209 protein-coding genes, 2 tRNA genes, 1 other RNA gene and 3 pseudogenes (1 of these 215 cut by a window edge) are annotated in these 230,686 nt (G+C 56.3%); 113 read left to right on the top strand and 102 right to left on the bottom strand.

Annotated elements, in window-relative coordinates; all coding sequences use genetic code 11:
- Positions 1-224 (bottom strand): annotated as a pseudogene (locus tag CDH48_RS00005) (BCCT family transporter); the annotation flags it as partial.
- Between the two features lie 256 nt (positions 225-480).
- Between CDH48_RS00005 and CDH48_RS00010 the strand changes: the two are divergent.
- The gene (locus CDH48_RS00010; RefSeq protein WP_100686666.1) at positions 481-1,815 is read left to right on the top strand and encodes an NAD(P)/FAD-dependent oxidoreductase; all 1,335 of its coding nucleotides are present in this window, start codon (positions 481-483) and stop codon (positions 1,813-1,815) included.
- A 12-nt stretch (positions 1,816-1,827) separates the two neighbouring features.
- The gene (locus CDH48_RS00015; RefSeq protein ID WP_100686667.1) at positions 1,828-2,175 is read left to right on the top strand and encodes a hypothetical protein; all 348 of its coding nucleotides are present in this window, start codon (positions 1,828-1,830) and stop codon (positions 2,173-2,175) included.
- Between the two features lie 21 nt (positions 2,176-2,196).
- Here CDH48_RS00015 and CDH48_RS00020 read toward each other — a convergent pair whose 3' ends face one another.
- The 4 genes from CDH48_RS00020 to smpB form a co-directional block, all read right to left on the bottom strand.
- Positions 2,197-2,853: an SDR family NAD(P)-dependent oxidoreductase gene (locus tag CDH48_RS00020; protein ID WP_100686668.1), complete on the bottom strand. Its 657-nt coding sequence runs from the start codon at positions 2,851-2,853 to the stop codon at positions 2,197-2,199.
- A gap of 156 nt (positions 2,854-3,009) precedes the next feature.
- Positions 3,010-3,373, bottom strand: a transfer-messenger RNA (tmRNA) gene (gene ssrA / locus CDH48_RS00025).
- Between the two features lie 91 nt (positions 3,374-3,464).
- Entirely contained in the window at positions 3,465-4,883 is a 1,419-nt protein-coding gene (locus CDH48_RS00030) for a WS/DGAT/MGAT family O-acyltransferase (RefSeq protein ID WP_100686669.1), read from the bottom strand.
- 133 nt (positions 4,884-5,016) lie between these two features.
- Entirely contained in the window at positions 5,017-5,496 is a 480-nt protein-coding gene (gene smpB / locus CDH48_RS00035; RefSeq protein WP_100687167.1) for an SsrA-binding protein SmpB, read from the bottom strand.
- Between the two features lie 188 nt (positions 5,497-5,684).
- On the opposite strand from smpB, the gene CDH48_RS00040 reads away from it, so the two are divergent.
- From CDH48_RS00040 to CDH48_RS00050, 3 genes are all read left to right on the top strand, one after another.
- Positions 5,685-7,310, top strand: coding sequence for a sodium-dependent transporter (locus CDH48_RS00040; protein ID WP_100686670.1), 1,626 nt, complete (start codon positions 5,685-5,687; stop codon positions 7,308-7,310).
- A 75-nt stretch (positions 7,311-7,385) separates the two neighbouring features.
- Positions 7,386-7,829 (top strand): type II toxin-antitoxin system RatA family toxin, encoded by a 444-nt coding sequence (locus CDH48_RS00045; RefSeq protein ID WP_100686671.1) that lies wholly within the window; start codon positions 7,386-7,388, stop codon positions 7,827-7,829.
- Positions 7,829-8,122 (top strand): RnfH family protein, encoded by a 294-nt coding sequence (locus tag CDH48_RS00050; protein WP_100686672.1) that lies wholly within the window; start codon positions 7,829-7,831, stop codon positions 8,120-8,122. Before CDH48_RS00045 ends, CDH48_RS00050 begins: the two co-directional genes overlap by 1 nt.
- Here CDH48_RS00050 and CDH48_RS00055 read toward each other — a convergent pair.
- The gene (locus CDH48_RS00055) at positions 8,116-8,442 is read right to left on the bottom strand and encodes an outer membrane protein assembly factor BamE (RefSeq protein ID WP_100686673.1); all 327 of its coding nucleotides are present in this window, start codon (positions 8,440-8,442) and stop codon (positions 8,116-8,118) included. The two genes, CDH48_RS00050 and CDH48_RS00055, sit on opposite strands and share 7 nt — an antisense overlap.
- Before the next feature lie 122 nt (positions 8,443-8,564).
- Here CDH48_RS00055 and fur point away from each other — a divergent pair, with 122 nt between their 5' ends.
- Positions 8,565-8,975, top strand: coding sequence for a ferric iron uptake transcriptional regulator (fur, locus tag CDH48_RS00060; RefSeq protein ID WP_100686674.1), 411 nt, complete (start codon positions 8,565-8,567; stop codon positions 8,973-8,975).
- A gap of 113 nt (positions 8,976-9,088) precedes the next feature.
- Here fur and recN read toward each other — a convergent pair whose 3' ends face one another.
- Positions 9,089-10,768: a DNA repair protein RecN gene (gene recN / locus CDH48_RS00065; protein WP_100686675.1), complete on the bottom strand. Its 1,680-nt coding sequence runs from the start codon at positions 10,766-10,768 to the stop codon at positions 9,089-9,091.
- A gap of 255 nt (positions 10,769-11,023) precedes the next feature.
- Between recN and grpE the strand changes: the two genes are divergently transcribed.
- The 7 genes from grpE to greA all read left to right on the top strand — a co-directional run bounded on the left by grpE (position 11,024) and on the right by greA (position 20,992).
- Entirely contained in the window at positions 11,024-11,626 is a 603-nt protein-coding gene (gene grpE, locus CDH48_RS00070) for a nucleotide exchange factor GrpE (RefSeq protein ID WP_100686676.1), read from the top strand.
- 103 nt (positions 11,627-11,729) lie between these two features.
- The gene (gene dnaK / locus CDH48_RS00075) at positions 11,730-13,649 is read left to right on the top strand and encodes a molecular chaperone DnaK (protein ID WP_100686677.1); all 1,920 of its coding nucleotides are present in this window, start codon (positions 11,730-11,732) and stop codon (positions 13,647-13,649) included.
- 78 nt (positions 13,650-13,727) lie between these two features.
- Positions 13,728-14,855 carry a molecular chaperone DnaJ gene (gene dnaJ / locus CDH48_RS00080; RefSeq protein ID WP_100686678.1) on the top strand — a complete coding sequence of 376 codons (1,128 nt, stop codon included), beginning with the start codon at positions 13,728-13,730 and terminating at the stop codon, positions 14,853-14,855.
- A gap of 24 nt (positions 14,856-14,879) precedes the next feature.
- Positions 14,880-15,680, top strand: coding sequence for a 4-hydroxy-tetrahydrodipicolinate reductase (gene dapB / locus CDH48_RS00085; protein ID WP_100686679.1), 801 nt, complete (start codon positions 14,880-14,882; stop codon positions 15,678-15,680).
- A 393-nt stretch (positions 15,681-16,073) separates the two neighbouring features.
- A complete protein-coding gene (gene carA / locus CDH48_RS00090; protein WP_188437592.1) occupies positions 16,074-17,204 on the top strand; it encodes a glutamine-hydrolyzing carbamoyl-phosphate synthase small subunit in 1,131 nt (376 codons plus the stop codon).
- Between the two features lie 85 nt (positions 17,205-17,289).
- Positions 17,290-20,508 (top strand): carbamoyl-phosphate synthase large subunit, encoded by a 3,219-nt coding sequence (gene carB / locus CDH48_RS00095; RefSeq protein WP_100686681.1) that lies wholly within the window; start codon positions 17,290-17,292, stop codon positions 20,506-20,508.
- Positions 20,509-20,512: 4 nt separating this feature from the next.
- The gene (greA, locus tag CDH48_RS00100; protein WP_100686682.1) at positions 20,513-20,992 is read left to right on the top strand and encodes a transcription elongation factor GreA; all 480 of its coding nucleotides are present in this window, start codon (positions 20,513-20,515) and stop codon (positions 20,990-20,992) included.
- A gap of 89 nt (positions 20,993-21,081) precedes the next feature.
- Here greA and yhbY read toward each other — a convergent pair whose 3' ends face one another.
- Entirely contained in the window at positions 21,082-21,393 is a 312-nt protein-coding gene (yhbY, locus tag CDH48_RS00105) for a ribosome assembly RNA-binding protein YhbY (protein WP_100686683.1), read from the bottom strand.
- A 327-nt stretch (positions 21,394-21,720) separates the two neighbouring features.
- Between yhbY and ftsH the strand changes: the two genes are divergently transcribed.
- The 13 genes from ftsH (at position 21,721) to pnp (ending at position 36,336) form a co-directional block, all read left to right on the top strand.
- Positions 21,721-23,655 (top strand): ATP-dependent zinc metalloprotease FtsH, encoded by a 1,935-nt coding sequence (gene ftsH / locus CDH48_RS00110; protein ID WP_100687168.1) that lies wholly within the window; start codon positions 21,721-21,723, stop codon positions 23,653-23,655.
- A 115-nt stretch (positions 23,656-23,770) separates the two neighbouring features.
- Positions 23,771-24,601, top strand: a complete 831-nt coding sequence (folP, locus tag CDH48_RS00115; RefSeq protein WP_100687169.1) for a dihydropteroate synthase — start codon at positions 23,771-23,773, stop codon at positions 24,599-24,601.
- On the top strand, positions 24,601-25,944 hold the full coding sequence (glmM, locus tag CDH48_RS00120) for a phosphoglucosamine mutase (RefSeq protein WP_100686684.1): 1,344 nt from the start codon (positions 24,601-24,603) through the stop codon (positions 25,942-25,944). The genes folP and glmM overlap by 1 nt, the downstream gene beginning before the upstream one ends.
- Before the next feature lie 76 nt (positions 25,945-26,020).
- Positions 26,021-26,794 carry a triose-phosphate isomerase gene (tpiA, locus tag CDH48_RS00125; RefSeq protein ID WP_100686685.1) on the top strand — a complete coding sequence of 258 codons (774 nt, stop codon included), beginning with the start codon at positions 26,021-26,023 and terminating at the stop codon, positions 26,792-26,794.
- A 24-nt stretch (positions 26,795-26,818) separates the two neighbouring features.
- Positions 26,819-27,184, top strand: a complete 366-nt coding sequence (secG, locus tag CDH48_RS00130) for a preprotein translocase subunit SecG (RefSeq protein WP_100686686.1) — start codon at positions 26,819-26,821, stop codon at positions 27,182-27,184.
- 7 nt (positions 27,185-27,191) lie between these two features.
- Positions 27,192-27,276: transfer RNA gene (locus CDH48_RS00135), tRNA-Leu, on the top strand.
- 311 nt (positions 27,277-27,587) lie between these two features.
- The gene (gene rimP / locus CDH48_RS00140; protein WP_100686687.1) at positions 27,588-28,049 is read left to right on the top strand and encodes a ribosome maturation factor RimP; all 462 of its coding nucleotides are present in this window, start codon (positions 27,588-27,590) and stop codon (positions 28,047-28,049) included.
- A gap of 54 nt (positions 28,050-28,103) precedes the next feature.
- A complete protein-coding gene (gene nusA, locus CDH48_RS00145) occupies positions 28,104-29,597 on the top strand; it encodes a transcription termination factor NusA (protein WP_100686688.1) in 1,494 nt (497 codons plus the stop codon).
- Positions 29,598-29,614: 17 nt separating this feature from the next.
- Positions 29,615-32,191, top strand: coding sequence for a translation initiation factor IF-2 (gene infB, locus CDH48_RS00150; RefSeq protein WP_100686689.1), 2,577 nt, complete (start codon positions 29,615-29,617; stop codon positions 32,189-32,191).
- Entirely contained in the window at positions 32,191-32,637 is a 447-nt protein-coding gene (gene rbfA / locus CDH48_RS00155; protein ID WP_100686690.1) for a 30S ribosome-binding factor RbfA, read from the top strand. The genes infB and rbfA overlap by 1 nt, the downstream gene beginning before the upstream one ends.
- A complete protein-coding gene (gene truB, locus CDH48_RS00160; protein WP_100686691.1) occupies positions 32,634-33,563 on the top strand; it encodes a tRNA pseudouridine(55) synthase TruB in 930 nt (309 codons plus the stop codon). Before rbfA ends, truB begins: the two co-directional genes overlap by 4 nt.
- A 77-nt stretch (positions 33,564-33,640) precedes the next feature.
- Positions 33,641-33,910 carry a 30S ribosomal protein S15 gene (rpsO, locus tag CDH48_RS00165; protein WP_100686692.1) on the top strand — a complete coding sequence of 90 codons (270 nt, stop codon included), beginning with the start codon at positions 33,641-33,643 and terminating at the stop codon, positions 33,908-33,910.
- Positions 33,911-34,221: 311 nt separating this feature from the next.
- Positions 34,222-36,336, top strand: a complete 2,115-nt coding sequence (pnp, locus tag CDH48_RS00170) for a polyribonucleotide nucleotidyltransferase (protein WP_227520901.1) — start codon at positions 34,222-34,224, stop codon at positions 36,334-36,336.
- Positions 36,337-36,589: 253 nt separating this feature from the next.
- Here pnp and CDH48_RS00175 read toward each other — a convergent pair whose 3' ends face one another.
- From CDH48_RS00175 to CDH48_RS00210, 8 genes are all read right to left on the bottom strand, one after another.
- A complete protein-coding gene (locus CDH48_RS00175) occupies positions 36,590-37,468 on the bottom strand; it encodes an alpha/beta hydrolase (RefSeq protein WP_100686694.1) in 879 nt (292 codons plus the stop codon).
- Complete coding sequence (locus tag CDH48_RS00180; RefSeq protein WP_100686695.1) at positions 37,438-39,300, bottom strand: Lnb N-terminal periplasmic domain-containing protein; 1,863 nt, start codon at positions 39,298-39,300, stop codon at positions 37,438-37,440. Before CDH48_RS00180 ends, CDH48_RS00175 begins: the two co-directional genes overlap by 31 nt.
- An 89-nt stretch (positions 39,301-39,389) precedes the next feature.
- Positions 39,390-39,854 carry a DUF3015 domain-containing protein gene (locus CDH48_RS00185; protein ID WP_100686696.1) on the bottom strand — a complete coding sequence of 155 codons (465 nt, stop codon included), beginning with the start codon at positions 39,852-39,854 and terminating at the stop codon, positions 39,390-39,392.
- Between the two features lie 274 nt (positions 39,855-40,128).
- A complete protein-coding gene (locus CDH48_RS00190; RefSeq protein WP_100686697.1) occupies positions 40,129-40,830 on the bottom strand; it encodes an ABC transporter ATP-binding protein in 702 nt (233 codons plus the stop codon).
- 8 nt (positions 40,831-40,838) lie between these two features.
- Positions 40,839-41,594 carry a high-affinity branched-chain amino acid ABC transporter ATP-binding protein LivG gene (gene livG, locus CDH48_RS00195; protein ID WP_100686698.1) on the bottom strand — a complete coding sequence of 252 codons (756 nt, stop codon included), beginning with the start codon at positions 41,592-41,594 and terminating at the stop codon, positions 40,839-40,841.
- Between the two features lie 6 nt (positions 41,595-41,600).
- Positions 41,601-42,872, bottom strand: a complete 1,272-nt coding sequence (gene livM, locus CDH48_RS00200; RefSeq protein ID WP_100686699.1) for a high-affinity branched-chain amino acid ABC transporter permease LivM — start codon at positions 42,870-42,872, stop codon at positions 41,601-41,603.
- Positions 42,872-43,795 (bottom strand): high-affinity branched-chain amino acid ABC transporter permease LivH, encoded by a 924-nt coding sequence (gene livH, locus CDH48_RS00205; RefSeq protein ID WP_100686700.1) that lies wholly within the window; start codon positions 43,793-43,795, stop codon positions 42,872-42,874. The genes livM and livH overlap by 1 nt, the downstream gene beginning before the upstream one ends.
- Positions 43,796-43,956: 161 nt before the next feature.
- A complete protein-coding gene (locus CDH48_RS00210) occupies positions 43,957-45,069 on the bottom strand; it encodes a branched-chain amino acid ABC transporter substrate-binding protein (RefSeq protein ID WP_100686701.1) in 1,113 nt (370 codons plus the stop codon).
- A gap of 232 nt (positions 45,070-45,301) precedes the next feature.
- On the opposite strand from CDH48_RS00210, the gene CDH48_RS00215 reads away from it, so the two are divergent.
- Complete coding sequence (locus tag CDH48_RS00215) at positions 45,302-45,796, top strand: MarR family winged helix-turn-helix transcriptional regulator (RefSeq protein ID WP_100686702.1); 495 nt, start codon at positions 45,302-45,304, stop codon at positions 45,794-45,796.
- Positions 45,797-45,829: 33 nt separating this feature from the next.
- Here the strand turns inward: CDH48_RS00215 and lon are convergent, their stop codons facing one another.
- Positions 45,830-48,280, bottom strand: coding sequence for an endopeptidase La (lon, locus tag CDH48_RS00220; protein WP_100686703.1), 2,451 nt, complete (start codon positions 48,278-48,280; stop codon positions 45,830-45,832).
- Between the two features lie 163 nt (positions 48,281-48,443).
- Here lon and trxA point away from each other — a divergent pair, with 163 nt between their 5' ends.
- On the top strand, positions 48,444-49,307 hold the full coding sequence (gene trxA / locus CDH48_RS00225; RefSeq protein WP_100686704.1) for a thioredoxin: 864 nt from the start codon (positions 48,444-48,446) through the stop codon (positions 49,305-49,307).
- Positions 49,308-49,436: 129 nt separating this feature from the next.
- On the opposite strand, the gene CDH48_RS00230 is transcribed toward trxA, so the two are convergent.
- The 4 genes from CDH48_RS00230 to CDH48_RS00245 all read right to left on the bottom strand — a co-directional run bounded on the left by CDH48_RS00230 (position 49,437) and on the right by CDH48_RS00245 (position 52,617).
- Positions 49,437-49,667, bottom strand: coding sequence for a hypothetical protein (locus CDH48_RS00230; RefSeq protein ID WP_100686705.1), 231 nt, complete (start codon positions 49,665-49,667; stop codon positions 49,437-49,439).
- 68 nt (positions 49,668-49,735) lie between these two features.
- On the bottom strand, positions 49,736-50,527 hold the full coding sequence (locus CDH48_RS00235) for a sterol desaturase family protein (RefSeq protein WP_100686706.1): 792 nt from the start codon (positions 50,525-50,527) through the stop codon (positions 49,736-49,738).
- Positions 50,528-50,541: 14 nt separating this feature from the next.
- Positions 50,542-51,105 (bottom strand): hypothetical protein, encoded by a 564-nt coding sequence (locus CDH48_RS00240; protein WP_100686707.1) that lies wholly within the window; start codon positions 51,103-51,105, stop codon positions 50,542-50,544.
- A gap of 147 nt (positions 51,106-51,252) precedes the next feature.
- Complete coding sequence (locus tag CDH48_RS00245; RefSeq protein ID WP_100686708.1) at positions 51,253-52,617, bottom strand: KamA family radical SAM protein; 1,365 nt, start codon at positions 52,615-52,617, stop codon at positions 51,253-51,255.
- Between the two features lie 567 nt (positions 52,618-53,184).
- Here CDH48_RS00245 and aceE point away from each other — a divergent pair.
- The 3 genes from aceE (at position 53,185) to CDH48_RS00260 (ending at position 58,344) form a co-directional block, all read left to right on the top strand.
- The gene (gene aceE / locus CDH48_RS00250) at positions 53,185-55,848 is read left to right on the top strand and encodes a pyruvate dehydrogenase (acetyl-transferring), homodimeric type (protein ID WP_100686709.1); all 2,664 of its coding nucleotides are present in this window, start codon (positions 53,185-53,187) and stop codon (positions 55,846-55,848) included.
- Positions 55,849-55,858: 10 nt separating this feature from the next.
- Positions 55,859-57,550, top strand: a complete 1,692-nt coding sequence (gene aceF / locus CDH48_RS00255) for a dihydrolipoyllysine-residue acetyltransferase (RefSeq protein WP_100686710.1) — start codon at positions 55,859-55,861, stop codon at positions 57,548-57,550.
- 275 nt (positions 57,551-57,825) lie between these two features.
- Positions 57,826-58,344, top strand: coding sequence for a DUF2478 domain-containing protein (locus CDH48_RS00260; RefSeq protein ID WP_100686711.1), 519 nt, complete (start codon positions 57,826-57,828; stop codon positions 58,342-58,344).
- Positions 58,345-58,405: 61 nt separating this feature from the next.
- On the opposite strand, the gene CDH48_RS00265 is transcribed toward CDH48_RS00260, so the two are convergent.
- The gene (locus tag CDH48_RS00265; protein WP_100686712.1) at positions 58,406-59,527 is read right to left on the bottom strand and encodes a DcaP family trimeric outer membrane transporter; all 1,122 of its coding nucleotides are present in this window, start codon (positions 59,525-59,527) and stop codon (positions 58,406-58,408) included.
- A 365-nt stretch (positions 59,528-59,892) separates the two neighbouring features.
- Here CDH48_RS00265 and CDH48_RS00270 point away from each other — a divergent pair, with 365 nt between their 5' ends.
- From CDH48_RS00270 to astB, 5 genes are read left to right on the top strand one after another with little or no spacing between them, the layout of a single operon-like run.
- Positions 59,893-61,107 (top strand): aspartate aminotransferase family protein, encoded by a 1,215-nt coding sequence (locus CDH48_RS00270; protein WP_100686713.1) that lies wholly within the window; start codon positions 59,893-59,895, stop codon positions 61,105-61,107.
- An 8-nt stretch (positions 61,108-61,115) separates the two neighbouring features.
- Positions 61,116-62,144, top strand: a complete 1,029-nt coding sequence (locus CDH48_RS00275; RefSeq protein ID WP_100686714.1) for an arginine N-succinyltransferase — start codon at positions 61,116-61,118, stop codon at positions 62,142-62,144.
- Entirely contained in the window at positions 62,138-63,199 is a 1,062-nt protein-coding gene (gene astA / locus CDH48_RS00280) for an arginine N-succinyltransferase (RefSeq protein ID WP_100686715.1), read from the top strand. The genes CDH48_RS00275 and astA overlap by 7 nt, the downstream gene beginning before the upstream one ends.
- A gap of 36 nt (positions 63,200-63,235) precedes the next feature.
- Positions 63,236-64,714: a succinylglutamate-semialdehyde dehydrogenase gene (gene astD / locus CDH48_RS00285; RefSeq protein ID WP_100686716.1), complete on the top strand. Its 1,479-nt coding sequence runs from the start codon at positions 63,236-63,238 to the stop codon at positions 64,712-64,714.
- Between the two features lie 49 nt (positions 64,715-64,763).
- Positions 64,764-66,104 carry an N-succinylarginine dihydrolase gene (astB, locus tag CDH48_RS00290; protein WP_100686717.1) on the top strand — a complete coding sequence of 447 codons (1,341 nt, stop codon included), beginning with the start codon at positions 64,764-64,766 and terminating at the stop codon, positions 66,102-66,104.
- Positions 66,105-66,122: 18 nt separating this feature from the next.
- On the opposite strand, the gene CDH48_RS00295 is transcribed toward astB, so the two are convergent.
- On the bottom strand, positions 66,123-66,785 hold the full coding sequence (locus tag CDH48_RS00295) for a TetR/AcrR family transcriptional regulator (protein ID WP_100686718.1): 663 nt from the start codon (positions 66,783-66,785) through the stop codon (positions 66,123-66,125).
- Positions 66,786-66,978: 193 nt separating this feature from the next.
- Here CDH48_RS00295 and CDH48_RS00305 point away from each other — a divergent pair, with 193 nt between their 5' ends.
- On the top strand, positions 66,979-68,061 hold the full coding sequence (locus CDH48_RS00305; RefSeq protein ID WP_100686720.1) for an efflux RND transporter periplasmic adaptor subunit: 1,083 nt from the start codon (positions 66,979-66,981) through the stop codon (positions 68,059-68,061).
- Entirely contained in the window at positions 68,058-71,084 is a 3,027-nt protein-coding gene (locus CDH48_RS00310) for an efflux RND transporter permease subunit (RefSeq protein WP_100686721.1), read from the top strand. The genes CDH48_RS00305 and CDH48_RS00310 overlap by 4 nt, the downstream gene beginning before the upstream one ends.
- A 29-nt stretch (positions 71,085-71,113) precedes the next feature.
- On the opposite strand, the gene astE is transcribed toward CDH48_RS00310, so the two are convergent.
- The 6 genes from astE to CDH48_RS00340 form a co-directional block, all read right to left on the bottom strand.
- Positions 71,114-72,145, bottom strand: a complete 1,032-nt coding sequence (gene astE, locus CDH48_RS00315; RefSeq protein ID WP_100686722.1) for a succinylglutamate desuccinylase — start codon at positions 72,143-72,145, stop codon at positions 71,114-71,116.
- A 246-nt stretch (positions 72,146-72,391) separates the two neighbouring features.
- Positions 72,392-73,117, bottom strand: a complete 726-nt coding sequence (locus CDH48_RS00320; protein WP_100686723.1) for an ABC transporter permease — start codon at positions 73,115-73,117, stop codon at positions 72,392-72,394.
- Positions 73,118-73,119: 2 nt separating this feature from the next.
- Positions 73,120-73,824, bottom strand: coding sequence for an ABC transporter permease (locus CDH48_RS00325; RefSeq protein ID WP_100686724.1), 705 nt, complete (start codon positions 73,822-73,824; stop codon positions 73,120-73,122).
- A 55-nt stretch (positions 73,825-73,879) separates the two neighbouring features.
- A complete protein-coding gene (locus CDH48_RS00330; protein ID WP_100686725.1) occupies positions 73,880-74,632 on the bottom strand; it encodes a transporter substrate-binding domain-containing protein in 753 nt (250 codons plus the stop codon).
- A gap of 85 nt (positions 74,633-74,717) precedes the next feature.
- The gene (locus tag CDH48_RS00335; RefSeq protein WP_100686726.1) at positions 74,718-75,488 is read right to left on the bottom strand and encodes an ABC transporter ATP-binding protein; all 771 of its coding nucleotides are present in this window, start codon (positions 75,486-75,488) and stop codon (positions 74,718-74,720) included.
- 143 nt (positions 75,489-75,631) lie between these two features.
- Positions 75,632-76,390 carry an FCD domain-containing protein gene (locus CDH48_RS00340; protein ID WP_100687170.1) on the bottom strand — a complete coding sequence of 253 codons (759 nt, stop codon included), beginning with the start codon at positions 76,388-76,390 and terminating at the stop codon, positions 75,632-75,634.
- Between the two features lie 261 nt (positions 76,391-76,651).
- Between CDH48_RS00340 and dctP the strand changes: the two genes are divergently transcribed.
- The 9 genes from dctP to CDH48_RS00385 all read left to right on the top strand — a co-directional run bounded on the left by dctP (position 76,652) and on the right by CDH48_RS00385 (position 86,324).
- Positions 76,652-77,788 carry a TRAP transporter substrate-binding protein DctP gene (dctP, locus tag CDH48_RS00345; RefSeq protein ID WP_100686727.1) on the top strand — a complete coding sequence of 379 codons (1,137 nt, stop codon included), beginning with the start codon at positions 76,652-76,654 and terminating at the stop codon, positions 77,786-77,788.
- Positions 77,789-77,892: 104 nt separating this feature from the next.
- Positions 77,893-78,597, top strand: a complete 705-nt coding sequence (locus CDH48_RS00350; RefSeq protein ID WP_100686728.1) for a TRAP transporter small permease subunit — start codon at positions 77,893-77,895, stop codon at positions 78,595-78,597.
- Positions 78,594-80,129 (top strand): TRAP transporter large permease, encoded by a 1,536-nt coding sequence (locus CDH48_RS00355; protein WP_100686729.1) that lies wholly within the window; start codon positions 78,594-78,596, stop codon positions 80,127-80,129. Before CDH48_RS00350 ends, CDH48_RS00355 begins: the two co-directional genes overlap by 4 nt.
- Before the next feature lie 19 nt (positions 80,130-80,148).
- Complete coding sequence (locus tag CDH48_RS00360) at positions 80,149-80,574, top strand: GlcG/HbpS family heme-binding protein (RefSeq protein WP_100686730.1); 426 nt, start codon at positions 80,149-80,151, stop codon at positions 80,572-80,574.
- Between the two features lie 24 nt (positions 80,575-80,598).
- Positions 80,599-82,071 carry an FAD-linked oxidase C-terminal domain-containing protein gene (locus CDH48_RS00365; protein WP_100686731.1) on the top strand — a complete coding sequence of 491 codons (1,473 nt, stop codon included), beginning with the start codon at positions 80,599-80,601 and terminating at the stop codon, positions 82,069-82,071.
- Positions 82,064-83,131, top strand: a complete 1,068-nt coding sequence (glcE, locus tag CDH48_RS00370) for a glycolate oxidase subunit GlcE (RefSeq protein ID WP_100687171.1) — start codon at positions 82,064-82,066, stop codon at positions 83,129-83,131. Before CDH48_RS00365 ends, glcE begins: the two co-directional genes overlap by 8 nt.
- 161 nt (positions 83,132-83,292) lie before the next feature.
- Complete coding sequence (glcF, locus tag CDH48_RS00375) at positions 83,293-84,501, top strand: glycolate oxidase subunit GlcF (protein WP_100686732.1); 1,209 nt, start codon at positions 83,293-83,295, stop codon at positions 84,499-84,501.
- A gap of 82 nt (positions 84,502-84,583) precedes the next feature.
- Positions 84,584-85,027 (top strand): DUF4124 domain-containing protein, encoded by a 444-nt coding sequence (locus CDH48_RS00380; RefSeq protein WP_100686733.1) that lies wholly within the window; start codon positions 84,584-84,586, stop codon positions 85,025-85,027.
- A 94-nt stretch (positions 85,028-85,121) separates the two neighbouring features.
- Positions 85,122-86,324: a multidrug effflux MFS transporter gene (locus tag CDH48_RS00385; protein WP_227520855.1), complete on the top strand. Its 1,203-nt coding sequence runs from the start codon at positions 85,122-85,124 to the stop codon at positions 86,322-86,324.
- Here the strand turns inward: CDH48_RS00385 and CDH48_RS00390 are convergent.
- Positions 86,272-88,077: a SulP family inorganic anion transporter gene (locus CDH48_RS00390; RefSeq protein WP_100686735.1), complete on the bottom strand. Its 1,806-nt coding sequence runs from the start codon at positions 88,075-88,077 to the stop codon at positions 86,272-86,274. The two genes, CDH48_RS00385 and CDH48_RS00390, sit on opposite strands and share 53 nt — an antisense overlap.
- Before the next feature lie 121 nt (positions 88,078-88,198).
- Here CDH48_RS00390 and CDH48_RS19170 point away from each other — a divergent pair, with 121 nt between their 5' ends.
- Positions 88,199-88,354, top strand: a complete 156-nt coding sequence (locus tag CDH48_RS19170; RefSeq protein WP_188437597.1) for a hypothetical protein — start codon at positions 88,199-88,201, stop codon at positions 88,352-88,354.
- A 78-nt stretch (positions 88,355-88,432) separates the two neighbouring features.
- On the opposite strand, the gene CDH48_RS00395 is transcribed toward CDH48_RS19170, so the two are convergent.
- Positions 88,433-89,536, bottom strand: a complete 1,104-nt coding sequence (locus CDH48_RS00395) for a sterol desaturase family protein (protein ID WP_157807783.1) — start codon at positions 89,534-89,536, stop codon at positions 88,433-88,435.
- Positions 89,537-89,735: 199 nt separating this feature from the next.
- Between CDH48_RS00395 and CDH48_RS00400 the strand changes: the two genes are divergently transcribed.
- A complete protein-coding gene (locus CDH48_RS00400) occupies positions 89,736-90,176 on the top strand; it encodes a universal stress protein (protein WP_100686737.1) in 441 nt (146 codons plus the stop codon).
- A gap of 105 nt (positions 90,177-90,281) precedes the next feature.
- Here the strand turns inward: CDH48_RS00400 and CDH48_RS00405 are convergent.
- From CDH48_RS00405 to CDH48_RS00420, 4 genes are all read right to left on the bottom strand, one after another.
- Positions 90,282-90,357: transfer RNA gene (locus CDH48_RS00405), tRNA-Phe, on the bottom strand.
- A 121-nt stretch (positions 90,358-90,478) separates the two neighbouring features.
- On the bottom strand, positions 90,479-90,751 hold the full coding sequence (locus CDH48_RS00410) for an oxidative damage protection protein (protein ID WP_100686738.1): 273 nt from the start codon (positions 90,749-90,751) through the stop codon (positions 90,479-90,481).
- Positions 90,752-90,826: 75 nt separating this feature from the next.
- On the bottom strand, positions 90,827-91,894 hold the full coding sequence (gene mutY, locus CDH48_RS00415; RefSeq protein WP_100686739.1) for an A/G-specific adenine glycosylase: 1,068 nt from the start codon (positions 91,892-91,894) through the stop codon (positions 90,827-90,829).
- Entirely contained in the window at positions 91,891-94,095 is a 2,205-nt protein-coding gene (locus tag CDH48_RS00420; protein WP_100686740.1) for an AsmA family protein, read from the bottom strand. Before CDH48_RS00420 ends, mutY begins: the two co-directional genes overlap by 4 nt.
- A gap of 192 nt (positions 94,096-94,287) precedes the next feature.
- On the opposite strand from CDH48_RS00420, the gene CDH48_RS00425 reads away from it, so the two are divergent.
- The 5 genes from CDH48_RS00425 (at position 94,288) to hisF (ending at position 97,658) form a co-directional block, all read left to right on the top strand.
- The gene (locus CDH48_RS00425) at positions 94,288-94,749 is read left to right on the top strand and encodes an SRPBCC family protein (RefSeq protein WP_100687172.1); all 462 of its coding nucleotides are present in this window, start codon (positions 94,288-94,290) and stop codon (positions 94,747-94,749) included.
- Positions 94,750-94,876: 127 nt separating this feature from the next.
- A complete protein-coding gene (gene hisB / locus CDH48_RS00430; RefSeq protein WP_100686741.1) occupies positions 94,877-95,470 on the top strand; it encodes an imidazoleglycerol-phosphate dehydratase HisB in 594 nt (197 codons plus the stop codon).
- Between the two features lie 27 nt (positions 95,471-95,497).
- The gene (hisH, locus tag CDH48_RS00435) at positions 95,498-96,139 is read left to right on the top strand and encodes an imidazole glycerol phosphate synthase subunit HisH (protein ID WP_100686742.1); all 642 of its coding nucleotides are present in this window, start codon (positions 95,498-95,500) and stop codon (positions 96,137-96,139) included.
- Positions 96,133-96,870, top strand: a complete 738-nt coding sequence (gene hisA, locus CDH48_RS00440; RefSeq protein ID WP_100686743.1) for a 1-(5-phosphoribosyl)-5-[(5-phosphoribosylamino)methylideneamino]imidazole-4-carboxamide isomerase — start codon at positions 96,133-96,135, stop codon at positions 96,868-96,870. The genes hisH and hisA overlap by 7 nt, the downstream gene beginning before the upstream one ends.
- Positions 96,871-96,884: 14 nt before the next feature.
- Positions 96,885-97,658, top strand: coding sequence for an imidazole glycerol phosphate synthase subunit HisF (hisF, locus tag CDH48_RS00445; RefSeq protein WP_100686744.1), 774 nt, complete (start codon positions 96,885-96,887; stop codon positions 97,656-97,658).
- On the opposite strand, the gene CDH48_RS00450 is transcribed toward hisF, so the two are convergent.
- From CDH48_RS00450 to gpmI, 4 genes are all read right to left on the bottom strand, one after another.
- Entirely contained in the window at positions 97,655-98,440 is a 786-nt protein-coding gene (locus CDH48_RS00450) for a divergent polysaccharide deacetylase family protein (protein WP_264754746.1), read from the bottom strand. The genes hisF and CDH48_RS00450 overlap by 4 nt on opposite strands.
- A 44-nt stretch (positions 98,441-98,484) precedes the next feature.
- Entirely contained in the window at positions 98,485-99,882 is a 1,398-nt protein-coding gene (locus CDH48_RS00455) for a S41 family peptidase (protein ID WP_100686745.1), read from the bottom strand.
- 107 nt (positions 99,883-99,989) lie between these two features.
- A complete protein-coding gene (locus tag CDH48_RS00460; RefSeq protein WP_188437632.1) occupies positions 99,990-101,096 on the bottom strand; it encodes a murein hydrolase activator EnvC family protein in 1,107 nt (368 codons plus the stop codon).
- A gap of 53 nt (positions 101,097-101,149) precedes the next feature.
- On the bottom strand, positions 101,150-102,697 hold the full coding sequence (gene gpmI, locus CDH48_RS00465) for a 2,3-bisphosphoglycerate-independent phosphoglycerate mutase (protein WP_100686746.1): 1,548 nt from the start codon (positions 102,695-102,697) through the stop codon (positions 101,150-101,152).
- 160 nt (positions 102,698-102,857) lie between these two features.
- Between gpmI and CDH48_RS00470 the strand changes: the two genes are divergently transcribed.
- Positions 102,858-103,274 (top strand): rhodanese-like domain-containing protein, encoded by a 417-nt coding sequence (locus CDH48_RS00470; protein WP_100686747.1) that lies wholly within the window; start codon positions 102,858-102,860, stop codon positions 103,272-103,274.
- A gap of 154 nt (positions 103,275-103,428) precedes the next feature.
- Positions 103,429-103,932 (top strand): protein-export chaperone SecB, encoded by a 504-nt coding sequence (gene secB, locus CDH48_RS00475; protein ID WP_100686748.1) that lies wholly within the window; start codon positions 103,429-103,431, stop codon positions 103,930-103,932.
- On the opposite strand, the gene trmL is transcribed toward secB, so the two are convergent.
- The 4 genes from trmL to traF all read right to left on the bottom strand — a co-directional run bounded on the left by trmL (position 103,926) and on the right by traF (position 108,253).
- The gene (trmL, locus tag CDH48_RS00480; RefSeq protein WP_100686749.1) at positions 103,926-104,387 is read right to left on the bottom strand and encodes a tRNA (uridine(34)/cytosine(34)/5-carboxymethylaminomethyluridine(34)-2'-O)-methyltransferase TrmL; all 462 of its coding nucleotides are present in this window, start codon (positions 104,385-104,387) and stop codon (positions 103,926-103,928) included. The genes secB and trmL overlap by 7 nt on opposite strands.
- Before the next feature lie 6 nt (positions 104,388-104,393).
- Positions 104,394-105,572 (bottom strand): acetyl-CoA C-acetyltransferase, encoded by a 1,179-nt coding sequence (locus CDH48_RS00485; protein WP_100686750.1) that lies wholly within the window; start codon positions 105,570-105,572, stop codon positions 104,394-104,396.
- A gap of 193 nt (positions 105,573-105,765) precedes the next feature.
- Positions 105,766-106,887: a multifunctional CCA tRNA nucleotidyl transferase/2'3'-cyclic phosphodiesterase/2'nucleotidase/phosphatase gene (locus CDH48_RS00490; RefSeq protein WP_100686751.1), complete on the bottom strand. Its 1,122-nt coding sequence runs from the start codon at positions 106,885-106,887 to the stop codon at positions 105,766-105,768.
- Between the two features lie 118 nt (positions 106,888-107,005).
- A complete protein-coding gene (gene traF, locus CDH48_RS00495; protein WP_100686752.1) occupies positions 107,006-108,253 on the bottom strand; it encodes a conjugal transfer protein TraF in 1,248 nt (415 codons plus the stop codon).
- Positions 108,254-108,501: 248 nt separating this feature from the next.
- On the opposite strand from traF, the gene CDH48_RS00500 reads away from it, so the two are divergent.
- Together CDH48_RS00500 and CDH48_RS00505 are read left to right on the top strand one after the other, a co-directional pair.
- The gene (locus CDH48_RS00500) at positions 108,502-109,050 is read left to right on the top strand and encodes an LPP20 family lipoprotein (protein ID WP_100686753.1); all 549 of its coding nucleotides are present in this window, start codon (positions 108,502-108,504) and stop codon (positions 109,048-109,050) included.
- A 126-nt stretch (positions 109,051-109,176) separates the two neighbouring features.
- The gene (locus CDH48_RS00505; protein WP_264754747.1) at positions 109,177-110,337 is read left to right on the top strand and encodes a flagellar assembly protein FlgT; all 1,161 of its coding nucleotides are present in this window, start codon (positions 109,177-109,179) and stop codon (positions 110,335-110,337) included.
- 23 nt (positions 110,338-110,360) lie between these two features.
- Here the strand turns inward: CDH48_RS00505 and CDH48_RS00510 are convergent, their stop codons facing one another.
- The 8 genes from CDH48_RS00510 to trhP all read right to left on the bottom strand — a co-directional run bounded on the left by CDH48_RS00510 (position 110,361) and on the right by trhP (position 118,214).
- Complete coding sequence (locus CDH48_RS00510; protein ID WP_100686755.1) at positions 110,361-110,822, bottom strand: SufE family protein; 462 nt, start codon at positions 110,820-110,822, stop codon at positions 110,361-110,363.
- The gene (gene sufT, locus CDH48_RS00515) at positions 110,823-111,365 is read right to left on the bottom strand and encodes a putative Fe-S cluster assembly protein SufT (protein ID WP_100686756.1); all 543 of its coding nucleotides are present in this window, start codon (positions 111,363-111,365) and stop codon (positions 110,823-110,825) included. It abuts the gene before it with no gap.
- Between the two features lie 28 nt (positions 111,366-111,393).
- Positions 111,394-111,747, bottom strand: coding sequence for a HesB/IscA family protein (locus CDH48_RS00520; RefSeq protein WP_100686757.1), 354 nt, complete (start codon positions 111,745-111,747; stop codon positions 111,394-111,396).
- 13 nt (positions 111,748-111,760) lie between these two features.
- Entirely contained in the window at positions 111,761-113,014 is a 1,254-nt protein-coding gene (locus tag CDH48_RS00525) for an aminotransferase class V-fold PLP-dependent enzyme (protein WP_100686758.1), read from the bottom strand.
- Positions 113,015-113,019: 5 nt separating this feature from the next.
- On the bottom strand, positions 113,020-114,309 hold the full coding sequence (gene sufD, locus CDH48_RS00530) for a Fe-S cluster assembly protein SufD (RefSeq protein WP_100686759.1): 1,290 nt from the start codon (positions 114,307-114,309) through the stop codon (positions 113,020-113,022).
- Positions 114,310-114,321: 12 nt separating this feature from the next.
- Positions 114,322-115,095: a Fe-S cluster assembly ATPase SufC gene (sufC, locus tag CDH48_RS00535; RefSeq protein ID WP_100686760.1), complete on the bottom strand. Its 774-nt coding sequence runs from the start codon at positions 115,093-115,095 to the stop codon at positions 114,322-114,324.
- Positions 115,096-115,213: 118 nt separating this feature from the next.
- Positions 115,214-116,662: a Fe-S cluster assembly protein SufB gene (gene sufB / locus CDH48_RS00540; RefSeq protein ID WP_100686761.1), complete on the bottom strand. Its 1,449-nt coding sequence runs from the start codon at positions 116,660-116,662 to the stop codon at positions 115,214-115,216.
- A 232-nt stretch (positions 116,663-116,894) separates the two neighbouring features.
- Positions 116,895-118,214 (bottom strand): prephenate-dependent tRNA uridine(34) hydroxylase TrhP, encoded by a 1,320-nt coding sequence (gene trhP / locus CDH48_RS00545; RefSeq protein WP_100686762.1) that lies wholly within the window; start codon positions 118,212-118,214, stop codon positions 116,895-116,897.
- 204 nt (positions 118,215-118,418) lie between these two features.
- Between trhP and CDH48_RS00550 the strand changes: the two genes are divergently transcribed.
- Positions 118,419-118,748 (top strand): helix-turn-helix transcriptional regulator, encoded by a 330-nt coding sequence (locus CDH48_RS00550; protein ID WP_100687175.1) that lies wholly within the window; start codon positions 118,419-118,421, stop codon positions 118,746-118,748.
- 6 nt (positions 118,749-118,754) lie between these two features.
- Here the strand turns inward: CDH48_RS00550 and fabB are convergent, their stop codons facing one another.
- The 3 genes from fabB to CDH48_RS00565 form a co-directional block, all read right to left on the bottom strand.
- Positions 118,755-119,966, bottom strand: a complete 1,212-nt coding sequence (gene fabB / locus CDH48_RS00555) for a beta-ketoacyl-ACP synthase I (RefSeq protein ID WP_100686763.1) — start codon at positions 119,964-119,966, stop codon at positions 118,755-118,757.
- A gap of 11 nt (positions 119,967-119,977) precedes the next feature.
- Positions 119,978-120,487, bottom strand: a complete 510-nt coding sequence (gene fabA / locus CDH48_RS00560; protein WP_100686764.1) for a bifunctional 3-hydroxydecanoyl-ACP dehydratase/trans-2-decenoyl-ACP isomerase — start codon at positions 120,485-120,487, stop codon at positions 119,978-119,980.
- A gap of 252 nt (positions 120,488-120,739) precedes the next feature.
- A complete protein-coding gene (locus CDH48_RS00565) occupies positions 120,740-121,924 on the bottom strand; it encodes an NnrS family protein (RefSeq protein ID WP_100686765.1) in 1,185 nt (394 codons plus the stop codon).
- A gap of 126 nt (positions 121,925-122,050) precedes the next feature.
- On the opposite strand from CDH48_RS00565, the gene CDH48_RS00570 reads away from it, so the two are divergent.
- Positions 122,051-122,428 (top strand): SirB2 family protein, encoded by a 378-nt coding sequence (locus CDH48_RS00570; RefSeq protein ID WP_100686766.1) that lies wholly within the window; start codon positions 122,051-122,053, stop codon positions 122,426-122,428.
- Between the two features lie 36 nt (positions 122,429-122,464).
- Here the strand turns inward: CDH48_RS00570 and CDH48_RS00575 are convergent, their stop codons facing one another.
- Positions 122,465-123,817 (bottom strand): MFS transporter, encoded by a 1,353-nt coding sequence (locus CDH48_RS00575; protein WP_100686767.1) that lies wholly within the window; start codon positions 123,815-123,817, stop codon positions 122,465-122,467.
- A gap of 298 nt (positions 123,818-124,115) precedes the next feature.
- Here CDH48_RS00575 and CDH48_RS00580 point away from each other — a divergent pair, with 298 nt between their 5' ends.
- Together CDH48_RS00580 and CDH48_RS00585 are read left to right on the top strand one after the other, a co-directional pair.
- Positions 124,116-124,577 carry a universal stress protein gene (locus tag CDH48_RS00580; RefSeq protein WP_100686768.1) on the top strand — a complete coding sequence of 154 codons (462 nt, stop codon included), beginning with the start codon at positions 124,116-124,118 and terminating at the stop codon, positions 124,575-124,577.
- A gap of 44 nt (positions 124,578-124,621) precedes the next feature.
- Positions 124,622-126,127, top strand: coding sequence for an MFS transporter (locus tag CDH48_RS00585; protein ID WP_100686769.1), 1,506 nt, complete (start codon positions 124,622-124,624; stop codon positions 126,125-126,127).
- 301 nt (positions 126,128-126,428) lie between these two features.
- Here CDH48_RS00585 and CDH48_RS19540 read toward each other — a convergent pair.
- The 3 genes and pseudogenes from CDH48_RS19540 to CDH48_RS00600 form a co-directional block, all read right to left on the bottom strand.
- Positions 126,429-126,588, bottom strand: a pseudogene (locus CDH48_RS19540) (Txe/YoeB family addiction module toxin); the annotation flags it as partial.
- 346 nt (positions 126,589-126,934) lie between these two features.
- Complete coding sequence (locus CDH48_RS00595; RefSeq protein WP_100686770.1) at positions 126,935-128,527, bottom strand: MFS transporter; 1,593 nt, start codon at positions 128,525-128,527, stop codon at positions 126,935-126,937.
- Between the two features lie 257 nt (positions 128,528-128,784).
- Complete coding sequence (locus tag CDH48_RS00600; protein ID WP_100686771.1) at positions 128,785-129,945, bottom strand: NnrS family protein; 1,161 nt, start codon at positions 129,943-129,945, stop codon at positions 128,785-128,787.
- Between the two features lie 118 nt (positions 129,946-130,063).
- Between CDH48_RS00600 and CDH48_RS00605 the strand changes: the two genes are divergently transcribed.
- On the top strand, positions 130,064-130,627 hold the full coding sequence (locus tag CDH48_RS00605; protein WP_100686772.1) for a Yip1 family protein: 564 nt from the start codon (positions 130,064-130,066) through the stop codon (positions 130,625-130,627).
- Between the two features lie 15 nt (positions 130,628-130,642).
- Here CDH48_RS00605 and CDH48_RS00610 read toward each other — a convergent pair whose 3' ends face one another.
- From CDH48_RS00610 to CDH48_RS00655, 10 genes are all read right to left on the bottom strand, one after another.
- Complete coding sequence (locus CDH48_RS00610; protein ID WP_198515454.1) at positions 130,643-131,140, bottom strand: acyl-CoA thioesterase; 498 nt, start codon at positions 131,138-131,140, stop codon at positions 130,643-130,645.
- Positions 131,141-131,261: 121 nt separating this feature from the next.
- Entirely contained in the window at positions 131,262-131,963 is a 702-nt protein-coding gene (locus CDH48_RS00615) for a Crp/Fnr family transcriptional regulator (protein ID WP_100686773.1), read from the bottom strand.
- Between the two features lie 253 nt (positions 131,964-132,216).
- A complete protein-coding gene (locus tag CDH48_RS00620) occupies positions 132,217-133,710 on the bottom strand; it encodes a nitrite reductase (protein ID WP_100686774.1) in 1,494 nt (497 codons plus the stop codon).
- A gap of 42 nt (positions 133,711-133,752) precedes the next feature.
- Positions 133,753-134,616 (bottom strand): uroporphyrinogen-III C-methyltransferase, encoded by an 864-nt coding sequence (cobA, locus tag CDH48_RS00625; protein ID WP_100686775.1) that lies wholly within the window; start codon positions 134,614-134,616, stop codon positions 133,753-133,755.
- A gap of 10 nt (positions 134,617-134,626) precedes the next feature.
- The gene (gene nirJ, locus CDH48_RS00630) at positions 134,627-135,823 is read right to left on the bottom strand and encodes a heme d1 biosynthesis radical SAM protein NirJ (protein ID WP_100686776.1); all 1,197 of its coding nucleotides are present in this window, start codon (positions 135,821-135,823) and stop codon (positions 134,627-134,629) included.
- 16 nt (positions 135,824-135,839) lie between these two features.
- The gene (gene ahbB / locus CDH48_RS00635; protein WP_188437599.1) at positions 135,840-136,364 is read right to left on the bottom strand and encodes a siroheme decarboxylase subunit beta; all 525 of its coding nucleotides are present in this window, start codon (positions 136,362-136,364) and stop codon (positions 135,840-135,842) included.
- Positions 136,339-136,782: an Lrp/AsnC family transcriptional regulator gene (locus CDH48_RS00640; protein WP_227520903.1), complete on the bottom strand. Its 444-nt coding sequence runs from the start codon at positions 136,780-136,782 to the stop codon at positions 136,339-136,341. Before CDH48_RS00640 ends, ahbB (CDH48_RS00635) begins: the two co-directional genes overlap by 26 nt.
- Positions 136,783-136,810: 28 nt before the next feature.
- Entirely contained in the window at positions 136,811-137,350 is a 540-nt protein-coding gene (gene ahbB, locus CDH48_RS00645; RefSeq protein ID WP_100686778.1) for a siroheme decarboxylase subunit beta, read from the bottom strand.
- A complete protein-coding gene (locus tag CDH48_RS00650; protein WP_100686779.1) occupies positions 137,347-137,811 on the bottom strand; it encodes an AsnC family transcriptional regulator in 465 nt (154 codons plus the stop codon). The genes ahbB (CDH48_RS00645) and CDH48_RS00650 overlap by 4 nt, the downstream gene beginning before the upstream one ends.
- A 37-nt stretch (positions 137,812-137,848) precedes the next feature.
- A complete protein-coding gene (locus tag CDH48_RS00655) occupies positions 137,849-139,573 on the bottom strand; it encodes a cytochrome D1 domain-containing protein (protein WP_100686780.1) in 1,725 nt (574 codons plus the stop codon).
- A 224-nt stretch (positions 139,574-139,797) separates the two neighbouring features.
- On the opposite strand from CDH48_RS00655, the gene CDH48_RS00660 reads away from it, so the two are divergent.
- From CDH48_RS00660 to CDH48_RS00675, 4 genes are all read left to right on the top strand, one after another.
- A complete protein-coding gene (locus CDH48_RS00660) occupies positions 139,798-140,157 on the top strand; it encodes a c-type cytochrome (RefSeq protein WP_227520861.1) in 360 nt (119 codons plus the stop codon).
- 24 nt (positions 140,158-140,181) lie between these two features.
- A complete protein-coding gene (locus tag CDH48_RS00665) occupies positions 140,182-141,435 on the top strand; it encodes a cytochrome D1 domain-containing protein (RefSeq protein ID WP_100686782.1) in 1,254 nt (417 codons plus the stop codon).
- A gap of 88 nt (positions 141,436-141,523) precedes the next feature.
- The gene (locus CDH48_RS00670; RefSeq protein WP_100686783.1) at positions 141,524-142,312 is read left to right on the top strand and encodes a CbbQ/NirQ/NorQ/GpvN family protein; all 789 of its coding nucleotides are present in this window, start codon (positions 141,524-141,526) and stop codon (positions 142,310-142,312) included.
- A 31-nt stretch (positions 142,313-142,343) separates the two neighbouring features.
- Positions 142,344-142,652 carry a hypothetical protein gene (locus tag CDH48_RS00675; protein WP_227520862.1) on the top strand — a complete coding sequence of 103 codons (309 nt, stop codon included), beginning with the start codon at positions 142,344-142,346 and terminating at the stop codon, positions 142,650-142,652.
- Between the two features lie 172 nt (positions 142,653-142,824).
- Here the strand turns inward: CDH48_RS00675 and CDH48_RS00680 are convergent, their stop codons facing one another.
- The 6 genes from CDH48_RS00680 to CDH48_RS00705 form a co-directional block, all read right to left on the bottom strand.
- On the bottom strand, positions 142,825-143,064 hold the full coding sequence (locus tag CDH48_RS00680; RefSeq protein ID WP_100686785.1) for a cytochrome C oxidase subunit IV family protein: 240 nt from the start codon (positions 143,062-143,064) through the stop codon (positions 142,825-142,827).
- Between the two features lie 12 nt (positions 143,065-143,076).
- A complete protein-coding gene (locus CDH48_RS00685; RefSeq protein ID WP_100686786.1) occupies positions 143,077-143,673 on the bottom strand; it encodes a cytochrome c oxidase subunit 3 in 597 nt (198 codons plus the stop codon).
- A gap of 1 nt (position 143,674) precedes the next feature.
- Positions 143,675-145,498 (bottom strand): nitric oxide reductase activation protein NorD, encoded by a 1,824-nt coding sequence (locus CDH48_RS00690; protein ID WP_100686787.1) that lies wholly within the window; start codon positions 145,496-145,498, stop codon positions 143,675-143,677.
- Positions 145,499-145,564: 66 nt separating this feature from the next.
- Positions 145,565-146,533: a 4Fe-4S binding protein gene (locus CDH48_RS00695; RefSeq protein ID WP_100686788.1), complete on the bottom strand. Its 969-nt coding sequence runs from the start codon at positions 146,531-146,533 to the stop codon at positions 145,565-145,567.
- Between the two features lie 65 nt (positions 146,534-146,598).
- The gene (locus CDH48_RS00700) at positions 146,599-148,014 is read right to left on the bottom strand and encodes a cbb3-type cytochrome c oxidase subunit I (protein WP_100686789.1); all 1,416 of its coding nucleotides are present in this window, start codon (positions 148,012-148,014) and stop codon (positions 146,599-146,601) included.
- A 10-nt stretch (positions 148,015-148,024) separates the two neighbouring features.
- The gene (locus tag CDH48_RS00705) at positions 148,025-148,474 is read right to left on the bottom strand and encodes a c-type cytochrome (protein ID WP_100686790.1); all 450 of its coding nucleotides are present in this window, start codon (positions 148,472-148,474) and stop codon (positions 148,025-148,027) included.
- A gap of 189 nt (positions 148,475-148,663) precedes the next feature.
- Between CDH48_RS00705 and CDH48_RS00710 the strand changes: the two genes are divergently transcribed.
- The gene (locus CDH48_RS00710) at positions 148,664-149,581 is read left to right on the top strand and encodes an AEC family transporter (RefSeq protein WP_100687178.1); all 918 of its coding nucleotides are present in this window, start codon (positions 148,664-148,666) and stop codon (positions 149,579-149,581) included.
- 33 nt (positions 149,582-149,614) lie between these two features.
- Here the strand turns inward: CDH48_RS00710 and CDH48_RS00715 are convergent, their stop codons facing one another.
- Positions 149,615-150,262 carry a cation diffusion facilitator family transporter gene (locus tag CDH48_RS00715; protein WP_100686791.1) on the bottom strand — a complete coding sequence of 216 codons (648 nt, stop codon included), beginning with the start codon at positions 150,260-150,262 and terminating at the stop codon, positions 149,615-149,617.
- Between the two features lie 86 nt (positions 150,263-150,348).
- The gene (cadR, locus tag CDH48_RS00720) at positions 150,349-150,810 is read right to left on the bottom strand and encodes a Cd(II)/Pb(II)-responsive transcriptional regulator (RefSeq protein WP_100686792.1); all 462 of its coding nucleotides are present in this window, start codon (positions 150,808-150,810) and stop codon (positions 150,349-150,351) included.
- Positions 150,811-150,922: 112 nt separating this feature from the next.
- Between cadR and CDH48_RS00725 the strand changes: the two genes are divergently transcribed.
- Together CDH48_RS00725 and CDH48_RS00730 are read left to right on the top strand one after the other, a co-directional pair.
- Positions 150,923-152,512 (top strand): BCCT family transporter, encoded by a 1,590-nt coding sequence (locus CDH48_RS00725; RefSeq protein WP_100686793.1) that lies wholly within the window; start codon positions 150,923-150,925, stop codon positions 152,510-152,512.
- A gap of 1 nt (position 152,513) precedes the next feature.
- Positions 152,514-152,981, top strand: a complete 468-nt coding sequence (locus tag CDH48_RS00730) for a universal stress protein (RefSeq protein WP_100686794.1) — start codon at positions 152,514-152,516, stop codon at positions 152,979-152,981.
- A gap of 12 nt (positions 152,982-152,993) precedes the next feature.
- Here CDH48_RS00730 and CDH48_RS00735 read toward each other — a convergent pair whose 3' ends face one another.
- On the bottom strand, positions 152,994-153,905 hold the full coding sequence (locus tag CDH48_RS00735; protein ID WP_100686795.1) for a cation diffusion facilitator family transporter: 912 nt from the start codon (positions 153,903-153,905) through the stop codon (positions 152,994-152,996).
- Between the two features lie 130 nt (positions 153,906-154,035).
- On the opposite strand from CDH48_RS00735, the gene CDH48_RS00740 reads away from it, so the two are divergent.
- Positions 154,036-155,724, top strand: coding sequence for an HAD family hydrolase (locus CDH48_RS00740; protein WP_100686796.1), 1,689 nt, complete (start codon positions 154,036-154,038; stop codon positions 155,722-155,724).
- Between the two features lie 9 nt (positions 155,725-155,733).
- Here the strand turns inward: CDH48_RS00740 and CDH48_RS00745 are convergent, their stop codons facing one another.
- Positions 155,734-157,266 (bottom strand): cryptochrome/photolyase family protein, encoded by a 1,533-nt coding sequence (locus CDH48_RS00745; RefSeq protein WP_100686797.1) that lies wholly within the window; start codon positions 157,264-157,266, stop codon positions 155,734-155,736.
- A 226-nt stretch (positions 157,267-157,492) separates the two neighbouring features.
- Between CDH48_RS00745 and hemN the strand changes: the two genes are divergently transcribed.
- Positions 157,493-158,911 carry an oxygen-independent coproporphyrinogen III oxidase gene (gene hemN / locus CDH48_RS00750; RefSeq protein WP_100686798.1) on the top strand — a complete coding sequence of 473 codons (1,419 nt, stop codon included), beginning with the start codon at positions 157,493-157,495 and terminating at the stop codon, positions 158,909-158,911.
- 59 nt (positions 158,912-158,970) lie between these two features.
- Here hemN and CDH48_RS00755 read toward each other — a convergent pair whose 3' ends face one another.
- Positions 158,971-161,001, bottom strand: coding sequence for a methyl-accepting chemotaxis protein (locus CDH48_RS00755; RefSeq protein ID WP_227520865.1), 2,031 nt, complete (start codon positions 160,999-161,001; stop codon positions 158,971-158,973).
- Between the two features lie 302 nt (positions 161,002-161,303).
- On the opposite strand from CDH48_RS00755, the gene ubiU reads away from it, so the two are divergent.
- The 5 genes and pseudogenes from ubiU (at position 161,304) to CDH48_RS19655 (ending at position 165,961) form a co-directional block, all read left to right on the top strand.
- On the top strand, positions 161,304-162,299 hold the full coding sequence (gene ubiU / locus CDH48_RS00760) for a ubiquinone anaerobic biosynthesis protein UbiU (protein WP_100686799.1): 996 nt from the start codon (positions 161,304-161,306) through the stop codon (positions 162,297-162,299).
- 13 nt (positions 162,300-162,312) lie between these two features.
- Positions 162,313-163,215: a U32 family peptidase gene (locus tag CDH48_RS00765; protein ID WP_100686800.1), complete on the top strand. Its 903-nt coding sequence runs from the start codon at positions 162,313-162,315 to the stop codon at positions 163,213-163,215.
- Between the two features lie 18 nt (positions 163,216-163,233).
- Entirely contained in the window at positions 163,234-164,271 is a 1,038-nt protein-coding gene (gene selD / locus CDH48_RS00770; protein ID WP_100686801.1) for a selenide, water dikinase SelD, read from the top strand.
- A gap of 357 nt (positions 164,272-164,628) precedes the next feature.
- Positions 164,629-164,721 (top strand): annotated as a pseudogene (locus tag CDH48_RS19070) (iron transporter); the annotation flags it as partial.
- A gap of 154 nt (positions 164,722-164,875) precedes the next feature.
- On the top strand, positions 164,876-165,961 hold the full coding sequence (locus CDH48_RS19655; protein ID WP_318276702.1) for a methyl-accepting chemotaxis protein: 1,086 nt from the start codon (positions 164,876-164,878) through the stop codon (positions 165,959-165,961).
- Here CDH48_RS19655 and CDH48_RS00780 read toward each other — a convergent pair.
- Positions 165,924-166,646 carry an MOSC domain-containing protein gene (locus CDH48_RS00780; protein ID WP_100686803.1) on the bottom strand — a complete coding sequence of 241 codons (723 nt, stop codon included), beginning with the start codon at positions 166,644-166,646 and terminating at the stop codon, positions 165,924-165,926. The two genes, CDH48_RS19655 and CDH48_RS00780, sit on opposite strands and share 38 nt — an antisense overlap.
- Before the next feature lie 36 nt (positions 166,647-166,682).
- Complete coding sequence (locus CDH48_RS00785) at positions 166,683-167,153, bottom strand: hypothetical protein (RefSeq protein ID WP_227520866.1); 471 nt, start codon at positions 167,151-167,153, stop codon at positions 166,683-166,685.
- 218 nt (positions 167,154-167,371) lie between these two features.
- Here CDH48_RS00785 and CDH48_RS00790 point away from each other — a divergent pair, with 218 nt between their 5' ends.
- A complete protein-coding gene (locus tag CDH48_RS00790; RefSeq protein ID WP_100686804.1) occupies positions 167,372-167,674 on the top strand; it encodes a hexameric tyrosine-coordinated heme protein in 303 nt (100 codons plus the stop codon).
- 63 nt (positions 167,675-167,737) lie between these two features.
- Here CDH48_RS00790 and ubiT read toward each other — a convergent pair whose 3' ends face one another.
- The 3 genes from ubiT to CDH48_RS00805 all read right to left on the bottom strand — a co-directional run bounded on the left by ubiT (position 167,738) and on the right by CDH48_RS00805 (position 170,896).
- Entirely contained in the window at positions 167,738-168,232 is a 495-nt protein-coding gene (gene ubiT / locus CDH48_RS00795) for a ubiquinone anaerobic biosynthesis accessory factor UbiT (RefSeq protein ID WP_100686805.1), read from the bottom strand.
- 70 nt (positions 168,233-168,302) lie between these two features.
- Complete coding sequence (narL, locus tag CDH48_RS00800; RefSeq protein WP_100686806.1) at positions 168,303-168,974, bottom strand: two-component system response regulator NarL; 672 nt, start codon at positions 168,972-168,974, stop codon at positions 168,303-168,305.
- A 62-nt stretch (positions 168,975-169,036) separates the two neighbouring features.
- Positions 169,037-170,896, bottom strand: a complete 1,860-nt coding sequence (locus CDH48_RS00805; RefSeq protein ID WP_100686807.1) for a histidine kinase — start codon at positions 170,894-170,896, stop codon at positions 169,037-169,039.
- Between the two features lie 151 nt (positions 170,897-171,047).
- On the opposite strand from CDH48_RS00805, the gene CDH48_RS00810 reads away from it, so the two are divergent.
- The 15 genes from CDH48_RS00810 (at position 171,048) to CDH48_RS00880 (ending at position 190,106) form a co-directional block, all read left to right on the top strand.
- On the top strand, positions 171,048-172,316 hold the full coding sequence (locus CDH48_RS00810) for an MFS transporter (protein WP_100686808.1): 1,269 nt from the start codon (positions 171,048-171,050) through the stop codon (positions 172,314-172,316).
- Between the two features lie 120 nt (positions 172,317-172,436).
- Positions 172,437-176,180 (top strand): nitrate reductase subunit alpha, encoded by a 3,744-nt coding sequence (locus tag CDH48_RS00815; RefSeq protein ID WP_100686809.1) that lies wholly within the window; start codon positions 172,437-172,439, stop codon positions 176,178-176,180.
- A complete protein-coding gene (gene narH, locus CDH48_RS00820; protein ID WP_100686810.1) occupies positions 176,177-177,751 on the top strand; it encodes a nitrate reductase subunit beta in 1,575 nt (524 codons plus the stop codon). The genes CDH48_RS00815 and narH overlap by 4 nt, the downstream gene beginning before the upstream one ends.
- Positions 177,752-177,761: 10 nt before the next feature.
- Entirely contained in the window at positions 177,762-178,514 is a 753-nt protein-coding gene (narJ, locus tag CDH48_RS00825; RefSeq protein WP_100686811.1) for a nitrate reductase molybdenum cofactor assembly chaperone, read from the top strand.
- Between the two features lie 23 nt (positions 178,515-178,537).
- Complete coding sequence (gene narI, locus CDH48_RS00830; RefSeq protein ID WP_100687181.1) at positions 178,538-179,215, top strand: respiratory nitrate reductase subunit gamma; 678 nt, start codon at positions 178,538-178,540, stop codon at positions 179,213-179,215.
- Positions 179,216-179,452: 237 nt separating this feature from the next.
- Entirely contained in the window at positions 179,453-180,259 is an 807-nt protein-coding gene (locus CDH48_RS00835) for a peptidylprolyl isomerase (protein ID WP_100686812.1), read from the top strand.
- Between the two features lie 172 nt (positions 180,260-180,431).
- Positions 180,432-181,181, top strand: a complete 750-nt coding sequence (locus CDH48_RS00840; protein WP_100686813.1) for a Crp/Fnr family transcriptional regulator — start codon at positions 180,432-180,434, stop codon at positions 181,179-181,181.
- A 57-nt stretch (positions 181,182-181,238) separates the two neighbouring features.
- The gene (locus CDH48_RS00845; protein WP_100686814.1) at positions 181,239-181,625 is read left to right on the top strand and encodes a putative zinc-binding protein; all 387 of its coding nucleotides are present in this window, start codon (positions 181,239-181,241) and stop codon (positions 181,623-181,625) included.
- Positions 181,626-181,662: 37 nt separating this feature from the next.
- The gene (locus CDH48_RS00850) at positions 181,663-182,064 is read left to right on the top strand and encodes a ribonucleotide reductase subunit alpha (RefSeq protein WP_100686815.1); all 402 of its coding nucleotides are present in this window, start codon (positions 181,663-181,665) and stop codon (positions 182,062-182,064) included.
- A gap of 125 nt (positions 182,065-182,189) precedes the next feature.
- Positions 182,190-184,340 (top strand): transcriptional regulator NosR, encoded by a 2,151-nt coding sequence (nosR, locus tag CDH48_RS00855; protein ID WP_100686816.1) that lies wholly within the window; start codon positions 182,190-182,192, stop codon positions 184,338-184,340.
- A gap of 68 nt (positions 184,341-184,408) precedes the next feature.
- Positions 184,409-186,304, top strand: a complete 1,896-nt coding sequence (gene nosZ / locus CDH48_RS00860) for a TAT-dependent nitrous-oxide reductase (protein ID WP_100686817.1) — start codon at positions 184,409-184,411, stop codon at positions 186,302-186,304.
- Positions 186,305-186,502: 198 nt separating this feature from the next.
- The gene (locus CDH48_RS00865; protein WP_100686818.1) at positions 186,503-187,768 is read left to right on the top strand and encodes a nitrous oxide reductase family maturation protein NosD; all 1,266 of its coding nucleotides are present in this window, start codon (positions 186,503-186,505) and stop codon (positions 187,766-187,768) included.
- Complete coding sequence (locus CDH48_RS00870; RefSeq protein ID WP_100686819.1) at positions 187,768-188,700, top strand: ABC transporter ATP-binding protein; 933 nt, start codon at positions 187,768-187,770, stop codon at positions 188,698-188,700. The genes CDH48_RS00865 and CDH48_RS00870 overlap by 1 nt, the downstream gene beginning before the upstream one ends.
- A complete protein-coding gene (locus CDH48_RS00875) occupies positions 188,697-189,527 on the top strand; it encodes an ABC transporter permease (protein ID WP_100686820.1) in 831 nt (276 codons plus the stop codon). Before CDH48_RS00870 ends, CDH48_RS00875 begins: the two co-directional genes overlap by 4 nt.
- 42 nt (positions 189,528-189,569) lie before the next feature.
- Positions 189,570-190,106 (top strand): nitrous oxide reductase accessory protein NosL, encoded by a 537-nt coding sequence (locus CDH48_RS00880; protein ID WP_188437601.1) that lies wholly within the window; start codon positions 189,570-189,572, stop codon positions 190,104-190,106.
- A gap of 52 nt (positions 190,107-190,158) precedes the next feature.
- Here the strand turns inward: CDH48_RS00880 and moaA are convergent, their stop codons facing one another.
- Entirely contained in the window at positions 190,159-191,151 is a 993-nt protein-coding gene (gene moaA / locus CDH48_RS00885; protein WP_100686821.1) for a GTP 3',8-cyclase MoaA, read from the bottom strand.
- A 191-nt stretch (positions 191,152-191,342) separates the two neighbouring features.
- Here moaA and CDH48_RS00890 point away from each other — a divergent pair, with 191 nt between their 5' ends.
- Both CDH48_RS00890 and CDH48_RS00895 read left to right on the top strand, forming a co-directional pair.
- Positions 191,343-191,735, top strand: a complete 393-nt coding sequence (locus CDH48_RS00890; protein ID WP_227520867.1) for a YbaN family protein — start codon at positions 191,343-191,345, stop codon at positions 191,733-191,735.
- Positions 191,736-191,765: 30 nt separating this feature from the next.
- Positions 191,766-192,203 (top strand): RrF2 family transcriptional regulator, encoded by a 438-nt coding sequence (locus CDH48_RS00895; protein WP_100686822.1) that lies wholly within the window; start codon positions 191,766-191,768, stop codon positions 192,201-192,203.
- A 20-nt stretch (positions 192,204-192,223) separates the two neighbouring features.
- Here the strand turns inward: CDH48_RS00895 and CDH48_RS00900 are convergent, their stop codons facing one another.
- On the bottom strand, positions 192,224-193,696 hold the full coding sequence (locus CDH48_RS00900) for a WS/DGAT/MGAT family O-acyltransferase (RefSeq protein ID WP_100686823.1): 1,473 nt from the start codon (positions 193,694-193,696) through the stop codon (positions 192,224-192,226).
- A 300-nt stretch (positions 193,697-193,996) separates the two neighbouring features.
- On the opposite strand from CDH48_RS00900, the gene CDH48_RS00905 reads away from it, so the two are divergent.
- Positions 193,997-194,371 (top strand): CidA/LrgA family protein, encoded by a 375-nt coding sequence (locus CDH48_RS00905; protein ID WP_100686824.1) that lies wholly within the window; start codon positions 193,997-193,999, stop codon positions 194,369-194,371.
- Positions 194,364-195,095, top strand: a complete 732-nt coding sequence (locus tag CDH48_RS00910) for an LrgB family protein (RefSeq protein ID WP_100686825.1) — start codon at positions 194,364-194,366, stop codon at positions 195,093-195,095. Before CDH48_RS00905 ends, CDH48_RS00910 begins: the two co-directional genes overlap by 8 nt.
- 57 nt (positions 195,096-195,152) lie before the next feature.
- Here CDH48_RS00910 and CDH48_RS00915 read toward each other — a convergent pair whose 3' ends face one another.
- Positions 195,153-195,629 carry a hypothetical protein gene (locus CDH48_RS00915; protein WP_100686826.1) on the bottom strand — a complete coding sequence of 159 codons (477 nt, stop codon included), beginning with the start codon at positions 195,627-195,629 and terminating at the stop codon, positions 195,153-195,155.
- A 171-nt stretch (positions 195,630-195,800) separates the two neighbouring features.
- On the opposite strand from CDH48_RS00915, the gene CDH48_RS00920 reads away from it, so the two are divergent.
- The 3 genes from CDH48_RS00920 to CDH48_RS00930 are packed head-to-tail and all read left to right on the top strand — an operon-like array spanning position 195,801 to position 198,198.
- On the top strand, positions 195,801-196,169 hold the full coding sequence (locus CDH48_RS00920; RefSeq protein ID WP_100686827.1) for a PepSY domain-containing protein: 369 nt from the start codon (positions 195,801-195,803) through the stop codon (positions 196,167-196,169).
- Positions 196,166-196,837 (top strand): winged helix-turn-helix domain-containing protein, encoded by a 672-nt coding sequence (locus CDH48_RS00925; RefSeq protein WP_100686828.1) that lies wholly within the window; start codon positions 196,166-196,168, stop codon positions 196,835-196,837. Before CDH48_RS00920 ends, CDH48_RS00925 begins: the two co-directional genes overlap by 4 nt.
- On the top strand, positions 196,834-198,198 hold the full coding sequence (locus CDH48_RS00930; protein ID WP_100686829.1) for a sensor histidine kinase: 1,365 nt from the start codon (positions 196,834-196,836) through the stop codon (positions 198,196-198,198). The genes CDH48_RS00925 and CDH48_RS00930 overlap by 4 nt, the downstream gene beginning before the upstream one ends.
- On the opposite strand, the gene CDH48_RS00935 is transcribed toward CDH48_RS00930, so the two are convergent.
- Genes CDH48_RS00935 through CDH48_RS00945 form a run of 3 tightly spaced genes read right to left on the bottom strand, consistent with a single transcriptional unit; the run spans position 198,184 to position 202,984 of the window.
- The gene (locus CDH48_RS00935) at positions 198,184-199,740 is read right to left on the bottom strand and encodes a SpoVR family protein (protein ID WP_100686830.1); all 1,557 of its coding nucleotides are present in this window, start codon (positions 199,738-199,740) and stop codon (positions 198,184-198,186) included. The two genes, CDH48_RS00930 and CDH48_RS00935, sit on opposite strands and share 15 nt — an antisense overlap.
- Complete coding sequence (locus CDH48_RS00940; RefSeq protein ID WP_227520905.1) at positions 199,737-201,026, bottom strand: YeaH/YhbH family protein; 1,290 nt, start codon at positions 201,024-201,026, stop codon at positions 199,737-199,739. The genes CDH48_RS00935 and CDH48_RS00940 overlap by 4 nt, the downstream gene beginning before the upstream one ends.
- Before the next feature lie 35 nt (positions 201,027-201,061).
- Entirely contained in the window at positions 201,062-202,984 is a 1,923-nt protein-coding gene (locus CDH48_RS00945; protein WP_100686832.1) for a PrkA family serine protein kinase, read from the bottom strand.
- 381 nt (positions 202,985-203,365) lie between these two features.
- Between CDH48_RS00945 and malE the strand changes: the two genes are divergently transcribed.
- On the top strand, positions 203,366-204,175 hold the full coding sequence (malE, locus tag CDH48_RS00950) for a maltose/maltodextrin ABC transporter substrate-binding protein MalE (RefSeq protein ID WP_100686833.1): 810 nt from the start codon (positions 203,366-203,368) through the stop codon (positions 204,173-204,175).
- Positions 204,176-204,257: 82 nt separating this feature from the next.
- Here malE and tmpT read toward each other — a convergent pair whose 3' ends face one another.
- Complete coding sequence (gene tmpT / locus CDH48_RS00955; protein WP_100686834.1) at positions 204,258-204,911, bottom strand: thiopurine S-methyltransferase; 654 nt, start codon at positions 204,909-204,911, stop codon at positions 204,258-204,260.
- Between the two features lie 75 nt (positions 204,912-204,986).
- Here tmpT and CDH48_RS00960 point away from each other — a divergent pair, with 75 nt between their 5' ends.
- From CDH48_RS00960 to CDH48_RS00980, 5 genes are all read left to right on the top strand, one after another.
- Entirely contained in the window at positions 204,987-205,922 is a 936-nt protein-coding gene (locus CDH48_RS00960) for a D-2-hydroxyacid dehydrogenase (protein WP_100686835.1), read from the top strand.
- A 19-nt stretch (positions 205,923-205,941) separates the two neighbouring features.
- Complete coding sequence (locus CDH48_RS00965; RefSeq protein WP_227520868.1) at positions 205,942-207,417, top strand: COG3014 family protein; 1,476 nt, start codon at positions 205,942-205,944, stop codon at positions 207,415-207,417.
- Between the two features lie 93 nt (positions 207,418-207,510).
- Positions 207,511-207,900, top strand: coding sequence for a YcfL family protein (locus CDH48_RS00970; protein WP_100686836.1), 390 nt, complete (start codon positions 207,511-207,513; stop codon positions 207,898-207,900).
- Positions 207,901-207,912: 12 nt separating this feature from the next.
- Positions 207,913-208,515, top strand: coding sequence for a penicillin-binding protein activator LpoB (lpoB, locus tag CDH48_RS00975; RefSeq protein WP_100686837.1), 603 nt, complete (start codon positions 207,913-207,915; stop codon positions 208,513-208,515).
- A 93-nt stretch (positions 208,516-208,608) separates the two neighbouring features.
- Positions 208,609-209,943, top strand: coding sequence for a YihY/virulence factor BrkB family protein (locus CDH48_RS00980; RefSeq protein WP_100686838.1), 1,335 nt, complete (start codon positions 208,609-208,611; stop codon positions 209,941-209,943).
- Here CDH48_RS00980 and CDH48_RS00985 read toward each other — a convergent pair.
- From CDH48_RS00985 to CDH48_RS01000, 4 genes are all read right to left on the bottom strand, one after another.
- On the bottom strand, positions 209,921-210,961 hold the full coding sequence (locus CDH48_RS00985; protein ID WP_100686839.1) for an HDOD domain-containing protein: 1,041 nt from the start codon (positions 210,959-210,961) through the stop codon (positions 209,921-209,923). The two genes, CDH48_RS00980 and CDH48_RS00985, sit on opposite strands and share 23 nt — an antisense overlap.
- 112 nt (positions 210,962-211,073) lie before the next feature.
- On the bottom strand, positions 211,074-212,303 hold the full coding sequence (locus CDH48_RS00990; RefSeq protein ID WP_100686840.1) for a DUF445 domain-containing protein: 1,230 nt from the start codon (positions 212,301-212,303) through the stop codon (positions 211,074-211,076).
- Positions 212,304-212,570: 267 nt separating this feature from the next.
- Positions 212,571-213,305 (bottom strand): 16S rRNA (uracil(1498)-N(3))-methyltransferase, encoded by a 735-nt coding sequence (locus CDH48_RS00995; protein ID WP_100686841.1) that lies wholly within the window; start codon positions 213,303-213,305, stop codon positions 212,571-212,573.
- A gap of 15 nt (positions 213,306-213,320) precedes the next feature.
- A complete protein-coding gene (locus CDH48_RS01000) occupies positions 213,321-214,670 on the bottom strand; it encodes an adenosylmethionine--8-amino-7-oxononanoate transaminase (RefSeq protein ID WP_100686842.1) in 1,350 nt (449 codons plus the stop codon).
- A 247-nt stretch (positions 214,671-214,917) separates the two neighbouring features.
- Between CDH48_RS01000 and CDH48_RS01005 the strand changes: the two genes are divergently transcribed.
- A complete protein-coding gene (locus CDH48_RS01005; protein ID WP_100686843.1) occupies positions 214,918-215,397 on the top strand; it encodes a hypothetical protein in 480 nt (159 codons plus the stop codon).
- Between the two features lie 270 nt (positions 215,398-215,667).
- Here the strand turns inward: CDH48_RS01005 and CDH48_RS01015 are convergent, their stop codons facing one another.
- From CDH48_RS01015 to CDH48_RS01045, 7 genes are all read right to left on the bottom strand, one after another.
- Entirely contained in the window at positions 215,668-216,414 is a 747-nt protein-coding gene (locus tag CDH48_RS01015) for an amino acid ABC transporter ATP-binding protein (RefSeq protein WP_100686844.1), read from the bottom strand.
- 13 nt (positions 216,415-216,427) lie between these two features.
- On the bottom strand, positions 216,428-217,099 hold the full coding sequence (locus CDH48_RS01020; RefSeq protein WP_100686845.1) for an amino acid ABC transporter permease: 672 nt from the start codon (positions 217,097-217,099) through the stop codon (positions 216,428-216,430).
- Positions 217,100-217,193: 94 nt separating this feature from the next.
- The gene (locus CDH48_RS01025; RefSeq protein ID WP_100686846.1) at positions 217,194-217,952 is read right to left on the bottom strand and encodes a transporter substrate-binding domain-containing protein; all 759 of its coding nucleotides are present in this window, start codon (positions 217,950-217,952) and stop codon (positions 217,194-217,196) included.
- A gap of 356 nt (positions 217,953-218,308) precedes the next feature.
- Positions 218,309-219,178, bottom strand: a complete 870-nt coding sequence (metF, locus tag CDH48_RS01030; RefSeq protein ID WP_100686847.1) for a methylenetetrahydrofolate reductase [NAD(P)H] — start codon at positions 219,176-219,178, stop codon at positions 218,309-218,311.
- A 12-nt stretch (positions 219,179-219,190) separates the two neighbouring features.
- Positions 219,191-220,564: an adenosylhomocysteinase gene (ahcY, locus tag CDH48_RS01035; RefSeq protein WP_100686848.1), complete on the bottom strand. Its 1,374-nt coding sequence runs from the start codon at positions 220,562-220,564 to the stop codon at positions 219,191-219,193.
- A gap of 224 nt (positions 220,565-220,788) precedes the next feature.
- Positions 220,789-221,979: a methionine adenosyltransferase gene (gene metK, locus CDH48_RS01040; RefSeq protein ID WP_100686849.1), complete on the bottom strand. Its 1,191-nt coding sequence runs from the start codon at positions 221,977-221,979 to the stop codon at positions 220,789-220,791.
- A gap of 175 nt (positions 221,980-222,154) precedes the next feature.
- Entirely contained in the window at positions 222,155-223,159 is a 1,005-nt protein-coding gene (locus CDH48_RS01045; protein WP_100686850.1) for a metalloregulator ArsR/SmtB family transcription factor, read from the bottom strand.
- Between the two features lie 255 nt (positions 223,160-223,414).
- On the opposite strand from CDH48_RS01045, the gene tkt reads away from it, so the two are divergent.
- The 6 genes from tkt to CDH48_RS01075 form a co-directional block, all read left to right on the top strand.
- Positions 223,415-225,415 carry a transketolase gene (gene tkt / locus CDH48_RS01050; RefSeq protein ID WP_100686851.1) on the top strand — a complete coding sequence of 667 codons (2,001 nt, stop codon included), beginning with the start codon at positions 223,415-223,417 and terminating at the stop codon, positions 225,413-225,415.
- Positions 225,415-226,446, top strand: a complete 1,032-nt coding sequence (locus CDH48_RS01055) for a type I glyceraldehyde-3-phosphate dehydrogenase (protein ID WP_100686852.1) — start codon at positions 225,415-225,417, stop codon at positions 226,444-226,446. Before tkt ends, CDH48_RS01055 begins: the two co-directional genes overlap by 1 nt.
- A 201-nt stretch (positions 226,447-226,647) precedes the next feature.
- Positions 226,648-227,808 (top strand): phosphoglycerate kinase, encoded by a 1,161-nt coding sequence (locus CDH48_RS01060; protein ID WP_100686853.1) that lies wholly within the window; start codon positions 226,648-226,650, stop codon positions 227,806-227,808.
- Positions 227,809-228,027: 219 nt separating this feature from the next.
- Positions 228,028-229,092, top strand: coding sequence for a class II fructose-bisphosphate aldolase (gene fba / locus CDH48_RS01065; protein WP_100686854.1), 1,065 nt, complete (start codon positions 228,028-228,030; stop codon positions 229,090-229,092).
- 262 nt (positions 229,093-229,354) lie between these two features.
- Positions 229,355-230,095 carry a type 2 periplasmic-binding domain-containing protein gene (locus CDH48_RS01070; RefSeq protein ID WP_100686855.1) on the top strand — a complete coding sequence of 247 codons (741 nt, stop codon included), beginning with the start codon at positions 229,355-229,357 and terminating at the stop codon, positions 230,093-230,095.
- Between the two features lie 255 nt (positions 230,096-230,350).
- Positions 230,351-230,686: the beginning of an AMP-binding protein gene (locus CDH48_RS01075; protein ID WP_100686856.1), read on the top strand. It continues 1,347 nt past the right edge of the window; only the first 336 of its 1,683 coding nucleotides appear in the window; it begins with the start codon at positions 230,351-230,353; the stop codon falls past the right edge of the window.

The following is a 230,686-nucleotide window of genomic DNA, read 5'->3' on the forward strand; positions in this document are numbered from 1 at the left end:
ATGGCGATAAAGAAGGTTGCCAGCAGCAGCATCTGGAAGTAGGAGCCAAACACTTTGGCGGTCCAGGCAAAGCCATTGCCGATCAGGTCGGCCACGCCCTTGAGGTCGAACAGGGAGAAGCCGACGAACAGGACAATAAAGCCCACGCTGAGGGTGAGCACCACCGGATCACCCAGTTGGGCTATGGAGTAGTCCCCGCCGGAATCGCGGCTGTTATTCTTCATAAAACCAACCCTTGTGATTAAACACAGCTAAACGAGGGGCGCGACCTTGCCACAAAGCGGGCGCCAATACCAACGTCGCGAACCACTTTTGAACAGGGTGGCCTTTGTTCTGGCTGCCTTTTACCGGACCAAGGTGAATTGTTGAGGGGCGACATTATGTCGCAGGCCGACAGGGAAGTTGGTTGGCTGGTTTAAGCTATATTGAAAGTACAACAAAAGAAAGCCGCCTGTGGCGGACCCTGGTCAGGAGATTAACATGCCTCGGTTTCCCTTGAAGTCCCCTAATCTGGGGCGTCGTGAATTGCTCAAACTGGGGCTGGGTGCCAGTGCCGCCGGCCTGATGCCACTTTCCAGCCTGATGGCTAACACCGTTTCAACCCGGGCCCGCATCGTTATTCTGGGTGGTGGTGCTGCCGGTATGAGTATGGCGAATCGCCTGGTCAGGCGCTTGAGTGGTGCAACCATAACGGTGGTGGAGCCGCGTGAGCTGCATCAATATCAGCCAGGCTGGACGCTTGTCGCCTCCGGTGTCTGGGAAGCTGACAGGACACTAAGACCCAACGCCGACTTCCGGCCCGCGGGCATAGACTGGGTGAAAGGGCCCGCGGTAGGTATCGACGCCGAGCAACGTAAAATTACCCTGGCCGATGCCAGCACCCTCGAATACGACCTGCTGGTTGTGGCTACAGGTTTGCAGCTGAATTATGACCTGATAGAGGGGATGTCACCCGAGCTGATCGGTAGTAACGGCATCGGCAGTGTTTATGCGAGCCTGGAGGCTGCAACCCGCACCCGTGATGCTATTGATGGATGGCTGGACAAAGGTGGTGGCCAAGGTATTTTTACCTCGCCGCAAACCGCCATCAAGTGCGCTGGTGCGCCTATCAAGATGACGTTTACCACCCTCTCCCGAATCAAGGCAAAGGGTGAACGTGAGCGTTTTGATCTGGACTACTATACCGCTGGAGGCGGAATGTTCAGTCAGCCCTGGGTCAGCGAGTTTTTGAAGCAGCGTTTTGACAGGGAAAACATTACCCGCCATCACCTTCAGTACCTCAGCGCCATTGATCCCGCAGGAAGGCAAGCCGAATTCACTTCGAAGGATGGCAGCACCGAAGTGCGCGACTACGACTTTATTCACGTGGTGCCGCCGATGAGCGCTCCGGACTTTGTCAAAGACAGCGATCTGATCGCCCAGGATGGCCCCTTCAAAGGAGAGTGGCTCGATAGCGACATGTATACGATGCAGCATAATCGCTATCCGGAGGTGTTTGGTATCGGTGACGTAATAGGCTGTCCGATCAACAAAACCGCCGCCAGCGTAAAGGCCCAGGCGCCCGTAGTGGAGGCCAACATCGCAGCCTTCCTGCAAGAGAAGGCGCTGCCCGCGCGCCATAATGGCTATACGTCTTGCCCGCTGATTACAGACATCGGCAAGGCAATGCTGGTGGAGTTCGGTTACGACAACAACATGGATTTCCTGCCTTCCTTCTCCTTTATTGATCCGAAGGAAGAATCCTGGTCGGTCTGGGTTCTCAAAGACCACCTGCTCCAGCCCGCCTATTACGCCATGCTTAAAGGCCGCGTTTAAGGAGATTTTATTATGACATTTTCAATTTCCGGTATATTCGCTGTGCTGTCATACGCCATCCAGCCTTTTGTGACGTTGATCCTTGCTGTTCTTGCAGTGCTGGTCATTGTTCAGCTTGTCGCCAGGAGCCGCCACTATCGCGCCGGAAGCCACAGCTGCACTCCTGCGGCCATTGTGGCATTGCTGGCAGGCCTTGCGACGGTCTGGTTGCTGCCGATGCTGACCAGCTCCCGCGTGGCCTTTGTAACCACAGTGGTTGACTGGCTGGCACTCATTGCTGCGTCGCTGGGTGTCGCACTTATTGTGTGGTTGATACTGCATCCACTGAGTTATCTGGTCCGTGGTGCGCGGCAGAGTTAGCCGCGCACTTATCAGACATATTTAGAAGGTGCAGTCAGTTCCGTCCCAGGATCTGAAACATCCGGTATCAGCAAGCCGCAGTTCATCAATCTGCCGGCGCAGCCCCGGAATGGCCTCTTCTAGGGTCAGATCCGCCGAGTCACCACCCATATCGGTGGCAACCCAGCCCGGATGGTAAATGCCCACCGCGATTCCGTCACTTTCCAGGCTTATTGCCAGGTTACGGCCAAGGTTTATCACCGCCGCTTTGGATGAGCGATAGATGAACCGGTTGCCGGCAGGCAAGTGCTGGGACCCCATCTGGCTCGCAATAATGGCAATTTTCGGAGCTTCGCCCGCTTCCATGCTGGCCCGAAGGTTGGGTAGCAGGGCCTGAACCACCAGAAACACACCGGTGACATTCACGGCAAAAGTCCGGGCCCAAAGTTCCGGGGCATATCCGGTTTCCAGTTCATCAAACTTGTCGAGAGAAACCCCCGCATTACAGACCAGTGTGGAAACTGGGCGCCCTTGCAGGCGTTTCGCCAGTTGTTTGATGCTCTCAGGGTCTGCAACATCCAGTGGTTCCATGCCGGGAGCATTCCGGGCCGTCGCAATAACCTTTTCTCCCGAGCCTTGCCACTCCCTTGCAAGTGCTTGCCCTATGCCACGGTTGGCACCGGTAATCAGTATTGTCATGGGGCTTCTCCTCACTTCCGGGCAGTTTGCAGGGCGGAAAGGCTAACGCTGATTCGCATTTTTGCCCCGGTTGACACTATGTGGACACTTCCAGCATAAACTCAAATCCCGGAAACGAAAAAAGCTCCTGATTTCAGGAGCTTTTTTCTGGTTGTTTGGTGGAGACGGCGGGAATTGAACCCGCGTCCGCCAGTACTATGCCTTGAGATCTACATGTTTATGTCCTTCTATTTATTTAACCTCAAGCGACCCGAAGGCCAGGGTGCAAGAGGCGAGTTCTTTAAATCTTAGCCGTCAGACAGTGAACTCTGGCTAACGGAGCATCCCGTAAGCGATGACGTCCTGAGATGTTGCTTCCGGGCTACGGGCGACCCGGTCAGGACGACTAGCAGCTTACGCTGCTAGTGCGTAGTTTTCGTCGTTTGCGACTATTGCGTTGCAGCTTTGGATTTACGAGATTGGCTGCCATCTCGACATGCACTCAAGGGTTCGCCACCAGCGTCGAAGCCATGTCGTCCCCTTGCATTCAGTATATGTGGGCGCCTTGCACAACTTCAAGCCCTCTTTGCTGATAATTTGCGCAAGGCGGGCTGCCCGGGGGCCGGTTCCTCTCAACCAGCCAGGCGTTTGATACTCTCTTGCCTGCCCGCCAGGGCCGCGTGGCTCAGGGCCTCAAAGCTCTCGCGGAAGTAGCCCATCACGGCATCCGGGTCCGCCTGGATGGCTTTGTCTACGGTAATGCCGAACTGAACCGTACCGGCATAGCTGAAAATACTCATGCCGATACCGATATTGCCGCTCTGTGGCACCCAGAACATGGGCTGCACCAGTTTGCTGCCGGCAAGATACACCGGTTCTCTGGGGCCGGGCACGTTGGTAAGTACCGCTGAGGCTTTGTTGCTGAGCAATTCCAGTGCCCGCCGCTCCAGAATGTCAGGGCCCCGCCCGAACAGATCAAGCAGGCTGTAAGTAACCTGAGCCTGATAGGATTGCTTGAGGCGGTTCATATTTTCCTGAACCTGCCGGAAGCACATAACGGGATCGGCAATTTCCACCGGCAGGCAGACCAGCACCAGCCCGAACTGGTTCCCCAGGGTCTCTATGGGCTGATTGAGAGGCCTCAGGTTAAACGGCACAGCAACGCGGATTCCACAATCGGGAATGACTTCCTTGCTGGCCTTGAAGTGCCGATGGAGCGCCCCTGTGGCTGCGCAGAGCAGGGTGTCGTTGATAGTGCCACCCAGGGCCTTGGCGCAGGCTTTTACTTCGGCCAGATCCAGTGGCTCGGCCCAGGCAACATGTTTGCGCCCGGATAGCGGGTTTTTCAACCCGGTCTTTGGTTCAAACGGGGCCAGCCCGAGTTTCAGCAGGTCTACCGCCACGCCAGTGGCGGTACTGGCCAGTTTCAGAGGGTAATTGGGCTCTTCCCGCACAGATTGCATGAATAGCTTGGCCTGGTAGGTGGCCGCCTCGGTTGTGTCGAGGGCGCGATGGAGGAGGCGGTTTATGATTGAGGGTGTGTGCTCTTTCAGGGGCCGGGACAAGGAGACTTTCTTTACAGCGGGTTCCGGGGTTTTGTCGGTTAAAGAAAGCAGTACCCGAACCAGCGATATGCCATCGGCAATACAATGGTGAATACGTATCAAGAGTGCGCAACCGCCCTGATAGTTATCGATGTAATGCATCTGCCACAGGGGATGTCGCAGGTCCAGCGAGGTGCTGTTGAGGTCGCTGGCCAGAGCCTGGAGCTCGGCTTTCCCGGCCTTTCCCGGGAGCGCGATCCGGTGCAGGTGGTTATCGATATCAAACAGTGGATCGTCCTGCCAGTAGGTCTTGTCGCCTTCATCAACAACGCGCTGGCGAAATCGCCGAAAGCACAGAAAGCGCTCATTGATGATGCGTTCCAGGCGGCTGATAGCGATTGGTTTATCGAATACCAGCACGGCCGAGATCATCATCGGATTACTTGGGGTGTCCATCCGTAACCACGAGCGGTCAACCGCTGTCATTGGGACCCGTTTAGCTGACATAAGCCCTCCCTCTGCAGTGCACCGGACAACAGCAGTATAGGCAGGTAAAAAAGCGGTGCATACAGCTCAGTATGCGACACAAAGTGCCCCTTGCCCATGACGCGGATCAGGAAACGCCTGACAGCCGGCGCTGTCAGGCGTTTGCGTCACGCAGAATGCGCTGTTTCTGGCGGTTCCAGTCCCGCTCTTTTTCGGTGGCACGCTTGTCGTAGAGCTTTTTGCCTTTTACCAGCGCAATTTCGCACTTCACCTTGTTCTTCTTCCAATACAGGGCAAGAGGAATACAGGTATAACCCTCCTTACTGACCTGGCCCACAATTTTGGCAATTTCTTTGGCATGGAGAAGAAGCTTGCGGGTGCGGGTAGGGTCTGCAACCACGTGGGTAGAGGCCGTGTTGAGCGGGGTGATGTGAGCACCCAGGAGCCAGGCCTCGCCATTCTTGAGGAGTACATAGGCATCCACCAGCTGGGCCTTGCCCGCGCGCAGGGATTTTACTTCCCAGCCCTGCAGGGCCAGGCCCGCCTCAAAGCGATCCTCAATATGGTATTCGTGTTTCGCCTTTTTGTTGAGGGCGATGGTACTGCTGGGGGTACCGGGTTTTTTCTTGCTCATGAAACAGTTATCCGGCTTCGGACGAATGATCGGGCCAACCATGCACAGGTCGGCGAAAGGCGCATTGTAGCCCAGGAGTGCCAGACCGGTCACGAAATGGCCTTCGATGGCACGTAAAAGCGCGCCCGGTTCGTGCGCGACAGAGCCCTTCGGCTACAATGTTGGGTCAGACACTTTCAGGGGCGAAAATGCCTACGCCGTATCAGACACCTAACGGGTCATTTACCCGCAAATCTACGTTCTTCTGGGCCGCAGTGGGCGCAACTGTGGGTCTGGCTAACCTGTGGCAGTTTCCTTATCTGGCGAGCCTGCACGGTGGCGGGCTCTTTGTTCTGGTGTATCTCGGTTGCCTGATACTGGTGGCCTTGCCCCTGATGGTTACCGAAGCCGCCGTTGGTCGCTACGCACGCCGTGGCATTGTATTGGCGATGGATGGGCTTGTTCGCAGCGCGAAGAGCTCAAGAGTATGGATGGTCGCAGCCCGCCTGAGCATACTGGCGGCTTTTCTGGTGTTGTCTTTTACCGCGGTATTCGGCGCTATTGCACTGGCCTATGTGTTTTTTGGGGCAATGGGCCGGTTTTCCGGTGCCGGGGAGGCAGGGGCCATCAATATCCTTGCCGGGCTGGTGTCTGATCCGCGGGCATTTCGCGAGTTTATGGGTTGGCATGTTTTTTTCCTGTTTCTGGTGCTTTGGGTATCCGGGCAGGGTGTGGCTGATGGCCTCGAACGGGCGTTCAGAATCCTGGTGCCCTTTACTCTGCTGATTCTGCTCGCCCTTTTCGGGTTTGCCGCCTGGCAGGGGCGAATTGACGGTGCCATGAGCCTGGTTCTCGACATGCGTCCGCAGGATCTCACCTGGGCGAGTGTGCGATCGGCCCTATTTCATGCGTTTTTTACACTGGGCCTGGGGATGGGGGTCTGGGCCGTTCTTGGCTCTTACAGCGCACCGGAAACGCGCCTGAAGCGATCGGTGCTAGCGGCGGTACTGGTTGATACCCTGGTGGCGATCCTGGCCGGGGTGCTGGTTTTTTCTCTGGCCACCGAAAGCAACACTTTTGATGGTGAGCGAGGGTTTAGCCTGTTGTTCGTTTCACTCCCGGTTACCCTTGCCCAGTTCCCGGCAAGCCAGTTTGTTATCTCCACTGTATTCGTTGTAGTGGTGATGATCGTGTGGGCAACGGCCCTGGCTCTGTTGGAGCCGGTGGTAGGCTGGTTCCGTGAGTGGACGGCTGCGCCGCGGGGATTGACGGTGATTCTGGTGGGCCTGACGGTTTGGCTGGTGGGCCTGGCCTCGCTGTTTTCGTTCAACCTGTGGTCGGAGTACCGGTTCGGCGGAGCAACGCTGTTCCGCTGGCTGGAAGTCGCTACGGGTGGATTAATAATCCCCCTGGTGGCGATTCTCATGGCAGTTTTTACTGGCTGGCAGCTGACCAGAAATCTCTCAAAAACCATAGTGGGAGCAACGCCCAGGGTCCTTGATACAATCTGGCTATGGGTCATGCGTCTGGTGTTACCGGTGGTGGTTGCCTACATAGGTATTCATTACACGGTTGGCTCCCTGGCAAGCTTGTGTGACAACGGCGGCGACGCCTTCTGGTGCGAACCCGTGCCAGGGATGGTGTCGCGGGGCAATGATCAGGCTCCCGCAGAGGCGCCAGAGGGGGATGAACTCGGTGTTGTCAGGGGAAATGCGGATGACGGTGCAGGTGATCTGCTGCCGGCAGAGCAAAGGCCGGCAGACAAGCAGGATAGCCGGCAATCGACACCTGAAAATACCCCCAAGAACGATGATATCCTTTATCATAGCGTCTGATTGCAGCATTGTTAGCTCGTTATACATCTGCAACAGGTTTCAACGCGCGTTTGATAAGCAGGACAATTGGTTCCAATGCCCCATCAGATTGATAAAACAGCCCTGGTTATGCACTCTGCGGAGCGCATGTTTCATCTGGTAAACGACATCGCCCGATACCCCGAGTTTCTGCCCTGGTGTGCCGGTGCCGAGATTCATCAGCAAAATCCGGAACAAATCGTGGCGTCACTTGAAATCGCCAAGGGTGGTGTGCGCCACAAGCTCACCACGCGTAACCAGCTGTTAATGCCTGAAGCCATTGAGATGGACCTGGTGGACGGGCCGTTTCGCAATCTCAAGGGGCGCTGGCACTTCAAGGCGCTGGATGACAATGCCTGCAAAGTTGTCCTGACTCTGGAATTCGAGTTCTCAGGCTCCCTGTCTCGCATGACCTTTGGCCCTGTGTTCAATCAGGCGGCCACTACCATGGTGGATGCTTTTTGCCGTCGCGCCGACGCTGTCTATAAAGGAGGTGCCTGATGCCGCAGGTGGAAGTAGCCTTCGCCCGGCCTGATAAGCAGGAAATTATTCCGGTTCAGGTTCCGGAAGGCACAACGGCACTTGAGGCAGTCAAGCTGTCCGGCATTGTTGAGATATTTCCGGAGATTGATCCCGATTCCATCGATATGGGAATATTCGGCAAGGTCATCAAAAACCCGGCAAAGCACGAAGTGCGCACCGGGGACAGGGTGGAATTATACCGCCCCCTCAAGATCGACCCGAAACAGGCGCGCCTGAATCGGGCCAAAAAGAAAACCGGGCCGGATCAGTAGGCGGGTGTTTCTTCCAGCAGCTGCGCTTCGTAATGAGAAAAGCGGTCGTCGTCGTAATACACAATGATACGTTGCTCTTCAATATCGCCTCCACGGCGCTGGAAGGTATACACGTAGTATTCGCGGGAAAGGTCAGCCGGGTTCAGCATCAGAGGGCTGCCAAGGAGCGCATGAACCTGGTTGCGAGGCATGCCCTCGTTTAGTTTTGTCAGCTCTTCATCAGTAACAATGTTGCCTTGCTGGACGTTAATCTTGTAAACGCCCGGGAAAGCACAACCGGACAGAATGAGAGTGAGAATGAGAGCTGTGAGCTTTTGCATCGCCAGTGGAAATCCTCTATCTTGAAATCGCCTGCCAAGGGCAGGTGTGGCACGGGTTAACCGTTCAATAGCGGCTTCATCATACCGGAAGCCGTGAGGCACACCAAAGAGTGAATAGGAACATGTCATCTGAAAATGCCGAATTACGAAAAGTCGGTCTTAAAGTAACTCTTCCAAGAGTGAAAATCTTCAACATCCTGGAAAATGCCAAGGACCATCACTTAAGCGCCGAGGATGTGTACAAGCGACTTCTGGATCAGGGTGATGATGTTGGGCTGGCCACCGTGTACCGCGTGCTGACCCAGTTCGAGACAGCCGGGCTGGTGCTGCGTCACAATTTTGAAGGCGGCCATGCGGTATTCGAGATGGCTGGTGAGGATCATCACGACCACATGGTTTGCACCCAGACCGGCCAGGTGATCGAGTTTGTTGACGAGGTTATCGAAGAGCGACAGAAGAAAATTGCGAAAGAGCACGGCTATGAAATTGTCGAGCACAGCCTGATTCTCTACGTCAAGCCCCTCAAAGAGTAATATCGGCAATCGTCAAGCTGGCATTCATAGCGCAGATAAAAAAGGGGGCAGGCTTTGATGCCTGCCCCAACAGCTCTCAGGGTCGAGAGGGGGAAGTGATTGGTGCCATCAACTCAGTGATGGGTTGCCTGTCCTTTTGAAAACATTTCTGTCGCGTGGGCAAGGGTATGTTCAGTCATATCCACGCCGCCAAGCATCCTTGCAACTTCACTGATTCTTCCCTGGTCATCCAGAGATTCGATTTTCGAGAAAGTCGCGTCCTGCTGCGTAAATTTACTGACAAACAGGTGTTGGTGGCACTGGGCTGCTACCTGTGGCAGGTGAGTCACACAGATTACCTGCCCGTTTGCACCCAATGCGCGCAGTAGTTTGCCGACCACCTCGGCGGTTCCGCCACCAATGCCTACATCCACTTCGTCGAAGATCAGTGTGGGGGTTGTGGATGTTTGGGCAACAACCACCTGAATCGCCAGGCTGATACGGGACAGCTCGCCGCCGGACGCCACTTTGGCAAGGGGTCTTGCCGGTTGCCCCGGGTTGGCGCTGACCAGAAACTCGATGTCTTCCAGCCCGTGTGGCGCGGGCTCGTCCTGGCCAGAACGGTCCAGGTGGGTAACAAACTGCACCGACGGCATACTCAGCTGCGCAAGTTCGCCGGCAACGCGTGTGTCCAGTTCCGCCGCTGCCTTGCTCCGCGCCGCGGACAGCTTGTCCGCCAGTTCATCAAAGCTCCGGCGCCGGGTTTCCAGCTCGGCTTCCAGTTGCTCCAGGCTGCCTTCGCCGCCATCCAGTTCTGCCAGTTCGTTACGCAACCGCTGATGAAATTCCGGCAGATCTTCCGGGCTGATGCGGTGTTTTCGTGCCATCTGGTAAATAGCACTCAGCCTTTCTTCCACTTCCGTCAGCCGTGCCGGGTCCGCTTCATAGTCATCCACAAAATGCCGAAGGTTGTTACCGGCTTCGCTGATCTGGATATGGGCTTCGTTCAGCATCTGCAGGGTATCTGTGAGTGCGGGAACCTCCGTCGGGAGTTGTTCAAGCTGCTGCAGGGCCTGGCGAACCAGGCTCGCGGCACTGGTTTCATCCTCGGTGCACAGCAAGGCCGCCTGATGACTGCTGTGGAGGATTGCGTCGGCCTGGCTCAGTTGCGCCTGCTCCTGCTCAAGCTGTTCCTGTTCACCGGTTTCCAGCGCCAGGCGATCAAGCTCTTCAACCTGGTACCGCAGCAGTTGCAATCTGGCTTCAGATTCTTCTGCGTTCTGTTGGCGTTCGTGCAGCTGTGTGCGGATCCGGTTCCAGGCTTTCCACGCTTCCCGGGTCTGGTTTGCAAGATCTTCTGCGCCTGCGAACTCATCAAGCAGTTTGCGGTGGGTTTCTTTACGCAGCAGTGACTGGTGCTGATGCTGGCTGTGAATGTCCATCAACACCCCGCCCAGATCTTTCAGGTGGGCAAGCGGGCAGGGCTGGCCGTTAATATAGGCCCGGGATCGCCCGTCTTTACTGATTACCCGGCGCAGAATACAGTCGTTGTCGTCATCCAGTTCGTGGTTTTGAAGCCACTTTAAGGCCTCCGGAATCCCGGAGACATCAAAGGTGGCGGTAATATCAGCGCGTTTAGCGCCGTGACGCACCGCCCCGGCATCTGCCCGGCTACCCATGGCCAGCCCGAGGGCGTCCAGCACAATGGATTTGCCCGCTCCTGTCTCGCCAGTGAGTGCTGTCATGCCTTTGTTGAACTGAAGTTCGACTCTCTCGGCGATTGCGTAATTGGATACCGTGAGCTGTGTAAGCATGCAGAAACTCCTGCCTTGTCAAGTTGTACTGTTCGTTCATACAGTAACTGTGAATATATACAGGGGTGTGCCCGTTTGTAAATACAATAAGGGTATTTTCTTCAGGAATGCAGTTTTTGGTGGTTGAAACCTGAGCGGTGAACCCCATATCGGTCGGCAACAGCGTTCTTCCGGCACTGCGCGGCCGGAGCTTGTGTTTATATGTTTAATTGGTCCGCGTTTTAGCCGGCCACCGAGGATCTGGCAGGAGTAGTCATGAGTACCGACGAAAACCGCAATGAGCAAGTAGACGAGTTGAATGAGACCGCTGCAGCGGCTGAGGAAGAAATGCAGGCCGAATCACAGGAAGCCGGGCAGGACGAGGTGTCCGAGGTGGAGGCCCTGAACGAACAGCTTCAGGATTCCCGGGAGCAGATGCTGCGGTTACAGGCAGAGATGCAGAATGTGCGTCGCCGGGCAGAGATTGATGTAGAGAAAGCCCATAAATTTGCCCTGGAAAAGTTCGTCAAGGAATTGCTCCCCGTTGCAGACAGCCTCGAAAAGGCCGTGGAAAGCACGGAAGGCCAGGAGGGTACTGATCAGCTCGTGGCTTCTATCCGTCAGGGTGCGGAGATGACGCTCAGCCTGCTTCTCTCGACCCTGAAAAAGTTCAATGTAGAGCCGATCAACCCGGTTGGTGAACCGTTCGATCCCCAGCAGCATGAGGCTATGTCTATGGTGCCCGCGCCGGACGCAGAGCCTAACAGCGTGGTGGCAGTGATCCAGAAAGGCTACCTGTTGAACGGGCGTGTTGTTCGCCCGGCCATGGTGATGGTGGCGAAGGCGCAGGATGCACCAAAAATTGATGAGCAGGCTTGAAAAGCCAGCGAAAGCGCCAATATAAACGTTAAACGCAAACCGCCGGAGCACGTTTTTCCGGGCAACTATTCAGTACAGCTTTCAGAAGAACTGGAGTGATTCAATGAGCAAGATTATCGGTATCGACCTTGGAACGACCAACTCGTGTGTTGCCATCATGGACGGCGATAAGGTCCGTGTTATTGAAAACGCCGAGGGTGATCGCACAACCCCGTCTATCATCGCTTACACCGATGACAACGAAATCCTGGTTGGCCAGTCGGCCAAGCGTCAGGCTGTTACCAACCCGGATAACACCATTTACGCGATCAAGCGTCTGATCGGTCGCCGCTTCAAAGATGAGGTTGTCCAGAAAGACATCAAGATGGTGCCCTACAAGATCACCGAAGCAGATAACGGTGATGCGTGGGTTGAGGTAAAAGGCCAGAAAATGGCGCCGCCGCAGGTGTCTGCAGAAATTCTGAAAAAGATGAAGAAGACTGCAGAAGACTATCTCGGTGAGAAAGTAACCGAAGCGGTTATCACCGTGCCGGCCTACTTCAACGACAGCCAGCGCCAGGCCACCAAAGACGCAGGCAAGATTGCCGGCCTGGAGGTCAAGCGCATCATCAACGAGCCTACTGCGGCAGCTCTGGCCTATGGCCTGGACAAGAAGAGCGGTGACCGTACTGTCGCCGTATACGACCTGGGTGGTGGTACCTTCGATCTGTCCATCATCGAGATTGCCGATGTGGACGGTGAGCACCAGTTCGAAGTACTGGCAACCAACGGTGACACCTTCCTGGGCGGTGAAGATTTCGATATGAAAATCATCGAATACCTGGCCGACCAGTTCAAGAAAGACAGTGGCATTGATCTGCGCGGCGACTCTCTGGCCATGCAGCGCCTGAAAGAAGCCGGTGAGAAAGCCAAGATCGAGCTTTCCAGCAGCCAGCAGACCGACGTTAACCTGCCGTACATCACTGCAGATGCCAGCGGTCCCAAGCACATGAACGTGAAGCTGACCCGTGCCAAGCTCGAGTCGCTGGTTGAAGATCTGGTCCAGCGCAGCCTGGAGCCCTGTAAGGTGGCACTTAAGGATGCCGGCATGAAGGCTGGCGACGTCGACGAGGTTATCCTCGTAGGTGGCCAGACCCGCATGCCGCTAGTGCAGGAAAAGGTTAAAGAGTTCTTTGGCAAAGAAGCCCGCAAGGACGTTAATCCCGATGAAGCCGTTGCCATGGGTGCTGCCATTCAGGCTGCCGTACTGTCAGGTGATGTAAAAGACGTACTGCTGCTGGATGTAACGCCGCTGACCCTGGGTATCGAAACCATGGGTGGTGTGGCTACCCCGCTGATCGAAAAGAACACGACGATTCCGACCAAGAAGTCGCAGACCTTCTCCACAGCGGAGGATAACCAGACTGCCGTAACCATTCACGTGGTTCAGGGCGAGCGCAAGCAGGCGTCACAGAACAAATCACTGGGTCGTTTTGACCTGGCAGATATTCCGCCCGCGCCCCGTGGTGTGCCGCAGATTGAAGTCACCTTTGATATCGATGCCAACGGTATCCTGAACGTGTCTGCGAAAGACAAGGCAACGGGTAAAGAACAGTCCATCGTGATCAAGGCGTCTTCAGGCCTGAACGACGAAGAAATCGAGAAGATGGTGCGGGACGCCGAGGCGAACGCCGAAGAAGACCGCAAGTTCGAGGAGCTTGTCCAGGTGCGCAACCAGGGCGATGCCATGGTACACGCAGTGCGCAAGACCCTGGCAGATGCCGGAGACAAGGTCAGCGATAGTGAGAAAGAATCTATCGAGGCTTCGATCAAAGAGCTGGAAGAAGCTCTGGCCGGCTCTGACAAGGACGATATTGAAGCCAAGACCCAGAAGCTGACTGAAGTTTCTGGCGAATTGGCCCAGAAGATGTACGCAGACCAGGAAGGTCAGGCTGGGCAGGCTGGTGGCCAGGAACAGGCCCAGTCCTCTGACGATGCAGTGGACGCCGAGTTCGAAGAAGTCAAAGACGACGAGAAGAAGTAAATCTGAAGTACATCAGGTAGTTGGAAAACGCGGAGCTGATCCGCGTTTTCCGCGTTTAAAAAACAGGGTTTTAAAAGCATGGCCAAGCGCGATTATTACGACATTCTCGGACTTTCCCGGGACGCGGACGAGAAAGAGATCAAGCGGGCTTACCGAAAGCTCGCCATGAAGTACCACCCCGACCGTAACCCGGAAGACAAAGATGCCGAGAACAAGTTCAAGGAGGCCAGCGAAGCCTACGAGATTCTGGCAGACCCGTCCAAGCGTGCGGCCTACGACCAGTTCGGCCATGCCGGCGTAGACGGCCAGGCCGGCGGCGGATTCGGGGGAGGTGGTGCCAACTTCTCTGATATCTTCGGCGACGTGTTTGGTGACATCTTTGGCGGCGGTGGCCGCGGCGGTCGCAACACCCGCGGCTCGGATCTGCGTTACACCCTGGAGCTGGACCTTGAAGAAGCCGTAAAAGGCAAAACCGTCAAGATTACCATCCCCGGCCATCGGGAATGTGATGCCTGCGACGGCAGCGGCGCTGAAAAAGGCTCGCGCCCGGAAACCTGTGGCACCTGTAAAGGCATGGGTCAGGTGCGTATGCAGCAAGGCTTCTTCGCCGTGCAGCAGACCTGCCCCACCTGCCGCGGTTCCGGCCAGATCATCAAGAACCCGTGCAAAGTCTGTCATGGACAGGGCCGGGTGCGGGAAGAAAAAACCCTCTCGGTTAAAGTGCCGCCGGGTGTGGATACCGGTGACCGTATCCGCCTCTCGGGCGAAGGCGAAATGGGCGTGGACGGAGGCCCCCCGGGCGATCTGTACGTCCAGATTTCAGTGCGGGAGCACTCAATCTTTACCCGTGATGGCCGCAACCTGTATTGCGAAGTGCCCATCAGCATTATCGACGCCACCCTCGGTGGCGAGCTTGAAGTGCCGACGCTGGATGGCCGTGTGAAGCTGAGAATTCCGGCGGAAACCCAGACCGGCAAGCTCTTCCGGCTGCGCAACAAAGGCGTCAGCCCTGTGCGCGGAGGCCCGGCGGGTGACCTGCTTTGCCGGGTGATTGTCGAAACCCCGGTCAACCTGACCAAGCGCCAGAAAGAACTGCTCGAAGAGTTCCAGACCACCCTGGACGGCAGCAATGGCACCAACCATGCACCGAAGAAAACCTCCTGGTTTGAGGGTGTCAAAAGCTTCTTCGACGAAATGAAATTCTGATCAGCTTCGCATAGGGAAAAGATCATGAGGGTAGCAATCATCGGCGCCGCCGGGCGCATGGGAAAGGTGCTGATTGAAGCGGTTGACGGCACAGAAGGGCTGGAGCTCGGTGCCGCTATTGTGGAACCGGGTAGCAGCCTGGTGGGAGCCGATGCCGGTGAAATGAGCAGCATCGGCAAAACCGGCGTCAAAATGGCGGGTGCCCTGGCCGACGTAAAGGACGATTTCGATGTATTGATCGATTTCACCTTTCCGGACCTGACCCTGGAAAACGCCGAATTCTGCAAAGCCAACGGCAAAATGCTCGTTATCGGCACCACCGGCTTGACCGACGCCGAAAAACAACAGCTCGCCCTGGCAGCGGAATCCACCCCCGTGGTATTTGCGCCCAACATGAGCGTAGGCGTTAACGTGGTGCTCAACCTCCTGCGCACTGCCGCAGCGACGCTGGGGGACGACTACGACGTCGAAATCATCGAAGCCCACCATCGCCACAAAAAAGATGCGCCCTCCGGCACCGCTTTGCGTATGGGCGAAGTGGTTGCCGATGCACTGGGTCGCGACCTCAAAGAGTGCGCGGTCTATGGCCGTGAAGGCTTCACCGGCGAACGCACCCGCAAGGAAATTGGCTTCGAAACCATCCGCGCCGGTGACGTAGTGGGCGATCACACCGTGCTCTTTGCCACCGAGGGCGAGCGTATCGAGATAACCCACAAGGCAAGTAGCCGCATGACTTTTGCCAAAGGCGCCATGCGTGCTGCGTTGTGGCTGAAGGACAAGCCTGCGGGCTTGTATGATATGCAGGATGTTCTGGGTTTGAGGTGAACCTTCTTTCCGGGGAATACTGACGGCATGCTCTGAGGCAGGGGCTTGGCATCTTTGCTCCGGGAATGTCGTAGGCCATGGATGGCCGAAGACAAGCGCACATGGATGTGCTCGTAGCGGTTCCCGGAGTAAAGATGCCAAGTGCCGGCCGGTGTTTCGGGATTGCTATAAAGCAGGGCGATTTTACATGGACACAAAACCGTAAATTTTATACAATAAGGCGGTTTAACTGCACCAAGCGTAGGCTTTGAAAAGCCCAGGGAACAAAAGCCGTTCCCGGATAACAAAAAGCGGGACGGAGTTTTGACTCCCTCTCGCTTTTTTGCGGCCTGAATTTGCGCTTGCGTTCCTGCACGTGACGAATTGAAACGCCACCCGATGAGGATACAAGCCTTGAGCACACCCGCAATCCTTGCACTCGCAGACGGAAGCCTGTTTTACGGCACCGCCATTGGCGCTGACGGCGAAACCAGTGGCGAAGTGGTGTTCAACACCGCCATGACCGGCTACCAGGAAATACTCACCGATCCGTCCTACGCCCGCCAACTCGTTACCCTGACATACCCCCACATCGGCAACACCGGTGTGAACGAAGAAGACGTAGAGTCAGACCGCATACAGGCCGCCGGCCTGATTATCCGGGATCTGCCCCTGGTTGCCAGCAACTGGCGCAGCACCGGGTCACTGGACGGGTACCTGCGAAGCAACAACATTGTCGGAATTGCCGATATTGACACCCGACGCCTCACCCGCATACTCCGCGACAAAGGCTCACAGAGCGGTGCTATTGTGGCCGGTGCTGACGCCACTGCCGAGCGTGCACTGGAACTCGCAAACGCGTTTCCCGGGCTCGAAGGCATGGATCTTGCCAAAGTGGTTACCTGCGAAAAACCCTACAAATGGACCCAGGGTGAGTGGACGTTGGGCAAAGGCTACGCAGAAGGTGGTGAGACAAAGTTCAGGGTTGTGGCCTGGGATTACGGCGTCAAGTTCAATATCCTGCGTATGCTCGCGTCCCGCGGCTGTGATGTAACCGTTGTACCCGCGCAAACCCCCGCTTCAGAAGTGCTGGCGATGAATCCCGACGGCATCTTCCTGTCCAACGGCCCCGGGGATCCCGAGCCTTGTGATTACGCCATAAAAGCCATTGAGGAAGTGCTTGAAACCGACATTCCCGTGTTTGGCATCTGCCTTGGCCACCAGCTGCTGGCGCTTGCCAGCGGTGCCAGAAGCATGAAGATGAAACACGGCCATCACGGCGCCAACCACCCGGTTCAGCGTCTTGAAAACGGCACCGTTATGATCACAAGCCAGAACCACGGTTTTGCGGTGGATGAAGCAACCCTGCCTGCCGTGCTGGAAGTGACCCACAAGTCGCTGTTTGATGGCACTTTGCAGGGTGTTCGCCGTACCGACAAGCCCGCGTTCAGCTTTCAGGGGCACCCGGAGGCAAGCCCGGGGCCCGGTGATGTGGCGTCTTTGTTTGACCAGTTTATCCGGCTGATGGAAGCCCGTTCGGCCTGAAGCCGGGGAGCCAGATATCACCCCAGACACGCGCCGCATTTTTGCGCTGCAAGAATTTAAACGTTGCTGACAGGTTTACCAAGACATGCCAAAACGGACCGATATTAAAAGTATCCTGATTCTGGGCGCAGGCCCGATTGTAATCGGGCAGGCGTGCGAATTTGACTACTCCGGCGCCCAGGCCTGTAAAGCTCTGCGAGAGGAAGGTTACCGCGTTATCCTGGTCAACTCGAATCCGGCCACCATCATGACCGACCCGGTGATGGCGGATGCCACCTACATCGAGCCGATAACCTGGCAGACCGTTGCCAAGATTATTGAAAAAGAAAAACCCGATGCGGTGTTGCCCACCATGGGCGGGCAGACGGCATTGAACTGTGCCCTGGAACTGGAAAAGCACGGCGTGCTGGCCGAGCACGGTGTGGAAATGATCGGCGCCAACGCCGACACCATCGACAAGGCAGAAGACCGCAGCCGCTTTGACAAGGCCATGAAGGCGATCGGCCTGGAGTGTCCGCGCGCCGCTATCGCGCACAGCATGGCAGAAGCCTGGGACGTTGCTGCGGAAATAGGGTTTCCCTGCATTATTCGCCCATCCTTCACCATGGGCGGCTCCGGTGGAGGTATCGCCTATAACCGGGACGAGTTTGAAGAGATCTGTACTCGCGGCCTGGATCTTTCCCCCACCAACGAGTTGCTTATTGACGAATCGCTGATTGGCTGGAAAGAATATGAAATGGAAGTCGTCCGCGACAAAGCGGACAACTGCATCATCGTGTGTTCTATCGAGAACTTTGATGCCATGGGCGTACACACCGGGGATTCCATTACCGTCGCACCGGCACAGACGCTGACCGACAAGGAATACCAGATCATGCGGGACGCCTCGCTGGCCGTACTGCGTGAAATTGGCGTGGAAACCGGCGGGTCAAACGTACAGTTTGGCATCCATCCGGATACCGGGCGCATGGTTGTGATCGAAATGAACCCGAGGGTTTCCCGGTCGTCGGCACTGGCTTCCAAGGCCACTGGCTTTCCGATCGCCAAGGTGGCAGCAAAACTGGCTGTTGGCTACACCCTGGATGAGCTGCGGAACGAAATCACCGGTGGTGTAACGCCAGCATCCTTCGAGCCCAGCATCGATTACGTGGTCACCAAGATACCCCGGTTTACCTTTGAAAAATTCCCCCAGGCCGATGCACGCCTGACTACCCAGATGAAATCTGTGGGAGAGGTCATGGCCATTGGCCGAACCTTTCAGGAATCAATACAGAAAGCCCTTCGCGGCTTGGAGGTGGGCTCCGAAGGCTTTGATGAAAAGCTGGAAGAATTCAGCTCTGAGAACTCCCGCGAAACCCTCACCCGTGAGCTCAGTGTTCCCGGTGCTGATCGCATCTGGTACATAGGTGATGCTTTCCGGGCGGGTATGAGCGTCGATGACGTGTTTCAGCTCACCAAGGTGGATCCCTGGTATCTGGTACAGATAGAAGACCTTGTTCGCGAAGAACAGACGCTGAAGTCCGCAGGGAAGGCCGACATTGATCATGCAACCCTGTTCCGCCTCAAGCGTAAGGGTTTCTCTGACGCAAGGCTGGCCAAGCTGCTGGGAATCACCGAGATGAGTCTGCGCAAGCTGCGTCATGATCTGAACATTCGCCCTGTTTACAAGCGGGTGGATAGCTGTGCTGCCGAGTTCGCATCGGACACCGCCTACATGTACTCAACCTATGAAGAAGAGTGCGAGGCAGATGTCAGCGACCGGGACAAAATTGTCGTAATTGGCGGTGGCCCTAACCGAATTGGTCAGGGGATCGAGTTCGATTATTGCTGCGTACACGCGGCGCTCGCCATGCGCGAAGATGGTTACGAAACCATCATGATCAACTGTAACCCGGAGACGGTGTCGACAGATTATGACACCTCGGACCGGCTGTATTTTGAGCCGATAACCCTGGAAGATGTGCTGGAAATTATCGATCTCGAGAAGCCCAAGGGAGTAATTGTCCAGTTTGGCGGCCAGACACCGCTGAAACTTGCCCGTGGCCTGGAGGCCGCTGGCGTGCCCATTATTGGCACCAGCCCGGACGCAATCGACCGGGCGGAGGATCGTGAGCGCTTCCAGCAGATGATTAACCGCCTTGGCCTGAAGCAGCCGGAAAACGCCACGGTGCGCAGCCATGAAGAAGGTATTGTGGCCGCTCGCGAAATCGGTTATCCGCTGGTGGTTCGCCCCTCCTACGTACTTGGCGGCCGCGCCATGGAGATTGTTTTCGGTGAAGATGAGCTGGTGCGCTACATGCGCAGTGCCGTGCTGGTCTCCAACGACAGCCCGGTATTGCTTGATCACTTCCTGAACGCGGCTATTGAAGTGGATATTGATGCCATTTGTGATGGCAAGGACGTGGTTATCGGCGGCATCATGCAACACATTGAGCAGGCAGGTATCCACTCCGGAGACTCGGCATGCTCCCTGCCGCCATATACTCTGCCGCCGGCCGTTCAGGATGCCATGCGCGAAGCGGTCCGGAAAATGGCCATCGAGCTGGAAGTGGTCGGCCTGATGAACGTGCAGCTGGCCTGGCAGGATGACCAGATTTACGTGATCGAAGTTAACCCCCGCGCTTCGCGTACCGTACCGTTTGTCTCAAAAGCCATTGGTGTATCCCTGGCCAAGGTGGCGGCCCGGGTCATGGCCGGCACCTCCCTCGCAGAGCAGGGCTTCACTGAAGAGGTGGTTCCCGACTACTATGCTGTAAAAGAATCTGTGTTCCCGTTCAACAAGTTCCCGTCGGTGGACCCGATCCTTGGACCCGAGATGAAGTCTACAGGTGAGGTGATGGGGCTTGGCGACAGCTTTGATGAAGCGTTTGCGAAAGCGTCACTGGCTATCGGGGAGCGACTGCCTTCGGAAGGAACCGTGTTCATGTCGGTTCGTGATGTAGACAAGGCCGGCGCCATTCAGCTTGCCCGGGAGCTGGTTGATACCGGCTTCACACTTGTTGCCACAACCGGAACCGCGAAAGCACTTCGCGAAGCGGGCATCGAAGTGGCGCGGGTCAATAAAGTCGGTGAAGGGCGACCCCACATTGTGGATGCCATCAAGAACGGCCAGGTTCAGCTTATTATCAATACCACTGAGGGGCGAAAGGCGGTAGCTGATTCGGCTCAGATTCGCCAGTCGGCGCTGCAGACCAAAGTGGCCTATACAACAACACTGGCGGGCGGCGAAGCCTTCTGCCGGGCCATCAAGTTCGGCCCGGAGCGCACAGTACGCCGCCTGCAAGACCTTCACGCAGGGAAGTAAGATTATGAGTGAAAGAGTACCTATGACAAAAGGTGGGGAGGCCCGCCTTCGTGAGGAGCTCCGGAAGCTGAAATCCGAAGATCGTCCGCGCGTGATCGCAGCGATTGCGGAGGCGCGTGAACACGGCGATCTCAAGGAGAACGCCGAGTACCATGCTGCCCGGGAGCAGCAGAGTTTCATAGAGGGGCGGATTCAGGAAATCGAGGGCAAGTTGTCGGCAGCCCAGGTTATTGATGTCACCACCATGGAAAATACAGGCCGGGTCATTTTCGGCACCACGGTTCATCTGATGAATATTGATACGGATGAACAGGTGGTCTACCAGATCGTTGGCGAGGATGAAGCGGATATCAAGGCAGGCAAGCTTTCGATCTCTTCCCCGATCGCGCGGGCACTGGTTGGCAAGAACGAAGATGATGTTGTGGCTATTCGCGTGCCCTCCGGTACCGTGGAGTACGAAATCGAAAAGGTGGAATACATCTGATTCCCATGGCGGGCGAAGTGCCAGCGTCCAGAAATGAAAAACCGGCTGTTTCATGCAGCCGGTTTTGCGTTTGCAAGGCTCGGTACGTGTCAGTTTTTGTGACGCAGCAGATTGGATAGCCTGGGGTTAGGTTTGCCGGCTCTGCGCAAAATCACTGCAATTTTTCCGATGGTCTGCACAACTTCCGCGCCGCTGGCTTCACACAGGGCGTTGATAGCTTCCTGTCTGGCTTCCCGGTCCGGGCTCGCGATTTTGATCTTGATGAGTTCGTGGTCGTTCAGGGCGCGCTCCAGCTCTTCCTGGAGGTTTTCGGTCAGGCCCTTGTCGCCCACAATAATCACGGGTTTAAGGTTGTGGGCAATAGCCCGGTATTCCCGGCGCTGTTCCGGTGAAAGGCTCATGATGTACTCTCTTTATCGGTGCAATTAACAAAAGGTCAGCGGCATATTCGCTGGTAACGTCGTATAATCGGCGGATTGTAGCAGACAACCTTGCAGACAGATCACCTCGCAGACGTTGTAATTTCCGGGATGGAACCCACATAAAGGTTACATGGGGATTTATCCGGCGCTCGGGAACGTCTACTGGTTGATCCGCAGGTGCGTTTTATGGCCGTTACGGATGGGCCGTTTCTGGTGGATGGACGTACAATTAGTGTAAGGTGTCAGTAAAGAGTAGTTTCTTCGATGGCCTGCTCTTCAATTCACAGGTGATGATCCTTGAACGATATGGCAAAAAATCTGGTTCTCTGGCTGATAATAGCCGCAGTACTGTTGATGGTGTTTCAGAATTTTTCTCCCACCACCACCGGTCAGCAAGTCAATTACTCCCAATTCGTTGAGATGGTTCAGCAGGGCCAGGTCAGCAGAGTCACTATTGATGGCCTGGAAATCCAGGGCATCCGGGGCGATGGATCCCAGTTCCAGACGATTCGACCACAGGTGGCGGATAACAAACTGATGGACGATCTGCTGGCCAACAAGGTGGAGGTGATCGGCAAGGAGCCGGAACGCCAGAGCCTGTGGACACAGTTGCTGGTGGCTGCATTCCCGATTCTGATCATTATCGCTCTGTTTGTGTTCTTCATGCGGCAAATGCAAGGCGGTGGTGGCGGCAAAGGCCCCATGTCGTTTGGCAAGAGCAAAGCGCGCCTGATGAGCGAAGATCAGATCAAGACCACATTTGCCGATGTGGCCGGCGTGGATGAAGCCAAGGAAGATGTAAAGGAACTGGTGGACTTCCTTCGCGACCCAAGCAAGTTTCAGCGCCTTGGCGGCAGCATCCCCAAAGGTGTGCTCATGGTGGGGCAGCCGGGTACCGGTAAAACCCTGCTGGCCAAGGCCATCGCCGGTGAAGCCAAGGTTCCGTTCTTCTCCATTTCCGGTTCGGACTTCGTGGAGATGTTCGTGGGTGTTGGGGCGTCCCGTGTACGGGACATGTTCGAGCAGGCCAAGAAGCAGAGCCCCTGTATCATCTTCATTGATGAGATTGACGCGGTTGGTCGCCACCGTGGTGCCGGCATGGGGGGTGGTCACGACGAGCGTGAGCAGACCCTGAACCAGCTGCTGGTTGAAATGGACGGCTTCGAGGGTAACGAGGGCGTTATCGTTATCGCTGCAACCAACCGCCCTGACGTTCTGGACCCGGCCCTGTTGCGCCCTGGGCGTTTTGACCGCCAGGTTGTGGTTGGCTTGCCTGATATCATTGGCCGCGAACAGATTCTCAAAGTACACATGAAGAAAGTGCCTCTGGACGAGAACGTGGTGCCGTCGCTGATTGCCCGTGGTACGCCCGGATTCTCCGGTGCGGATCTTGCCAACCTGGTTAACGAAGCAGCGCTGTTTGCCGCGCGCCGAAACCAGCGCCTGGTATCCATGGAAGAGTTTGAGCTGGCGAAAGACAAGATCATGATGGGCGCAGAGCGCAAGTCCATGGTCATGAGCGAGAAGGAAAAACTGAATACGGCTTACCATGAGTCCGGTCACGCAATAGTTGGCCGGCTCATGCCAGAGCATGATCCGGTATACAAGGTAAGTATCATTCCCCGTGGCCGTGCCCTGGGTGTGACAATGTTCTTGCCGGAGGAAGACAAATACAGCCACAGCAAGCGTTTCCTGATCAGCTCGATATGCAGCCTGTTCGGTGGTCGTATTGCCGAGGAGCTTACTCTGGGATTTGACGGTGTTACCACTGGCGCTTCCAACGATATTGAGCGCGCCACCAGATTGGCACGCAACATGGTTACCCGTTGGGGGCTCTCGGAAAAGCTCGGGCCTCTCCAGTACGATACAGACAGCGAAGAGCCATTCCTTGGTCGTTCTGCCGGTCAGACCCAGACCGTCTACTCACCGGAAACGGCGCAGCGGATTGATGAAGAAGTTCGCAATATCATCGACAGCTGCTACGAAAAGGCGAAGCAGATTCTGGTCGATAACCGGGACAAGCTGGACCTTATGGCTGAAGCCCTGATGAAGTATGAAACCATCGATCGTCACCAGATTGATGACATCATGGAGGGCCGCGCACCACGCCCGCCAAAAGGCTGGAGTGATAGTGGGCCGGCCAGTGGAGTCAAGGCCGACGATTCGGAGCCGGTTGCTGGCTCCAAACCCTCGGATGATGGCCGTCGTCCCGATGTTGGCCGGCCCGCCGGAGAGCACTGAGACTCTCGGGTTCAAACAGGATCAGCTGATTCACGCCGCCCTGGACCAGGGCGGCGTTTGTATTTCCGAGGCTGCTTTTCTGATTGTGCATTATCCGCCTGCCAAAAAGGTTGTTATGAAAATGAACTTTGCCGGGCGCGAGCTTGATATGTCTCGCTGCCATGTGATGGGTATTCTCAATGTGACACCGGATTCCTTTTCCGATGGAGGTCAGTTCGTCCGGATGGAGGCTGCCTTATCAAAGGCTCACCAGATGGTTGCCGATGGTGCCGCCTTTATAGATGTAGGTGGTGAATCCACTCGCCCGGGGGCCGCCAGCGTTTCGGTTCAGGAAGAACTGGACAGGGTGTGCCCGGTTGTTGAGGCAATCTCCCGAGATCTGGATGTGATCGTATCTGTGGACACCAGTACACCGGAAGTCATGTCGCAGGCCGCAGCACTTGGCGCCGGGTTGATCAATGATGTGCGTGCGCTTCAGAAAGAAGGGGCTCTTGCGGTGGCAGCCAGCACCGGTGTGCCTGTTTGTCTCATGCACATTCAGGGCGAGCCAAAAACCATGCAGGAGCGCCCTGAATACAGGAATGTAATACGCGAGGTCAGTGAATTTCTGACCCGGCGGGTTCGCGCAGCAGAGGCGGCGGGGATTGCGGCGCAGGATATTATTCTGGACCCGGGGTTCGGGTTCGGGAAAAATCTTCAGCACAACCTGCGGTTACTCGCGTCCCTGGAGCAGTTGCAGGCCCTGGGCCATCCATTGATGGTGGGCATGTCCCGAAAGTCCATGCTGGGCCAGATTACAGGCCGGGAGCTTGACCAGAGGTTGCCTGCAAGCCTCGCGGTCGCGACAATAGCGGCCATGAAGGGCGCAAGTATTGTTCGTGCCCATGATGTCAGGGAAACCATGGATGCCGTCGGGGTAGTGGCGGCCGTAAAGGAGTCTGGTTGATGGCCGGAAGAAAGTACTTTGGTACCGATGGTATTCGCGGCAAGGTGGGTGAGCCTCCGATTACACCCGAATTCATGCTGCATCTGGGTTGGGCTGCAGGGCAGGCATTCAAAAAAGCAGGCCAGCGTAACAGCGTGCTGATTGGCAAGGACACCCGTTTGTCCGGGTATATGTTCGAGTCAGCGCTGGAAGCCGGATTGTCCGCCGCCGGGGTGGATGTGAAGCTTCTGGGGCCCATGCCGACCCCGGCCATTGCCTACCTCACCCGCACCTTTCGCGCATCTGCGGGTATTGTTATCAGTGCGTCTCACAACCCGCACCACGATAATGGCATCAAGTTTTTTTCTGCCGACGGCACCAAGCTTGACGATGCACTGGAAGCCGAAATTGAACGTTGGCTGGACACGCCGATTAAAGTGTGTGATCCGGGTGAGCTCGGGAAGGCTTCCCGCGTGGAAGATGCCCCTGGCCGCTACGTAGAATTCTGCAAAAGTACTGTGCCGAACGAGTTTACGCTGGATGGCATGAACATTATCCTGGATTGTGCCCACGGTGCTACCTACCACGTTGCGCCAAAAGTATTCCGGGAGCTTGGGGCGAGGGTCTCTGTGATCGGGGGCGAGCCGGATGGGCTCAACATTAACCTGAACGTAGGCTCTACTCACCTTGACGCGCTGAAGCACGCGGTTGTCGAGAAAAGGGCCGATCTGGGTATCGCCTTTGACGGAGATGGAGACCGTGTGCTCATGGTTGATCGGGACGGCTCCGAGGTAGACGGTGATGAGCTGTTATACGTGATTGCGTCCCAGCGTTTTGCGGAAGACCGCCTCAAGGGGGGTGTGGTCGGAACCCTGATGACGAACCTGGGTGTTGAGCTGGCCCTCAGGGAGATGGGGATTTCCTTTGAGCGGGCTCAGGTCGGTGATCGCTACGTAATGGAGCGATTGCTGGCCAATAACTGGGTGTTGGGCGGGGAAGGCTCCGGCCATATGGTAATACGGGATTGCACAAGCACCGGGGACGGCATTGTCTCGGCGCTTCAGACTCTGCTTTCCATCGCCAAATCCGGTAAAACGCTCGCCGAGTTGCGTCGGGGCATGCGCAAGCTGCCTCAGACCATGATTAACGTGCGGGTAGACACGCGGTTTAATCCCTTTGACCGGGAAGATATAGTTTCTGCGGTTCAGAAAGCTGAAGCAGAACTCGGGGACTCTGGCCGGATTCTGTTGCGGGCCTCGGGAACAGAGTCATTGATCCGCGTCATGGCCGAGGGCCGGGACGCCGATGATATTCGCCGTGTCGCTGAAAAGCTGGCGCAGGTCGTGGAAAACTCAACGCCCTGATTTTGTTGGTTTGAAGCGGTTGTCTGTTTTGAGGGACTGCTGTATAGTGCGCCCTCCCTTGGATTCGGGGTCTGTTATGCGTCGCAGGATTGTGGCCGGGAACTGGAAAATGAACGGGTCGAAAGACCTTTCCGAAAAGCTGGTCGGCTATGTCCGGTCCGAGGCCGGTTCTCTTGATAAGCATGTGGAGGTTGTTATTATTCCTCCCGCAATTTACATCCAGGATGTTTTGAAACAGGCCGGGGACCGCATTTCCGTTGGCGTCCAGAACGTAGGGCAGTGGCAATCGGGTGCCTACACCGGAGAAATCTCCTCCGGTATGGCCAGAGACGCAGGTTGCAGTTATGTGCTTGTTGGCCACTCGGAGCGGCGGCAGCTTTTTGGTGAGACAGATGATCTCGTTGCCCTGAAGGTGTCGAGCATTGTCGGGAATGGCCTGACTGCCATTGTTTGTGTTGGCGAAACGCTGGAAGAGCGCGAAGCGGGCAGGGCCGAGACCGTCGTGGCGGAACAGGTGCGGGCGGGGTTGGCTCCCTTGGCACAAGAGTCAGGCTCTCAGGGGCAGTGGCAGAACATTGTGGTTGCTTACGAGCCTGTCTGGGCCATAGGCACCGGTAAGACGGCCACCGCAGATGATGCCCAGGCCATGCACGCATCAATACGGGGTGTGCTGAAGAGTATGGGCGCACCGTCGGAAGAGATTTCACTGCTTTACGGCGGCAGCGTAAAAGCGGATAATGCAGCGGCTCTTTTTTCTGAGCCGGATATAGACGGTGGTCTTATCGGTGGGGCATCGCTGATTGCCGAGGATTTTGTTAGTATTTGCCGCTCGGTGCCGGCAGGTACCTAAAGTTAAAGGTTCGCGAGAGTCGTTATGGATTGGATGGAAACACTGGTAGTCGTTGTGCACGTGGTGATCGCGGTGGCGCTGGTGGGTCTGGTGCTGATCCAGCAGGGTAAGGGTGCGGATGCAGGTGCGGCCTTCGGTGGCGGTGCTTCGCAAACGGTATTCGGCAGCCAGGGCAGCGGCAGTTTTCTGACCCGTGTGACCACCTTGCTTGCAGTGGTGTTTTTTGTAACAAGTTTTTCACTGGCAGTGTTTGCCAAGCAGCGTGCTGAAGTAGCGGGCGACGCGGGAATCCCGGTTGTCAAAGAGTCCCGTCAGGCACCTGCAGAGAATGGCGAGGCTGACAAAAGTAATTCGCAGAGCGGGGAGCCTGATCTTCCCGAACTCGAGTAAGAAAGTTGCCCGGGTGGTGAAATTGGTAGACACGCTATCTTGAGGGGGTAGTAGCGAGAGCTGTGCCGGTTCGAGTCCGGCCCCGGGCACCAATTTCTATAACGGCTTGGAGTTTCCAGGCCGTTTTTGGTCAGTCCTTGACCAGTCCGTTTGGCGTCTTTATACTCCGGCGGATATTGGGACTCGATACGTTTTTTGTCGGGTTCCTGGCAGGCCAGGGTGTCTGTCGGTAGAAGGCTATAGGTTTTGCTTTCTGCAAGTTCTTGCAACAAAAAGCCCCCAGTTGTCGGGGCTTTTTGATTAAGGGCCCTGGCGCAACGGGCCCTGGTGCGTAAAAAGGGCTGATTAACAGCCCTTTTTTTGTTTTTGGGCCAGGTAAATTTCATAACGGAGACCGCCTAACTTGTCAGGCAAGCTTAAACAACTTGAAGAGATTCTGCGGCCCGTGGTGGAAGGCCTGGGTTACGAGTTCTGGGGTATTGAGTATCGCTCCCGGGGCCACCAGTCGCTTCTGCGGGTTTTTATCGACGATGTCGAAAACGGCATTGGCATCGACGACTGCGAGAAAGTCAGCCGTCAGATCAGTGGCGTGATGGATGTGGAAGATCCCATCCAGACAGAATATACGCTGGAAGTTTCGTCTCCGGGAATGGACCGCCCGTTGTTCCGGCCCGAACAATATCAGGCATTTGTGGGGCACAAGGTGCAAATCCGTTTGCGCATGGCGTTTGAAGGCCGGCGCAGGTTTCAGGGGGTTATCAAGGGCGTGGAAGGTGACGATATTGTGGTGGTTGTTGACGACCACGAGTATCTGCTTCCTTTCGACAGCATCGAAAAAGCCCATATTATTCCGGTATTCGAGTGAGTTATTTGAATAATTCAATGGAAGCACAGTTTATTTTCAGGGCAGGGCAATCCAATGAGTAAAGAGATCTTGCTGGTGGTTGAATCCGTCTCGAACGAAAAAGGTGTCGAGAAGGAAGTGATTTTCGAAGCAATTGAGCTGGCACTCGCCACCGCTGCCAAAAAACGCTACGAAGATGAAGAGGCAGATGTACGCGTCTCAATAGATCGCCGCACCGGAGAGTATGAAACCTTCCGCCGCTGGCTGGTTGTGGACAACGACGCCGTTCCTGCACTGGGAACCGAGCTGACGCTGCAGGAGGCGGAAGAGATCGACCCAGCCCTCAAGCCCGGTGATATCTACGAAGAGAAGGCGGAATCCGTGGCTTTCGGTCGTATCGGAGCCCAGGCGGCAAAGCAGATCATTTTCCAGAAAGTTCGCGAAGCCGAACGCAGCAAGATCGTCGACAGTTATCGCGATCGTGTGGGTGAACTGGTTTCGGGCACCGTCAAGAAAGTGACCCGCGACAACGTGATCGTTGACCTAGGTAACAACGCCGAAGCGCTTCTGCCGAGGGAAAACCTGATTCCCCGTGAAACCTTTCGCATGGGCGACCGTGTTCGCTCCCTGCTGTTGGAAATCCGCACGGATCACCGTGGCCCGCAGCTGATTCTGAGCCGCTCTGCTCCCCAGATGCTGGTTGAGCTGTTCCGCATTGAAGTGCCGGAAATTGCCGAGGAACTGATCGAAATCCGCGGTGCCGCCCGGGATCCCGGCTCCCGCGCGAAGATCGCCGTCAAAACCAACGATCGCCGTATTGATCCGGTCGGTGCCTGTGTTGGCATGCGCGGGTCTCGTGTTCAGGCGGTTTCCAATGAGTTGGGCGGCGAACGCGTAGACATAGTGCTGTGGGACGATAACCCTGCGCAGCTGATTATCAACGCTATGGCGCCGGCAGAAGTGGCCTCCATCGTGATGGATGAAGATCGCCACACCATGGATGTTGCAGTTGCCGAAGACAATCTGGCACAGGCTATTGGTCGTAACGGGCAGAACGTTCGCCTGGCCACCGAGCTTACAGGCTGGACCCTGAACGTAATGACCGAGGAAGAGGCGGGAGAGCGCCAGGAGCAGGAGTACAATACGCTTGTTGAGCGTTTTACCACCCACCTTGATGTTGACGAAGAATTTGCTGGTGTACTGATTGATGAGGGCTTTACCTCCATAGAGGAAGTCGCCTATGTGCCCATGGAAGAGATGCTGGCGATTGAAGGTTTTGATGAAGACACTGTCACCGAGTTGCGACGCCGGGCAAAGGATGTCCTGTTGAATCAGGCTTTGGCCAGCGAAGAAGCCCTTGATGGTGCCGAGCCCGCAGAAGATCTTCTGGGCATGGATGGAATGGATCGTAGCCTGGCGTTCAAACTCGCCGGCATGGGTGTGCGCACCATGGAAGACCTGGCTGAGCAGTCGGTTGACGACTTGCTCGATATCGAAGGTATGGATGAAGAGCGTGCAGGACAACTGATTATGGCCGCACGCGCCCCCTGGTTTGAAGACCAGGCTTAATTCGGGAGGAGACCAGTATGGCTGAAGTAACGGTAAAACAACTGGCCGATGATGTAGGCGCTCCCGTGGATCGTTTGCTGAAGCAGATCGTGGAGGCCGGCCTGAAAGCCCGCTCGGAAAACGATTCTGTGACCAGTGATGAGAAGCAGCAGTTGCTGGCCTATCTGAGAAAGAACCACGGTGAGGCAGGCGCTGAGCCGCGCAAGATAACCCTGAAGCGGAAAACCACCACCACGCTTAAAGCCGGTAAAGCCAAAACGGTGAATGTGGAAGTGCGTAAACGACGCACCTATGTGAAGCGCGCGGAACTTCAGCCAGAGCCTGAAGTAACACCGCCAGTGGCGGAAGAACTGCCGGAAGAGCCAAAGAAAGCAGAGCAACCGCACGCCGAAAAAACTGCGGATGTGACAGCCCCCAGGGCAGAAACAGCGGCTCCTGCTGATGCGGAGAAAGCGGAAACTCCGGTTGCTGAAGAATCGGTATCTGCCGGGAAGGTTGAGCCGGCCAAGGCGCCGGAACCCGAACCTGAGTCTGAGCCTGAGCCGGCTCCTGCTCCGGAAGATATGCCGATGCCACCGCCGGAAACTGACGGCAAGGATCGGAAGCCGAAGAAGAAAAAAGAGAAAGGTCGTGCACGCAGCGACGAATCTGAAGATGGCAAGCCCAAGAAGAAACAGGCGGGCCATCGCGGGCCACGTGGCCGAGCTGCGGACGAGCCTCTGGTGATCTCGGAAGACGATGAGGACACCACGCTGCGCAAACCACTGCGTGCGAAAAAGAAACCCAAAGAGAAGCGTCATGGCTTCGAGAGGCCGACCAAACCAATGGTCAGAGAAGTAGAAGTTCCTGAAGTTATAACCGTTGGTGATCTTGCCCAGCGGATGGCCGTCAAATCCGGTGATGTCATCAAAACCTTGATGGGCATGGGCGTGATGGCAACCATTAATCAGCCGCTGGATCAGGAGACGTCAACCCTGGTCGTTGAAGAGCTGGGCCATAAAGCCAAGCCAATCAGTGACGACGCCTTTGAGGAGGATGTACTCAGCGAATTCAAAGTGGAAGGCAAGGAAAAGACCAAGCGCGCTCCTGTTGTGAGTGTGATGGGTCACGTTGACCACGGCAAAACCTCGCTGCTGGACTACATCCGTCGCACCAAGGTTGCATCCGGCGAATCCGGTGGTATTACCCAGCACATTGGCGCCTACCACGTGGAAACCGATCACGGCATGATTTCCTTCCTGGATACTCCGGGCCACGCCGCATTTACCGCCATGCGTGCCCGTGGTGCCCAGTGCACGGATATCGTTATCCTGGTGGTTGCGTCCGATGACGGCGTTATGCCCCAGACCAAGGAAGCGGTGGAACATGCCCGCTCGGCAGGCGTGCCTATTGTTGTGGCCATCACCAAGATGGACAAGGAACAGGCAGACCCGGACCGCGTCAAGAATGAACTAGCAGCCATTGAAGTCATCCCGGAAGAGTGGGGCGGCGACGTGCAGTTCGTGCCAATCTCGGCTCACACCGGCGAAGGCATCGATGATCTGCTGGAAGCCGTGTTGCTGCAGGCCGAAATACTTGAGTTGCAAGCTTCACCCGATGCACCCGCCAGCGGTGTTGTGGTTGAATCGAGCCTTGAGCGTGGTCGCGGCTCTGTGGCCACGGTACTGGTGCAAAACGGTACCCTTCGTCAGGGCGAGATGGTTGTTGCGGGCTCCTTCTTCGGTAAGGTTCGCGCCATGACTGATGAAGCCGGCAAGCAGGTGAAGGAAGCTGGGCCGTCGATCCCGGTTGAAATCCTGGGCCTCAACGGCACCCCCGATGCAGGGGATGAGTTCTTTGCCGTGGCTGACGAACGCAAAGCCAAGGAACTGGCCGAGTTCCGCCATACCCGTGAGCGTGAACAGCGCCTGCAGCGTGCGCAAGCCGCCAAGCTCGAGAACCTGTTCGAGAACATGGGCAAAGATGAGGTTAAAACCCTCAACGTTGTCCTCAAAACGGACGTTCGCGGCTCGCTGGAAGCGATTACCAAGTCGCTGCAGGATTTGGGTAACGAGGAAGTCCAGGTCAAGATTGTGTCCTCTGGTGTAGGTGGTATCGCCGAGACCGACGTGAGCCTTGCCATGGCGACCAACGCCGTGATTTTCGGCTTCAACGTGCGTGCGGACACAGCAGCCAAGCGCCTGGTGGAGCAAGAAGGCCTGGACCTGCGCTACTACAGCATCATCTATAACCTGCTGGACGATGTGAAGGCAGCGTTAACGGGTATGCTGGCGCCGGAATTCCGTGAGGACATCGTAGGCATCGCCGATGTTCGCGACGTGTTCCGCTCACCGAAGTTCGGCCAGGTTGCCGGCTGCATGGTGACCGAGGGCACGGTATACCGGAACAAGCCTATCCGCGTACTGCGCGACAACGTGGTTATCTTTGAAGGCGAACTGGAATCCCTGCGTCGCTTCAAGGATGACGTGCCTGAGGTCCGTAACGGTATGGAATGTGGTATCGGCGTTAAAGGCTACGACGTGAAGGTCGGTGACCAGATCGAAGTCTTCGACCGTGTCAGAGTCGAGCGTAAACTCGAATCTACGGGGGCCTGATGCCTAGAGAGTTCAGTCGTATTGATCGCATTGGCGATCAGATGCAGCGTGAGCTTGCTCAACTGATTCAGCGTGAGGTCAAGGATCCGCGTGTTGGCATGGTGACGGTTAATGCAGTCAAGGTCAGCCGTGACCTTGGCTACGCCGACATCTATGTCTCACTGCTGTCAACCGAGGAACTCGACGCTGAGTCTCCCGAAGTCCGGGAGTCCATTGCGGTGCTGAACAAGGCATCCGGATTCCTCAGGGGGCAGGTGGGAAGAGCCATGAAGCTGCGGGTGATACCCCAGCTTCGGTTCCACTTTGATGCGCTTCAGGGCTACAGCCGCAGAATGGACAGACTGATCCGTGAGGCGGTCGGCGATAAGCCCGCCGTCAAGCAGAACGACGAAAACCCGGGCGATAGCCGGAAGGGCAATCAGGGCGATCCGGAGTCAGAGGCTTGAGCCGCAGACGCAAGGGCCGTGATGTTAACGGCATTCTGGTTATCGACAAACCCCAGGGTCTGACCTCCAATGGCGTACTGCAGCAGGTCAAGCGCCTTTATGGTGCTGCCAAGGCAGGCCACACCGGGGCGCTTGATCCGTTGGCAACCGGTGTGCTTCCCCTGTGTTTTGGTGAGGCCACCAAGTTCTCGCAGATGATGCTCGACAGCGACAAGGCCTACATAGCCACCGCACGCCTTGGCGAGCGTACTGAAACCGGTGACAGTGAGGGTGTCATAGTTGCCGCAAGGCCGGTTCCTGAAGGGCTTACGCCAGAAGTGCTCGAGCCGGTGCTCGATAAATTCCGCGGTGATATTCAGCAAGTACCCTCCATGTATTCCGCGCTTAAACATAATGGCCGCCCACTCTACGAATACGCTCGCGAGGGGATTGAAATAGAGCGTCCGGCGCGCCCGGTCACCATATACGAGCTCAGGCTTCTGGATGTGCGCGAGAACGAGATGGATATCGCGGTTAAGTGCACCAAGGGTACGTATATTCGCTCACTCGTTGAAGACATTGGCGAGGTTCTGGGTTGCGGTGCACATGTGATTGCCCTCAGGCGCACTCTGGCTGCCGGGTTTACCCTGGCGGATGTGCACACAGTGCCGGATCTCGAGGCGATGCGGGAACGTGGCGAAAGCCTGGACGGCCTGCTGGTAGCGCCGGATGCGGCCCTTTCGATGTTCCCCGGGCACCGTCTGTCGGGCCAGCCATTGGTGTCGATATTGAATGGGCAACCGGTTAGAATACCGGGTCGTGCTTACGAAGGTTTCGTGCGTATTTATGGCAACGAAGGGTTTGTAGGCCTTGCAGAAGCATTGCCGGCAGGCGAGGAAACCGAACTGGTGCCCCGTCGGCTGGTCAGTAACAGTGGTAAACGTTAAGTAAACCGCTGTGTAGCCGGGCTGTAGAGATGCGCGGTTCGGCCGGATTTAACAGCATCGCAAACATGAGGTGAGTTATGGCACTTTCTGCCAACGAAAAAGCACAGATCGTTAAAGATTATCAGCAAGCTGATGGTGATACCGGTTCTCCCGAAGTGCAGGTTGCACTGCTGAGCGCCAACATCAACAAGCTGCAGGATCACTTCAAGGCCAACAAGCAGGATCACCATTCCCGCCGTGGTCTGATCCGGATGGTAAACCAGCGTCGTAAACTGCTGGACTACCTCCGTCGGAAGAACGCTGACCGTTACCTGGAGCTGATCAAGCGCCTCGGGTTGCGTCGCTGATCTGGTCTTGCGACCTGGTGGCTGCGCCCGGCGTATAGCGGTCGTGGCCAGCAACCGGCGGGCTCCTGAAGCGTTCCGCCGGTTGTGTTTTTTTTATCACTGCATTGACTATTTCAGTGAACCTGGGATTGCCTGTCGCATTGGAAAGCCGAAATTGATAGCAGGTTGTTGAAAACCCGGGCGGTACGCAGTTCAAGCGTGTCCTATGCCTGGCCGGGGTTTTGCAACAGCCTGTTAGCTTTCAGACGGGACGACTTTCAGGATCACACATCAATCATTCTGAACAGATAACGCAGGAGTTCGTTGTGGATCTGCAACCGCGTAAAAAATCATTTGAAATGGGTGGCGAAACCGTCACTCTGGAAACGGGCCGTATTGCCCGTCAGGCCACCGGTTCCGTGCTGGTCACCATTGGTGATATTTCGGTTCTGGGCACCGTTGTGGGTGCCAAAGAGGCCAAGCCGGGCCAGCCTTTTTTCCCGCTGACCGTTAACTACTTTGAAAAGACCTATGCCGTGGGCAAAATCCCCGGTGGTTTCTTCAAGCGTGAAGGCCGTCCTTCCGAGAAAGAAACCCTGACATCCCGTCTGATCGACCGCCCGATCCGCCCGCTTTTCCCGAACGGCTACATGAACGAAACCCAGGTTATCTGTACGGTCATGTCGTCCAGCAAGAAGCAGGATCCGGATATCGCGGCCATGCTGGCGGCTTCCGCTGCTCTGGCAATCTCCGGAATTCCTTTTGACGGCCCCATCGGGGCATGTCGTGTTGGTTACACCAACGAAAGGGGCTACTTCGTAAACCCTAGCTTTGAAGAACTGGAAAGCTCCCTGCTGGATATGGTGGTCGCGGGTACCGACGAAGCAGTGCTGATGGTTGAATCTGAAGCCAAGGGCCTGACGGAAGACCAGATGCTCGGCGGTGTTCTTTTCGCCCATCAGGAAATGCAAGTGGCGGTAAATGCCATCAAAGAGTTTGCAGCCGAGAATGGCAAGCCGCGCTGGGATTGGCAGCCAGATCCGGAAAACACCGAATTGCTGGAGGCGATCAGATCCGAGTTTGCCGGTGCGATCGAAGAGGCTTACGGTATTCGCGACAAGATGGCCCGCTACGAGCGTCTGGGTGAAATCAAGGCAGCCGCTGTCGAAAAGCTGGCAGGCGAAGAGGAAGGTCAGCCTTCTGCCGATGATGTGAAAAAGTACTTTGGCAAGATCGAGAAGTCGGTTGTTCGCCAGCAGGTTATCGAAGGCAAGCCGCGTATTGACGGTCGTGACAACAAAACCGTACGCCCGATTGAAATTGAAGTGGGTATTCTGCCGAGTGTTCATGGTTCTGCCCTGTTCACCCGTGGCGAAACCCAGGCGATTGTTACCACTACGCTGGGTACCTCCCGCGACGTGCAGACCATCGATGCGCTGGAAGGCGAGCGCAAGGATCCGTTCCTGTTCCACTACAACTTCCCTCCGTATTCGGTAGGTGAAGCCGGCCGTGTGGGCACCCCTGGCCGTCGTGAAGTGGGCCATGGTCGCCTGGCCAAGCGTGGTGTTATGGCGGTTATGCCGACCATGGACGAGTTCCCGTACGCCATCCGTGCGGTTTCCGAGATCACGGAATCCAATGGCTCCAGCTCCATGGCCTCTGTGTGCGGCTCCAGCCTCGCACTGATGGACGCCGGCGTACCTCTGAAGGCGCCGGTCGCCGGTATTGCAATGGGCCTGGTCAAGGAAGGCGACAAGTTTGCGGTTCTTACCGACATTCTTGGCGATGAAGATCACCTGGGCGATATGGACTTCAAGGTTGCCGGTACCAAAGATGGTGTTACCGCCTTGCAGATGGACATCAAGATCCAGGGTATTACTGACGAGATCATGGAGATTGCTCTGCAACAAGCATACTCTGCGCGCCAGCACATTCTTGGTGAGATGAACAAGGTGATCTCCGAACCCCGTTCCGAACTTTCGGCACGCGCTCCGAGCATTACTGCGATCAAGATCAACCCTGAGAAGATCCGCGACGTTATCGGTAAGGGCGGTTCCATGATTCGCTCTATCTGTGATGAAACCGGCGCTTCGATTGATCTGGATGACGACGGCAATGTGAAGATCTACGCAGATAACCAGGAAGCGGCCCAGGCGGCGGTTAACCGGGTCAAGGAAATCACGGCGGAGATTGAAGTGGGTGCTATCTACAAGGGTCGTGTTGAGCGCATTGTAGACTTCGGTGCCTTTGTTAACATCCTGCCCGGCAAGGATGGTCTGGTGCACATTTCCCAGATCTCTGATCGCCGTATTGAGAACGTGACGGACGAGCTGAGCGAAGGTCAGGAAGTTCTGGTCAAGGTTCTGGATGTAGACAACCGTGGCCGTGTGAAGCTGTCCATGAAGGAAGTCAAGGAAGGCGAGCAGCCGACTGACTTTACTGACTGATAGTTAGCAGCTACAAAAACCCCGCCTTTCCTCTGGATTGGCGGGGTTTTTGTTTTCTGGCCTTTGGATTTAGAGGTGGCGTTCGTGGGGTGGGCCTTTTCAAAACACGCTGTGAATACTTCCCTGTACGCTTGGCTCCGCCATCCATGGCTCCGCACAGTTTTGAAAAGGCCCACCCGACGAACCCTCGTACATCTCGGTGGCTTGCAGGAAAAGAAGGCCAGGAACATTGCGAAAGGCGTCTGGCTGGCCTTCAATTTCCCTCTAAAAATTCCAGTACCGCACTCTTGTAAGCTGGGATGATGAACGTCGCGGCATGGGGTGTGTCCGTCTGCAGGAATCGCTTTGGCTCATCGGCGGCTTCGTAGAGGTCTCGGCCGTGGTGGAAGGGGATGATGCCGTCGCGGACGCTGTGGATGATCATGACCGGCACAGGGCTGATGCTGGCGATATGGTCCACACCTTCGTATTCGTTCGGGATGCTCCAGCTCAGGGGTATCTGCAATGGCCAGGTGAGCCAGAAGTTGGCGAGTTTTTCTCTGGCTATGCCCCGGAAGCCGGAGAAGGTGCCGTCGAGTATGACGCCCTTGAGTTTCGGGGTTTCATTTCGCTGCACCCATTTGCTGGCGAGGTTCAGGCCCAGAGCGCCGCCCAGGCTTTGGCCCAGGAGGAAGATGGGCGTGTTCTCAACGTCGGGCCGGGTTGCCAGCCAGCGCAGGCCGGTTTCTGCGTCGTGGAGGGTGCCTTCTATGTCCGGGGCGCCGGTGGACTTGCCATAGCCGCGGTAGTCGATGGTGAAAATGTTGTAGCCCTCGGCAGGCAGCCAGGCGACGTTGAGCAGGTGGCTGCTGATGTTCTGGGCGTTGCCGTGGAGGAAGTACAGGGTGCCTTGGGCTTCGCCTTTTGCCGGTAGCCACCAGCCGTGGAGCGTTTCACCATCGGCGGTGTCGAGGTAGATGTTTTCGTACGCCAGGTTGAGGCGGTCCGGTGTAATGTAGGTGGTTTTGTCCGGATAGAAGAACAGGCCGCTACAGCCGCTTTGCAATGCCGCAGCAACTGCAAAAAGCCCGATCAGGAAGGGTGTTTTCAGCCTGTGTGCGTTCAGAAATAGATGTGAAGTCCGGCTTGCCATGTGCTCTGGTACCTGTCGTAGTGCTCTTCACGGGTGAATTCGGCAAACAGGCTGAATTCCCGGCCAAAATGCCAGTTGCCTTTGGCGTATAGCTGGTCCTGCCGATGCTGGCTGCTGACGATCCAGGCTTTGGTTTTGGTACCAGCCACCAGGCTGAAGCTGTCGTTCTGGTGCAGCAGGCCAATGTCGGCACCGGGGGCTGCATCGTAGCCCCGGCGCAGGTCGTCGTCGATTTCCAGATCCGCGGTGGCTATGGCGAAGGCCTGGGTGTGTTGGCCCAGGCGCCAGCTTCCCCCTGCGCCACCTTCAAGATAGGGTGTCAGAACCCGTTTGTTGCCGGTGTCGGTGCGGCGGCCACCAAAGCCTACCTGCCAGGACAAAGGCGAAAAGAACGCGTCCCTGGGACTCAGGGAGCGGATTTCCACACCGGTGATCTGCTCCAGCTGCAGTTCATCGTTATCAGTGTAATAGCGCGCATCCAGGCGTAAAAATTGGAGTTGCGCTCCGTTTCGGTAACCGGCGGGTGGGTCGAGAATATCGTGGTAGGCCGGACGGAAGGTCAGTTGGGTAAATTCGCGGTGGGCGAGCTGCCCCGCACTCAGGCTCACACGAAATGTGTCGTGGCCCTGGTCGTCGCGAACCTGCGGTTGTGGTGGTTTTTCAATTGGCGCAACGCCATCAATTTTACTGCGCTCCCGTAAAAGGCTGTGAGACAGCGGGGCGGCTATGTTCCGGGGCCAGCCATCGGCTTCACTCTTGTATCGTACGTAGTCGTAAGTGGCATCAAGCAAATGCGCCCGTTCCCTCTGGGGCAGGGCACGTATTTCTTTGCTGTCGGGCTCCACATAACCGTTGGCCATGGCGGCTGCAAGTGTCTGCTGGCGTTCGGACAGCGCTGACAGGCTGTAGGCCATGGCGGTGGCTGCCGAAGCCCGGTAATGCACAGCTTCTACCAGATTCCTGTCAACTACCCAACGCACAGTGTCAGAGGGTATGGCATGGGTGCTGACTTCATCCAGAAGATTTGTGCCGGGGCGGGCTACGTCGATTAGTGCCAGCAGGCGGTAGGCGCAGTTCTCATCAAAAAAGAAATAATCAAAATTCCGGTCCCGGATTTCCCAGGCGTGAGCCAGCATGACATCCACTTCCTGCTGGTTCAGGTTGAGTTTATATTCCCACAGGTCCCGATGTTCGATATCGGAGTAGAGGCGAATTTTTTCATAATAGGGCTGAACGGTTGTGATACCCGGGTATCCGCCAAAAATTCCCCTGTATGCAAACATCAGTTCGCTGTCGTGGGCCGCGGCATCGGCAGCGTATGAGATCGTGTTGGCCAGTAGCAGGTTGGTTTGCTCGTCTTCTTGCGGCGGGTCCAGTCTCAGGAATGTATGCCCAAACATGGATGACGGGCTGTTGAGATAGGAGGCAGCAAAAACCAGGGTAACGCTTTCTGTGTTAAGGGTTTCAGACCATTGCTGGTAAGCCGGGCAATTGGCAGGCTCCCGGGCCATGCCCAACCGGGCGCGCAGCCAGGCATCCCTCGCCGGAAAGCGGCACCGGGCATGATCATCGCCACCACCAGGCTGTTGTATGGCTTGGATTGTCGCCTCCAATTCTGCTTTCGGAGAGGTCTTGCCCGCGTCGCTCAGGAAAAAATCAGGGTCGTCAGCCTGGCTGGTATACCCGCCAATTCGTCCCGGCTGGTAGTGCACAAGTGTCAGCCAGGCCGGGTCCAGATGCAGTGGCCTGTCTTCTGCTTGCGTTTGAGCCTGCAGCGGTAAGCTGATTATGAGCCAGAGCACAGCTGGCCCAATGCGACGCATATTGCCCATGGGTAAATACGGGTTCCGTTTGGATCAGAAAGGGTCGGGCGGGGGAAGCGCGCCATCCTTGGCGCTTTTGCATCCCTGCAGTTCAGCTATCAGGCCGCGACGTATTTACTCAGCGACTCGTTCTTTTCCAGTAGCGCAACGATGGCATCTACTGCTTCACCAGACGTAGTGTCAGAGTTCGGGAAAATGACTGCGAAGTTATCCTGCAGAAGTTGACGGAAAGCACCACGGTCTGCTTCTTCCACGCCCAGAAGAACCGCAAGGGTTTCCAGGTTTTCGCCATTACCACGAGACATATCGCGAGCAACCTTATCGATGTTGCTGTCCATGTACATGGCCATTGACTGAACAGACTCATTGGTCTGGCAGCCAAGGGTACCGGTGGTCATGCCAAATGTCTGGTTACCGAACGTAGCGTTGGTTGTCGCAGCCAGTACGTGGGGAGCAATGCCGGACTGTCCCTTCCAGATCATGGCGCCAACGCCGCAGCCTGGCTGGGCAAATGCCATGGAAGAAGCACCCAGAAGAATTGCACCTGCGATCAGTTTTTTCATTGTCCACTCCTTTGTCTATTTATACAGTCGTCGCAAATTCCACAGAGCCCGCTCTGCTGCCGGCTGTGTGGACACGGCCCTGACGGGTTCCTGTGAGAACAGGCGTAAAGACCGTTGCCATGAGTATAGTGCAGATTTGCTAATAGCAAGTCTTTACTTCTGTGACTACCTGATTTTAACAGACTATTTGGCCTCTCCGGCAAAATACGCTGTAGCCCGCGGGCGTAAAAAAACCGGAGCAGGCTCCCGGTTTTGCTGTTGGGTAAACGTACATTCAGCCGCCCAGATAGGCGTTTTGCACATCCGGATTTTCGAGCAGGTTCTTGCCCGTGTCGTGCAGGCGAATCTTTCCGGTTTCCAGCACGTAGCCACGATCGGCTAGATTCAGCGCCTGATGGGCGTTTTGCTCCACCAGGAACACGGTAATTCCCTCGTCCCGCAGCTGCCCTATGATCTCGAAGATCTGCTTGATAACCAGTGGCGCCAGCCCAAGTGAAGGCTCGTCCAGAATCATCATGTTGGGCCGGCTCATCAGGGCACGCCCGATAGCCAGCATCTGCTGCTCACCGCCGGACATGGTGCCTGCCCGTTGGTTTTCCCGCTCTTTCAGACGCGGAAAAAGCTCATACACATGAGCCTGGCTTTTGCGAATTTCCGATTTGGTGTTGAAGAAGCCGCCCATGTGCAGGTTTTCTTCAACGGTCAGTCCGGAAAATATTCTCCGGCCTTCCGGCACTATGGCAAGCCCTGAGCGCATGATCTGTGCTGTAGGCTCATGGGTGATGTCGCGGCCTTGCAGGATGATACGCCCGGAGCTGGCCTGCGGTGTTCCGCAAACGGTCATCAGCAGGGTGGTTTTGCCGGCTCCGTTGGCGCCGATCAGTGACACGATTTCACCGCGATTCACTTCAACAGAAACCCCGTGCAGGGCCTCGATTTTTCCGTAATGGGTGTGGACGTTTTCCAGTACAAGCATGCTCATGTTCAGGCCTCGCCCAGGTAAGCTTTGATCACGTCGTCGTTCCGGCGGATTTCTTCCGGTGTGCCACTGGCCAGGGGTTTGCCCTGGTTGATGACGTTGATCCGGTCTGAAATGTCCATTACCAGGCTCATGTCGTGCTCAATCAGCACCACGGAAACGTTGTAGTCCTCTTTCAGGCTGATAATCAGCTGATTGAGTTCTTTGGTTTCCGCCGGGTTGAGACCGGCCGCCGGCTCGTCGAGCATCAGCAGTTTGGGCTCTGTGACCATGCAGCGGGCTATCTCGAGCCGTCGCTGCTGGCCGTAGGCCAGGTTGCCCGCATCACGGTTGGCGAGTTCCAGGAGGCCGACACGTTCCAGCCAATACGCAGCACGGTCCAGTGCTTTCTGCTCCCGTTGCCGGTAGTTGGGCGTACCCAGCAGGCCGGATATCATGTTGGTGTTGAGATGCCGGTGCTGGGCTACGAGCAGGTTTTCCACAACGGTCATCTGGGTGAACAGGCGAACGTGTTGAAAGGTTCTCACCATACCCATGCGGGAAATCTTGTAGTCCGGCTTGCCCTGAACCTCTCTGCCTTCAAAGAGAATCTTGCCGCCAGTGGGTTTGTAAAAGCCACTCATACAGTTGAATACGGTGGTTTTGCCAGCACCGTTGGGACCGATGATGGAAACGATTTCCCGCTCCTGAACGTCCAGTGACACCTGGTCTACTGCCAGCAGGCCGCCAAAGCGCATGGACAGCTTCTGTACTTCAAGCATTGTCTGTCACTCCTGCCTGTTCAGTTTTATGTGTATTCGGCGCATGGGCAGCAAGCCCTGGGGTCGCCACACCATCATTAGCACCATGGCAGCACCGAAAATCAGCATGCGGTATTCGGAGAACTCCCGCGCCAGTTCCGGCAGGATGGTTACCGCGATAGCAGCGAGTATCACGCCAAGCTGGGAGCCCATGCCCCCCAGAACCACAATGGCCAGGATGATGGCGGATTCCAGGAATACAAAAGATTCCGGGCTGATAAAGCCCTGCTTGGAGGCAAAGACAGTCCCCGCAAAGCCGGCGAAAAAAGCGCCAATAGTAAAGGCGGAGAGTTTCACTGCAGTACGGCTGAGGCCGAGGGAGCGGGCTGCAATTTCATCCTCACGCAGGGCTTCCCAGGCGCGGCCTACGGGCATTCGCATGAAGCGGCGAATAATCAGTGCCGTGATAACGGCAAGCACCAGGGCAATCAGGTACAGGAAGATGATTTTGTGCTCACTGGCGTAGGCAATGCCAAAGGTCTCGTGGAAAGACGTATTGCCTTCCTCCTTGACGCGGCGGCCAAATTCCATGCCGAACAACGTGGGGTCGGGTATGCCGCCGATGCCATTGGGGCCGCCGGTCAGGGTTGTCCAGTTGTTGAGAAGAATGCGGATAATCTCGCCAAAACCGAGGGTAACGATTGCCAGATAATCCCCCCTCAGTCGCAATACCGGAAAGCCCAGAATCATGCCGGTCAGCCCCGCCAGCAGCGCACCGATGGGCAGGGCCATCCAGAACGAGATGCCTGTGTACTGGGAGAGCAGGGCAAAGGTATAGGCGCCAACGGCGTAGAAGGCCACGTACCCCAGGTCCAGAAGACCGGCCAGGCCAACCACAACGTTGAGACCCAGTGCCAGCATGATGTAGATCAGCACCAGAGTGGCCAGATCCACGGAACCCCGCGACACAAGAAATGGCCAGAACAGTGCAAATATCACTATGCCGGTCAGTATCCAGGACTCCAGCTTGACCCGTTTGGATTGCTCCATGGGCTCTCTGCCGGCCAGTGGGTTGAGATTGGGCAGTTTGCCCAACACACCCATAAACGAATCACGGAAGATCTGGAACACAAATACCACAACGGCGGCCAGAACAATGGCCACGTAGGTTGAGGTTTTGGCTCCGGTGAGTGTGATATTGATACCTTTGGCTTCCAGATTGAGGCCAAGGATCGGGAACGAAATAATCAGCGTGACAATCGCGCAGAACAACGCGTGTCGCAGGTTGTTAGCTGCCATCAGATTTTCTCAACCTCCGGTTTGCCCAGTAGCCCCGTGGGTTTGAACAGCAAAATAAGAATCAGCAGGCCGAAGGATACGACGTCCTTATACTCACCACTGAGGTAACCCGACGTCAGACTTTCAGATACGCCGAGAATCAGGCCGCCGAGCATGGCACCGGGAATGCTGCCGATACCGCCGAGCACGGCTGCGGTGAAGGCTTTCAGCCCGGCAATAAAGCCGAACAGAGGGTCTACCGAACCGTAATACATACCCAGCAACAGGCCCGCCACGGCTGCCAGCGCGGCACCTATTACAAAAGTGGCTGAAATAATACGGTTGGTGTCGATGCCCAGCAGGCTGGCCATACCCAGATCCTGCGAGACTGCCCGGCAGGCGCGGCCGGTGCGGGAGCGGGAAATGAACAGCGACAGCGCGATCATGCAGATCAGGGTGGTGATAAAAATGGTGATCTGTATGTACGACAGTGACATCTGGAACGCACCGTCAGCGCTGAAATTGAACCCGCCCTCAATAAGTGCCGGAAAGCCCACATTGCGGGAACCCTGGGCCAGGTGCACATAGTTCTGCAGGAAGATGGACATACCGATGGCGGAGATCAGCGGGATCAGGCGGTGCCGGCCACGCACAGGCCGGTAGGCAACCCGTTCCACCGCCCAGCCCATGGAGCTGGAAACAATCATGGCGCACACGAGCGCAACGATGAGGATGAGCGGAAGCCAGGCCAGGCCGAGAGCGGTCAGGCCGGTTATGGCAATAAGCGCGGTATAGGCGCCAATCATGTAGATCTCACCATGGGCAAAGTTGATCATGCCAATGATGCCGTAAACCATCGTGTATCCGATGGCGATCAGGGCATAGGCGCTCCCGATCGTTAGCCCGTTAATGAGCTGTTGAGAGAAGTAAAGGAGGTCTTGCATTGTTATTTGACTCCGGAGACCTGCTCCCTCCGCTGCTTCACTCCGGGCACAGGGTAATTGCGCCAGGTGTGAGACAGAATCAGCAGGAGCCTAGAAAAACACCTTCTCCCGGATCGCGGTGAGAAGGTGTTCTCATGATTACCGTTAATTAACGATTTGGCTTAGTTTACCGGAGTTTTGCTGCCATCTGAATGCCATTCGTACACAACAAACTCGAATGACTTCATGTCGCCAGCTTTGTCATATTCCACTGTGCCGATCGGCGTTTCAAAGGTGCCGCTGCGCAGAGCTGCGGCAACATCGAACGGGTCCTTGGACTCTGCAGCTTCAATGCCGTCTGCAATCAGCTGCACGGCAGCGTATGAGGTCAGTACGAATGGGCCGGAGGGATCTTCATTTTTGGCTTCGAACGCTTTTACCAGCTCCTGGTTTTCCGCTTTCTCGTCAAAGCTCGGGGGCAGGGTCACCAGAAGCCCTTCGGCTGCTTCACCGGCAATGGTGTTGATATCCTTGTTACCAACGCCTTCAGGGCCCATGAACTTCGCATCCAGATCAGCCTGGCGTGCCTGGCGCAGAATCAGGCCCAGTTCAGGGTGGTAGCCGCCAAAGTACACATAATCCACATCGGCCTGCTTGAGCTTGGTGACCAGGGAGGAGAAGTCCTTGTCGCCCGCGGTAACACCCTCAAACATGGCAATTTCAACGCCTTTGTTTTTCAGTGTGTCGCGCACAGCCGTGGCGATACCCTCACCGTACTGTTGCTTGTCGTGCACAATTGCAACCCGTTCCGGATTCTGGCTCGCAATATAGTTGCCGGCAACCGGGCCCTGCATGCTGTCCAGACCGATGGTCCGGAATACCAGCTCATAACCGCGCTCGGTAATCTCCGGGCTGGTTGATGCAGGCGTGATCATGAGCACGCCTTCGTCCTCATAAATGTCTGAGGCAGGCTGGGTTGAACTGGAACAAAGGTGACCCACAACAAACCGGACGCCATCATTTACCAGGCGGTTTGCCACGGTTACGGCCTGCTTCGGGTCGCACACGTCATCGTATTCCACGGCAACCAGCTTCTCGCCCATTACGCCGCCTTTGGAGTTGATTTGCTCGATGGCCATGCGGGCGCCAGAGAACTGCATGTCGCCGTACTGGGCAACCGGGCCGGTTACCGGGCCGGCAATACCAATCTGGATCTCGGCGGCAGCATGGCCTGCGCCCATAAGTGCAACGGAGGCGCTAACAGCGGTTACAAGTTTCTTTATTGAAGTTGTCATTGTGTCTGTCCTGTTTGGTTCAGGGTTATTCTTGTGTTCTCAGATAGTTAAACAAACACTACACACCCTGTCTTGTCAAGCGGACTCAGGGTTAGTTTGTTTATTTAACAATTATAGCCCGGACAGCAGGGGAAAACCGCGACGCCTGTCCTATTGCATTCAGGAGCGCAAAGACCTCTAATACTTAGTGGTGTAAATAAATTGCGCAAAGCCTTGTTGGAGCAGTAACACATTGAATAACTACGAGCATGTTCTGGTAGCACTCAGGCGTGTTATCCGGGCAACGGATCTTCATTCAAAGCGACTCAGCAAGAATGCGGGGCTTACTGGCCCGCAGCTTCTGATTATGCGAACCATCCGGGATCTGGGTGAGGTAACCATCGGTACCATTGCCGACAACGTGAGCCTCAGCCAGGCGACCGTCACAACCATTCTGGACCGGCTGGAACACCGGCAGCTGGTTTACCGTGTGCGCAACACCCGGGACAAACGAAAAGTCCATGCACATCTGACCGAGAGCGGTGCAGATATCCTTGCCCGGGCTCCGAACCCCTTGCAGGAAGATTTCATCAAAAAATTCCAGAGCCTTCACGAGTGGGAGCAGAACATGATCCTGGCCTCCCTCCAGCGGGTTGCCAACATGATGGATGCCGACGACATTGACGCCTCGCCGGTGCTGGATGTAGGGCCGGTCCTGAAGGATGATGGCTGGAAGGAAAGGGCCTGAGCCTTATCCTTCCAGGGGGTTGGTCCGGTTGCTTCAGTGCACGGATGAACCTGTTTTCGGCTTGTTGCCAAAGCACACCTGAAACACATCGTTGTAATGCCGGGCAAAATTCACCGTCAGCCCCTCCCGCAGATAATCCGGCAGTTCGTCGTAATCGCCACGGTTTGCTTCCGGCAGAATCAGGTTACTGATTTTCTGCCGGCGGGCCGCGATGACTTTTTCGCGAATGCCGCCAACGGGCAGCACCTGGCCTGTGAGCGTCAGCTCCCCGGTCATCGCTGTATTTTGCTGGGGCGCCTCCTTGCGGGCAATGGAAAGCAGCGCTGTCGCCATGGTAACGCCTGCGCTGGGGCCGTCTTTCGGCGTTGCACCTTCGGGTACGTGAAGGTGTACGAATGATTTATCGAAAAAGCCGGGATCCCCTTTGAACCGTTTCAGGTTTGAGGAAATATAACTGTAGGCAATTTCTGCCGACTCTTTCATTACATCGCCAAGCTGGCCGGTCAGTTTGAAGCCGCGCTGACTGCTGTGTACCCGTGTGGCTTCGATGCTCAGAGTGGCGCCGCCCATGGCCGTCCAGGCCAGGCCGGTTACCACGCCCACACCCTTGAGGGCTTTCTCTTTCCGGAAAGCCGGCTGGCCCAGGTATTCCGGCAAATCGGCCACGCCTACCTTCACCGGCTTGTCGGGGGCTTCCAGCAGTTTTACGATGGCCTTACGCATCACTTTGTGCAGCATCTTTTCCAGATTCCGCACGCCTGCTTCCCGGGCATAGCCTTCGATAATCTGGCGAATGGCGGCATCGGTAATGTTGAATTGCTTTTTCAGCAACCCTGCGCGCTTCAGCAGCCTGGGCAACAGATGATTCTTGGCAATGGCCAGTTTCTCTTCGGCGATATAACCAGACAACCGTATAACATCCATCCGGTCCAGCAAAGGCCGGGGAATGGTGTCAAGCTGGTTGGCCGTGCAGATGAACAGCACTTTGGACAAATCCATGCGCACATCCAGGTAGTGGTCCAGAAACTCCTTGTTCTGTTCCGGGTCCAGGGTTTCCAGCAGCGCCGAGGCGGGATCGCCCTGGTAAGAGGCGCCGATCTTGTCGATTTCATCCAGCATGATCACCGGGTTAGCAACCTTCGTGTCTTTCAGCGCCTGCACAAACTTGCCGGGCATGGCTCCAATGTAAGTGCGCCGGTGGCCCTTGATTTCTGCCTCATCACGCATGCCGCCCACACTGAACCGGTAGAATTTGCGCCCGAGTGCGTCTGCTACCGAATGGCCGATTGAGGTTTTGCCCACTCCCGGCGGACCTACGAGCAGGAGGATTGAACCACTGACTTCACCTTTAAAGGTGCCTTCCGCGAGAAACTCGATGATCCTGTCTTTGACATCTTCAAGGCCGTCGTGATCACGGTCAAGAATTGCGCGGGCTTTGGCCAGGTCAAACTTATCCTCCGAGTGCTGGCCCCAGGGAACCTGCGTCAGCCAGTCCAGGTAATTGCGGGTAACGCCATACTCCGGCGAACCGGATTCCAGAACCTGCAGCTTTTGCAGCTCATCTTCAAAGCGCTCCTGCACCGCTTCGGGAGGATCCAGTTCCGCCATCCGCGCTTCAAACCGTTCCGCCTCTGCCGTTTTATCGTCTTTTGATATGCCCAGTTCGCGCTGGATGACTTTGAGCTGTTCTTTCAGGAAGAAGTCCCTCTGGTGCTTCTGCACCTTCTCGTTCACCTCTTCGCTGATTTCAGTTTGCAATCGCGCAACTTCCAGTTCTTTGCGCATCAGCAACAACACTTTTTCCATGCGCCGGAGCAGGGGAACTGTATCCAGCACGCTCTGGAGCTCCGAACCCGGTGCACTGGTCATGGAGGCACCGAAATCTGTCAGCGGAGAGCTGTCTTCCGGGCCGAAACGCGAGAGATACTGTTTTACCTCCTCGCCGTACAGAGGATTGGTGCGTAGCAGTTCCTTGATGGCGCTGATAATCGCAAGAGTGTACGCCTTGGTTTCATCCGCATCTTCCTCGGGTTCCCGGGGGTATTCCACTTCAACCAGATACGGTGGCTTGCGGCGCAGCCATTGCACTATCCGGAAGCGTTGCAGGCCCTGGGCAATAAACTGCACATGGTTGTCCTTGTTCTGGGCATGATGCACGCGCACGGCGCAGCCCACCGTTGCCAGCTCATCACTCTGGGGAATGTGCTGCCCGGGCTCGTGGTCATCAACAAAGCAGATACCGAGCATTTTGTGATCGGTTTCGCCCACACGCTTGAGTGTTTCCTGCCAGGGGTTCTGATTCACCATGACAGGCTGTACCTGGGCGGGGAAAAATGGCCGGTTTGAAACAGGCAGTACATATATGCGCTTGGGCAGTGACTGCTGAGGCAAAGCCAGGTCTTTACTGTGCTCGTTCTTGCCGATGTATTCGGTTACGTCTTCCTCGAATTCTTCCAGAGAGTCTATTTCGTTATCGTGATTCATGCCGTACCTGTGTCGATAAGAGGAGTGTATACAGCCTAAGTTGAGCCGGAAGTCATATTTTCAAGCATGGGAACTACCTATGTCTTGAACCGGCGCTCTTGAATTCCACCCTGACGGGCCCCAATTAACGTTCAACCAATAACGAACATTTCAGGTGCCCGACATGAGCAGTTCTCCCCATATATTTGAAGCCACGATGGAAAACTTCCAGCAGGAGGTGATGGAAGCCTCTGCCTCCACGCCCGTACTTGTGGATGTGTGGGCGGAATGGTGCGCACCCTGCAAGCAGCTTATGCCCGTGCTGGAAAAACTGGCGAACGAATATCAGGGGGCCTTTCGGCTTGCCAAGGTGAATGCCGATGAGCAGGAGCAACTCACAGCCAGCCTGGGTGTGCGCAGCCTGCCAACCGTTATTCTTGTGAAGGATGGCCAGGCGGTTGACGGATTTAACGGCGCCCTGCCCGAGAGCGAAATTCGCAAGGTGCTGGAGAAACACGTGGAGCTTCCTGAGGAGCCCCCATACGAAAAAGCCCACCGGATATGGGAAGAGGGCGATATCGAGGGCGCGATGGAAATCCTCTCGGAACTGAACCGGAAAGACCCGGAAAACCTCAAGGTACTGATTGACCTCGCCCAATTGAAGGCCGAAACCGGCGATCTGGAAACTGCCGAACAGGTTCTGGAAAGCCTGCCACCCGAGGAAAAACTGCAGCATCAGGCCAAACAGCTCGCAGCCCGAATAAAATTCCTGAAGCAGTCTGCCGAACTACCGCCGGAGAAAGACCTGCAAATGGCGCTGGAGCAGGATCCGAAAGACCCCAATGCCCTGCATTTGCTGGCACTCCATAAGGTGCTTCAGGAAGACAACGCCGCCGCCATGGAATTACTGATCCGGCTTATGCAGGTAGACAGCAAATACAAGGACGAGGTGGCAAAAACTACCCTGGTGGAGCTGTTTGAGAAGCTGGGGAATAACAATCCGGATGTGCGGACTTATCGGCGTAAGCTTTATACGTTGATGCATTGATCCGGCCCGCGCGGCCGTGGCCTGGCTCAAAATTCTGGAGAAGGTTGGGCCGGCGCTTGGCCGGCCAGGTCACAATCACGAATAAGATTGACTCAAACCACGAAGTGCTGGAGTGGCTGGAGGTTGGTTTCAGGCTTCGTCGCCAGCATGCTCGTCAGAGTCAGCCTCTTCTTCGGCGCCCTCGTCCTCATCTTCATCCGGAGCTTTCTCGTCAGAATCAGCTTTTTCTCCAACGCGTTCATCACCGTTGGTGTCTTCCACAGCTTCGCCGCCGTGTTCGTCTTGGGCTACAGCAACGCCACCGAATGACAGAGCGGCAAGCAGGAACATCAGGGCAATAAAAGAGTGAAATGTTTTCATACTGTTTCTCCTGTTGGGGGCAGTACGTTTTACTTATACTCGCCTTAATACCTACGAGCAATGTCCTACTATGGATGTTCGGGGTTCTGATTTCTTGATCGAAACGGCTCTGTCAGCCAGGTGCTGAAAGACAGATAATCCTCTCGGCCCTCGGCAAGACCCAGGTGAGTCATTTCCTGTTCGTCTGGTTCGGCGTAAGTGCCAAAAAGACGGTCCCAGACGATAAAGATGGTGGCAAAGTTGGCATCGCCTGTTCGGCGGGACACCGTATGGTGGCTGGTATGGAACCGGGGCGTAACAATAAAGCGCCGCAGTCTGCGCTCCCAGCGCTCGGGCAGATCAATGTTGGAGTGATGGAACTGGCTCGTCAGGCTTACAGCCGCTTCGAACGCCATAAAGCCGACCAGAGATGTCCCCCAAAGCGCGATCCAGCCCAGCTTCACGAAAAAAGAAATGAACAGCTCACCCGGATGAAATCTCAGTGCTGTGGTGATATCGACGTGTGTGTCCACATGGTGAACCTTGTGGAACCGCCAGAGCAGGCCCAGGCGGTGATTAAACCGGTGCCACCAGTAGTCAAGCATGTCCAGTACGATAATGGTTGCGAGGATGCCGCCAAGGCCGCTGTACCCGAGCATCGGGGCCAAACCCCATCCCTGTTCCACCACAAGCTCTGTCCAGTAGAGAAACGGTGCGAGAATCACCAGCTTGAGAAGCACCGTGTTAAAAATGGCCATGGCCATATGGGTTCGCAGGCGTTTCCCCCGCGGTTCCTGCCAGGGGCGGGCCGCAAACAGGGTTTCTGCGCCGTAGAGCAGAGCGAAACCAAGGAGGAAGATAGCAAGTTTTACGTCGTCCATGGTCTCATGCCCGCCTAACGCAGAAGGTTGATTCGGTCATTCACGAAATTGTATCTCGGCTGCTGCACCCATTGGTTGTCTGATCGCGCGGGGAGCTTATGAACATTTTCTTCGTAGACGACCAGCTCGCCATTCAGCTCCTGCAGCCAGAAATCGAGATCGTAGGTTTTATCCGGGTCGTTGATCTCGGCAAAGTTGGTGCAGGCAAAATAGAACTGGCCATCAATCACACGCACCGGGTCGTGAATCATCTGAAACCGCAACTGCAGATTCTGGCTGGTGCGTGGGTCGGTAATTTCGAACACGCCGGGGTTACCCAGCTCCGTGCGCTTGCGGATGTGCTCGCGCATGGCAGCTTTGATCTCGCTGGATGAAAAGCGTTTGTTGCCTGGGGCTTTGTCTGTGGATTTCGATGGGGCAAGGGTCTCCGGCTCATCACTGATCCGGGCATTGGTTTGATTTTTCAGGCTGGTGGTCTCGCCCGTGTCACCGCCACAACGGGCAAGGGCGAGAACCAGAATGACAGGCAACGCAATCCAGGCTTTGCGGGTGAGCCATGTCCATCCGGAGGCTTGCATAGCGCACTTCCTCAGCTGTGTTTGTAGAGGGCTTCGTTATCATTATAGCTTACGCAGCATGTAGCGATTCGGATGGTGCTCGCAAGCGCCTGCTTCCCACCTGCCTCTGGAAGCAAGCGCTGTATGGCCAGGTCACGGCCTGGGCAATCAGCCGTTCCCTTTCTTCATCGCCTCAAACTCATCCTCAAAGAAAAACTTCTCCTCACCAAACGCCGGCTCCAGCTCATGTAGCCAGGTGGCAGTGTCGCTGTATTTGGCAAAGAAGGGGCGTTGAACCCAATCCGGGTTTCGGCCCTGCAGGAAACGCAGCACAAAGACCTTTTCGCCGGCGACTTCAGTAATGCCCTGAACCTCCACCTTGCCGGGGCCAGCGCTCATGCTGGGGCCACGGGCGGTGCGGGCCAGGCCGCTGACCTTTTTCATGGCTTCGCGGTATATGTTAAAGGCTTCGGCCAGGGGTACTTCAAAGTAGTTCTTGGCGCCGGTATCCCGCTCTACAAACATGTAGTAGGGGATGATGCCCAGCTGTACTTCTTTCTTCCAGAGCTTGGCCCAGGCGTCTGCGTTGTCGTTAACGTGTTTGATCAGGGGCCCCTGGGCGCGAATTTCAGCACCGGTTGCACGAATGCGGCGAATGGCCTCTTCGGCGATGTCGGTGGTGATTTCCTGCCAGTGATTGTAATGGGCCATGATGGCTACGTGCTTGCCTGCATCCACCAGCCGGGCAAACAGGTCAGTCAACTCGTCGGCATCCTTGTCCGTCACAAAACGGTAGGGCCAGAAGGTAAGAGCCTTGGTGCCGATGCGGATGGTCTGGATATGGTCGAATTCCGGCTGCAGAAGGGGTTCAAGGTACTGAGCCAGGCTCTTGGTTTTCATCACCATGGGGTCGCCGCCGGTCACCAGCAGGTCCGTCACTTCGGTGTGTTCCTGCAGGTAGCCATGCAGCTTCTCGGCTTCGGTGCTGGACATCTTCAGGTCTTTGTCGCCCACAAATTGCGCCCAGCGGAAACAGAAGGTGCAATAAGAGTGGCAGGTCTGGCCCTGGGCAGGGAAGAACAGCACGGTTTCACGGTACTTGTGCTGCACACCGTCCAGAACCTCACCTTCCAGTTCCGGCATGTTCATTTCCATCTGACCGGCCGGGTGTGGGTTCAGTTCATCACGGATCTCTTTGGCAACGACCTGGATCTCTTTTTTGTCAGCGCCCTCTTTGAGCATCCGGGCCATGCGCTCGAAGTGCTCGTCTTTCAGCATGCCTTTTTGTGGAAAAACCAGCTGATAGATGGGGTCGTTGGGGACTTTGCTCCAGTCAATCAATTCGTTGATGACATACTCATTAACGCGGAATGGAAGCACACTGGCCACGACTTTCATCTCGAACAGTGTTTCTTCCGGGAGGTTTTGTATGGCGTCGATTTTATCGAGCTGGCGGTCGGTATAAACCTTGAAGCGTCGCTCCTCGAACTCGGTGGTGGGAATTCGGTTTGGAAAGGTGACGATGGAGTTCATGATTCGCCCTCTGTATTAAGCGTCAGAAATTGAAGGATGGCCAAATAAACGCCACTCCGATGGTCAAAAAATGGGCAGATGAGTATACAGAAATTGCTGTTTCGTTTCAGGTCTAACTAAAAAGTCAGAGCAAAAAAACGGAATATTTTCCGAGAGTTTTTTTAAGTTATTGAAAGTATAAGAAAAATAAATTAACCATTTCACGCGATTCCTGTCAGGATCGTTTAGCACGGTAATTAAAAGCCAGGCTGTGCGGCCACTACGACGATAGTCTGAGTCAGGTTGTTTGGTGTTCAAAAAAAAGGCATTATTGCGTAACTAATCGAAATTATCTTTGCTCATTTCAGGCAATTGTTACGTTTAAGCAATATTTTCAGGTTTTGCGTAGTAAAAATACTACGGGATTCGCGTTGGTTTGGGTGTATGGGCAAGTGCCAGATTAAAACCAGCCATTCGGCAGGGCCGGACAGCAAAAGCCGGGCAGGAAAAACAGGAAAGCTGTTCTATGCTTGTTAAATGCCAACTGCGGCGCCTGCTGCACTTTTTTTATGTTAAGGGGGAGGTTTGATGTACCAGGATGATGATCCCATTGAAACCAATGAGTGGCTTGATGCGCTTGAGTCACTGATGGAGAACGAGGGTATAGACAGGGTAAAGTACATTCTGGAACGCCTCTCTGAGCGCGCCAGCCGGGATGGCACCGAGCTACCCTATTCTATTACCACGCCGTTCCGGAACACTATCCCGGCAACACAGGAAGCCCGGATGCCGGGTGATCTGTTCATGGAGCGCCGGATTCGCTCGCTGATCCGCTGGAATGCCATGGCGATGGTTGTGCGGGCCAATAAGCGCCCCGGCGATCTGGGCGGGCACATTTCTACCTTTTCATCGGCAGCCACTCTGTACGATATTGGTTTCAACTACTTTTTCCATGGTGGCGATGAAAAGCGGGAGTCCGATCTGGTGTACTTCCAGGGGCACGCCGCACCGGGTAACTACGCCCGCTCCTTCCTGGAGGGGCGCTTCACGGAAGAGCAGCTCGATAAGTACCGGGAGGAAGTGGACGGCGACGGCCTTTCCTCCTACCCACACCCCTGGTTGATGCCGGATTACTGGCAGTTCCCCACGGTATCCATGGGGCTTGGGCCAATTCAGGCCATCTATCAGGCCCATGTAATGAAATATCTCGATAGCCGCGAGCTTATCGAAATGGGGGATCGGAAGGTCTGGTGTTTTCTGGGTGATGGTGAAACCGACGAGCCCGAAACCCTCGGCTGCATCTCCAAGGCCGGGCGTGAAAACCTCGACAACCTGATATTTGTAGTGAACTGCAACCTGCAGCGCCTGGATGGGCCGGTGCGTGGTAACGGCAAGATTATCCAGGAGCTGGAGGGTGCCTTCCGTGGTGCCGGCTGGAACGTCATCAAGGTGGTTTGGGGCAGGGTATGGGATACCCTGTTCGATAAGGATGAAAACGGCGTAATGCAGCGTGCCATGGATGAGATCTGCGATGGCGACTTGCAGAACTTCACCCACAACGGTCCGGCTCACACCCGCAAGCATTTCTTCGGCAAGTACCCCGAGCTGGCCAAGCTGGTTGAAGGCTGGTCTGATGAAGATATCAACAAGCTCAACCGGGGCGGGCATGACCCCTACAAGGTTTATGCCGCCTACAAGAGGGCAGCGACCGAGGCCAATGGCAAGCCTACGGTAATTCTTGCCCATACCATCAAGGGTTATGGCTTTGGTGCAGCGGGTGAGTCCCAGAACACGGCGCACTCGCTGAAGAAACTCGATATAGAAACACTCAAGGGCTTCCGCGACCGCTTTGCCATCCCCCTGAAAGACGAAGAGCTGGAAGACGTGCCCTATTACCGCCCGGCACCTGACAGTCCTGAACTGGTATACATGAACAAGCGCCGGCAGGAGCTGGGTGGCTTCTTTCCCCGGCGCCGTAAAGATTCCCAGCCCCTGAAAATTCCCGATCTGGATATATTCAAGCAGGTTCTGGAGGGTTCAAACGGCCGGGAAATCTCTACAACCATGGCGTTTGTGCGCCTGCTGAGTGCACTGGTTAAAGACAAGCGTGTAGGCAAACGCGTTGTGCCGATTGTGCCGGACGAAGCCCGGACATTCGGTATGGAAGGCATGTTTCGTCAGCTCGGGATCTACACCTCCGAGGGCCAGAAGTATGTGCCCCAGGATCGTGACCAGATCATGTATTACCGGGAGGACAAGAAAGGCCAGATCCTGCAGGAAGGTATCAACGAGGGTGGCGCTATGGCCGCATGGATGGCGGCAGCTACATCCTACAGCAATAACAACTTCCCGCTGATTCCATTCTACGCTTTCTATTCCATGTTTGGTTTCCAGCGTGTGGGCGATCTGGCCTGGGCTTCCGGCGACATACAGGCCCGCGGCTTTCTGATTGGCGGCACCGCCGGACGTACTACGCTTAATGGCGAAGGCTTGCAGCACCAGGACGGCCACAGCCATGTTCTGGCGAACACAATTCCCAATTGCCGCGCTTACGATCCCTCTTATGGTTATGAGATGGCAGTTATCATCCACCATGGCATGAAGGAAATGTACGAGGAGAATAAAAACCTCTTCTACTACATCACCATGGAGAACGAAAACTACGAACAGCCGGCCATGCCCAAGGGAGTTGAAGAGGGCATTATCAAGGGCATGTACAAGTTCGAATCGGTAGAGGTGAAAGGCGGCAAGAAGAAGCTGCGTGTGCAACTGCTTGGCTCCGGCGCCATCATGAACGAGGTCCGCCACGCCGCGCAGATGCTCAAGGACGACTGGGGCGTGGCCTCGGATGTCTGGAGCGTCACCAGCTTCAACGAACTGGCCCGCGATGGTCAGCACGTTGAGCGCTGGAACTTCCTGCACCCCGATGACAAGGGCCGTAAAGCCTATGTTACCCAGTGCCTGGAAAAGCAGACTGGCCCGGTGGTTTCCTCTACGGACTATATCAAGCTGCACTCCGAGCAGTTGCGGGCGTTTATCCCGAAAACCTACCTTACCCTGGGAACTGACGGCTTTGGCCGCAGTGATACCCGGGAGAAGCTGCGGAGTTTCTTTGAAGTGGATCGCTATTACGTAACGGTAGCTGCCTTGTCTGCTCTGGCCAAAGATGGCGAGATCAAGGAAGAGCAGGTTCTTGAAGCCATGCGCAAGTACGGAATCGATCGCAACAAAACGAACCCGGCGCACAGCTAAGGAGACCGTCATGAGTGAACAGGAAATCAAGGTTCCCGATCTTGGCGGGGCAGAAGAAGTTGAAGTTATTGAGCTTCTGGTGAGTGCTGGCGATACGGTTGAAACAGAAGACCCGATCCTGACCGTTGAAACTGATAAAGCGTCTGTGGAATTACCATCCCCCGGCGCCGGCAAGATCACCAAACTCACTGTAAAGGTGGGTGACAAGGTGAAGGAAGGCGACGTAGTTGGCATGATGGAGGCCAGCGGTGAATCAGGTGGCACCGATGATGCCTCCGGCGACGATTCGGACAGCGAGTCGCAAGAGGCGTCCGATAAGAAAGCGGAGGCTGAATCCAGCTCCGGAAGCGAAGCCGGGGCGCAGGACGAAAAGCCGGCAGCGCCGAAGAAATCCGGTGGTTCACGCAAGGAAACCGTGCTGGTACCGCCTCTGGATGGTATGGAAGATGTACCGGTTATCGAAATTAACGTTTCCGAAGGCGATACCATAGACGTTGATGATCCGCTGGTAACCGTTGAATCTGATAAGGCGACCATGGAAATCCCGTCGCCCTATGGTGGCAAAGTCACGAAAATACTGGTTACCGAGGGCGACAAGCTGTCTGAGGGCGACAAGCTGCTGGAGCTGACCGTTGAACAGGACAGCGGCGATGAGGGCGGCGAGCAGGAAGAAGAAGCGCCCGCTGGCTCCGATCAGGAAGCAGAGCCGGAGGCCAAAGCGGCTGCAGAGAGCCAGGAGAAAGAGCCCGCTGTGCAGCCCCAGAGCGCAACCTACGAGCCACCGGCGCCGGGTGCCAAGGTTCATGCCGGCCCGGCTGTGCGCAAGCTGGCACGAGAGCTGGGTGCAGACATGACTCGCATCAAGGGGTCGGGCCCGAAAAGCCGGATTCTGAAAGACGATGTGCAAGCCTACATCAAGAGCCAGTTGCAGCAGGCCCAGCAGGGTGGTTCTGTGGGAACAGGGTCTGGCATTCCTGGTGTGAAACTGCCTGACTTCAGTCAGTTTGGTGATGTTGAGCGGGAAGCCATGTCGCGGATGATGGCGGTTACGGCCACCAACATGCAGCGTAGCTGGCTGAATGTGCCCCATGTTACCCAGTTTGAGGATGCCGATATCACCGACATGGAAGCCTTCCGGAAATCCCAGAAAGCTGCCGGTGAGAAAAAAGGCGTGAAGATGACGCCTTTGCCCTTCATTCTCAAAGCCTGTGCAACAGCGCTGGCGGAGTTGCCCCAGTTCAATGTGTCTCTGGATATGGAGCGTAAAGAGGTGGTGCGCAAGCAGTACATTCATATTGGTATTGCGGTGGATACACCCAACGGGCTGATGGTTCCGGTGATTCGCGATGTGGATCAGAAAGGCCTCTGGGAGCTGGCGGCAGAAAGTGCCGAGCTTGCCCAGAAAGCCCGGGACAAGCAGCTGAAGCCTGCTGAAATGCAGGGTGCCTGCTTTACCATCACCAGCCTGGGCGGCATTGGTGGCACCGCGTTCACGCCGATTGTGAATACGCCGGAAGTGGCGATTCTTGGGGTATCCCGGGCCGCCATGAAGCCAGTGTGGGACGGTAACGAGTTTCAGCCAAGGCTGATGTTGCCGCTGTCGCTGTCTTACGATCACCGTGCGGTGAACGGGGCAGATGCGGCGCGGTTCACTTCGCTGCTCAGCCAGCTGCTTGGGGATATTCGTACCCTGCTGCTGTGATAGCCGCTAGAACTGCTCCCAGCCATTGAGGTTTGGGGCGCGAGAGGCGGGCATGACAATTCAGGACACGCTACGAGCCCATCCATGGGGGCTTGTTTCGGGCCATCCATGGCCCTCTACAGTCCTGAATTGTCATGCCCGCCTCTCTCGTTCTGGCATCTGTGTTTTCGCCTGGTTCTCCTGGTTCATTTCTAAAAACGTGTTATCTCCGGCTGCGGGTATGTGAGTAAGCTCATATACTAAGGTATCCGTAACGCTTCCTGATGGAGTCTTGAATGGGCACAGAGCTGAACCTCGCAGCCATTATCTACGATAACGATGAACAGCCGGTAGACGCATTACTGCACTCCCTCGCGGCTCGCCTGAATCGCAGTGGCCACAGGGTGGCCGGGCTTGCTATGGCATTGAATGAGCAGGGCCTGCGCAGGCAGCCTATGGCACTGCAGGATCTGGAATCAGGCCGGGAATATCCCATTGCACAAAATCTCGGCACCGGCTCCCGCTCCTGCTGTCTTGATCCCCATGGCCTGGCCGAGGCCACCAGTGTGCTGCGGGCCCTGCTGGAACAGCCTCCCGGGCTGGCGGTTGTAAATCGCTTCGGGCAACAGGAAATAGACGGCAAGGGCTGCCGTGCCGAGTTTCTTCAGTTGATTGAGGCAGGTATTCCGGTGCTGACGTTGGTCAAGCGCAAGTTTCTGCAACAGTGGCATGAGTTCTGTGGCGGGGAGGCGATTGATCTGCCGTTTTCCGAGTCGATTGTGCAGCAGTGGTGCGATGAGGTTGTGAGCAGGTAAGGTCAGAAACAAATACGCCCCGGAGATCCGGGGCGTATGAGTGCTTGCTTAACAGTACGTTTTAGAAATTGTACTGGGCTGCAAATGCCAAGCTGCTGGCATCGCCGTCATCGCCGTTCTGAACTTCACGCATGCCGTACTTGTACTCGACACCCATCATGACGTTCTTCACTGGGGTCCACTGGTAGTTTGCCATAACCGCAGAGACTGACTCGGTATCGGCACCTGTAATTGCACCTACTGAATCTGCAACAGCATCATCCAGATCAACCTCAACCATGCCGTAGCCGATATTGATGCTGCGGCCACTGCCAAGATTGAAGCCAGCGCCAATGCTGCCGCCGTATCCGGAGATGGTTTTTACATCACCGTTGCCGTCAACGTATGCACTCTCTGCACCGGAGCGGTACAGGTAGTTGCTTGCACCGTCGGTGTAGCTCAGGGTGCCCTGAAGTGTGATCATGTCTGACAGTGCGATTTTGCCAGCTACGAAAGCTGCGTAACCGAAAGCGCTGTCATCAGCCGTACCCGTGTCATAACCAACTTGCTGAGCCAGAACCGCTGCAGAGTAAGACAGCCCGCCCGCTTTATCTTCAAGTCGAGCAGTCAGGGCAGGCATACTATCTTTGGCTGTGCCACCAGCAAGCGAGTTCTGCGGCTGCTCCGCAGCGATTGACAAGGGACCAGTTGTGTAACGCAGCTGGGCTACCCGGGATTGGTAACCAGCCAAGCCAGGCAAAGAGTCGAAGTCCAGAGTAGACGTGCTGCCTACGAAGCTGGTGTAGTTGGACCAGGTCTGACCAGCCAGAACACCATTATATGAACCGTAGGCATGGCGCAGACGCAAGTTGCCCCCGCGGAAATCGCCCTCTACGTTGAACACAACGCCTTCAGGGCTGGTCGTTTTGATGCCGATACGGCTTTGAACAGCGTCAGCACCAAAGTAACCGGTCGGCTCGTTGTCTTCAGCCGAGCCAACGTTGATTGCGCTATAGTCCATTGACCGGGTAGAGGTTGAGACGTTTTCATCGATGTCGTAGCTGGCGTTAAGACGGGCATACCCATATACACTGGTATCCCAGCCGCCGGCGTCAAAGCTTACTGCGCCTGCCTGGCCAGCCATACCAAACACAGCCACAGCCGCCGTTGCACGAATGGCCATTCTCAATTTGTTGCTTTGCATTGTTGTTGTCTCCACACATTAGACAATTATTTTTGTAGGACCCGCAGTCAAGATAGTTACCAATTCATGACAATTCAAATATTTTTGCATATAAATTAGACGAAGGTCTATGGAAGCTTTTCGTTTCCTTACAGGTATCTGCGCGCACCTTCCGGCATTAACATGAATTTATGACCTCCAAAAGTACCTGTATTGCACAAACCATATTAGATTTTCATGATATTGAGGCTGTCTGCGGCGGGCGAGCCGGATGTGCTAAAGCCCTGAGTGGCGTATCATAATGGCTGGTCCGAACACTTACGTACTTGCCCGCGCGGGCAACTCTACTACTTTTATAGACTTAACTGCTTTCCTGAGAGAGATCCATGAACAAAGAACCTGTCAGCCGCGAACTGTTTGATGAAGTCATGGTGCCCAACTACGCCCCCGGTTCGATCATACCGGTGCGAGGCGAGGGCTCCCGGATATGGGATCAGGATGGCCGCGAGTTTATTGATCTTCAGGGTGGTATTGCGGTGAGTTGTCTCGGGCATACCCACCCGGGGCTGGTTGGCGCCCTGAAGGAACAGGCGGAGAAAATCTGGCACCTCTCCAACGTGATGACTAACGAGCCGGCCCTGCGGCTGGCGAAAACCCTGTGCAATCTCACCTTCGCCGAGCGGGTGTTTTTTGCCAACTCCGGTGGTGAAGCCAACGAAGCAGCGTTCAAGCTGGCGCGCCGTTACAGCTGGGAGCATTCCGGGCCGGAAAAGCACGAGATTATCTCTTTCAAAAATGCTTTCCACGGCCGCACCCTGTTCACCGTGAGTGTGGGTGGCCAGGCGAAATACCTGGAGGGCTTTGAACCGGCGCCGGGGGGCATTCACCATGCGGATTTCAACGATCTGGAATCGGTAAAAAAGCTGATATCCAAAGAGGAGACCTGTGCTGTGGTGGTTGAGCCAATTCAGGGCGAGAGTGGCGTAGTGCCGGCCGACAAGGATTTCCTGAAGGGGCTGCGCCAGCTTTGCGATGATAACGATGCGTTGCTGATATTTGATGAGGTGCAGTCTGGCGTGGGCCGCACCGGCTATCTTTATGCCTATGAAATGTACGATGTGGTGCCGGATATTCTCACCAGTGCCAAGGGCCTGGGTGGTGGTTTCCCGATTTCCGCCATGTTGACCACTGCAAAGATTGCAGCCAGTCTTGGCGTTGGTACCCATGGCAGCACCTACGGTGGTAACGCTTTGGCCTGTGCCGTTGCCCAGAAGGTGGTCGATACCATAAGCCAGCCGGATATTCTCAAGGGGGTTAAAGCCCGCTCCGACCATTTGCGCAAAGGTATGATGGACATTGGAGAGCGCTATGGCATTTTCAGCGAGGTTCGGGGTGCCGGGCTATTATTGGGCTGTGTGCTGACCGAAAAGTGGCAGGGTAAGGCCAGGGATTTCCTGAATGCAGGGCTGGACGATGGGGTGATGGTGCTGATTGCAGGGGCCAACGTGATTCGCCTTGCGCCCTCGCTGATTATCCCCGAGACCGATCTTGATGAGGCGCTTGCGCGTTTTGAAGCGGCGGTAAAGAAACTGACTGCCTAGGAGCTTTTATGTGGCTGGTACGCCCGGCAATACCGGATGACGTGCACCAGATACTTGAGATAGCGGGCACAGCCGGGTCCGAGGCCGCCCGCCTGTCATCCACGCTGCCCAGGCAGCGTGATGCTCTTGCGGAAAGAATTGCATACGCACAGGCGTCTCTGGCAGTCAAAGCCGGCGCCGCTGACCGGCCACAGCGGTTTCTGTTCGTGCTGGAAAATACCGCCACGGGCAAGATTCATGGCACCGCGGGTATTGATGCCCGCGCAGGTAACGGCCAGCCCTTTTACAACTATCGCCGCGATGCATTGATTCACGCCTCCCATGAGCTTGGTATCTCCAGCCGTGTTGAGGTTCTCTACCCCAGCCACGGGCTGACCGATCGCACCTTGCTGTGTTCCTTCTCCATAACACCCGAATTGAGAAATACCGAAGCCTTTGAGCTTCTTTCCCGAGCCCGGATTCTGTTCATTGCCAGCCACCGGCACTGGTTTACCAAGCAGATTGTGGTGGAAATTCAGGGTGTTCAGCTGGCGGATGGCAGCGTGCCTTTCTGGGACAGCCTGGGGCGTCATTTTTTCAATATGGATTTTGATACGGCAGACCAGTACTCGGGCCTGCTCAGCAAAACCTTTATTGCGGAACTCATGCCGCCAAACCCTGTGTATGTCACCTTGCTGTCCGAAGCTGCGCAGGCAGCACTGGGCCAGCCCCATGAACTGACCGTGCCGAACCTTGAGTTGCTGCAGCGTGAAGGGTTTCAGGCGGGCTGCTATCTGGATATCTTCGACGGCGGTCCAGTGCTTGAGGCACGCACAGATGCCCTGCATACACTGGTAACCAGCCAGGTCAAAGCCCTTCATGGCGCCACTGAAGAAGGTGGTGATGATTACCTGATTGCAGCGGGGGAGGGTGCGGGGTTCCGGTGTGCCCTGACGCAGGCTACCGGCACACTCAAGGGTACACTCAAGGTGCCGGTGAAGACCTGGGATCTGCTCGGAAAAACAGCGGGTGATGAAGTGAGGGTGGCGCCATGCTAGTTATCCGCCCGCTCCAGGAGACTGATCTTGAAGATCTCTATGCCATGGCACAGAAGGCCGGCAAGGGATTGACCACGCTGCCGGCCGACCGGGACCTGTTGCGGCACAAAATCAGCCTGGCCAGGGATACCTTCAGCCAGAAATGTGCGCCGGAGGCAGGCCTGTACCTGTTTGCCCTGGAAGATACAAAAAACGGAAAGGCCGTGGGTATCAGCGGCATCCAGGCGCGCGTGGGCCTGGACGAGGTATTCTACAATTACCGGCTCAGCATTGCGGTAAATGCCTCCAAAGAGCTGGGCGTTCATGTGCGAACGCCAACGCTGCACCTGTCCAACGACATGACAGACACCAGCGAGATCTGCTCCCTGTTGCTGGCTGATGAATACCACGGCGGCGGTAACGGGCTGCTTCTGTCCCGCTGCCGTTTCCTGTATCTCGATGAATTCCGTAAGCATTTCTCTGAAAAGGTCTTTGCAGAAATGCGGGGGGTATCGGATGAGCAGGGCCGCAGCCCGCTTTGGGATGCCCTGGGCAGCAAGTTTTTTGACATGGAATTCTCGGAGGCAGACCGGCTTTCAGGGCTCGGCAATAAAGCCTTTATTGCCGAGCTGATGCCGAAATATCCCATTTACCTGCCGATGCTGCCGGATTCAGCGCGTGCTGTTATCGGTCGGGTTCACAGCAATACCGCACCGGCGCTGAGAATGCTGCAGGCGGAAGGGTTTAACTTCAACGGGCTGGTGGATATTTTTGACGGTGGCCCGGTGGTCGAGGCATTCGTTCATACCATTCGTACCGTTCGCGACAGTATTAACCGCTATGCAAAAGTGACCGGCAAAAACGTTAACCTCGACGTGCCGGCTTCGGAGCGGGTGATGGTCTCCAACCGGTCGTTCCGGGATTTCCGGGTGGCCACGGTGCCGGCCACGTGCGTGGGTGTCGATACAGTGAGCCTGCCGCCAGAGGTGGCGGAAGCCCTGCATGTTGAGCCCGGCGATTCGGTGCGGTTGGCGCCTCTGAAAGACAGGGCGAAGACGACAACGGCGGCAGGATAAATTCCCCACAGTTCCAGTAACCGGAGGTGCAGTAATATGGCAGGCCTGACAGGCGAATTGTTTATCGGTGGGCTTTGGCTGCAGGGCCATGGCGCGGAGTTCGAATCGGTTCAGCCTGTTACCGGCGATACCGTCTGGGAAGGCACTGGCGCCAGCCTGGCGGATGTGGATGCGGCGGAGCGTGAAGCCCGGGAAGCCTTCCGGAAATGGCGACGCAAGAGCTTTGCCGAGCGCCATGCGGTAATTGAGGCGTTTGGCGAACTGCTGGAAAGTAACAAGGAAGAACTTGCGTATCAGATTGGCCTGGAAACCGGTAAACCTCTGTGGGAGTCGCGAACAGAAGTGGCCGCCATGATCGGCAAGATCGGGATTTCCGTGCAAGCCTACAAAGACCGCACCGGGTACTCTGAATCCGAAGTGGCTGGCGGCCATGCAGTGCTCCGGCACCGCCCCCATGGTGTGGTTGCAGTATTTGGCCCGTACAATTTCCCCGGCCACCTCCCGAATGGTCATATCGTGCCAGCTCTGCTGGCGGGCAATGCGGTTGTCTTCAAGCCCAGTGAGTTAACGCCCGGTGTGGCAGAGATGACGGTCAGGCTGTGGGAGAAAGCGGGTCTTCCGGATGGCGTGATCAATCTGGTGCAGGGTGCATCTGATACCGGTAAATCCCTTGCCAGCCACCCGATGATTGATGGCCTGTTCTTTACCGGCAGCTCGACGGTTGGCCATGTGTTGCATCAGCAGTTTGGTGGTCAGCCGGAGAAAATTCTAGCGCTGGAAATGGGCGGCAACAACCCGCTGATTGTTCAGGATGTGTCGGATATTGACGGCGCGGTGCATCATGCACTGCAATCGGCGTTTCTGTCGGCAGGTCAACGTTGCACCTGCGCCCGCCGGCTGCTGGTTCCCAAAGGCAAAAAGGGTGATGAGTTTCTGGATCGCCTGGTGTCTGTGTCGTCTCGCATCCAGGTGGGGGCGTTTGATGCCAGCCCGCAGCCTTTCATGGGCTCGGTAATTTCGGGGCAAGCGGCAGATAAACTTCTGGCAGCTCAGGCGGATATGCTGGCGCAGGGTGGAAAAAGCCTGCTGGAAATGCAGCAGCTTGAACTCGGCACCGGCCTGCTTTCGCCGGGCATTGTGGACGTTACCGGGCTGGAATTGGCCGATGAGGAATTTTTCGGGCCACTGTTAAAGGTATATCGCTACAAGAGCTTTGATGATGCTCTGGAACTGGCCAATAATACCCGCTTCGGGCTCTCGGCCGGCCTTCTTTCCGACGACCGCAAGCTGTATGAGCGTTTGCTGGAAGAGGCCCGGGCCGGCATAGTTAACTGGAACCGCCCGCTGACCGGAGCCAGTAGTGCCGCGCCTTTTGGTGGCATAGGCGCCAGCGGCAACCACCGTGCCAGTGCCTATTATGCGGCGGATTACTGCGCCTGGCCCATGGCGTCTCTTGAAGCAGCTAAAAGCGAGTTGCCGGAAAGCCTGGCACCTGGCCTCAGTTTTGATTCATGAATGGCGGTTACTGAGGCTTGTTTCCTGAAACCGGATGGAATTCCCAGTCATGGCAAAGCACGCGGTAGAAGCAAATTTTGATGGCCTGGTTGGCCCGACTCACAATTACGCAGGCCTGTCCTGGGGTAATGTGGCCTCCAAATCCAATGTGAATGCGGTGTCCAATCCCCGGGAAGCGGCACTTCAGGGGCTGGCCAAAATGAAGCGCCTGGCGGACCGCGGTTATGTTCAGGGCATTCTGCCGCCCCATGAGCGCCCCCACATTCCATCGCTGCGGGCGCTGGGGTTCAGCGGTACAGACCCACAGGTTCTGGAGCAGGTTGCCAAATCCAACCCGTCCATTCTGGCTGCAGTCTCCTCCGCTTCTGCAATGTGGACGGCCAATGCGGCAACCGTTTCACCCAGCGCCGATACCTCTGACCACCGGGTGCATTTCACGCCGGCCAATCTGAGCGCCAAGTTCCACCGCTCCATAGAACATACCGTGACCGGTCGTTCCCTGAAATCCATCTTTGCAGACGCAGGTTACTTTGCGCACCATCCTGCATTGCCGTCGGTCAGCCATTTTGGCGATGAGGGTGCAGCCAATCACACACGGTTCTGTGGCCAGTACGGTGAGCCGGGGGTGGAGCTGTTTGTGTATGGTCAGGCTGCGTTCAATGATCAGGCGCCTGGGCCACAAACATTCCCGGCCAGGCAAACCCTGGAAGCCTCCCAGGCCATTGCCCGCCTGCACGGCCTGAAAGACCGCAACCGGGTGTTCGCCCAGCAGAATCCGGCGGCCATTGACGCCGGCGTCTTCCATAACGATGTCATTGCCGTGGGCAATGGCAACACGCTGTTCTATCACGAGATGGCGTTTCTGAACGAGGAGCAGGTGCTTGCAGATATCCGGGCACGTCTTACCGGCGCTGAACTGGAGGCTGTCCGGGTAAGCAGTGCCGAAGTGCCCATCGGGGATGCCGTCGCCTCGTACCTGTTCAACAGCCAGTTACTGAACACCCCCGATGGAATGTTGCTGGCGGTTCCCGGTGAGTGCCGGGAGGTTTCATCCGTCAGTCAGTATCTGGATAAACTGCTGGACACTGGCGGGCCCATTACGGCGGTGGAGGTGTTTGACGTGAAGCAGTCCATGCGCAATGGTGGCGGCCCGGCCTGCCTGCGTTTGCGGGTGGTGCTGAATGACGATGAACTGCAGGCCATGCACGGGGGCGTGATCCTGACCGATGCGCTATACGAACGCCTGACTATGTGGGTTGAAGCCCATTACCGTGACCAGCTTGCCGGGGAAGACCTGGCCGACCCCATGTTGCTGGAGGAAGTGCGCAAGGCCCTGGATGAGCTGACCGGCATTCTGGGGTTGGGCTCCATCTACGATTTCCAGCTTTAAACCTGTTCCGCCCGCTTTTCAGGAAGCTGCGATGGATGAGGTCAGCATGTCCATGGTGTGGCGGATAAGCTCCCCGGCGGGAAAATGGCCGCCACTCTCACTATTGCTCTCACTGGCTCTCTCGCTGGTTTCCGACTGGCACAACAGTATGGTGCCGTGCAGGGCTCCGCGCAGGTAAAGGGCAGTCTGCTCCGGGTTGCGAATACGCTCGCGGCTCATGGTTCCGTCTTCAAGCCCCAGTTCAATGGCTTCGGTCATCAGCCCCATCAGCTCCGATTTCGAGCACAGCATCGCCATGGCCTGGGCTTCATCGGCCTCCGCCATGGCGGTCGATGCCTTGGTCAGTGCCGAGAAATAGTCCGGTTCCTCCACATAGAAGCGGTAATAGGATTCTCCCATGGCCCGTATCTGCGCCAACCCGGTACTGGCCGTTTGCCGGGCTCGTCGGAAACGTTCCAACAGGCTGTGACCGGCCCGTAACATAATCCCCCGCTGAATTGCGGCTTTGTCCTTGAAGTACACGTACAGCAGTGCCCGGCTGAGGCTGGCTGTGCGGGCAATGTCATCCATGGATGTGCGCTCGTAGCCCTTTTCCGCGAATACCTGCTCTGCTGCATCCAGAATGGCATCGTAGCGGGCCTGTTTTTCCCGTTCGCGGCGCGTTTTTAAAGGTTCAGTCATTCCGGCTCTCTCGTCAGATACATCAGGCCCATCAGGATCGCTTGCAGGGCTGTCTGAAGGACATTGGCATTTGGTGGATGAAAGCTGATTATTGACATAATGTCAAAGAATGACATTATGTCGCAATCAACCACCAGGATGTCCGCAGGATGCGGTATCAATACCAACTCGAGCAAGGACGAAAGGATACCTTATGACATCATTGCGCCTCCCTGTTGCCCTTGTATTTTCTGCTGCCTCCCTGTTTGGTCTGGCTGGTTGCAAAGCCAATGATACGCCGGAGGCATCTGGTGGGCAGGGGGTGTCTGTGCGTGTTTCCGAGGTTACCGGGGGCGAGGCCCAGGAAATTACCCTGCGCTTTTCCGGTATTGTGCGCTCGACCCAGAGGGCCACACTGACCTTTCAGGTCAGCGGAACGCTCAAAGAGCGGGCTGTTGAACTGGGCCAGACCGTTGCTGCGGGTGATGTGCTTGCCCGTGTTTACAATCCGGCGCTGGAACCGGCTCGGGATTCGGCCAAAGCCAAGCTGGATGAGCTGAATACTGGTTACGATCAGGCCCGGCGGGAATGGGAGCGTTCAAGCCGGTTGCATGAACGTGGGGTAGTGTCCGAGCAGAGCCTTGAGCAGCTTGCGGCCCGGCGGGATTCTCTCAAAGCCAGCGTAGCAACGGCAGAGGCCGCACTGGCTGAAGCGACGCAACTGCTGCAGGAAAGCACATTGCGGGCACCGTTTGCCGGGCGGGTGGAGGCGTTGCTGGTAGAAAATGATGAGTTTGTGGCAGCGGGTCAGCCGGTGATGCGTTTGTCGTCACCCGAGGGCAAGGAAGTGGAGGTGCGTGTTCCGGCGTATTTGCTGGCTCATGTGTCGGTGGACCAGCAGCTGCCGGTATGGTCCGTGCAACATCGAAACGAGGCACCGGTAACCGGGTCAGTGGTTGAAATTGCCCAGGCCGGCGCCATCCGTGGCGAGCTTCACCCGGTTCTGGTCAGCCTTCCGGTTAATACGCTTGATACCGGCGAACCGGTTGAAGTGGGCATTACGCCGGTAAGGGAATCGGCAATCACCGTGCCGTTGCTGTCGGTGATCCGCGGCGCCGGGGGCATGACGGTATTCCGGGTACGCGACGGTATTGCGCGGCGGGTGCCGATAGAGGTCGAGCGTGTGGTTGGCGAACGTGTGGTGGTGCGCACGGGTGAGCTGCAACCGGGTGACAAGGTGGTTTACGCTGGTACAACCCGCCTGGTAGACGGTGATGCCGTGGAGGTGCGCCAGTGACGCGCCGGCTGCTCAATTATCAACGATTGCTGGGCATGGTGGTTACCATGCTGTGTCTGTTGGGTATTGCGGCATACAGCACCATGCCGCGCCAGGAAGATCCGTCCTTTCCTTACCGGGCCGGCCTGGTTAGCGTGAGCTACCCCGGGGCAAGTGCCGACGCCGTAGAGCGGCTGGTTCTCAGGCCCCTGACCGATGAGCTTCGCCAGGTGGAAGAAGTCGATGTTTCCCAGGGCACTGCCCGCACCGGTGTCGCGCTGGTTCGATTGCGCCTCAACGATGACATCTATGATACAGATCCCGCCTGGGACCGTGTGCGCCAGGCCATGGAGCGTGCAAAACAGGATTTTCCCGACGACGTTGGCCAGATGGAACTGGACGACCGGCTGATTGATAACCCGGCGATAGTGCTGGCAATTGGCGGCTCGCCTTCGGTGAGCGAACTGACGGATGTGGCGGAGCGACTGAAACAGAACCTCTCCGACCTGACCGGTGTTTCCCGTATTGAACTGGAGGGGGATACCGATGAGCAGATTACCCTGGCTCTGGATGACGCAGCGCTTTACCGCATGGGTATCGCACCGGCCCGGATTCTGCAAACCGTGGCCCAGCGCAACCAGACCACACCCGGCGGTTTCGTGGTAGTGGATGGCCGCCGGCTCTCCGTGCTTCCAAATACCGAGTTTGCAGATATTGATGCTATTCGCGCCACCCCCATTGAGCTTCCCGATGGGTCTCAGGTTCCGCTGGCGGCGGCTGCAGATGTATGGCGAGGCCCCGCCGAACCCCGCCAGCCGGAAACCTGGTTTGATGGCGAACGGGTTGTGCTGTTGTCGCTGATTATGGAAGAGGGTACCACCGACGCGATTCGCTTCGGTGAGCGTGTGCGGGAGCGTATTGATCAGATACGCCCGGACTTTGAGCCCTACGAAATCCGCGAAATGTTCTTCCAGCCGGACAAGGTCTCGGAGCGTCTCGATAATCTGGCCTGGAGCCTGGTTCTCTCTGTTCTGATCATCGTAGCGGTGGTGTTCACCGGTATGGGTATCCGGATGGGCCTGCTGGTGGCTTCCATTCTGCCCATGGTTGCGTTGATCAGTATCGGTTTGTATGACCTTGGGGGTGGTGTGCTGCACCAGATCGCGGTGATCGGTATGGTGATCTCTCTGGGCATTCTGATCGACAACGCCATCGTGATCGTTGAAAACATCCAGGGGCATCTGGATAACGGTATGCGCCGCCTGGATGCCCTGCGCAGGGCCGTCAGTGAACTTGCGGGGCCATTGGGAGCCTCCACCGGCACCACACTCGCAGCCTTTGCGCCGCTCCTGCTTGCCAAAGGCGGTGCGGCAGATTTTACCCGCGGCGTTCCGGTGATGATCATGCTCACACTGTCTGTGAGTTACCTGCTGGCCATTTCGGTGGTGCCCCTGCTGGCCGCGCGCTTCCTAAAACCCCGGCGCAATGCCGAGGCCGACAGGCTGATCGGGCTGGCGCGGTTTCTTGGTGGGTTAGTGTATCGCCACCCGCGCCGCCTGATTGCCACCGGTGCCCTGTTGGTTGCGGTCAGTGTGGCAACGACCGGGTTCATGGCCCAGCAGTTCTTTCCCAAGGCAGACCGGCCCAAGGTGATTGTTGAACTGTTCATGCCCGAGGGCACAGACCAGTCGCGCACCGCCGAAGCGGCTGCCAACCTGGAACAGGCAATACGCAGCCGGCCCAATGCAGTCAGTATTCACAGATTTGTCGGTTTTACCGGCCCGGCCTTCTACTACAATCTCCAGCGCGCACCACAAGCCCCCAATCGGGGCCGGCTAGTGGTGAGTACGCCAACACTGGGAGATACCACCGACATGATCCAGTGGATTCGCACCCATGTGAATGAACAAATGCCCGAGCTGGATGTAAGCGTGGGGGTGCTCGGGCAGGGGCCACCAAGCATCGCGCCTGTGGAGGTGCGGGTTTACCATGCCGATGACCAAACCCGCACCAGCGCGGTAGAGCAGGTGTTCAGTGCGCTGCGCCAGGTGGAAGGTACAGTGGATGTGCGGCACGATCTGGACATTGGTGTGCCCAGCATTGCGATCAATGTAGACGACGCCACTGCTGCCAGGTACGGGCTGACCCGAGCTGATGTGGCCCAGAGCCTGTACGGGCAGAGTTTTGGTGTTGTGGCCGAGCGCTATCGCCAGGAAAAAGACCCGATCCCACTGGTGCTCAGGTCGCAGGAAGGCACGTCATTGCCGCTGGCGCGCCTGCTTTCAGTGAACATATACAACGCCCGGGGCGAAGCGGTTCCGCTTTCCGCTGTTGCCAGTGTTGAAACCAGCTGGGAACCGGCTGCGAGGTATTTGCGTAACGGTACGCGCCTTAACACCGTCACCGCCAACCTGTTGGCAGGCTACAGCTTCAGCCAGGCACTGGACGGCCTTGAGCGTTCTCTGGCAGCCAGTCCATTGCCTGCAGGCACGCGCCTGGAAATGGGGGGCGATGCAGAAGGTTCCGGTGATGCCAACAGCGCCCTGCTAACCGCGGCGCCAATCGGGGTGTTGCTGCTGCTGTTCTTCCTGTTGCTGCAGTTTAACTCCTTCCGGCGCGTCGGGATCATCCTGCTGACAGTGCCATTGGCAACGGTAGGCATATTCCCGGGGCTGGTGCTCTCCGGTTCACCTTTCGGGTTCCAGTCGTTGCTCGGGGTGATTGCCCTGGTGGGCATAGTGGTGAACAACGCCATAGTATTGCTCGACGTGATGGACAGGGAACTGGAGAATGGCGAGAACATTCACGAAGCCATGCGCAAAGCCGTCATTCAACGAACCCGGCCCATCCTGCTGACCACCGCAACCACCGTGGCCGGCCTGCTGCCACTGGCATTTTCCAGCTCTACACTCTGGCCGCCCATGGCCTGGGCGATTATCTCCGGGTTGCTGGCGTCAACCGTACTGACCCTGCTGGTCATCCCGGCGGTGTGTACACAGCTGATCAGGGTGAAAGTCGCCGAGCCGGAAAACGCTCCGGCGTAATACCTGAAGAGTGCTTCGCGCTCTGCAGTTCACCTGGGCCTGATCAACAGGCCCACGCGCTGGCCAACGGGCACATCCGGGTTCGGAAATACAATCGCCTGGGGAGAGAGCTCAACCCGGTAGCAGGTATCATCATCCTCCCAGATGACGGTACCCGGCGGGTACTCGGTAAAATTGGCCACATCGTCCGGCACATGAAACCGGAAGTTCTTCCCGGTATTCAGAATCTCGTAAACCACCTCAAACACCGTGAGATGGTCAAAAGGTGGCTGCTTTGACGGGCGGGGTTCACCACAAAAACGCCGCCGCAGGGCCTTTTTGATGCCTTCAAATCGCGCCAGGTCATTCATGCCAAAAGGTTTTACCTTGCCCAACTCCACGGTAAAGCTTTCAGCTCCCAGCAAGGATGAGGAAAACGACGAAAACGTCGTGCCTTCCCTGTGCTGCAGCAACAGGGTTTCCACCTCGGCTTCCAGCAGAAAATCACACTGCTCCTCCGGCACCTGCCGGCCTTCTACAAACGGGTAAAGTGCAAACTTCTCCCGCCGGGATGGCCTGATAGCTGTATGTAAATCATAGTGGGAAAGGGCTTGTGGGTGCGCCATGGCAAACTGGCGGCAGGCTTCCTCAAGAAACTGCGCCCGCGCCGCTTCTGGCAGCCCATCATACTCAGACTTGCCATGGGCACCGTTAAACAACCGGTTGAGATTTACCTCCATAAACCGGTCCCCGGCCACCATGGCCGGCGGGTTGCCCAGAATCAGCAGCAACGGACAAGCCAACTGCCACTCCCCGTTCAGCAACTCACTGAGCAGGGCGTTCAGAACTTCAATGGGCGCGGTTTCGTTGCCGTGGATGCCTGCGGAGATAATCAAGGCTTCCTGATTGGGGTTTTTGCGGTTGGACGGTGGTGTGATATGCAGAACACCAACGGCTTTGCGACTTATGCGAGTGCCATCGGGAAGCGTGGTTTTGACTTCCGGAAGGTCTGTTGTGGCGTTGGCGAGAGTGTGTACTAGCCAGTCAGAACTGTATTTGAAAAGATCCTGATACGCAGCCATAGAATCCCCGAAACAAGTCTGGGGTCTGGCAGGGCATTGCCTCCCGGGAGTGTCTGAAGCCATGGATGGCTTCAGTCAAGCGCACATGGGTGAGGCAAGCGTTTATGAAGCGTAGCTTCATGCGCCGCCGAACGACAGCAATCTATGATTGCTGGCCGGACCCCGCAGGGGTGCTCGTAGCGTCTCCCGGGAGGCAATGCCCTGCCAGACCTTGCACAGAGTGGAGTTTTGATGGTCGATGAAAACTCAGGAACCCGCAGGCCGCTGATGCCGCAACAAATGATTTTCAATCTTACGGAACACAAACACCAGGATGAACGTCAGCGCCATGTAGCAGAGCGCCACGAAAATAAACGCTTCAAACGGCGCATAAAACCGCGAATAGATATTCCTCGCTGCTCCGGTAAGATCCACGATGGTTACCACGCTTGCAATCGCACTCGAATGCAGCATGAAAATAACCTCGTTGGAGTAGGCCTGAACTGCCCGCCGTGCGGCACTGGGCAGCACAATCCGCCGCATCCGCATAAACCAGTTCATGCCGTAAGCCTTCGCTGCTTCAATCTCACCGTGTGGCGTTGAAACAATCGCACCACGAATAATCTCCGTGGTGTAGGCGCAGGTATTCAGAGAGAAAGCCAGCAGCGCAGGGTAGAACGGCTCGCGGAAAATTTCCCACCAGAAGGTTTGCTGAATCCCGGGAATCTGCGCAATACCGTAGTAGATAATATAAAGCTGAATCAGCAGCGGCGTGCCACGGAAAAGATAGGTGTAAAGCCATACCGGGCCAGACACAAACGGATTTTTAACCGTGCGCAGAATGGCAAGCGGAACCGCAAAGGCAAGTCCTATAACCAGGCAAAGGAATACCAGTTGAACGGTCGTAACCATCCCGTCCCAGTATTCCATGATGGTCATGGCGGTAAATATTTCGTTTTTGTTAAGCCAGGCGGCAATAAAGTCGGGTGGCATTATCAGGTCTCCTGAATCACGCCGGCGTTAGCCCGTTTATCGAGCCACTTGATGAACAACTCTGAGCCTGCCGTGAGAACCAGATACACAAACGCCACCGGAATAAAAAAGTGGAACGGCATGCGCTCCGCCTTGGCCGCTTCTTCTGCCACACGCACCATATCCGTGAGGCCAATAATGGAAACCAGCGCTGTGGTTTTGAGCAGTACCTGCCAGTTGTTACCAATACCGGGCAGGGCATGGCGCAACATCTGCGGGATCATTACCCGGCGGAAAGTGTGCCATTTGCTGAATCCGTAAGCCCGGGCCGCTTCAATCTGGCCGGTTTCAACGGCGAGAAAGGCCCCCCGGAAAGTTTCCGTCATGTAGGCGCCAAAAATCAGACCAATCGTAATGACCCCGGAAATGAACGGGTTAAACTGGAAGAAAAAATCGACTTCGTAAGTCTCCCAGATATAGTCCGAGAGCATGTTCACCCCCACCTGGCCACCATAATAGAACAACAGCATCATCACCAGGTCGGGAACACCGCGAATCAGGGTGGTGTAGATGGTGGCAACGCCAACAGCTACACGGCTGTTTGACAGCTTTGCAGCCGCACCGATCAGCCCGAGAACCAGTGCCAGGGCAAGCGACAGGAAGGCAAGTTCTATGGTGACAACTGCTCCGCTCAGCAGTTCCGGGCCATAGCCTTTCAGATCAAACATGGGAGTGTCCGGTAGTCAGGGGCAGCCGAAAGGCTACCCCCTAAGGCTGGTATTATCAGACCTTTACGTCGTAAGCGAAGTATTTTTTCATGATGGCGTCGTAGGTGCCATCTTCCTTGAGCTTGCGCAGGGCAGCGTTCACCTCTTCGGCAATGTCCTTGTCACGCTTGCGCATGGCAACACCTACGCCTTCGCCCAGCTTAACGGGCTCGCCGACTTCCTTGAAGCCGTCCTTGGTCAGAACGGTCTGCTCGCCGACCGGGTAATCGACAAACACCACATCCAGACGCTGGCCTTCCAGATCCAGAACCATGTCATCTGCGGTGGTGTAACGCTTGATGGTTACTACACCGCTCATCTCCTCGGTCACATAGGTATCCATGGTAGTGCCGCGCTGAACACCTACGGTTTTACCTTTCATGGAATCCATGTCGGTCACGTCGGCATTGAAACTTTCGGGGCCAAACCATCCGCCGGGTGTGTTGTAGTAGGGTTCAGAGAACAGCACCCGCTCCGCCCGCTCCGGGGTGATCGACATGGAAGACATGATCAGATCGAACTTGCGTGCCAGCAGGCCAGGAATCATACCGTCCCATGCCTGGATCACAAACTCGCAGTCTGCCTTCATTTCTTCACACATGGCAGCGGCCAGATCCACTTCAAAACCGGTCAGCTCACCATTTTCATCTTTGTATTCAAACGGCTCATAAGGTACGTCGAACGCAATGCGCAGGTCACGACCTTCTGCCTGGACGCCACCGGCAAACATGGCCAGGGCGCAACTTGCTGCAATCATCAGTTTTTTCATGTGTCACTTCTCCAGTGGATTGCCTTTAGGCTTTATTTTTTTGTGGAAATTTTCCATCCAACAATGGTTACGATAGCACTGCATATCAAAACTTGGGAGCCAGGAACTGTCTCATGCGTTCCGAGTCCGGGTGGTTAAACACTTTCTCGGGTGTTCCCTGTTCCTCGATAACACCCTGGTGCAAAAACAGCACCTGGGTCGACACATCCCTGGCAAACGCCATTTCGTGAGTCACTACGATCATGGTGCGGCCTTCCTCGGCCAGGCTTTGCATAACCCTCAGCACTTCTCCCACCAGTTCCGGATCCAGCGCCGAGGTTGGCTCATCAAACAGCATGACTTCCGGTTCCATGGCCAGCGCCCGGGCTATGGCCGCACGCTGTTGCTGGCCGCCGGACATCTGCGCCGGATAATAATCCTTGCGCTCATAAATGCCGACTTTATTCAGGTAGGCTTCGGCGCGTTCAATCGCTTCTTTTTTGGGAACCTTGAGAACGTTGATGGGCGCTTCGGTAATGTTCTCCAGCACCGTCATGTGTGACCAGAGATTAAAGCTCTGGAAGACCATGGACAACTTGGCGCGAATCAGCTCTACCTGTTTGTTGTCAGCGGGAATCCGTTCGCCCTTGCGGTTGTGGGTAAACCGTATCGGATCGCCGTGCACAATAATGTCACCGGAGGTAGGAGTTTCCAGCAGATTGATGCAGCGCAGGAAGGTGCTTTTGCCGGAGCCGGAACTGCCGATCAGGGAAACCACGTCCCCTTTGCGGGTCTCCAGTGAAATGCCTTTGAGCACTTCAAGCTCGGCAAAGGTTTTGTGTATATCCCTGCAGATCAAAGGTGCTTGGTCCGCCATGGGGGGCTCCTGCGGCTGTTAATCAAAGGCGCTTGTTTTACGGACTGTGGAGGTGGAAATCAATACCTTTTACACACAGTTTTCCGGCTTTTCAGCGACTTATTGTGGCGTAATGAGTGTTCAATGCAAGCATTTTGCAGCTTTCAGCCCTGGTTGCCAGGGTGGCTGTCTGATGTGTCCCGTTCTACCGGAATACGGATCAGCGTACCGCCCTGGTTTTCCATGTCGCGCATGGTCCTGCTGACAAAGCGCACATGGGCGGTGGCAACCTTCTGGGCCGTGGCTGGTTTGCCGGCAAGAATAGCGTCATAGAGCTGGCGATGCTGCTGGACAATCTTTTTCCGCATCTCGGCCCGTGGGTTAAGGTTGGCAACCGATGCCTGAACGGTCATCAGCATCATGTTTTTAAGGCTGTTGAGAACGTGAACCAGAATAGGATTGTGCGACGCCTCCACAATGGCTTGATGAAAGCCGTGATCCGGCCGGGCGTTGCTCAGTGGGTCTGTTGCTTCCAGTGCGCGGAAGGCTTTGGTTATTCTGTGGAGGTCTGCGCCGGTTGCTCGCTGGGCTGCCAGGAATGCAGCCTGTCCTTCCAGTTGCTCACGAACTTCCAGCAGATCGTACAGCGTTCTGGAGTGGCCTTCGAACAGGTGCATCAGCGGGCCCTGTTCGCTCAGATCGCCGGACCCGGGCACCATGGAGGAAACAAACGAGCCCTTGCCATGGCGGGTTTCAATAACGCCACGCCCTTGTAATTCGTGAAGCGCTTCCCGGATAACCGAGCGCGACACCCGCAGGCGTTCAGCAAGCTGTCGCTCCGAGGGTATTTTTTGTTCCGGCGCCAGCCCTCCGTCGAGAATCAGTCGCTCCAGCCGATAGGAAATTTCCTGTGCAATAGCCATCAGGTTGCCCGTATGCCAACTGGTCAGACCAGTGGACCCTGTCATTGTTGTTATGTGTTCTTGGCTTCAAATACCGTGCAAGCCCTATGAATATGGCTGATTCGGCGGCATTCGTCCATTTTCCCGAATTCAAAAACTGGTCTGACCAGTGCCCTCACTGCTGGACTAAACACGGGCCGCCTACGAATATTCCCCTGATACCGGGCATTATGCCGGTGTTGCTTTGACCACTATAAAAACAAGTTCAACGGAGAAGCTTCAATGAAACCCAGCAAGACCACCCCAGATCATTGCGAAGCCGGCGTAAGCTTGCTGCGCAGACGCTTTCTCAAAACCGCCGCTCTTGGTGCAGCCTTTACGGGCGCGCTGCTGATGGGTTCAGGCCAGGCTTATGCTGCAACCACCTGGAAGATCCAGTCGGTTTGGGATGCCGGTACCGTAGGGTATGACCTGTTTGAAGAATGGTGCGAGAGCATCGAGGAAAAAAGCGGCGGTGAACTCATTTTCAAGCCGTTCCCCGCCAAAGCTGTGGCAGCCGACAACAACGCATTGTTTGAAGCCGTGCGCAACGGTGTGTTGCAGGGCATGAATCCGTTCACGCTTTACTGGTCGGGCAAGATCCCGGCTTCGGTATTCCTGTCTTCTTACCCCGCGGGCCCGGATCAACCACACCAGTGGGATACCATGTTCTATTCCCTGGGAATGCTTGAGAAAACCCGGGAGATCTATAAAAAATACGGCCTGTTTTATGTGGGCCCCATCCAGCATGACTCCAACATTATCCACTCCAAAAAGCCGGTTAACAGCCTGAATGACCTGAAAGGCATGAAGATCCGGGTTCCGGGTGGAATGGTTGCGGAAGTGTTCCAGCAGTTTGGTGTGTCGACTGTAAGCTTGCCGGGCTCCGATATTTTCCCGGCTCTGGAAAAAGGCACCATTGATGCGGCTGACTATGTTGGCCCTGCGGTGAACTATGAACTGGGTTTCTCGCAGGTTACCGACTACATCATGTTCGGGCCTCCCGGCGTCATGTCCATCTATCAGCCGGTGGACCTGATGGACCTGACCGTCAACCTGAGGAACTGGAACAACCTGGATCCGAAACTGCAGAAGCTGGTGGAAGATGAAGTCCGTAATTACTCCCAGATTCACTATCTCACCATTCAGAAGCGCAACATTGAAGCCATGAAGAAGTTCAGGGCCGACGGAGATACCGTGACCCGGCTTAGCCAGGCTGACCTTGCAGAATTCCGCCGTGCAGCGATTCCCATCTGGTACAAATGGGCCAACAAGGACGAGGATGCACGCGCAATTTTCGACATGCAGCTTGAGTACATGATGAACGACACCGTTGGTTATGTGAGCGAGTCTGATCTGGAAGGCGTCGAGGGCAAGTAGGCCTGCGTTATCTGAAAACAATAAAAACATAGTGGGGGAGGGCAGGGCAGCTCCGGAAAAGAGGAGTTCCTCCTTCCCCGTTTTTTGGCTGAGGTAGTAACAACATGTCTGATCTGGAAGGCTTCGGATTTGTAATGCCGCACTGGTTGTACTGGGGCTGGCTGGCGGTGATGCCGCTGATCATGATGGCTTGGCACAGGTGGTCCCGCGCCCGGGGCGGCGAGCCCGCTGACCCTGGCATGACGCCGGGTGAACTGCAGGCAGAAGAAGACGATCCTTTGATTTACCTGAGTTTCGAAGGCAACTGGTTCACCCGCCTGATTGACTGGACCAGCGAGAAGTCCGGTGAATTTGTGGCCTTCTGGACCGTCAATGCGGTGGTTTTCTATTTTTTCGAAGTGATCATGCGTTACCTGTTCAACCAGCCGACTGTGTGGGTGCATGAGGCCAGTTTCCTGCTGCTGGGAATGCAATACCTGCTGGCGGGTGCGTTTGCAATGCTGCATGGTGCCCACGTGCGCGTGGATGTGGTTTATAACCTGCTGCCGGTGCGTGGCCGGATCGGCATGGATATTTTCACCTCGATGTTTTTCTTCGTGTTTGCGCTGGTGCTGATGGTCACGTCCTGGACCTTTTTCGAGAACTCCTACGCCATGAATGAAACCACCGTTGAGACCTGGGGCATCCAGTACTGGCCGGTTAAAGGCATGATGATGCTCGGTTCTACGCTGCTGCTGCTTGCAGGCATCTCCAAGTTCATCAAGGACATTGTTCTGTTTGTCCGTCTCGGCCAGGAGCGTGTTGCATGACTACCAGCACAACGACTGCTTCAGGCCCGAGCCTGTCGGGCAAGCTCGGCACCTGGCTGATGATAGTGGCCACCGTAGGGTTCGCTTTTATCATCTGTGTCGAGATGATCAATATCCTGTTCTACGATCCGTTCAGCGATGAGAAATTCCTGTTCAAGTTCGCCGGCAGCCTTGCCAGTGTTGAAATTGGCCCGCTGACGTACCTGATGTTTGGCTCGCTTTTTGTGGCTCTGATGATGGGATTACCGCTGGCCTTCGTAACCGGGGGGCTCGGGGTACTGTTCGTTTATCTGGTGGGCGATTCAATGATGTTGAACATCGTGCCCAGCCGGATATTCCCGATGATGACCAACTCCGATCTGGCGGCGATTCCCCTGTTCATTTTCATGGCGTCCATGCTGGAGCGTGCCGGGCTGATCGAGGAAATGTTCAGTGTGGTCTACAAATGGATGGGTGGGCTTAGCGGCGGCCTGGCGACCGCAACCATACTGGCCTCCACACTTCTGGCGGCCATGGTCGGGGTTATCGGCGCCGCGGTGGTAACCATGGGCATTATTGCGCTTCCGGCAATGTTAAAGCGGGGTTACGACCATAAAATCGCTATTGGCTCCATTATGGCGGGTGGCACACTGGGCATTCTGATTCCGCCCTCTATCCTGGCCATTCTGTATGCAGTGGTGGCACAGCAGTCGGTGGGAGAGCTTTATCTGGGCTCGGTCATTCCGGGGCTGATGCTCTCCGGCATGTATATCGCCTATGTTCTGATTCGTAGCTGGCTGAACCCGAGTCTCGGGCCTCCCGTTCCGGTTGAAGAGCGCATTTCCCTGCGGGAAAAACTGCTCTTGCTCCGTGGCCTTATTGCGCCCCTGATTCTTGTGGCCCTGGTTCTCGGCCTGCTGTTCGGCGGCATAGCAACACCGGTTGAAGCCGCGGGTATCGGTTCGTTTGGTGCCATTGTAGTCGCCATGATGCACGGTAAATTCAACATAAGTGGTCTGCGTGAAGCCTCAATAACCACGGCCAAAGCTTCTGCCATGGTGTTGTGGATCATGTTTGGCGCCTCGGTGTTTGTCGGATTCTATATTCTTCAGGGTGGCCAGCAGTTTGTAACGGACTCCATTCTCAGCACAGGCATGTCCTCTTACGGCATCCTGTTTCTGTTGATGGGGCTGCTGATCGTGCTGGGCATGTTCCTGGACTGGGTTGGTATCCTTCTTCTTGCGGTTCCAATCTTTATTCCGATCGTGAAGGCCCTGACGTTTGAGGGGCTGTTCGGCTTGCCATCGGTAGAGGGGGATGATGTAGTGCTCTGGTTCGGAGTGCTGTACCTGGTCAACATGCAGATGTCTTTTCTCAGCCCACCCTTCGGTTATGCACTGTTTTACATACGCGGCGTGTGCCCGCCGGAAATATCCATGGGCACTATTTTCAAGTCTTCCCTGGTGTTCCTCGCCATTCAGGCCCTTGGTCTGATGGTATGCATCGCTATTCCGGGTGTTGTGACATGGCTGCCAGGGCTGGTTTACGGCTGATTCTGTGGAGGTGAGTAATATGTTAACGATTAACAGGCTGGACCTGTCCGAGGCTCGACTGCTGATTGCCGGCGCGGCTGAAAAGGCCAGGGAAATCGGCGTACCCATGTGCATTGCCATTGTGGACGAATCCGGCAACCTGATTGCATTCGAGCGCATGGACGGAGGCAAGACCAGCAGTGTTACGATTGCCCAGGACAAAGCCTTCACAGCCGCCGCGGCCAAAAAAGCCACTCACGAATACAATGCGGTAAACGTGCCGGGCAGCCTGGCGTTTGGTATTCATACCGAAGTGGGCGGGCGGATAAGTTCGGTTGGCGGTGGTTTGCCGGTAATAGTCGATGGTGAGGTAGTAGGCGGCATCGGGCTGAGTTCCGGCACGCCACAACAGGATATGGATTGTGCTCAGGCGGGGATCGACTACTTCGAAACCCGGCGTGGTTGAGACGCACAGGTTGAGGGAGACCTTATGACAGCCAAACCGAAAATCAGCAAAGTAGATCTGGCTGAACAGCTGCGGGCATTTGTTGATGCGGATTTCGTTATCACCGATGACGAAACCATGAAGCCCTACGAATGCGACGGCATGTCCATGTATTGTGAAATGCCCTTGCTGGTGGTGCTGCCGGAAACCGTAACGCAGGTGCAGCGCATCATGCGTATCTGCCATGAACATGGCGTACCGGTGGTTGCCAGAGGGGCAGGCACCGGCCTGAGCGCCGGGGCCATGCCGAATAAAGAAGGCGTGGTGCTCTCGCTGGCCAAGTTCAACCGTATCCTGAACATCGACCCGCTGGCGCGAACCGCCAGCCTGCAACCCGGCGTTCGCAACCTCGCGATCAGCGAAGAGGCTGCGCAGTACGGCCTCTACTACGGGCCGGACCCCTCCTCACAAATTGCCTGTACCATTGGCGGTAACGTGGCGGAAAATTCCGGCGGTGTACACTGCCTGAAGTATGGCCTTACCGTGCATAACATTCTCAAAGTGGAAATGGTCACCGCAGAGGGTGATGTGGTGACCGTAGGCAGCGATGGCCTGGACAGCTGCGGCATGGACCTGCTTGCCCTGATGACTGGCTCTGAAGGCCTGCTGGGCATCGTTACCGAAGTGAAGGTAAAACTACTGCCGAAACCGGAAGTGGCGCAGGTGGTGATGGCGGGTTTCGATAGCGTACAGAAAGCCGGTGATGCTGTGGGCGGGATTATCTCTCACGGTATCATCCCGGGCGGGCTGGAAATGATGGATGGTCATGCCATTGTTGCCGCCGACGACTTTGCCGGTGCCGGTTATCCCCGCGAGGCAAAAGCACTCTTGCTGTGCGAAGTGGACGGTACTGAAGAAGAAGTGCACGAGCACATCGCAGAAGCCGAGGATGTATTCCGCAAACTGGGGGCCACCTCCGTTCGCACCTCACAAAGCGAAGAGGAAAGGGCGCTGCTCTGGCTGGGCCGGAAATCGGCATTCCCGGCTGTTGGCCGCATTTCTCCGGATTATTACTGCATGGATGGCACCATTCCCCGCCGCCACATTGCGCAGGTGCTTACAGAGATGGAGACAATGTCTGAGGCGTTCGGTTTGCGCGTGGCCAACGTGTTCCATGCAGGCGATGGTAATTTGCACCCCCTGATTCTTTTCGATGCCAACGTACCGGGTGAATTCGAGCGCACCGAAGCCTTTGGCGCCAGCATATTGAAACTGTGTGTGGAAGTTGGCGGCTGTATCACCGGCGAGCATGGTGTGGGTGTGGAAAAGATCCGCCAGATGGCTATTCAGTTCAACGACCAGGAGCTTGAGCAGTTTCACGCGGTGAAGGCCGCTTTTGACCCCACGGGCATTCTTAACCCGGGTAAGGGCGTACCTGCACTGAAATTCTGCCAGGAATACCGCTCCCTTGAGTACAAACAACACAAGCATGAACCAGCGGAAGCCGCCCATGGCTGATATCTCCCAGCAACTGCAGGAGCAAGTGCTCCAGGCCCGCGCAAGCGGGGAAAAACTCAACATCGTCGGTGGTGGCACCAAGGCCTTCATAGGCCGGGAGCCAGCGCCTGGCGCCGGTACTCTGAACACAAGCGGGCACACCGGAATCGTAGACTATCACCCGGTGGAACTGGTGATGACGGTGCGTGCAGGGACACCTCTGAGCGATATTGAAGCCGCGCTCGCAGAAGAGGGCCAGGCACTGCACTTTGAACCCCCGCACTTTGGCCCCGGCTCCACCATAGGCGGAACACTGGCCTGCAACCTCTCCGGCCCCGCAAGACCCTGGGCTGGTTCAATGCGGGATCAGGTGCTGGGCATACGCCTGCTCAATGGCAAAGGCGAACACCTGCGCTTTGGCGGCGAAGTCATGAAAAACGTCGCCGGCTACGATGTGTCCCGGTTGCAAGCGGGCGCCCTTGGCACCCTCGGCGCCATCACTGAAATCAGCCTGAAAGTCATGCCCAGCCTGGCCGCCAGCCTCACCCTGATACAGGACATGGCCGCGGACGACGTGCTGCATTATATGAACAGGCGTGCCGCAGAGCCCAAGCCCATCACCGCCGCCTGCTGGTTTGACGGCAAGGTATACATCCGCCTGTCCGGCGCCAAAACCGCCGTTGAGGCCACCGCTGAAAAGTGGAGCGGCGAGGTAATGGAACAGGGCGATGCTTTCTGGCGCTCCATACAAGATATGCAACACGAATTCTTTACCAATGGAGATGCGCCTCTCTGGCGCTTCAGCGTGGGCTCCACCGCCGCCAACCCGACCCTTGCGGGCGACTGGTTTATCGATTGGGCAGGGGCCCAGCGCTGGTACCGGGGAATAGCAGAGCTTGGTGACATGGAACCCCTTGCCCGAGCTGCTGGCGGGCAGGTAAGCCTGTTCCGGGGCGGCGACCGAAGCGGAGAGGTCATGCACAGCCAGCCCGATGCGCTTAAAACAATCCAGCAGCGGGTGAAAAACTCGTTTGATCCGGACGGAATATTCAACCCCGGACGACTTTATAGCTGGTTGTAGACTCGCCAGGGTCAGAACAGCGATGGGGCGGATGTTTCTCTGAAACTGTGCGAAGCCATGGATGGCGGAGCCAAGCGTACAGGGAAGTATCCACAGCGTGTTTCAGAGAAACATCCGACCCATCGCGATACCACCGATTTTGAAGCTTTAGCGGGTAAAAAATGCAAACTAACCTGGTTCAACAATTCGCCAACACAACCGAAGGGCAGGAAGCGGAAGCCATATTGCGGGCCTGCGTTCACTGCGGCTTCTGCACCGCAACCTGCCCCACTTACCAGGAACTGAACGACGAGCGAGACGGCCCCCGTGGCCGCATCTACCTCATGAAAATGTTTCTCGAAGGCGCAGAAGTCACCGAAAAAACCCGGGAACACCTCGACCGCTGCCTGACCTGCCGCAGCTGTGAAACCACCTGCCCCTCAGGTGTGCAGTACGGTCGCCTGGTGGATATCAGCCGGGGCCTTATCGACAAAGAACTGCCCCGTGCCCCGAAAGACAAATGGATGCGCTGGGCCCTGGCCCGGGTACTCCCCAACCGGGCACTTTTCGGGTTTATGCTGCGCCTGGGGCAAACGTTTGCGCCCGTATTGCCGGGCAAACTGCGCGCTAAAGTGCCGCCCAGAAAACAGGCCAGCCCCTGGCCAGCCGCAAGCCATAACCGCATTGTTCTGGCTCTCGCGGGCTGTGTACAGCCGTCTGCGACACCGAACACCAACGCTGCGGCGGCCCGGGTGCTGGACAGGCTTGGCATTACCATGGTTGAGGCACCGGAAGCCGGGTGCTGCGGTGCTGTGAACTATCACCTCTCCGAGCATGAAAAAGGTCTGGAGCGCATGCGCCAGAACATCGATGCCTGGTGGCCGGCCATTGACGCCGGTGCCGAGGCCATCGTAATGACCGCTTCCGGCTGTGGAGCCATGGTGCAGGATTACGGACACCTGCTGCGGGAGGACCCGGTGTATGCCGCAAAGGCTCAGAAAGTCAGTGAACTGTGTACCGATCTTGGTGCCTTCCTGCTGAAACAGGATCTTGAAAGCCTCAAGGTTCAGCGGAACCCCGGCAAGGTGGCCTTCCATTGCCCCTGCACACTTCAGCACGCCATGAAACAGAGCGGTGTTGTAGAGCAGGTGCTCACCCAAGCAGGCATTGATCTGGCCGTGACCAAAGACAAACACCTGTGTTGTGGCTCCGCCGGCACCTACTCCGTGCTGCAGCCAGAACTCAGCCAGAAGCTGCTGGGTAACAAGCTGGAAGCGCTGACCATCGACAGCCCTGACCGCATTGCAACCGCCAACATCGGCTGCCAGATGCACCTTGAAACCAGGGCCCAGGTGCCGGTCCAGCACTGGATAGAGCTGCTGGACCAGTAAATTGCGAGGCGACGCCTTACACTCCCTCTGGTAATCGTTATACTGCCCCGGCAACCAACGACACCACAGGGAGTGGATTCTTATGCCAGGGATAGTGGCAACTGCCATTCTGATACTTGTTTTCCCGCCAGCGGCCATTGCCGACATCTACACCTGGACAGACGCCAGCGGCGTAGTCCATTTCACCGACACGCCGCCAAGGGGAAAAAGCCATGAGCCATTTGAGGTGGCAGACCCGGTAACCCTGCCCATGGCGGAGAACCTCCGGCAACATAAGCGTATCTCGGATATCCGCAAGCAAGTGAAGGGCATGCTCGCAACCGATGGTAATTCCGAGGCTGCCCACCGGAAGTCGAAAGCAAAAGCGCTCGCAAAGCAGGAGAAAACCTGTGCCGGCTACCGTGAAAAACTGGCCGGGATCCAGTCACAACTTCGGAGGGGCTATGGTGTGGATAAAGGTAACAGCCTGCGTCGCAAACGCCGTAAGCTGAATCGATTGCTTGGCCGGGAGTGTATTCTGCGCTGATGATGTAGACTGTCGGATAATGAGTTCCCTAACGAATTACGGTGGCTCATGTCCCGGTAATTTCTTTTATTTGCACAGAAGGTTGAGTGCTGGTTTGAATACTACACATTTGTCGCATCTCCGGCTGGCCATACTGCTGGGTATGACCGTTGCCCTGGGGCCGCTGGCGCTGGACGCCTACCTGCCGGCATTTCCCGAAATTGCAGATGAGCTTGGAGTTGGCCACGGAAGCGTGGGGCTCACGCTTAGCGCCTATGTGGGCACCCTCGGGCTGGCCCAGTTGCTCGGTGGCCCGCTATCCGACCGCTACGGGCGGCAGCAGGTGCTGTTTGCAGGATTGGTGATATTCGCCGGCGCGGCTTTCATGATTGCACAGGCCCAAACGCTCCCGGATATGCTCGGGTGGCGAATTGTGCAAGGCATCGGCGGCGCCTTCTGTGCGGTATCGGTTCCCGCCATTGTGCGTGACCAGACTAACGGCCAGGATGCGGCACGCCTGTTCGGATTGATTGGTCTGGTGATGTTCATAGCACCGGCTGCCGCACCCTCAATCGGGTCCATGCTGCTTTACTTCAGCGAGTGGCATTCCATCTTCCTGATGCTGTCTGGTTATGGCGCGCTGCTGGCACTTGTTTTGCACTTTGTGCTGTTCCGGCGCCTGCCGCCGCGGAGAAAAGTCCATACGCCGGTTTCCACCCTGGTAACCAACTACGGGCTGGTGCTTCGCCATCGCGTGACAATGCGGTTTGTCGGGGTGCAGGCTTTATGCTTCAGCGCCATGCTGGTGTTTATTACCCACGCCTCGTTTATTTATCAGGAATGGTTCGGGCTCTCCAATGCCATGTTCTCGGGGTTGTTCGCCGCCAATATAGTCGCCATGGCAAGCCTGAATTTGCTGAACCGCCGCCTTCTCAACAAGTACCGATCGGTCCGGATACTCAGAGCCTGCGTGTTCCTGCAGGCCATCGCCGTGAGTGTGCTGGTGATCTTTGCCTGGGCGGGTGCACCCTATTGGGTGATTGCCGCCTGCATTATTGCAGCGGTGGGCTTCATGGGGGCCATTATCCCCAATAACATGGCCAATGCACTGGAGTTCTTTCCCCACCTTGGTGGCACGGCTGCAGCCATGCTGGGGGCAACGCAGTTCACGGTTGCAGGCGCCATAAGCGCGGTTTCGGCAACGCTGGCTGGCGGAACCCTGCTACCAATTGTGCTTGTCATGGCTGCCTGTGTGTTCGGTGCCGCTATTCTGGCCGCCGGCGGGCCGGGTGCGATTGAACGGGAGAGCCGGGTTTAGTGACCCCATGCTTTTTCCGCGGTCGTTTTTTGGCAGCGTTACTCTGCCTGGCAATCGATGCACGCGAACTGATGCCCTGATCGATATACAGCACCGCATCCGTGATTTGGGGGAACATGTGCTCATTAAGTACATATTCGCTCAGGGCTGCGGAGCGCGTGAGGGTGTCACGAACCGGGCCGATTAGGCTGACCATATAAAACTCGATGCCCTGTTCCTGCAGGTTTTCGATCACACTTTCCAGCATGATCAGGGAGGTACTGTCGATGCTGCTTACGGCTTGGGCATCCAGTATTACCGCTTTCAGGGAACCCTCCGGGCGGCGCTTTATCATGCTGTATAACCGTGATTTGAAGTAATCCTTGTTGGCAAAATACAGGGGCGCATCAAAGCGGAAAATCAACAGATCCTTACGTACGCTGATGCTCTCAAACCGGTGGATGTTCCGGTACAGGTCCTCTCCATCGATCTTGCCAAGTTCGGTTATGTGCGGGGTTGTGCTGTTGTAAATCACCAGTACCAGCGATACTGCCACGCCCACCAGCAAGCCCTGCTGAACACCCAGTAACAGCGTAATCAGAAAGGTAACCAGCAGGATCACAAACTCTTTTGTGTCCTGCCGGAACAGGGTTTTCATCTCCTGGTACTTGAACAAACCCAGCACCGACATAACGATGATGGCAGCCAGCACGGCTTTGGGTAAGGGGTAGTCGGTAAACAGGGGCGTAAGGAAGAGTACCGTAATGGCAATCAGGCCAGAGGAAACCAAAGCAGACACCTGGGTTAGCGCACCCGCTTCACGCATGGCCGCGCTGCGTGAAAAACTGGCAGACACCGGGAAGCTCCGGAGCAGGGCACCCAGAGCGTTGGCCAGCCCCAGTGCCACCAGTTCCTGGTTCGGTTGCACGCTGCGCTTGTCTTTTGGTGACTCCTGAGACTTGCAGATCGACATGGTGCCCACGAATCCCATCAGGGCCACAGTAAAGGCAACAGGCAACAACTCGCCCAGTCTGGTGAAATCAATATCCGGAAAATGCGGTGCAGGAAAGCCCTTCGGAACGGAGTTGATGACTTCCACGCCTGCCTGCCCGGCATGAAACAGCCCCGACAGCAGCATGGTGCCAACCAGAAGAAGCAGGGCATTGGGCAGCTTTGGCAGGTAACGTTTGCACAGAAAGATAAACAGAAGACTTGCGACTGAAATCCCCACTGTGATGCCGTGCCAGTCGTTCATGTTCGCTAACAGCTGCCAGGAAAGTTGCAGCACGTTGGCGCTGTCTACATGAAGGCCGGTCAGGCTTTGTAGCTGGCTACCTATGATGATTACGGCGGCGGCGGAGGTGTAGCCGACAACCACCGGGTAGGACAGAAAATTGATAATAAAGCCAAACCGCAGCAATCCGAACAAAAACTGGATCAGCCCCACCAGCAGCGTGAGTTCCACTGCCAGTTGCAGGTACTCATCGGATCCGGGTTCGGCGAGCACGCTGAGGCCGGAAAGTATCAGAATGGCATCCAGGGCCACCGGCCCGATCGAGATCTTGTTGGAGGTTCCCAGCAAGGCGTAAAGAAGCGGCGAGAAGATGGAAGCGTACAGCCCGAACTCGGGGGGCAGGCCGGCGAGAACTGCGTAGCCCATGCTCTGCGGGATCAGCATAACGCCGATAGCCAGGCCCGATGCCAGATCCCGCCTCAACGTCTGGGTTGTATATCCCTGCAACCAAAGCAAGCCAGGCAGTAATTTGTAGAGCATAGAAGCAGTTTATCCCGTGGGAGCCTGCCTGCAAGTGTGTGTAAACGAATGCGTTGAATCAAGAAATATCAGGATATGCTATAATGGATTGCGCAAACCAACAGCCAGTGGAGACATGACTATGGCGAAAAAGAAGGCAGCCGCAACCAGGCACAGCGCTGTGCAGCGGGAACTCAGAACCCCCAAGTATCAGATGCGGGTGGTTGAAGATAAAAGCAAATACCGGCGTAACCGCGACAAGAGGGTAAGGATGGAGGATTTTCGTAAGGCGGCCTGAAGAGCTGTTTTACGAAAGTCCTTCATCTGTGTTCATCCCTGCCACGGCTTATTAGTAGCTTGCCAGAGTGTAAGCGGCTCAGGGCGAATATTCACCTAATCGTTCAGTTCGAGTCCCAGGCTTGCTGCCGTTGAGAAAGTAAGCACTGGCGTACAGGCACGCCAATATGACAATCGCAAAACCCACTTTATTCCACAGGGGCAGGCTAAACTGCTCAAGCAACAGGTGGCTGATCAGGGGGAGTGTGGCCAGGAACAGGGCGACTGAAACGGTTTTTTGCCAGAGGCTTGCTTCCGGGTCGTATTTTTCATACCGCGCGATGTCATAGGGCTTCCAGGGGTTGCTCCTGGCGACGTCCGCAGGGCGCCACCCTGTTGGCATAAACCAGAGTTTTAGTTTGTCTGCCCACCGTTCGGTAGCAACAGCGTCCTCCCATAACCTTGCCCACCAGTCCACATGTGCGGCTATCGGGTTCCAGCTTCGGTAGGGTTTGCGTACACCGAAAACACAGGGCTCTTCTTCGCATTCTTCAGCCCAGGTGCCAAACAGCCTGTCCCACAGCATGATCACGCCGCCGTAGTTTTTGTCGATGTACCGGGTGTTGACTGCGTGGTGAACGCGATGGGCCGCAGGCGTGTTTAAAATGCCCTCAATGACCGGCACGCGCCCAATGGCGCGGGTGTGTATCCAGAACTGGAAAAACTTGTTCAATAACAGCACAGTTGCAAACACTTCAATCGGGCAGCCCATGATTGCCATTGGAATAAAAACCGGAAACATCAGGGTGTCCTGAAAAGCGCCTTGCCGCAGGGCGACCGTAAAATTGTATTCCTCGCTCTGGTGATGGGGCAGGTGGCCGCTCCACATGAAGTTCACGGTATGAGACAGGCGGTGGCCCCAGTAATAGAAAAAATCATAAACGAAGAAAAACAGTATCCACGTAATGGCAGAGCCCACGTCCCATTCAACCAGACCAAACCTGTTGGAGACAAAGGCAAAGATCAGGAATAGCCCACCTTTGGTAAAGAGCTCAAAAATCAGCGTTACAATGCCGCAGCTCATGTTGGTGAGGCTATCGTTCAACCGTAATGGAGTCCGGTTTTTTTGCCAGAAGAACGCAGACTCCAGGGCGATAAACAACAGGAAAAACGGGATGGAAAACGCGACATAGTGATCAGCCATTACTAACCCCATTATTTTTATTAGTAGGTCGAAGTTACACCGGCCACCAGGCAAAAGCTCGCTCTTATACGACACTATCTTGTTTTATTGTGCCGCCACCATCGGTTTACCAGCTGTTTGTAATTGATAGCCGAGTCAGCGGCCTGTCTGTGGTACGGTAGTAATCTATCGGATACAAATGGACAAATGGAGGGATACCATGGGAAAAGTTACTTCAAGCATTGTGGTCGCCTGTGATGCGTCAAGCCACTCGGCAGAGGCCGCGAGGATGGCAGCCGAACTGGCTAAAGCGACTGGCAAGCCGCTTACGCTCTTGTCGGTGTTTCCGAGCGCACGGTTGGAACGGCTGGTGATTGGTGGCGTCATGCCGGATAAGGTTGACGAAGAGGTGAACAGCTACGGGCGTGAGGTGTTTGACGCTGCCAGAAAGGCTGTGAGTGGTATAGCCGATCCGGCTGACGAAGTCCTTCTCAGGGGCGACCCCGCCCACGCAATACTTGAATACCTGGAAGGCAATCCGGAAGTTCATCTTGTATTGGGAAGGCGGGGCCATTCGATGGTGCGCAGCCTCACGCTGGGCAGTATCAGCGAAAAGGTCGTCAGGCATGCCACTGTGCCGGTTACTGTTGTGAATGGGTAATACCGGTACTGTAGCCAGGCAAGTGCCGGGCGCCGCCACCGCTTGGGATTGGTGCCCCGGAAACAACAAAGCCCGCACAAGGCGGGCTAAGTTATTGAATTCTATTGGTGCCCGGAGGCGGAATCGAACCACCGACACGAGGATTTTCAATCCTCTGCTCTACCAACTGAGCTATCCGGGCAGGTTGCTGTACTGCTGTGCAACGGGGCGCTATTAAACCGGTTTCGGTGTGGTGAGTCAAGGCCGGCCCGGAAAAATATCTGAATCTTTTCAGGGTTGGTCAGGCTTTGATCACCCTTGTGTTATTGCTCCGGCGGTACGTAGCCTTCGGCTTTGTCGAAAGGTTCGTTGTTGAAGAAGCGTTCCATCTGCACCTGCAGGTATTTGCGGGTGTTAGGGTCCATCAGGCTCAGATGCTTTTCGTTGATCAGCATGGTTTGCTGGTTTTGCCATTCTTCCCAGGCTTGCCTGGAAATGTTTTCGTAGATGTCCTGACCTTTTGCGCCAGGCATTGGGGGGAAGTCCAGCCCTTCAAGGTCTTTCTGGTATTTGCGGCAGAAAACGGTGCGGCTCATGTTCGCTCCTGTTGTCGTAGATAAGTGGTTGGATGATAACAGATAAAGGCGGTTGGGCGTGTGCTCGCTTTGTTATCAGAGCAGGGCAGCCTGTTCCGGGTTCGTGAGCAGTGTGCGAATGGGTGCTGGCAGGCCCAGCGCCAGCGCTTCGTGCCTGTACAGCCACTTGTGCTGCGCATCATCTCTTACGGTGCTTTGTCCGGTCACGTCCAAACGGGCCGGTTGAATGTGCAGGTGGTAGTGGGAAAAGGTATGGCGGAAACCACCGATCAGTTCGGGTTCCCCGCAGTCAACCCCCAGGTTCTGCTCGCAGGCTTCCTGTAATTCCTCAGCGCCATAAGCCGGGTCCAGCTCGGGCAGGCTCCAAAGGCCACCCCAGATACCACTGGGTGGGCGTCGTTGCAGCAGTATGCGGCCCTCCCGGTCTTCCAGTATGACCATCCAGGTGGTTTTTTCAGGCCTTACCTTTTTGGGTCTGGAGCCGGGGTAGAGGCCTGTTTCACCTCTGGCATAGGCTTTACAGCCGGTCTGCAGGGGGCAATCGCTGCAGGCCGGCCGGCTGCGGGTGCATACCATGGCCCCCAGGTCCATGATGCCCTGGGTGTAATCCCGCACGCGCTCGTCCGGTGTGTGTGCTTCAGCGTGTTCCCAGAGTTGTTTCAGTACAGAGGTTTGCCCTGGCCAGCCGGGAACGGCGTGATAACGGGCCAGTACCCGTTTTACATTGCCATCGAGAATGGCCGCGCGCTTGCCAAACGCCTGGGCAATAATTGCAGCCGCGGTGGATCGGCCGATGCCGGTGAGGCTTTCCAGCTCTTCCCGGGTTTGCGGGAACTTGCCGCCAAAGTCGTCCATTACGGACCGGGCAGCCCTTTGCAGGTTGCGTGCCCGTGCGTAATAACCAAGGCCAGACCAGTGGCTGAGTACGTCATCAACCGGTGCTTCTGCAAGGGTTTGCACATCAGGGAAGCGCGCCATGAAAGCCCTGTAGTAGGGGATAACCGTGGCCACCTGGGTTTGCTGAAGCATGATTTCAGAAACCCACACCCGGTAGGGGGTGCGGTTATGGTGCCACGGCAGGTCATGCCTGCCGTGCCGGTCGTACCATGCCAGAAGCTTTTCAGCGAAGCGGTCTGCTGTCACTTGAACAGGCCTTTCAGTGCGTCTTTTACCTTGTCTCCCGCTCCCTCACCGAGCTTTTCTTCCAGTTTTTCGCGGGCCTTTTCTTCTGCTTTTTCTTTCGCCCTGTCCACTTCTTCCTCGGCTTTTTTGCGTGCGGCGTTTTTGGCAATGGTCTTCAGGGTGTCGCGGAAGCGGGAGCCGTCGAAGGAGCACAGGCTTGCAGCGCCCTGGGAAAAATCACCACGACATTCCACCGGAATCACAACGTCTTCAACGTATTCGGTTACCCGGCAGGCGTTATCGCGATGAATCTCACCTACAATCCGCAGGCCAAGCTCGTAATCCACCAGAGTCTGCTTCATGTCAACCGTGCCATTCCCCTCCAGCTTCATGCCGGCGAGTGATGCTACAAGATCCGTGTTGTTGAAGATGTTGCCGTTGATATCCAGGGTGCCGCGCATATCGTTGAATGGCGTTGTGTCGCCCCAGTCATCGGTTGTCAGTTCTTCACCGTTTGCCAGCGCGATGCCTTGGCAGGCCATGCGCGTCAGGTTCATTTTCCGGAATTCACCCTTGGCAAGATTGAAGCTGATCTGGCCATCGGCGTTCTCTCTCAGATCCGGGATGCGGTTGCCGGAAGTGGTCGCATTGACTTTTAGGTTGGCTCCGCCGGAGAGCATAGTGATTTCAGCCACGTCCGCCAGCAGGGGCAGAGTCTGGACGTTGCTTACATCGGAGTTGATTGACCACTTGGGATTGTCGCTGCGGGCATCAATGGTGGCTTTGGCGCCAAAGCTGCCTTCGTAGAGCTTACCGCTGAACTCGTCTACTTTCAGCAGGCCTTCGCGGGCAGTAGTGCTGGCTTTGATTTCGTTGATGGTGAGGTTGCTCACAACCAGCTCGCCCAGCCCGAAGTCGATGTCCAGTAGCAGGCTGCGCAGGGTCTCCAGAGGCAACAGATCGCCTTGCGGGCCGCTGCCGGCGGTTTGTACCGGGGCAGCGCTTTCAGCTTCTGCGCCCTCCGCCTTGGGGGGCAGGTAGCGGTCGGCGTTGAGTTTATCGCCCTGGAGGTCAAATACTATGCCTCCGTTTTCGAGGTTATAGCTGCCGGCGCCTTTGAAGGTGGTGTCGTCCAGTTTGATGACCAGGTCAGCAAGCGCAGGTTTGCCCGCGGCGCCGCCAATGCTGGTGGAGAAGGCAATGGCCTGGAGGACTGTTTCATCGGCTGTCTCAACGGCAGGTTGCCCAAGGTTTTTGAGCAGGTCTTTAAGGGAGAACTCTTTGATGGCAATTTTGCCGTTCAGGGCCGGCTTATCACCAAAGCCTTTCACATCCAGATTGGTGTTCAGGGTCAGGTTGGCGAGGCTGGCGGTGATGTCGCTGAGAGTAGCAGTTTCGTTTTCCAGGTTGGCCCTGGCTGAACCGCTTATTCTGGCTGTGACGGATTTGCCGCCGAATGGTTCGCCGTTCATGTTGAACTCCGCGTCCAGGCCGGAAACTGCAAAGTCGTTCAGCGCTTCGTTGGCCGCCAGGCGGGCCTCAATGTTCCCGTCTACCGTAAACTGCGGCTTTGCAGTTTCTACACGAAAGCCAACTTCCAGGGGGAATTCGGAGCCGAGGGTGATGTTGCTGGCATTTACTGTGAAATCTTCCAGAGTCACTTTCTGCCCGGTACGCTGATCACTGTAATGCACCTGCGCGTTACTGATCTGAACATTGTCAACATTGAAGTTCAGGGGGGTGCCACCGGTTCCCTCGGCGGGTGTCTGGCCGGGCTTGCCGGCAACCTCTTGCTTGTCTTTCTGCCCGTCCTTTCGCGTTTTGCCTTCTGCAGGTTCCGGCATGATGCGCGTCCAGTTGCCTTCACCCTGTTTGTTGATGCTCAGGTGGGCGTCCAGGCCGTCGAGCACGAAGGTGCTGACCTGCGGCGACATGGTAATCAAGGACCAGAAGTCGACCTGTGCTACCAGTTGCTTCAGTGCAATCAGGCGCTCACCATCCAAAGTGGCTTCCACATCATTCAGCTCAAGCCCGAGAGGAATAAAAGACCAGCCGATGTCGCCTTCCAGAATGAGATCGAGGTTGGTTTTCTCTTCAACCACCTTTTCGATCTGCGGTTTATAGTCGTTCGGATCTATAACGGCCATGGCAACGGCAATCGCGACAATGGCGAGAACGACAAGTGCAACGACGGCGATCAGCACATAACGAATGGCTTTCATGATTCAGGCATCCTTTCATGTTGCGGGAGCTTCAGGATTCATGTCGAATCCCGGTGCGAACAGGCTAAAGGATAACGCAGGGTTAACAAATTAACAGCGCAGGAGTATGACAATGCGTTAGTGTTGGGCCAAAATGCACGCCGACTGTTTTCCGACTACATTATTACGTATAAACATAAAAAGGAGTTCGCTGTGGCTATTACTGTTTCAATTGAGCTGAACCGGGAGCTTGAAATTGCCGGCAGTTATGATGAAGTTTTCGAACTGCTGGCGGACGTTCCCCGCTCTGCAAGCTATTTCCCGAAAGTACACAAGCTAACTGACCTGGGTGACAACATCTACCGCTGGGAAATGGAAAAGGTGGGTATTGACAAGCACGCTATCCAGACTGTCTACGCCAGCCAGTACTTTTCCGATAAAGAGGCCGGAAAGATCACATGGGAACCGGTAAAAGGTGAAGGTAACGGCCTGGTGCGTGGCTCCTGGCAGCTGACAGCAAAGGGCGACAAGGCCACAGCATTGAAGTTCCACACCAGTGCGGAGCTGACTCTGCCTCTGCCCGGGTTGCTGAAGCTGGCAATCAGCCCGGTTATCAAGCACGAGTTCAATGGCCTTGTGGACACCTACATGAATAATCTGAAGAAGGCCTTCTGATTTTCCTGCCACCAGAGAAGCTATCGGGCCGATTAACCCGGTTGTGGGACTCCTGAGAGCATAAAAGGTATAATCCGGAGATTGAACATGTCCGGCTTTATGCCGCTTAATTTGCTACGGAGTCCCCATGGCCGAACGTAAGGCTCGGGTAGAACGAAATACCCTTGAAACACAGATTGCTGTTGAAATTAACCTCGACGGTACCGGTAAGCACAGTTTTGATACAGGCGTTCCGTTTCTTGATCACATGATGGAGCAGATTTCCCGTCATGGTCTGGTTGATCTGGATATTGTCTCCAAAGGCGATCTGCACATTGATGATCACCACACGGTAGAGGATATTGGCATCACCCTCGGCCAGGCGTTCAAGCAGGCCGTGGGTGATAAAAAAGGGATTCGCCGTTACGGCCATGCCTACGTGCCACTGGACGAGGCACTGTCGCGTGTAGTGATTGATCTTTCCGGGCGCCCCGGCCTGATAATGGAAGTGCCTTACACCCGCAGCACTGTCGGCGGCTTTGACGTCGACCTGTTTGAAGAATTCTTCCGTGGGTTCATCAATCACGCCATGGTTACACTGCACATCGACAATCTGCGGGGCAAGAATACCCACCACCAGATTGAGACAGTGTTCAAAGCATTTGGCCGTGCCCTGCGTGTAGCCATTGAAATGGATGAGCGTATGGCGGGTGTAACCCCGTCTACCAAAGGCCTGTTGTAATCCGCCACCAAGGACACCGCACAAAGCATGAAAACCGTTGCCATCATCGACTACGGCATGGGGAACCTTCACTCTGCCCGCAAGGCAGTAGAGCACGTCGCCCCGGGTACCAGGGTTCTGGTAACCGACAACGCAGATCAGATTCGTGAAGCCGACCGGGTGATTCTGCCCGGCGTCGGTGCCATTCGCGATTGCATGGCGGAAATCCGCCGGCTGGGCGTGGATGACCTGGTGCGGGAAGTATCCCGTGATCGTCCGTTCCTGGGAATCTGTGTTGGTATGCAGGCGCTTATGTCCCGTAGCGAAGAAAATGGCGGGGTCGAGGGGATTAACCTGTTCCCGTCCGAGGTGCGCTTCTTTGGCGAAAACCTGACAGAAAACGGCGAACGCCTGAAGGTGCCTCACATGGGCTGGAATCAGGTGTACCACACTAAGGAACATCCCCTGTGGCAGGGTATTCCCGATGGTGACCGCTTCTACTTTGTGCACAGCTATTACGCCGAGGCGGAAGGCAACCCCGACATTGCCGGGCGCAGTCATTACGGGGTTGACCTGGCGGCTGCGGTGGCCCGGAACAATATTTTTGCTGTGCAGTTTCACCCGGAGAAAAGTGCCGGGGCTGGGCTGCAACTTCTCAAGAACTTTACAGACTGGAACGGAACATGCTGATTATTCCCGCCATTGATCTCAAAGACGGCAAGTGCGTGCGTTTGCGCCAGGGCCGCATGGAAGATTCCACCGTATTCGGTGGTGACCCGGTTGATATGGCCACCCGCTGGGTAGAAGCCGGCGCCCGCCGCCTGCACCTTGTTGATCTGAATGGCGCGTTTGCCGGCGAGCCGGTAAACGGGGAAATTGTAAAAGCCATCGCCCGCAAGTATCCGGATTTGCCGATACAGATTGGTGGCGGTATCCGTTCGGCCGAAACCATTGAAGCCTATCTCGAAGCCGGTGTGCAGTGGGTTATTATCGGTACCAAGGCGGTGAAAGAGCCGGAGTTTGTGACCGACATGTGCAAACGCTTCCCCGGTCATATCATCGTGGGGCTGGACGCCAAAGATGGCCGTGTTGCCACCGATGGATGGGCTGAGGTTTCCGAAGTGATGGCAGTGGATCTGGCGAAGCGCTTTGCCAACGATGGCGTTGAAGCGATTGTTTACACCGACATCAACCGCGATGGGATGATGCAGGGCGTTAACGTGGAAGCCACCGCAGCACTGGCAGAAGAAGGTGGCATTCCGGTTATTGCCTCCGGCGGCGTAACCAGCATGGATGACCTCAGGCGTCTGGCGCCGGTTGCTGGCAAGGGTATTATCGGCGCCATTACCGGTCGGGCCATCTACGAGGGCACTCTGGATGTAGCGGAAGCCCAGGCATTCTGTGATTCCCTGACAAACTGAACAAGGTAGATTGTATGGCACTGGCAAAGCGCATAATCCCCTGCCTGGATGTAGACAAAGGGCGTGTTGTTAAAGGCGTGAACTTTGTGGATATCCGGGATGCCGGCGATCCTGTGGAAGTGGCCCGTCGCTACAATGAACAGGGTGCGGATGAGATTACCTTTCTGGATATCACCGCCAGCCATGAGAGCCGCGACACTACCTATGAAACCGTGGAGCGTATGGCGGCGGAAGTTTTTATTCCGCTGACGGTCGGCGGTGGTGTTCGCACAGTGGAAGATATCCGCAAGTTGCTGAACGCCGGGGCAGACAAGGTGGCCATTAATACTGCCGCCGTATTCAACCCGGAGTTCGTGCGGGAAGCGGCGGACCGTTTTGGCAGCCAGTGCATTGTGGTGGCTATTGATGCCAAGCAGGTCAGTGCTGAAGGTGAGCCGCTGCGCTGGGAGATTTTCACCCATGGTGGTCGCAAGCCAACAGGGCTGGATGCCGTGGAGTGGGCCCGCAAGATGGTAGAAATGGGAGCCGGCGAGCTCCTGCTTACCAGTATGGACCGGGATGGCACCAAAATCGGCTTTGACCTTGGTCTGACCCGGGCAGTCAGCGATGCGGTGGTTGTTCCTGTAATTGCTTCAGGTGGTGTGGGTGAGCTTCAGCATCTGGCAGATGGCGTTACCAAAGGTGGTGCAGATGCTGTTCTGGCAGCGTCCATATTTCATTTTGGTGAGCACACCATCCCGGAAGCCAAGGCGTTCATGAAGGCCCAGGGTATCGAGGTCCGGGATTAGTCCTTTTTAGCATAAGCAGGCCTTATGGTCTGCTTTTCCCCTTCTGCAAACATTCTCTGGTTGTTATTTCTGATGGCCCAGAGCCCGCTTACGGTTGCAATGGCAATGCCCTGCTCATCCAGTAGTGGAAGGTGTTTTTCCAGGTAGTCGACGGTCACCGGGTGTGGGTGGCCAATGCCAACTGCGCTGCCATTTTCTTTCGCCCGGCGAATAAGCTCCTTGAACTGCCGGTCGACATATTCTTCTGTTTGCTCGTGGTCCAGAAACACATCCCGGGACAGGGTGGGAATGCGGTAAGCCGCGGCAACTTCGCCCGCAACAGTCGTGGCGATGGTTCTGCTGTCTACAAAATAAACCGGATAGCGGTCCAGTTCCTTCATGACCCAGTCCATGGGTCTGAGCTGCTGTGTCAGCAAGCTGCCCATGTGATTGTTCACCCCCTGCACATAGGGGATAGACCGCAGGGCACGGCGCAGGGTTGTTGTCAGGCTTTGCTCGTCCATATCCGGGGTCAGGCCCCCGGGGCCAAGGCCAAAGTTGCGGGTGTTGGCCATGGGAGCGTGCAGCATGATCTCTTTTTCGCGGCTGTGCGCTAGGCGGGCAAGGGTGTCTGTGTGCCGACGATACGGCAGGAAGGCCAGGGTCAGCGGCTGATCCAGGTTGGCCAGGCGCTCACCCTCGTACAGGTTGTGCCCCATGTCATCAATGATGATGGCAATGGTTGGCGGCACATCGCGAGATGCCGGCTCCGCTACGGTAGGACTGGCTACAAGGCTTAACAGGGCGAACAGCGCCAGATTGGCCAGGGTAAGAGAACAGGTCGCCTTCACTGTGCTGTGCCTTCTCCCTTTCGGTTGAGAATGCTCAGTCCTTTCAGAAGGTTAAGCGCGGACCTCAGCTGATAATCCCGGTCTGCCGTGGAGCCGGGCTGGTCTTCAGTAGTCGATTGCTTGTCTTTGCCTTCCGTTTTCTCATCCTGGCCAATCAAATGGCCGCTCAGGTCGGCTTCGGTAAAGAAGGGGCGGCTATCCAGCTCCTTCAGTTCTGCGGGCTTTACTTCGATATCCGGTTTGATGCCCGTGGCCTGGATCGAACGCCCGTCAGGGGTGTAATAGCGAGCCGTTGTCATCTTGATGGCGTGGGTCTCATCCAGCGGGATCACTGTCTGAACGCTGCCCTTGCCAAAGGACTGGGTACCCATGATGACCGCCCGTTTATGATCCTGCAGGGCGCCGGCAAGAATTTCCGACGCAGAAGCGGAGCCGCCGTTAATAAGTACAACGATTGGCGTCCCGGCCATCACATCGCCGTCTTTGGCGCTGAAGCGCAGGCGCGAGCTCTGGATTCTACCTTCCGTATACACAATCAGCCCTTCGTCCAGCAAGGCATCCGCCGTTGCTACCGCAGCCTGTAATACACCGCCCGGGTTGTTGCGCAGGTCGATGATCAGTCCGTCCAGATCGCCGCCATGTTCTTCCCGGAGCTGCTCCAGGGCTTCGGTGAACTGCTCGCCGGTCTCCGCCTGGAACTGGGTGAGGCGCACGTAGCCATAACCGTTTTCAATCATTCGGCTCTTTACGCTGGTAACCTTGATAACGGCTCGCTCAACCTCGATCTCTACCGGTACGTTTTCACCTTCCCGCATGATGGTCAGCGTAAGAATGGTGCCCGGCTTGCCACGCATAAGCTGAACGGCTTCTTCCAGGCTCATGCCTTTTACCGGCTTCTCATCAAGCTTGATGATCAGGTCGCCTGCCTGAACGCCCGCCTTCTGGGCCGGTGTATCGTCAATCGGCGCGATTACTTTTACAAAACCGTTCTCCATACCCACTTCAATGCCGAGGCCACCGAATTCGCCGGATGTGCTCTCTTCCAGCTCTTCGTAGTCCTTGGGGGCCAGGTAGGTGGAATGTGGGTCGAGATCGGAAAGCATGCCTTTGATGGCGCTTTCAAGTAGTTGCCTGTCGCTCACTTCTTCCACGTAGGCGGCTTTTATCCGGCTGAAAACCTCGGTGAATTTGCGCAGGTCATCCAGGGGAAGTTGCGTTTCCGGGTCCGGGAGGGTGATTTCAACACGTGTGCCGTCCTGAATGCCCTCCAGTAATTCGGTGTTGGTGGAGGGGGCTTCCTGCGCGAAAGCCAGTCCCGGAATGGTAATGAAGCAGGCCGCCAGAATGGCTGAGCGCAAAGGTGATACCTGGAGTATATTTCGGACCCGATTCATTCACATATCCCGTGGTTATTCCGATAGTTGGGTATAAAGTGAGGCTTGGTTACCTGTTCCCGACAGTATGGCGCCACCGGGCGCGTTTGTCAGCCCCGCACCGGAGTTCAGTTGGCCAGCCAGCGCCCCGGGTTATCCGGTTTGCCGTTATGACGAACCTCAAAATAAAGCGCCGGGCTTTCTGTACCGCCCGTGCGACCCGCCTGTGCGATAGCCTCGCCGGCTGAAACCCAGTCGCCGGGGCTGGTAAACAGGCTGCTGCTGTTGCCATAGAGTGTCATGTAGCCATCACCGTGATCAATGATTGTGATCAGCCCGAAGCCCCTGAGCCAGTTGGCGAACACAACACGGCCATAATGGATGGCTTTTACTTCGGCTTCTTCGTCAGTCTGTATAAGAAGGCCGTTTCTGCGGAGTTTGCCGTCTGCGTATTTATCGCCAAACCGGCTGACGACCTTACCCTTCACCGGCCACGGCAGTTTGTTCCTGAGTGACTGGAAAGGTTGCGACTCGTTAGGCGAAGGGATGTTGGCAATGGCTTGCTGAACTTCCGAGAGCAGTTTTTCCAGGCGCTTGCGGTCGGCTTCAAGCTCGTCTTTTTCAGTTCGCCGGCTACGGATATCCTGGTTCAGCGCTGTCAGGGTCTTTTCCCGTTCCTTGCGGGAGACTGTTAATTCCTGCTGGCGTTTTACGATGCCTTCTTCAGCAGCCGTCAGCTTTTCCTGTGTGCTTTTAGCCGCAGCTTGTGTGGCCTTGAGTTCCGCAAGGTTTTTATGGAAGGTTTCAAGGCGTTTGACGGTATCTCGGCTGAGGTATTCGTAATAGGTCATGGTCCGGGCTATGTTGTCCGGATCAATCTCATTAAGCAGAATCTTGACGGCGGGCGCGTCGCCCTCCATCCAGGCGGTGCGTATCAGTGTTTTCAGGCTGTCTCTCTGGCGCTCAAGCGTGTGTGCGAGTTCCCGTTCCTGCTCCTGCAGCTTGGCAAGTCGCTGTTGCTGTTCCTTCACCTGCTCGCGCAGGGATCTGCGTTCCCGAGTCAGCCGGCTGATGGTGCGTTCGGCTGTAGCAAGCTGTTGCTCCAGAGCGGAACGATCCTTCTCGGCGTCTGCCAGCCACTCATCAATACCCTCAATGCGTTTCTTGAGGGCTTCAATCCGGGCAGGGGTAACCTCTTGCCCGAGCGTTACCGGCGCCGCACCCAGGGTCAGCATGAGTGCAAGCGCCAAAACCGCAGTCCGTCGCAATGGCAGAACCTGCTTGCGAATCAACCGATTTCGACCAGGCTATGCCCGGTCATTTCCTTCGGCTGTTCCAGACCCATCAAAGTGAGCAGGGACGGGGCCACATCACTGAGGCTGCCGTCATCTTTCAGGCTGACCTTGCGGTTACCCGTGTAAACCAGTGGCACCGGCCCGATTGTGTGCGCCGTATGAACCTGGCCCGAGTTGGGGTCTGTCATCTGCTCACAGTTACCATGGTCGGCCGTTATCAGTGCTTCACCGCCCACTTCATCCAGGGCTTCGACCACCCGTTGAATGCACTGATCCAGGCATTCTGCTGCCTTGATGGCGGCGTTCAGGTTGCCGGTGTGGCCTACCATGTCTCCGTTGGCGTAGTTGCACACCACCAGATCGTATTTTCCGCTCTTGATGGCTTCCACCAGTTTGTCGGTAACCTCCGGAGCGCTCATCTCAGGCTGAAGATCGTAGGTTGCAACTTTCGGGGAGGGAACGAGAATCCGGTCTTCGCCGGTAAACGGCGTTTCCAGGCCGCCGTTAAAGAAAAACGTGACGTGAGCGTATTTTTCGGTCTCCGCAATGCGCAGCTGGGTCTTCCCAAGGTCAGAAACGTATTCGCCCAGGCCGTTAACCAGTTGCTCTGGGGGATAGGCGCAGGAGGTTTTGATATCTGCGGCGTACTCGGTGAGCATTACGAAGTCGGCCAGCCGCGGATGCTTCCGGCGTTCGAATCCTTCAAAGCTGCTGTCTACAAACGTGCGGGTCATCTCTCTTGCGCGGTCGGCACGGAAGTTCATGAACAGGACCGCATCACCATCGTTGATGGTGCCCGCCGGCTCACCGGCATTCCGGATAACGGTCGGCTTTACAAATTCGTCGTTTTCGCCACGCTCGTAAGCCTGCTCCAGCCCAGACACCGGGTCGGTTGCGCTAAATTCCGATTCGCCCAGAACCATCAGGTTGTAAGCGGCTTCAACCCTGTCCCAGCGATTGTCCCTGTCCATGGCAAAATAGCGTCCCACTATGGAGGCAACGCGGCCCACACCCAGGCTTTTCATCCGGGCGGCAGCCTTTTCCAGGGAAGGGCGGGCACTGCGAGGCGGCATGTCGCGGCCGTCGAGAAACGCGTGAATGTACACTTCCCCGGCGCCACGGGATGCAGCGAGTTCGGCGGCTGCAAGAATGTGGTCTTCATGGCAGTGAACGCCACCGGGCGAAAGCAGGCCCATAAGATGAACCGCACCGCCGTTGCTGATGGCCTTGTCGATGGCCGAGCACAGGGCTTTGTTCTCATTAAAGGTGCCGTCTTCCAGGTCTTTGTCTATGCGCGTAAGGCTTTGATACACAACGCGACCGGCACCCAGGTTCATATGCCCGACTTCCGAGTTGCCCATCTGCCCCTTGGGCAGGCCTACAAACATGCCCGAGGTGTTGATAAGTGTTTTGGGTCTGGATTCCCAGAGCTTGTCCCAGAAGGGCGTGTGGGCGTTGCTGATGGCGTTGTCGGCGGCGGGTTCACGATGGCCCCAGCCGTCCAGAATGATCAGTGCTGTCGGCTTGCGCAATGCTGTCATCATTTTGTCCGGAAGTAGAGTAGCGATGAGTTTACAGGAGCAGCTGTGAAGCTTATCCATTTTTGCGCTCACAGGCCACCGTCATGACCCTGGATGGTCGCCTTCTGTCCAGCGTACAGGCTGTGTATAATCCGCCCAAACTTATTTTCAGGGTAACCTCATGGATCGGTTGTTTGAATTTGTCGTTAACCACTACATTCTTGCTTCACTGTTTGTGGCTTTTCTGGTCGCTATTCTGGTACTGGAGTCCCGGCGTGGTGGCGCCAAGATCTCGGCCCAGGGTGCTGTCAGCCTGATTAACCGTGACGAAGCCATAGTTGTGGATATCCGTGATCGTAAAGAGTTTGCCGAGGGGCGCATCACCGGCTCTGTAAATATTCCGCTAAGCAGCCTGAAAAGCCGTGCCGCCGAACTGAAAAAGCACAAGGACAAGCAGATCATTGTTGCCGATAAAATGGGACAGCACTCGGCCATGGCGGTTAAACAGCTTAACGCCGAAGGTTTCGCTAACGTGGTGCGCCTCAATGGTGGTGTCAGCGACTGGAAAGCCAGTAATTTGCCGCTGGTGAAGAAGTAAGAAAAGCACAGACCCAACTTGAACTGAACACCGATCTGCCGCACTGTTTCACATAACCGGTTGCCGCCAGACAGTAGACTGTTCCGGCAGATGTAACCCAGACAATGGGCATGAGCCCACTGTACGACTCTACAAAAAAGCGAAAGGATTAAACATGGCTGAGAACCCGCAAGCCGCCGCAGGCAATGATAACCAGAACCAAGCCCAGTTTGCCCTTCAGCGTATCTACGTGAAGGACCTCTCTTTCGAGTCCCCGAACTCGCCGTTGGTATTCCAGGAACAATGGAAGCCGCAGGTAAACCTTGATCTGAACACCTCCCACACCAAGGTGAGCGACAACCAGTACGAGATTGTTCTTTCGCTGACTGTGACAGCCAAAGTTGGTGAAAAGGTTGCGTACATTGTCGAGATTCAACAGGCAGGTGTGTTCCTGGTGTCAGGTATTGAAGGGCCGCAGCTCGGCCAGATGCTGGGTGCATACTGCCCCACCATTCTGTTCCCCTATGCCCGTGAAGCCATCGATGGTGTGGTCAATAAAGGCAGCTTCCCGGCGCTGATGCTGGCACCGGTTAATTTCGATGCCATCTATGCCCAGGCACTGCAGCGCAAGCAAGAAGAAGGGAAGGCAGAAGACGGCGCAGAGCAGAAGACTCACTGAGCCATAAACCCTAACTGCCGCCAGGCTTCATAAACCACCAGGGCGGCGGTATTGGACAGGTTCAGGCTGCGGCTCTCCGGGCGCATGGGCACTTTCAGGCAGTGCCCCGGGGGCAAGCCTTCGCGTATTTGCGCAGGCAGGCCACGGGTTTCGGGGCCGAACATCAGGTAGTCATCCTGCTGGTAGGCAACCTCGTGGTAGTAACGGTGGCCTTTGGTGGTCAGGCCAAACAGCCGCGGCGGCTGCTCGCTGCGCAGAAACGCCTGATAGCTTTCATGGACTTTGACCGAGGCATATTCGCTGTAATCCAGCCCCGCCCGCCGCATCTGTTTGTCTTCAAGGGTAAAGCCCAGAGGCTCAATCAGATGCAGCCGGCAGCCGGTGTTGGCGCACAGCCGGATGATATTGCCCGTGTTGGGCGGTATTTCCGGCTCATACAGCACCACATTGAACATTGAGCGTTAACGCTCCACGGCCAGGGCCACGCCCATGCCGCCCCCTATGCATAGTGTTGCCAGGCCTTTGTTGGCATCACGGCGCACCATTTCGTGCAGCAGAGTCACCAGAATACGGCAGCCGGAAGCGCCGATGGGGTGGCCCAGGGCAATCGCGCCGCCGTTCACATTTACTTTGCTTGTGTCCCAGCCCATGTCCCGGTTCACAGAGATGGCCTGGGCGGCAAAAGCTTCATTGGCTTCAATCAGGTCCAGATCGTCTACAGCCCAGCCGGCCAGTTTCAGGCAACGCTGGCTGGCGGGAATCGGGCCTGTCCCCATAATGGTGGGGTCAACGCCGGCATTGGCGTGGGCCCTGATGGTCGCCAGTGGCGTCAGGCCCAGTTCCTTCGCTTTCTCTGCACTGCATACCATAACGGCGGCGGCTCCATCGTTAAGTGATGAGGCGTTGGCAGCCGTAACCGTGCCGTCTTTTTTGAATGCCGGGCGCAGCCTGGCGAGGCTTTCGCCAGTGACGCCGTCACGGGGGCCTTCGTCCTTGTTGACCACAATGGGATCACCCTTGCGCTGGGGAATGGACACCGGCACGATTTCGCCATCAAAATAACCGGCTTCGCGGGCAGCAACTGCTTTCTGCTGGGACTCTGCCGCAAATTCATCCTGCTCTTGGCGGCTGATGCCGTACTTCTCTACAATGTTCTCCGCGGTAATACCCATGTGGTAGTCGTTGAAGGCATCCCACAAGCCGTCCTTGATCATGGTGTCAACCATTGTCCAGTTGCCCATGCGCTGGCCATTGCGGCTATCCGGCAGAACGTGGGGCGCCCGGCTCATGCTTTCCTGGCCACCGGCAATCACCATATCTGCATCGCCACAACGAATGGCCTGCACCGCCATGTGCACCGCCTTCAGGCCGGAGCCACAGACCTTGTTGATGGTCATTGCCGGAACTGAAGCCGGAATGCCGGCGTTGATCGAAGACTGGCGTGCCGGGTTCTGGCCGGAGCCGGCAGTCAGCACCTGGCCAAGCACCACCTCGTTGATCTGGTCGCCGGCAACCCCTGTCTCTTCCAGTAGTGCCTTGATTACAGCCGTACCAAGCTGATCCGCATCAAGGCTTGAAAGGCCTCCGCCAAATGCGCCTATGGCGGTGCGCTTGGCGGCAACAATAACAACATCACGCATGCGAGTTCTCCGGTTGAATCAGTGTACTGTTGCAGGGCCGCAAACCAGACATGCCCTGCACAGGATTAAAAACTGCGTGCATTGTAGCTGGAAAGGCCTGAATCGCCCAAGCGATCAATGCCTGATACGCAGGCTTGAGCGGACGCTGCCCCGGTAACCGGGGCAGCGGGAGTGGCGCACGCAGACCTGAAACTCAGGAAAGCGACGGAGAAATCGCTTGAGCAATGCGGGACAGGCGCTCCGTACGGATGGCTTCTCCCAGGGCTTTCCCGGAAAACCCCTGCTGCATGAGTGCTCCCGGGTCGACGCCTGATGCGGCTTTGGCGGCTTTTCTGATGGGTTCCAGCTGTTTACGGTCGGTGGGCTCAAGAGCACATTCCAGTACATTGACCAGCCTTGAGAAACGCTCGGCACGGCGCCATAAGTCGGCTTTCTCCAGCATCCGGAGCAGGGTGCTGGCATCCGGTTGTCCGGGGGCAAATTGTTTGATTTCAGCAATAAACGTCACGGTCAGTCGGGCGAGCTGCTGGCAGTCATTGGGGGCTTTCAGGGCCCTGGCTCTTGCTGAACAGGCCGGCTCCGAAAGCGTGCAACACACAGCGGCAAAGCGCTCCGCAGTTGAGCCTGCCTTGGCGTGAATGCATTCAAGGGCAGCAATGGCTGTTCGGAATTGCGCTTCAGGCGCCAGTTCAGGAATCAGCACACTGAGTGCGTTGCAGTCCCGTAATACCCGGAAAAACGTGCCGGGGGCTTGCTCGTGCAGGGCCCGCTGAATCTCTTGCCAGACCCGTTCGGGAACAAGGTGTTCCACCTCGCCTTCGGCTACCATGGTGCGCATCAGCTCCATGGTATCCGGGCAGACGCTAAACCCCAGTGGCTGAAAACGCGCGGCGAAGCGAGCGGTTCTCAGGATGCGCAAGGGGTCTTCCATGAATGCGTCAGAAACATGGCGCAGCTGCCGTGCTTCGAGATCCCGCTTGCCATTGAAAGGGTCGGTCAGTTCCCCCTGTTCCGAAAGCGCCATGGCATTGATGGTAAGATCCCGGCGCCGCAGATCTTCCTCAAGGGTGACATCCGGTGCGCTGTAAACCGAGAAGCCATGATAACCGTAGCCCTGTTTGCGTTCTGTTCTCGCAAGGGCATATTCCTCTCCGGTTTTTGGGTGCAGAAAAACCGGGAAATCGGAACCTACCTGTTTGAAGCCTTTGGCCAGCATCTGTTCCGGAGTTGCGCCGACCACCACCCAGTCCCGGTCTTTGACTTCCAGGCCCAGTAACTCGTCGCGAACTGCACCGCCAACCAGATAGGTTTGCATAAGGGGTCAGATTCCTTTCGAAGAAGTGTCCGGGAATTATCCGTTTCCCGGGCAGGTCAGGCAAACTCCGATAGGCCGGAGTGTGCCGCTTCCTGCTTAAAAGGCATCTACAACTTAATCAAAAAGCGGTGCCAAGCTCCAGGGAAGCACCAATATCTGCATCGCTGAACAACGCACCCAGATCAAAACGCACGCCCATGAGGTTCAGTCCCAGGCCGGCGGTGAACTGGGTTTTCTCTTCAATACCTTTGTTGTCATCGTTGCTGGCCAGGTTGTGGCGAATACCGGCGCGAAGCTGGGCGTAACGCCAGGCATCAAATTCGGCACCCAGGGCAAGCCATTGGGTATCATCCTCAAAACCGAAAGCTTCTTTTTTGGTGAGGTCCACTTCGGCAGTAATGACATGATAGGCGCTCTTGTGCGCTATGCCGACGGTTGCCATGGGGTTGAGTTCCAGAGTTAAGCGTTCTTCGCCGGGTTTGCTTTGGGCCGAATCCAGCTCCATGGGAATGAGGTTTTTGATCAGGATGCCCGCGTTCCACTGTTTCTCATCGCCAAAAGCGTAGGCAGCACCTATATCCAGGTTAAAGCCACTTTTTTCAGTCTGGTACTGGTCGTTATCGAAGTCGTTGTCATCAAAACCCGAGACGGTTTCTGTGTACTGGAAAGTTTGCAATTGGACGTATTTTGGCGAGACGCCCAGTTGTACGGTATCGCCGTTATTCAGCTCCAGGGCGTGGGCAAAGCTGACTCCCGCCTCAATGGCTGCCGAAGCAAGCACTCGGCCACGAGAGTCAAGGGTGTTGGTGACGCCCGGAGCAAAGATGCCGTTCTCAATAGCTGCCAGTTTGGCATCGTCGCGTTCATCGTACTCGCCCCTTACGGTGGCCGTCAGATTGCCATTACTGAATATACCTACTGAAAGCTGTTTCCCCGGGAAAGCGAGAGCGAGCCCCAGGCCTGCATTGGCCCGCACAGTGTCCTTGTCAAACGCTTCAAGTTGCTCACGTAACTCACCCGCCAGTTGCTGTGCTCGGGGTGCGTTGACTGTGTTGACCGCGGCTTCAAGCTCGTCGATCGTGTCCTGGATGCTGTCAACCTGGTCGATGGTATCCTCCTCGTCCGCTACGCGGGCGTAAACAGAAGGTAGCGTGAGGCCAAATTCATCCGACCAGGAATGGTGGTCTGCCGCCATCATGGCCGGGTTTGCGGAAGTGGCAGATGCAGGGTGAGCAATGGCTACTCCGGTGCCGCCCATGGCAAATGAGCGTGATGACATAAATGCCTGTGGGCTGGCGATTGCGGATGTAGTGGCAACGGAGAGGCCTACGGCAATGAACAGTCGTGATAAACGAAACTGGCGCATCTGGGTACCTTGGTTCTGGTGATTGGCATTACGGAATTGTTAGCGTGGTCAAAGAGTAGACCAAGATGCGTACCTGAACATGACACAAGTGGTAACGGTTTGTCTTTGATATGTAAATGGAGGCAGATTATTGCCGGTTTCTCACGCTTTTTTTTGCCGGCTCCAGGAAAGTCCGATCAATCAGCAGGTTAGGAAAACTGGCTCGAATTTTTCATGGGTTTGCTGAAATGATTTCTGGAGACACGAACATGGCCATTCGCTGGTTGGTTATTCCTTTTCTGGCTTTCACGCTGGCGGCCTGCGCACCCGTGGGCGGGTACCGGGACAGCGGCCGGAACAATGCGCAAAACACGGTAAAGTTTGAACCCATTACGGTTAGGGTCAGCGGCTTTGGTACATATGAAGACGCCAGCAAGGATCGGTTGAATACCCGCAAACGACTGATGGCGCGCAGAGCGTCCCGGATGGATGCCTACCGGAACCTGGCAGAGCGGGTTTACGGTACGGTTATTTACGGCAGTTCTACCGTGAACGATTTTGTTCTTCGCAATGACATGTTCCGCGCTTACGTGGACAGCTATATCCGCGGGGCGAAGATGGTAGCGGTGAATGAGCACAGTGACGGAGTTATAGAAACCGTTATGGAACTGAAGCTGGAGCCTCGCTTCCGCGACTGTGTATCCAAAGTTCCCGACGATAAGGTACGGGATCTTTGCCCGATACCCATGCCCGGTTACAACGACAGTGTTGGTGATGTTCAGAGCCGGAACGTCGATTCACTGTACTATCTGGATTAGCCTGGCTGATCTGGCCTGATGTTGTTGAAGCATTTTTGAATGACCGGTTATAGGGGTGGGGAAATAATGCACGGGTTTACCAGGAAGTTCACGGGGTTGTTGCTTGGCTGTGCATTGGTAGCTCTGATGCTGGTTGCCAATGTGCAGGCCGTTGTTCTGGAGGGTGTTGGCCATGCCAGCATCCACGACAACGATCTTGCTTCTGCCCGTGCTGAAGCCCGTAATGCGGCCATGCGTGACCTTGCCCTGCAGTACGAGGCCCGGGTGAGTACCCGCGATACCATGGAAAACGGTGTTCTGACCGAGTCCAGAATGCATCTTGCTGCCAGTGCCCGGGCACGGAATGTGAAGGTGATCGATGAGCATCGCACTGGCGATCTGTTGCGTGTCACCGTGCGTGGAGATATGTCTGCCGCGTACGCCAGTTGCGATGGCGGAGAAACAGGCCGGTTGCGAAAGTGGGTGGCTGTTACCGGTTTTCCGCTTCTGCATCCGGATCAGGCCAGGGTAGGGCGCATTGATGATGCCGGCGAAATCCTGCCGCAACAGTTACAACAGGGTCTGCGTGAAACCGGCAATCTGCAGGTGTTTTCTGCGACGGATTCCCGTTTGTTCGCCGATCTGCTGAACACGCCTACGCTGCCGCAGGGTGGCAACCGGCTTACCAATGTCATTCAGGTGGCCCGTGAGATGGGTGTGCAGTTTGTGGTGGCGGGCGTTATCCGGGATGTTGGCGTTGCCGACCCGGCGGCCTGGGGTTCCTCGGTCCTGGATAAAATGCAGAGAGGTCTCGGCGCCGCGGATATGCGCCGGCGCTTTACGGTGGATCTTGTGGTCCTTGATGGCTTCAGCGGCTCGCCGGTTTACCAGCAGCGTTTCGAGACCGCTGCCGACTGGAATGCCGGCCCGGGCAGTTCCGCCGGCTTTGGCTCCGAGGGTTTTCGTAAAACGCACTACGGGGAGGCGGTTACCCGTGTTGTGGGAGATATGGCGCGGGCAGTAACCGAGGCGCTTGCGTGCCAGCCGTTCATGACCCGCATCACCCGGGTGGACGGACAGCAGGTAACCCTGGCATCGGGCGCAACCGCAGGTTTACGGCCCGGAGATGAACTGCATCTTTACCGCAGTGCCCGCTATTTTGATTCACTGGGAGGCACGCCGGAACTGAGTGACAGCCAGATGACGGTCACCCTGAACAATGTTCATCCGGATTTCAGTAATGGTCGAATGCCCAAAGTAGGAGGGCAGGTAAACATTCAGCGGGACGACATTGCCATTATCTGGTAGCTCACCGTGTGTTTGTGAGCTGGTCAGGCTGCCGATTCAGCCGCCGCAATATCCCGGATTTTTCCGACCATGGCGCGCAGGCCGTTACCACGGGTGGGCGAAATGTGGCGGAACAGATCCAGGCGCTCAAAAAGTTCGTCAATATCGGTGGCCAGCAGGTCTCTGGGTGTTTTGCCGTTCAGCGCCACCAGAATAATGGCCGCCAGGCCGCGCACGATCATGGCGTCAGAGTCGATCAGCAGGTAGATCCTGCCATCGGCTTCGTGAAAATGGGAAATGAGCCACACCTGGCTCTGGCAACCGTGAACGTAGTTCTCTTCAATCCGGGCATCGTCCGGGAAAGGCGGGAGTTGCTTGCCCAGGTCAATGATAAACGCGTAGCGCTCTTCCCAGTCGTCCAGAAACTCGAAGCCGTCGAGAACGTCTTCCAGAGTTGGATTTGTGCCGAGTGGGTTGTCCAGAAAATCCTGTTCTGTCGCTGGCATTTACAACATTCCCAGTTCGAGTTTGGCTTCGTCGGTAAGCATATCGTTGTTCCAGGGCGGATCAAAGGTCAGTTCCACGGTGACCTTGTCCACGTTGGGCACGTGCTCAACCTTGGTCTTCAAGTCCTCAGTGATTACCGGGCCCATGCCGCAACCTGCGGCCGTGAGGGTCATGAGGATGTAGACATGGTTGCCCTCTGGCGTACCGTTCTCAATCCGGCATTCGTAAATCAGGCCCAGGTCCACCACGTTCACCGGAATCTCCGGGTCGTAGCAGTTGCGCATGGCTTCCCAAACCTGGTTTTCGTTGATGGTGCCATCGGCAGGCGTCTCAAAGCTGCTTTCCAGGGGCTTCTTGCCCAGAGCGTCAGCGTTGTGGCCTTCAATGCGGGCAAGGTTGCCGTTGACTGCAACAGTGAAGGTACCGCCCAGTGACTGGGTGATGGTCACAAAGGTATCTGCCGGAATCATGATTTCGGTTCCAACAGGAACAAGGCGGGCTTCTACCTCGCGCTTGGTCAGGACGACTTCTCTTTCTTGCATGCCTGTGTAGACCTCGTTTTGTGCAATATCAACTCACAGTAAAACTCTCACCACACCCGCACTCGGCGGTAGCGTTCGGATTGCGGAACTGAAACATGGAGTTCACGCCTTCAGTTACGAAGTCAATCTCGATGCCATTGACCATGGCAAGGTGTTCCTCCTTAACAAACACATCAACCCCGTCAATGTGAAATACTCTGTCGTCGGCTTCTGGTTCGTTTACCCATTGGGTTTCATACTTGAAGCCGGAGCATCCGCTTTTCTTGATGGCCAGGCGAATGCCTTTGGCACTGGAAGCTTTGTCGAGTTGTTTGCGCACGTGCTTGACGGCACTGGGCGTCATGGTAACGCCGACGGTTGGTGTGAAGACTTCAGCGGTCATGGTGTCTCCTCCATCAGGCAAACAGGCGCTGGACTTTTTGCAGGGCGGTAAACAATTGGTTCACCTCATCCAGCGTATTGTAGAACGCAAAGGAGGCCCGGGCTGTACCGGGAACTCCGTAGAAATCCATCAGCGGCATGGCGCAGTGATGGCCGGTGCGGATAGCGATACCCTGCTGATCCAGTAAAGTTCCTATATCACTGGGGTGCAAGCCCTCAATTTTAAAGGACATGACCGGCACCTTGTGCTGTGCGGTGCCGATAATGCTCATGCCGGGCACGGTTTCAACCAGTTGGTGGGCACGTTCCAGCAAGGCATTCTCTGCCGCTTCCATTGCTTCCCGGTCAAGGCGGTTCAGGTAGTCTATGGCCGCGCCCAGGCCAACCGCCTCAGCGATAGCCGGTGTGCCGGCCTCAAACTTGTAGGGCAGAACGTTCCAGGTAGTGCGCTCGAACGATACCCTCTCGATCATCTCGCCGCCGCCCTGGTAAGGAGGCATGTCCTCCAGCAGTGCGGCTTTGCCATACAGTACGCCAATGCCCGTTGGACCAAACAGCTTGTGTGACGAGAACACGTAGAAATCGCAATCCAGTGCCTGCACATCCGGCCGGAAGTGGGGCACCGCCTGGGCGCCATCCAGCAGGGTTATGATGCCGCGGGCCCTGGCCTGGCAGACCATGTCTGCCACCGGGTTAACCGTACCCAGAACGTTGGAGACGTGGGTGATGGCCAGAATGCGGGTGCGGTCATTCAGCAAACTGTTGAACGAATCCGGATCCAGTTCGCCCTGGGGTGTTACCTGGATTGGTACCACCTTGGCGCCCGTGCGCTCGGCGATCATCTGCCAGGGCACGATGTTGGCGTGGTGCTCCATGTGGCTCACCAGAATCTCGTCGCCGGCTTTGAGGCGCGGTGCCAGGCCGTTCGCCACCAGGTTGATGGCCTCGGTGGTGCCTTTGGTCCAGATGATTTCCCGGGTGCTGTGGGCATTCAGAAAATTGCGCACGGTTTCCCGGGCGCCTTCAAAGGCAGCGGTTGCCCTGTCGCCAAGGGTATGGGCACCCCGATGCACGTTGGAGTGCATTTCCCGGTAGTAACGGTCCATGGCATCCAGCACGGCCGTCGGTTTTTGTGCCGACGCACCGTTATCCAGATACACCAGCGGCTTTCCGTTCACCTGTTGCGACAGGATAGGGAAGTCCCGGCGAACGGCTTGTACATCGAACGCCTCGCGGGTAGCTGTGTTCGCCATGGACAGGTCATTCATACCGGTCAAACCTCCTGGAATGCTTGGTCAAAAAACTGGTTCAAGCGGGTTTGCATGGTGTCCTTTACGGCATCCACGGGAATCTGGGCCACCAGTTCATTGATGAAGGCCATGGTCAGCAATACATTGGCTTCGCGGCGGCCGATGCCCCGGGATACCAGGTAAAACAGCGACTCCTCGTCGAGCTGGCCGATGGTGGCACCGTGGGCGCATTTTACATCGTCGGCGTAGATCTCAAGCTCCGGCTTGGTGTCGATTTCTGCGCCAGTGGAGAGCAACAGGTTCTTGTTGTTCATGTTCGCGTTGGATTTCTGGGCGTCCTTGTGAATATGAATCCGCCCGTTGAAAACCGCATGGGATTTATCCGCTGCAATATTGCGATAGGTTTCTTCGCTATTGCAGTGGGCAGCAACGTGTTCAATGGTGGTGTGGTTGTCGTAGTGCTGCGAGCCCTGGGTGACCACAACACCGTTAAGCTTGCATTCGGCGCCTTCGCCTTCCAGCCATACCTGCAGATCGTGGCGACGAAGCGGGCCACCAAAGCCCATGCAGTGACTTTCAAAACGTGAGTTGCGTTGCTGGCGTACGCCGGTGGCACCAATGTGCTGTACGTTTTCGCCATCCATGTTCAGGCGGATATTGGTTACGTTTGCGCCATCAGCAAGATTGAACTCGGTAACGGTATTTACCAGAGCGGCTTCCTGCCCGCTGGAGAAATACTCCTCAACCAGGGTGATCTGGCTGTTGCGGCCGGCGTCCACGAAGACCCGGGGAAAGGCTGATCCGCTGGTACTTGCAGTTACTTCATGAATGATAAACAACGGCTTATCAAGTACAGCATTCGGCTTCAGCCGGATCAGCAGGCCGTCTTCGAAGCGGGCTGAGTTCAGCCCTGCAAACTGCACGGTTCTGGTGTCGAGGGTGCTGTCCAGGCGCTCGGCCAGCTCGTTGGCCTCGGCCTCGGAAAGATCGCCAAAGCGCTGGATCAGTATGTCGTTCAGATCCGGGTATTCGCTGGCTTCCGGTACCATGACGCCGTTGATGAAAACCACCTTGTAGCCAGGCACTGCCAGGGCGCTGCCGGTTTTACCGGTGGCAGGCAAAGAGCCGGCTATCTCGTCCGTCAGCTTCAGGTACTTGCTGGAGTATTTCCAGTTCTCTGTTTTCCGTGTTGGCAGTGGCATGTCAACCAGGGCCGCACCGCGCTGCCTGCGCAGGGCGAGCAGTGGCTCTGGTAACGCCTGACCAGCCGGTTGCAGGAAGGCGCTGGAAAGAAGAGTGGGTGCTGGTTTCATTCCGCGATCTCCTTAGTTGGCTGAGCTGGCCGCCACGTCGTCTTCCCTGATGCCAAGCCAGGCGTAACCGCGCTCTTCCAGTTCCAGAGCCAGCTCGCGCCCACCGGATTTCACAATTTTGCCATCGGCCAGAACGTGTACGTGGTCCGGTACGATGTGATCGAGCAGGCGCTGATAGTGGGTCACCATCAGAATGGCACGGTCTTCAGAGCGCAGGGCGTTAACGCCGTCTGCAACCACTTTGAGCGCGTCGATATCCAGACCGGAGTCAGTTTCGTCCAGAATGGCCAGCTTCGGCTGCAGCAACAGGGCCTGCATGATTTCGTTACGCTTTTTCTCACCGCCGGAGAAGCCTTCGTTTACGCCGCGCTTGAGAAACGCAGGGTCAAGATCCACCTGCTTCGACACTTCCCGCGCCAGCTTCATGAACTCAGCTGCGTTCATTTCCGGCTCGCCTCTGTGATGGCGCATGGCGTTCACTGCCGTCCGCATAAACTGCAGGTTGCTGACGCCCGGGATCTCCACCGGATACTGAAACGCCAGAAACACACCCTCCCGGGCGCGATCTTCTGTTGCTTTCTCCATCAGGTTGTCGCCGTTGAGGGTGACTTCGCCGGCGGTCACTTCAAATGCCTCATTGCCTGCGAGCACCTGGGCCAGGGTACTCTTACCCGAGCCGTTAGGACCCATAATGGCGTGGACTTCCCCGGCTTTGATTTCCAGGTTGATGCCTTTGAGGATCTCATTGCCCTCAACGGACGCGTGCAGGTTTTTGATACTCAGCATTTGTTAGCTTCTCTCTATTAACCGACTAAATTTTTTGCCCGCCCCTGACTGGGGGGAGTCAGCCATCGGGCAGGGCCTGCCCGATGGCTTCCGCGATACGTTTGAGTTTGCCGTCGTGTTAACCAACCGACCCTTCAAGGCTCACTTCAAGAAGCTTGCCGGCCTCAACCGCAAACTCCATGGGCAGTTCCTTGAACACCTCTTTACAGAAACCGTTCACGATCATGGAAACCGCCTGCTCCGGGTCGATACCACGCTGGCGGCACAGGAACATCTGCTCGTCGCTGACCTTGGAGGTGGTTGCCTCGTGCTCAACAATGGCGGACTTGTTCAGGCTCTCGATGTACGGGAAGGTGTGCGCGCCGCACTGGTCGCCAATCAACAGCGAGTCACACTGGGTGAAGTTGCGGGCACCTTCCGCACGGGGGCCGAATTTGACCAGGCCACGGTAGGCGTTGGAGCTGCGGCCCGCCGAAATACCCTTGGAGATGATGGTGCTGGAGGTGTTTTTCCCCAGGTGGATCATCTTGGTGCCTGTGTCTGCCTGCTGGTAGTTATGGGTCAGCGCGACCGAGTAGAACTCACCCACGCTGTTTTCACCACGCAGGATGCAGCTGGGGTACTTCCAGGTAATCGCGGACCCGGTTTCAACCTGGGTCCAGGAAATTTTGGAGTTCTTGCCAATACAGGCGCCGCGCTTGGTAACAAAGTTGTATATGCCGCCTTTGCCGTTTTCATCCCCCGGGTACCAGTTCTGCACTGTGGAGTATTTGATCTGGGCATCGTCCAGTGCCACCAGCTCAACTACCGCGGCATGCAGCTGGTTTTCATCGCGCATGGGAGCGGTACAGCCTTCCAGGTAGCTTACGTAACTGCCTTCATCGGCAATGATCAGTGTACGCTCGAACTGGCCTGTGTTGGCTGCGTTGATACGGAAATAGGTAGAGAGCTCCATGGGGCAGCGTACGCCTTTCGGAACGTACACAAAGGTTCCGTCAGAAAACACCGCGGAGTTCAACCCGGCAAAATAGTTGTCCGTGTGCGGCACAACCGTTCCCAGATATTTCTGCACCAGTTCGGGGTAGTCGCGAACGGCTTCGGAGATGGAGCAGAAAATGACACCGGCTTTTGCCAGCGGCTCTTTGAACGTGGTGGCTACGGATACCGAATCAAACACCGCGTCAACCGCTACGCCAGCCAGCTTTTCACGCTCGTGCAGAGGGATGCCGAGCTTTTCATAGGTTCTCAGCAGCTCGGGATCTACCTCGTCGAGGCTCTGGGGCATGTCCTCTGGCCGCTTCGGAGCGGAGTAATAGGAAATTGCGTTGTAGTCGATCTTCGGATAGCCCACATGGGCCCAGTCCGGTTCTTTCATCTCGAGCCAGCGACGGTAGGCTTTCAGACGCCACTCCAACATAAACTCCGGCTCTTTCTTGATTGCAGAAAGGCGGGCGATAACGTCTTCATTCAAACCGGGCTCGAACGTATCGGCTTCGATTTCTGTCACGAAACCGTGTTCGTATTCCCGTTTGATCAGTTCGTTCACCTCTTGGTCGGTGGTCGCCATGATCGTCGCTCCGTATTCTCTCATCTGGGGCTCTGAGGCCCTTTGGTTTGCCGGCAACCAGAGTGGGTTGCGGGGCCTTGTCTGTTACTTCTGGTCCGTGATTGTACAATACCAGAGTAAATTAGTCAGGTATTAAATTGAGGGAGCACTGATTATAACGCAATACGACCGCCAGAGGCTAAGACTGACGGTGTATTGCGCGTGGTACGAATTTATACGGAGCCCGGCGCCTTCAGGCTTGTGCCGGCAGAATGCGGGTCAGGAAACTGTGCTCCAGAGCGTTCGGGATGGAGGCCGGGCGGGGAATGCGAACAATGTGACCGCTGCCTGGCGCATTATCCACGGCAACACCGTTCAGGTTTTCCATGGCGGGCAGGGTGAATTGCCGATTGCCGGAGGGGGTTATCAGCTCCAGCCGGTCGCCCCGGGCAAACTTGTTTTTCACATTAATGGTGAGCCACTGGTCGTCGGCGTCGGTTATGGTGCCCACCACCTGTTGCGTGCCCAGGTAGGACGAGCCCTGCTCATAGGTCTGGTATTCCTGTGGCATGTGGCGGCGCAGAAAGCCTTCTGTATAGCCGCGGTTAGACAACGCCTCCAGCTCGTTCATCAGCTCCATATCGAATGGCTTGCCGGCTGCTGCCTCATCAATAGCCCGGCGATACACCTGGGTGGTGCGGGCCACGTAATAGGTGCTCTTGGTGCGCCCCTCGATTTTCAGGGAGTGCACGCCGATGGCGGCCAGTTCGGCCACATGCTGTACCGCTCGCAGATCCCGGGAGTTCATGATGTAGGTACCGTGCTCATCCTCGTAAGCGGGGATAAAGCTGCCGGGGCGGTTGGGCTCTTCCAGAAGGATTTCCCTGGGCTCGATGCTTTGGACATCGCTTGCGGCGGATGTGGCAATCAGGTCGCCGGTATGGTCGTGGGTGTGTTGCACTTCCTTGTAGTTCCAGCGACAGGCATTGGTGCAGGCACCCTGGTTGGCGTCCCGGTGGTTCATGTAGCCGGAGAGCAGGCAGCGGCCGGAGTAGGCCATGCACAGAGCGCCATGCACAAACACTTCCAGTTCCATATCAGGCACCCGCTCGCGGATGTCGCGTATTTCGCCCAGGGCCAGCTCCCGCGACAGGATTACACGGCTGATGCCCTGGCGACGCCAGAACTCCACGGTGGCCCAGTTTACGGCGTTCGCCTGCACGGACAGGTGAATGGGCTGATCCGGCCACTTTTCCCGTACCAGCATGATCAGGCCGGGGTCGGACATGATCAGCGCATCCGGCTTGTATTCCAGTACAGGTTCCAGATCTCGCAGGTAAGAGCGCACCTTGTCGTTGTGGGGGGCTATGTTCGAGACCAGATAAAACTGTTTACCCAGAGCGTGGGCGCGCTGGATGCCCGAGCCCAGGGCTGCAGTGTCTTTAAAGCTGTTGTTGCGCACGCGCAGGGAGTAGCGCGGCTGGCCGGCGTAGACGGCATCCGCGCCGTAGGCGAACGCGGTTTCAAGATGCTCAGGGGTGCCGGCAGGTGCCAGCAGTTCCGGGATAATCATGGACGCTCCGGGTAAATCAGGGGTCGGATAGTTTGCCGCAGGCTGAAGTGTTTTCCCTTGATCCTGCTCAAACGTCTTATTGATTAGTTTCAGCTAACATGTGTACGCTACAATCCGTTTTTCTCGAACAACAGAGCCGGTAACTGTAAAACCGTCATGAAAGAGGAGGAGTAAAGAGTGGCACCAGAGTTTTCGGGCCCGGAAATGGCAAGGGTTTCGCTGGGCAGCAAAGTGAGTTCGCTGATCAGCATTCAGCTTGCGCGGGGGAAAGTAGGCGTTGAAGTGGTGGCTTCTCAGTTGCACATGAGCCGGTACACGCTCCATAAGAAACTGAGGCGGGAGGGGCTGACCTTTGCCCGCCTTCTGGAGGATGTGCGCCGTAAGCAGGCGCTGACTTACATGCAGGATAGAACCAAGCCGCTGGTGGAAATTGCCGAACAGCTTGGCTTTTCGGAACTGAGTGCATTCAGCCGGGCCTTCAAGCGCTGGATGGGCACTTCCCCGGCTGAATACCGCTCTGTGAGGTTTTCCTGAACAGCGTCAGTACTTTTTGAACACCAGAGTTGCGTTGGTGCCGCCGAAACCAAAACTGTTGCTCATAACGAGATCCAGGGTCTGGTTGTCCATGCGTTCGCGCACAATCGGGTAGCCTTCTGCGCCTTCGTCCAGGTTCTTGATGTTGGCTGAAGGCGCAATAAAGCCTTCCCGCTGCATGATCAGGCTGTAAACAGCTTCATGAACCCCGGCCGCGCCCAGAGCGTGGCCGCAGAGTGGCTTGGTGGAACTCAGGGGTGGAATCCGGTCACCAAAGGTCTCTTTCAGGGCTTTGAGCTCAGTAACATCACCTGCGGGCGTGCTGGTACCGTGGGTATTGATGTAACTGATCTCGCCGTCAAGGTTCTTCATGGCCTGTTGCATGCAACGCACGGCGCCTTCGCCACTGGGGGCGACCATGTCGGCACCGTCTGAGGTCGCACCAAAGCCGACAACTTCGGCAATAATGTTGGCGCCTCGTGCTTCCGCGTGCTCCAGAGCTTCCAGCACCAGAGTGCCGCCACCACCGGAAATCACAAAGCCGTCCCGGTCCTTGTCGTAGGTTCGCGAGGCTTCTCCCGGGGTGTCGTTATACTTGGTAGAAAGAGCACCCATGGCATCGAACATCAGGCTCAGTGTCCAGTGAATGTCTTCGCCGCCACCGGCCAGCATGACATCCTGGCGACCGAGGGCGATAAGATCTGCCGCATGGCCTATCGAGTGGGCGCTGGTTGCGCAGGCGGAGGTAATGCCATAGTTGATGCCGGTAATACCAAACGCCGTGGCGATAGACGCATTGATGGCGCTGCCCATAGTCCGTGGAACACGGTAGGGCCCCACCCGGCGGATACCTCTCTCGCGGTGGGTGTCGATGGCATCGAGCAGTTCGACAGTGGAGGCTCCACCGGTGCCGAAAACAACCCCGGTGCTGTTGGCTGTAAGGTGTTCTTTGCTCAGGCCTGCCTGTTCAATGGCTTCGCAGGTTGCCAGGTAAGTGTAGGCTGCAGCCGGGCACATGAATCGCAACAGCTTGCGATCAATCAGCTCCGGCAGGTTCAGATTTATCTGGCCACAAACCTGGCTTCGTAAACCATTATCGCGGGCTTCTTCACTGAAACCGATACCGGGCAGGGACTCCTTCAGGGAGCGGGTGACTTCTTTCTGATTGGTGCCAAGGCTGGAGACAATCCCCATGCCGGTAATAACAACACGCCGCATTTTGTTAACTCCTAAAAATCGTCAGTGGAAGTAAACATGCCAACCCGAAGGTCTTTGGCTGTGTAGATTTCCCTTCCATCCACTTCCATGCGTCCATCTGCAATGGCCATTGTAAGCTTGCGCCTGATAACGCGCTTGAGGTCGAGATGGTAGCGCACTTTCTTGTTCGTCGGCAGAACCTGGCCGGTAAATTTCACTTCACCGGAACCCAGTGCCCGACCTTTGCCCTCACCACCGCCCCAGGCAAGGAAAAAGCCGACCAGTTGCCACATGGCATCAAGACCCAGGCAGCCGGGCATGACCGGGTCATCTACGAAATGCACCTTGAAAAACCAGAGATCGGGGTTGATGTCCAGTTCAGCTACTAGGCTGCCTTTGCCATAAAGGCCATCCTCCGAGCTTATGTGGGTAATGCGGTCAACCATCAGCATTTCGTCTATGGGCAGCCGCATGGCGCCCGGGAAAAGTTTGCCATGACCGCATTTAATCAGGTCTTCTTTGTCAAAGTGATCCGGGTTCATAATGCCAGTGTCTCTGTTACAGAATGATTTATTGTTACTTTAGCTGTTATTTCGCGAGTCGCTATTGACCATTAGTGGATAATTGCCAATTTATCGGCAGGTATCGCTTGCGCGGGAGAGGGTATAGGGCAGTTTCGAATAAAAAGGGCGGTTTTGAATAAAAAAAGAGCAGGCTCCCCACGAACCCGCTCTTTGAAATGTGCGGCGATAACCCGAAGGCTCAACCGCTTGAGGCCTTAGCCGGACAGGCCTCTAGCCAATGCGGCCATCAGGCCTGGGGCTTGCAAGTATTTTTGTGTAGCGCACCAGAAACATGCCAAAGGCAAAAATCCAGAGCAGGCTGCTACTGCCGATGCCCGGGTTCCAGGGGATAATGCCAAAGGCGGTGAGTACACGGATCAGCGCCGCCAGATGAATGGCGATGAAGGCCGTGACCATGCCGTTGGGTAACACCAGGGGGCGGCCTGTGTGGCCCAGGGTGACCCGTGCAATCACGCCCAGAATGAGGCAGCTGATAGCGCCGGTTCCCGCAGCATGACTCCAGGCATTGGAGGGCCATCCGGCAAAAAGTGTGCCTGCCAGAAGGTACAGGGATACCGGAACCCAGAGAATGGACAGGTGCAGAATCCACAACAGGGGCTCTGCACGAACCAGCCAGCCTTTCCAGTTAGCCAGGCGCACCAGCATAAGCGTGCCGGCAATGATTGCCAGAATGCCGGTGAATGTCTGCCAGCCGGTCACCAGCGAGGCCATCAGCAGAATCATCGAAAACAGCGTGGCCATATCCAGTGCAGGAACGGATTTTACGGCGTTGGCGTCCAGCCCGCGCTGGCGCAGCCAGCCTGTGGTAAATGCCGGAGTGATGCGCCCGCCCACAATGCTGATCAGTGCCATGGCCATAATCAGCGCGCCGTGGCTGTAGGCCATGTCCAGACGGGTAACAAAGCCAATCTGCATTACCCATAACAGGCCGAGAACCACCAGAATCATTAGTTGGCGCTTTTGCCTGGCGCGCCAGACGCGCCATCCGGCATCCAGCATGACCAGTGGCAGAAACGCCAGGTTGAAGCCCTGGACCAGCCAGTATGGCAGATCTGCTCCCAGCGCCAGGAGCAGACGGCCGGCCAGCCACACGCCCCACAGCAGCACAAGCCGGAAACCATGGGTGCGTTCGGTTTGCGTCCATACGCAGACTGCGGTCAGCAAAAAACCGGCGATGGCAGCAGACAAAAAGCCGAACAGCATTTCATGCTGGTGCCAGAACAGCCCCGGCATCGCCAGAGGCAGATTGATAACGCCGGTCACCTGTAAAACCCAGAGCGGAATAACCAGCACCGCCAGCAGCGTCATTGACAAAAAGAAAATGCGGAATGGATAAGCGAAAAGCTGGCTGATACTGGCGGAATCGGCCTGGGCGGATGTAGGAATAGCCTGCATGTTGGTTCCTGCTAATACATATATGTTAGTTATATGTTAAACGCCCGTGGCGAGAAATAACATACCCGGTTAGTGGTATTTTTGCGTACAATGCCGCTATCGTTTTGATTCGCAATGGAATGATTTATGAGCACATACGTGATTCTGAAACAACTGCACATGACCACAGCTTACCTGACCGTTGTCCTGTTCTCACTCAGGCTGCTGATGGACGCCGTCGGAAGCCCTGGCTGGCGCCAGACACCCTTGCGCTGGATTCCCCATGCCAACGACACTGTCCTGTTGATAGCGGCCATCAGCCTGTTGTTTGTGGGAGGCTGGAACCCGTTGGAGCAAGGCTGGCTGCTGGCCAAAATCCTGCTCTTGCTGGGCTACATCGCGGCCGGGCTTTTTGCCCTGAAAGTTACCGTATCACGCCCCGTACGGATTGTTGCAGCTGTTCTGGCGCTGGCGCAGGTCTCCGCCATCTTCCATCTTGCGATGGCCAAGCCCGTCCTGTTCTGAACCTCCTTGCGCTGGCGCGCAATCTCATCGCGCTCATTATGAGCCTGCTGAGTCGCGTTCCTGGTTATGATGCTTGCGGCTTAACGGGTAAAACAGTTGCGGCGATGCCAGTTCGGGCAGGTCGGTCCGCTCCTCGTTCGCTGCCCATTCCACGCGCTCGGCGGAGCGAATGGCATAGTGCATCCAGGCCAGTGCCGCAGCTACGATGATGAACATCAGCATAAAGCAGCTCTGCCAGATACCTGTGATGTCATTCAGTACGCCAAAAGTCAGGGGCAGAATAAAGCCGCCAAGCCCGCCAATCATGCCTACGACACCACCGACAGCGCCCACGTGCATGGGATAGTAAACCGGTATGTGTTTGTAAACCGCCGCCTTGCCCAGGGACATGAAAAAGCCCAGGGTGAAGATCAGGATAATAAAGACCGGCAGGCTCATCTCCAGCGTAAAGCGAACATCCCCATCAATGCCGTGAACCACGTAGTCGGTTGGTGGATAGCTAAGCAGGAAGGTACAGATGACGGACGCAATAAACGTCCAGTACATCACGCGCCGCGCGCCGTAACGGTCAGACATCCAACCCCCGAGAATGCGAAACAGGGACGCCGGGATGGTGTAGAGTGCGGCAATCATGCCCGCTGTCCGGATCTCCAGGCCATAAACCCCGATCAGATAGTGTGGCAGCCAAAGCGCCAGCGCCACGAATGCCCCGAATACAAAGAAGTAGTAAAGCGCAAAGCGCCAGACCCGCAGATCTCTCAGCGGCTCCATCTGTTCCATGAAAGAACGCTGCTGCTCGCCTTCTTTGCGGCCAGCGGAAACCGGATCTTCTTTTGCCAGCAGAATGAAGGCAACACCCATGATAGCCAGCACGGTCGCATAGATCTGGGCAGTGGTTTCCCAGCCAAAGGCTACCAGTAAAAAGGGAGCACCAAAGTTGGTTACGGCTGACCCCACATTACCCGCGCCGAAGATGCCGAGAGCTGTGCCCTGGCGTGCAGGCTCAAACCAGGCGGCGGTGTAGGCCACGCCCACAATGAAAGCGCCACCTGCAAGGCCAACCCCCAGCGCACCTACGAGCAGCATCAGATAAGTGGTGGCGAAGGTAAGCAGATAAACACAAGCGGCTGTTGTCAGCATGAGTATGCCGAATACCCAGCGCCCGCCGTAGCGGTCCGTCCAGATTCCCAGGAAAAGCCGGCTGATGGAGCCTGTAAGGATTGGTGTGGCCATAAGCAGGCCAAGCTGGGTGTCGGATAGCCCGAGGTCCTCAGCGATGCGGATGCCAATGATGGAAAAAATCGTCCAGACCGCAAAGCACAGGGTGAAAGCCAGAGTGGACAGGCCAAGCGCCCGGTGCTGTTGCGTTCTGGTTGGCGAGGTCATCATAACCGCCTCCGTGGCTGCATTAACTGAAATAGGGTTCCGGTCTTGATAACCATATCAAACCGCGGTTTACCAGTCTGAGGGCGTTGGAGGTACCCCATGTTGGGTGCACGGGTGGTAGGGTCTGGCGAGGATTCAGGTCCTGGGGGTAGGTCTCTGGTTTCTCTGGTGGGGTATCCAACGCACTATTTGATTTAACTCAATTATGCGCAGGTGCAGCCTGTGGGCTAATGCTGATCAATATCAACGGACGCGCGCCCGTGTGCGCGAAAAGTGTCGCTTGTTGCCTTCGGAGATTGCCATGAAAATCATGATTGCCTACGACGGCTCAAGGAACGCAAAGCTGGCATTGGCCCAGACGATTACCATGTTCCGCGAGCTGAATCCACAGATCACCCTGGTGGCTGTGGCCGAAAACCCCAGGGATATCACATCCGGTAATGAGGATCTGTTTCAGGAAGAGGTGTCAGAACTCAAACAGGACCTGCTGGAAGCCCAGGAGGTTTGTGAGAAAGAGGAGGTTGCGGTAGAAACGCTGCTCCTTGAAGGCGATGCCCGCAAGATGCTGCTTTACGCCGCCGATAACAAGGTCAAGCCCGGCATGCTTGTTATCGCCCGCCACAGTGATGAGGTAGACGGCGGATTGATCGCCCGCTCGCTGAGTTACTTTGTGGACGAACTGGATTATATGACTTTTGGCAAGGTCAGCTCGTTTCTGGCGCGCAGGGTGCAATGCCCGCTCCTGATTCTGCCCAGCCACTGATCGTTACTGACACTGAAATGACCTGAAAGCCCTCGGAGGCTGAAATGAAAGTTGCAGACGTATTCCGTTTCAAGAATCCAGAGATCAGAGCGCTGCACCTGACCTGGATTGCCTTTTTTATCACTTTCTACGTATGGTTCAACATGGCACCGCTGGCATCCAGCATGCTGAAGAGCGTGAACTGGCTGACTGCCGACGATCTGCGCCTGTTTGCCATCTGTAACGTGGCGCTGACGATCCCGGCGCGCATTATCGTGGGTATGGCCCTGGACCGCTTTGGCCCGCGCCGGGTGTTCTCGCTACTGATGATTCTGATGTCCATTCCGGCACTGACCTTCGCCTTTGGTAATACCATGACCCAGCTTCTGGTAAGCCGCCTGGTGCTCAGCTCCATCGGTGCCAGCTTCGTGGTGGGCATTCACATGACCGCCATGTGGTTCAAGCCCCGTGATATCGGCTTTGCCGAAGGCTTTTACGCTGGCTGGGGTAACTTTGGTTCCGCAGCGGCGGCACTGACTCTGCCAACCATAGCTCTGCAGATGTACGGCGGTGAAGACGGCTGGCGCTGGGCCATTGCCCAGAGCGCGATTGTTATGGCGCTTTACGGTGTTTACTACTGGTTCGCGATCACCGATGGTCCCGAAGGGACTGTTCACCGCAAACCACGCAAGGCAACAGCGCTGGAAGTCAGTAGCTGGGGCGATATGGTAAAGCTGATCCTGTGGACCATCCCACTGGTTGGCGTTCTGGCCATTCTGGTGTGGCGTATCCAGAACATGGGTTACCTGAGTACAACCGGTGCGATTATTGCCTATGCGGTCATTGTTGCCATCGTGTGCTACCAGATTATGCAGATTCTTCGCGTTAATATGCCCATCCTGAAAAAAGGTGTGCCGGAAGACGACAAGTACCCGTTCAACAGTGTTGCAGCGCTGAACAGCACCTACTTTGCCAACTTTGGTGCCGAGCTTGCGGTTGTCTCCATGTTGCCGATGTTCTTCGAGCAAACCTGGAGCCTGAGTGCGGCGGCCGCCGGTATGGTTGCTGCCTCCTTTGCGTTCGTGAATCTGGTTGCACGCCCCATGGGTGGCATGGTTTCCGACCGTATGGGTAACCGCCGTTTCGTGATGCTCAGCTACATGTTTGGAATCTGTGTGGGCTTTGCCTTGATGGGCCTGCTCAACTCAAGCTGGCCGCTGATTGTTGCTGTGGCAATCACCGTGTTCACCTCCTTCTTTGTGCAGGGCGCGGAAGGTGCAACTTTCGGTATTATCCCGTCAATCAAGCGCCGTCTGACCGGGCAGATTTCTGGTATGGCCGGTGCTTATGGCAACGTGGGTGCGGTGGTTTATCTCACTATCTTCACATTCGTCACACCCAACCAGTTCTTCTTCATTATTGCTGGCGGCGCCTTTGTCAGCTGGCTGCTGTGCCTTCTCTGGCTCAAGGAGCCTGAATCCGGCTTCGCCGAGGAGTACCAGGTGTCTTCTGTTGACCTGCAAATTGAAGAAGAAGAGCGCAAACGCCAGGCTGCACTTGGCAAGGCGTGATACCCGAAGCTAAAACCTGCACTGATCAGGCCCCGCCGGGGTGATTCCGGGCGGGGCTTTTTGCGTTATGTTGCCAGCCCTGCCTCAGGGGCGATGGCTCAAAGTCTCCAGCACCCGCTTTAAGGTGTGATATGCCTGTCCCTCGCCAAAGATCTGGGCATCCGTGATGATCAGGTGTTTTTATTCACCTTGGTCAAGCTGTTATACCCCGGAATGTGTCTTTGCTGGGGGCCATCTTGCCGCTTTCGTTATCGGTGATCTTGCTCGTTTGGGGTTCTCCACAGTGGCTGGTTACACGTAATTCGTAGTGACTCCAGAGCCGAAGGATCTTCACCAAACGCTCGTCTTCAAGCACTTGGTAGACCAAGCGGTGCCGGATGTTGATGCCGCGTGCGGCGGGGATCTTTCCCTATTAAGGGCAAGCGGTCCTGGGCTTTTGATGCCAGGCCGCTGGCAGCCAATTTTTTTGTGCCTTTCTGGGCTTGCTTGGTTTAAACCGACTTTCATGTCACCAGTTCAGCTCTTCATCGCATTCATCCTCGGGAGTATCCATGCACTGACTAATGGACTCCCGCTTGCCCGGTGTGGAGGGTAGGTGTCGTGTTTCCTGAATGTCCGACCAGTCTTTTTCGGGCACTGATAGGGCTTTTCGTAAGTGCGTCAAGACGAACGTTATGCGAAGTAGGGTTGTCTACCTTTTTAATGCCCGTTCGAGCGCTCCATACAGTGTAAGCCACGCACAAAAAACTCGCCAGAGAGTGCCCTCTGGCGAGTTTTGAGGTTTCCGGGTATGTGTTAAACAGGCAGTCAAGGATTCTTGATGTACGCATCCTTGCGCAGGTAGAACCACCAGTTCACCGCTAGGCAGAGGGCGTAGAAGACCGCAAAGCCGTACATGGCTACCTCCGGAGTGCCTGCCTGGATCTGCTGACCCAGCAGCTTGGGTGCAATGAAGGCACCGTAGGCGGCGATGGCGCTGGTCCAGCCCAGTACAGGACCTTTCTGCTGCTGGTTAAAGATGTAGCCGATGCTGCGGAAGGTGGAACCGTTGCCGATACCGCTGGCGGCGAACATCACAATGAACAGAATCAGGAACAGGGCGAAGTAGCTGTTGGGATCGGTGGAGTTGTAGGCCAGCATCATCACGTAGCCTGTTGCCACCGAAGCCACCACCATGACCACGGAGATGATCTGGGTAACGATGGAGCCACCCATTTTGTCGGAAATCCAGCCGCCTACCGGGCGAATAAGAGCACCTACGAAAGGCCCCATCCACGCCCAGGTCAGTGCGCTGGGTGCATCCGGATTCACCACGCGGGTTACTGTCCCGTCAGCAGCAACCTCCATCATGTTGCCGAAGATAACGCCGATAGACAGCGGCAGTGCAGCCGAGAAGCCAATGAACGAGCCGAAGGTCAGGATGTACAGTACCGTCATCGACCAGGTGTGCTTGTTGCTGAAAATGGCAAACTGGTTTTTGATGTTGGGTTTGATGTTCCCCGGGATCAGGCGCAGAAGAACCACTGTCAGAACAATGGTCAGTGGCAGCGCCAGCCACATGTTCATGACGCTGAGTGCCCAGACGCCGATAACAGAGGTCAGAAGACCCACGCCATAGAGCCCGAGTATCTTGCCGAAGGCAGAAGCGGGGTTGCCCGGGTTGGGGGTAACGACCTTCAGGTTATTCATACCAAACCAGCCTGCAAAGGCCAGGGGAATCAGGAAAACCAGCCATATAAAGCCGGCGTTCTGGATCCAGGTGTCAGTGCCGGCTTCAATGCGGCCGATGAGCGTGCCGCTTGGGCTCTGCAATTGCATTGGCTCGCCCGCCAAAAAGCCGAACATGCCAACGGTCATCACCAGCGGAATCAGAACCTGCATGGTGGTGACGCCAAAATTGCCAAGGCCAGCGTTCATGCCCAGGCCATAGCCTTGCTTGCTCTTGGGGTAGAAGGAGCTGATATTGCTCATGGAACAGGCAAAATTGCCGCCGCCAATACCGGATAGCAGCGCCAGTGCCTGGAATACAATGAACGGTGTGTCCGGGTTCATCAGCGCAATACCGGTGCCCGCAGCGGGGATCATCAGCAGAGCGGTGGTCAGAAAGATGGTGTTGCGGCCACCGGCAATCTTGATCATGAACGACGCCGGTATCCGCAGGGTGGCGCCAGACAAGCCGGCAATGGCCGAGAGCGAGAAAAGCTGTTCGATGCTGAAATCAAAACCCAGATTTTTCATCTGGGTGGTGATCATTCCCCACATCAGCCATACCGCAAAGCCCAGGAGCAGGCTGGGAATGGAAATCCACAGGTTGCGGGAGGCAATGTGTTTGCCTTCCTTCTCCCAGAACTCTTCATTTTCGACATCCCAGTGCTCGATGTCGGCGTTGGTTTTAGCCATAACAATACTCCCTCGGTTAGCCTGCCCTGTGCCGCATTGGGCGCGGTTTCCGGGCTTCTTGGAATCATTGTGCAAAGTGTAGCGCCTGTTCATTCATGATATTAATCAAGGAAAAGGAAGTAGAGATCAGGGCGGCAATGATGGCTTTTGGTCTGCGTGGAGGTTCGGTCTATAAGCCTTTAAAAATCAATAGGATGCGTAGGTGATATCACCAAGTGGGTAATCTTTGGGAAGGTTGGCGCAGGAGAGGTAGCCATTCATTTCCTGCGGTTTTGGGTATGTTTGGCGAGAAGAAGAAGCCTTCCTGTTACCCACAGATAAGCCAGTGTCCAGGAGCTGGCTGAAAGCCATAACAGCATGGGAGCGCCGAAGGGAGAGGCACCTGCAATAAACCGACTGATGGCAGCAATGGCCAAAAGAGCCGCAATAGGGAAAACTTCCCCGGCAGGTGGTGGTTTGCGATGGCTCCTTTGCCAGGCCAGACGAAGCATAACGCTGGTGGAAAGGGTGCCCAGTGCTCCAATGGTAATCAGATGCAAGGCAGGGGCTGGCGGTTTGCTATTTAATAGCGCCAGGCCCGTAGCCAGGGCGCCAATGGCTAACCAGAAATAACCCACCGCCAAAACCAGCAAATCCGGGCGTTCCGGACACAGCCAAAGCTTCCAGCGCAGGGTGCGCAGGGCAATCAATCCGGCGGCTGTTATCAACAGGCCAGCTGTTATCAGGTTTGCTTCGGGAAATGCCATAAGAAAAATGGAAGCCCCCAGCACAACAATCAGCGTGCCCTCTATTCGCGGTTGAACCCGGGCTTCCAGCGGTATGCCTTTTTTTTCCAGAGTGCCTGCGACTGCCGGCGCAATGAGCCGGCCTCCCATAAACGTCATAAGCAGCAGTAACCCCGTAATGGCGGAGTGCATGACTGGGAACGGGCCGGGCAGCCATGATTTCTGCGGAATAGCCAGCGCAGAGGCCAGCCAGAACATCACTGAAAGCAGGCAAATCAGAAGGATTAGAGGCCCAACCATTTTGTTTCGCCATTTTTTTGCGGCCTGGAAACGGGGCACCACATGCCGGGCAAGCAGCAGGGCAAAGGCAGGGCCCAGAAACTGGGCTATAAGGTTGTGTGGCAGCAGGATCCCGCCCAGCCTTGCTGCCAGCCACAAGCCAAAAAGCGGATAAAGCACGGCAGCAGGCTGCGGGCCAAGTGTATAGCCGGCCACCAGCGCCAGCGCGAACCCGAAAATCAGTTCATGGCCATGCCCGGCACCAAGCAGCCCTGCCGGCCACCCAGTGCCCGACCAGACCGCCCACACCGATAGCGGGACCGCGAGCGCAGCCAGCAGGCTTGCGGCCGGAAAAAACAGCCAGAAGGCCTGAGGTTTTTGCTTTCGCCTGCTGCTCGAGTTGCTCAAGATCATCCCGGTTGATTGACGGTTTCAGGAAAGACGCCTAAAAAGTATAGGTAAAGGCCGTCATAATATTGCAAAAGCTGTCCCGTGTGGCAAATGTGCCCACCTGAGAGCAAGGAGGTCCAACATGAATGTATCAAGCTTGCTTAAACTACCCTTTTCCAGCAACGGGGGCTGGGCTGAGCTTCAGCAAAGACAGCTTTCCATACCCATGCTTGCCTGGTTCGTTGTGGTTCCCATGTCGCTGTTACCGCCGGTGCTGCTTTACTACGCAGGAACCCATTACGGCGATGATTTCATCACCGGGTTCGGTGGCAAGGAATGGCGTTTTATTACCACCATTCTCTTTCTGGCAGAGTTGCTGACGTTTTTCGTGATGGGCTGGCTGATTCATAGTGTGGTAGAGGGCCATAAACTGCAGGTCAGCTATAACGACGCTTATTTGCTTGCGGCGATTGCGCCCTTGCCCCTCTGGCTGTCTTCACTGGCGCTGCTTGTGCCAGTGTTAATGGTCAGTGTGATCGCGGTTCTGATTGCGATGGCACTGTCCTGCACCCTTGTGTATCAGGGCCTGAGATCTTTATGTCATCGCAGCCCGGATGATGTTCTCACCATGTCCGTTACTTACACGGTTATGGCAGCCTCACTGCTGGCCTGGGGTGTGTTGATGGCTATGGTCTGGGCGTTTTGATTCTGACGCTTCAGGTCAGTTGACCTGTGGGGCTGTAAAAAGCCCCGCGTGGTCAACGAATTGACCCTGCGCACCGTTTTTCATTGCGCGCTTCATTGCGTCAGGAATGGCGATTTTTTCGAAGGTTTGCGGGTGAATAGCCACACAGACCAGTTCGCCCCTGGCCAGAAACTGCCCGGTTTCTGCATTCCGGAACTCGGTAGTCAGCTCAAACGAAGTGTTGCCCAGATGGGTTGCCCTGACTGACAGTTCCAGCCTGTCGCGGTAGCGGGCCGGGGCTTTCCACTCGATGCTCAGCTTGACTACCTGATAGTCAAAAGTGGCCTCCAGCTCCGGCAGCCCGGCACCCACGAGGTATAAAAACTCGCTGGCAGCCAGCTCAATGTAGTCCCCGTAGCGGGCGTTGAAAACCACCAGTTGGGCATCGCACTCACTGTACCGGACCTGCATGAAATACCTGAAGGGCTTGTCAACGGAAGACTCCCGGCCTGGCATTTCCTGTGTTTGTGCCATTTCTTCTTTCCTTGTTCTTCAGAATAGTGGGTTATCAGGTGTCGGTTATCGGTCTGCAATCACCATGATTTCGGGCATATTCGGCAAGGAGAAAGTCAGTGTTTTTCGACTGCGCTTTTTATCAGTACTTTTTGGCACCGGTTTTAAGCCGGGAGAATGTAGCAGGTACCACCCCGAGCCAGGAGGCAAGCTGGTTATCCGGCACGCGTTTTACCAGCTCCGGATACTCTTCAAGGAGCAGTTGGTAACGCTCTTTTGCCGACATGGTGTGCTTGCGAAACTCCCGCATGCTGGTCAGCTCGGCAAGCTCTTCGGTCAGGGCCATGGCAAATTGCGGCCAGAGGCCTTCGCCATGCGCCTGAATGGCGGCGCGGAAGGCAGCAAAATCTGCTACCCAGACTGTGGCGGGTGTGACTGTGGTGAGGCAAAGGGTATTGCGAACCGTGCGGCTGCGGCCAAATACCGGCCAGACCATGTCGCCCTCGGTAAAGAAGTGATGCACAGCCACTTTGCCGCTGGGGGCCTCCCGGAACAGGCGCATAATACCGTACTGGATCAGGTATACGTTAGCCCAGGGGGTGTCGTGTTTTTCCATCTGGGCTTCGGCATCGACTCTTTGCAGGTAAAACAATCGGGTTAGGTCGCCTAAAAATCGGGTATCGGGGGTGTCCTGCTTGTCGTTAAGCCTTATTCCGAATACGCGACTCAGCCCGTTGAGCAGAGCCATTGACTGCGGGGCTGGCTCCTGTTGAATAATGTCCGGGTTTCTTTCCCCCAGCATACAGGGGGATGAGGACACGTCGGGTCTGAATGTACTGGTCATTGCGTTGGTGCCGTTGAGATTATCTGTCAATTATCCTAACAGAAAGATGTTACCGGAAATGACTTAAATCATTAAGGCTTTTTCATTCACTCGATATAGCAGGTGGTGGCGCCAATTGCGGGCAAGGCCTCCTGAAACACGCTGTGAATACATCCATGTACGCTTGGCTCCGCCATCCATGGCTCCGCACAGTTTCAGGAGGCCTTGCCCGCAATTCGCGATCGAACTATGCGCGTGACTTCACCTAAACTACTCAGTGGCTGGTGCCTTCCTCGTAGTTGATCTTGTTCCACACGTTGTATTTGCCCGAGGGTTTGTTCATCGGGATTCGTTTTTCTTCCTCCAGGGTGTCTGCGTCGTAAACGATGACCGCGCCTTCTTCGTCCCAGATGCTCAGCAGGAGCTTTTCGCCATAACGGTCGAACTCAACGTGAGCGGCTACTTTGCCAGGTGCAGGCTGGAGAGTTTTTACGATTTCCAGGGTCTGTTTGTCGATTACGTGGACTTTGTCTTTGTTGGGACCGAAGAAAACGTCTACCCAGGCGTAGCGGGAGTTTTCGTGGCTGCGCATGAAGAAGCCGGGGCCGGCGGTTTCCAGGGTTTTGATGACTTTCCAGGTGTCCATGTCGATGATGGAAACCGCGCTTGAGCGGAAGTGCGGCGTGGCCATTACTCGGGTGCCCTGATAGTCCCAGGTTATGCCGGAGCCCAGGTGGGGCATGCCGGGCAGGGGCAGGTCGGCGGTGGTTTTGCCAGTGTCCATGTTGATTACCAGGCCGTGTTTGCCATCCCGGGCGGCACCGATAAGATGCTGGTAGCCGGGGTCGAAGAAGAAGTCGTCAAGCCAGGTGTCGGTTTGCATTCTGCGCACTTTGGCTTTGTCGTTTTCCACGGTAATTTCCCAGGCTTCGGGAATGTCTTTCAAGGCGGCGATGAAGCTGTTCCGGGGTGGGGCGGCGTACACGGCGCTTACCCGTGAGCTTTCTTTGGCATCGTTCTCAACAGGGATGATTTCCAGCAGGTCGAGGTTTTTTGCGTCGAACAACACCAGTGTGTGGGGCAGGTAGTTGGCGGCCATGATGTGATCGCCATCGGCCGAAACCGCAATGTTGCGCATGTTGATACCGGCGCGGATTTCGGCAACGACTTTCAGGTTGTACAGGTCGTACTTGGTGATCCAGCCGTCCCGGGAGCCGAAGTAGACGTAGCGGCCATCCGGGCTGTACTTGGGGCCGCCGTGCAGGGCGAAGCGGCTGGCGAAGCGGTGGATGGGCTCCATGCTGTCACCGTCAAGCAGGGTCACGTGGTGATCGCCGATTTCCACCACCAGAAACAGGTTCATCATGTCGGCGTCATAAGCCGGCTTGTCAGGGAGCGAGCCGGCGGGGTGAGGCAGCAGGTGGCTGGAGGTGATTTCGTTTTTGCCCCAGACGGGTTCCTGCTCCGGTGGCTGGTAAATAAATTCAGCCAGGGCGGTGATGGATTCGTTGCTCAGTACGTCGGCAAAGCCCAGCATCTGGGTAGCGGGGCGGCCATTGCGGATGGCGTCTTCGGCCTGGTCTTTTTTCAGGCGCGAGAGGTTGTCCGGCAGCAAGGCAGGACCCATGCCGCCGAGCCTGTCGCTGCCATGGCAGCTGGCGCAGTGTTGTTGATAGAGGGCACCTGTCTGTGCCTCTGTGCCAGCAGAAATCAGGGGTGAGGCCAGCAGGCCTGTGGTCAGCATCAGGATTTTCAGGGTCTGTTGCATCGGGTTTCCAGTCTGGAGCGTTGGTCGTGTTTCAGTTTTCTGTCAGGCGGGGCGCTGCGCCGCCGTGGCCGAGGCCGGCCCTATCAATGCGCTGTTCCAGCCGGCCTGGGCCGGCTGCGCGAGCTTTTCGGCCAGCTGTACAACCTCGCCTACAATGATCAGCGTGGGTGGCTGGAAGCCTTCCATCCTGATGGTTTCTTCAAGGTTTTTGAGTGTGGTTACGGTCATGTGCTGTTGCGGGGTGGTGCCACGCTCTACCAGTGCCACCGGGCAATCGCCGGACAGGCCGTTGGCCGTAAGTTCCCGCACTATGGTGGGTGCGTTATGCAGTCCCATGTAGAAAACGCGGGTCTGGTTTGGTGCTGCCAGTACTTTCCAGTTCAGGTCCAGAGCGTGGTCAGCTTTCCGGTGCCCGGTTACGAAGGTCACGCTTTGGGCGTAATCCCGGTGAGTAAGAGGAATGCCGCAATAAGAGGCGCAGCCGGCTGCAGAGGTAATGCCGGGCACCACCAGGAAGTCTATGTCGTTATCCACAAGAAACTCGGCTTCTTCACCCCCACGCCCGAAAATGTAAGGGTCGCCGCCTTTCAGTCGCACAACCCGGCGCTGTTTTACCGCCAGTTGCACCAGAAGTTCGTTGGTGTCTTCCTGGGCCACGTAATGGCAGCCGCTGGCTTTGCCCACGTGGATGCGTTCGGCGCGCGGGTTTACCAGTTCCATGATCTGTGGTGATACCAGGCGGTCATAAACAATCGCGTCGGCCTGCTGGATCAGCATCAGGGCCCGGAGTGTAAGCAAGCCGGGGTCGCCAGGGCCGGCACCGACAATGGCGACCTCACCGGCCCGGAAAGGCTGCTCTGCCAGCCGGAATTCCACCAGGCACTTCTTTCTCTGGCTGATTGTCATGGTGCGTTCCTTACAGATTGTTGACCGGAATTTCGATAGCCGGGGCAGCAACGCGCCTGGGCATATCGAGAACGCCAATTTCTTCATTGGTGAGGTAACAGCCGGGGTCTTCTTCCCAGAAATCACCGGAAACGTTGTAGGCGCGGACCCGGGTGTTGCCGTTGCAGATAGCCAGGTACTGGCACTGGGCGCAACGCCCTTTTACGGGCCTTGGTTTCTGCCGGAAGCCCTGCATCAACTCATCGCTGGCTTCTGACCAGATCCGCGAAAAGGGTTTTTCGCGCACGTTGCCCAGGTTGTAGTCCCACCAGAAGGTATCCGGGTGGACGACGCCCAGGTTGTCGATGTTGGAGACGTTCTGGCCGGAAGAGTTGCCGCCCCAGTTAAGCAGCCGTTGTTCCAGCGCCGGTACCTGATCGGGGTAGTGCTCTGCCGCCCACTGGAGCAGGAAAGGGCCGTCGGCATCGTTATTGCCGGTGACGTATTCCCGCTCGATGCCGCGCTTGAGTTCTTCGTGGCAGTGGTTGAACAGCAGGTTCATGGCGTCCCGGGTCATGTCATACCAGGCATCGCGCTTGCGGTTGCGGCCGCCCCGGCCGGAGTAGTTCAGGTGCGAGAGGTAGAATTTGTCGATGTCATGCTCATCCAGCATTTTGAGCATGTCGGGCAGCTGTGCTGCGTTGTCCTGGGTGAGGGTGAAACGCAGGCCCACTTTGATGCCGACATCCTTGCACAGCTTGACGGCTTTCATGGACGCGGCGAAGGCGCCTTTTTTCTGGCGGAATTCGTCGTGGGTTTCTTCCAGGCCATCAATGCTGATGCCTACGTAGTCGTAGCCGGCGTCTGCAATCTGTTGAATGTTGTCTTCGGTAATCAGGGTACCGTTGCTGGACAGGCCCACGTAAAAGCCCATGTCTTTGGCGCGGCGTGAAATATCGAAAATGTCCGGGCGCATCAACGGTTCGCCACCGGACAGGATCAGCACGGGGACACCAAAGGCTTTGAGATCGTCCATCACGGTATAGACCTCGTCGGTGCTCAGCTCACCTTTGAAGTCGATATCCGCAGAAATCGAATAGCAGTGTTTACAGGTGAGGTTGCAACGGCGGATCAGGTTCCAGATCACAACCGGGCCGGAGGGCTTGGGGATGGCTCTCACCGGGGCTGGATTCATCAGGCTTTTAATATAGCGGGTCATTCGGAACATAGTGCTTCCCCTTGCGTTATTTGCGCAGCCGCAGGCCGGTTTTCTTCAATATGGCCGAGCTGTAAAGAATGGTGTGCTGCTGACAGGCATCGCCCAATACGGCACGAATTTGTGCGGCTTTGTCTTCTACCTCCTCCCGGGTTGTGCCATGCACCATGGCAAACAGGTTGAACGACCAGTAGGGCAGGTGCCGTGGCCGCCGGTAACAGTGGCTCACGAAAGGCAGCTCACCAATGGCGGCACCCAGTTCAGCAATGCGATCATCCGCAACGTCCCACACGGTCATGCCGTTGTAGCGGTAACCCAGCCGGTAGTGGTCGGGAACCGCAGCAACCCGACGGATAACACCGGCTTGCTGCATGGCCTGGAAGCGGGTAAGTACTTCATCTGCGCCCATGCCCAGCTGCTTGCCAATTTCGGCCCATGGGTCGGAGACCAGAGGCAGGCCGGCCTGGGTGGCCAGAATCAGTTCGCGGTCGCGCTCTGTCACTTGGAAGCCATTTTGTGTGTCGGCATCAGACAGGGAAGTGGAGGTGGACATGGAACTCCTGCTCCTTTGGCATGTTGTAAACCGGGTAGCCGGTGGTGTCTTCAATGGCGCTGATAGTGGACTCAATGGCTTCGCGGGTTTCGGTGGCCAGCACGAACCACATGTTCAGATCGTGTTCGCGGCGGTAGTTGTGAGCCACTTCGTCAAAGCTGTTTACCTGCTCGGTGACTCGCTCAAAATCCGCTTCGGGAATGCGCATGGCAGCCAGTGTTAGCGCGCCGCCCATTTCACCGGCGTGAAACATGGGGCCAAAGCGTGTCAGTACACCGTCGGCGAGCAGTTTTTTAACAGTGCCCAGCACCTGCTGTTCGTCCAGGCCGAGCTCTTCTGCAACAGCTGCGTAAGGGCGGCGCACAAGCGGCATCCCATGTTGCAGCCGGTTGATCAGAGCCTTCTCAACGGAGTTCAGGTCGGTAATGGGAACTTGCCTGCGGGCTTCAGTCGTGGCTTGCATAACGCCCTCCACGCTGGCGGTAGGCTTTATTGCTGAACAGCACTGCATGTTGAATCTGCTGCAGGTTGTAATCGGCGATCAGGCTGTCCAGTTGTGCCAGCACACGTTCGCGGTTGGTGCCGTGAATCATGCAGAAGAGATTGTAGGGCCAGTCCGGGAGTCGCCTTGGGCGCTGGTAGCAAAGCGTAATAAACGGCACCCCGGCCATGGCTTGGCCCAGAGCCTGTACCTGCCCATCGGGCACGTTCCAGACCACCATGGCGTTGGCTGTGTAGCCAAGCGTGCGGTGCTTTACCACCAGGCCGAAGCGTTTGATCAGACCATCGTTCTGCCATTGGGTAATGGCGTTCATCACTTCCTGCTCGGAAAGACCGGTACGCTCGGCCAGTGCGAAATAGGGCCGGGGTACAAGGGGCAGTCCCTGTTCCAGTTGCTGCCTTAGCCGCAGCAACCCCCATGCGCTTACAGTGCCCGGCTCTGAGCCATTGGCGGGCAGATGATCGGCTGATGCAAAACGGCTCATAACAAGGCTTCCCAGTCGATATCAAAACCCAGGTCAATGTGATAGCCCTCCACCATGGGGAGGCGCAGCATGGGCAATTTCAGTTCCTGTTCCAGTTCGTCAAGGTGCTCTTCCAGTAATTCGTTATCCGGCGCGGTCATGACAAACCAGAGGTTGTAGGTGTGCTCGCGGGCGTAATTATGATTTACCCCCGGAGCACGGTTGATACGGGCGGCTACCAGATCCATCTGGTCCTCCGGAGCCGCCACGGCAGCCAGCAGGCTTGCGCCTGCCTGGCTGTGTTCAAACACCGGCCCGACCCGGCCGACGACATCACGGGACTGTAACGACTGCAACCGCTCAATGACCTCCTGTTCGGAAATGCCCAGTTGCCTGGCCATGTCCAGGTAAGGCCGCTCACTCACCGGCAAATGCCGCTGAAAGTGATTGATCAGTTGCTGATCTGTGTGATCCAGTCTCATTCCCCGTCTCCTCCGGGTCGGCCCGGTTCAGTGGCGCTTAGTAGACGTCGTGCTGAGTGTTGTAGACGTTGAACTTGCCGGTTGGGGTAACCAGGCGCTCGTCGTCGATCACTTTTTTCAGCTTACGGGTCTTGTCATCCACCACCACGATGGCGGATCTCTGCTCTTTGCCATTCCACACAGAGAACCAGACTTCGTCGCCTGCTACGTTATATTCGGGCTGAACAACACGCTTGGGGCCTTCGCCGAGGTTTGCCCATTCAGCGATTGGCAGTACTTCGTAGCCGCCTTCCAGGTTGTTGATGTCATACACCGCAACGCTCTGGCTGACCGACTCTGCCGGGTTGAGGGCCGTATCGACGTACAGGTTTTGGGACTTTGGATGGGTCTTGATGAACAGTGAGCCGCCGCCCTGGCCGTTGAGGGTACGAACCACTTTCCAGGCGTTGTCCGGGTGGCCTTTCGGATCGGTACCGATCATCTGGATGGTCGGGTCGCCCAGGTGGCTGGTTGCCCAGACAGGACCGTGCTCCGGATCCACAAAGTTGGCGCCACGGCCGGGGTGGGGGATTTTGCCCACATCCACCAGGGCTTCGAGTTCACGTTCCTTGGAATCGACAACTGCAATCTTGTCTGACTGGTTGGCCGCCGTCAGGAAGTAGCGCATGCTGCTGTCCCAGCCGCCGTCGTGCAGGAAGCGTGCTGCATCGATGGTGGTACTGCTGAGATTTTCCAGGTTCTCGTAGTTAACCAGCATGATCTTGCCGGTTTCTTTTACGTTAACAATGAACTCCGGATGCTCGTGGGAAGCGACGATGGCAGCAACCCGTGGCTCCGGATGGTATTCCTGGGTATCCACAGTCATGCCCCGGGTAGCCACAATTTTCTTGGGCTCCAGGGTTTCGCCATCCATGATCACAAACTGCGGCGGCCAGTAGGCGCCGGCAATGGCGTACTTGTCTTCATAGCCTTTGTACTTGGAGGTTTCTACGGAACGGGCTTCCAGGCCAATCTTGATCTTGGCAACGGTGTCCGGGTGCTCCATCCACAGGTCAACCATGTTGATTGCGGCATCCCGACCAATCACGAACAGGTAGCGACCGGAAGCGGACATACGCGAGATGTGAACCGCGTAACCGGTTTTGATGACTTCCACGATTTCTTTGGACTCGCCATCGATCAGGGCAATCTGACCGGCATCGCGCAGGGTAACGCTGAACAGGTTTTCAAGATCCAGGTTGTTCATCTGTTTCTTGGGTCTGTCCTCAGGCGCTATCAGCACTTCCCAGGTTTCCTTCATGTCTGCCATGCCCCACTCGGGAGGTGCGGGTGGCTCGTGCATCAGGTACTTGGCCATCATCTCGACTTCGTCTTCGGTGAGATCACCGGAGGTGCCCCAGTTCGGCATGCCGGCGGGCGAGCCGTAGGTGATGAATGCCTTGAGGTAGTCGATGCCCCTTTCCTGTGTGATGTCGGGGGTCAGCGCTTTACCTGTGGCGCCTTTACGTAATACACCGTGACAACCGGCGCAGCGCTCGAAGAATATCTTTTTGGATTTTTCAAACTCGACATCGGTAAGATCTGGCGCGCCCGGGGAGCGGACGATTTTTGCGGATTCCGGTGAGATTGCGCTTGCCGCGCCCTCGTATGCGGTTTCTGCACCATCAGGATGCTTTGGTGCGGCATTTGCGGTCATCACGCCGAACGACGTGACAGCCACGGCAAGCGCCAGTGGTTTCAGGAATGGATTGGTTGCTCTCATCAGGCTCTCTCCTTTGAGTTAAGAGTGTTGTTAGGTTTCTCTTCTTTACCCTGATGAACATTGATTAAAATCAGATATATGTTAATTGTCCAGTGAGTACCCACCCATGGGTATAACCAAAGAGTTGTTGTGGCGGGAGGCGTTTTTAACCAATATCAAAGATACACATAACAGGCGGCTTCACTATGTGAACCGCACTACACATCCATGGGAGAAAACGAGTCGTGACCGGTTCCGAAAGGGGTAAGGCCAGGCGGCAGGTTAACGCCCTCATGTTGATGCTGCTGTTTGCGCCATCGGCATCGTTGGCAGGCGAACAGCCGGAACAGTCCCGTAACCTGATCGATCTTGAAAACTTTGTGGTACAAGACTGCGGCTCCTGCCATGGGTTGACTCTCAAGGGAGGGCTGGGCCCGCCCTTGCGGCCTGAAAACCTGACACACCTGCCTGAAAAAGCCATTGCCGCCATAATCCGTGAAGGTATTCCCGGCACGGCAATGCCGCCCTGGAAGCCATTGCTGGCTCCCGCCGATATTGAATGGATCAGTCATCAGTTAAAGGCCGGTAAGCTGGTCTCGCCCTGACAATTTGCCTGGAGGATGTACCCGATGTTTCGGATAACCCGTTGCGTGAAACGCATGTTGCTGCTGCCACTGGTTTTGGTGCTGCTGGGCGGTTGTCAGGTGTTGCCGGAGAGCCGCACACAGAGTGATGCAGCCGCCGCAAATATAGACAACCTGATGGGCACCGGCGATCTCGGCCTGGTTGTCGAACGTGCAACCGGCTCTTTACTGGTTGTCAACACAAGCAGCCACAGCGTAATCCGCCGGATTGAAGGGTTGGGGGATTTGTCCCATGCTTCTGTTGTGTATTCCCGGGATGCCCGCTACGGCTTCGTATTCGGTCGTGACGGCGGTCTTACCAAAGTGGACCTGCTTACGCAGTCCATTGTTGGCCGGGTTATACAGTCTGGAAACAGCATTGGCGGTGCGATTTCCCAGGACGGCCGATACGTTGCAGTATCCAATTATGACCCGGGTGGTGTGAAAGTCTTTGACGCGAAGACACTGGAGCTGGCAGCCGACATTCCCGCTACCTATACCCGGGAAAACGGTGAGACGGCGCAGTCGAAAACCGTTGGTCTGGTAGATGCACCGGGGAATCGATTTGTGTTCAGCCTGTTTGATGCGGGGCAGATCTGGATTCTGGATATGCCTGACGGTACATCGCGCAGCGAGCCCGAGCTGACCCGCTTTGATGCCGGCAAAGCACCATACGATTCCATGATCACACCAGACGGACGCTACTACATTGCCGGCCTCTTTGGGGAAGACGGGCTGTCCATGCTGGATCTGTGGAATACCGATGCCGGTGTCACTGAAATTCTTCCCGGTTATGGCAAGGGCGAGCAGAAACTCCCCGTGTACAAAATGCCGCATCTTGAGGGGTGGACGGTGGCTGACGGCAGGGCGTTCGTACCGGCAGTCGGGCACCATCAGGTATTGGTTGCCGATATGGCCGACTGGTCACTGGTGGACAAAATTCCGGTACAGGGCCAGCCAGTGTTTGTGATGGCCAGCCCGGATAACCGGCGAATCTGGGTCAGCTTCGCGCACCCGAAAAACGATGTGATACAGGTGATTGATTCCCAGACCCGCGAAATTGTGCGCACCCTGGAGCCGGGAAAAGCCGTGCTGCACATGGAGTTCACCCCAAGGGGCGAAGAGGTCTGGGTGTCTTCAAGAGACAGCAATCGTGTCACTGTCTACAACAGCTATACGCTGGAACCCGTTGCCCAGTTGGACGCACAAAGCCCCAGCGGTATCTTCTTCACTAACCGTGCCCATGTACTGGGGCTCTAGGTGTGCCCGGGCATTCGTTTGCTGTTTTTTCCCGAATGGGTTCATGGTGTTGCCAGACCCGACGATCAGTAACAGAGGATTGTGATACATGACGTTTTACCAGCCAGTTGGTAATGAAATAGAACTGTTCCATGCCGCTGCCGACAATGGCCTGCCAGTTCTGATCAAGGGGCCGACGGGCTGCGGTAAAACCCGGTTTGTGCGCTATATGGCCGAGAAGCTGAAGCGCCCGGTTTATACCGTAGCCTGCCACGATGATCTCACCGCCGCCGACCTGGTTGGTCGGCACCTGATCGGCCCGGAAGGCACCTACTGGCAGGATGGCCCGCTCACCCGCGCGGTGCGCGAAGGCGGCATCTGCTACCTGGATGAGGTGGTAGAAGCCCGTAAGGACACAACCGTTGTGCTGCACCCGCTGGCGGACGACCGCCGGGAACTGCCCATCGAGCGCACCGGCGAACTGCTCACGGCTGCACCGGGCTTTATGCTGGTGGTCTCTTACAACCCGGGCTACCAGAGCCTGCTCAAAGGCATGAAGCCCAGTACCCGACAAAGATTTGTGTCAATGCGGTTTGACTACCCTTCCGAGGAAATGGAAAAAGCCATTGTTATGGAAGAGTCCGGCTGTGACCGGGACCTTGCTCAACAGCTGGTCAGCCTTGCCACGGCATTGCGCAACCTTAAAGACCACGATTTGGAAGAAGCAGCGTCCACACGGTTGCTGATACACACGGCTCTGTTGATACGTGCAGGTGTGCCTGCGGCACAGGCATGCCGTGCGGGAATGATCGAGCCGCTCTCAGACGACGAAGCAACTGTAAGTTCATTAATGGAGGTGGTGTATGCAGTATTCGGGCGCCCGGACGAAACCCGCTAGCGGAGCGGTTTTCCCGGTTATCTGGTATTTGATGAATTTGCTGGCGTTGCCGGTTATCGGGTTTCTTGTCCTGCTTTGGATGTTTACCCAGAGTTCAGCAACGAATGCACTGCGCCGGGCTCATACCCGGGCCGCATTGTTCATGTCTCTGATCGGGTTCATCCTGATCAGTTCCGGGGTTGCTATTGGATGGATGCTCTTCGGTGATGCGGGTTATTTCTGGACGTTTGCGCTGGTTTGGGCGATTACCTTGCACACCGGGTTTGTGCTTTGGGGGATGATTTCCCTGGCTCAGGCTATGTCTGATAAGCGGCCATTGTTTCCGGCCAAGTGGCTCTGACTCAAAACTCTGGGGTACGGGCGGGGGGCGGTCTCCCAAAACTGTGCGGAGCCAGGGATGGCGGAGCCAAGCGTATATGGATGTATTCACAGCGTGTTTTGGGAGACCGCGCCCCGCCCGTACCTTCCGCTATGTTCAAAGTATTAAAGGCACGGACAAAGCTAAGCTTGGCTCACGTAATCGTATGAAACCCTGCAACCACCACAATAACTATGGGCGCCCACAACTGGGCCAGTAGTCGCCAGGCACGTGGTGCGTGTTTCATCTCCATAAAGTGGTCTACCAGCAACAAAGCCTTCACGATAACCATTCCGAATACCAGCCAGGCCAGGAACTCAGGGCCTATTCCGGCCTTCAGTGCGATTACCGGCAAAGCCGTACAAATCATCAGTGCGAAATAAACCGTCAGCATCAGTCCCTCTCCTCAGGCCAGTACATAAATCATCGGGAACAGCACCAGCCACACCAGATCGACCATGTGCCAGTAGGAGGCACCGGATTCCATGCCGTTCATATCAGCGCCATCGTAGTCGCCGTTGCCAACTTTTACAGCCAGAACAACCAGAATCACCTGGCCCAGGATTACGTGCATAAAGTGAAAAAAGGTCAGGAAGAAATAGAACATGAAAAACGTATCGCTGCCCAGGTTGTAACCCTGGGCATAGAGATTCACGTATTCATAAAGCTTACCCACTGTGTAGATACAGGAAACCGCTATGGCAAGCCACAGCCGCCACTGTGCGCCTGAGCGCCTGTGGCGTAGCTGATGAACCGCAGTGGCGACCAGATAGCTGGCGGTAATCAAGGCAGCGGTGTTCAGCAGCCCGATCCAGGGGTGCAGCACCTCGCGGCCGGCATGGAAGGTGGCCGGGTCCAGGCTGCGGGCGACGGCGAAGCCGATGAACATGATGCCGAACACGGCCAGTTCGGCGAAGATGAAGATCCACACGGCGATATCGCCGGGGAGCTGTTGGGAATCGGGCTCCGGTTCGGCCCCGGATTGGAGAGTCAGGTCAGTCATATTACTGTGTCAGGTTCAGGTAGAGTTTGGGCAACTGCAATGGCAGTTGCGCAGGGTCACGGATTACCACGTAGTTGTTACTGCCAAACACATACGGCAGATACTCGCTGGCTTCGTCATCAATGGTTACGCAAAAGGGTGTCAGGCCTGCCTTGTGGGCTTCCTGCACTGCCATGCGGGTGTCCTCAACACCATACCGGCCTTCATAGATGTCCAGATCGTTGGGCTTGCCATCGGTCAGCAGCAGCAGGATTTTCTGATGTTCGTGCCGGGTCTGCAGAAGCCTGGTGGCCTGGCGAATGGCGGCGCCCATGCGGGTATAGAAACCGGGTTCCAGCGCCTGAATCCGGCCCCGGATGGTGCCGGTATAGGCCTCGTCAAAACTTTTCAGGTGATGGAAGCGCACGTGGTCGCGTCTCCGGGATGAAAACGCAAACAGGGCGAAGGGGTCGCGGCTGGCCTGCAGGGCCTCACTGAGCAGCAGCAGACCGTCCCGGGCAATGTCGATGACCCGCTGGTGGTTGTTGATATAGGTTTCGGTTGAAAGCGACACATCAGCCAGTACCAGGCACGCCAGGTCACGCTGGCTTTGCTGGCAACGACGGAACAGTTTCTGGTCGATTTCCCCTTTGCCCCGCCGGTGCTGGACCTCCCGTTCCAGGCAGGCGTCCAGATCCAGTTCATCACCGTCCACTTGCCGGCGCTGCCACTGTTTCAGTGGCTTCAGGGCACTGAACTGGCGTTGCAGGCGCTTTGCCGGCCGGCGCAGGGCTTCCGGAAGCTCGGCTGGCACAGCTTCGCGGGCGAGCATGGGTTGCAGGCAGCAGAAGGCATCGCGGTAACTCTGGTTGCGCCAGTCCCACTCCGGCAAATGAATGCCCGGGCCGAGGCGCAGATCATCGTGCTCTTCCGAGGGCAAATCGAGATCAAACTTGATAGACGAGGAGGTTTCCTTGCGGTCATTGGATACGGAAATCATATCCATATCGTCCGCTACGGCTTCGGCATCTTCCTCGTCCGTATCGTCACCGGCCCGGTCGACCGGTATGAAGTCTGCCCAGGAGAACAGGGATTCCAGCCGGAAGAGCATCAGGCCCTGATCACGATCGAAGGACTCAACCCGTTCCGCCTGGCGGCGTTTGTTTTTCTTGGTCAGGCCCCCGGGGCTGGACTGGGTGTCGTCATCGCCGGTAGCCGGCAGGCCCGCCTTACCCTGTTGCAGGGCGGGGTATAACCAGAGCACAACCGGCCAGGGGTCGCTGTCAGCAGAGGGGAGGCCAGGAACACTGCCCGGATCAATCAGCGCCTGGCGGATAGCCTGTTCCCGCCTGGATTCCTGCGGAGAAAGTGTTTCGGGTTCCGGGCGCCAGTGCAGCACCTGCTTTACCAGGCGCTGGTAAACCTGTTCCAGCCCGGGCCAGCGCGCAATCACATCCTGCACCAGTGCCTGGTTACCGGTAAACCAGTCCGGATCGGCGGGTGCCGGTGTGGCTGCCAGCGCCGCGAGCCAGATATACAGATCGCGATTCAGCTGTCTGGAGGGGAATTTTGCCACTTTTTCCGGCAGCCGCAGGTTCTGCTCATCCCGCCATGCCAGTTCAAATTTACGGTGCGTCCCTGCGAGCTTGTGCAAAAACTTGCGGCGCAGGCGAAAGTGCCGGGGTTCGGCCGTCACCAGGCTCAATGCCGGATCACCTCCGAGGGCCCGGAACACAATGCCCAGGCTGCGGGCTTCGTCTTTCAGGTAAACGGCGTGCTCGGGAAATTCGCCCAGAGCCTGGCGGGTAATGTATTCATGCCATTTGTAGCCTACCCACTCTTCCATTTCAGGCTCCTGTTAAATGAGCAATTGGGCAACGGAACAATCCGGCAGTCTCAACCTCCGGCACCTTCAGGCCCCTTGCCTGGCAGGTTTACTGTCAGGTTTGTGGTTACTGTTAAGCTGATGAACGGGAATCAGCACAGTCTGCCGGCTGGGTTCACCGGGTTGCCAGTGCAGCAGGCTGCCTTCGGGGTTGTCTTTTTGTACCTCGCGGCAGGCGCTCACACACTGCAGACACTGGGTGCACGAAAACTTTGCCCGTTTGTGGCTGCGGGTGGGCAGCCGCATGGGGCAGGCTGCGTCGCAGGCCTTGGTGCAGTCCCGGCAGGCTGCAGCGCGGGCGGTATCAAAGGTGACCATCCGCCCGCGACCGTTGGTCATCCAGGCGATACTTTGCACCACGCCAAAGGCGCAGCCATATTTGCAGAACAGGTGGCGTGCAAACAGGAAATCCAGGGTAAAAACGGTGGTGGCCACAGCCAGAAACACCGATGGATAGAAGGCCAGGTTGCCCGTGACCAGATCGGTGTATAACGGGATGGGCGGCAACAGGTACGACAGCATGGCCAGGGCCCAGGAAAAACCAATCAGGGCACAAACCAGCGCCAGCCCTGCCCAGTGAATTGCCTTGCCACGCCGGCCTTTTCTCAGGGCTTCCCAGAGGGTGGGGCGGCCGGTTATACGTGTCATCAGGTTGTTGATGGTTTCTACCACGGAAAAATGCGGGCACAGCCAGCCGCAGTATATTCTGCCCCATTTCCAGGCAATCCAGAGCACGGACGGAACCAGAATCAGAATGGGAAGAATGAACCACAGCAGAATCTGGCTGGCGACGTCCGCAGGGGAACTTTGCGCCACCCAGTCAAGATTCAGATTGAACGACAGGGGAAAGCCGAACAGTACAAACCGGGTTTCCGTCAGATCGTAACGAAAGATATTCAGAACCGGTGCCAGCAGGAACAGCCCGAAAAAAGCGGCGCGAGTGATCAGGCGCTTGCTCTGGAGTGTGTCCTTGGGATTTGCTTGCTGCACGGTCACGGCTCAGTTCCAGGAAGGCAGGGCCGGAAACGGATTCCGGCCCTGGAGGTTCAGTAGTAACGGTTTTACGCGTCCTGCAAGGCAGGGCCGCGGACTTCTTCATTAGGGGAGGCTTCCCCCTTGATAAAAAAGCTGCCGAAGTACACCACAAGCCCGGCCATAAAGAAGCATCCGGAGACCAGGCGCATCCAGTAGAACAGGGCAATGTTGTCCTGGGTGGCCATGAACGACAGTGCTTCACCGCTTTCCGGGATACGCTGCAGCCAGATTTGCAGGATGCCGGCACCGGTCAGGAACAGGGTGATGAACACCATGGAAATGGTCATCAGCCAGAAGCCCCACATTTCCACCACCTGGGCGGTGTTGCTGTTGCCGTATGGCCGGCCGCGTATGATGGGTACGGCGTAGGAAATGATCGTGAGCACGATCATTACATAGGCACCGTAGAACGCCATGTGGCCGTGCGCCGCCGTAATCTGGCTGCCGTGGGTATAGTAGTTCACCGGAGCCAGGGTATGCAGAAAGCCCCATACGCCTGCGCCCAGGAATGCCATTACCGCCGTGCCCATGGCCCAGAGTGCAGCCGCCTTGTTCGGGTGGTTGCGCTTGCGCCGGTTAATCATGGTGAAGGCAAACAGCACCATCATGAAGAACGGCAGGGGTTCCAGGGCAGAGAACACAGAGCCCAGCCACAACCAGTACTCGGGTGGCCCGATCCAGAAGAAGTGGTGCCCGGTCCCGATAATGCCGGTAATCAGCGCCATGGCGATGATCACATACAGCCACTTTTCGATGACCTCGCGGTCGACACCGGTAATCTTGATCAGTACGTAAGCCAGAATGGCGCCCATGATCAGTTCCCACACACCTTCAACCCACAGGTGCACCACAAACCACCAGAAGTATTTATCGGTAGTCAGGTTGCTGGGGTTGTAGAAGGAGAACAGCCAGAGTACCGCCAGGCCGATCAGGCCGGTGATCAGTACAATGTTGACCACGGTTTTGCGGCCCTTCAGGGCAGTCATCATGATGTTGAACAGGAAACCCACCACCACCAGGGCGATACCGATCTTTGTAATTGTGGGCTGTTCAAGAAACTCCCGGCCCATGGTGGGCAAGAGTTTGTTCATGGTGACATCCGCCAGGGTAGCGTAATCCACAAACAGGTAACCGAGGATGGTAAGTGTGCCGGCAACGGCAAAGACCCAGAACAGAATCCAGGCAAGCAGCGGGCTGTAAAGCTCGGTTTGTGCTTCTTCCGGCACCAGGTAGTAGGTAGCACCCATGAAGCCGAACAGTAACCAGACTATCAGCAGATTGGTGTGAACCATCCGCGCAACGTTAAACGGAATTTCCGGGAACAGGAAGTCGCCCACTACGTATTGCAGGCCCAGTATCAGGCCAAATACGATCTGGCCGGCAAAGAGCACCAAGGCAAAGATGAAGTAGGGCATGGCAACCCGTTGAGACTCGTATTTCATGTTTTCTCCCTTAGCCTTCGATGTTGGGTGGCCAGCCGTTATCGTCAATCTTGGACGTCCACTCCAGGAACGAGGAAAGATCGTCGATTTCCTGGTCGGTCAGGTTGAATTGCGGCATTTGCCGGCGACCGGGTACGTTGGTAGGCATGGCGTTCATCCAGGCGTTCATATACGCCTTGAAGACTTCGCTGTTGCTACCGCCACGGCGGTCAAATACGTTGGCGAGTTCGGGTGCAAAGTAAGCACCTTCACCCATGAGGGAGTGGCAGCCGACGCAGTTGTTGTTTTCCCAGACATGTTTGCCCCGGACTACCTGCTCGGTAAGCTGATCCCTGTTATCCCTTTCGGGCATTGCCCGTGATTGGGTATCAAAAGTCAGGACCAGGAACAACAGGACGAAGAATGTACTTCCCCCCAGATATATGTTCCTGGCCATGCTTTTGGTAAAGCGTTCGGCCATTGGTCTCTCTCCTTGGTCGTTGTGGAATACCTGACTGCCCTACTAGGATATAAACATGTATTCATAATGCTGTTGATGATTATCAATCATGCGGGAAAATCACACTATTGCGCCGGGGAGTTACCTCCGGAGGGGTAGGTGATAGAATCCGCGGCCTGTTTTTCTTCAAACTGGATGCCCGGAGCCATCATGGCCGCAGCGCTGGCGTTGTTTATCAAACTGATTCCACTTTATGTCACGGTCGCACTGGGGTGGCTGGCGGGCCGTTATCTGGAGGCCAGCGGCAAGCACATTGCAGGCATCATGCTTTACATTGTTACGCCATCTGTGGTGTTTTCCGGCGTTATGGCGGCACCGCTTTCCCCGGAAGTTATATTTCTGCCCTTCCTGGTGTTCGGATTTGCGTCGATATTGGCCGTTGTGCAGTTCAGGCTGGCACGGCGGCTGCTCTCGGATGGCACCGCCAATCTCATTCCCCTGTGTGTGGGCTCTGGCAATACGGGGTATTTTGGTGTGCCGGTGGCCCTGTTGCTCTTCGGAGAAGAAGGGTTGGCGCTGTACATCGTGTGCATGCTGGGCGTTACCCTGTTTGAAAGTTCGGTGGGCTTTTATCTGGCGGCACGGGGGCGGTATGACCTGAAGGAGTCCCTGTGGCGGGTTGTAAAGCTGCCCTCGGTTTACGCCTTTCTGGCAGCGGTGGCGCTCAACCTTTCAGGCATTGGTATTCCCGATGCGTTCGTGCCTCTGTTCGATAACCTGCGCGGCGCCTACAGTGTTCTGGGTATGATGATTATTGGCATGAGCATCAGCAGTTTTCGCGGGCTTGTGGGCAACCTGCGATTTACGGCCCTGGCGTTTTTCGGCAAGTTCGTAGCCTGGCCAGCTCTGGCGGTGGCCTTCTGGTGGCTGGATTCGCAGGTTCTGGGCATTTATGACCTGGCCGTGCACAAAGCCATATTCCTGATTTCCATTACGCCCATTGCGGCCAACACCGTTGTGATTGCAACCCTGCTGGATACTTCGCCCCGGCAGGTGGCAGGCAGCGTTATGCTCACCACACTGTTTGGTCTCGCGTTTGTGCCGGTGATGATATCCCTGGCCTTTTAGCCCTGCATCACCTTGCATAGGGACATCACTTGATTAACCGGTTTCCGGCTTCGCAACCACACGGTTCCGATTGCGGGCCTGTGCAATATCGAGCCGGGCGTGGCGCACCACACTGATGCCCGCTGTGATTGCCAGTGTGCCCATGATGGCTGCCACGAACAGGTCCGGCCAGGCACTCTGGGTACCAAACACGCCCATGGCTGCGGCCATTACGGCCAGATTGCTGATGGCGTCGTTGCGGCTGCATAGCCATACCGATCGCATATCGGAATCACCGCTCCGGAACCGGAAAAGTATGAATGCAACGCACAGGTTGGCAACCAGGGCCAGCAGGCCAACAGTTCCCATGGTGAAGGGTTCCGGGGTGATGCCCTGCTGCATTACCCACAGGGCACGCGCCCAGACAATCGTGCCGAAGGTGGCCATGGTCAGGCCTTTAACCATCGCTGCGCGACCGCGCCAGAGCAGGCCCATGGACAGAACAGATAGCGACAGAATGTAGTTGGCGCTGTCGCCGAAGAAATCGATGGCATCTGCCATTAGCGAGACAGAGCCGGAATACAGGCTGGCCATACCTTCCACGAAAAACATGGCCAGGTTCACCCACAGAGCGATCCAGAGTGCGCGACGAAATCCGGGAGCCGGAGATTGCGATTCCGGGCCAGAGCAACTGCATGCCATAAGCACCTCCTGTTAACAGGCAGGCTTGCAGTAAACACCCTGTAGCTACTACAGAGTCAACACCCGGGAGTCCGTTTTATGGAATCTCAGGGTTTGCCCGGTCTGTGGGTGCCTGGCACGTGGTTATCATGGTCACGCCTGTCGGGCAGATCGTCCAGTTCAGCGCTCAAGCCTCCCAGAATACCGCAATCCTCAACTGTGCCCGTATTCGAGCAGGCTTTTTGCAGTTGCTGCAGGTTTTTTTCCAGTTGTGCCAGCTCCTTCAGCCGTTCACGCACATGGTCCAGATGCCGGGCCAGAAGCGCGTCTACCTGCTGGCAGTCCGCTTCGGGGTTTTCCGAAAGCCGGAGCAATTCACGTATTTCGTCCTGGGCCATATCAAGATTACGGCAGCGCTTGATAAATAAAAGCCTGTCCAAGTGGGCCCGGCTATAGGCCCGGTAACCACTGGCGTCCCGGTCCGGTTTAGGGAGCAATCCGATTTTTTCATAGTACCGGATGGTTTCTGTGGGCACGGAGGAATGCCTGGATACTTCACCGATTTTCATCGTATCTGCACTCCCTGAATTATTGTTGGCTTAGCCGGTGTCGAAACCGGCCCGTTTTGGCTAAGGTAGGGTGTCACTTTATCATTTGTGAATACACACAGGGAGAATCGCTTTGCTGGACCGACTGCAACGCCTGCTTGGACTGCAGACAATACCGGGTGTGTTCTTTACATCCGCAGGAGTCGCGGCGCTGTTTGTGTTGGTGGCTGTTCCCTTCGATCAGGCGGTTGCTGATGCCTTCGGGGCGCTGACCGGCTGGATTGCGCGCAATCTCGGCTGGTTTTATATCCTGTCGGTAACCTCGCTGCTGATCTTCCTGCTGGGGCTCGCGCTCAGCCGGTATGGCAGTATTCGACTGGGTGCCGATGATTCCCGGCCGGACTATTCCAATCTCACCTGGTTTACCATGCTGTTTGCGGCAGGCATTGGCACTATTTTGATGTTCTGGGGTGTTGCCGAGCCGGTTTCTCACTTTGCCAACCCTCCATTCGACGGCGTTACTGCCAACAGTGAAGGCGCTGCCAGTGATGCCATGACCATAGCCTTGTACCACTTTGGCCTGCACACCTGGACCATATTCGCCATGCCCGGCCTGGCAATAGCCTACTTTGCTTACCGGCATAACCTGCCCATGCGCATCAGCAGCCTGTTTTACCCGATTCTCGGCGACCGTATATACGGGCCTCTGGGCTGGGCTGTGGATGTGATTGCGGTGTTGGGCACACTGTTTGGTGTGGCTACCTCCCTGGGGCTTGGCACCTTGCAGCTCAACAGCGGCTTGTCGTACCTGTTTGGCACGCCCTCAACGGGGTGGGTTCAGGTGCTGATCATTGCGGTGATTACGAGCATTGCCGCCACCTCGGTTGCGCTGGGGCTGGACAAGGGCGTGCGCCGGTTATCCCAGATCAATATTGTGTTGGCAATGCTGCTGATTCTGTTCGTTGCGGTGGTAGGGCCAACGGTGTTTATTGCAGAGGGCATGGTGCAGAGCGTTGGTAATTACTTTAGTGACCTGCCCTGGCTGGCTTTCTGGACCCAGACTTTTACGGAGTCCGACTGGCAGCGGCAGTGGACGCTGTTCTACTGGGCCTGGACCATTTCCTGGGCGCCCTACGTGGGCATTTTTATAGCCCGGATTTCCCGCGGGCGAACCATTCGCGAGTTTGTGGCCGGTGTGCTGTTTGCGCCAAGCGTGTTCACTCTGGTGTGGTTCGGGGTGTTCGGTCTCTCCGCCATCAACGTGGAAATGGGCGGGCAGGTGGCCTTGGCTGAACTGGTACAGCAGGATCCTTCGGTAGCAATCTTTGCCTTTCTGGAGGCCTTTCCCCTGGCAGAGATGGCCTCGCTGCTGAGCATTGTCATTATCATTATTTTCTTCACAACGTCGTCTGATTCCGCGTCTCTTGTTATTGATATGCTGACCCGGAGAGACGACCAGCCATCCCTGGTGCGCCAGCGCATTTTCTGGGCCGCAGCCCAGGGGATTATCGCCGCAACCCTGCTTCTGGCAGGCGGGCTGGATGCGCTTCAGAACGTCATTACCTCTCTCGGGTTGCCGTTTTGCGTATTACTGATTTTTATGGCGGTTTCGTTGTTCCGCGCCCTCGCAGCGGACTATCGCGGCTATACGGTCAGCGAACTTGTACAGGGGCGGGTTTTCCCGGAAGTGGAAGGCGCTTCCGTGCAGAAAGGGGAGAGTTAGAATGTACCAGAGAATACTGATAGCCATAGATTATGAAGATGATGGTGAGGGCAAGCGGGCACTGGAAGAAGGTGTCAGATTGCTGAGTGAGGGAGGCGAGTTGCACCTGGCGACCATTTACGACCCGGGCGGTACCGGCTTTTTTCCCCACGTAGGCACAGAAACGCCCGCAGACCGTGAAAACGAGGTGCGGGAGCGCCTGAGCCTGTTGGCGCGCAAATACCTGCCCATGCAATACAGCGCCAAGCTTCACATTATCGCCGGCTCACCGGGGGAAAAACTGGTGGCTCTGGCCGCCAATATCGGTGCCGACCTGATTATTCTTGTGTCCAAAGGTGCTGGCAGTCGCTGGCAGCTGCGCCGGGCTACCAAGGAATATGTTGTTGTGAATGCCTGCTGTGCGACGCTGATTCTGCCGCAGGAACTGGACGATACCGATACCGGCAGCGATCCGGATTCGGATGAGTGAGGACGCCCGGGCCTAGCATCCCGAGGCGTTCGGGCAGTCAGCCACAGTGCGCTCCCACTGGATCGTCACATGCTGGATGTTGAATTCCTGTCTGAGCATGTGGGTTGCCTGTTCAATAACCTGGTCGTCACTCCCCGGGTCTGGCTTTACAAGATGCACGGTCAGGGCATTTTCCGTGGTGCTGAGAGCCCAGATGTGAAGGTGGTGAGCGGATTCCACACCTGGCAATGACTGCAGTTTTTCAATAACGGCGCCGGGGTTGATGCCCCTGGGTACCGCATCCACTGCAAGGTTCACGGAGTCTTTCAGTAATCGCCAGGTGCCGATGAAGATCACCACCGCAATCACCAGACTGACCACCGGATCAATCCAGTGCGCCCCGGTAAGCATAATAATGCCCCCGGCAATCACCACACCTATGGAGACCAGCGTATCCGCTGCCATGTGCAGGAAGGCACCACGGATATTAAGGTCCCCCTGCTGGCCCTTGAGGAACAGCAACATGGTAATCCCGTTGATGACCACACCAATGCCCGCAACAATAATGACTGTCAGCCCTGCCACTTCTGCGGGATCGTTGAAACGGCGTACCGCTTCCCAGGCGATGCCTCCCACGGCTGCAATGAGAAACAGCGCGTTGAAAAGCGCGGCCAGTATGGTGGTTTTCTTCAGGCCATAGGTATTGCGATCCGTGGCCTTGCGCCCTGCCAGCCAGCTTGCTGCCCAGGCCATGACCAGCCCAAGTACATCGCTCAGGTTGTGCCCGGCATCTGCCAGCAATGCCAGAGAGCCGGAGAGAACACCGTAAATCGCTTCAATCAGCACGAACCCCACATTAAGGATGACCGCAATGGCAAATGATCGGTTGTGGGTGTCGAAGTGTTCGGCGTGATTGTGACCGTGACTATCGTTATGGTTATGCATGAATGCGCTCTGAAGCTGTCAAATGTGTTCGGGATATTACAAACTCTATAGCTGATGCAGGGTCAAGGGCCACTATGGTCTTATTCAGTGTGCGCCCGGCACATGTTCTACAAGCGCGTGAGGATTGTCTATGGATTCTTTAAGCGAAGACCTGAAAGCACCCTCGGCACTGATATTCGACTGGCACGGCACCCTGGTCGATACCCATGATGCCATGTTCAGTGCCATGGAAGACATGCTGCCCCGGTTGGAAGAGCTGGGGCTGGTGAGCCAGTTGCTGCACGAGGAGCAATGCCGCACTGAAGACGATGCCAGGCTGGTTCGCTACATCCGCATTTTCCGGCGTTTGCATCCGCGCATCCTGGCTGAGCGGCGGGTGTCGCGAACAGATATCTTCAACGCCATATTTGGCAACAACACAGCTGCAAAACGCACAGCCCACCAGGCATACAATGAGGCGTACCGGCGTTATTTCGGGCAGGTGGGGCCGTTTCAGCCGGGCGCCTACGAGTATTTGTCGGCTCTTCGCTCCATGGGAATACGCCTGGCCGTTGCCACTAACCGGAACCGGGAATTCCTGGAGAAAGAACTGCAAACGGTGGATGAGGGCCGATGGCAACAATTGTTTGAAGTGATTGTATGCGCCGATGACGTGACTGAATACAAACCGGATCCGCAGGTTATTAACCGCGCCCTGGAGAAACTGAATCTTCCCGCCGGCACAGACGTCTGGTATGTGGGGGACAGTTACGTGGATATGCAGACGGCTAATCGTGCGGGCGTTGCCGGGTTGTTCTATAACGGCGCCTGTTGGGAGCGGGACCGCATCCGAAGCTGGTTTACCCGCCGTGATGCCCCTCTCGCGGTGCTGGACAGCTTTGAAGACCTGATGGACCTGCTTGCACTGCTGGAGCGAGAAGAACCTGAGAAATTCCGGTATTCCCCCGCCGAGGTCCGGCCCAGGGCGTTTCCACCTCCCGCCCGCCCGGAACCACGTGTCGAGCCCGACTGGCATCCGGCAGTGGTTCGGCTCATCCGCCCCGAGATTGTTCTGTTCGACTGGCATGCCACCCTCGTGGACACCCTGGATGCCATGTACCACGCGGTAGATGACATGTTCCCGGATTTCCACAAGCTGGGCTTGATGCCCCGGATGCTCGCGCCTGAAGACAGCAAAACCCCGGAAGACGCAAAGCTGGTGGCATATGTGCGTGAATTTGCCAGACTCCACCCGAAGGTGAAGGCCGACCGTAAAATCTCGCGTACGGATATCTTCGAGGTGCTTTTCGGGGACGATCAGGAGGCAAAACAGATAGCCCACAAGGCGTTCAATCACTATTACCGTAAGCACTACGGCACTGTAAAAGCCTTTGAATCGAAAGTACGGGCGGTATTGGAGGGCCTGCGACAACTGGATATTCAGGTGGGTGTGATCACCAATCGGGACCGGGAATTTTTTGAGCATGAACTGGCGGCTGTTGAAGATACCGGCTGGACCGAGTTGTTTGATGTGGCTGTCTGTGGTGATGACACTCCCTTACGCAAACCCCATCCGGACCAGCTCTTGCTGGCGGTGCAGAAGCTGGATTACCCGCCCGATCCCAGTGTCTGGTACGTGGGTGACAGCACCACCGATGTGATTGCCGCCAAGCGCGCGGGCATGACCTCCGTATTTTTTAACGGCGCCCAGTGGGACCTGCCCTGGCTCAACCGGATATTCCCGGGTACCCACAAGCATCCGGACAAGCCGGATGTGGTGGTCAATGACTTCTCGGAATTCTGGGCCCTGGTGCTGGCCTGTGAAGTCGGGCCGCCTTGATGCAAGGGGTTAAAGCTCTTCCAGGCGCTTGAGCAAGTAGTTGGCTCGCGTGAGCAGGGCCTCCCGCCGCTCCGGTTTCTGTTTATCCCAGTTGCGGTACATCATGCCCATGCGGGGGTTGCTCTCAAAATCATCCCTGTGCCGGTCAATAAAGTGCCAGTACAGGGAGTTGAACGGGCAGGCGTCGGGCTCGGTGCTTTTGCTGACTTTGTAGTGGCAGTTGACGCAGTGGTCCGACATGCGGTGAATGTATTTGCCGCTGGAGGCATAGGGTTTGGAGCCAAGATAGCCACCATCGGCGTGCATCACCATGCCCAGCACGTTAGGCAGCTCGACCCAGTCATAGGCATCCGCGTACACCGCCAGGTACCAGTCGCAGATTTCCTCCGGTTTAATCCCCGCCAACAAGGCGAAGTTGCCGGTGACCATCAGTCGCTGAATGTGATGGGCATAGGCGTTGCGGCGGGTGGCATCAATGGCCTTGTGCATGCAGCGCATTTTGGTCTCGCCCGTCCAGTAGAACCAGGGCAGGGCGCGGGTGTTGTCAAGACGGTTTTCCCTGGCGTAGCCCGGCATGTGCAGCCAGTAGATGCCCCGTACGAACTCGCGCCAGCCCAGAATCTGGCGGATAAACCCCTCCACCGCATTGATGGGCGCTTGCCCGGCGTCCCAGGCTCTCGCGGCGGCTTCACATACAGCGAGCGGGTCGAGCAGGCCACAGTTGATGTAGGGCGAGAGAATGGAATGGAACAGCCAGTCTTCGGTGTCTGAAATCGCGTCCTGATAGTCGCCAAAACAGGGCAGGGCAAACTCGATGAAGTAGTCCAGGGCTTCTTGCGCATCCTCGGGTGTGACCGCGAAGTGAAAATCTTCGGTGGTGCCGAAGTGGTCGGGGAAGTGCTGCTCAACCAGTTCAGTCACCTCCCGGGTTATGGCATCTGGCTCTGTTCTGAACGGCGCGGGAGCGGGTGGTTTGCCGCTCCATTTGCGCCGGTTGTCGGCATCAAAATTCCAGCTGCCGCCTTCCGGTTTGCCATCCGGTGTCATCAACAGGCCGGTTTTGCGGCGCATTTCCCGGTAGAAATGTTCCATGCGCAGTTGCTTTCGGCCTTCAGCCCAGCGTGCAAATTCCTGTTTACTGGCAATGAACCGGGTATCGCTGCGGATTTCCACGGGCAGGCCAAGGCGGCCTTGCCATTGGCTGATCCGGTTGTGCAGGCGCCACTCGCCGCATTCGGTGGTGATGATTTTTTCCGGCTGCAGTTCAGCCCGCAGGCGTGTCACAACAGCCTCCAGGCTTTGTTGTTCGTTATCAGGGTGATAGCGCTGATACTGAACCTGCCAGCCGTCGTGCTCGAGTTGCTGCGCAAAATGACGCATGGCGCTGAACAGCAGCACCAGTTTCTTCTTGTGGTGCTTGGTATAACTGGCTTCTTCGTGGACCTCCGCCATAACAATTGTGTCATACCGCCGGTCGGCCCCTTCGAAAGCGCTCAGGTCGGGTGTCAGCTGGTCACCGAGAATCAGAATCAGGTTTGCCATGGACATGCTCCGGTGTTTGGCGGATGTTATTCTCCGGGTTTACACGGGTTATTCCCCTAAGGGGGTAGCCAAAGTACGCAGTTTGCACGAGGGTAGTTCAGCTGCCGAGGTGATAAAATCCGGTTGTTCGTCAGGATGACGCGTATCAAGATGCGCAGCGCCGGTCCGGCATATAATGCCCGGTTCGTCGGCTGACCCTTAACCTTACACGCTCAGAGTGCTTATTATGGCTTCCAACTCCACACCGCAGACTGCTGAATCCACGCTTCCGGAATTCATCTGGGACGATGCGCTGATCAGGCGCTACGATCTCAGCGGGCCGCGTTATACGTCTTATCCAACGGCCGTGGAGTTTAACCAGAACTACCCGGTTGAGCAGATGGTTGAGGCGGCAGCTCGCAGCAAAGCCAGCAACCGGCCGCTTTCTCTGTACACGCATCTGCCGTTCTGCGCGCACCTCTGTTACTACTGTGCGTGCAACAAGGTGATTACCAAAAAGCGTGACAAGGCTATGCCCTATGTGGAGCGGGTGCTGAAGGAAGCCGCCATGCAAGCGGAGCTGTTTGGCGCTGATCGCCCGGTCAAACAGTTGCACTGGGGCGGCGGCACACCAACGTTCCTGCCCAAAGACGTAATGCAGGAACTGATGGCGGGCTACGCGGAGCTGTTCAACCTGCAAAGCGGTGGAGAGCATGATTACAGCGTGGAGATTGACCCCCGCGAAGTCGACCAGGATACCCTGCCCACGCTCTGGCAACTGGGCTTTAACCGCATCAGCCTGGGCGTGCAGGATGTTAACCCTGAAGTGCAGAAGGCGGTCAACCGCATACAACCCCGGGAAATGACCGAAGCGGTACTGCGGGAGGCCCGGAACCTCGGCTTCGGTTCCATTAACCTTGACCTGATTTATGGCCTGCCACACCAGACCCCAGCGAGCTTCGCGGATACTCTGGAAGCGGTGATTGAAATGTCGCCAGACAGGCTGTCTGTGTTCAGCTATGCGCACCTGCCGGACCGTTTTTACCCACAAACCCGTATTCAGTCAGACACTCTGCCGTCGCCACAGCAAAAACTGACGATTCTGCACAACACCATCAACCGGCTGCTCGAAGCCGGCTACGAATACATCGGCATGGATCACTTCGCCAAGCCGGACGACAGCCTTGCCGTCGCGCAGCGTGCCGGGCGGCTGCACCGGAATTTCCAGGGTTATACCACCCATTCCGATTGTGATCTGGTTTCCCTGGGCGTGTCTGCCATTGGTCAGACCGACGACGCCTACTTCCAGAATAATCATGACCTGCCCGCCTGGGAGGCCTCTATCGATGCTGGCAAGCTGGCGATTACCAAGGGCGTAAACCTGACCCGGGACGATCGCATTCGCCGTTGGGTGATTGGCCAGCTCATATGCCAGTTCCGCCTGGACCGTCAGCAGTTTTCCGCCCACTGGCAGGAAAATTTCGACAGCTACTTTGCGGACGAGCTTGCCCGCCTGAAGCCGATGATGGCGGATGAGCTCATCGGCGATGATGGCCAGGTGCTGCAGGTGGAGCCGGCGGGTCGCCTGCTGATTCGCGCCATCTGCCAGATCTTTGACTTCTACCGCAAGGAAGGCGCCAGCCAGCGGTTTTCCCGCATTATCTGATGTGCTCCACTCCGGGGCCTTTGAAGCCCCGGACATCCCTTTCGCCTCTAACCCTGTGCTCAGGCTGCCACAACCTTGAACTCATTGGCCAGGTCCTGAAGCTGCCGGGCCAGGCGCGCCTGCTCTCCGGTAACGTGGGAAATTTCCTGGGAGCCGGTAAGAGTCAGCATGGCCATCTCGCTGACAGCCTCCATATTGCCTGCCAGTTCACGAGTCACGGCAACCTGCTGTTCGGTGGCGGTGGCTATCTGGGTGGCCATATCAGAGATGTTGTTAACGTCACCAAGAATGGCGGCGAAGGTATTCTCCAGTTCTGACGATTGCTCGCTGGTTTCGGTGGCAAGTTGGTGGCTGGCCGTGATCGAGCGGCTGGCATTGTCAGTGATCACCCTGAAGCCATTAACAATATCTTCGATTTGCGTGGTGGAGTCGTGGGTCTGGCGGGCCAGGGCGCGAACCTCATCGGCGACTACAGCAAACCCCCGGCCATGCTCACCCGCGCGGGCAGCCTCAATGGCGGCATTCAGGGCCAGCAGATTGGTCTGGTCTGCCACCTTGCGGATAACATCCACTACTTCCACAATACTGCTGCTGCGCCTCTCCAACTCTTCAATAACGTCATTTACGTCTTTCACAGAGTCGGCCAGCGAGCGGATGCGGCTGACACTGCCATGCAGCACCTCTTCGCCAGTCCGGCTTCTCTCCATGACATTGTTGGCGGCATCCGCTACTTGCTGGGTATTCCCGGAAATCTGTTCGGAGGTAGCCGACATTTCCTCGGTAGCCGCAGCAACCTGTTCTATCTGCTCCTGCTGGTTCCGGGTTTGGGTGGCGTTCTGACCGGCGGTTGAACTGGTTTCTTCCGTTGCTGTGGCAAGTTGCACGCTGGCCCTGTCAATGTGCTGGAGGGCGGCGCCGAACCTGCTGAAGAGCTCATTGATTGCCCGCCCGATGTTGCCAACTTCGTCTTTGCTGGAAATGTGGATTTGCCGGGTAAGATCCTTGTTGTCCATGGCGAACCGAACACCGTCGAGCAGGCTGTTGATCTGTCTGTTTATTGCGCTGACCATCAGCAGCATCAGGGCGAAAACCGCCGCGATGGCAGTTGCAGCAATTCCGGACGCAACGAACAGGTCGAGCCGGGCGTCCGCTGCACCGTTAGTTGCGTTAGTAGAGGTACGGTCGAGCAGGGTTTTGCGTAGCTGGTTCAGGTTGTCCAGTCTCCGGGTGGCCATGCCAAACCATTCTGCGGAATCCAGGGCATACATCCCCGACGGGCTGCTGAACAGGGTGTCGCGCTTTTCCTGCAGATCACGGCTCTCGTCAGTGGCTGGAAAGCTGTTCAATGTGGCAAGCTCAGTGGAGCCGGAAGGCAGCATGGCGCCGGCTTCCCGGATAAAAGCTTCCTGATGGCCCTCAAGCGCTGCGATTCGCTGGAGGACAGGAAGGGCAAAATCACCGCTGCTGATGAGTGCGGCCCCTGTAGCCCGCTCTTTGCCTGCAGCCTCAGCCGCCTCTGCCAGGGCATAGTAGGCATTGATGTCGCGGGTAATTTCAGCATCGGTTGAGTGTGCAATGATCCGCGGGATCCGGTTAAGTAAACCGGTAATCAGTTGTGTATATTGGGTTCCAGCCTCGAGGGCGCTCAGGGAACCCGTATCAACGCTGCTGCGAAGTCTGTTGAGCGTGTCCAGCCCCGCGGCCACGGACTGAATGCTGTCGGTAATGGCAGGGCCGAAACTGGCCTCCTGTTTGAGGTCGGCAAGGCGTGAGCGATAGTCCGATATGCGGTTGTCGGTCTGGCGGCGCTGGTTATCCAGTGCCTGCACTGCCTGCTTTGCGGCGCCCTGGTCTGAACCGGCTGAAAGTACAACCGCCGAGCGGCCACGTTCTTTCTGGAGTGACTCAATCAGCGGGTCGCCAATATCGGCTAACTGAACCAGCGCGCGTAACTGCCGCATATCGCTCAGTTGCCCTGCGTTCACCGCAATGCTTTCCACCGCAAAATAGATGATCACCAGAAGGGCCGGTACCACAAGCGTGATCAGCTTTCCGCGCATGGAGAGGTTGTTGATAATGCGTTTCATCATGATCCCTCGAATTCGTTAGCGGCACTTATTGTGGGCAAGCGTGGCCGCCAGAACTATTCACAACGGGAGGTATTCTGGTGGTAGATCTTTGCGGGTAACACACTGTTATTAAATGTTAATTAGGCGATTTTCAACAGAAAATCCGGCTATAGGTAGTAGTGCGTGGAGTATCTCCTCGGAGGTACTTTATAGGGTTGCTGAAAGGTGGCGAACCCGGCAATCAACGGTTCTGCTGACAAAGGTCAATGCCCGGTGTGGCTCTCCCGCGTATGGTCGGGGCAACCTTAACGCGGAGAGAATTCATGGAACTTGTTTGCCCGGCCGGTAGCCTGCCGGCACTGAAAACAGCGGTGGATAACGGTGCTGATGCCGTGTATCTGGGGTTTAAGGACAGCACCAATGCGCGCCAGTTTGCCGGCCTCAACTTTAATGACAAGCGGGCTGGAGAGGGTATTGAATACGCCCACAGCAAAGGCGCCAGAGTGTTCTGTGCCATCAATACCTACCCGCAGCCGGATGGCTGGGAGACCTGGAAGGGGGCTGTGGACCGTGCAGCGGCGCTGGGCGTGGATGCCATTATCCTCGCCGATATGGGATTGCTGGACTATGCCGCCAATAAATACCCGCAGGTAAACCGGCATCTCTCGGTGCAGGGCTCGGCCACCAGCTACGAGGCTTTGCGCTTTTATAAGGACAACTTTGATATCCGCCGTGCCGTATTGCCCCGGGTGTTATCCATAGACCAGGTGCGCGGTGTCGCAAAACACAGCCCGGTGGAGCTGGAAGTGTTTGCCTTTGGCAGCCTGTGCATCATGGCGGAGGGGCGGTGTTATCTTTCTTCCTACCTCACCGATGAATCCCCCAATACCCGGGGTGCCTGTTCGCCGGCTAAGGCCGTACGCTGGCAGGAAACCCCCGCCGGGCTTGAATCCCGCCTCAACGATGTATTGATTGATCGCTACGGCAAAGGCGAGTCCGCCGGCTATCCCACCCTGTGCAAAGGTCGCTTCGAGGTTGAGGGCAGCGTGTACCACGCCATTGAAGAGCCGGTGAGCCTGAACACGCTGGACCTGCTGCCGGAACTGAAAGAGCTGGGCATCAGTGCCGTGAAAATTGAAGGCCGCCAACGCAGCCCGGCCTACATTGCAGACGTTGCCCGCACCTGGCGCCAGGCCCTGGACAGGCTGGGTGCCGGCGCAGGGGATTTCCGTGTGGACCCGGCCTGGAACAGCACCCTGGCGGGCTTGTCGGAAGGTGGCCTGACCACCATCGGCGCCTATCATCGCAAATGGAAATAAGGCTGAGTAACCCATGATGAAGCTTTCTCTGGGCCCGATTCTCTGGTTCTGGTCCAAGCAAACCGTATTTGATTTTTACGCCAACGCTGCCGAATGGCCGGTGGATACCGTTTACCTTGGGGAAACCGTGTGCTCTCGCCGCCGTGAGCTGAGGCTGGCAGACTGGCTGGATATTGCCGGTGTGCTCAGGGAGGCCGGCAAGCAGGTGGTGCTTTCAACGCAAACCCTGATCGAATCCGAGGCGGATCTGCGGGCATTGCGCAGAATCTGCAGCCAGCAGGAGTATCTGGTTGAGGCCAACGACCAGAGTGCCCTGCAACTGGCGACGCAGAACAAGCTGCCATTTGTGACCGGCCCATCCATGAACATCTACAACACGGCAACCCTGAAACTGTTGGCGAAACAGGGGCTGAAGGGATGGAGCCTGCCGGTAGAGCTTGGCCGTGAAACCTTGCAGCAGATGATTGCAGAGTTAAAAGAGGCAGGGCTGGACTTGCCTGCGGAAGTGTTCGCCTGGGGCTTTCTGCCACTGGCCTGGTCATCCCGCTGCTTTACGGCGCGGCACTACAATCTGCCCAAAGACAACTGCGAATTCCGCTGCCTGCAGCATCCCGATGGTATGGAGCTTCGTTCGCGAGAATCCCAGGAGCTGTTTCGCCTGAACGGAATATCCACCTTGTCTGGCTCCCGCTACGACCTGATGCGGGAGATGCCGGACATGGAGAAAATGGGCGTGGCCACGGTGCGCCTGAGCCCGGAGCATCAGGGTATGGCAGAGGTGGTTCGCCGCTATGACCAGGTGCGCCGGGGCGAGGCTCCGGCAACGGACCCATTGCAGCTGGTGGAGGCGCCGCCCTGCAATGGCTACTGGTACGGCAAGCCGGGTATGGATCTGGTCCCCTCACAAGGCCTTTAACGCTAAGGGATTGAACGTTTGACTGTCAGATTAACCGAACTCAGCCACGGGGCGGGCTGTGGCTGCAAGATTGCCCCGGATATACTGGAACGGATACTCCACACCGGGGTCCCGGAGCGGCGGGATGCGCGTTTGCTGGTGGGCAATGAGAGCCGTGATGACGCAGCGGTTGCGGATATCGGCAATGGCACCGGGATTATCAGCACCACGGATTTTTTTATGCCGGTGGTGGATGATCCCTACGATTTTGGCCGCATTGCTGCTGCCAATGCCATCAGTGACGTTTACGCCATGGGCGGGCGCCCGATCATGGCCATTGCCATTCTGGGGTGGCCAGTGGCCACATTGGCGCCCGAGATCGCGGGGCGGGTGATCGACGGTGGTCGTGCTGTCTGTGCCGAGGCGGGCATTACGCTGGCAGGTGGCCATAGCATTGACTCGCCGGAACCCATCTTCGGGCTGGCGGTGACCGGACAGGTGGCCACAAACCGCATCATTCGCAACAACACAGCCAAAGCAGGAGATTTGCTGTACCTCACCAAGCCGCTGGGTGTGGGCATACTGACCAGTGCTTTGAAGAAACGGCGGATCAGGCCCGACGATCTGGCCCTGGCCGTTGACACCATGGCAGCCTTGAACAAAGCTGGCGAGGTGTTTGCGGAGCTGGCCGGCGTGCATGCGATGACCGATGTCACGGGTTTCGGGCTTGCTGGACACTTGCTGGAGATTTGCCGTGGCAGTCATCTGTCTGCCCGTATTAATCGCAACAGCGTACCGGTACTGCCAAATGTGCAGGGCTACATTGAAGCGGGCTGCGTCCCTGGAGGCACCCATCGCAATGCTGCTGCCTTTGCTGGGGAGATCGCAGGCATGGGTGATGCAGATACTCTGATATTCTGCGACCCCCAAACCAGTGGTGGTCTTCTTGTTGCTGTCGATCCGGCGGAGTCAGAGGCTTTTGAAGATCTTGCCAAAGAGCTGGGTTTGAGGCTCGCACCGATAGGCCAGTTGCATCCATCCGACTCTTTTGAGCAGTCCATACTGATTTCAGACTGACCATTACACACAATAATTGCGTCCTAATAGGATGTTGAAATAATAATCGTGGTAAGAATTATTACCATTTGTTGGCGATTGGCATAGCATAGTGTTGGTTCATCAAGAGTCGCACTATGCATCCGATTCCCATCACAGATATTACAGAACTCTCTTCCCCCGGCCAGTTTGTGAGTGCAACAGGTCCATCTTCTGTGCGGGCGACTGTTCTGGATGATGGACGGGTTCTGCCCAATGGGCGCTGCATCGGAGTTCGCTAACCGGCATGGTCTGAAAAGACAAACGCCCGCCTGAGTGCGGTACAGCTAGCCCCACAAAAATGGAAGTCTGGCCTAACAGTGTTCTTATCGTTATCAGGATAAAGAAACGGGCGTAGGCAAGTGGTGGGCTCCGTTTGATTTGGAGTGGGAGTTTTTCTTTGCTGGAACTGGTAAGAAAGGCGGTTATTGATCTATCTATAATCTGGCATCACTCATTGGAATCGACCTTTGGTGTTTTGAGATGCGCTCATCTGTCTAGAGTATCGTTATATTTTCGTACACTATTCAGCTTTAAAGATTCATATAATAGTAATCTTTAAGGCTGGTGGAGTTGCAGGATGTTTTTGGGGCGGTATAAAAAACAGATTGAAGTGCTTGAGCAACAGTTGTATGCGGCTAAGGAGAACGAGAAAAAGCTCAGCCAGGACAAGCATCTTCTCGAGGTGCGGCTCGAGTCGGAAACCAAAGCGCTGCAAGAAGCCGCGGTTCAGCAAGAGCTTGGTCGTCGATTAATGTCAGGGCTTGTGCAATTTGGAAACTCTTTAAGTGAACTCAAAGGATCTTTTGGCGAGCTATCACTGCTTTTGGGCTCACGTCGCAATGAAGCACTGAAAACCCGGGATGAATCAGGCCAGGTAAAAGATCAAATGGTGTCTCTCGTGCAAAGGTTAGGTGGCGCACGTGCGAGCGCCCACAGCTCGGCTCAGGAAATGGAATCTCTGGAAGCCGAAACCGGAAGTATTACATCTCTGGTCGATGTAATAGATGGCGTTTCGGATCAAACCTCGTTGCTGGCGTTGAACGCCAGTATTGAGGCGGCACGTGCTGGCGAGCATGGGCGCGGTTTCAGTGTGGTGGCAACAGAGGTTAGAAGTCTTGCATTTCGGGCAGGTGAGGCCACCAAAGAAATTGAAGGCGCCATTGCCCGCATCCGGGCGCAAACTCAAACTGTTGCTGGAGCCAGTCGCAGCAATAGCGAGGAAATGAAAAACCTGGCCTCAGAGGCAGAGAACGCCCGCGACCGGTTGCTCGTATTGATTGATCTGGCCAGCACCTCCTCGGAAGCGCTGGGTAATGCGGCATTACTGTCTGAAATCGAACTCGCCAACCTTGAAGAGCTGGAAATTAAACTAACTGTGTATCAAATTCTGGCAGGGCTTTCCGATAAAACGGCAGACAGCTTGCCTAGCGAAACCGAATGCCGTCTCGGACAGTGGTATTACGAGGGTGACGGAAAAAAACAGTATGCTGGCCAGCTGAACTTCCGGGCTATAGAAGAGCCCCACCGACTGGTGCATATTTACGCAAAGGAAGCTGTGCGAGCACACAGTGAAGGTCGCCCAGATGATTCCCTGAAGGCTCTGGAGTTAATGGAAGCCAACAATCTGGATGTTATGGGCCGGTTGCGTCATCTTGTTTCTGTGGGCTAGAGCCAAATAGCCGCCCCTCCCAGTTTTCGACTTGTTGCGTTGCAAGACGCTGTTTTGCGATGTTTCGAAGGTTTGGGGAGAGCTGTACCAGCCCCACCATGCCCGCAAGCGCAGCAGGCTCCAGTGTTATGTCATACAAAATTGCCAATATTCGGCTCAAGGGCCATTCCGGATTAGGTCGTTGCTCAAGGGTTAGAATGTCCCCGCGGTGAACGATCCCTGGCTGCAACACCCGGTAATACCACCCGGTTCTGAGGCTGCTTTGCAGGCGCCGGGACATGTCCGGTATGCCAAAGCGCAGGTTCAGGCGCCAGCAGGGCTGGCGAGGCTGGGATACCTGAACAATCGCCTCGCCAAGTTTGAAAATATCACCGACACACACATCGGTTTCGGTAAGCCCTTCAGTCACCAGATTTTCACCAAAAGCACCTGGCTGACAACGCCCGGCCGCAGGTTCGGGTAGTGCCTTCCTCAGCTGCTCATAATGGTCTGAGGCAAAGTGGTGCAGGGCTTTTTCCGGCCCGCCATGGTGAGTTTTGTCACCTTGCTGGTCGTCGCTCAGGCCATTGGCGTTCAGGTAGGCGGAGTCAACTTGCTGTTTGTAGATGCCCGTAAGCGTGCCGGTATCAGCAAACCTTGTGAGACTGCCGACTCTGAGTTGCCTGATCACAACGCCTTTTGCCATTTGAATTCTCCAAAGCCTCCTGAACCGGAACCGCCGTCACCAGATTGCCATCATGGCACCGGTTCCCAGAATCAGCGAGCCGCCTACTTCAGCTACAATAAGAGCCACCATAAAGCCATGAACCATCCAGGAGGGCAGTGTACTGGCGCCCAACTTGTATGGCTTGCGCAGCTGGTTGCTGGTATCCCGCAGAAAACCGTGGACGATATAGGTGCCAATGGCCAGGGCAAAAAAGCCCAGTGCACACACGGCACCCAGGGTGTTCAGCCAGTCCGGGTGCACGCTGTGGCTGGCAAGCCAGCCCAATAGCACGGCCGCAAAGCTATACATCAGTGAGCTGCGATGGGCAATGTCCACGTACCGGGGCGCTGCCGCTTTCGGGCTGCGGGCCATGCACCAGTATTTCCAGATGCCTGTTAACAGCCCCGTCATGAAAAAAACAAAGGCGGCGGTAAGGCAGAGTTTTTCAGCCAGTGTCATCACTTCGGTTGCTTCCACTTTGTGCACTCAAATAGTTTGCAAGCCTGTGTGTATGCCATTTGTACAGTTTCCCGAACCCCGAGCCCTACTTTGGGAGGAGCAAGATAAAGCATAAAGATGCATTGAAAATATCATTATCTTGATCCTTAATGAATAGACTCCCGGGCAGAGGGTCTGCATTGCAGGAGAGCAAGGACCTTCTGCCGGGAGATGTTACCTGATGAACCTTTACGGAGACCATAACAATGAACAAGGTACTGATATTACTCGCTGTTTTTGCCCTTACTTTGCCTTTGGCGGCCCACGCTGAAAAAAATACAGGTTCAGACGTCTGGCTACCCACTCTGGTAACTGAAACGCCCCAGGAAGGTTTTGCGCTGGCTATTAAGCTTGCACGAATGGGAGTGAAAAGTACGCAGTCCGATAAAGAGGTTCTGTTCCGCGAGCGTGAAAAATATTCACAGGACGCGGATTCTCTGATCCATGCCTCTGAGGTGATCGCTGCATATTTTCAAACCGTTGCGGCTGCAAATAATTACTGGAAATAATCGGGAGGGTGGCGGCTGTCGTGGCCGCCACGCTTGTCAGGAACCCGGCGCTGCTGTGCCCCGTCAGAAGAAAAATAATTGACGGATACTGAAATCCCACTCCAGGCTATCCAGCAGATTTTTAAGCGCAAGCCCCAGTTCGGTATCTCCTTCAATCACCAGGCGGCGCTGGAAAAACAGCTGGTCAGGGTCCTGCTTTCGCTCAGACAGGGTTTTGAAGGCAGAGAGAGAACCCCGGATAGTGGCCTCGCCGGGGCCTTCCAGAACTCTCAGCCGACCGGCCCAGAAGCCGAAGGTGATGCCGGGCTGGCCGCCATTGACTTCGAGGCGAATGCGGCGGCCCTCGAAATCATCAAAGTCGCCATCGGCAATGGCTTCAGCAAAGATCCGGTTCAGGGGGGCTTCTGCGATGAGCTGTTTTACCGGAACCGGAATAGAGCGATCAATGGCCCCCAGTAATGGCACCGGGGAGGGCAGGTACTCTGAGAGCAGTGCCAGGGAATCGCTTACCAGGGGGTTGGCGGATGGTAGCAGGGCGGCAGGCAGAGACAGGGCCATAGTCAACTCCGGGCAGTGAATTCAGACCGCCCAGAATAACCCGAATCGGATCTGCCTGATTTGATATAGCTCAGCCCTTGTGCAGGCCTTCTTCCACAGCCCATACAGCTACCTCTACCCGGGAGCGCAGGCTGAGCTTTTTCAGCAGGTGTTTTACGTGCACTTTCACGGTGCCGTCGCTGATATCCAGCTTGCGACCGATCATCTTGTTGGACAGCCCTTCGGCAATCAGTCGCAGAATATCCTTTTCTCGCGGTGTCAGGCTGTCGAAATCCGGGCGCGAAGTCTGTTGCGGCTTGTTGGCGCGCAGAGCTTCAGCCAGCAAGGTCGTCAGGCGGTCACTGATGACCATCTTGCCCACGGCGGCCTGGTGCAACTGGGCGATCATATCTTCTGGCTCCATGTCCTTCAGAAGGTAGCCGTCGGCCCCGGCACGCAAGGCGGCGACGACGTCATCCTCCTGGTCAGACACCGTAAACATCACGATGCGGGAACCTATATTCAGTTCACGCAGTTTTTTCAGGGCGTCAATGCCGTTGATTTCCGGCATGTTGAGATCCATCAGAATGAGATCAGGTTCGATTTCGGTTGCCAGGCGAATGCCGTCTGTGGCGTTGCTGGCCTCGCCCGCCACCACCATGTCGTCTTCCATTTCAACAAGTTGTTTTATACCTTGGCGCAGCAGGGGGTGGTCGTCGATCAGCAATATGCTTGCAGGTGTATCCGACGGTGTATCAGGCATGGTACTTCGCTTCCTCTTTCTTGATTACCCAGCGGCAGGATGGTCTTGCCGTTATCAGGTGGTCAGGTATTTGTTGTTTCGGTAGGGATCAGATGCCGGCTTTTGGGAACGAACTTCAGAATCACTTCAACACCGCCTTTATCGCGGTCCCTTACCGCAACCTGGCCGCCCAGCGTGCGGGCACGATCCTGCATGATAATCAGGCCGTAATGGTTGACCGGCTGCCCGCCGTCTGGCAAACCCTTGCCATTATCCCGTATTCGGGCGGTTACCTGTGGTGACTCAAACACCACATCTACAAATATTTCGGTGGCATCCGCATGTTTAACAGCGTTGGCCAGGCCCTCCCGCACAATCTGCAGCGTATGAATTTCTTCATTGGCCGACAGGGTCTGGGGCGGCAGGTTGTAATTTAACCCAACGGGTTTGCCCAGGCGCACTGAAAACTCTTCGATCGTTTTCCGCAGCGCCGTGGCCAGATCCGGTGTATCCAGCTTCAGGCGGAAGGTGGCAAGAAGCTCTCGCAGCTGCCGGTAGGCGCTGTTCAGCCCGGTACTCAGTTCTTCCAGAATAGCGTCATGGGCGCTCTTCTGGTCACCTTCTATTTTAAGCCGGCGCAGGCGGGCAACCTGCATTTTCAGATACGACAGCGACTGGGCCAGAGAGTCATGCAGTTCCCGGGCGATCACCGTGCGCTCTTCCACCAGCGTCAGTTGTTGCTCTTCGGTAATCTGCCGTTCGAGGAAAATGGCCGTGGCTAACTGGTCGCTGAGTGTCTCCAGGAGACGCCGGGATGTGTCCGAAAGGCCTTTTTCTGCAGGGTACCACACTTCCAGAGTGCCCAGGAGCTTGCCGGGAGTGCGGATGGGCAGCAACAGCCTGCGACCGTCATGTGTTTCTATCGGCAGCTCGTCAAAAACTTCCGGTGTTACCAGGCAGGCATTGCAAAGGTGATCGCGGCAATAAAAAGGCCGTTCTGCTGATGCCGTTGTAACCGCCTGGACTGGCTCGGAGGATTCCTTGTCGTGCAGGTACAGTTGAATCGGCCCGATTCCCAGCAGCTCTTCCAGTTCCTGCAGCATGGGAACAGCGCCACTGCACAGGTCGTGGTTTGCGAACAGGCTGCGGCTGGAGGCATGGAGCAGCTGAAGGGCGGCATGACTCTTCTCCAGTTCTTCGGTTTTGCGGCGTGCCCGCTCTTCGAGTTCGTAGTAGGTGAGTGCCAGTTCACTGCTCATCTGATCAAATGCACTCCCCAGTTGCGCCAGTTCGTCGCTACCCCTGAGGCTTGCCTTGCGGGAAAAATCCTGCTCCCCAACGGCTTTTGCAATATCCACCAGTTTACGTAATGGCTTTAATACCCGGTTTCGCAAATCAACAAAGAGGGCGATGATAATCAGTATGGCAAACACCAGACTGATTATCTGGATCAGGTGCAAAAGCCCGATTCGCGCTTCGGTTCGCCGTTCAAGCATGCTCACGAGCTGGTTTACCGAAGCTACGTAGCGTTCGGTCGTCTCAAGCATTTGCGTACTGATCGACGCGTCTTGCGGGTGATTCTCAAGGGCGGGGCGCAGGGTTTGTTCCCAATAGGTTTCGATGGCCCGGTATTGTTCTGCCAGGGGGTGATCCTGCGCGGCGGGAATCGCCCGGGTAATGTTGCTGTCCCTGAGGCGGAGCTCGTATGCGGCAGTGAGATTCCGGATATTGTTCTCGCCAGCCTGGTTTTCCCCTGGGCTGGCTGCGTGCGACAGTAACCTGAACGCGCCCATGCGCAGGGCGCCTGCCAGGTTAATTGCGGTGGCGTTACCCTCAATACTTTTCGATACCGCCAGTGTTGTCGCCATGCTGACAATGGAGGTCAGCACAACGGCACAGACTACGATGGCAATCCGGTTAACAAGGGGGCTTCTGGATTTCATGGAGTCTCGTCTTCAGTCGCCGGGCTCGAATACCTCCTTGAGGTTAGTCAATTACCCCAATGGTTGGTATCCCATCATAGTCTTTGACCCGTGTCAGGGCAAAAGCTGAAACTGAAAGTCAGTAAAAAATTGTTCATAAAGGCGTTGGCAAATGGGGTCAGAAGCGGATCAGGAGGATGAACGGCTCTCATCACTTGCCGTGATTCTACCGCTCGCAGTAACCGGATTTGTTATCGCAGCGGGCTGCTGGACCCTGTTCGCAGTCGCCGGTATACACCTTCGTGCGGAGTTAAGTCTCAGTAACCTCCAGTTCGGATTGCTGCTCGCCATGCCCATGGCCGTCAGTGCGCTGCTGGCGGTTCCGGCCGGGCTCGCAGCACGGAAATTTGGTGCCCGTCGCATTATGCTTGTGTGCCTGGCCGGGCTCGCTGTGTGCATGGTGATTCTGCTGACGACCGACACCTTCCCCGGTTACCTTCTTGCCGCCGGCGGGCTTGGGCTGGCCGGCGGTTTTTACAGCGCGGGCCTGCAGTTTGTAACCAGTAACTGCGAGCGTCACCGGCTTGGCCTTGTACTTGGTGTGTTTGGTGCGGGCGTAACCGGTGCCGGATTCAACTACTACCTTGTGCCCCTGTTTCATGAAGCGTTCTCCTGGCATGGGGTACCGCTCGCCTATCTGATTGTACTGTTGCTGGTGCTTGCGCTCCTGTTGCTCCTTACCGACCCGGAAGATGTGCTTGCGGATCCGGAAACCGAAACCTCCATCCGGATACTGTTCGGTCGCTTCAGGCTGCAGCGCATCTGGCAATTGAGCGCCTATTTTGGTGTCGTTGCAGGGAGCTTTTTCGCCCTGGCTCTCTGGCTTCCGGACTATCTCTCCTCGCAGTTCGATCTGCAGGTAGAAACCGGCGCCAGGCTGGCGCAGTGGTTTGTTATCCCGGGTGCGCTGGCTCAGGTTCTGGGAGGCTGGCTGTCCGATCGCTATGGCAGCCCGAGAGTCATCGGCCGGGCACTTCTCGTTGGTCTGTTTGCTCTGCTGGTTTTGTCCTATCCGCCCATGACTCTTTTTATACGAGGCGTCGACATGATTATCAGGGTTGAATTTGCGCTACCCATGAAGGTTGAAGGTGTTTGTGTGGTGGTGCTGGGGGTGGCCCTGGGCTGTGCCATGGGGAGCCTGCAGAGAATGGTTATTATTAAAAGCCGGCAGGATGCGGCGTTTGTTGCCGGCTTGTTGCTGGTAAGTGCCTGTTCTGTCGCCTTTCTTTTGCCTGTTTTGTTCGGCGCTGTGAACCACTGGTTAGGTGTTCGCAGCGCCGTTTTCATGATCCTGTTTCTGCTGCTTTTTGTCTGCCAGGTCATATTTGCCCGCTCCAGTCGCCGTCACGAGCGCGCGAACCTCCTCCATCCGGAGATATGAAGCTTATACCCCGTCAGTGGTAGGTGCGGGTTATGTGGTAGTAACCACGCAGATTTCAGGTTTGTTCTGCCACACAATGGTCTTAAATCGGAAAAACGATCCGGCAGACGGAGAGAGACCATGAGTCATTTGATAGACAAGCTGAGCTACTTCAGCAAAAAGCGCGAGCCCTTCGCGAACGGCCACGGCGAAACCCACGAAGTCAGTCGCGACTGGGAAAACAGCTACCGCCAGCGCTGGCAGCACGACAAGATCGTGCGTTCCACCCACGGCGTCAACTGCACCGGTTCCTGCAGCTGGAAAATCTACGTCAAGAACGGCCTGGTCACCTGGGAAACCCAGCAAACCGACTACCCCCGTACCCGTCCCGATCTGCCCAACCACGAGCCCCGTGGCTGCCCCCGTGGCGCAAGCTATTCCTGGTACATGTACAGTGCCAACCGCCTGAAGTATCCGTTGATGCGCAAGCACCTGATGAAGCTGTGGCGTGCCGCCCGTGTGCAGTTCAACGACCCGGTTGAGGCCTGGGCATCCATTGTGGAAGATCCCAAGAAAACTGCCGAGTACAAGCCCCGTCGTGGTATGGGCGGATTTGTGCGTTCTACCTGGGATGAAGTGAATGAGCTGATTGGTGCGTCTAACGTTTATACCGCCAAAAAGCACGGCCCGGACCGCATCATCGGTTTCTCGCCGATCCCTGCAATGTCCATGATTTCCTACGCCGCAGGCAGCCGCTACCTGTCGCTGATTGGTGGCGTGTGCCTGAGCTTCTACGACTGGTACTGTGACTTGCCGCCGGCATCCCCGCAAACCTGGGGTGAGCAGACCGACGTTCCCGAATCTGCTGACTGGTACAACTCCGGCTATATTATTGCCTGGGGCTCCAACGTGCCGCAGACCCGGACCCCGGACGCCCACTTCTTCACCGAAGTACGTTACAAGGGCACCAAAACGGTTGCCATTACCCCGGATTACGCAGAAGTTTCCAAGCTTTCTGACGAGTGGATGAATCCCAAGCAGGGCACCGATGCCGCTCTGGGCATGGCCATGGGCCACGTGATTCTTAAAGAGTTCCACGTCGACAAGCCCAGCGAGTATTTCACCGATTACGTGCGCCGCTACACCGACATGCCCTACCTGGTCATGCTGGAAGAAAAGGATGACGGCAGCTTCGTGCCGGGTCGTTTCCTGCGCGCCAGCGATCTGGTAGACGGCCTGGGTGAAGAGAACAACCCCGAGTGGAAAACCGTCGCCATTGATGAAGCCTCTGGCGAGCTGACTGCGCCCAATGGCTCCATTGGCTACCGCTGGGGGGAGAAGGGCAAATGGAACCTGAAGCAGACCGCCAAGGGCTCTGATGTCAACCTGCAGTTGTCCATGGTCGAGAAGCACGACGAAGTTGTCGATGTTGCCTTCCCGTACTTTGGCGGTATTGAGCATGACCATTTTCAGCACGTGGAAGTCAAGGACATCCTCAAGCACAAGCTGGGCAGCCGCAAGGTGCAGCTGGCGGATGGCACAGAAGGTCGTGTGGTGACGGTGTTTGATCTGATGGTGGCCAACTACGGCATCAGCCGTGGCCTGGGCGAGGACGATGGCGCGACTTCCTATGACGAAGTCAAGCCCTACACTCCGGCCTGGCAGGAAAAGATTACCGGCGTTCCCGCCGAGAAAGCCATTCGAATTGCCCGTGAGTTTGCCGATAACGCCGACAAGACCAAGGGTCGCTCCATGGTCATCGTTGGTGCCGGTATGAACCACTGGTACCACATGGACATGAACTATCGCGGCCTGATCAACATGCTCATTATGTGTGGGTGCATTGGCCAGAGCGGCGGTGGTTGGTCCCACTACGTTGGCCAGGAAAAACTGCGCCCGCAGACCGGCTGGCAGCCGCTGGCCTTTGGTCTGGACTGGCAGCGGCCACCGCGTCAGATGAACGGCTCGTCGTTCTTCTATGCGCACTCTGGTCAATGGCGCTATGAGAAACTGGGTGTGGACGAAATCCTGTCGCCGCTGGCGGACAAGTCCAGATTCGGTGGCAGCCTGATCGACTATAACGTGCGTGCCGAGCGCATGGGCTGGTTGCCGTCGGCGCCGCAGCTGAACCGAAACCCGCTGGGTATTGCCGCGGAGGCAGAAAAGGCCGGTATGGAAGTATCGGACTATGTGGCACAGTCCATGAAAGATGGTTCCCTGGCGTTTGCCAGCGAGGATCCGGAAGCGCCGGAAAACCACCCGCGCAATCTGTTTATCTGGCGTTCAAACCTGCTCGGTTCCTCGGGTAAGGGCCATGAGTACATGCTCAAGTATCTGCTGGGCACCAGAAGCGGTTTGCAGGGCAAGGATCTGGGCCACGAAGGCGGCGCCAAGCCCAAGGAAGTGAAATGGCGCGACGAAGCCCCGGAAGGCAAGCTCGACCTGCTGGTGACCCTGGACTTCCGTATGTCCACCACTTGCCTGTACTCCGACATCGTTCTGCCGACGGCCACCTGGTATGAGAAGAACGATCTGAATACCTCAGACATGCACCCGTTCATTCACCCGCTCACCGCCGCCACAGATCCGGCATGGGAAGCGCGCAGTGACTGGGAAATTTACAAGGGTATCGCCAAGTCGTTCTCGAAAGCCGCAGAAGGTCATCTGGGCGTCGAGAAGGATGTGGTCACTCTGCCACTGCTGCACGATGCTCCGGCAGAGCTGGGTCAGCCCTTTGATGTAAAGGACTGGAAGCGTGGTGAATGTGAGCTGATTCCGGGCAAGACCGCGCCCAACTTTATCACTGTTGAGCGGGATTATCCGAACACCTACGCCCGCTTCACCTCCCTTGGGCCTCTGATGGACAAGCTGGGTAACGGTGGTAAGGGCATTAACTGGAACACCGAGAAAGAAGTGAAGTTCCTGGGCGACCTGAACTACAAGCATATCGACGGTGCCAACGCCGGTCGGCCGAAGATCGAAAGTGCCATTGATGCCGCAGAAGTGATTCTGACCCTGGCACCCGAAACCAACGGCCAGGTTGCCGTAAAGGCCTGGCAGGCGCTTTCCGACATCACCGGTCTGGATCACACGCACCTGGCGAAGAACAAGGAAGAGGAAAAAATCCGCTTCCGGGACATAGTGGCACAGCCGCGCAAGATCATTTCCAGCCCCACCTGGTCTGGCCTGGAGGACGAGCATGTGTCCTATAACGCCGGGTACACCAACGTGCACGAACTGATTCCCTGGCGCACCCTCACCGGGCGCCAGCAGTTCTACCTGGACCACGAGTGGATGCGGGCCTTTGGCGAAAGTCTGCTGGTTTACCGGCCACCCATCAACACCAAGACGGTCAGCAGCATGCTGAACCAGCGCAGCAACGGTAATCCGGAGAAAGCGCTGAACTGGATTACCCCGCACCAGAAGTGGGGCATCCACAGCACCTACAGCGACAACCTGCTGATGCTGACCCTGTCCCGCGGTGGCCCGATTGTGTGGCTGAGCGAAGACGACGCCAAGGAAATGGAAATCGAGGACAACGACTGGATTGAACTTTTCAACGCTAACGGTGCTATTGCAGCCAGGGCGGTTGTGAGCCAGCGGGTTATGCCGGGCATGGTCATGATGTATCACGCCCAGGAGCGGATCGTGAATATACCGGGCTCCGAGATTACAGGTACCCGGGGCGGTATTCACAACTCCGTTACCCGCGTGTGCCCGAAACCGACCCATATGATCGGCGGCTACGCGCAATTCTCATACGGTTTCAACTACTACGGAACCGTAGGCTCCAACCGCGATGAGTTTGTTGTGGTGCGTAAAATGAAGAACATTGACTGGCTTGACGGCGAAGGCAACGACACTGTCCAGGAGGCTGTAAAATGAAAATCCGTTCCCAAGTAGGCATGGTGCTGAACCTGGACAAGTGCATCGGTTGCCATACCTGTTCAGTGACCTGTAAAAACGTATGGACCAGCCGTGAAGGCATGGAGTACGCCTGGTTCAATAACGTCGAGACCAAGCCCGGTATCGGTTACCCGAAAGAGTGGGAAAACCAGGACAAATGGAAAGGCGGCTGGATGCGGGATGCCAGCGGTAAGATCCGCCCACGCATTGGCGGTCGTTTCCGGGTACTGGCGAATATTTTCGCCAACCCGGATCTGCCGGAAATCGACGACTACTACGAGCCGTTTGATTTCGATTATCAGCATCTGCACACCGCAGGTGACAGCAAGCACCAGCCCATCGCACGGCCACGCTCGCTGATCTCCGGCCAGCGCATGCAGAAAATCGAGTGGGGCCCGAACTGGGAAGAAATCCTGGGCACCGAGTTTGCCAAACGTCGCAAGGATAAAAACTTCGACCAGGTGCAGGCGGATATCTACGGCCAGTTTGAAAACACCTTCATGATGTATCTGCCACGCCTGTGTGAGCACTGCCTGAACCCGACGTGTGTCGCCAGCTGCCCGAGTGGCGCTATCTACAAGCGTGAAGAAGACGGCATTGTACTCATCGACCAGGACAAGTGTCGCGGATGGCGCATGTGCGTCTCCGGCTGCCCGTACAAGAAGATCTACTTCAACTGGAAAACCGGCAAGTCCGAAAAGTGCATCTTCTGCTACCCGCGCATTGAAGCCGGTATGCCGACTGTGTGTTCCGAGACCTGTGTAGGGCGTATCCGCTACCTGGGTGTGCTGCTTTACGATGCGGATCGCATTGAGGAAGTAGCCAGTGCCCCGGGCGAGCATGAGCTTTACGAAAAGCAGCTGGAAATCTTCCTTGACCCGAACGATCCGAAGGTGATCGAGCAGGCGAAGAAAGATGGCGTACCCATGAACGTTATTGCCGCGGCCCAGCGCAGCCCCGTCTACAAAATGGCGGTGGACTGGAAACTGGCCCTGCCTCTGCACCCGGAGTATCGCACCCTGCCGATGGTCTGGTACGTGCCGCCCCTGAGCCCGATCCAGTCTGCAGCAGAGGCCGGCAAGGTTGAGTTCGACGGCATACTGCCGAAGATCGAAAGCCTGCGCATTCCGGTCAAGTACCTGGCCAACATGTTGACCGCAGGAGATGAGAAGCCGATCGTGCGTGCCCTCAAGCGCATCATGGCCATGCGCCTGTACAAGCGCGCAGAAACCGTTGAAGGCGTTGAAGACCTGCGGGCACTGGAAGAAGCCGGCCTGACAAAGGCTCAGGCCGACGAAATGTATCGCTACCTGGCCATTGCTGACTATGAGGATCGCTTTGTGATTCCCACCAGTCACCGCGAGCTGGCGAAGGAAGCCTTCCCGGACGCAACTGCCCACGGTGAGCGCAACGGGTGTGGTTTCAGTTTCGGCGACGGCTGCAACGGCGACAGCAAGTTCAACATGTTCGGCGGCCGCAAACAGACCACCACCATGGTGCAGAAGCTGACCACGGTAAAGCAGGTCGATCCGAAACAGTTGCAGGATTAAGGGGGCCACTATGAAGCTATTAAAAGTACTGGCAAGAATTCTGGAGTACCCGACGGCGGAACTTCAGGCCTCCAAAGATGCCCTGGTTGCCGCTGTTCTGGAGGACGGCCGGCTGCCACGGAAAAACAAGGAGCAGTTGCTCCAGTGTATTGACCGCCTGTGTGACGGAGACTTGCTGGATCTTGAAGAGGCCTATACCGGCACCTTCGACAAAGGCCGGGCCACCTCGTTACTGTTGTTTGAGCACGTACACGGTGAATCCCGTGATCGCGGCCAGGCAATGGTTGATCTGATGGAGCAGTATCGCGCCAACGGGCTGGAAATCGACGCCAGGGAGCTACCGGACTACCTGCCGCTGTTTCTGGAGTATCTGTCGACCCGCCCCTGGGACGAGATCCGGAACTGGCTGGAAGATATCCACCACATTCTGGGCCTGTTGGGCGAGCGGTTGTACCAGCGCGAAAGTCTCTACCACGTAGTCATGGATTCGTTGCTGGAGTTGTCTGGTCGCAAAACCGATCGACAGGAGCTGGCACAGCTTGTGGCTTCGGAGGAGCGCGACGATACACCGGAAGCACTGGACAAGGTCTGGGAAGAAGAAATGGTGAAGTTTGTGGATGATCAGGGCAGCTCCTGCAGTACCGGCGGCGTTGTTGGCCAGCGCCGCCGCGAACTGGAACAGACCCAGACCATTCACCTCAGTGATCATCTGATGACGGATGTAACGCCCGCTCAGGCGCGTGCCGCCGCGAGAGACGCCTGACGGCGCAGGAGGAGACCAAGATGATGTCTTATCTGAACACACTGATTTTCGGGATTTACCCGTACATCGCCCTGGTAGTGCTGTTTCTTGGCACCTGGGCACGATACGACCAGGCGCAGTTCACCTGGAAAGCTCACTCCAGCCAGATGTTGCGCAAGAAAAACATGGTAATGGCCAGCGTGCTGTTCCATGTGGGCATTCTGGTGATCTTCTTTGGCCACCTGGTTGGCCTGTTGACACCGCATTTCGTGTACGAACCTTTCATGAGTGCCGGTACCAAGCAGGTGATGGCGATTGTGGTTGGTGGTATCGCCGGGGTGATGTGCCTGGTGGGCGGCGCCATGCTGGCGTATCGCCGGCTGACAGATCCAAGAATCCAGGCCAGCAGTACCTTTGCCGATAATATGGTGATCGTTATCCTGGTGGTCCAGGTAGCACTGGGTCTGCTGACCATTCTGCCAACGCTGGGCCATCTGGACGGCGGCACCATGTTGATGCTGGCAGGCTGGGCACAGAGCATTTTCACCTTCCAGGGCGGGGCAGCCGAATACATGGTGGGTGTGCACTGGATCTACAAGCTCCATATATTCCTGGGCCTGACAATCTTTGTGCTCTTCCCGTTCACCCGGCTGGTGCACATGCTGAGTGTTCCGCTGGAGTATTTCGGACGGAAGTACCAGGTGGTTAGGAAGCGGGCGTAAGGGTAAGAGATAGTGAAAGGCCCGCCCCCTCTCCCCCGGCCCCTCTCCCGCGAGGGGAGAGGGGAGCTAAAGCCTCCAAGCTTGCAGGATCGTTCCCAAACTTTCAGGGTCGTTCCCAAGCCTACGGACTTGCTCCCAGGCCAGAGAGCAGGGCAGTAAAAGCCCCTCTCCCCTCGCGGGAGAGGGGCTGGGGAGAGGGGGTGCAGCCCCACTGAAAAGCATCTACGGAGACCAACCATGCAACTGATCCCCACCGGCGAGCCGGAAAAGCCAAGAAACCATTTCCCACCCGTGTATGTGGGTGAAACCCTGATATCCGAAGAAGATATCGCCCGGGAAATGCAGCACCACCCGGCGGAAGAAGTGGCCGAAGCCTGGCATGAAGCCGCCAAAAGCCTGGTTATCCGTGAGCTTCTGCTGCAACAGGCGAAAACCCTGAAGCTGCCGGAAGAGCTGGACGAAGAGGCTGCCATTGCCCGTGTCCTCGAGCTGGAACTTGATGTACCGGAGCCCAGTGATGCGGATTGCGAGCGATTCTACGCCGCCAACCCCGGCCGCTTCCGTAGCCCGACGCTCATGGCCGTAAGCCACATTCTGCTGGCCGCTGCGCCGGATGATGTGCAGGAGCGTATGCGCCAGGAAGAGGTTGGCCAGCAGTTGCTGTCGTCCCTGCTTGAAGGCCGCGCCCAGTTTTCAGCACTGGCCAAACAGTATTCCGCCTGTGAATCCCGCCATCAGAATGGCAGCCTGGGCCAGATCAGCAAGGGGCAAACGGTTGAAGAGTTTGAGCGCCCGGTTCTTGCGCTCAATGAAGGTCTCAATCCCGAGTTGATTGAAAGCCGCTACGGCTGGCACATTGTGCGTGTGGACCAGCGTATTGATGGCGAACAGTTACCATACGAGCACGTGAAGCCGAAAATCCGCCAATACCTGAGTGAGAGCGTTACCCGGCGTGCGTTCCGTCAGTACCTGCAGGTGCTGGCTGCGGAAACAGGTGTTGAAGGCGTGGACCTTGAGCTGCCTGATTCGCCACTCATGCAGTGACGCGTTTACGCGTTGCGCTATCAAAGTAGGTAGCAATGTGAAATATTGCGTTAAGTCAAATTATCCTAAGTAACCGGGATAATACCCCCATGGAGGGAGCGATTTTTCGGGAGCATCGTCTTATCATCTAAAAGATGATTTTGAATGCATGATATGAAAGAGGATACTACCCATGGTGGCGATGCAATCTGCGGAAACCCGCTACGCCAAACCGGTTCTTGTGGCAGCCAGTCCGTTGACGGACGATGACAGCGGGTTGGCGCCATTGCGCCGCCATGCTCTGTTCAATACCTTCAGTGAAGCGGATATGCAGACCCTCATTCTGCAGTCTCGTCGTCTTCGCCTCGGGCATCATCAGTTGCTTTACCGGCAGGATATGCCCGCTCATCACTTCTTCTTTGTCATGTCGGGGCGGTTGCGCCTGTACCGGCTGGACTCCTCCGGCATTGACCGGACGCTTGACAGTATTGCGCCCGGCGATGTTTTTGCCGAGGTCATGATCTATGCGGATCCTGCCCGCTACGCCTGCTACGCGGAAGCATTGAAATCCAGTGAAGTGATGATGATCCCGGTCAAGGCCTATCAGGACCTGCTCGACCGTAACTCTGCGTACGCCCATGCAGCACTTCGCCACTACGCCATGCGCGCTGTGTCCCGGTTCCATGATCTTGAGATCATGACTGTCCAGAATGCCCGTGATCGCCTGATCCGTTACCTGATTGACCTGCTGCCAAACGGTGCCGCAGAGGGTGGCGAGGTTGAGCTGCCGTTGCCCAAGTGCCTGGTTGCCTCCAGGCTTGCAATGCAACCGGAAACCTTTTCCCGGATTCTGGCCGATCTCAAGTCCAACGGACTGGTGCGGGTTAACCGTAGCAAACTGTTCATTTCCGATCCCAAGCGATTGATCGAAATCAGCCAGTAAGCTGGTTGATTTCGATCAATCAACATTCAAGCCTTCAGGCTCCATGCAGGAGGATTAGTGAAAGCAAGAAAACAGCGCCCCCTGATTTATTCCTGTTCCGGCTGCTCCGATGTGGCGCAGCTTGCAAACAATGCGGCGATAAAACTGGATCACACCGGCGAATTTGAAATGTCCTGCATTTCCGGTGTTGGCGGCAAGATACCTTCTCTTGTAAAAACTGCGCGTTCCGGGCGCTCTGTCACGGTGATAGATGGCTGCCCCCTGCATTGTGCGCGGGCATGTCTGGAAAATATTGGCGTAGAAGCCGATGAACATGTGCGTCTGTACGAGTTTGGCTTTAAAAAGCACTACGGTCAGAGTTATGGTGATGACGCTGTGGATGAAGTCTGCCAAGAAATTCTCCGGCGCCGGGACGCTCAGGTTCTGATTGTCCGCCAGGCGTAACCAATACCTGCAAGTTACTACCAAGGATTATGCGTCCATGATTAGCAGTTATGACGATCTGATCAAAGCAACCGGAAGTGAACCTGAGCCGCAGCGCCTGTTATTTGTTTTTTGTCGGGCAGAATTGCCAGACGATGCATCTCCGGAAGAAAAGGCCGCCTTCAAGCGCGGTGAAGGCGGTGCACTTACGCCGGTGATCTGCGTGGATAAAGCCCCGCAGGAGGCGTCCGAATTCTCCGCACTGGTTGAAGAATCCCGGGGCACCGGCCAGGAGTGGGATGTGGTTTTTGTTGCTGCCATGTCAGGGCGGGGGGGTGTGGCGCCGTCTTCCGATGAGGCCCAGCAACCAATGACCATGATGGTGGAATCCATCCGTCTTGGGCATATCAGCAATTACCTGCCTCTGGACAAGAACGGAAACGCAGTCAGCCTTGGCTGATCCACGTCATCTGTTTGGCTATCGTCAGAAGATATATCCATATAGAGGTATTTGATTTATTCCTCAGTTGCCTAAGCTGATGGTCTCAGCCTTAGGTGATCCACTGTTTCCTTCGGGGGCTTGTTTTGAACGTTTTTTCCCGCATTGTATCAGGTCTTTTTGGCCTGTTTTTGTTAGTTGTACCACTGGTTCATGCGGAACCGCTCAGCCAGTATGAGCCGGCTGCCGGGCGCCAGGTTATCCAGAAGGCCTTCCCGGAAGTGACCCGTCTGGAGCCACGCGAGGGCAATCGCGCCATACAGGAACTGTACGCCGGCGACGAGCTGAAAGGCTATGCCTATCAATCCCTTGATTTTGTGCAGACTCCCGCCTATTCCGGCAAGCCTCTGAACGCCATGGTGGTGCTGGACACAGAAGGCACTATTCGCTTCGCCAAGGTTATTCATCACGATGAGCCCATACTTCTGGTGGGTATCCCCGAAAGCAAGCTCCATGACTTTACCGACCAGTATGCCGGCCTGAAGGCCGACCAGCGGGTTACCGTAGGCGGAACCTCATCCGAGCGCAAGGTTGCTGTCGACGGCCTGTCCGGCGCCACAGTAACGGTGATGGTGGTTAACGAGGTGATCATGCGCACCGCCCACAGGGTGGGTGTTGAGCTTGGTCTGGTTGAAGGCGGTGGTACGAAGCGCCCGCCAAAAGCTGAGGTGGTTCAAGACGGTTTTCAGCCGCGCACCTGGGAAGAACTGACGGGCGATGGCTCCATTCGCCGCCTGTTGCTTACCAAAGGCCAGGTAGATGATTCGTTCAAAGGCACCGAGGCTGAGGGCGTGGAAACCGCCGCGCCCGATGAGCGCGATGAACCGCTGATTGATCTTTACACGGCTTACCTTGATACACCGACCATTGGCCGGAACCTGCTTGGTAAAAGTCAGTACGAATGGCTTACCTCCGAACTGAAGGAAGGGGAGCAGGCCATTGCCGTTATGGCCAACGGGGAGTATTCCTTTAAAGGCTCCGGCTACGTGCGCGGTGGTATTTTTGACCGCATTCAGATCCGCCAGTACGGGGACACCTTCAACTTCCGGGATCTGGACTTTTACCGGCTAAGCGATGTTTACGCTGAAGGCATGCCCGATTTCAAGGAAATGGCCATTTTCATCATCCGGCAACAACACAATTTTGATCCGGGCGCGCCCTGGACTCTGGAATTGACCGTAAAGCGCCAGACCGGACCTCTGGACAGCGAGTTTCAGGTGTTTCCGCTGGAATACCAGCTCCCGGAGAAATATTACACCCGTGCCGAACCGGTGCTGACGGAAGAGGAATGGCTGGAAGAGCAGCCTCTGTGGGTCCAGGTCTGGTATCAGCGCCAGTTCCAGGTGACCGTACTGGGTATTGGTATCGGAGTGCTGTTACTGATTCTGTTCTTCCAGGACTGGCTGGTTAAAAAACCCAAAATTACGCGCTGGATTCGCCACGCATTTCTTACCTACACGCTGTTCTTCATCGGCTGGTTTGCGCTGGGGCAGTTGTCTGTCGTTAATGTGCTCACGTTCGTGAACAGTCTGATCAGCGGGTTTACCTGGGAAACCTTCCTGATTGATCCGGTGATCTTTATACTCTGGGCCGTGGTAGCGGGCATTGTCCTGCTTTGGGGCCGGGCTGTTTACTGTGGCTGGTTGTGCCCGTTTGGTGCCTTGCAGGAACTGGTCAACGAGATTGCGCGCAAATTCAAGGTGCCTCAGTACACGGTGCCCTGGCCCATCCATGAACGTTTGTGGGCGCTCAAGTACATCATTCTGCTGGTGCTGTTCGGGGTGTCTCTGGACTCTATGGCAACCGCTGAAAAGATGGCGGAGATCGAGCCTTTCAAGACCGCGATTACCCTGCATTTTGATCGTAGCTGGCCGTTTGTGACTTACGCCGTTCTGCTGGTTGTCGTGAACATTTTTACTCGCAAGGTGTTCTGCCGCTACATGTGCCCGTTGGGTGCAGCATTGGCGCTGCCGACCAAACTGCGTGTTTTCGACTGGCTCAAGCGTCGCAAGGAGTGCGGCAACCCTTGCCAGTTGTGCGCCAAGGAATGTGAAGTTCAGGCCATTCACCCTGACGGCACCATCAACTACCAGGAGTGCCATTACTGTCTGGATTGCCAGATGACCTATTTCGATGACCACAAATGTCCGCCGCTGATCGTCAAGCGTCGGGGTAAGCGCCGTGGTCACAACGCACCAGGCCACCCGGAGGAGATTCCGGTGGTTCAGGTGAGCTAGCAGTGCAAAAAAACCAAAAAAAACGGGAAAAAATAGAACCGCCATTACCAATAACGGAGTTGGATGCTATGAAAAAAAGAGATGAACTGAACAGTGAGGCCCCGGAAGCAGAGCAAAGTGGTTTCAGCCGTCGCCGATTCATGGGCGCTGCTGCTCTTGCTGGTGTAGCTGGCGCAACAGGCATTGGTACCTCGGTAATGTCCCGGGAGTCCTTTGCGGCTGCCGCGAAAGAAGCGCAAAACAAGATTCACGTTGCCCCGGGTGAGCTCGACGAATATTACGGCTTCTGGAGTGGTGGCCAGTCTGGTGAAGTACGCGTGTTGGGCGTACCTTCCATGCGCGAGTTGATGCGGATTCCGGTTTTCAATCTGGATGGAGCCACTGGCTGGGGAATGACCAACGAAAGCAAGGATGTGCTTGGCCACGATAACAAGCTCCTGAATGGTGACTCCCACCACCCGCACATTTCCATGACAGACGGTCGTTATGATGGCAAGTACCTGTTCATCAACGATAAGGCCAATTCCCGCGTTGCGCGTATCCGTCTGGATATCATGAAGTGTGACAAGATTACGACCATCCCTAACGTGCAGGCCATCCATGGTTTGCGTTTGCAAAAGGTGCCGAAGACTAACTATGTCTTCTGCAACGCAGAGTATGTGATCCCGCATCCGAACGATGGCAGCGATTTTTCTCTGGAAAACAGCTTCACCATGTTTAATGCGGTGGATGCGGAAACCATGGAAGTGGCCTGGCAGGTGATTGTAGACGGTAACCTGGATAATACCGATGCTGACTTCACCGGTAAGTACGCTGCTTCCACCTGTTACAACTCAGAGAAAGCCGGGGATCTGGCAGGCACCATGCGTAATGACCGCGACTGGGCAGTGGTGTTCAACGTTAAGCGCATTGAAGAGGCGGTAAAGAATGGGGACTTCAAAACCCTGGGTGATTCCAAAGTGCCAGTGGTTGATGGCCGTGGAAAATCCCCGTTCACCCGTTACATTCCGGTGCCCAAGAACCCGCACGGTTTGAACACCTCACCAGATGGCAAGTACTTCATCGCTAACGGTAAGCTCTCGCCTACCTGCACGGTTATTGCCATTGATAAGCTTGACGATCTGTTCGACGACAAAATCGAGCTTCGTGACGCAGTTGTTGCCGAGCCGGAGCTGGGTCTCGGGCCTCTTCACACCACCTTTGACGGCCGTGGCAACGCTTACACTACGCTGTTTATTGATAGCCAGATAGCCAAGTGGAACATTGCCGACGCCATCAAGCACTACAATGGTGAAAAGGTCAATTACCTGCGCCAGAAGCTGGATGTGCATTATCAGCCAGGCCATAACCACGCATCGCTGACAGAAACTCGCGACGCCGATGGCAAGTGGCTGGTTGTGCTTTCCAAGTTCTCGAAAGACCGTTTCCTGCCGGTTGGACCGCTGCACCCGGAGAACGACCAGCTGATCGATATTTCCGGCGATGAAATGAAGCTGGTTCACGACGGTCCTGCATATGCCGAGCCCCACGACTGTATTCTGGTTCGCCGTGACCAGATCAAGACCCAGAAGGTCTATAAGCGCGACGATCCATACTTCGCCAGTGCCCGCGCCCAGGCAGAGAAGGATGGCATTACTCTGGAGGCCGATAACAAGGTGATTCGCGACGGCAACAAGGTTCGCGTTTACATGACGTCGGTTGCACCCATGTATGGCATGACAGAGTTCAAGGTCAAGCAGGGCGATGAGGTGACGGTATACGTTACCAACCAGGACACCATTGAGGATGTGACTCATGGTTTCTGTATGGTAAATCACGGGGTGCAGATGGAAATCAGCCCCCAGCAGACTTCATCAGTGACCTTTGTGGCAGACAAGCCCGGTGTACACTGGTATTACTGCAACTGGTTCTGTCATGCGTTGCATATGGAAATGCGCGGGCGGATGATGGTAGAGAAGGCCTGATTTAGCAGGTGTAGCCGGGGCCCTTTTTTGGGCTCCGGTGTTTTTCGCAAGTCGGAGAAGCAAATCAAGGGAAGAGAGCCTTTCAAAACACGCTGTGGATACGTCCGTGTACGCTTGGCTCCGCACAGTTTTGAAAGGCTCTCTTCCCTTGCTTTGCCAGACAATTTAGCCAGCCTTGAACTTATTGAGTAATCGTTAATGCACCACATTTTGCGTTTAGGGGTGGCCCTGACAGTCGCCTTGCTATCGCTGACCGCCCAGGCCGATATCCAGCAGCAACTGGATGATCTGGAGCCGGGCGCCACCTTTGAGCTTCCTCCCGAAAATCTCTCACCGTTGGTTATCAGGGTGCCGGGGGTGACCGTGGCGTGCCGTCCGGAAACGCTTATCGATGGTGGTGGCGCAGGCAATGCGGTTGAGATTCAGGCGGAAGGCATAACGCTTACAGGTTGTCGTATCCGGAACTGGGGTACGGATCTGAACGAGTTAAATGCCGGGGTGTTTGTTAAGCGGGAAGCCAGCAATGCGACGGTTGAGAATAATGATTTGCAGGGTACGGCGTTTGGTATCTGGCTGGACGCGACGCCGGATGTGACGGTGAGGAATAACCGGATTCGCGGCGATGATTCTGTACGTCCGAATGATCGGGGAAATGGCATCCATCTGTTCAATACAACCGGGGCGTTGATTGAGGGGAATGATATCCGCCAGACGCGGGATGCGATTTATATTGAGACGGCCAATGGCAATGAGATCCGTAATAACACCATGTCGGATCTGCGTTATGGCATTCATTATATGTATTCCATGGATAATCGTCTGGAAGGCAATGTAACCCGCGGAACGCGCACCGGTTACGCGTTGATGCAGAGCAAGCGGCTTACTGTGATTAATAACCGCTCCGAGAACGATGAGAATTACGGCATTCTGATGAACTTCATTACCAAGTCGGTGTTGCGGGGTAATGTGGTTTCGGGGGTGTCCCAGGGGCAGACCGCCGGTGTGTCTGTTTCTGGTGCGGAAGGCAAGGCCGTGTTCATTTACAATTCTTTATACAATACCTTTGAAAATAATGTGTTCCGGGATAGCGGCGTGGGTATTCATCTGACTGCCGGTTCGGAAGACAATGAGGTGTTCCACAATGCATTTATCAATAACCAGCGCCAGGTGAAGTATGTGGCGATGCGCACCCAGGAGTGGTCGAAAGACGGCGAGGGCAACTTCTGGAGTGATTATCTGGGCTGGGATCGTAACCAGGATGGTATTGGCGATGTACCCTATGAACCCAACGATAATGTTGATCGTCTTTTGTGGACTTACCCTGAAGCCAAAATTCTGATGTTCAGCCCGGCGGTGGACACGCTGCGCTGGGTTCAGGAAGCTTTCCCTGTAGTTAAATCTGCGGGTGTCAGTGATTCGTACCCGTTGGTGAGCCCGCCCAAATCCATACAGCCGGAGTCCTGATGAGCTGTTTTCGTCTTGAGAATGTGAGTTACAAGTACGATAAAGCCCTGGTATTGAATGGCGTTGACCTGCGCCTCGAGCCTGGAGAAATCCTCGGGCTGTTCGGCCATAACGGCGCCGGGAAAACAACCAGTATCAAACTGATTCTGGGGTTGATGACCCCGTCACAGGGCACGGTATCGGTACTGGATGGTAAAGCGGGTGATCCCGAGATCAGTCAGTACATCGGTTATCTGCCTGAAAACGTAATGTTTTATCCGCAGCTTACCGGTCGCGAAATCCTTGCCCACTTCGCCCGGCTCAAAGGTGCAAGTTTGCGTCAGGTTCCCGAACTGCTGGGGCAGGTAGGGTTGGACGATGCCATGGATGCCCGGGTAAAAACCTACTCCAAGGGCATGCGCCAACGGCTGGGGCTCGCCCAGGCGTTGCTGGGCAAGCCGCGTTTGCTGATGCTGGACGAGCCTACGGTAGGGCTGGACCCGGTTGCGACGGCTGATCTCTACCGTTTGCTGCGCAAATTGCGGGATGAAGGCACCGGCATTGTGCTCTGCTCCCACGTGCTTCCCGGTGTGGAGCCTTATATAGACAGGGCTGCGATTCTGACGGAAGGCTCTCTGAAGGCCGTTGGAGACCTCAGTTCCCTGCGCCGGCAGGCAAACATGCCTGTAACCCTCTCACTTGAGCCGGAAAATAGTGTAGCTGCGCTGGAGTCTGTGGTCAGCAACGCGCAGGCGTCTGCCGGCCTGATGATGCGGCAGGATAATGGCCGGCTGCATGTGGATGTGCGGCAAACGGAGAAGATGGCGCTGGTCAAAACCCTGATGGCTTCGGGGGAGGTGCGGGATCTGGGCATTTATCAACCCACCCTGGAGGATGTGTACGTGCACTTTATCGGCTCCGGTGGCCTTGCCCATCGTGGGGGTGCCCAATGAACAGTATATGGACCATTGCCCGCAAAGAACTCAGTGATAGCTTGCGAAACCGTTGGCTGATTGCCATTGCCCTGGTGTTTGCCACCCTTGCCCTGGGCATTGCCTGGTTTGGGGCGGCGGCGTCCGGCCAGGTGGGCTATGCATCCACCCCGGCAACCATTGCCAGCCTCGCCAGCCTCGGTATTTTTCTGATTCCGCTTATTGCCTTGCTGCTGGCCTACGACGCCATTGTGGGGGAGGAAGAGGGCGGCACCCTGTTGCTCTTAATGACCTATCCGCTGAGCCGCGGGCAGCTCCTGTTCGGCAAATTCCTGGGCCATGGGCTGACCCTGGCTCTGGCAACGCTGATCGGCTTCGGTGTGGCTGGCGTGGCGATTGCGTTGCTGGTGGAAGGCGTGTCTGTAGGTGCCCTTGCCATTGCCATGCTGCGATTCATTGTTTCAACTACCTTGCTGGGGTGGGGCTTCATTGCCCTCGCTTACGTGGTAAGTGTCCGGGTGGGCGAGAAGCCGGTTGCAGCCGGGTTGGCCTTGGCTATCTGGTTCTTTTTTGTGCTGATTTTTGACCTGATGCTGCTGGGCACACTGGTTGCCAGCCAGGGCGAATTCAATCCGGACCTGCTGCCCTGGCTTCTGTTGCTCAATCCTACGGATATATACCGTTTGCTGAACATCGTCAGCTTCAGCGAGGGCGCACAGCTCAGCGGTGTCTTGAGCCTTGGTGCAGACCTGCCCATCGGCCCGGCCGGGCTCTGGCTGGCACTGGTGCTTTGGTTTGTTATTCCCTTGACCGGCGCCTGGGCGCTGTTCCGTCGCCGTCGTATCTGACCCCGGTTACTTTTTGTGGCCAACCTGATTCTGGAGAGTTCCATGAAACCTGTTCGTTTAACATTTCTGCCAGCATTGCTGATGTTTGCGGTATTTCTGGCAGGCTGCTCTGCAGAGACAGAAACAGCCGCCGAAAAACCGGCGCCGGTGCATATTGAATCCGGTGACGAATGCCACGTGTGCGGCATGGTCATCACCCGCTTCCCCGGACCAAAGGGTGAAGTGATTACCGAAAAGGAACAGGTGGTTCGCAAGTTCTGCTCAACCAAAGACATGTTCGCCTGGATGCTGCAACCGGAAAACGTGAACCGAAAGCACACCCTGTACGTGCACGACATGAGCCAGACCGAATGGGACAGCCCGGACGACACAGCACTGATCGACGCCCGCGAGGCCTTTTACGTAGCCGGCTCAAAGCGCAAAGGCGCCATGGGCCAGACACTGGCATCATTCGCCACCGAATCCGCGGCGCGTGATTTCATGAAAGAATATGGAGGCGAGGTACTGGCATACAAAGACATCACCCTGGAACATCTCAGTACTGAAATGCCCATGGGTGACATGCATAAAGATATGTAGCGCCTATCTTTTTCATGGATATGCTCTGAAAATTATTGTTATGGATAAAGCGCTAGCCCCCGGTCATGTTCATGAAACGCAGAATCTGAACATCGCCGTTGGAAGAGAAGTGATGGCGCTCCGGCTTCAGGTCCATGGAGTCGATAATGGTTTGCCGGAGTTTGTCATCGGTTACAGGGTGGCCGCGCAGAACCCGGCGCAGGTCGACGGAATGCTCATTGCCCAGGCAAAGAAGGAGTCTGCCCTCAACGGTCACCCGCACCCGGTTACAGGTGGAGCAGAAGTTGTGAGAGTGGGGTGAAATAAAACCCACCTTGATAGTGCTGTCCGGCATCCGGTAATAGCGGGCCGGGCCGCCGGAGTCTTCCGGTGTCGGGTTCAGTTCATGGTGCCGGCGTATGATGCTCCGCACTTCATCACTGGAACACAGTGACTGGCCCCGGTCATGCTCGGAGATTTCGCCCAGGGGCATTTCCTCGATAAAGGTAATGTCGACGTTTTTCCTGCGGGCAAACTCGATCAGGTCCGGAACCTCGTGATCGTTGCCGCCTTTCATCACTACCGTGTTCAGTTTGATGCCCTTGAACCCCGCCTCCTTGGCAGCGTCTATACCGTCCAGCACCCGGGACAACTTGCCGGTGCGGGTAATATTTGCAAACTTTTCCGGGTCCAGGGAGTCGAGGCTGATATTCAGCCGCTTCAGGCCGGCTTTATGCAACGGCTCCGCCATTGTGGGTAACTGGCTGCCATTGGTTGTCATGGCGAAATCACGCAAGCCGTAGGTGCCAATCTCGCGAACCAGTTCAAGAATGTCTTTGCGAACCAGGGGCTCTCCACCCGTAAGGCGGATCTTTTCTGTGCCCAGAGAAACAAAGGTTTTGGCAACCCGGGCAATTTCCTCAAGTGTCAGAACCTGCTGGCGGGGCAGGAACGTCATTTCCTCCGCCATGCAATACACGCAACGGAAATCACAGCGATCAGTGACGGACAGGCGTACGTAGTTGACGGTTCTGCCAAAACGATCTGTCAGTTTGCTCTGGGACATCGGTTTGCTTCCTGTAACTGCTGAGTGCGCGTGTACGGATTAATATTAGACCAAGTATCGCAGATTGGAACTGTAAAACCGATACCCCTCGCGGGGTAAGTCAACCGGCCTTATATTGCTCAGCCGGACCAGTATTTTTTGAGTTGTACCGGGAGACCTTCCCATTGATTAGATGTATACTGGATAAATGAATGAAGAGTGCTGAGGTTCTCGCTATGACCGCGTCGCCCGGTAAAACCGGTTTCAGGGTTCTTGCGTATTTGTCTGTAGGAATTGCAGCAGTTGGAGTGGTGCTGCCTTTGCTACCAACCACGCCGTTTATTCTGCTGGCGGCATTTTTTGCCAGCAAGGGTTCCCCGGCTTTTGCCAGTTGGCTCGAGGGGCATCCTTCCTTTGGGCCTGCAATCCGGGACTGGCGCAGAAACCGGGTGATACCGGTAAAAGCAAAAGTGCTGGCTTGCAGCATGATGGCGCTGAGCTGGGGTATTCTGGTTGCCTTGGGAACTGCGGGGATGGTGCTGGCTGTCTCCGGTATATTTCTGGCCGGGGTTGCAGGTTATCTGCTGACCCGGCCCTCTTACTGATTGCTTTTAACGGAACAACCGGAGTGTTGAATGCACATTACCCGCTACACGGATTATTCATTGCGCGTGCTGATTTATCTGGCTGTGCAGGGTGATCGTCTGGCAACGATTCAGGAAATTGCCGACAGCTACGATATCTCGAAAAATCACCTGATGAAGGTGGTGCACCAACTCAACAAGAAAGGCTACATTGAGACGGTTCGGGGTAAAAAAGGCGGCATGAGGCTCCACATGGCGCCGGAAGACATAAACGTGGGAGTGCTGGTGCGCGAAACCGAGCACGACCTCAGTATCGTTGAATGCTACACCGCCAAAAACGCCTGCCGAATCACCCCGGTTTGTGGCCTCAAGCCCATGTTCGGAGAAGCCCTGCAGGCGTTTCTTGCCGTACTCGACAAGTACACTCTGGAAGACGTAATGAAAGACCAGCACAAGCCCCAGTTATTGAGGCTGTTGCAGATCGCCTGATTTTCAGTTCCCGGGTGTGCTCAGCCTTTCCCGCTTTTGTTTGCCGCTGCCTTTTTCGGCTTCGGCTTGGGCCTGGCCGTAGATTCCGGTTTGGCTTCGGGTGGAAGAATCAGCTTCTCCAGATCGTCCAATGCTTCTCCGGTATAAACTGCCAGTTTCTGCATGCTGGGCAAGGTGTCCCGGCAGCCGGTAAATCCGAAGTTCAGGGCCCCCGCATAACTCAGGCAGGTGATGTTAAGGGCGCCACCATGGGCAATGAGTGAAACCGGGTACATGGCCTCCAGCCTGGCACCCTCGTAATACAGTGTTTCCCGTGGTCCGGGTACGTTGGAAATCGTTACGTTGAATACAGGGCGCATACGCCCACCAAGGCCCGACATAAGCTGCAGAATATAGGGCGACATCAGCAGCAAGGTGTACTGGTTAAGGGCGCTTTTCGGAAGTTGTTGCAGGTGCGCTTTGGCCCGGCGCGTGGAAGCTTTGATGGTCTGCAGACGGGTAAGAGGGTCGGCTTCGTTTGTGGCAAGGGAAGCAATCATGAAACTGATCTGCGTGCCGGTACCCTGGTCATCCGCTGGGCGAATATCAACCGGAATGCCGGCTGTCAGAGCGCTATCCGGCAGATCGTCCTGCTCCAGCAGGAAGCGCCGCAATGCGGTACCGCAGAGATACAGCACGATGTCGTTCACCGAAGAGCCGGAGGCACGGGCCAGGTCTTTCAGGCGGTCAAGCTGATAATGTTGGGTGGCAAACCGGCGCTGGCCAGCTACCCGGTGATTGATCTTCGAAACCGGGCCGGTGAAAGGTGCAGCCAGGCCGTCTTCAGGGTGGCGCACCGAATGCACAAGCCGGTTGCCCGCGCTCAAGAGCTTGGGCGCCGTGTCAGCCTGCAGCTTAAGAGCATCCAGGGCCTGGGATAGCGCGGCAGGAACGCTTGCTTCCGCATCCACTTTGCGGCGCTTGCGCTTTTCGGGCCGTACCGCCCAGGGTGGCAACATGCCGCGTTCCTTTGGGTCCGTGCTCAGCACCCTCTGCAGCAGCCGGACACCGCTGATACCATCAATCATGGAATGATGCATCTTGGTGTAGAGCGCAAACCGGTTGTTCTCCAGGCCCTCAATAACGTGGCATTCCCATAGCGGACGGGTGAGATCCAGAGGATTGGAGTGCAACCGTGATACCAGAATGCCGAGCTCCCGCTCGCCGCCCGGTTTCGGGAGTGCCGAGTGGCGCACGTGGTAATCCAGATCAATATCCTTGTCGACTTTCCAGGCAGGTGCCAGCAACCGGCCCAGAAAACCGGACCATGCCAGTTTGTAACACCAGGGTGGGGCTATGTCTCCGGTTTCCTTCATGTTGGTGACCATGTCGCGAAGAAAAGTGTCGGAAGCCCCTTCCGGTAATGAAAAAATCTGCATGTTGCCCACATGCATGGGCGTATCTTCAGACTCTACGGCTAGCCATGCGGCATCCAGAGTTCCCAGGCGTTTCATTCCTTGTGCACCCCTGCCCCAACCGGGCTTGAAAGTTGGCATTTAATTGTTAGTTGCAAGTATACGGGTTACTGGCCTTGCAGACGATCACCTGTGTGAAAAAATAGCAGTAAGTCCGGCACAGTCTACCCGGGACTATTGTTGTTTGCAGTCTCCCGGAAGTGTAGTTCTTGTGGTACTTTCACCGCATTGAATTAATAAAAACAACGACATCCGGAATCACTGTGGAATCCAGCCCCCTCATGCGCAAGCCCGAGGTGGCTCGCCAGCCTTGGCATCAAACAAGAAAAGGACTGTTCAATGCACTTCCTCAATGGGGTAACCCTGCTGCTTGTATACCAGTTGGCGGGAGAAATAATCGTGCGTCTTCTTGGGGTGCCTATCCCCGGGCCGGTGCTCGGTATGGTGATGCTGTTTGTCACCATGATGGTTCGTGGCCGGGCTCCGGAATCCGTGGAGCAGGCCTCTACTGCGCTGTTAAGCCACCTTTCGCTGCTGTTTGTTCCTGCAGGTGTCGGCATGATGACGCACTTCGGCCGGATTGCGGATGAGTGGCTGCCCATTACGCTCGCTTTGCTTCTCAGCACGGTCATTACCATGGTGGCCACGGCGTTGATCATGCAACAAACCAGTCGCTGGTTTGCAAGGCCGGCAAGAGGACAGAGTGATGAATAACCCGGGGCTGAAGGATATTTGGGTTTATCTCTCAACGACCCCCTTGCTGGGGCTTACGATCACGCTGGTCGCTTACGGGTTGGCGTACCGTTTTTATCTGAAAACCAATTCCAGCCCGCTTGCCAATCCGGTGGTCACATCGGTGGTCATGCTGATCGCTCTGCTGATGGTTTCGGGTATTTCCTACAGCGATTATTTTGCCGGCGGACAGTTTGTGCACTTTTTGTTGGGGCCTGCCACCGTGGCTTTGGCGGTTCCGCTTTATCAGCAGTTTTCAAGATTGCGGCAGCTGTGGTTGCCGGTTCTGATATCGTTGGTTTGCGGTGTTGGAATCGCGGCGGGCAGTTCGGTTCTGCTGGCGCGGTTATTGGGTGGATCCCTGGAAATCCAGATGTCCCTGGCACCCAAATCCGCTACCGCGCCTGTGGCTATGGGTATATCCGAAAAAATAGGTGGTTTGCCGTCGCTGACCGCGGTTCTGGTGGTGATTACCGGTATTACCGGAGCGGTACTCGGTACCAAGCTGTTTGAGTGGGTTGGTGTAAAAGATGACACCGCAAAAGGCATTGCCATGGGCGTTGCGGCGCATGGTATAGGCACCGCGAGGGCGTTCCAGGTTAGTAATCGAATGGGGGCGTTTTCCGGGTTGGCAATGGCACTGTCTGCCTTCGCAACTGCCTTGATGGTCCCCTGGATGGTGGACTGGATTCAGGCGCTGTTCTAGCGAGTCAGGCCGCGTTGGAAAAATGCCGGCAGTCCCTTGCCGGTAACAACCCCGGGATCAGGAACGGTCGTCTCTGTCCACGTGGGTGGGTTCCAGGCTGCCGCTGCGGTAATCAATTTCCAGCTCACAACCGTCAGCGTCATCACCTTCCACTTCGATATCGCCCCTGGCGTTGATTTTGATTTCCTCAATCCGGCTCATGCCCTGCTCCACGCTGGCCTCAATGTAGCCGAGTGTATCTGCGGAGGACAGGCCCCAGGGGCCGTCTGTGCGCTTGCGGCGCTCTTCCTTGCGGATGGAGCCATCACTGTTAACATCCAGCTCCACGTACCATTCCCCATTTACCCAGCCTTCGATTTCCATACTGCCGTTATCATCACGGTCATCTTCCAGTTCAATGCTGTGGAAATGGGAGATGCCGTAGTCGGCTCCGATCTGAACAGCGCGTCTGGCGTCATCAATGGTGCCGGAAGCGAAAGCCAGTGGTGCGGCAACAAGGCTGGCGGCAAGTGTGGTTGCAATAAGTGTCTTCATGGTGTTTCTCCTGACTCGTTGTGGACGTTGTATTCGTCTGAAAGCGTCCCTTTGAGGGTTGTTGCTGACACCTCTTTGCGGACGTTGGGAGCATCTTAGGTAAAGGTTGCTTGCAGGAGGGTGAGTGTTTCGTTCATGGTTCATTCATGTTGGCTCTGACAGAATGAACCCATGAAAAATCTGCCCTGCTATCTTCTGAAACTGATTATTCCCACCACAGTACTCATTGCTGCGGCCTTTGCCATTGCCATGTGTATGGCAGTTGCCATGCCGGCATCCGCTGACGAAGACTGGCGCAAACTCCATGAAGAGGTGAAGGCAGGCAGAATAAAGCCCCTGGCTGAGATTCTGGACAGCCTGCAGCGCGACTGGGAAGGGCAGGTAATTGATGTGGAGTTCGAGGAAGACGGTGGTCAACGGCTCTACGAAATTGAAATGCTTGGCCCAGAAGGCCAGGTCGTGGAGTTTGAAGTGAATGCGGAAACGGGGGAGCTGATTGGCATCGAGGGTAGTAATATCAACGGAATGAAGCGTCAATGAAAATCCTGCTGGTAGAAGATGATCAGCCGCTCGCCCGCGGGCTTGCCTCTTCGCTGGAAGCGGCAGGCGTGCTTGTGGAGATCGCAGAAGATGGCCGCACGGCGGATTTTCTGGTGAGTACCGAGCGCTATGATGCGGTTATCCTCGATCTCGGCCTGCCCGATGGCAATGGTGTCCAGTGGTTATCGGGGTGGCGCGAGCAGGGGATAGAACTGCCGGTGCTGATTCTGACCGCCAGAGAGCGCTGGTCAGACAAAGCCGCAGGTTTCTCCGCCGGGGCCGATGACTATGTGACCAAACCCTTTGAAACTGCTGAAATCCTTTTCCGGCTGAGGGCGCTGGTACGCCGGGCCCATGGCCATGCCCACCCGGTTATCCGGGTAGGGGATATCTCCCTTGATACCCACAGCGCCCAGGTGACCCGCGCGGGCATGCCGGTGTCCCTAACGGCCCAGGAGTTCAGGCTGCTTTCCCACCTCATGCATGCGGCGCCCCGGGTTGTCAGCCGTGCCGAGTTAACCGAGCATGTGTATGACGGTGATGCCGAGCCGGATTCCAACGTGATTGATGTTCAGGTCAGCCGCCTGCGACGCAAACTCGGGAGTCACAGTATTGAAACCTTGCGTGGTCAGGGCTACCGGATGATTTCGGACAGTGAGGCCCGATGATACACGCAAAATCCGTGCGACGCCTTCCGATTGCCATGCGTATGATGGCATCAGCACTGCTTCTGGTTGTGCTGGTTTTGCCGGTCGCCGGTGGCTTGTTGTCGTGGAATTTCCGGGAGGCGGTGAATTCGGCCTTTAATGAGCGCCTGGGATCCCTGCTCAATGTGGTGATTGCCGGAGTGAGCTACGATGTGCGGCAGGATGCCCTGGTAACCAACCGACAGCTGGGCGATTCCCGCTTCGACCGGGTTTTCTCGGGTTGGTACTGGCAGGTCAGTGACGGTAATGAGCGGGTACTGACTTCGCGCTCATTGTGGGATCAGCGGCTACCGGTTTCCGGTGATCCGGGTAGGGTATTCCGCACTGTGGCAGGTCCTCGTGATAAACAGTTGCGAGTGCTGGAGCGGGATATCCGCCTTCCTGATCTGGAGGATGTTCTGCATGTACAGGTGGCGGCCAGCATGGATGAGGTAGAGGCTCAGATAGCCAGGTTTCAGGCGTTGCTCTGGTTATCGCTGGCAACCCTGGGCGGCCTGCTCATTGTGCTCATCGGCTTGCAAATACGCTGGGGGCTTGCGCCTCTGCGCCGGATCGAGCAAAGCCTGAAGGCGGTAGAGAGAGGGGTGCAGCCGTCTGTTGAGACCAACCTGCCCAGAGAGCTGGCAAGGCTGGCGAAGGCCATTAACACCGTACTGGAGCGGGACCAGCGCCTTATTGAACGGGGCAGGACCGCAACCGGCAATCTGGCTCACGCCCTGAAAACACCGGTCGCTGTGCTGGGCACCCTGGCGGAGCGTTTGCCGGAGGGCCAGCAGGCGGCCATGCAGGCTGAACTCAAACGGCTGGATGAGGCGGTAAGACACCATCTGGCGCGTGCGTCGGCAGCAGGGCCTGTGGAACTTGGCGCCGAGCAGGAGGTTGCCACGGTGCTTGAGCCTGTTGTTGAAGGGGTCAGGCGCCTGGCCAGCAGGCGCAAACTGGGTTTTCAGAGCAACCTGAAAAAAGGCCTCCGGGTTCGGATTGATGCCCAGGACCTGCAGGAAATTGTGGGAAATCTGCTGGAAAATGCGATCAATTGGGCCAAAACTTCCATTATCTTGTCCGGTTCAGTCGAAGGCGGCTGGCTGGTTCTCAGTGTGTCTGACGATGGCCCGGGCATGTCGCAGGAAACCCGCCAGGAGGCGCTTAGCCGGGGAGGCAGGCTGGATGAAACCAAACCCGGTTCCGGGCTGGGGCTGGCGATTGTGACCGAGCTTGCTGCGCTGCATGGTGGCGAGCTCAGGCTGGACGACTCTCCGGAAGGCGGCTTGCGCGCCGAAGTGGTTCTGCCCCTGACGAACCGGCGTTCAGGAAGAGCCTGACGACCGTGGGTGAGGGCAATGGTATTCGTCCACCAGAGTGCCCTCATCCACGCTTTCCAGATGCACATCAAAACCCCACAGCCTGTGGGCATGGCGCAGCACTTCTTCCGTATCCTTGCCCAGCGGCACCCGGTCTACGGGTACATGGCGCAGTGTCAGCGAGCGATCACCGCGTACATCCACATTCCATACCTGGATATTGGGTTCCCGGTAACTGAGATTGTACTGACGTGCCAGTTTTTCCCGCAGCTCCCGGTAGCCCGGCTCGTCGTGAATGGCGGTTACCCTGTAGCTGTCCTCAAGATCATCGTCTTCGATGGCAAACAGCTTCAGGTCCCGCATGACTTTGGGTGACAGGAACTGCTGTATGAAACTCTCATCCTTGAAATTGGCCATGGCAAAGTGCAGGGTTTCCAGCCAGTCGGTGCCGGCAATGTCCGGAAACCATTCGCGATCTTCATCGGTGGGCGCTTCACAGATTCGCCGCAGGTCCGTGAAAATGGAAAAGCCCAGGGTGTAGGGGTTGATGCCGGAGTACCACGGGCTGTTGAACGGGGGCTGATACACCACCGAGGTGTGGCTTTGCAGGAATTCCAGCATGAAGCCATCGGTCACCAGACCTTTCTCGTACATCCGGTGCAGCAGCGTGTAGTGCCAGAAGGTAGCCCAACCCTCGTTCATCACCTGGGTCTGGCGCTGTGGATAGAAATACTGGGCCAGCTTGCGCACAATGCGGATGATTTCCCGCTGCCAGGTTTCCAGCAATGGTGCATTTTTTTCAATAAAATAGAGTATGTTTTCCTGGGGTTCTTCCGGGTAGCGTTTCTTGCGTTTTACCGGGTCCTCATCCTCGGTCATTTTCGGAATGGTGCGCCACAGGTCATTCACCCGGCGCTGTAAATACTCCTCCCGTTCTTCCTGCCGTTGTGCTTCCTCGGCCGCAGAAATAGGCGCGGGGCGCTTGTAGCGGTCAACGCCATAATTCATCAGTGCATGGCAGGAGTCCAGTATCTCCTCCACCGCATCCACGCCGTAACGTTCCTCACATTCGGATACGTAGTTCCGGGCGAACACCAGGTAATCGATTATGGCGCTGGCGTCCGTCCAGGTGCGGAACAGGTAATTGCCTTTGAAGAAAGAGTTGTGGCCATAGCTGGCATGGGCAATCACCAGTGCCTGCATGGGCAGGGTGTTCTCCTCCATCAGATAGGCAATACAGGGATTGGAGTTGATGACGATTTCATAGGCCAGCCCCATCTGCCCACGCTGGTAACCTTTGGAGGTGCTGAGGAACTGTTTGCCGAAAGACCAATGGTTATAACCCACCGGCATGCCCACCGAACTGTAGGCATCCATCATCTGCTCGGCGCTGATTACCTCAATCTGGTTGGGGTAGGTATCCAGGCCGAACTCGGCGGCACATTTCGCGATTTCCTCATCGTATTTCCGGATCAGATCGAACGTCCACTCGGAGCCCGTGGACACAGGTTCACGGGATGCGGGGGCGGCCGGTGCATTGGGGCGATCAATGGCATCATTCATGCGGCTTTCCTCTCGAACAGCTGGCGGAAGACCGGGTAAATCTCGCTGGGGTCGGCAATTTGCTGCAGGGCAAAGCTCTCGGGGAAGCGTTCCCGCACCTGTTCGTATTCGTACCAGAGCATCTGGTGGTCCTGGGGCGTAATCTCCACATAGGCGAAATACTGCACCAGAGGCAGAATGCGCTCGGTCAGCAGCTTGCCACACACGGGGGAGTCGTCGTTCCAGTTGTCGCCATCAGAAGCCTGGGCCGCGTAAATGTTCCACTCCGCCGGCGAATAGCGGGATTCGATAATCTTGTGCATGAGCTTCAGGGCACTGGAAACAATAGTTCCGCCCGTTTCCCGGGAATAGAAAAACTCCTCCTCATCCACTTCCTTGGCACTGGTGTGGTGGCGTATGAACACCACATCGATCTTTTTGTAGTTCTTCTTAAGAAACAGGTACAGCAGAAGGAAGAAGCGCTTGGCGGTATCCTTATGCATCTGGGTCATGGAGCCGGACACATCCATCAGGCAGAACATGACAGCGCTGGTTGCCGGTTTGGGTTGTTTCAGGTGCTGGCGGTAGCGCAGGTCGATTTCATCAATAAACGGGATCCGGTTTACATTGGCCTTGAGCCGAGCGATCTCGTCCTCAAGGGCCTTGATCTGGTCTTCATGGCTGAATGCTGCGTCCAGATCCGCAGGCGCGCTTTTGAGCTCCGCCAGTTGCGCCTCGAGTTCGCGGATTTTTTTCCTGCGTGCGCCGCCCAGGCCCAGGCGGCGGGCGTGGGCACCGCGCAGTGACCGCACTACGTCCAGCTTTGCGGGTACGCCCTGGGTGCTGAAGCCGGAACGCACGTAGTTGAAGGATTCCGTATCCTTGAGTTTTTTGCGCACAAGGTTGGGGAGTTCCAGATCATCGAACAGAAAGTTAAGGAACTCTTCCTGGGTAATCTGGAACGCAAACTCATCCATACCTTCGCCATCGGGGCTGGCCTTTCCCTGCCCCTGGCCCTGACCGCCGCCACCCTCGGGCTTTGGTATCCGGTCGCCCGCCACAAATTCCCGGTTGCCCGGGTGGACCATTTCACGGTGGCCCCCCTGGCCGTGATGGAATACGGGTTCGTCAATGTCCCGGGTGGGAATGCTGACGCTTTCCCCCCGCTCTATGTCGGTGATGGAGCGCCGGTGCACCGCATCAGAAACCGCTTTCTTGATGTGGTGCCGGTAGCGGCGTAAGAACCGCTCCCGGTTTACCGCGCTTTTGTTTTTGCCGTTCAGCCGTCGGTCGACGATGTGGGTCATACCCATAATGACTACTCCTGCGAATCCGGGTTCTGCTAGTGCGACTTGCGAACACGCAGGTACCATTCCGCCAGCAGGCGCACCTGCTTCTCTGTATAACCCCGATCGACCATGCGCTCAACGAACTGCTTGTGCTTGTTCTGATCCTCCTGGCTCGCTTTGGGGTTAAAGGAAATAACCGGCAGCAGGTCTTCGGTGTTGGAGAACATCTTCTTCTCGATCACGCTGCGCAGTTTTTCATAGCTGAGCCAGGAGGGATTCTCGCCCTGGTTATTGGCCCGCGCCCGCAGCACAAAGTTGACCACCTCGTTGCGGAAGTCCTTGGGGTTGCTGATGCCGGCCGGCTTTTCGATTTTCTCCAGTTCCTCGTTAATAGACGAGCGGTCGAGAATCTCGCCGGTTTCCGGATCCCGGAATTCCTGGTCCTGAATCCACAGGTCGGCATAGGTTACGTAACGGTCGAACAGGTTCTGGCCGTATTCACTGTAGCTTTCCAGGTAAGCGGTCTGGATTTCCTTGCCGATAAACTGCACATAGTGCGGCGCCAGGAACTCCTTGATGAAGCGCAGGTAGCGCTCCTGGACTTCCGGCGCGAACTGCTCCTGTTCAATCTGCTTCTCAATCACGTACAGCAGGTGCACCGGGTTGGCGGCCACTTCTGTGGTGTCGAAGTTGAACACCTTGGAGAGAATCTTGAACGCAAACCGGGTGGAAAGGCCGTCCATGCCCTCGTTCACGCCTGCGGCATCCCGGTATTCCTGAATGGATTTTGCTTTCGGGTCTGTATCCTTGATGTTCTGGCCGTCATAGACCCGCATCTTGGAGAAAATGCTGGAGTTTTCCGGCTCCTTGATGCGCGAGAGCACGGAGAACTGGGCCAACATGTCCAGGGTGTCCGGCGCGCAGGGAGCGCCCGCGAGGGAGCTGTTTTTCAGCAGTTTTTTATAGATTTCGATCTCTTCGGTAACCCGTACGCAGTAGGGCACCTTGACGATGTAGACCCGGTCAAGGAAGGCCTCGTTGTGCTTGTTGTTGCGGAAGGTCTGCCACTCGGATTCGTTGGAGTGGGCCAGAATAACCCCATCAAAGGGTACCGAGCCCATGCCTTCGGTGGTGTTGTAGTTGCCCTCCTGGGTTGCGGTCAGCAACGGGTGCAGTACCTTGATGGGCGCCTTGAACATCTCCACGAATTCCATCAGCCCCTGGTTGGCCTTGCACAAACCACCACTGAAGCTGTAGGCATCCGGATCATCCTGGGAGTAATCCTCCAGCATGCGGATGTTGACCTTGCCCACCAGGGCAGAGATATCCTGGTTGTTGTCGTCCCCCGGTTCGGTTTTGGACACGCCGATCTGGTCCAGCACAGAGGGATACTTTTTCACCACTCGAAATTTGCTGATATCGCCGCCGTATTCGTGCAGGCGCTTAACCGCCCAGGGCGACATGATGTTTTTCAGATAGCGGGAGGGAATGCCGTACTCTTCTTCCAGAATGGCGGCGTCCTCTGCCGGGTCAAAAAGCCCCAAGGGGGATTCGTTTACCGGCGAGCCCTTGATGGCATAGAAGGGCACCTTCTGCATCAGGTACTTGAGTTTTTCTGCCAGTGACGACTTACCACCGCCCACCGGCCCCAGCAGGTACAGAATCTGTTTCTTTTCTTCCAGGCCCTGGGCGGCATGCCGGAAGAAGGACACGATATTCTCCACGGCTTCTTCCATGCCGTAGAATTCGGAAAATTCCGGATATCGTTTGATGATTTTGTTGGAAAAAATACGCGACAGACGCGTGTCCCGGGAGGTATCGACAAATTCGGGTTCGCCGATGGCAATCAGTAATCGCTCTGCGGCCGTGGCGTAGGCCGTGGGATCGTTCTTACAGATCTCGAGGTATTCCTCAAGGCTGTATTCTTCTTCCTGGGTGCTTTCATACCGGTTTTTAAACTGCTGCAGTATGCTCATGGGTAGCCCCTCGCTCGCTGTTCTTCAGCTTTCAGTACACGCAATATCCCCGTTGCTGTTACGGTCGCCCCTTGGGCGCTTCGTTTGGTTATGGGTGGAAGGAATCAACCGTTCTGGCCGGTCGCGATCTGTGTCGGATTTCGGCCTGCTCAATGTGAGCTTAGTTCACGGTCACCGAGTTGGACAGGCCGTTATTGGTTAAGGTTCATTAAATTATGTTACCGGCAGGGCCAGGGTGGTGTTCCTGGTGGTCGTCCGGGGGGCGGAGAACTTACGCCCCCGGGTTCACCCCCTTAAAACAGGCCAGGTGGATGATGCGATCATTGATGCACCTTGTTTACATGGTTCAAAACCGGAATAACAACAAAAGGGCTGTGCGCAATGATCCGAACTACTCTGGCAGTGTTGTTCTGCCTGACTCTCCAACCCCATTCGGTACTGGCGATCGAACGCGGGGAACTGCTGATCTGGATTAATGCCGACAAGGGCCACCAGGGCCTCGCCGAAGTGGGCAAGCGCTTTGAGCGGGAAACCGGTGTTCCCGTGACCGTGGAAACTCCGGACGATCTGACCACCCAGTACGATCACTACGGCTATTCCGACAACGCGCCGGATATCATCATCTGGCCCCATGACCGTTTCGGAAGCTGGATTAATGAAGGCCATCTCGCAGCCATTGAGCCATCTGACGCCGTCCGTGATGTGATTGCGCCATTCGCCTGGCAGTCAGTGTCGGTTGGCAAGCGGGTGTATGGTTACCCGATCGCCATGGAGGTGGTGAGCCTGCTGTACAACCGGGATCTGGTAGCGGAGCCACCCACGACTCTGGCGCAGGTGGCCGAACTGCACCGAAAACTGAGCCCAAGGGGTGTTCGTGCCATTGCCTGGGATTATCGCAATGTCTATTTTTCCTGGCCGATCTTTGCCGGCTCCGGTGGTTACAGTTTTGGCGCCGAAGAGTTTGTTTACGACCTGACCGATGTGGGGGTTGCCACGGACGGCGCCATTCGTGCCGTGGCCGGTATCCGCTCTCTGTTGGACCAGGGGGTGCTGGCGCCTGATGCAGATTATGGCACCATGATGGAGGGGTTCAAGGCGGGAAAGGTGGCGATGATCATAAATGGCCCCTGGGCCTGGAGCGAACTCCGGGGCTCCGGTATCGATGTTGGCATTGCTGATGTGCCCACGTAATGACCCGGGACCGCGCGGTGACCTGATATGAAATTATCGGTTGAAGCTGCCCCGGCTGATGAATCAGGCCGGAGCTTCAGGCTCAGCCTCTGATAAGCCGGAATACGCTCTCCGTTGCACTGACAAGACCCCTACGCTTGGTGAACGGGTGGTCGCGGGCCAGGGTGTTGGTAAGTATGTGCTCAATGTCATAGTCAGCCTTGTAGAGCTCGCGCACTTCGTCATCACTCACGTTGAACGGCGGCGCGGTGATTCGGGTGTTATAGTCCAGCGTGATCAGCAGAATGCGCGCCCCTTCTGGAATGACCGCTGTAAGATGTTCCACGTAACGTTTACGCATGGAAGGAGGGAGGGCGATCAGGGCAGCGCGATCGTACACCAGGCGGATGTGTCGTAAATCATCCGGAACCAGTTGAAAGAAGTCGCCACACCAGAGTTGCAGGTTATCGTGCCGGAAGATAGTGAAAGGTTCTCCCGGGTGTACCTGGGCTTTCTCATTGGCTTCTTCAAAGAAGTCCTTGCAGGCAATTTCGCTCAGCTCCACACCAATAACCGAGTGGCCCCAGTCATGCAGCCACCACATATCGTGGGCTTTGCCACATAATGGCACAAACACACTCTCAGTACCGCCACCGGAGAGTTCGGGCCAGTGGTCGTAGAGATATTGGTTAACGGAGCCTTCGTGGAAGCCAATTTCCTTCTTGCTCCAGCGCTCGTGCCAGAATTCGTGTTCCATAACTTCTGTTCTCTTATTTTGGACGTTTGGCCCAGTCTACCCTAATCTCGGCTTGAGTTGATGAAGGAGAAAAGTATGAAAGCCGTATTTCTTGATGCCCTTACACTTGGCAATGACGTGGACCTGGCGCCGGTGGAACGGATCACCGGGGGCCTTGTCAAATATGATGCCACATCCTCGGAAGAGGTGGCGGAGCGGATCCGCGGTTTTGATACGGTTCTGGTGAACAAAGTCAGGCTTGAGCGTGAGCATATTGAAAGTTGCCCGGAGCTGAAAACCATTGCTGTTGTGGCCACAGGGCTGGACAATATTGATCAGGAGGCGGCCAGGGAGCATGGCGTGCGCGTTCTTAACGTAGCCAACTACGGGCGTTCCACCGTGGCGCAACACACCATGGCGCTGATGCTGGCACTGGCAACACGCCTGCTGGATTACCATCGCGATGTGCAGGCCGGTCGCTGGGCTGAAAGTGACATGTTCTGCCTGATGAACCACCCGATCATGGAGCTTGAGGGCCGCACCCTGGGCATTCTTGGTTACGGCGATCTCGGGCAGGGTGTTGCCGAAAGGGCGAAAGCCTTCGGCATGAACATACTTCTGGGCGCGCGCCCCGGGCAGCCCGCCGGAGAAAAAGACGGTTACCCCAGAGTCCCGCTGGATGAGCTGCTGCCCCGGGTAGATGTCCTTTCACTTCATTGCCTGCTCACTGATGAAACCCGCAACATAATAGGCACCCGGGAGTTGCGGATGATGAAGCCGGAGGCCCTGCTGATTAACACCAGTCGCGGTGGGCTGGTAAACGAGGCCGCCCTGGCAGAGGCGCTACGTGAAGGCGTTATCGGGGGCGCCGGGTTTGATGTGCTGACCGAAGAGCCGCCGCGCAGAGGTAATCCCCTGCTGGCGGATGATATTCCTAACCTGATAATTACGCCCCACTCGGCCTGGGCCAGCCGCGAAGCCCGGCAGCGGATCGTGGATATTACGGCGCGGAACCTCGGCAAAATATCGTGACGTATCAGGAGGTCACGATTTGAAAAAATTCCGATATCGGATTCTGGCCACGCTGATGGCAACCCTGATATCAGGGTGCTCGTCGTTTCAGCACCGGGATCAGCTGGCTGCGTTCAACTCGGCTTATACTGCTGGCGACTACGACACGGCGCTAAACGTGGTGAGATTCCCGGAGGATAAACGCAGACCGGTCGATGCCCGGGAGCACTTGCTGGAGTTGCTGCACCAGGGCGAAATGTATCGTCTGACAGGTCGTTATGATGAATCCGTAAAGGCCTATGATCTGGCAGAAGATGGAATGAAATACCTCGACACCACGGGATTGCTGGCAAGCGCCACGGAAGGCTTGATGGCGGTGATGATTAACGACTCACAGCGTGACTACGAGGCGTTAATGTCTGAGGCCGTTCTGGTGAACACGTACAAGGCCCTGGCATTTCTGGCTGCAGGGAACAGTGAGTATGCAAGGGTTGAGTTTAACCGGGCTGATGACCGGACCCGGCGTGCTGTTGATTTTTTCCGCAAGGAAATTGCAGAACAGCAGACAGCTTTGAGTCGAGAGGCCCGGAGCGGAAACCTGAAAGCCGCTACGGTTCGCGAAAGCCTGGATGACAGGCGTTTTCAGTCGGCGGTTGACAGCCAATACGGGGCACCTGCGGGTTGGTCGGTTTTTCCGGAGTTTATTGTGCCGGCAAGCACCTGGCTTCACGGCATCTACTTTCTTGCCAATGCTTCCGGTGGTGGGGATTATGAGCGGGCAGCCACCTCGCTCACGCGTGTGGCTCAAATGCGCCCGGAGAGCAGCGTGCTGCAGGCTGACGCGAAACTGGCGAGTGCTCTCGCCTCGGGCGCGCAGAGCCTGAAGGATTTGCCGCCGCAGGTATGGATTGTGTACGAAAACGGGTTGGGCCCGATTCTGAAGGAATCGCGACTGGATGTGCCACTGGTTGTTGTACGCGGAACCCAACAGGCGCCGGCATATGTCGGTATTGCATTACCCGAGTATACTGAAAGAGCTGCGGTGCCCGGTGGAATCAGCGTGGCAAATGCAGCCGGTGAGGTTATAACAACCGAGCGTATCTCGGACATGGGCAAGGTTGTCCGCACTGAAATGAGAGAAAGGTTCCCGGGAGTGCTTGCCCGGGCGGTCGCATCTGCAGTAGGCAAAGCACTTCTCCAGAGCGAGGCATTGGAGCAGTTTGGTCCCTGGGGACAGCTTTTTGCATCCCTGTACACGGTTGCAACCACCCAGGCTGATCTGCGCAGCTGGCAGGCATTACCGGACCATTGGCAGGCGGCCCGAATCAACCGCCCGGAGAACGGACGTTTGACACTGCTGAACCACAAGGGCGAGCCGTTGGGCGAGCTGGACATTCCGCAACAGGCCTTCACGCTGGTGTATGTGAAGCGGCCAACGTTGCAGGCTCCGGCAACGGTTATGATCATGGACTTGCAGGGCCAGACTGCAGCCACGTTCAGGCGCATGCACGAGTAGGTTCAGGCGCATGGGTAATTTGGGCGATCACAGTGAAGTAACGCGGGTTTCTGGATTCAGTTTTCAATACATCGGAAAAGCAGGGTGCACTTTATGAAAATACTACTGTTAGCCAGCATGCTGGTTCTTGGCCTGGCAGGTTGCGCCTCACCGCCGGAAACCCGGCCACTGAGTGAGAGGCAGAACCTGAAGGTAGACCCGGAAGTGGTCTACACCATGGCGGTAACTGAGCTCTTTGAGAAGCGCCTGGTGCAGCCCGGTGGCGACACTCTTCTGCAGGTTCAGTTCGCAGTGGAGGCGAGATCAGACACAGAGCTGGCCTGGAAGGTGACCTGGTTCGATGACAGCGGCATGGTTGTTGAAGGCGTTGGTGAAGGCTACCGCAAAGCAACTCTGGTAACCGGGCAGGTGCGCTACTTTAAAGCTACGGCCCCTCATGCCCGCGTAACCAGTTACCAGCTGCACCTTCGTGAACCCAAATAAAAGGAAAGTCCCATGTTGTTACGTGCTCTTGCGATCCTGACCAGCCTCGCTGTTATTGCCGGCTGTGCTACCCCTACGCGCTATGTAGACCCGGCCGCCGACGACGGCCCTGTGGCTATGACCATGGACTACCGGGATTTTGAAAAAGCCGCCACAGATGCGGTAGAGGATATGCTTGCCAGCGGCGCCGTCGATAACCCTGATGGTGGCCGTTACATCATGGTAGTAAGCCGTATTACCAACGACACCATGCAGCGTATTGATACCGACCAGCTCACCAAAAAAATCCGCGTGGCGCTGTTGCGTTCAGGGAAAGTGGTAACCACCACGGCAGTTGGTCTTGACGGCGCTGAAGACGAGATGGCCATGAAAGCCCGGGAATTGCGCGATTCAGAGGAGTTTGACCAGTCTGGCGTTCAGGGCAGGGGCACGCTGCAGGCGCCGGACCTGAGCCTTTCTGGCAAGATTCTTCAGCGCAATCACCGGGTGGGCAAGGAGCAGCAGGTGGAGTACTACATCCAGCTTTCACTGACCGACCTGGCTTCCGGTCTGGCTATCTGGGAGGGCGAAACGCCGATCATAAAGCGTGGATCGAATAAGGCCGTTTCCTGGTAGCCTGCTTTCCTCTCGGGAGTAAAGTAGGCCATACTGATTCTGTTTCGTATCCGTTGCGGGATACCGTCGCCTTATTTGAAAACAGGATGTTACGTGGCTTCATTCCAATTTAAAGAGCGTCTGCAGGCTGCAGAAGACTGGATTCTTGCAAACCCTAACCCGCCCCAGAACTGGCCCTGGACCTGGCTGTACAAAGTGGGGCGTTCGGCTTATGCCTTGATGCGGGATGTTATCAGCGGGCAGCTAACGCTCCATGCCATGAGCCTGGTATACACCACGCTGCTCAGCATTGTGCCACTGCTGGCGTTGAGTTTTTCCGTGCTGAAAGCGCTGGGAGTGCATCAGCGTATGGAGCCGTTCCTGTTTCAGTTTTTTCAGCCCATGGGCCCCCAGGGAGTTCAAATGGCCGAGCGCATTCTCGGCTTCGTGGATAACATGAAAGTGGGGGTGCTGGGCTCCGTAGGCCTGGCGCTTCTGGTGTACACAGTAGTATCCCTGGTGCAGAAAATCGAACGCTCGTTCAATATGATCTGGCGTGTGCCCGAGATGCGTTCTGTGGCCCAGAGGTTCAGTAACTACCTGAGCGTTATCATGGTCGGCCCGCTGCTGATGGTGTCCGCCATCGGGGTGAGCGCTACCATCTTCTCCTCATCCTTTGTCCAGACTCTCATTGCCATCGAGCCATTCGGCTCACTGATTCTTGCAATCAGCCGGTTTGCCCCGTTCTTTCTTGTGGTCGGTGCCTTCATCTTTGTGTATGTGTTTATGCCCAATACCCGCGTGCAGTTGCGCTATGCTGCAATCGGGGGGCTGGTTGCGGGGGTTTCCTGGCAGGCAGCGGGGATGCTGTTTGCCTCGTTTGTGGCCGGTTCTGCCAAGTACGCCGCGATTTATTCCAGCTTTGCGATTGGCATCATCATGCTGATCTGGATTTACCTGAACTGGATGATTCTGCTTCTGGGCGCCAGCCTGGCATTTTATCTGCAAAACCCCGGCTCGGTTGCCAAGCGCACTCATGTTCAGTTATCACCGGAACTGCAGGAAAAGGTCGCATTAGCCATGATGTGGATGGTTGCGCGCCCATTCAGCGAGGGCAAGAAAGCTCCGCAACAGGAAGCTTTGGAGCAGGCACTGCGCGTACCCGGTGAAGTAACCCGTGGTGTGAGCGACAAGCTGATTCGCGCAGGATTGCTCTCCCTGGCAGGGCGTCAGGGCGATCAGCTGGTTCCGGGCCGGGCTCTGGATCTGATTACCGTAGGTGATGTACTCACGGCTGTTCGCCACGATGAAGACCGGGTGGTAGACCGGTTACCCCCGGTGTTTCCCGAGGAGTTGCTCAAGGGGGAGCGAGAGAACGAATCCACAACCTTCGCAACGCTGCTGCACGGCAGTGCGGGCTCCGATATCAGCCCCGGGCACCCTCGCTGAGAACAGCCTTCAGGGAGGCCCGCACCCGCCCGGTCTGTTCCGGGGTGAGATGCACGATTTTTTCCAGATCTTCCTCGGGCATGTTTCGCTGGTGGGCATGGCGTAGCACTTCGCGGCTGGCTATGACCATGCCATCAATCAGGGTTGCCTGTTCCTGATCGGGCACCGGACGCTCTGCGACCATAAGGTAGGAATGGTATTTGGGGGGCAGGTTCCATTCGCTGGCAATGAGTTGGCAGGTTCTCCATTGGAAGCGTGTCAGCGCATCGCGGATCAGGGCTATGCCGGGGTCGCCGTCGCCGCGCTGCGACCGTAATATCTGCTGAAGCTCCCTGCGAATAGTGATATAGGAAAGCGCCGGCAACAGCCCAACGGTAAAGTAGCCACTGGCATCTTCACCACGGAGCTTTGCGATAAATTCAGCGGCGCGGGCACAGGTAAGCCCCCAGCGCCAGGCTCTTTGCGCGAACAGCGCTTCCCTGCTGTTACGCGCTGTCATCATCGGGCGCATAACCGCTGCCGCAATAACATTGCGGATGCCGTCCATGCCAAGAACAAATATCGCCTGATCAACCGACTCTATGGTGTGATCTCCGGTACGAAAGTAAGGGCTGTTGGCAACCTGCAGTATCTGATCCGTCAAGGCAGGATCGCCCAGTATGATCTGGCTGAGCTTTTGGCGACCGCCCGATTCGTCTGATAGCGCTTTCATCAACATGGGAATGGTCAAGGGCTGCCTTGGCAGCTCTTCCATTTTGTTGTTCGACAGGCGGTATTCAAGTTCCTGGAGCGCCTTGTCTGGCAAGGCGTGTTCAGCGCGCAGGTTGGCGGGGCCAGTATCCAGTAGCCAGCAGAACAGGTTTTCTTCAAGCTGCACCGACAGGCCTTGTGTGTTGTCTGCCGTATCGCCTGATGTGATGGTTTTTGCAGAATTAAACAGCCGTGCTTCGGTAGCCGGAGGAGGTGATGGTTTTGTTTTGGTGAAAAAATCTGCAATCCATGAAAAAAAGCCTGGCATCCGCTGCCTCCGGTTCAACCAGTCGTTAAAAAGTACGGACCTGTGCCTCTCTGGAGTATAAAGATCCGTAACACGCTTGCACAGGCTAAAGCCGTTGCGGTTAGCTAACTGTTTACACCAGGGCCCCGCCAAATACAAAGACGAGTTGACAGATACCTGCCGCAAAACCCAGGGCCGCGCCCACAAGAATCAGTTTGATCTCATCCTCCTGAAAGCAGGGGCGCAGGAGATCCTGAAACTCCTCGGACGAGAGTGCAACCATTCGCTCCACCATAATGGACTCAACGGCGCGGGCCCGGTCGGTCTCAAACATCGGGTTATTAAAGGAGGTTTTTGATATCTCGATAGCCTTTTCGCCAACCCGGTTTTTCAGGGTGGCGAAGCCGGTTGGCCCGAAAGCCATCTGGGTGAGAGCTTTACCCATTCCGGCGGTTTCATCCACCAGTGGTTTGATGTGTTTTTTTACCATGTTGCGGGCGCGGTCACCCTTGGGGCCTTCCATTATGCCGTTGATGATATTGCCAACGGTAAGAATTTCGTGGGTAACTATGTGACAGAAGGATTCCGCCACTTCGGTCTGCCGTTTCAGGAACAGGCCCTGAATTCGGAAAGGCCCGATCTTTTTCGCGTGCAGAGGCCGGAAGATAACGTTCAGCGCAATCCAGTTGGTTGCCCAGCCCACCAGCAAACCGAAGAAGGGTAGCACCCACCAGCTTTGGTAAACGTACCATACGGCCATCTGGATCAGGCCGAACAGAAAGCCGAAATAGAGCCCGGAGTTCACGATAAAACGGAACTCCGCATCGCCGCACTCCAGAAAGATCCGGTTCAGCAGTTGTTTGTCGACCGATAACCTCTCGATGACCATGGCTTTGATATCAAGCAGGTCTTCTATATTGTTCGAAACATCGCCGACCAGGTTATCCACCAGTTGCGGTGTGGACTTGCGTACCCGGTCGTAAACCATCTTCCGGGCAGAGGCGGGCAGGTTCTCCCAGAATGTGGGGTATTCCCTGAGCATCATTTCATCCACATATTCTTCGATGCGCGGCTCTACGGAGTGGATAATGTGGGTGGCGAGAACTTTGGGGTCGATCTGCTCGAAGATTTCCCGAACGGTGCCGATTTTGGAAATGGTGGCATCTACGCTGATGGCCGCCATTTTCGGTGCCTTTGAGGGGATAATGCCCTGCCAGCCCAGCAACGGCGGCTTGCCAACAAACTCCAGCGGGAAGAAGGTCATTTTGATGGCCAGCCAATTGGTGGTCCAGCCAATGAGGGCTGCAATAACGGGAATGCTGAGGTATTGCCAGAATTCCGGGTTGCTAAACAGGCTTGTCATTCGGGGGTCGCGCTCTCTTTATATTCGGTATTTTGCAAGAGTGCGCGCAGGGCGGGCCTTCCAAAACACGCTGTGGATACGTCCGTGTACGCTCGGCTCCGCCATCCATGGCTCCGCACGGTTTTGGAAGGCCCGCCCTGCGCGCACTCACCAGCGGTCGAGTAGTCTTCAATCCCTAGTCTCGCACAATCGAGATAATGTTTGTCGGTGCCGAAGCTGTCAATGACTGGGGTGCCAGCTTCAGGTGACAGATCGGCCTTGTGTGAGTCAGCTGCCAATATCTCCCCATAGCCATTGGCAAAGTGCCATCGCCGCTACCGGAGCAGTCTCTGTTCTGAGAACCCGTGGGCCAAGGGCCACCGGCAGAAATCCTTCGTTCTCTGCCTGAGCAATTTCCTCTGCCGTCAGCCCGCCTTCGGGGCCAATCATCAGGGCTATGCTGCTAGGCTTGTTTATGGATTCCAGTGACTTTGCGGTGCGGTGATGTAATACCAGGCGCAGATCGCAGTTCCGGGTGCGCTCAAGCCACTGTTCCACGGTCATAACCGGCAAAATTTCGGGTACCTTGGCGCGACCGCATTGCTCTGCGGCGCTTATGGCAACCGATTGCCAGTGGCGCAGACGTTTGTCCTCCCGGTCACCTTTGAGTTTTATCTCACAGCGCTCGGTGGTGAGCGGCACGATGCACGTTACGCCCATTTCCACCGCTTTCTGTACGGCGTAATCCATGCGGTCACCCTTGGATAAGGTCTGGCCAAGGATGATCTGCAGGGGTGGTTCCGTGTGGTTGGGCTCGGGTGCACCGACAAGCACCTCAACGCGCTTTTTTCCCGCTTCAGTAATGGTGGCCGGGTAGTCCTGGCCATCACCGTTGAACAGCCTTAACTCCTGCCCTGCCTGCATGCGCAATACCCGGCCAACATGCTGGGCAGCGTTTTCGTCCAGTTCAGCGTGAGAGCCTTCGCCCAGTGGCGAGTCGGTGTAGATTCTGGGGATGCGCATGTGTGTTTACCTTGATCAGTCCCGAACGGCGATGTTGATGCCTTCGGTCGCGACCTGCGCCAGATGGCGGATCTGGTCTTCAGTGATGACGTAAGGCGGCATGAAGTAAACCACATTACCCAGGGGGCGAAGCAAGGCCTGGCGCGTGAGAGAGTGCTGATAAACGCGAACACCCCGGCGCTCCTGCCAGGGAAACGGCGTTTTTGAGGCTTTGTCCTTCACCATTTCCACTGCGAGGGTCATGCCGTGCTGGCGAATATCCCCGACGTTGGGGTGGTCGGCAAGGTGCGCGACGGACTCCGCCATGCAGGCCGAGAGCCGGCGGTTGTTTTCGATCACGTTGTCATCCCGGAAGATGTCGAGTGTGGCCAGTGCCACGGCGCAGCCGATGGGATTGCCAGTGTAGCTGTGGCTGTGCAGAAAGGCTTTCAGGGTTTCATAATCATCGTAAAAGGCGTTGTAAACGTTATTGGTGGTCAACACCACGGATAGCGGCAGGTAGCCGGCAGTCAGCCCTTTTGAAAGGCACATAAAGTCGGGCCTGATGCCGGATTGCTCGCAGGCGAACAGGGTGCCGGTGCGGCCAAAGCCGACCGCAATTTCATCGGCAATCAGGTGCACGTCGTAACGATCACAGGCTTCGCGCAGTCTGGTGTGGTAAATCGGATGGTGCATGCGCATGCCGCCGGCACACTGTATCAGCGGTTCCACCACAACCGCGCAGATTTCTTCATGTTTCTCTGCCAGCAGCTTTTCCATGGCTTCAAACTGGCGCAGGGCGTAGGCCTCGTCGGTTTCACCCTCCTCCTTGTTATACGCGTCCGGAGAAGGCGCGGTCAGCACTTCCATCAGCAACGGCTGGTAGGTGTCCTTGTACAAAGCCACATCACCCAGGGCCAGAGCACCCAAGGTTTCACCGTGGTAACTGTTGCTCAGGTTCACGAAGTTCTTCTTGCCGGGTTTTCCGAGGTTTTTCCAGTAGTGAAAGCTCATCTTGAGCGCCGCCTCTATTGCAGACGAACCGTTGTCGGCATAAAAGCATTTGTTGAGGCCTTCAGGAGTTACCTCAATGAGCCGTTCGGACAGATTGACCACAGGTTCGTGGGTAAATCCCGCCAGAATGACGTGCTCCAGTTCGCTGATTTGCTTTTGAATCGCCGCATTGATTCGCGGGTTGGCGTGGCCGAAGAGGTTAACCCACCAGGAACTGACGGCGTCGATAAACCGGTTATTTTCAAAATCCTCCAGCCAGACACCTTCGCCCCTTTTTATCGGCACCAGAGGGAGGGTTTCGTGGTCTTTCATCTGGGTACAGGGGTGCCACACGGATTTGAGGCCGCGGGCGACGAGGTCGGCATTACGCATAGGGGGCTCCGGTAAATCGATATTTTGTGCAGTGGCCATTTCTGGCTGTTAACCTGTTGCGATAATACAGTTAACAGCGGAAGTTGACTACCGCCCGGCGGGCACTGGCGAGTGCCGGTTCGACAGCATCGCATTGTGAACTCAGGTGAGGGAGCAGGCGGTATAATAGATCCTTCATCGCCGGCGAGAATTGCTCGATTAAAGGCGATGGTTCATCAAGGACGAAATCTGACGCAAAGGAGGCGACATGAGCAAAGCTGTTGTGCTTCTCGGAGACCTCGGCTCCGATCACCAGGGTTTCCCACCCACGCCGGTGATTGCCGGTTCTGCCTGTTGCGAGCTTGATACGATTGTGATGTTTGCCTACATCGGCTATTTCAGCGTTTTTTTGGGCCGGATACCTCTCCCTATCATTGTCACTATTGGGTTCAGGTACGTTGCTCTGATCGAAGATCGCGTTGCCACCGACTCGGGAGGAATTGCAACTGCCCGAATGTTCTGGCAAGGACGGGTGATTGGTCGGTTTTTCAGAAGCAGCAACGTATTTGCTTACCTCTTGCTGCGAAGCTTTCGTGGTTCCTTTTTTCAGCAAAGAGCATCGCTGCTTGGAGATCCGGACGTTCGTTTACCGAGACTCTGGCAGGTTTGGGTAATGGCGCCCATGATTTTTCTTTACCTGATGGTTGCGAACGTACTTATCGCAAGTGCGATTATCAAGATGCAATAATGTTGATTCAGCCATGCTTACTCAAAAGCTCACGCTAAAACGCAATGCCAAGTCGGTTAGTCGCTTGTCCAAGGTCCATAGCCGGGCATCGGGTGTAATCAGTGTGGACGCCAACATGCGATATCCACCAAGCCACAACCCAGGCCATAGAGTTGTTCCCGTTCAATCAGCGCCCTGAGTTCGTTGATAGCATCAAAAACAAGCCCCTGAGAGCTATAAAAGTTCCCAGGGGCCCGGTTGAGACAAAGGCGTGCAAAACCCCTCAAGCTGTCAGTGCGCAAGCACCCTCGAGAGAAACGCCTGAGTGCGTTCATTCTGGGGGTTATCAAAAACGTCGTCTGGCTTGCCTTGCTCCACGATCTGGCCTTCGTGGATGTAGATCACCCGGTCGGCCACTTCCCGGGCGAAGCCCATTTCGTGGGTAACCACCATCATGGTCATGCCTTCTTTTGCCAGTTCGCGCATTACGTCCAGCACTTCGCCAATCATTTCCGGGTCCAGCGCTGAGGTGGGCTCATCGAACAGCATCAGGCGCGGTTCCATGGCCAGGGCGCGGGCAATGGCAACCCGTTGTTGCTGGCCACCGGAAAGGTGGCTGGGGTATTTGTCCGCCTGATTGCCGATGCCTACCCGTTCCAGCAGGCGCTCCGCGGTGGCATTCGCCACGGTTTGCGGTGTGTTTTTGACTTTCTGGGGCGCCAGCATGATGTTCTTTTTCACCGTAAGGTGTGGGAACAGGTTAAACTGCTGGAACACCATGCCGACTTCTTTGCGTATTTCCGCCAGCATCTTCTGATTGCCGCCTTTCGGAGCCAGTGCCTGGCCTTCTACTTCCAGATGGCCGGATTCGAACTCCTCCAGGCCGTTCACGCAGCGAATCAGTGTGGATTTGCCGGAGCCACTGGCGCCAATAATCACCACCACTTCGCCCTGTTCTACGGACAAATCGATATCTTTAAGGACATGCAGTTTGCCGAAGTATTTGTTCATGCCCTTCATTTGTACAATCTGAGTCATGGATCAGGTTCCTTCAGACAGAGGCCAGCCCGCGGCGTTCAACCAGGCGGAGAACCAGGGACAACGAGAGGGTGATGGCCAGATACATAACCGCGACCACGAAATACACCTCGAAAGCCGTAAAGGTATTGGCAATGTAAACCTGCCCCTGACGGACAAGTTCGCCGACACCAATCACCGAGAACAGAGAGGTATCCTTGATGCTGACAATGGCCTGATTGCCCAGCGGCGGAATCATGCGGCGGAATGCCTGGGGCCAGATGATTGACCAGAATGTCTGGGTGCGGGAAAGGCCAAGAGACAGCCCCGCCTCGGTCTGGCCCTTGTCGATGGACTGAACGCCACCACGCACCACTTCAGAAATGTAAGCGCCCGAGTTCAGCGCAATCGCGGCGATACCCGCGGTAAGGGGATCGATGGGGCCTCCGATCAGATCCGGCAGGCCATAAAAAATAAACAGAACCTGAACGAGAATCGGGGTACCACGAAATATTTCAATATAGGCCGTTGCGGGCCATTTCAGAAACCAATGTCTGTTGATGCTCAACAAACCAAAAATGATGCCAAGGGCAAAGCCGATAAGCAGGCCGCCAAAAGAGATCAAGAGGGTATAGGGTATTCCCTTGATCAGGAAGGGAATGGAGTTGATGGCGGCTTGCCAGTCAAATTGGAACTGGGATTCCACAGTGTGCGTCTCCGCAGGGGTTGGAGTCAGAAGTCGCCGGGGCAGGTTTTACCCCGGCGCAATGAGACAGATGGGCCTGGCGGCTCTTGAGCCTTTACTTGTCTTCCGGCATAGGCCCGAACCATTTCTCGTATATTTTCTTGTAGGTTCCGTCTTCTTTCATTTCGGCGAGGGCTTCATTAACCTCATCAACCCACTCACTGCCACTCTTCAAAGCGATGCCATACTGCTGGCCTTCATACAATTTGCCAACGGTTTTGACTTTGCCTTCACCTTTGGTGCGTGCGAAGTAGCCAACGTTGGGTGAATCGTAGAACACTGCATCCACAGACCGGGACATCAGTGCCATGTACATATCGGAGCTGCCCGGGTATGGAGTTACCCCATCGTTATTATCCAGGTTTTTCTTGAGAAAATCGTAGCTTGTGCTGCCAATCTTGGTGCCAATTTTCAGGCCTTCAAGGTCACTCAGTTCCTCTATCTCGTTGTTGTTTTCACGAACCAGAATCCGCAGACCGGAGTCGTAGTATGGATCGGAGAAATCAACGATTTTTTCACGCTCATCGGTGATGGTAATGCCTGCGATGGCGATATCCACGTTGCCCGTTTGCAGGGCCGGGATGATACCGTTGAAATCCATGGTATTGAGTTTGTAATCAAAGCCGGCGCGCTGGGCGACTTCAGCGATGATTTCCATATCAAACCCGATCATTTCACCGGTTTCCTGATCCATCATTTCGAAGGGGACGAAACTGGGGTCGGTAACCACTCGCAGGGTTTCAGCGCTAATGGTGCTGGCCGCGACAGTAAGTGCGAGGCCGGTGCCCAGTGTTTTCAGCCATTTCGTGCTCATGCTTTCTCCTTTCTTTCTTATGAGGCTCCATTTGCCCGGTAAGGCAGGCCGGGAGATTCTCTGTTGATGACCGAGAGCCCCGGGGAGCATTGGTGGAACTGCATTACATACACTTTAGACTATTACTTGGATGGGTGCAGAAAATCAAATGCTTGCCCGGCCCCTCTCCCCAACCCCTCTCCCGCGAGGGGAGAGGGGCTTTATGTACTCCCTTCGCCGGTTGTACGGCAGGCTCCCTCTCCCTTGATGGGAAACCGATGCTTCGGCACAGGGAGTCAATAAGTCGGGCTGGGAGTTGTCTTTTAGCCCCTCTCCCCTCGCGGGAGAGGGGTTGGGGAGAGGGGGAAGAAGTCACCTCAAAACGCAATCTTCTCCCGCTCACTGATGCCCAGATTCTTCCAGATACTGATACTCGGCTCCGCCTGGTTCAGGGTATAAAAGTGCAACCCCGGCGCCCCGGCTTTCAGAAGCTTTTCGCACATCCGGGTAACCACCTCCTCGCCGAATTTGAGGATGCTTTCCCTGTCGTCGCCATAGGCTTCAAGCTGCTTGCGAATCCAGCGCGGTATTTCGGCACCGCACATGTCGGAGAAGCGCACCAGGCTGGAGAAGTTCACGATGGGCATGATGCCCGGCACCACCGGAATGGTGACGCCGAGCTGTTCCAGCCGGTCGATGAAATAGAAGTAGCTGTCTGCGTTAAAGAAGTACTGGGTAATGGCGCTGTTCGCACCAGCCTCCACCTTGCGGGCAAAGTTTTTCAGATCTTCTTCGGCATTGCGGGCCTGGGGATGAAATTCCGGGTAGGCTGCGACTTCGAGGTTGAAGTGGTCGCCACTGTGTTCGCGGATGAATTCAACCAGCTCGTTGGCATAGCGCATCTCTCCGGAAGCACCCATGCCCGAAGGCATGTCGCCCCGAAGGGCGACAATGCGGTTAATGCCGTTCTCTTTGTACACGTCCAGCAGTTCCGCAATCTCTTCCCGCGTGCCACCGACGCAGGAGAGGTGTGGGGCTGTGGAAATGCCCTGTTTGTGCAGGTTGAGCACGGTTTCAATGGTGCGGTCCCGGGTGGAACCGCCGGCACCGAAGGTGACCGAGAAGAAGTCCGGATTCACCCCGGCAAGCTGGTTGCGCACAACCTGGAGTTTTTCCTTGCCCTGGTCGGTCTTGGGCGGGAAAAACTCGAAGCTGAAACGGCGTTTGAATTGTTTCTGGGATTGCATCTTGTTATCCGATCAGTACTTGTAGCTGTCTGGCTTGTACGGGCCTTCGACCGGTACGCCAATGTATTGCGCCTGTTCCGGGGTCAGTTTGGTGATCACGCCACCAAAGCCTTCCACCATGGCGCGGGCCACTTCTTCGTCCAGTTTCTTGGGCAGTACCTGCACATAAATGCCTTTGGCGCGGGCATCTTCCGGCAGGTCCGCGAATTTGCGCTCGAACAGGTACATCTGGGCCAGAACCTGGTTGGCGAAGGAGCCGTCCATGATCCGGGACGGGTGGCCAGTGGCGTTGCCCAGGTTTACCAGGCGGCCTTCGGAGAGCAGAATCAGGTGGTCGTTGGTGGCCTTGTCGCGGTAGATCACGTGAACCTGGGGCTTAACTTCGTCCCACTCCCAGTTCTTGCGCATGTACGCGGTATCGATCTCATTGTCGAAGTGGCCGATGTTGCACACGACTGCGCCGGACTTCAGGGCCTTTAGCATGTTGGCATCACACACGTTCATGTTACCGGTGGTGGTCACCAGAATATCGGTGTTCTGCATCAGAGCCTTGTCGATGCCTGCTTCAGTGCCGGTGTTTACACCGTTGAGATAAGGGGAAACCACTTCAAAGCCGTCCATGCAGGCTTGCATGGCGCAGATGGGGTCGGCTTCGGTGACTTTTACGATCATGCCTTCCTGGCGCAGAGAAGCGGCGGAGCCTTTGCCCACGTCGCCGTATCCGATTACCAGGGCTTTTTTGCCAGCCATCAGGTGGTCGGTGCCACGTTTGATGGCGTCGTTAAGGCTGTGGCGACAACCGTATTTGTTGTCGTTCTTGGCCTTGGTTACGGCGTCGTTTACGTTGATGGCGGGGACTTTCAGGGTGCCGTCGCGCAGCATTTCCTGCAGGCGGTGTACGCCGGTGGTGGTTTCTTCGGTTACGCCGTGGCAGTTGGCCAGTACTTCGGGGTACTTTTCATGGAGCAGGGCGGTGAGGTCGCCGCCGTCGTCCAGGATCATGTTGGGTTCCCAGTCTTCTACGTCTGCGCCTACTGTGCGTTCAAGGCACCACTCGTACTCTTCTTCGGTTTCGCCTTTCCAGGCGAATACGGGAATGTTCTGGGCTGCGATGGCGGCGGCAGCCTGGTCCTGGGTGGAGAAGATGTTGCAGGATGACCAGCGTACGTTGGCGCCCAGTTCAATCAGGGTTTCGATCAGTACGGCGGTCTGGATGGTCATGTGGATGCAGCCCATGATGTTGGCGCCTTTCAGGGGCTGCTCCGCTTTGTATTTGTTGCGCAGTGCCATGAGGGCGGGCATTTCGCCTTCGGCGATTTTGATTTCTTTGCGGCCCCAGCCGGCCAGGTTGATATCGCGGACTTTGTAGTCGTTGAAGTTGCTCATTGGTGTGCTCCGGTTAGTTCTGTTTTGGCCTTCGGGGTGTAACCCTTTGGCCTCTGAATTTGGAGTCTGCGGGGGTGGGGCCAAGCTTCCGTGGAACCGCTACGAGCACATCCATGTGCGCTTGTCTCCGGCCGTCCTTGGCCTACGACATTCCACGGAAGCTTGGCCCCACCCCCTTGATCAGTCTTTTGGCGTACGCTGCTTTTTGTACGCCTGAAAATTATTTAGATACCAGCGGCATCTCTAAGCGCCGCCGCACGATCCGTTTTTTCCCATGGGAACGTTGTGAAAGTCTTGCCCGCAACGGTTACTTCTTCCGGCTCGCGACCGAAGTGGCCGTAGGCTGCCGTGGCCCGGTACATGGGGTGCAGCAGGTCGAGCATGTTGGTGATGGCATAAGGGCGCAGGTCGAAGTGCTGGCGCACCAGTTCGATGATTTTGTCGTCGCTGATTTTTCCGGTGCCGAAGGTGTTTATGGAGATAGACGTTGGTTGGGCCACGCCGATGGCGTAGGACACCTGGATCTCGCACTTGTCGGCCAAACCGGCAGCAACGATGTTTTTGGCAACGTAGCGGCCCGCGTAAGCGGCGGAGCGGTCGACCTTTGAGGGGTCTTTGCCGGAGAAGGCGCCGCCGCCGTGGCGTGCCATGCCGCCGTAGGTGTCTACGATGATTTTGCGGCCTGTGAGACCGCAGTCACCAACCGGGCCGCCAATTACGAATTTACCGGTGGGGTTGATATGGAACTGGGTACCTTTGTGCAGCAACTCTGCAGGCAGTACGTTTTTGACGATCAGTTCCATTACAGCTTCTTTCAGGTCCGCCTGGCTAACGTCCGGGTCGTGTTGGGTTGAGAGTACAACAGCATCAATACCCACAACTTTGCCCTTTTCGTAGCGGCAGGTTACCTGGCTTTTTGCGTCCGGGCGCAGCCAGGGCAGTACGCCGGTTTTGCGGGCTTCAGCCTGGCGCTCCATAAGGCGGTGGGCAAAGGTAATCGGTGCGGGCATCAGCACTTCGGTCTCGTTACTGGCATAACCGAACATCAGGCCCTGGTCACCGGCGCCCTGGTCTTCTGGCTTCTGGCGGTCAACGCCCTGGGCAATATCCACGGACTGTTTGCCGATGATATTGATAATGCCGCAGGTGTCGCCGTCATAACCGACGTTTGAGGAGGTGTAGCCAATGTCTTTGATCACACCACGAACCAGGTCTTCCAGATCCACCCAGGCGCTGGTTGTGATCTCGCCACCGACGATGGCAACACCGGTTTTCACCATGGTTTCGCAAGCCACACGGGCATGGGGGTCTTCCGCCAGGATGGAATCCAGAACGGCGTCAGAAATCTGATCCGCCAGTTTGTCCGGATGGCCTTCAGAGACCGATTCGGAGGTGAAGATGCTGTAGTCAGACATAGGTTTGCTCCTCTGTGAGCGTTTCGAAATCTTGCCGGCTTTTGCATGCTGTTGCTGATGCCGGCCAGCTGATCTGTTTGCGTTAAATGCGTGTAGGTATTACTACCTACATGAATATCAAAGTTTTTTGATATTCCCTGCAAGGGCCGGAATATCGGGTTTTATGAAAGCCTGATCATCTCAGGGGTAACTGGGTTTTCCAGAACTCCCGCACCTGGATCTGGAAGCCGTTGCGTAAACCGATAAACAGCTGTTCCCCTGCTTTCAGGCCCGCCGCCGCAGCCCAGGCGGTGAGTTCTTCCGGCTCGAATCCCAGCCACAGATCGCCACAATTCTCTTTCGCCCAGTTCTGGTCGTGCCGGCACAGATCGCTGATCACCAGGCAGCCGCTGTTGTTCATCAGTGCAGCCGCATCGAGAAATATGTCTGCCGGGCTGGGTACGTGGTGCAGCACCATATTGGCCACCACAAGGTCAAACGCATCCCCTCTTGCCAGCAGTGTGTCGGTTACGCCTTCAATCAGGTCAATGTTGTTCAGGCGCTCCTCAATGCAGGTGCGCGTGGCCTTGGCGAGCATGTCCCGGCTGTTATCCAGGGCCACAACGTGTTCGCAAAGTTCGGACAGCACGGGTAAAAAGCCGCCTTCACCCGGGCCAATTTCCAGCGCTGTTTGCCACTGGCGTTTGCGTGTCCGCTTGCGGATCATGTCTGCCACGGGGGCCGCATACAGATCAAAGGCGGCAATCAGTTCCTGCTGCTCCCGGAATTGCTCCGAATGCCGGGAGAAAAACGCCTGCGACTGATCCGCTCGCTGGTTGCGGATAGATTCAATTTTTTCCTGCAGGTGGACGGGTAAGGGCGCGCGATCCACTGCTTCAAAAATCTGGCGAATGGTCAGATCCGTGGGCTTGTCGTTATCCAGATGCAGCGGGCGACGGTAAAAAATGGCGTTGCCTTCACGCTGTGGCTCCACCAGTCCCGCTTTGTGCATTACCTTCAGGTGATGGCTCATGCCCGATTGGCGCATATCAAACAACTGGCTCAGCTCCAGTACGCCAAAGGTATCCCGCCGCAGCACACGCAAGATTTCCAGGCGCAACGGGTCGCCGCTTGCCTTGTAGATCGGGGCAAGTACGTCCACGGAGGATATGGGGTGAGCCTGTGCATTCAATGTTGTCATGGTTGCGGAGTTTAAGTGGGTTGGAGAGCTCAATCAATAGGCATATCAAAATTTTTTGATATAGATTTATCATTCTTTGAAATCAGTCTCTTTCGGGGATCTGCGTCAGCATATTTACATAGAGGCTGCATGCCGATTTGCCCCGGCATACCTTAATCGGCGAAAATACGCGCCTTATTTTGAACAGCTTTTGATCGCCCTGTGAAAAGCGCTGGATTACTTCCTACTTCCCTGAAAAACATTGGAGAAACGTCAATGCCCTCTCGTAAAGATCTCGCCAACGCCGTTCGCGCGCTGAGCATGGATGCGGTTCAGAAAGCGAAATCCGGCCACCCGGGTGCGCCCATGGGCATGGCGGATATCGCCGAGGTTCTGTGGAATGATTACCTGAACCACAACCCGGCCAATCCCCGGTGGGCCAACCGCGACCGCTTTGTGCTCTCCAATGGCCACGGCTCCATGTTGCAGTATTCACTGTTGCACCTGAGCGGCTACGACGTTTCCATCGATGACATCAAAAACTTCCGCCAACTGCATTCAAAAACCCCCGGCCATCCGGAATACGGCTACACCCCTGGGGTGGAAACTACTACCGGCCCGCTGGGGCAGGGCCTGGCCAATGCGGTGGGTTTTGCGCTGGCAGAGAAAACGCTGGCGGCACAGTTCAACCGTCCCGGTCATAACGTTGTTGATCATTTCACCTACGCATTCCTGGGTGATGGTTGCCTCATGGAAGGTATTTCCCACGAAGTGGCTTCGCTGGCGGGCACCCTGGGGCTGGGCAAGTTGATCTGTTTCTACGATGACAACGGCATTTCCATTGACGGCAAAGTCGACGGCTGGTTCACCGACAACACCCCACAACGCTTTGCAGCCTACGGCTGGCAAGTGCTTGCCGGTGTTGATGGCCACGATGCCGAGGCCATCAGTTCTGCACTGGAAGTGGCTCGCACCAACATCCGCAGGCCCACGCTGATCTGCTGCAAAACCGTGATCGGCTTTGGCTCACCCAACAAGCAGGGCAGCGAATCGTCCCACGGTGCGCCCCTGGGTGATGACGAAATTGCACTGACCCGCGAAGCCCTGGGTTGGGCCCACGGGCCGTTTGAAATCCCGGCGGATATCTATGAAGCCTGGAGCGCCAAAGATAAAGGCGCCAGCGCAGAGAGCGCCTGGAACGAGACCTTTGCCGCCTATGAGAAAGCCGAGCCGGAACTGGCAGCCGAGCTCAAGCGCCGCCTTGCCGGTGATCTGCCTGCTGACTTCGCTGAAAAAGCCCAGGCCTACATTCAGGAGTGTCAGGACAAGAGCGAGACAGTTGCCAGCCGCAAGGCGTCCCAGAATACCCTGAATGCCTATGGCCCGTTGCTCCCGGAACTGCTTGGCGGTTCTGCCGACCTTGCCGGTTCCAACCTCACCATCTGGAGCGGATCCAAAGGCATCAGCAAAGAAGACCCCAGCGGCAACTACATCTATTATGGTGTGCGTGAATTCGGCATGGCCGCCATCATGAATGGCATCGCCCTGCACGGTGGTTTTGTTCCCTACGGCGCCACCTTCCTGATCTTCATGGAATACTGCCGCAACGCCGTGCGCATGGCTGCCCTGATGAAGCAGCGGTCTATCTTCGTGTTCACCCACGACTCAATCGGCCTCGGCGAAGACGGCCCTACACATCAGCCGGTGGAACAGCTTGCCAGCCTGCGCACCACACCCAACATGAGCACCTGGCGCCCGGCCGACGCAGTAGAATCCGCCGTGGCCTGGAAAGCCGCTCTGGAGCGTAAAGACGGCCCGACGTCCCTGGTCTTCTCCCGCCAGGGCCTGCCCGGCCAGGCACGTGATGCACAGCAGTTGGCGGATGTAGCCAAAGGCGGTTATGTATTGTCTGACAGCGAAGGCACTCCGGAACTTATCCTGATTGCCACGGGCTCCGAAGTTGGCCTGGCGCAGGATGCCGCCGCCAAACTGCGGGAGCAGGGCAAAAAGGTACGTGTTGTTTCCATGCCCTCTACCGATGTATTTGATGCCCAGAGCGCGGATTACAGGCAGCAGGTGCTACCGCTGGAAGTCACCAACCGCCTTGCTATCGAAGCGGCGATTGCGGATTACTGGTACAAGTATGTTGGTTTGGATGGCCGTATTGTAGGCATGACCACCTTTGGTGAATCTGCGCCAGCCGGTGAGCTGTTCAGGGAGTTCGGCTTTACCGTCGAGAACGTCCTGGAAGTGGCTGCAGAACTGCTGGACGCCTGATGACAGATTCTGCGCCTTTTCGTATTGCCATCAACGGGTATGGCCGAATTGGCCAGTGCGTGCTGCGTGCCCTCTACGAAAACGGTTATCGCGACCACCTGCAGGTGGTCGCGATTAACGAGCTTTCCGATATCGACACGATCGCGCACCTGACCCGCTACGACTCCACCCATGGCCGGTTTTCCGGAAGTATTGCGGTGCAGGGGCAGAACCTGATCATCAATGGCGACCCCATTCGCGTGCTCCGGCATTCTGACCCGGCGGAACTGCCCTGGGATGAGCTGAACGTTGATCTGGTGCTGGAATGCTCCGGCTCCTACTCAGACCGGGTGACTGCCGAGCTGCATATTCAGGCGGGTGCGAAACGACTGCTGTTTTCCCAGCCTGCGGAATCGGACGTGGATCGCACGGTGGTCTACGGCATTAACGATGCCGATATTACCGCCGCCGACCGTATAGTGGCGGCAGGTTCCTGCACCACCAACTGTCTGGTGCCGGTGATTGCCGTGCTGGATAAAGCCTTTGGTGTGGAGCAGGGCAGCACTACCACCATTCACGCCGCCATGAACGATCAGCCGGTAATTGACGCCTACCACCATCAGGATCTGCGCCTCACCCGGAGCGCACTTCATAATATAGTACCGGTGGATACCGGGCTGGCGCGGGGCGTTGAGCGGCTGCTGCCGCACATGGAAGGCCGGTTCAGCTCAGTGGCCCTGCGCGTACCCACCATGAACGTGTCTGCTATCGACATGGTGTTCAACGTGCGAGAAGCCACCGACGTGCCCTCCGTAAACCGTGTATTGAAAGACGCAGCGGATGGCCCGCTAAAAGGCATACTCGGCTACACCGACGAACTGCTGGCCAGCTCAGACTTTAACCACGATTCCCACTCCGGCGTAGTAGACGGCGGCCAGACCCGCGTAACCCGGGGTACCATGGTGAAAGTGCTATGCTGGTTTGATAACGAATGGGGATTTGCCAGCCGCATGCTGGATGTAAGCAGAGCCTGGCTGCAGAGGGTGGGGTAATGCATCACGCTCCCCCTCTCCCCAACCCCTCTCCCTCGGGGGGGAGAGGGGCTTTAAAGCGTGCCACATAGCCGGGGGATTATCAGGCTACGATTGTGTTGCTCCCTCTCCCCTCGAGGGAGAGGGCCGGGGAGAGGGGGCGTTACGACCTCACTCCCCAAAAATTCATTGTCAACAACCCGAAACAACGGAACCCAGATCATGGCCATCAAAAAAATGACCGACCTGAACCTCGCTGGCAAGCGGGTTCTGATCCGCGAAGACCTCAACGTGCCGGTAAAGAACGGTGTGGTTTCCAGCGATGCCCGTATCCGCGCATCCCTGCCGACCATTAAAGCTGCAAGAGATGCTGGCGCCAAAGTCATGCTGATGTCCCACCTGGGCCGCCCGGAAGAAGGCGTGTACGACGAAGCCTCCTCCATGAAGCCGGTAGCCGACCACCTCACCAAAGCCCTGGGCCAGGAAGTGCGCCTGATCAAGGATTACCTTGGTGGCGTTGAAGTGGCCGACGGCGAAGTGGTTCTGTTCGAAAACGTTCGCTTCAACAAAGGCGAAAAGAAAGACGACGAAACCCTGGCCAGGCAATACGCAGCTCTGTGTGACATCTATGTGATGGACGCCTTCGGTACCGCCCACCGCGCCCAGGCATCCACCCATGGCGTTGCCCGCTTTGCCCCCGAGGCCTGTGCTGGCCCATTGCTGGCGGCAGAACTGGAAGCCCTGGGCAAAGCTCTGGATAACCCGGCCAAGCCGGTCGTTGCCATTGTTGGCGGCGCCAAAGTCTCCACCAAGCTCGACGTGCTTAACGCCCTTGAGAAAGTCTGTGACCAGATCATTGTAGGCGGCGGTATCGCCAACACTTTCCTGGCGGCAGCCGGACACCCGGTGGGCAAATCCCTGTGCGAGCACGAACTGCTGGATGAAGCCAGAGACATTGCCTCCCGCGTAAATATTCCGCTGCCGGTAGATGTGGTGGTTGCCAGCGAATTTGCTGAAAACGCCACAGCCACCATCCGGAACATCTCAGACGTTACCGAAGACGACATGATCCTCGACGTAGGCCCGGAAACCGCAGGCCAGTTCGCCGAACTGCTCAAGAACGCCAAAACCATCCTGTGGAACGGCCCGGTAGGTGTGTTCGAGTTTGACCAGTTTGGCAACGGCACTAAAACCCTGGCCGAAGCCATTGCCGAAAGCGACGCCTTCTCATTGGCTGGCGGTGGCGACACAGTGGCCGCCGTTGACAAATACGGCATAGCTGACAAGATCTCGTATATTTCCACCGGCGGTGGCGCCTTCCTGGAGTTTGTGGAAGGCAAAGTGCTGCCCGCCGTTGCCGTACTGGAAGAGCGCGGAGCGTAGAGCGCCCAAACGAAAGACAGAATCGCAAGGTAGGTGTGGTGGGGTTTCCGGGACTGTCGGCAGCAGGGATGCTGCCGTCAAGCGTACAAGGACGTATTCACAGCGTGTCCCGGAAACCCCACCACACCTGCCGTAGCAGTCTCCAATTCTCAGAAGCCTGCGCCCAAACAAGTTAACCACGATTGCCCCAAACTGTTATTTAAACAAGGAGACAACCAAATGGCCCTGATTTCGCTGCGGCAACTGCTGGATCACGCCGCCGAGCATGGTTACGGTGTGCCAGCCTTTAACGTAAACAACCTGGAACAGATGCGCGCCATCATGGAAGCCGCCGACAAAACCGACTCCCCGGTGATTGTTCAGGCCTCCGCCGGTGCCCGCAAATACGCCGGAGCCCCCTTCCTGCGCCACCTGATCCTCGCCGCCATTGAAGAGTGGCCACACATCCCGGTGGTTATGCACCAGGATCACGGCACCAGCCCCGCAGTGTGCCAGCGCTCCATCCAACTGGGCTTCAGCTCCGTAATGATGGACGGCTCCCTGGGCGAAGACGGCAAAACGCCTACAGATTACGAGTACAACGTAGACGTAACCCGCCGCACAGTAGAAATGGCTCACGCCTGTGGCGTATCCGTAGAAGGCGAACTGGGCTGCCTGGGCTCCCTGGAAACCGGCCAGGCCGGTGAAGAAGACGGCATCGGCGCCGAAGGCACCCTGGACATGAGCCAGATGCTCACCGACCCGGAAGAAGCCGCCGACTTCGTGAAGAAAACCCACGTAGACGCGCTGGCCATCGCCATCGGCACCAGCCACGGCGCCTACAAGTTCACCCGCCCACCCACAGGCGACATCCTGGCCATCGAGCAGATCAAAGCCATCCACAAACGCATTCCCGATACCCACCTGGTTATGCACGGCTCCAGCTCCGTACCCCAGGAGTGGCTGAAAATTATCAACGAATACGGCGGTGAGATTCCCGAAACCTACGGTGTGCCGGTTGAGGAAATTGTAGAAGGCATCAAGCACGGTGTGCGCAAAGTAAACATCGACACCGACCTGCGCCTGGCAAGCACCGGGGCTGTGCGCCGCTTCATGGCCCAGAACCCGGCCGAGTTCGATCCGCGCAAATTCCTGAAAGAAACCATGAAGGCCATGACCGATATTTGTGTCGCGCGTTACGAAGCCTTCGGCTGTGCCGGCCAGGCCAGCAAGATCAAGCCAATCAACCTCGAGCGCATGTATATGCGTTATGAGGCTGGTGAGCTGGATCCGAAAGTCAAGTAAGCTGCCGTAAAACAGCCCCGGGCGCCCGGTCCGGGGCTGCAATTTTCTATCCGAATACCCCTCCCAAACGAAGCCGGCAGCTCAGGAGTTCAAGAATGGGCGAACGCAGCAACAACGGGCATTGGGCGGCAAAGAGATATGGCGCAATGGTGTTATTCACCCAACGGTTTATACAGCTTTATTTACAGGCTCTCTTAAACTGGCCAAGGCAACGTTGGACAAGCGAAGGCCTATCCCTACCGATCACTGGGAGGAGTACCCGATGAGAATAGGCCTGTTGATTATTCTCGCATTCTGGTTCCTTCCAGTTTCGTCCCAAACGCTACGGGTCATGGGGGCGGACGAGGGTTTTCTGCCATTTTACTACGGTACAGGCCTTGACAAGGGCGTTTTCGTCGAAGTGATCAATGAGTTCGCCTTGGAGACCGGTATCACGGCCAGTTTTCGCCCCATGGCGCGCAAACGCCAGGCTTGGGCCCTGGAAGAAGGCCTGGCCAACGCCGTTTTCGCCAATCCGCTGTGGATGCCGTTGCCGGGCCGAATGCATGCCGTCGGGCCGGTGTTAACCTGGCGTGACCGTGTGTTTGCGCAACCTGGCCTGCAACCAGACTCCATCAATGACCTTCAGGGCAGCATCTGTCTGCGCAGGTGGTTTGTCTACAGTGACCGACTGGAGCGGCGGATCGGTACCGACCTGGTTCGCTATGACGCGTACAATGCCCAGCAAATGCTTCGCATGTTTCTGCTCAAACGCTGCGATTACCTCGTCATGGCCGAAATGGAGTTCCGGTTTCTGGCACTGCTGGGGAAATTCGACGCGGCCCCCTACAGCACGGATTTGATAGTCGCCGAATGGCCGGTCTATCTTGGTATTCTAAAAACCGAAGTGGCTCTGATTGAAGCGGCGGAAGATTTTTTCGCTACCCACCCGATCGATGTGGAGGCCATGCTACCCAGACTGCCGCCGCCGGACCGGAAAATCACGATTCTGCCGGAAAAGTAGGGCAGTTGGCGGGCAGGTGACTTGTTAAAGGTCAGGCAAATAAAGGCGTTCGAACCGAAACAGATCGCGATTGAGGTCGTGCAGATCACGCCTTGGGGGTTTCCTTGCGTTCATGGCAGTTGCTCAGATACTCAGCTAAACTTTTGTTTTATGGATCGATAGACTAGAACTTTCTGCAAGACTGAGCAGAAAACCACAATACAACAATTATAACGGCCGGTCCGGGACCGCCGACTTTAAAAAAAGGAGAAAGCGATGCAATCGGCAGACGCATTCAAGGCGGCTCGTCAGCAACTGCTGGACCTGCGCGAAGACTACGACCGCGCCTACGAGACCTTTAAATGGCCCGAGCTGAATGAGTTTAATTGGGCGCTCGACTGGTTCGATGATTACGCCAAAGACAATGAGAAGATTGCGCTCTGGCTGGTGGATGACGACGGCAGCGAATTCCGCTACAGCTTCGAACAGATGCGACAGAGATCCAATCAGGTAGCAAATTTTCTGCGTGACCAGGGGCTCGGACGCGGCGATACCCTGCTGATCATGCTCGATAATGTGAGCGAACTCTGGGAGACCATGCTGGCCGCGATC

It is taken from the genome of Marinobacter aromaticivorans, from assembly GCF_002806975.1.
Classification (GTDB): Bacteria; Pseudomonadota; Gammaproteobacteria; order Pseudomonadales; family Oleiphilaceae; genus Marinobacter; species Marinobacter aromaticivorans.

Coding starts and splice junctions, on each gene's coding strand:
- CDH48_RS00870 (WP_100686819.1), top strand. CDS start 187,768: ATGAGCTGTTTTCGTCTTGAGAATGTGAGTTACAAGTACGATAAAGCC.
- CDH48_RS19170 (WP_188437597.1), top strand. CDS start 88,199: ATGGCGAAAAAGAAGGCAGCCGCAACCAGGCACAGCGCTGTGCAGCGG.
- CDH48_RS00520 (WP_100686757.1), bottom strand. CDS start 111,747: ATGACCGCTGAAGTCTTCACACCAACCGTCGGCGTTACCATGACGCCC.
- CDH48_RS00240 (WP_100686707.1), bottom strand. CDS start 51,105: ATGCAAGCCTCCGGATGGACATGGCTCACCCGCAAAGCCTGGATTGCG.
- lpoB (WP_100686837.1), top strand. CDS start 207,913: ATGTTGTTACGTGCTCTTGCGATCCTGACCAGCCTCGCTGTTATTGCC.
- CDH48_RS00175 (WP_100686694.1), bottom strand. CDS start 37,468: ATGGCAAGCCGGACTTCACATCTATTTCTGAACGCACACAGGCTGAAA.
- CDH48_RS00340 (WP_100687170.1), bottom strand. CDS start 76,390: ATGGCTATTGCACAGGAAATTTCCTATCGGCTGGAGCGACTGATTCTC.
- secG (WP_100686686.1), top strand. CDS start 26,819: ATGGATTGGATGGAAACACTGGTAGTCGTTGTGCACGTGGTGATCGCG.
- CDH48_RS00740 (WP_100686796.1), top strand. CDS start 154,036: ATGGATTCTTTAAGCGAAGACCTGAAAGCACCCTCGGCACTGATATTC.
- recN (WP_100686675.1), bottom strand. CDS start 10,768: ATGCTTACACAGCTCACGGTATCCAATTACGCAATCGCCGAGAGAGTC.
- CDH48_RS00275 (WP_100686714.1), top strand. CDS start 61,116: ATGTGGCTGGTACGCCCGGCAATACCGGATGACGTGCACCAGATACTT.
- CDH48_RS00715 (WP_100686791.1), bottom strand. CDS start 150,262: ATGGCATGCAGTTGCTCTGGCCCGGAATCGCAATCTCCGGCTCCCGGA.
- CDH48_RS00260 (WP_100686711.1), top strand. CDS start 57,826: ATGGGCACAGAGCTGAACCTCGCAGCCATTATCTACGATAACGATGAA.
- CDH48_RS00650 (WP_100686779.1), bottom strand. CDS start 137,811: ATGAGACTGGATCACACAGATCAGCAACTGATCAATCACTTTCAGCGG.
- fur (WP_100686674.1), top strand. CDS start 8,565: ATGTCATCTGAAAATGCCGAATTACGAAAAGTCGGTCTTAAAGTAACT.
- CDH48_RS00365 (WP_100686731.1), top strand. CDS start 80,599: ATGACAGCCAAACCGAAAATCAGCAAAGTAGATCTGGCTGAACAGCTG.
- astB (WP_100686717.1), top strand. CDS start 64,764: ATGGCAAAGCACGCGGTAGAAGCAAATTTTGATGGCCTGGTTGGCCCG.
- CDH48_RS00735 (WP_100686795.1), bottom strand. CDS start 153,905: ATGCATAACCATAACGATAGTCACGGTCACAATCACGCCGAACACTTC.
- glmM (WP_100686684.1), top strand. CDS start 24,601: ATGGCCGGAAGAAAGTACTTTGGTACCGATGGTATTCGCGGCAAGGTG.
- livG (WP_100686698.1), bottom strand. CDS start 41,594: ATGCTTGAAGTACAGAAGCTGTCCATGCGCTTTGGCGGCCTGCTGGCA.
- CDH48_RS00390 (WP_100686735.1), bottom strand. CDS start 88,077: ATGCTCTACAAATTACTGCCTGGCTTGCTTTGGTTGCAGGGATATACA.
- carB (WP_100686681.1), top strand. CDS start 17,290: ATGCCAAAACGGACCGATATTAAAAGTATCCTGATTCTGGGCGCAGGC.
- CDH48_RS00470 (WP_100686747.1), top strand. CDS start 102,858: ATGGATCGGTTGTTTGAATTTGTCGTTAACCACTACATTCTTGCTTCA.
- narI (WP_100687181.1), top strand. CDS start 178,538: ATGTCTTATCTGAACACACTGATTTTCGGGATTTACCCGTACATCGCC.
- CDH48_RS00685 (WP_100686786.1), bottom strand. CDS start 143,673: ATGACTGACCTGACTCTCCAATCCGGGGCCGAACCGGAGCCCGATTCC.
- CDH48_RS00045 (WP_100686671.1), top strand. CDS start 7,386: ATGCCCCATCAGATTGATAAAACAGCCCTGGTTATGCACTCTGCGGAG.
- sufC (WP_100686760.1), bottom strand. CDS start 115,095: ATGCTGAGTATCAAAAACCTGCACGCGTCCGTTGAGGGCAATGAGATC.
- astA (WP_100686715.1), top strand. CDS start 62,138: ATGCTAGTTATCCGCCCGCTCCAGGAGACTGATCTTGAAGATCTCTAT.
- CDH48_RS00680 (WP_100686785.1), bottom strand. CDS start 143,064: ATGCTGACGGTTTATTTCGCACTGATGATTTGTACGGCTTTGCCGGTA.
- CDH48_RS00350 (WP_100686728.1), top strand. CDS start 77,893: ATGTCTGATCTGGAAGGCTTCGGATTTGTAATGCCGCACTGGTTGTAC.
- ahbB (WP_188437599.1), bottom strand. CDS start 136,364: ATGTCCACCTCCACTTCCCTGTCTGATGCCGACACACAAAATGGCTTC.
- infB (WP_100686689.1), top strand. CDS start 29,615: ATGGCTGAAGTAACGGTAAAACAACTGGCCGATGATGTAGGCGCTCCC.
- CDH48_RS00895 (WP_100686822.1), top strand. CDS start 191,766: ATGCACATTACCCGCTACACGGATTATTCATTGCGCGTGCTGATTTAT.
- CDH48_RS00840 (WP_100686813.1), top strand. CDS start 180,432: ATGGTGGCGATGCAATCTGCGGAAACCCGCTACGCCAAACCGGTTCTT.
- gpmI (WP_100686746.1), bottom strand. CDS start 102,697: ATGACAGCATTGCGCAAGCCGACAGCACTGATCATTCTGGACGGCTGG.
- ahbB (WP_100686778.1), bottom strand. CDS start 137,350: ATGAGCCGTTTTGCATCAGCCGATCATCTGCCCGCCAATGGCTCAGAG.
- CDH48_RS00765 (WP_100686800.1), top strand. CDS start 162,313: ATGATGAAGCTTTCTCTGGGCCCGATTCTCTGGTTCTGGTCCAAGCAA.
- aceF (WP_100686710.1), top strand. CDS start 55,859: ATGAGTGAACAGGAAATCAAGGTTCCCGATCTTGGCGGGGCAGAAGAA.
- CDH48_RS00745 (WP_100686797.1), bottom strand. CDS start 157,266: ATGGCAAACCTGATTCTGATTCTCGGTGACCAGCTGACACCCGACCTG.
- livM (WP_100686699.1), bottom strand. CDS start 42,872: ATGGCAGCTAACAACCTGCGACACGCGTTGTTCTGCGCGATTGTCACG.
- trxA (WP_100686704.1), top strand. CDS start 48,444: ATGAGCAGTTCTCCCCATATATTTGAAGCCACGATGGAAAACTTCCAG.
- CDH48_RS00010 (WP_100686666.1), top strand. CDS start 481: ATGCCTCGGTTTCCCTTGAAGTCCCCTAATCTGGGGCGTCGTGAATTG.
- CDH48_RS00960 (WP_100686835.1), top strand. CDS start 204,987: ATGAAAGCCGTATTTCTTGATGCCCTTACACTTGGCAATGACGTGGAC.
- CDH48_RS00380 (WP_100686733.1), top strand. CDS start 84,584: ATGCCAGGGATAGTGGCAACTGCCATTCTGATACTTGTTTTCCCGCCA.
- CDH48_RS01055 (WP_100686852.1), top strand. CDS start 225,415: ATGACAGATTCTGCGCCTTTTCGTATTGCCATCAACGGGTATGGCCGA.
- ubiU (WP_100686799.1), top strand. CDS start 161,304: ATGGAACTTGTTTGCCCGGCCGGTAGCCTGCCGGCACTGAAAACAGCG.
- CDH48_RS00270 (WP_100686713.1), top strand. CDS start 59,893: ATGAACAAAGAACCTGTCAGCCGCGAACTGTTTGATGAAGTCATGGTG.
- CDH48_RS00690 (WP_100686787.1), bottom strand. CDS start 145,498: ATGGAAGAGTGGGTAGGCTACAAATGGCATGAATACATTACCCGCCAG.
- metF (WP_100686847.1), bottom strand. CDS start 219,178: ATGCAATCCCAGAAACAATTCAAACGCCGTTTCAGCTTCGAGTTTTTC.
- CDH48_RS00615 (WP_100686773.1), bottom strand. CDS start 131,963: ATGACCAGTACATTCAGACCCGACGTGTCCTCATCCCCCTGTATGCTG.
- CDH48_RS00890 (WP_227520867.1), top strand. CDS start 191,343: ATGAAGAGTGCTGAGGTTCTCGCTATGACCGCGTCGCCCGGTAAAACC.
- fabA (WP_100686764.1), bottom strand. CDS start 120,487: ATGAACCCGGATCACTTTGACAAAGAAGACCTGATTAAATGCGGTCAT.
- narJ (WP_100686811.1), top strand. CDS start 177,762: ATGAAGCTATTAAAAGTACTGGCAAGAATTCTGGAGTACCCGACGGCG.
- narH (WP_100686810.1), top strand. CDS start 176,177: ATGAAAATCCGTTCCCAAGTAGGCATGGTGCTGAACCTGGACAAGTGC.
- CDH48_RS00790 (WP_100686804.1), top strand. CDS start 167,372: ATGAACAAGGTACTGATATTACTCGCTGTTTTTGCCCTTACTTTGCCT.
- CDH48_RS00210 (WP_100686701.1), bottom strand. CDS start 45,069: ATGACAACTTCAATAAAGAAACTTGTAACCGCTGTTAGCGCCTCCGTT.
- astD (WP_100686716.1), top strand. CDS start 63,236: ATGGCAGGCCTGACAGGCGAATTGTTTATCGGTGGGCTTTGGCTGCAG.
- yhbY (WP_100686683.1), bottom strand. CDS start 21,393: ATGAGCCTTTCACCGGAACAGCGCCGGGAATACCGGGCTATTGCCCAC.
- CDH48_RS00360 (WP_100686730.1), top strand. CDS start 80,149: ATGTTAACGATTAACAGGCTGGACCTGTCCGAGGCTCGACTGCTGATT.
- ubiT (WP_100686805.1), bottom strand. CDS start 168,232: ATGGCCCTGTCTCTGCCTGCCGCCCTGCTACCATCCGCCAACCCCCTG.
- trhP (WP_100686762.1), bottom strand. CDS start 118,214: ATGATTATCCCGGAACTGCTGGCACCTGCCGGCACCCCTGAGCATCTT.
- CDH48_RS00610 (WP_198515454.1), bottom strand. CDS start 131,140: ATGGCACAAACACAGGAAATGCCAGGCCGGGAGTCTTCCGTTGACAAG.
- malE (WP_100686833.1), top strand. CDS start 203,366: ATGATCCGAACTACTCTGGCAGTGTTGTTCTGCCTGACTCTCCAACCC.
- CDH48_RS00900 (WP_100686823.1), bottom strand. CDS start 193,696: ATGAAACGCCTGGGAACTCTGGATGCCGCATGGCTAGCCGTAGAGTCT.
- CDH48_RS00665 (WP_100686782.1), top strand. CDS start 140,182: ATGTTTCGGATAACCCGTTGCGTGAAACGCATGTTGCTGCTGCCACTG.
- hisH (WP_100686742.1), top strand. CDS start 95,498: ATGAAAACCGTTGCCATCATCGACTACGGCATGGGGAACCTTCACTCT.
- glcE (WP_100687171.1), top strand. CDS start 82,064: ATGGCTGATATCTCCCAGCAACTGCAGGAGCAAGTGCTCCAGGCCCGC.
- CDH48_RS00930 (WP_100686829.1), top strand. CDS start 196,834: ATGATACACGCAAAATCCGTGCGACGCCTTCCGATTGCCATGCGTATG.
- rbfA (WP_100686690.1), top strand. CDS start 32,191: ATGCCTAGAGAGTTCAGTCGTATTGATCGCATTGGCGATCAGATGCAG.
- dnaJ (WP_100686678.1), top strand. CDS start 13,728: ATGGCCAAGCGCGATTATTACGACATTCTCGGACTTTCCCGGGACGCG.
- hisA (WP_100686743.1), top strand. CDS start 96,133: ATGCTGATTATTCCCGCCATTGATCTCAAAGACGGCAAGTGCGTGCGT.
- CDH48_RS00050 (WP_100686672.1), top strand. CDS start 7,829: ATGCCGCAGGTGGAAGTAGCCTTCGCCCGGCCTGATAAGCAGGAAATT.
- CDH48_RS00505 (WP_264754747.1), top strand. CDS start 109,177: ATGCTGGTTGCCAATGTGCAGGCCGTTGTTCTGGAGGGTGTTGGCCAT.
- tkt (WP_100686851.1), top strand. CDS start 223,415: ATGCCCTCTCGTAAAGATCTCGCCAACGCCGTTCGCGCGCTGAGCATG.
- astE (WP_100686722.1), bottom strand. CDS start 72,145: ATGGCTGCGTATCAGGATCTTTTCAAATACAGTTCTGACTGGCTAGTA.
- CDH48_RS00410 (WP_100686738.1), bottom strand. CDS start 90,751: ATGAGCCGCACCGTTTTCTGCCGCAAATACCAGAAAGACCTTGAAGGG.
- ahcY (WP_100686848.1), bottom strand. CDS start 220,564: ATGAGCAACTTCAACGACTACAAAGTCCGCGATATCAACCTGGCCGGC.
- secB (WP_100686748.1), top strand. CDS start 103,429: ATGGCTGAGAACCCGCAAGCCGCCGCAGGCAATGATAACCAGAACCAA.
- CDH48_RS00525 (WP_100686758.1), bottom strand. CDS start 113,014: ATGAATGACCTGTCCATGGCGAACACAGCTACCCGCGAGGCGTTCGAT.
- CDH48_RS00865 (WP_100686818.1), top strand. CDS start 186,503: ATGCACCACATTTTGCGTTTAGGGGTGGCCCTGACAGTCGCCTTGCTA.
- smpB (WP_100687167.1), bottom strand. CDS start 5,496: ATGAGCAAGAAAAAACCCGGTACCCCCAGCAGTACCATCGCCCTCAAC.
- CDH48_RS00940 (WP_227520905.1), bottom strand. CDS start 201,026: ATGACCCACATCGTCGACCGACGGCTGAACGGCAAAAACAAAAGCGCG.
- fabB (WP_100686763.1), bottom strand. CDS start 119,966: ATGCGGCGTGTTGTTATTACCGGCATGGGGATTGTCTCCAGCCTTGGC.
- traF (WP_100686752.1), bottom strand. CDS start 108,253: ATGCGCCAGTTTCGTTTATCACGACTGTTCATTGCCGTAGGCCTCTCC.
- CDH48_RS00655 (WP_100686780.1), bottom strand. CDS start 139,573: ATGAGAGCAACCAATCCATTCCTGAAACCACTGGCGCTTGCCGTGGCT.
- CDH48_RS00490 (WP_100686751.1), bottom strand. CDS start 106,887: ATGCAAACCTATCTGGTTGGCGGTGCAGTTCGCGACGAGTTACTGGGC.
- CDH48_RS00670 (WP_100686783.1), top strand. CDS start 141,524: ATGACGTTTTACCAGCCAGTTGGTAATGAAATAGAACTGTTCCATGCC.
- CDH48_RS00030 (WP_100686669.1), bottom strand. CDS start 4,883: ATGTCAGCTAAACGGGTCCCAATGACAGCGGTTGACCGCTCGTGGTTA.
- hemN (WP_100686798.1), top strand. CDS start 157,493: ATGGCTTCCAACTCCACACCGCAGACTGCTGAATCCACGCTTCCGGAA.
- moaA (WP_100686821.1), bottom strand. CDS start 191,151: ATGTCCCAGAGCAAACTGACAGATCGTTTTGGCAGAACCGTCAACTAC.
- CDH48_RS00570 (WP_100686766.1), top strand. CDS start 122,051: ATGAGCACATACGTGATTCTGAAACAACTGCACATGACCACAGCTTAC.
- CDH48_RS00925 (WP_100686828.1), top strand. CDS start 196,166: ATGAAAATCCTGCTGGTAGAAGATGATCAGCCGCTCGCCCGCGGGCTT.
- CDH48_RS00460 (WP_188437632.1), bottom strand. CDS start 101,096: ATGCTGACCCTGGGTGCGGCGCCGGTAACGCTCGGGCAAGAGGTTACC.
- aceE (WP_100686709.1), top strand. CDS start 53,185: ATGTACCAGGATGATGATCCCATTGAAACCAATGAGTGGCTTGATGCG.
- CDH48_RS00190 (WP_100686697.1), bottom strand. CDS start 40,830: ATGCTTGTACTGGAAAACGTCCACACCCATTACGGAAAAATCGAGGCC.
- CDH48_RS00805 (WP_100686807.1), bottom strand. CDS start 170,896: ATGAAATCCAGAAGCCCCCTTGTTAACCGGATTGCCATCGTAGTCTGT.
- CDH48_RS00780 (WP_100686803.1), bottom strand. CDS start 166,646: ATGGCAAAAGGCGTTGTGATCAGGCAACTCAGAGTCGGCAGTCTCACA.
- CDH48_RS00265 (WP_100686712.1), bottom strand. CDS start 59,527: ATGCAAAGCAACAAATTGAGAATGGCCATTCGTGCAACGGCGGCTGTG.
- CDH48_RS00305 (WP_100686720.1), top strand. CDS start 66,979: ATGACATCATTGCGCCTCCCTGTTGCCCTTGTATTTTCTGCTGCCTCC.
- CDH48_RS00730 (WP_100686794.1), top strand. CDS start 152,514: ATGTACCAGAGAATACTGATAGCCATAGATTATGAAGATGATGGTGAG.
- hisF (WP_100686744.1), top strand. CDS start 96,885: ATGGCACTGGCAAAGCGCATAATCCCCTGCCTGGATGTAGACAAAGGG.
- CDH48_RS00020 (WP_100686668.1), bottom strand. CDS start 2,853: ATGACAATACTGATTACCGGTGCCAACCGTGGCATAGGGCAAGCACTT.
- nosZ (WP_100686817.1), top strand. CDS start 184,409: ATGAAAAAAAGAGATGAACTGAACAGTGAGGCCCCGGAAGCAGAGCAA.
- CDH48_RS00040 (WP_100686670.1), top strand. CDS start 5,685: ATGCCTACGCCGTATCAGACACCTAACGGGTCATTTACCCGCAAATCT.
- CDH48_RS00915 (WP_100686826.1), bottom strand. CDS start 195,629: ATGAAGACACTTATTGCAACCACACTTGCCGCCAGCCTTGTTGCCGCA.
- CDH48_RS00455 (WP_100686745.1), bottom strand. CDS start 99,882: ATGAATCGGGTCCGAAATATACTCCAGGTATCACCTTTGCGCTCAGCC.
- narL (WP_100686806.1), bottom strand. CDS start 168,974: ATGCCTGATACACCGTCGGATACACCTGCAAGCATATTGCTGATCGAC.
- CDH48_RS01025 (WP_100686846.1), bottom strand. CDS start 217,952: ATGAGCACGAAATGGCTGAAAACACTGGGCACCGGCCTCGCACTTACT.
- CDH48_RS00935 (WP_100686830.1), bottom strand. CDS start 199,740: ATGAATGATGCCATTGATCGCCCCAATGCACCGGCCGCCCCCGCATCC.
- CDH48_RS00485 (WP_100686750.1), bottom strand. CDS start 105,572: ATGCGTGATGTTGTTATTGTTGCCGCCAAGCGCACCGCCATAGGCGCA.
- glcF (WP_100686732.1), top strand. CDS start 83,293: ATGCAAACTAACCTGGTTCAACAATTCGCCAACACAACCGAAGGGCAG.
- grpE (WP_100686676.1), top strand. CDS start 11,024: ATGAGTACCGACGAAAACCGCAATGAGCAAGTAGACGAGTTGAATGAG.
- CDH48_RS00230 (WP_100686705.1), bottom strand. CDS start 49,667: ATGAAAACATTTCACTCTTTTATTGCCCTGATGTTCCTGCTTGCCGCT.
- metK (WP_100686849.1), bottom strand. CDS start 221,979: ATGTCTGACTACAGCATCTTCACCTCCGAATCGGTCTCTGAAGGCCAT.
- CDH48_RS01070 (WP_100686855.1), top strand. CDS start 229,355: ATGAGAATAGGCCTGTTGATTATTCTCGCATTCTGGTTCCTTCCAGTT.
- CDH48_RS01015 (WP_100686844.1), bottom strand. CDS start 216,414: ATGACTCAGATTGTACAAATGAAGGGCATGAACAAATACTTCGGCAAA.
- CDH48_RS00235 (WP_100686706.1), bottom strand. CDS start 50,527: ATGGACGACGTAAAACTTGCTATCTTCCTCCTTGGTTTCGCTCTGCTC.
- CDH48_RS00580 (WP_100686768.1), top strand. CDS start 124,116: ATGAAAATCATGATTGCCTACGACGGCTCAAGGAACGCAAAGCTGGCA.
- CDH48_RS01045 (WP_100686850.1), bottom strand. CDS start 223,159: ATGACAACATTGAATGCACAGGCTCACCCCATATCCTCCGTGGACGTA.
- CDH48_RS00810 (WP_100686808.1), top strand. CDS start 171,048: ATGGGGTCAGAAGCGGATCAGGAGGATGAACGGCTCTCATCACTTGCC.
- sufD (WP_100686759.1), bottom strand. CDS start 114,309: ATGAAACCAGCACCCACTCTTCTTTCCAGCGCCTTCCTGCAACCGGCT.
- CDH48_RS00995 (WP_100686841.1), bottom strand. CDS start 213,305: ATGCGCATCCCCAGAATCTACACCGACTCGCCACTGGGCGAAGGCTCT.
- CDH48_RS00905 (WP_100686824.1), top strand. CDS start 193,997: ATGCACTTCCTCAATGGGGTAACCCTGCTGCTTGTATACCAGTTGGCG.
- CDH48_RS00675 (WP_227520862.1), top strand. CDS start 142,344: ATGAATTTGCTGGCGTTGCCGGTTATCGGGTTTCTTGTCCTGCTTTGG.
- CDH48_RS00600 (WP_100686771.1), bottom strand. CDS start 129,945: ATGATCTTGAGCAACTCGAGCAGCAGGCGAAAGCAAAAACCTCAGGCC.
- CDH48_RS00880 (WP_188437601.1), top strand. CDS start 189,570: ATGAAACCTGTTCGTTTAACATTTCTGCCAGCATTGCTGATGTTTGCG.
- greA (WP_100686682.1), top strand. CDS start 20,513: ATGAGTGAAAGAGTACCTATGACAAAAGGTGGGGAGGCCCGCCTTCGT.
- CDH48_RS00400 (WP_100686737.1), top strand. CDS start 89,736: ATGGGAAAAGTTACTTCAAGCATTGTGGTCGCCTGTGATGCGTCAAGC.
- CDH48_RS00500 (WP_100686753.1), top strand. CDS start 108,502: ATGGCCATTCGCTGGTTGGTTATTCCTTTTCTGGCTTTCACGCTGGCG.
- CDH48_RS01005 (WP_100686843.1), top strand. CDS start 214,918: ATGAGCAAAGCTGTTGTGCTTCTCGGAGACCTCGGCTCCGATCACCAG.
- CDH48_RS00395 (WP_157807783.1), bottom strand. CDS start 89,536: ATGGCTGATCACTATGTCGCGTTTTCCATCCCGTTTTTCCTGTTGTTT.
- CDH48_RS00605 (WP_100686772.1), top strand. CDS start 130,064: ATGAATGTATCAAGCTTGCTTAAACTACCCTTTTCCAGCAACGGGGGC.
- hisB (WP_100686741.1), top strand. CDS start 94,877: ATGGCCGAACGTAAGGCTCGGGTAGAACGAAATACCCTTGAAACACAG.
- CDH48_RS00985 (WP_100686839.1), bottom strand. CDS start 210,961: ATGCCAGGCTTTTTTTCATGGATTGCAGATTTTTTCACCAAAACAAAA.
- CDH48_RS00710 (WP_100687178.1), top strand. CDS start 148,664: ATGGCCGCAGCGCTGGCGTTGTTTATCAAACTGATTCCACTTTATGTC.
- sufB (WP_100686761.1), bottom strand. CDS start 116,662: ATGGCGACCACCGACCAAGAGGTGAACGAACTGATCAAACGGGAATAC.
- CDH48_RS01000 (WP_100686842.1), bottom strand. CDS start 214,670: ATGCGTAATGCCGACCTCGTCGCCCGCGGCCTCAAATCCGTGTGGCAC.
- CDH48_RS00420 (WP_100686740.1), bottom strand. CDS start 94,095: ATGAAAGCCATTCGTTATGTGCTGATCGCCGTCGTTGCACTTGTCGTT.
- dctP (WP_100686727.1), top strand. CDS start 76,652: ATGAAACCCAGCAAGACCACCCCAGATCATTGCGAAGCCGGCGTAAGC.
- tpiA (WP_100686685.1), top strand. CDS start 26,021: ATGCGTCGCAGGATTGTGGCCGGGAACTGGAAAATGAACGGGTCGAAA.
- CDH48_RS00510 (WP_100686755.1), bottom strand. CDS start 110,822: ATGCCAGCGACAGAACAGGATTTTCTGGACAACCCACTCGGCACAAAT.
- CDH48_RS01060 (WP_100686853.1), top strand. CDS start 226,648: ATGGCCATCAAAAAAATGACCGACCTGAACCTCGCTGGCAAGCGGGTT.
- CDH48_RS00185 (WP_100686696.1), bottom strand. CDS start 39,854: ATGAAAAAACTGATCGCAGGTGCAATTCTTCTGGGTGCTTCTTCCATG.
- sufT (WP_100686756.1), bottom strand. CDS start 111,365: ATGCAAGAAAGAGAAGTCGTCCTGACCAAGCGCGAGGTAGAAGCCCGC.
- CDH48_RS00055 (WP_100686673.1), bottom strand. CDS start 8,442: ATGCAAAAGCTCACAGCTCTCATTCTCACTCTCATTCTGTCCGGTTGT.
- folP (WP_100687169.1), top strand. CDS start 23,771: ATGAAAATGAACTTTGCCGGGCGCGAGCTTGATATGTCTCGCTGCCAT.
- CDH48_RS00245 (WP_100686708.1), bottom strand. CDS start 52,617: ATGAACTCCATCGTCACCTTTCCAAACCGAATTCCCACCACCGAGTTC.
- CDH48_RS00970 (WP_100686836.1), top strand. CDS start 207,511: ATGAAAATACTACTGTTAGCCAGCATGCTGGTTCTTGGCCTGGCAGGT.
- ftsH (WP_100687168.1), top strand. CDS start 21,721: ATGGCAAAAAATCTGGTTCTCTGGCTGATAATAGCCGCAGTACTGTTG.
- CDH48_RS00585 (WP_100686769.1), top strand. CDS start 124,622: ATGAAAGTTGCAGACGTATTCCGTTTCAAGAATCCAGAGATCAGAGCG.
- livH (WP_100686700.1), bottom strand. CDS start 43,795: ATGCAAGACCTCCTTTACTTCTCTCAACAGCTCATTAACGGGCTAACG.
- nusA (WP_100686688.1), top strand. CDS start 28,104: ATGAGTAAAGAGATCTTGCTGGTGGTTGAATCCGTCTCGAACGAAAAA.
- CDH48_RS00575 (WP_100686767.1), bottom strand. CDS start 123,817: ATGATGACCTCGCCAACCAGAACGCAACAGCACCGGGCGCTTGGCCTG.
- CDH48_RS00705 (WP_100686790.1), bottom strand. CDS start 148,474: ATGGCCGAACGCTTTACCAAAAGCATGGCCAGGAACATATATCTGGGG.
- CDH48_RS00325 (WP_100686724.1), bottom strand. CDS start 73,824: ATGTTTGATCTGAAAGGCTATGGCCCGGAACTGCTGAGCGGAGCAGTT.
- nirJ (WP_100686776.1), bottom strand. CDS start 135,823: ATGTTCCGAATGACCCGCTATATTAAAAGCCTGATGAATCCAGCCCCG.
- CDH48_RS00700 (WP_100686789.1), bottom strand. CDS start 148,014: ATGAAATACGAGTCTCAACGGGTTGCCATGCCCTACTTCATCTTTGCC.
- rpsO (WP_100686692.1), top strand. CDS start 33,641: ATGGCACTTTCTGCCAACGAAAAAGCACAGATCGTTAAAGATTATCAG.
- CDH48_RS00755 (WP_227520865.1), bottom strand. CDS start 161,001: ATGATGAAACGCATTATCAACAACCTCTCCATGCGCGGAAAGCTGATC.
- CDH48_RS00550 (WP_100687175.1), top strand. CDS start 118,419: ATGGCAAGGGTTTCGCTGGGCAGCAAAGTGAGTTCGCTGATCAGCATT.
- CDH48_RS00815 (WP_100686809.1), top strand. CDS start 172,437: ATGAGTCATTTGATAGACAAGCTGAGCTACTTCAGCAAAAAGCGCGAG.
- CDH48_RS00835 (WP_100686812.1), top strand. CDS start 179,453: ATGCAACTGATCCCCACCGGCGAGCCGGAAAAGCCAAGAAACCATTTC.
- CDH48_RS00595 (WP_100686770.1), bottom strand. CDS start 128,527: ATGGCTAAAACCAACGCCGACATCGAGCACTGGGATGTCGAAAATGAA.
- CDH48_RS00875 (WP_100686820.1), top strand. CDS start 188,697: ATGAACAGTATATGGACCATTGCCCGCAAAGAACTCAGTGATAGCTTG.
- cobA (WP_100686775.1), bottom strand. CDS start 134,616: ATGACAATCAGCCAGAGAAAGAAGTGCCTGGTGGAATTCCGGCTGGCA.
- CDH48_RS00330 (WP_100686725.1), bottom strand. CDS start 74,632: ATGAAAAAACTGATGATTGCAGCAAGTTGCGCCCTGGCCATGTTTGCC.
- CDH48_RS00620 (WP_100686774.1), bottom strand. CDS start 133,710: ATGCAACAGACCCTGAAAATCCTGATGCTGACCACAGGCCTGCTGGCC.
- dapB (WP_100686679.1), top strand. CDS start 14,880: ATGAGGGTAGCAATCATCGGCGCCGCCGGGCGCATGGGAAAGGTGCTG.
- CDH48_RS00180 (WP_100686695.1), bottom strand. CDS start 39,300: ATGGGCAATATGCGTCGCATTGGGCCAGCTGTGCTCTGGCTCATAATC.
- cadR (WP_100686792.1), bottom strand. CDS start 150,810: ATGAAAATCGGTGAAGTATCCAGGCATTCCTCCGTGCCCACAGAAACC.
- lon (WP_100686703.1), bottom strand. CDS start 48,280: ATGAATCACGATAACGAAATAGACTCTCTGGAAGAATTCGAGGAAGAC.
- CDH48_RS00355 (WP_100686729.1), top strand. CDS start 78,594: ATGACTACCAGCACAACGACTGCTTCAGGCCCGAGCCTGTCGGGCAAG.
- CDH48_RS00295 (WP_100686718.1), bottom strand. CDS start 66,785: ATGACTGAACCTTTAAAAACGCGCCGCGAACGGGAAAAACAGGCCCGC.
- tmpT (WP_100686834.1), bottom strand. CDS start 204,911: ATGGAACACGAATTCTGGCACGAGCGCTGGAGCAAGAAGGAAATTGGC.
- fba (WP_100686854.1), top strand. CDS start 228,028: ATGGCCCTGATTTCGCTGCGGCAACTGCTGGATCACGCCGCCGAGCAT.
- CDH48_RS00910 (WP_100686825.1), top strand. CDS start 194,364: ATGAATAACCCGGGGCTGAAGGATATTTGGGTTTATCTCTCAACGACC.
- CDH48_RS00015 (WP_100686667.1), top strand. CDS start 1,828: ATGACATTTTCAATTTCCGGTATATTCGCTGTGCTGTCATACGCCATC.
- CDH48_RS00320 (WP_100686723.1), bottom strand. CDS start 73,117: ATGCCACCCGACTTTATTGCCGCCTGGCTTAACAAAAACGAAATATTT.
- dnaK (WP_100686677.1), top strand. CDS start 11,730: ATGAGCAAGATTATCGGTATCGACCTTGGAACGACCAACTCGTGTGTT.
- CDH48_RS00565 (WP_100686765.1), bottom strand. CDS start 121,924: ATGCAGGCTATTCCTACATCCGCCCAGGCCGATTCCGCCAGTATCAGC.
- trmL (WP_100686749.1), bottom strand. CDS start 104,387: ATGTTCAATGTGGTGCTGTATGAGCCGGAAATACCGCCCAACACGGGC.
- CDH48_RS00335 (WP_100686726.1), bottom strand. CDS start 75,488: ATGGCGGACCAAGCACCTTTGATCTGCAGGGATATACACAAAACCTTT.
- CDH48_RS00945 (WP_100686832.1), bottom strand. CDS start 202,984: ATGAGCATACTGCAGCAGTTTAAAAACCGGTATGAAAGCACCCAGGAA.
- CDH48_RS00850 (WP_100686815.1), top strand. CDS start 181,663: ATGATTAGCAGTTATGACGATCTGATCAAAGCAACCGGAAGTGAACCT.
- CDH48_RS00990 (WP_100686840.1), bottom strand. CDS start 212,303: ATGACAAGCCTGTTTAGCAACCCGGAATTCTGGCAATACCTCAGCATT.
- CDH48_RS00920 (WP_100686827.1), top strand. CDS start 195,801: ATGAAAAATCTGCCCTGCTATCTTCTGAAACTGATTATTCCCACCACA.